Here is a 230,686-nt window from a genome sequence, read left to right as displayed (position 1 = left end):
ATATTCTTTATAAATTTTTAATTTAGTCTCACTAACTGATTCAGGATTTAATTCAATGCTAAACTCAAAATCTTTATTATTTTTTACATATTTAGATAAAGACTTTAATAATAAAATAGTTTCTTCTTCATCTAAACAACTTGGTGTTCCTCCACCAATATAAATAGTTTCTAAATTATCTAACCTATTTTCATAACTTATTAATTCATTTTCTAGGTTATTCAAATACTCAATAACATTTTCTTTACTTTTTGGTTTAATTGTTTTTGCAAAATCACAATAAAAACAAATATGTTCACAATAAGGGATGTGAACATATAAACTTTTTATATTTCTATTCTTTAATTCTTGCTTCTTTGTCATGGTTTTCAACTTAATCCTTTTTTCTTTCTAATTACAAGTCAAGGAATTAATATTGCAAATAATATAATACAACAAACAACAATAAATATTATTAAACAAATTTTATTTGCTTTTTTTCTAATAGCATTAATTTCATGTTGTGGTATTATTTCATATCCATAATAACTAATAATATTATTTTTTCTACTTCTTGAAGTAATTATATTTAAAATATGAACTCCAAATACAGACATTAATACAACAATATTTACAATAATATCAGATTCAAATGATTTCATTGTACCTATTTTTCAAAAGAAAATAGTAATAGGTTCATCAGGATGTTCTTTATATAAAGCTTGTAATCCATATAAAATTCCTAAACAGATTGCACCAACTATATATGTTGAAAATCCAATCCAATTAATATAAACACTTCTTGCTATTATTGATCGATAGTTTCTTGTTATAAAGTAAGGAACTATTTCTCTACCATTCAATAAATCTCTTTCATATTTTTTAACATTTGAAGTTAGTAATGTATAATCTGTGACACTCATAAAAAAGAAACATGTTGAAATTAATAATAAGAAAATTGAAAAGAATGGATAAATAGTATGTTTTCTACTAAATATTAACCATTTTTCATTTTGATTACTTGTTTTATAATAAATTGCTAACATTAGAGATGTTGCAATTATTCCTGTCAATCCGATTAAAAACAATAAAGCATTTCTTAATTTTTCTGCTCTAATTTCTTTTGCAATTTCATTTGGGATTATGTTAGATTTTGAAAATCTTTGTTTATAAGTATTATTATTATAACCATTATAGTTATTAGCAGGGCTTCTTTGATATCCTACCATTTGATTTGCTGCATAACTTTCAGGACGATAATATGTTTGTGCTTGGTTAAAATATTGATTTTGATACATATTTTGATTTGCTTGGTAGTTATTAAATCCTTGATTTTGCATTTTTTGTTGTTCAATATGATTTGTATACTGAATATGACCTTGATATAAGTTTTGATTTATATAGTTTTGATTTTGTAAATATTCTTGATTAGGATCATAGTAATTTCCATAATCAATTTGATTAATATTATCAAAGTCTAAAGCTGGTTGCTGTAACATATTATCATTGTAATAATTATTTGGGTTGCGATTTTTTCTTGGATAATTTTGAAATTCTGGTTGAATATATCCTTGTTGTGCATTTGTAAAATTTAGATTAGGGTTATTTTGAGGTTGATAATTTAAGTTTTGAGATTGTGGTTGATATTGATTTGGGTTATTAATATAAGGATTTTGATAACTATTATTTACAACTTGAGGTTCATTATATAAATTTGTTTCCATATATTGGTTATTATTTTGCATAGGAACATAATTTTTTTGATTAATCAATTGTTCTTGATACATACTAGTTGGATTTGAAAAACCTTGTTGCATTTGTGGGTTGTTAAACTGATTTTGTTGCATATTATTTGAATTATATTGGTGATGATGATTAAACTGATTTATAGGGTAGTTGTTTTGATTTGGCATATTCATTTGGTTTTGTTGAAACGCAAAATCATCAACAATATTTTGTTGATTTTCCCTATTTGATCCACCAATGATAGAACTTGTAATTTTTTTGAATACACTCATAAAAACGCCCCTTTTTTATAAGCAAAATATAACTACTTTTTAGAATTACGTCTAATTTTTTTAACTTGTGCGATTTCTACTTCAAAATCATTTCTAAGAGTTTCAAATTTGTCTAATCTTTTAAAATCTTTTGCTGAAACTTCTTCTTTTTCATACACAAATTTTTTGTTTTTTCTAAAAAGAATAAAAAAGTAAATAGATAAACTAGCAATCCCAATTAAAGCAAAAATTAACAAAATCACTCATAATGGAATTTCAAAAGTTAATACTTTAAAAAATGTTTTAGCTAGAAACATACATTCACCTTATTTTTATATAAGCCCATAAATTGTAAACCCTATCTACAATCATATAAATCATAACATATTTAGTATTTAATTTCTTTAATAATTTTTAAAAAAAATGTTAAAGAAATTAAATAAAATTAAATTTATTTATTAAAAAAATTGCTAATAGCAACTTTTTTAATAGCCATATTATTGTTCTCAACTTGCTACTAAAGCATCAATAATATCATTTTTTCATTCTTCAATATCTAAATCATTTACAAAGAAATCAATAAATTGATCTTTAAATGTAACTATTAAATTTCATGAGAAATCTTGTTCTTCAATTTCTAATTCTTTTATTTTATCTAATAAAACCTGAGGATATTCAGGATTAAATGCAATTGATTGAACACAATCTTCTGCAAAATCTTGAGCTTTTTCTTCTTCTGATAAAGCTCCCATTAAAGCAGCATATACATCTTCTTCATTAACTGAATTACTTTTTATTATTTTAGCTTTTTCTTCTGCTGATTTATCTTTATTAGCAGGGTCTTCAAAGACATTATCGATTTGTTCTCCAAAAATTAATATTGCAAAGTATAAGCTCATACCTGCAATTAATTCTTCAAACATCTTATCTGCTATTTCATCATCTAAATTATCAATAAAATCACTTATACTATTTGCTTGTTGATCTGTCATATTTTTAAAATTCTCCTTGTAAATGTATTATCTATTAAAAATAAAGATTAGTCAAAAAAACTTATATTTATTAATTAATTTTAACTGCTACAAAACATTAAGCAACTAAAAAATATAGTATATAAAGAATTATTTATAGAAATTAAATCTATATAATGAATATGCAAATAAAACTAAAATTGAGTTAAAAATTAATATCAAAAAAATCATTAATGCTGTATTAGGACCTTCATAAACATAATCTTTTATAATATATTTATTATTTAAATATGAATTATTTATTATATAAAAATTATTACTTTTATAAAAAATTGCACTTTCTATTGTGGTTATGTTATCAAATGTTTTATCCACTAACCCAAACTTGCTTAAAAATTCTAATCATAAAAATGGACTTGTATAATAGTTTGCCATTTGTAAAGAACTTAAAGTAAAACTATCTGGCTGCTCTGTGTTATTTGTAAAAGGTTCTTCATAGTTTCAATTATTAACTAGATAAAACAAAATGCCTTGATAAAGTAATTTTGCACTAGAAGTTTTTTGCATATTAAAAAGAATTTTTTGATTTTTAATATAATCAATTTTTTCATTAAAAGGTGCTTTTAAAAAATCTACAATATTTGAATTATTTCTTCCAACCGAATTAGATAAAATAAGTATTTGGTTAGTGAAATAAAATCCTTTTTTATAAATTTCCAAAATCAATTTATTTATAGACTTTAAATCAAAATAATATGAATTTATTTCATTATTTATTTTAAAGTAATTTTCCAATTTATTTATGTAACTATTAAGTTCATGTAAATAAGTAGAACTTTTTTTTAAGTTTTTATAGTCATTATACTCAAAAATATCATTTTCATTTTTTGTGTCTTTGAAATTATAAAGTTCCTTAAATAATAAATTATTTTCAATTAAACTAGCATCATATTTAGCTTCTCTATAATATTCATCCTTTATTAAATATGTTTTATTAAATTCATTAAATAAATCTATATTAGAAAATAAATCACCACTGCTATAAAAACTATTATCTGTTATAAATCTAAAGTAATAATCTTTTAGACGACTTTCTTCTAAATTTAAACTTTCCAAATTATCAAAATGAATTAGATTTTTCATTTTTTCAGAATTTTTACTATATTCTACCAAATCACTTATAATTTTATTTTCTTTTTTATTTTTTTCTTCATATGTTTTAATATAGTATCTAAGGTAAAAATTATATTCGCTGCTTGATATAAGATTGCTACCATTTTTACCAGAATCACTTTTAAATTCATATAAAACGGCATTTATTAAGTAAAATAAAGTCATTAATCCCATAAAAAAGCTTGAAAAGATTAAACTAATTTTTTGTAAATTTAAACTTACAATTAACAAATTTAAAGAAAAAACAAATAGAGGCACTAAAAAAATAATGTATAAATTTATAAATAAAAGTTTAGTTACAAAAATATTATCATTGAATATTATTAGCGACTCTATAACAACAACAGTGGAAATAATTATAGAAAATATAAAAATAACCAATAAAAGAGCTGATACTTTTGAAAAAAATATTTCTCATATTTTCATACCATTTTTTATTTCTATTGTTTTTACACCATTTTTCTTTTGATTGTAAAAAACTCATTTGATAAAAGTATAGAAACAACACTTAAAAAAATAAAAATTAAAACTGTGTTAATATAATTTAAAACAAACAAATCAACAGATTCCGCTTGAGTTAATTTAATATAAAGTCCAAATATTAAATTAATTAGAAAAATTGTTGACAAGAAAAAAATTGTTACAATTAAAGTTGATTTTGACTTAAAAATTGAAAAAAGTGCATATTTAAAACATATATAAAATTTCATCATTACTTATCTCATTTCATTAAATCTTTAAAGTTTTTATTTCGCTTTTCATTTTTGATACTCTCAAAATAAATCAATTCTAAATTTTCTTTTTCTTTATCAAACTTTTTATTCACAACTACTTTACCCTTATTTATGACAATAACTCTATCAATTAAAGTTTCTAGTTCTTCTAAAATATGACTAGCAATTATAATAGATTTATTATTTTCTTTCATATCTTTTATCAATGATATTAATTCTTTTCTTGAATCAATATCTAAATTAGCTGTTGGTTCATCAAAAAAAATAATTTCTGGATCATTTATTAAAGATACTGCTAACATCGCTTTTTTTTGCATACCAGCCGATAATGATCTAAAAGTTTTATTTTTATATTTATCTAACTCCAAATTCTTTAATAAATGTTCTGTTCTTTTTTTTGCTTCTTTAGGTTTTATTCCTGCTAATTCTGCATTATACATACAAAAAAAATTTAAAGTTACATTTTTAGGAAATAATGACTGATCTGTGAAAAAACTAAATCCTTTTAAATTTCCTTGTTCATTTTGATAAATTATTTCTCCACTATCTTTTTTATACTCTTTAAAGATAAGTTTTAATAAAGTTGATTTTCCTGCTCCATTCGGACCAAGTATACCTATTATTTCTCCTGGTAAAAATTTTAAATTGATATCTTTTACACCTACATCATTTTTAAATACTTTATATAAATTTTTAACTTCTAACATTTTTTGTGATTTTAAAAATAATTATAATTAATCAAATATGATGTAAAGTTGTTTAATCATAAGTTATTTTTAAAATAAGTAAAAATAACTTTTTTGTATATTTCTAATGCACTTATATTTTTTGAAATTTTCATTAATATTTATTCTCAAACTTTCTTTTTTGTATATTATATATTTTATATTAAATTATGCTGCTAGTGATTCTTTTATTAATAAAAACGATATACATATTTAACTATTTTTTATTAGGTTGAGGGGCGCCATTTCTTTTGTGCTCTGATACTTTATGCAATTGTTCAATTCTTTCTTTTATATGATTTTCAACATTTTGACCCAATAAATATTTATCTATTAAGTCATAACCAAATCCAATTTCTTGTTCATCAGTTTGATCTTCTCAGAGACTAGCGGTTGGAGCTCTATTAATTATTGATTCAGGTACATTTAAAAATTTTGCAGCTTCTTTAACTTCGCCTTTTAGTAGATGAACAATTGGTAATAAATCTACCCCCCCATCACCAAATTTGGTAAAGTATCCTAAATGTCACTCTGCTCAATTATCAGTTCCTAAAACTAAATAGTTATGTGTTTGAGCCATTGAATATAAAGTTGTCATTCTTAATCTTGCTTTTGTATTTGCTAATGCAAGTTTTGATTGTTCAATTCCAGATTCATTTAAAGCTTTACTAATTGTTTCAAAAGTTGATTTTAAATCTACTGTAACTGATTTTAAATCCAAATTATTAATTAAGTCTGCTTTACATTTTTCATCTAAATCACTTGATTGACAAGGCATTCAAACTGTTAAATAATTGTCAGGAAATGCTTTTTTACCAAGTGCAGCAACCACTGCAGAATCAATACCTCCACTAATTCCAATTATTACTCCTTTTTGACCAGCTTTTTTAACTTCACTTCTTAATCATTCTACTAAATAATCTAAATACTCTTTTAAATTCATTTTAATCCATCCATTCTAGTTCTAAATCAAAAACTTTTACTATATCGCCTTTTTTAGCACCTTTAGTTCTTAATAATTCATATACTCCTAAATTTTTTAATTTCTCGTTAAATAATAATAAATTATCGTGAGTTGAAATTGGTGTTTTTTGATAAACTTTTAAAACGTCTTTTCCTGTTATATCTCATTTTCCATTTCCTAAATTATTTACAACAACATCTTTTAAATCAGATTCAAAAGTATATAACTTAAAGTCACTTTCTTGATCTTCTTTTATTAATCATAGAGGTTCATCTTTTAAGTTTTCTAATTTATCTCCAATTTCTAAAAGAAGTTTATCTATATTTATTTTATTTAATCCAGATACTTCTATTATATTCTTATCATTATATTTTTCTTTAAAATATAAAGTATTTATTTGCGCTTCTTCAGTATCTATTTTGTTTGCTACTATTATTTCTAATCTTTTTTCTAAATTAAAATTATATTCAACTAGTTCTTTTCTGATTAATTCATAATTTTTTACAACATCTTCTGTTCCGTAGTTTCCTGACATATCGATAACATGACAAATAATTTTGCATCTTTCAATATGTCTTAAAAATTCATGACCTAATCCTTTTCCTAAACTTGCTCCTTCAATTAATCCAGGTAAATCTGCAACTGTAAAGGTTCTTCCTTGTTTGTCTCTAGAAACTCCTAATTGAGGATTAATGGTTGTGAAAGGATAATCTGCAACTTCTGGTTTAGAATTTGAAATTGCTCTTAATAAAGTGGATTTACCAGCATTTGGAAGACCAACGAATCCTACATCTGCTAAAACTTTTAATTCAGCTTTAATATTAATTTCAATTCCAGGATCTCCAGCTTCAAAAATTGTTGGGGCTTTATTTCTTGAGTTTGCAAATCTTGCATTACCTCTTCCGCCTTTTCCTCCAAGTGCAAGTATTTTTTGTTCTCCATCCGTCGTAAAATCAGCAAGCAAATCTCCAGTTTCATCATTAAATAAAACAGTACCCACAGGTACTTTTACAATAATGTCTTTACCGTTTTTTCCATGCATATTTTTAATATCACCTTTATGACCGTCTTCAGCTGCATATGATTTTTGTAATTTTAAGTCTAATAATGAAGATTTTCCTTCATCAGCAATAAAAATCACATCGCCACCTTTTCCACCATCGCCACCATTTGGACCTCCATTAGGAACATATAACTCATGACGAAAAGAAACAGCTCCATCGCCACCTTTTCCAGATTTGATGTTAAATTTTGCTAAATCTACAAACTTCATTTCTTATTCCTCTTCTTGATTCAAATCAGAAATTTGAATTTCTCCATTTAACAATTGGTTATAACAATTATCACAAGCAAAAGTTGGCATACCAATTGATGAGTTGTAATCATCAACTTCTTGTCATGCTTCAAGTGGTGATTCTATTAATTTATCTAATTCTTCATCGCTTATATCAGGATTTTCATCATATGCTTCTTGAGCAATTTGTCCAATTGTTTTTGGAGCGTTAGAAGCAACATAAGCAATTTCATCAATTCCACAAACACTACAACTAATTCCAAATAATTGTGCCATTATATTTTTTTTATCTTCAAAGACTTTAAAGTCTTCTTTATTAAAAGATTCTTTTTTCATAAATAAACTCCTATATTATTTTTTCAAACTTACTTAATAATAACATTGCATTGTCATAATTAAAATTTAATTTATCATTTAGATAAATATCTTCACCAATCCCTAATGCTTTTCTTGAATAGATATAAACACATGCAACAATATCATCAATATTATTTTGTTCAAGTTTAAAGTCTGGAAAAATATTATAAAAATAGGTATTTGCAACATGACGACAAATAGAAAATAAACTTGGGTCTTTGTCGCTTACTAAAGTCATTAAGCGATATTCTAAGTTTCTTAAAAAATCTTGAGATTCTTTTAAATCAAATTTAGCAGGATTAATTGTTATTATTCCTTCTTTCTTTTTAACTAAAAGAAACTCATCTAATTTTTGTTCAATCAAAACCATTAATAAAAATGTTTTATATTCATTTTTGATATTTTCATCATTCAAATAATCTTTAATATGATCTAAAATTTTTCTTGCATTAAGGTTTCTTAAATTATCAAAAGCAACTAAATGCATTTCTTGATCTAATGATTGTTGCATAATATCAACGACTTTTTCTAAACTTCAATTAGAAGAAGAAGTTTTTGAATCTTTTTTAAGAATTTCTTCAATTTCAAATTTATATCGATTTAAAGCTCTTTCAAAATCTTTTGGTATATAAGGAGCAGAAAGTTCATCATTGATAATTATCATTGCTTCTTCAAAGTGACTTTCACTAATTAAATCTCTTATATTATTTTTAGTTAATTCATAATAATTATCACTCATAAATAGCTCCTTTTAGTATCATTATTTTAACAAATATGTAATTTTATTAGTAATTCTTTTTATTACGAATTTGACTATAAAACAAATAGCTTGTCAATAATAGCGAAACACTAATTAATATATAAAAAATGTTTTGTCTTACTAGATCTATATTTTCATAGTCAATAAATATAAATCCAATTGCTGCAATTAATGTAAATAAAAAAGCAATAGCAAAGTTTATATATACTAGATACTTTTCAAACTTTTCTTTCATAATAAAGTTAACAAATCATGCAATTAAAACAAAAAGTATTATGCATGAAATTATAATAGTCATTATTAATATATATAGTTCGGGAAATTCAAAATTAATATTGCTTTTCACCCCAAAAAAATAATACGAATACATAGTTCCTGTTATAAATACTAGTAAAAAGTATATTATTAAACTTAAACAATTCATCCCTTTAACTCATTTGTATTTTTTCATATTATCACCAATATAATTATAGTTCAACTCCTATCTAATTTCATTAATTTATAAATAAAAAAACACTTTTAATAAAGTGTTTTAAATACTAAAAAAATATAAAATATGTTTTAAAAATTAAAAAGAAAGATTTTGTATATCAATACTTTTTCTTTTTTTTCTATTAGTAATATTAAAATAAATATTTTCTATATTGTCATCAGGATGCAAATATCTATCAAATACTATGTGTCCTTCATCAATTATTACTAATTTATTTATAAACTTTTGTAACTCATCTATAATATGACTTGTTATAAGAATAGTTTTACCGTTTTGTGCTAATAGTTTTAACAAGTTTATAAAATCAACTCTTGTGCTTACATCTAAATTTGCTGTAGGTTCATCTAAAACAATTATTTCAGGTTCATTAATTAAGCAAATTGCCAATAATGCTCTTTTTTGCATACCTGCCGAAAGTGATTTAAATGTTTTATTTTTATATTCTATTAAATTTAATACTTCTAATAAGTAATTTGCTCTTGATTTAGCTTCTTTTGTTTTTATACCTGATAATTTTGCTGAATAAATACAAAAATCTTTTATACTTATATTTTTTGGATATATACTTTGATCTGGAAAAAATGAAAATTTTTTTAAACTATTTTTGTTAAGCTTTTCATTTTTATATCAAAATTCACCACTATCAACTTTATATGCATTAAATAAACATTTTAATAGAGTTGATTTACCAGCGCCATTATCACCAACTAAACCAACAATATCACCTTGATTAAATGATGTAGATATATTAAAAATACCTTTTTTTTCTTTAAATTCTTTTGAAACATTGTCTATTATAAACATAAATACCTCCTTTTATAAATTTTCGTCATAAGTTATTGATATCTCAAGATATAAATTATTTTTATAAGAAAATACTGTTTTTAATTCTTGAGTTTTGCTTGGTATAGATTTTATTTTTTCAATATTAATTGATATTTGAACTGTATAAAAATTTTCGCTTTTACTTGGAAAAATATGACTAATTTCAGATACAACAATTACATCATTTTCAACAAATTTTGTGCTTTCTTTTATTTTTCTAAAAAAATTAGTTTGTAAATTTAAATTTATTTCTGAAGAGTTTGTTTTGACAAAAATAGCATTGTCAATATTTTTATATGTTAACTTTTTGTCCTCTTCAACCGAAATAAAATTATAATCATTTTTATCAATATATAGCTGTTCTGTGCTATTTACTATTTCAAAGCCTAGACTATATGACAAAACTTTTTGATATTCTATTGAATCAATCTCTATATAAAATTTACATTTTAAAACTCCAGATTCACGATTCATTATAGAACTATATCATCAACCTTCTAAACTTATTTCGCTTAATCCTTCATAATTAGCAGAATTCTCTTTTTTATCAATTTTTCCATTAAGGAAGGATACTAAACTATTTTCATAATTTTGATTTATTTTTAAACTTACATCTTTAAATCTCTTATTTAAAGTAAAGTTTGTTGGTTTACCTACATCTAATTGAATATTATTTATATCGATATCTATTGGTCTAATTGGTTTAATATGTATTGTTATTAATTCGCTATCATTTTCAGACCTTAAATTAATATATAAATATTTATTTTTATCAATTGTGTTAGCATTTTCGTTTTCAAAGTATGCTTTAAATTTTATTTGATTTGATACTAATTTTGCTTTGCCTTTTAAAATATCGTTTCCAGTGTCAAAAGAAAAATTACTTAGATTATTTAAATTTTTTATTGTTATTAATATTTCATCTCCTCAAAAAAACTCACTACCATTAATTGTGTAATCAATTTTTGCTGGTTCTTTTTTTTCATAATAAAAGTTGTTTATTTGTAAAACCGTATCTTGTTTAGTATTATTACCCGAGAATACAACACTAATAACAATTGGTTCTTTTGAAGTCAAATTTTTTTTAATATAAAAATAAATCTTATTGGATTGTTCAAAATCATACTCTCAACTTGAAACATACTCTCTATTTTTTGTGATCCTTATTTTTAAATTTTCCACTTCATCAAAATTTTCAACAATTATTGGATTTAATACATCGTTTCCATAATAATTTTCTTGATAAGAGTTTAAAATAACTTTATCAATTTTTACTAAAGATCTATTAAATTGATAATTATATACAATTGATAAATTATTATTAAAAAAATATTTACCATTTTCAAATGAAGATTCTGTTACTGATATATCAACATTTCAAGCGCTTTTAGAAAAGCTTGCTAAATCTGTTTTAATTAAAAAACTTTTTTTATTTATTTCTTCTTCTTCAAATCTTATATAGTCATAATTACTAAAAGCTTTTTTTATATCACTATTAATTTGATTAAAAGATAAATAAGATTCACTTACAAGACTATTTAAAATATTAGTTATCTCTCTTTTACCAATTAACCCATCATCTCTTAGAGAACTATTATTTTTTTTAGCATTACAAGATGAAAGCGTTTGCATTATAATGGGGAAAACGAATAGAAATACAAATAATTTTATTATAATTTTCATGTTATACCCCTTTCTAAAAGACATTAACCTTTCTATAAATTAAGATTCCAATTAAACCTGACAATATCCCGAATAAAATATATCCTATATATATAAATTCTGAACTAACTACTCTTTTAGATAAATTAATTTTTTTAATATATGAATTTTCTAAACTATCATACATACTAAACTTACTTTTATAATCACTTTGCATATAATTTGGATTTTTTTCAACTAAAAAAGATCTAATTGGCATATTTAAATCATAAACTTTGTTTTGAGTTAATATATCATCTGTATAACTAGAATATGTACTAAATCCTAATAGATTCAAATGATAATATATTGGATTTAATGTAAAAAACTTATTATAATAAAAGTCATTAGTTTGTATATAGTTATATATTTTTTCAAAATCTTTTAAGTCTCCTTCTCAAGTACTTAGATACTCATCAAATAAATTAAATAACAATGCCATATATAAACGATTTCCATTTTTTAGTTTTGCATTTTCATAAAAGTCTTTTTCGTTTACTAAACTAGTTTTATTTTCAATATCATAGTCATAATTTTGAATAATTTCTCTAATTAAAGAATAAACTTTATAATTATGGCTATCAAAATTATTGTAAAAAATACTTTCAAAATATTTCAGAAGAATATTATTAACAGAATTAATTTCTTCTTTTAATTCTTGATTAGACATTGATAAATTAAAAATTTTTTTTATGTTCAATATCATTTCATCTTGTTGTATATAAGAAAAATAATCTAATAATTGATTTTTACCAGATAAATTATTTTTTGAAGGTTTGTAAAAATATGTGTCTTCAAATTTACCTTCATTATTTTTCATTATAGTAATGTTAAAAAATTTATATATTTTATTTTCATTTATTTTTTCATTTAATGTGTATTTAAAATTTTGAGAAAATGTTTTACTATTATTTAAAAAATATTCCACATCTAACATCAAACCATTTGCTGCTACATAACTATACCCTCATGAAACATCTCTATTTTTATTTTCTTCATCAAACTGCTCGTAATAACAAATATAATTTTTATCTTCGCAATTATCTGTGGTACCTTTAAAATCTTTTTTTAAAGAGTAGTCATTTTTTAATGATCCTAAATTATATAATAATGAGTAGATTAATCCATCTTTTTTATATGATAAATCTTCTAAATTTTTTAAAAATTCTACATCATAACTAAAAGAATTTCAGTTAACATTTACTTTTCCTTCTCCTATAATAAACTGTATTCTTCCAACTAAAGGTGAAAAAATATAAAGAATAGAAACAAAACTAGTTAATGATAAAACTATTCTAATTTTTTTAAAAGAGCAAAATGTGAAATATAAGCCTGTTATTAGAAAATCAAAAGCTATAAAAGAAAGAAAACCAGGTATTAAATTCTTAGCAATATAATTAAGATTTACAGGATTTATGATATAAAGCAAACAAACCATTACTATTATTAATGAAATATTAAAAACAATAGAGTAAAAAAACTTTGCTAATGTTTTGTATAATAATAGTTCACTTTGTTTAAAACCTTTTGAAACCTCTAAATTAATAATTCCGTTTTCATGATCAAAAATCATTGAATTAGAAATAAATATCAAATTAATATAAGTTATTATAAGAGTTCATGATACATAAATTATACTGTTTGTATATATAAGAGTTTTTTTGAAATTAACATCGGATAACAAAAACATAACTATTCCGCATATAATTATCAATAGAAAAACTAATATGTTAAAAGTTAAAAAAAATTTGTTTTTAATATTTTTCATCATATTAAAATATATTATATTTTTAATAATATCCCTCCTTTTTTAAAAAAAAATAAAACAGCTATTATATTAAAAAAGGAAAATCTAAAAAATAATTTGTTAAAAACAAATACTACAATAAAAGATTTAAACTACTTATAAATCTAATGTTTTTAAATTTTACTAATTGTTATAATAATATTCATTATTCATTCTTTCTATTTTTATTATACAAAAAAATAAAGAAAGATACAAAAATTACTGAATAATAAAAAAACAGCATTGCTGCTGTAATTAAATTATTATTTAGTTGAATCTGGAGTTGCTTCTTTTTTAGGAGCTGCTTTTTTTGGAGCTGCTTTAACAGCTGTTTTTGCTTTAAGATCTTTTGATTTTGAATTAACAACTTCTTTAATACGTGCAGCTTTACCAGATAATTTTCTAATGTAATAAATTCTTGCTCTTCTAACACGACCACGTTTAATAACATCAATTGAGTCAATGATAGGAGAATGAATTGGGAAAGTTCTTTCAACAAAGATACCTCCAGAATTTTTTCTTACACATACAGAAAATGAAATTCCACTACCTTGTGTTTTAATCACAACACCTTCAAATGCTTGGATACGGTATTTATCTCCCTCTTTAATTTTTACATTAACTTTAATAGTATCTCCTGAAGTAAATTCAGGAAGATTATTATTTAATTGTTCTTCTACTAAAGATTTAGTCTTCTTAGTTAACATGTTCATTTTTCTATTCTTCCTTTCTATTTTTTAAATTATTTAAAAATTCTTTATCTGTTTTTGATAATTCTTGTTCGTTTAATAAGTCTGGTCTTTTTAAGTAAGTGTTTTTTAATCTACTTTCATGTCTAAATTTTTCAATATTTGCATGATGTCCACTTAACAAGACTTCTGGAACGACTTTTCCTCTAAAATCAACTGGTTTTGTATAAACTGAATAATCTAATAAATTGTTTTCAAAACTTTCATTTAAATGAGATTCATTTTGAATAACTCCATCAATTAGTCTAGTTATTGAATCAACTAATACTAAACTTGCTAATTCTCCACCTGTTAAAACATAATCGCCAATCGAAACTTCAAGATCAACATAATCTAAAACTCTTTCATCAAAACCTTCATAATGACCACAAATTATAATTATATGTTTACAATTATTTGCATAGTTTTTTGATAATTTTTGATTTCAAGTTTTTCCCTGAGGTGAAGTTAGTATTACTAATGATTCATTGGTTTTATATTTTTCAATAGCATTAACTATTGGTTCAACCATTAAAACCATTCCCTTTCCCCCACCAAATTGATAATCATCAACCTGATTATGAGAGTAATTTGTATAGTTTCTTAAATCTACAATTTCTATATCAACTTTGTTTTTTTCAATTGCTCTTTTGATAATCGATTCACTAATGTAACTTTTAATTAAATTTGGAAATAACGTTATTATTGTAAATTTCATTAAATTAATATTTCGATGTTTTTTGCATAAATAATTTTGTTATCATAATCTATTTCAATAACATATTCATCTACACAAGGTACTCAAAACTGTTTATTATCATTAGTTTTAATTTTAACTAAATCTTGAGCTCCATTAAACATTTCATCTATAACAGTTCCAATAGTATTGTTATTTACAACTAATTTAAAATCTATTAGTGTTTCTTCGTGTTCTATCAAATTATCTTCAATTTTAAAAAATACTTCTTGACCAATAAAATTTAATGCATCATTGATATTATCAATACCTTTAAACTTAATTACTAATTTATTTGCCACTTCATGAAAATTTTCAATTAAGTAAACATCTAAATTATTTTTTAAGTCTTTTAAAAAGATTTGTTTATCTTTTAAATCATCAATAATATAAATACCATCATCTAATCAAAACTTAAATTCACCCTTAATACCATGAGTAGATTTTAATTTACCTACTTTTAGCAATTGTTTATCCAAGTTCATCATATACCTCCACATCAATTGAGATTTTTTTTTCATATTTCGATACTTCTAGATTTAAAGCATCTAATATTGTTTTTATCAAACTATTTTTTTTAAATAGTTTTGAGTTACTAACTTTTTCATCAATTAAGAGGATAAATTTATATTCATCTTTTGTTTCTAATTGTTTTTTAAAAATATATGTTGATTCTTTAGGTAGAGCATTAAGTATAATTTTATCTAACAATAAATATAGATTTTCAATCATTACTATGCTTTTGCTTCTGCTACTTTTTTAGTAGCTTTTGGCTTAGCAGCTACTGGTTTTTTAGCTGCTTTTTCTTTTTTAGGTACTGATTTTGACACTTCTAGTTTCACATTATGTAATTCAGTCATAACACCTTCTTTTGAAAGAATACTTCTAACTGTATCTGTTGGTTGTGCTCCTTGTTGTAATCATTTTAAAGCAACTTCTTTTTTAAGATCAACAACTCCATTTAATGGGTTGTATGTTCCTAATAGTTCAATATAAGCACCGTCTCGTTTAACACGAGCATCTGCAGCTACTATTCTGTAAAATGCTGCTCTTTTTTTACCTGCTCTTTTTAACCTTAGTTTTACCATTTTTTCCTCCTTTTTTTTCTATTTTAAAGACAACTTTAATACTATATTAAATAAAAAGTTTGTCAAGTAAAAAACCTTAACAAACTTAAATTTTTTTATTATTGATATTTATAACCTTGACTTAAAGCATAATTCTTAACTCTTTTAAAATATATTAGATTTGTAAAAAATCCTATAAATGGTGTAAAAATTAAAAAACAACTATAAAAAAATATAAAAGTAAAGTTTTCTTTTTCATAGTTAACTGTTTTTTTTAATTTATATACACAAACAGCAAACATACATTGTCTCATAAACATTAAAAAAACATTAGAAAAAAAAATCCTGAAAAAATTGATGAATATACAGATTTATAATTTAAAACATACTTACTAAAAATTATGGCTAAAATTCCAAATAAAAGTGCAATTAACAATTCTATTAAAGCAGATCTGACATAACCTTTATAAACATTTTTTTTGATAGTTTTATCTTTTGTTTCATTGTCTAAAAACTTATAATTATAAGCATATCGAAAATAATCTCCCAATAAACTTCCTATTGACTCACCAATTATAAAACTCTTTTCTTTAAATTTGTATTAATTATATACTTATTATTGTTTTTTTATTGTCGGTTCTTTTTTTCTTATTTTATCTTTATAATATTTTTCATTTAAAACAAATGGATTATTAATAGTTGGAAATCAACTTAAAAATGCTTTTCCATTTCTCTCTAAAATAGCAAATACTATAATAGTCATTATTGGCCAACCTGGAATAAAAATAAATGATGTAATTCACAGGACCACTTTAGTTACTTTTTTTTCATCTCTTTCTTTATTTCTAGAAAATAAAAACACAAATAGCATATGTCCAATAATCCCACAAATATATAACAAAACTGCTGTAAATATATAAACAACTTTCTTACCATATTCGGTAAGTCCATTTTCATCATAAATAGCTAACATACAACATCTCCATATCTTTTTTTCAATTAAATATTAACATAGTTTTAAATAAATAAAAAAAGCAACAATTGTTGCTTTTGCGCTTTTATAAATGGCGCCCACGAGAAGATTCGAACTTCTGACCCTACGCTTAGAAGGCGCATGCTCTATCCTACTGAGCTACGTGGGCAATAAGACAAAAATATAATAGCAAAATTGAATTATATTTGCTAGATATTTTAATCTTTTTTTCAATTTAATAACTTTAACGGTAACTCTAAAGATTTTTGTAAGTCAATAACTATTTGGTTATTGCCATTTTTTTCTTTTTGGCTCTCATACATTCTAACAAAAGTTTCGAACTTATTGTAAAAATTTTCAATATTTTCTAAAGATTGAACTGTGTGGTCTAATGGATGCGGACCAAATAAAACTAATAAATATTTTAATAACTCATAAAGTCTATAATCAACTGTTCTTGCTGTATAATTTTTTAAAGCTAAATTAAAAGTCATTACTTTTCCAATTTTTTCAAATGCAGGGATAGCAATAAATTCTTCAAGATTTTTAGGATTTGATTCTAATGCTTGATTAATTTGTTCTTCTGTTAAAAAGAACAAATCTTCAGTAAAGTTTTCAAAATCAATCAATCTTTTATATTTATGATCTTTAACTTCTTCAAATATACCCAAAATATCACAAAATATTTTTTTCTTACCTTCAATTAAAATATCAATAATTTTGGGAAGATATTCATGGGTTAATAATAAGTTTCTTACCTTAGAATATGATTTTAAAAATATAAATAATGTAGTTTGCAATTTCTTATAATCACATGCAACATGTCTTTCGTTTTTTGATTCAATATAAGGCAATAAGATTGAAAAGTTTACATTTCTTTGCGAGAATGGTGAAAATACAAATTTATCATGTTCACCAAGATCATGAACTATTACCCCTTCTTCATTAATATATCGATCATAATCAATATACATTGGTAAGTAATTTTCTAACATTTCATAAACTTCTTCACCATCAGATAACATAGTAACAGCTGTAATTTCATCCTTCATCAAAATAGTTGTTATTTTTGTTAATTGAAATAAAGCTTTAAATCTTTCTTTCATATCAAACACATCTCATTTTGAAATAGAGAAATTACTTAAAAATAAACTTCATTCTTCATCATTATTTAATAGTTCATAACTTTCTTGAAGATAATCAATTTCTTTTTTCTTTCATTCTCTTCCAGCTTTATATTTTCTTATTAAATCATCTTTTTGATAAGTTTTTAAAATACGATTGTACAAACCTTTTTTATCAAAGATTTTTATCAAACTTAAAGTGAATAAAAATGGATATAAAACACTAGTTTTTAGTTTACCATCATCTGATTCATGGTTAATATCATATTCATAACTTAATAATGATTCACGAATATAAGAACCATTCATTCCTATTGTAGAACTTACTTTTTTAAAAGCATATTCATTCATAAAAGGAATAAATAATCTACTTATAATATCTTCACAAAGTGAATAAATCTCTTTATCATTAAGATTAATTTTTTTTGGCTTTTCTTTTACAAATCTATATTTAATTTTGTAAATTTCATCCATATTTTCTAAAATATAATTTACATATTCATTAGTTTCTTCTATTGGAATTTCTTGTAAGGAAATACCACGATATAAAGTGTATTGGATAACACCTAGGTGAACTAAAGGGTATAAATCATTTATAAGTTCTTTTTGAGTTGTAATGTTATATTTTAACTCAGGATCATCTTTTGCAATTCTGTGTAAACCAAATCAAAAAAGACTTTCTTTTTCATATAATTTCATTCTTTACCTCTTATAACTTTAAGATTGTAGTCTTTTTAATAAAAATTATCAACTTTTTTATTAAAAATGTCTTTATAAAGACTATAATTTATATTCTTTAATAAAAGTTTTAATTGAATTAATGGCACGATTAGAATACATTTCTTTTCTTACTTCTTTTTTTTCTTTTTTTATTAAATTTAGTGGATCAACAATACTTCAATTTGCTTTCATTGGTTGAAAATTTTTAGAATCTGTTGAAATAATATAATTTTGTAATCCTCCAATTACACTATCTTTTGGGAAAATAACTTGTTGTTCATTATTAATCATTCTCGCCATATTAATAGCAGCAATTATTCCACTACTAGTTGACTCAACATATCCTTCAACCCCAGTTATTTGTCCTGCAAAATAGATGTTTTTGTTTGATTTAAGTTGATTAAATTCATTTAATAATTCTGGAGAATTTATAAAGTTATTTAAATGCATTACTCCATATCTTACGAACTCAGCATTTTCTAATCCAGGAATTAATTGAAAAACTCTTTTTTGTTCTGGTCAAGTTAAGTTTGTTTGAAAACCAACAAGATTATATAAATCATTTGCAGCATTATCTTGTCTTAGTTGCACAACTGCAAAGTTATTTGTACCATCCAAGTTTCGTAAACCCGCAGGTTTCAAAGGGCCAAAAGTAAGAGTATCAAAACCTCGTTTTGCCATAACTTCAACTGGCATACAACCTTCAAATACTTTTAAATCTTTTTCTTCCTTCAAATGAGTATCTGTTATTTTTGCATTTATTAGTTCATTATAGAACTTTGTATATTGTTCTTTATTCATTGGACAATTTAAATAATCTTGAGTTTCTCCTTTTTCATATCGATTTTTTCTAAAAACTATATCAAAATTAATTGAATCTTTTTTTATTATTGGAGAAACTGCATCAAAAAAATAAAAATAGTCTTTTCCCACAAATTTAGAAATGCTTTCTTGCAATTTTTCACTAGTTAAAGGACCTGAAGCTATAATAGTTGGTATCGAACTATCAATATCTATTATTTCTTGTTCCATAACGTTAATAAACTGATTTTCTTTCATTGTATCTGTAATATATTGAGAAAACTTTTTTCTATCTACCGCTAGACTTTCGCCAGCTGGTATTTTTGCAAACTCAGCTGCTTTTATAATCAAAGAGTCTAATAATCTCATTTCTTCTTTTAAGGTTCCAACAGCATTTTTTAAATCAGTTGATCTCAAAGTATTTGAACAAACTAGCTCAGCAAATAAATCTAATGTTTGAACACTATTTTTTTTGATTGTCTTTTTTTCATATAAATTTACATATATTTGTCTTTTTGCAAGTTGATAAGCTGCTTCACAGCCTGCTAATCCAGCACCAATAATATTAACTATTTTTTTCATTTTTTAATTATACCAATAAAAAAAGAGTACTATATACTCTTTTAAAATTAATTCATCAAACCCGCTTCGTATAATCTTTTAAAATGACCATGTTCTTCTTTTAATTGTTCATATGTTCCAACTTGAACAATTCCTTGATTTCTTCCTAAAACTATAATTTGATCACAATTCATAATCGTACTTAATCTATGCGCTATTGAAATTGTAGTTCTATTTTTCATTAATTTTTCTAATTCTTCTTGTATTTCTTTTTCAACAATATTATCCAAAGCACTTGTAGCTTCATCAAGAATTAAAATTTGAGGATTTTTTAAAAACATTCTTGCAATAATAAGTCTTTGTTTTTGACCACCAGATAACATAAAACCACGTTCTCCTAGAATAGTGTCATATCCATTTGGTCAGCTCATTACCAAATCATGTAACTCTGCTTTTTTAGAAGCAGAAATAATTTCTTCATCTGTTGCATTAAAGTTACCATATTTTATATTATCCATAACTGTTCCATATAAAATTTGAGGCTCTTGTTCAACATATCCTACTTTATCTAAATAACTTGATAAATGAACATCTTTTAAATTAACATTATCATTTATAAAAATATCTCCAGTAGAAGGATCATAAAATCTTAACAATAATTTAGATATTGTCGATTTTCCTGCACCAGTTTCTCCAACAAATGCATAACTTTTTCCTTTTTCAAAAACGAAGTTGAATTTTGGTAAAATTAATTGTTCTGGTTTTTCAGGATATCTAAATTCAACATCTTTAAATACAATATTTCCTTCAATTTCATCTACGATGATTCCTTCACCTTCTTCATAGTGAGTATCAATTCTAGGTACTGTTAAAATAATTTCATTTACTCTATAACAACAAGTAGAAGCTTGAATTATCCCAGAAACTAATCTTGATAATGTCATTAATGGTCCCACCATAGAACCAACTCCACTTATAAATGCCGAAAGTGTTACAGTTAAATATTGAGGATTATCTTTATATAAAATAGCAGAACATATAACTATTATAATTTGTACAGAACTAATACCTGCAGTCATAACAGTTGATATAAAAGATTGCATTGTAATTAATGTAAAAGATTTTTTGTAATATTCTTTATGAACTTCATTAAATCTTTCGTTTTCATAAGCTTCTGTTCCACTAGATTTAATTAATCTTACAGTTGAAATTCTATCTGTTACATCACCATTAATTGTTGTAATAGTCTTTCTGACTCTTTTTGACATTCTTCCAACAACCGTAAAAGTTGATTGTAAAACAATAAGTAAAACAAACATAATTGCAATAACAATTAAAGTTAATTTTCAATCAATTGTAACTAAAACTCCTAACGACCCAAAAAATGTTATAAATGCAGAAATCATTGTAACCGGAACACTTGCAGTTTGATCTCCGATTATTTGAGTATCTGAAACAATTTTTGTAAGAATTTCTCCAATTTTTTTATCAGAGTAGTAACTCATATCTTGTTTAACTAATTTTTCTAAAGATCTATTTCTCAAATCAATTTCAACATTTTTACCCATAGTTCCACCAAGATAACTTGAAAAATATGCAGAAACTCCTAAAACTACAAATAAACTTAACTGCAAATAAATTCATTTATCTCATCCAAAATGTAAACCAAAAAATAATGTAAAGTAGTTTTTTGAATTACTTACAAATTCTTCTGTTAAAAATTGATTTTCATCCCCACTTATAAATACTTTTCCATCTAATAAATTATTTAACTCACCAACTGTTTTAGTACCATTATTAAAATAATCAAGTCCTGATGAAGGAGCTAATAAATTGGCCATCATATTTTGAATTAATTTTGGTCCCAAAACTGTTGCAACAGATGAAATCACACAAATTAAGATCATAAAAAATGTCATTCATTTGTTTTTTTTCATATAATAAATGATTGTTTTTGTAAATGAACCGCCTTTTTTTTTAACATTAAAATCTTTATGTTTTTTTTCATTATTTAGATTTTTACTTGAAAGATTAAGGGGTTCATTTACAGCTGTTTTTTTAGCCATAATCCCTCTCCTTTTTTATATTAATAAATGTAAATCATATCTTAATAATGGTATCATAATTATTTATTTAAACTTTTTCAAAAAAAAAAAAAAAACAAACATTATTAAAATGTTTGTTTTCTATACTCATCATTCATGTGTCGGGAATAAAATGATTAGTTAAAAAAATTATTAGGTATAAACCTTTTACAAGTGTGATATAAATATCACAAATTTATTATAACACTTTAAATTAAATTTACTATATCTTTTGCATTTTCTGTAAATTTTGCACCCATTTTTATCAATTTATTTGTTTCGTTGAACTCTTTTTCTGTTGTAGGGATTGCAAATATCTCTTTACCTTCATTTATAGCATAATTAACTAATGAAAAATAAGAATCTTTTGAATTGTATGGTGTAAATAGAATACCTTTTGAGATTCCACATAGCATTCTGTTTAGATATTCTTCATATTCTTCTGTTAATTGGTTATTTAAAAACTCATAAACTTCGCAAATAAATAGTTTATTTTCTTTTTCATTTATATTCTTAGTTTTTTCAATATAAGTTTTCATTGATTCAGCTAAAATTACAATATTTTCAAAATTTTCTTCTCTACATAAACTTATGATTTGATTGTTTGTTCCTTCTTTTTGATATGTAACTATAACTCTTTTTTCATTAATTAATTCTTTAACAATTCTATAAGTATTATTAATTGATTTTTCACTATATTTTTGTCCTCCAACAATTGATATAGTTTTGTTATATTTAGATAAAAGTTCAATATTTCCCTTATAAAATATAACAAATGGTGGTTTGTGTGCACTTTTTAAAAAGTTTGGATACAAAGGACTTAAGATTGTTAAGAAATCACAATCTATTTTTTGGCAAGTTTCTTCTAACTGACTATGTAAGATTTTTTCTTTTTTTTCTAAAGCGTTATAAATTTTATCTCAATTACCGTTATATTTTAAACTAAAATATAATAAAATTTTTTCCACTTAAATTAGTTTAATTGAGTTATTTTGCTTGCAACAAGTTCATTACCATAACTAGTAGCATCGCTTAATCCATAAGATACAAGCTTTCCTTCAATCCCTACTAATGATTGATCAAAATATTCATACTCATCTCCTAAAACATTACTTCATACTTTTACATTTATAAAATCTTCTTGTTGCTTTCCATCTTTATTTCTATACCCTCTTGGTACTTTTAATACTAACTTATATAATTTTTTTTCTCCTGTTTTTGAGTTGTAAATAACTTGTGGTAGTTCTTCAATTTGTCCTATAATTGTCACATTGTTCATCTTTAATTTCCTCCTGTATATTTAATCGTATAAAAAAAGAAAAAAAATACATTTTTTGATGCATTTTTTTAAATTATTTAATTTATTTCTAATATCTTTTTTAAATTTTTAAACATTTTTTCACATTTATCTTTTGCACTAATTTCATCTTTATCAACAGCAACAAAATAAATTTTTATTTTTGGTTCAGTTCCGCTAGGTCTAACTGCAAACCAACTACCTTCATTAAAGTAGAACTTTAACAAGTTTTGACCCGGCATATTAAATAAACCATGGAGATAATCTTCACAATATTTTAATTCTAAGTCTCCTAAAGCATTGAATGATTCTTTTCTTAAAGTTTTCATAATTGGTTCAATTTTTGATTCAACTTCTTCAGGTTTAAAATTCAAATTTTCAGTATATGTATAGTAATATCCATATTTTTTATAAATATCTTCTAATACATCTAATAAGGTTTTTCCTTCTTTTTTATAATATCAAGCAGCTTCTACTAACATAGTTGTTGCTTGAATACCATCTTTATCTCTTGTTGAAGAATCGATTACATATCCATAACTTTCTTCATAAGCAAAAACAAAGTTTAAGTTTCTTTCGGGTTCTTTTAAAATTTCAGATCCCATCCATTTGAATCCAGTTAAAGTTTTTATAACCTTAACACCGTATGTTTCACTTGCAATTCTATCACCTAAATCACTTGTTACAAAACTTGAATACATAACAGGATTTTCTGGAATCATATTATGTTTTTTCATTTGACTAAGTTTTCATTCTATTAAAATTGGTCCGGTTTGATTTCCATCAATTCTAATTCATTTACCATTATGATTTACAGCACACCCAATTCTATCCGCATCAGGATCTTGAATAATTATAATTGAAGCATCAAGATTTTTTTCTCCATATTCAAAAGGAATAGTTCAAGCTGGGTCAAACTCTGGATTTGGATTTCCTACATTTTTAAAAGTTTCATCTTCGAAAGAGTGCTCTTTTACTTCTATAACTTCATATCCAAATGATCTTAATAAAGGAGGTGTGAATTCGGTTCCTGTTCCATTAACTGCAGAATAAATCATTTTAAATCCATCTCTTGATTGATTTTTATAAAACTGTAAATTAGCAATCATTTTATTATAATCTTCAATTACTTTTTGATCGACTATTTCAATTAAATCTTCATCCGTTTTATAATTTCAATCAATTATGTTCTTGATTTCATTCATATTATCTGCAATAATTTGTGTTTCACTATCAATTAATTGACAACCATACTCATCATAAATTTTATATCCGTTGTACACTGCAGGATTATGACTTGCAGTAATAATTACTCCACCAATTGCATTTAAATCTTTTGTAGCAAATGACACAACCGGAGTTGGTTTCATTTTATTTTCTGCAAACAAATATGCTTTAATACCAAAACTTGTTAAAATTTCTGCAGCTAAGCGAGAAAATTTTGTTGAATTATGTCTATTATCATGCCCAATTACAACACCTCTATGTAAATCATTAGGATATTTTGAAATTAATAATTTAGCATAACTTATTGTAACTTTTTTGATAGTGTATACATTAAATCTACCAGGACCTGCCCCTAATATACCTCTAATTCCTGCTGTTCCAAAATTCAATTTCAATCCAAATGCTGCATTTAGTTCTTCATTACTTGCATTTTCTAATTGTTTTTTTAACTCTTCATCTAAGTTGTTATTTTCAACTCAGTTTAAATATTCCTTGTTAGACTTGTCAAAAATCATTGTTTTTCTCCTTAATAGCTGATATTGGTTTGTAAGTTAATCTATGGATTTCAAGAATCCCTAATTCTTTAACTTTTTGAATATGTTCTTTTGTACAATATCCTTTATGTTTAAAAAAATTATATCCTTGATATTGCTTGTCATATTCTATCATTATATTGTCTCGATATACTTTTGCTAAAATACTTGCAGCAGCTATTGATTGACTAAGATTATCTCCTTTAATAAGTTGCAATGTTTGATAATCTTTTATTGTAATTTTTTCTCCATCAACAAGACATAATTGCGGTTTTGTTTTTAATTCACTTATAGTTTCGATCATTCCTACAACACTTGTTTTTTTAGGATTTAATTTATCTACAACTTTAGAATCATACACTTTAATTGAATATTCAACACAATTATTTAAAATTTCTTCATATAAGATTTCTCTTTGTTTTTGATTTAAAAGTTTAGAATCTTTTATTAATGGATTGAAATAATCTTCTTTTAAAATAATAGAAGCAACAACGATTGGTCCAGCCATAGCTCCTCTTCCGACTTCATCACTTCCAGAAATAATAGTAACTTGATATTTTTCTTTTATATCTAAATCGAATTTATAGCGATTAATTTTTATCATTCTACTGTCAAATCGCTTTCTACACTATCTTCAATATCTTCTTTATCAATTGAAATTAAACTTGTTTTATCAATTTCGATTGGTTTTTCAAATGATATTCTTCCTAGGTTATTACTTATAAGATCATTTATAAATAAAGTTATAGCCTTTTCAACATCAGCAATATCATCTAAAATTACAAACTTATTTCTTTTTGCAATCTCTTCAAAAAGTTTAAAAGTATCATCATAATTTATTGGTCTTAATACATTTTTTGAAATCTTATATTTATCTTCAATTAATAAAGGATAACTATTATAGATATATCTCATTAATTTTGTTGCAAATCTTTCTTTTGGGACAACTTCAATTTTAATAGAATTAGTTGCAGCACAATTACATGCAATTGTTTCGTTTTCAAATTTTGCAGGTAATATTCCTGGTGTGTCGATCAATGTAATGTTTTCCGACATCACAATTCTTTGCATACCTCTTGTAACTCCTGGTTTATTTCCAGTTTTAATTTGCTTTCCTTTTGATAATCTTAATATTGTTGTTGATTTTCCTACATTTGGAATACCTACAACTAAAACATTTAATTTTGGTTTTTCAATTCCTCTTGCAATGTCTTTTTGTTGCTTTTCTTTTGTCATTAAATTAATTAATTTTAAAAGATCATCATAAATATTTTGAGTTTTATTTTTAACCAAATATGTTTGGTCACCTTTTTGTTCAAAATAATTAATTCAATTTTTTGTAACTTCTTCGTCTGCTAAATCACTTTTTGATAATACTATTAATCTAGGTCTTTTTGATAAAACCTTTCTTAGTAAGGGGTTTTGTGTTGAAAAAGGTGCTCTTGCATCAACTATTTCCATTACCAAATCTACTATTTGTATTTTTTCTTCAATTTCTTTGATACTTTTATTCATATGACCTGGAAATCAATTGAATTTTGCTTTTTCCATAAAATATATATACCTCACTAATGATATTTTAACTCTTTAATTATAAATAAACTTTAAAAGTTCTATAAATAATTTTAAAATTATTTATGATATGTCTCATTTCTTATAATTTTAAATGCACGATAGATTTGTTCTAATAGAATGATTCTTACCAATAAATGTGGCATTGTTAAAAGCCCAAAACTTAGTTTTTTAGCAATTTTATTTTTAAAATCAACACTAAAACCATCACTAGGTCCAATTATAAAACCAATTTTTCCGTTATTAAAATCTTTATTTTGTTCAACAATTTTCGAAAAACTTAAGGAATCATATTGCTTTGTATTAATTTCTAACAAATGCATCTCAAAATCTTTATAATTTTTAAGTTTTTTTATTAAATTATCTTCATTTATTTTCATATTCTTTTTGCTATCACTAAAAAACTCTTCTTCAATTTCTATAACTTCTATATTACAAAACTTTTTAATTTTATTTATATAAAATTCATATATTTCTTTGTATTCTTTTGAAATTTTATTAAAACATAATATTAAAAATTTCATATAATTCTCTTTTCTATGTGGATTGATATCATATACTATTTTAAGATAAAATTGAAAGATTTATATGGTAAAATAGATATATCTAATATTTGGAGGAAATACAATATGGCTGAAAAAAAACAATTTCAATCTGTAATCGATTTTAGACCACAGTTTGAAAATATCATTGATGCATTAGTACCTGATATTCAATTTTCTTATTCTGCGATTATGAATAACTCATCAATACAAACATACTTTAATATGATAAGTATGGAATATTATGGATACGAATACTTTCAATTGTTAAGATTGAATAAACTTGAATTTAAAATAAGTGAGAGAGTTTTAAATTTAACAATTTTAGAAATTGTTTACAATATTGTTACTCAAATAGTTGCAAGAAAATGAAGATATTCAGAATACATAGCTTATGATATGTATATCTTACCTTTAAGAATAAAAAAATATATAAATGCAATGAATTATAAGTTTGTAGAAACAGATACAGCTAATAAAAAAACTGTTTTAAAACTTGTAAGTAACTCAACTAGAGTTTTAATTGAAGAGATCGATAATCAATATCATGATGATAGATTAAACAACATTATAAGTCAATTTAGAGCAACAACACCTCAAGATGTTGAAACTAAATTAAGATTATTCCATAATATAGCTTTCTTTTTACGCGAAGCTGAAGCATTAGTATACCAAAAGTTTGGTGTAGAATTTGCAACAAATTACTTTAAAGAAGTATCATTATTAGAAAGTTATAAAGCATCAGAATTATCAGATCGTGAAAAACGTCATGTATCTAAAGTAATAGATGACTCATTTAATGTAGCAATTCTTGTATTACTATTAATGAATGATGCCTTAAAAACTGGAATATGAAATAAAATTAAAGCTGCAGAAAAACGTAGAATTGATGTAGAACTTACTAAAAAATCTATTGAAGAAGCTAATAAAAAATTACTTGCCATTAAACAAGAAGATGAAGCAATAAAGAAAGTTGAAGCAATAGAAACTAAAAAAGCAAAACAAACTGTTGCTGAAATCAAGAAAAAGAAAAAATAAGGATTAAACCTTATTTTTTTATATAACTTGTTTTGTGTCTGATAATACTATCTCTTTTAAAGAAACATTTTGTGGTAGAGAATATGCATAGTAAATAACTTCTGCAACTTGAATAGCAGTTAATCCACCTTTTAAATCTTTTTTATATTTATGATAATTTTCTAAAACATCTTCATTTGTTGTTGTTGAAATTAAATCTGTATCAACTAATGCTGGAGCGATTGTCAAAATTCTAACATTATAAGGAGCAAGTTCTTTTCTTGCAGACTCACTAATTGCATGAACTGCAAATTTTGTTCCATTATAAACAACGCGATTCTCACTTGTTCATCTACCAGCAACACTACTTACATTAATAATCGTTCCTGTTTTTACATTTTTCATTTGATTAATAACAATGTTCATTCCATTTAAAACACCTTTGATATTAATATCAACCATATCATATTGTATTTTTAAATCTAAATTATAAACTTTATCCAAAGGCATTATTCCAGCGTTATTTATTAAACAATCAACTGGTCCAAATTTTTTTTCAGCTTCATCAATTGCGGCTTTAAAATCATCATAATTTCTTACATCAACTGATTTACAAATAACATTATCTAGTTTTAAAGTTTCTATAAGTTCCACTCTTCTTGCAAGCAATAATAAAGGATATCCTTCTTGAGAAAATTTAATTGCTAATTCTTTCCCTATCCCAGCAGATGCACCAGTTATAACAACTAATTTTTTCATAATCTTTAAAATTTAAGCCCTCCCATATTTGGCATTCTTCCAGATTTAAGTTGTTTTGCCATATCTAAAACCTGTTTTTTACCTTTATCAAACTGATTTAATAAATCATTATATTCCTTTTCTGTTCTTCCGCAACCTTTTAATATTCTTTTTTTACGATTTGGCGCTTTTAAAACTCTTGGATCTCTACGTTCTTTCATTGTCATTGAACTCATTAATATATTTGCTACAAATAAACGATGTTGTGCTTGTTCGATTTGTTGTTCCGAAACCCTACCATTCATTCCAGGCATCATTTTCATCAATCCTCCAAGATTTCCCATTTTAGATAATTGATCTAATTGGTTTCTTAAATCTTCTAAGTCAAATTGTCCGGCAAACATTCTTTTCATTGTTTTTTCCATTGTTCTTTGATCAACAACGTCAGCTGCTTTTTCAAACAATGTATCAACATCACCCATTCCAAGAATTCTATCAGCCATACGTTTTGGGTGAAATTCTGCTAACGCACTTATTCCTTCACCTTCTCCGATAAATTTAATTGGCAATCTTGTAATATCAGTTATCGAAAGAGTAGCTCCCCCTCTAGAATCGCCATCAAGTTTTGTAACAATAACTCCGCTCAACTTTAATTGAGAGTCGAACTCTTGACTAACATTTATTATATCTTGTCCGGTCATACCATCAACTGTTAATAATATTTCATTAGGAGATACTGCTTTTCTTATTTCTTTTAATTCTTTCATTAATTGAGAATCAATTTGTAAACGACCAGCAGTGTCCAATATTATTACATCAAAACCATTCTCTTGAGCATAATCAACTGCTTGTTTTGCAGTTTTAACGGGATCTTGTTTTCCTTTTTCGAATGTATTTAAGTTATTTTTTGTTCCTAATTCAACTAATTGATTTATAGCACCAGGTCTATAAATATCTAATCCTACCATTAAAACTTTTTTCTTATATTTTTTTTGAATTAATCAAGCTAATTTACCAACAGTTGTTGTTTTTCCAGCCCCTTGTAGTCCTGCCATCAATATAATTGATGGTTTTTTGTTAATTTCTAAAGGGGTATTTACTTTACCTAAAATATCAATTAATTCCTCATGAACTAATTTAACCATTTGTTGATCAGCTCTAACTCCTTGTTGGATATATTCACCAACTGCTTTTTTTTCTACTCTATTAATAAATTTCTTTACAACTTCAATGTTAACGTCAGCTTCTAATAAAGCAAGTCTAATTTCTCTTAATACTTCTTTTATGTTTTCTTCATTTAAAGTTGTTTTTTTTAAGTTTTTTTCAATGCTTTTCTTAAAACGGCCAGCTAAAAAATCTCCAAATCCCATTTTTTATCTCCTTTTTCAAAGTTTATTATAACATTAAATTTTTTTATAAATTAACTCAATAATCGATAATAAAATAAAAAAAATTTTTATCCTAATTTTGAAGTAACGCTAAAAATATGAGTTTATTATTGCAATTAATCATTTATTTCTTTATATATGTTCGATTATTCATTTATCAATTCTGCTTCTTTTACCTGGAAATACTTTTTTTCAATAATTTTTTTTGTATTATTAACTTTTAAAAATATTTAAAGCAGTTTGTAAATGTACATCTAACCAAGCAGAAGATCTTATAAATAATAAATATGTTTATTTGCTAAATTATAATGTTGTAAAAATGAGCTTATAACAATTGTAGCTGTATGTCATCATATTGAAAACAAAATAAAACATATTCATAATTATTATTATAATCTAGATATTTTTTGAACTCAGGTTTAACATTTTGTTCAGCTACTACTTTAGCAACTTCTCCTATTTGTGAGTAACTTGTAAGATATGGTTTTTTTCTTTTTGTTCTAAATGTATCAACACTTAATTTATTATCAATATATTTTTTCATGCTTTCTGTAACATTTGCATAAGAAAAATATAGACTATTGTTTTTGCTTTTAATTTATATGTAACATTATCTTCTACTTCTTTGTCTACTTCAACTATATTACAACTTAATGCAGTTGTTGTTAAACTTGCAACTAGTGTTGCGCTAACTAATCCAAATAAAAGTTTTTTCAAAACTTATCTCTTTTTCATTAATAGTTTTATTAAACTATTAATGAAAACATAAACATTATTCTTAATATAATGCAAGTAAGAATGAAAAAAATTAAACTTTTTTATAAAGACAAAAAATAGAATTAAAAAACTTTATAAGTTTTTTAATTCTATTTTATAATATTGTTTGTTTTTTATCTTCTTTCATAAGTCCAGCATCATACAAGTTTTTAAAATGTCCTGGCAGCTTTTTCAATTCATCATAAGTTCCGGTTTGTACAACACCTTGTCCCGGAGCGAGCACAATGATTTGATCACAGTTTTTAATTGTTGAAAGTCTGTGTGCAATTGAAACGCTTGTTCTTCCAATCATTAACTTTTCTAGTTCTTTTTGAATTTCTTTTTCAACAACATTATCTAAAGCACTAGTTGCTTCATCTAAAATTAGTAATTCTGGATTTTTTAAAAACATTCTTGCAATAACAAGTCTTTGTTTTTGTCCTCCAGATAACATAAATCCACGTTCTCCTAGAATGGTTTCGTATCCCATTGGTCAAGTCATTATTAAATCATGTAGATTAGCTTTTTTAGCAGCAGCAATTACTTGTTCATCTGTTGCATCAGGATTTGTGTATTTAATATTTTCTTTTGCTGTACCAAACATAATTTGTGGTTCTTGTTCAACATATCCAACTCTATCTAAATAAGATTTTAATCTTAAATTTTTTAAGTCTTGAGTTTCATTTATCAAGACTCTTCCTTCTGTAGGATCATAAAACCTTAAAAGTAGTCTTGAAATTGTTGATTTTCCACTACCAGTTTCTCCAACGAAAGCATAACTTTTTCCTTTTTCAAATCTAAAATTAAATTTAGGTAAAATAATTTGATCTAATTTTTCAGGATAAGCAAATTTAACATCTTCAAAAATAATATCTCCATCAATATGTTCTAAGTTTATACCAGTTCCTTCATAGTAATGTTGATCAAAACGAGGTTTTGAAGTTATTACTAATTGCACTCTTTTTGTACATTGATTTGCCATCAAATATCCAAATGATATTCTCAAAACTTGATAAATTGGACTTACCATTGTACCTAATCCTGATGCAAATGAAGTTGCAACAACAATTAATCTTTGTTGATCATTTGAATAAAAAGCATAAGCACAAGTAAAGATTATTAATTGTACAGCCATAACAGCAACAAATGCAGCTGTTAATATTAAACTAAATCGTTTAAAAAAAATTTTTACAACATCATAAAATTGATTATGTATTTCTTGAAAACGATTTTTTTCATATTCTTCAGTACCACTCGCTTTAATAAGTCTAACTGTAGCAATTCTATCTGTTATATCCCCATTAACATAAGTAATAACAGTACGTAATTCCATCATTTTATTTTGTACTCTTGACATAAATAAGAAAATAAATGAAACACCAAATAAAACAAATGAAAATGAAATTAATCCAAGTTTTCAATCAATTATTGATAAAACAATTCCAGATCCAACAAAGTTAAATATAGCCATTAAAGCCATTGTTGGAATATTTTGAGTTTGTTCACCAATAATTTGAGTATCTTGAGCGATTCTTGTTAAAATTTCTCCAATTTTTTGATCGGTATAGTAAGAAATATCTTGCATCAATAAAGCTTTAACTGTTTGATTTCTTAAATGAATTTCAATTCTTTTTCCTAGTTTTCCAACTGAAAGGTATAAAGAAAAAATAGTTATAGCTAAAATACAATACATTCCAATTTGTAAATACATTCATTTCATTCAATCAAAATCTCAAACTATAAATCGATGAGTTAAAGCTTGATTTTCACTCTGCAATCCAGTAATCATTTCTTGCATAACCAAAGGAAGACTAACTGCAATCGAACTAGTAATGGCTGCAAGAAAAAATATAGTTATTCCAACCATTGGATGTTTTTTAAAATATTTAAAAAGCATTTTTAAATATCCAATTTGGTTTTTTTCTGATACTATTTTATCCATTATTTTGGATTTAGCACCTTGTTCATATGGCATTTTCTTTCCTCCTAACTCATTAATCCGGCTTTATATAATTCACCAAAGTGTCCTGTTGAATTTTTCAATTCATCAAAAGTACCTACTTCAATAATTCCACCAGCATCTTTTCCTAAAACAATAATTTGATCACAATTTTTTATTGTTGAAAGTCTATGAGCGATTACTATTGTTGTTCTTCCAACAACCAATTTATCTAATTGTGCTTGAACTTCTTTTTCGACAATGTTATCTAAAGCACTAGTAGCTTCATCTAAAATTAATAACTCAGGATTTTTTAAAAACATTCTAGCAATAACTAGTCTTTGTTTTTGACCACCAGAAAGGATAAATCCTCTTTCTCCTAAAATAGTGTCATATTTGTCTGCTAATCCTAATATAAAATTATTTAACTGTGCTTTTTTTGCAGCAGCAATAACTTCTTCGTCAGTTGCATCAAAATTTCCATATCTAATGTTGTCCATTACAGTTCCAAATAAAATTTGCGGCTCTTGTTCAACATATCCTACATGACTTAAATATGAAGGTAAATCAATTTCTCTAATATCAATACCATTGATTAAAACACTTCCTTTTGAAGGATCATAAAATCTTAACAATAATTTTGCGATAGTAGATTTTCCACTTCCTGTTTCTCCTACAAATGCATAACTTTTTCCTTTTTCAAAAGTTAAATTAATTTCTGGCATTATTAATTTTCCAGGAGCTTCTGGGTAAATAAACTCTACACCTTTTAATTCAATTGAATCAATTTTATCAATTTTTGTAGGTTCAGGAACATATTTTAATAAGCTTTTATGAGAATATATAAACACTAATCTAGAATTACAATTCATTGTTCTTGATAAAGCTCTTAAAACTACTGGTAATAAAAAAACAGCTCCAGTTAGTATAGAAATACATGAAATAAATGAAATTATCATTGCTGAGACTTCTGCAATTGGCAAAGTTTTATTATAAGTAAATAATATCGTTAAAGTGATAATTCCGGGTAGAATTCATCCAAAAAAGTTTGTAAAAATAATCATTATTGTAGATAATCAAATAGTTTTATTGATTTTTTGCCCATATTTTTTATTTTGCTCTTTAATTTTTTGATATTCACTTAATTCTGTTCCGCTTGATTTTATTAATCTTATATTCATCAATCTATCAACATCATCTGTATCATTTTTTTGCTTAAAATCAATTGATCTAATTAAAGCTTTTTGATATCTGAAAAATATAATTCATGAAATTACAAAGATAACTAAAAATATTCCAATACAAATTGCAGCAATTTTTCAATTGATTGAAAACATAATTACATTTATTAAAGTAAACATTAATACAATATAAGACAAGTTAACAAGAAACTCATTCATTCCATCAGCCATTCCTTGAGAATCTCCGATAATTTTTGTCATAATATTTCCAATTTGATTTTTAGAATAAAAACTTAAATCAACATCAGTCAAAGTTTTCAAACATTTTACCCTAATAAAAATCTCTGTTAATCTTGTAAAAATACCACTTGTGTAGTTCAATAAGTATTCAATTACAATATAAGATAAAACCATTACTCCGCCAATTATTACTCAATGATATCACTCAACTGGCATTCCAAAAATAGAATGGCCTCCAGTATTGGTAATACTTTTTACTAAATTTGAAACAATAAAGGTCATTCCAGAAAATAAAACTGTATCTAAAGTAGAAATGATGATAAATAAAGAAAATAATTTCGGATGAGCTTTGATAGCTTCTTTTAAAACAACGCCATATTTTTTAAATTTATCTTTTGAGAAGAATTTTAATCTTTCTTCTATAGATTGCATTTGTTGCATTTTTTCTCTCCTTTACATAAAAAAGTATTTTAAATAATAAAAATACTTAATATATTAAATTTTTACAAATCTTTGTTCGTTACAAAATTCAATTAAAATTATTATATACCTTTAAAAAAATAAAACCTCTAATTTAACAAAAAATAAAAAATCTTAATAAGACTTTTTTATAACTTTATGATTCATTCACAATCATTTTCTTCAAAAAAACATTTGCAATCACAAAAGTCACTACCACAAATTCATTCATTGCAAGCTTTACATTTTTGAGAAATATGAATAATGGATTTGAAATCTAAATTAATTAATTTAGCAAACTCTTCATAAATTTTTAAATAAAACATCTCATCTTTTGTTTCATCATTTAAAGCTAATATCTCTTTTTTACAATCAAAACAAACTACAATATTTCTTCCGCCAAGACGTTTATCATCAATTAAACCTTTTTTAAGTTCTACATCAATACAAATTGGTAAATTCTTTCAGTTTTTACTAATATATCTTTGAACTTCATAATCATTTTTTGACTCTAATTGTGCAACAACTAATTGCAGATCTTTTTTGAAACTTTCTCACTCATCAAACCTTATAAACATACAACCACATCCTATTTGTTTATATTTTATCATACTTTAAAAAATTTTCCAAATTTAATCTTGCTATATAGAATAAAAAAATGGTAAGATTTATTTACTTATAATTAATTCAGGAGATATAAATGGAAAATAACAATAATAAACTCAAAATTAATAATTATAGAAAAGCTTTTAAAGTTATAAAGCGGTATATGTACAACCCATTAAAAGTGTTTGTAATGGTTTTATTTTTTCCTATTGTATTTTTTTTAAGTTTTTTATGTTCAAAATTATTTATTTTTTACTTATTCAATTATAAAAGAATTGGTTTGTCTAAACAGGGTTTTAAATTAAATAGTTGAGACCAATTAATATATGATTTAAAAATAAAAGGAATAAGAGATTTTGCAATAGATAAAAATGATATAAATGAATTTGAGTTAAAAATGGAAGGCAATATTATTAGTGCATTAAAAATAATAAACAAAAACTCAAATAATTGAGTGATTGGATTACATGGTTTTAAGAGAAATAAATATATTGGTTTAAGAAATTGTAATTTTTTTTACAACAAAGGCTATAATATTTTAACTTTTGATGCTTATGCTCATGGAAACACATATGGATTTAAAAGTGACTTTGGAGTTACAAATGCAAAAATACTTGATTTTTTAATAAAATGAATTAAACAAAAGTATAACCCAAGTGAAATAGGTATTATTGGTGTTAGTATGGGTGCATCAACTAGTTTATTATTTGCAAAAGAATACTATATTAAAAATAAAGTTGATTGAGTTATTGTTGATTGTCCATTTATTGAAGCAATTATACAAATAAGATTCTTTTTAAAAAAATATTTAAAAATACCATGATTTTTTATGTCTTTGGGGATAAAAAGAAATTTTAAAAGTTATGCAAAATCTGATATTTCAACTATGAACATGTTTGACGGATATGAAAATTTCAAGGATTTACCAATATTATTTATTCATGGATTTAAAGATGATTTTATAACTTACAATTGTAGTATTGTTATGTACAATTTAAAAATACAACAAGAAAAAAATAAGATAAGTGATTTAATGATATTTAAAAATGCTAAACACTCTTCTTGTTATCATAAAAACGAAAACGAATATAAAGAAAAAATTTTTAATTTTATAAATAACTTTAAAAGATAGAGTTATTTAAAATTAAAAAATATATGCAAGTATAATAAATATATAAAAGAGGTAAAAGATGAAAACAGCAATAATTATCGACTCATCTTGTGGAGTCAAGGACTTATCGAAATATAAAGATACATTTTTAGTACCATTAGTAATTTTAAAAGAGGATGGTACTTCTATAAAAGATGATCAAAATTTTACAAAAAAAGAATATGATGAGCTAAATGCCAAACAAGTTTTAAGAACATCACAAACTATCACTGGGGATATGTTAACAAAATGAGATGAATTATTAAAAGAATATGATGAAATAATTTGTTTATTAATTTCAAAAGGACTTTCTGGACAATACAATACATTTAAAATGTTTTCAAATGATTCTGAAGGCGGATATGCTGGAAGGGTTCATGTTATCGATAACAATGGAGTAAGTATTTTAATTAAAAGACAATTAGAAGAAGTGCATCATTTACTTGATCGAGGTGTTAAACCAAATGATATTTGTAAAAAAATTGAAGAAAAATACAAAAAAATAAAAGGATATATCATTCCAAAAACTCTAGATCAACTTGTTAGAGGTGGAAGAATAACTAAGGCTGCAGCTGGTCTTGCAAAAATCCTTAAAATAACACCAATCTTATCGTACAAAGGAGTTATTGATAAAGAAGATAAAACTAGAACTTTCAAAAAAGCAGTTTCAAAGGTTATTGAAAAAATTATTAATGAAACTAGTGGTGAGTATGTTGTTGATATTGCATATTCAGATTGTTCTAAAGAACTGTTACAAAGTGTAAAAGATATGGTAGTTGAAAAAGGTTTAAAACTTGGGTTAGTTGAAAGTTTACCTTATGTAATAGTTTGCCATACTGGAGCAGAAACATTTGCATTTTTTGCAAATAAAATTGATAAATAAAAAAACATCTTTAATAATGAACATCTAAAATAAAATTGACAGTAAAAAAGTACTTTTATTGTTAAAATTTAATTGAAAGGTGTTCTTTTTATATGGCAAAACAATGATCAAAACAAGAAAAAATTAACATAGTTAATGAGGCAAAAGAAGTTGGAATAATTAATACTGCAGTGAAATTTAATTTAAGCACCAGTACTATTAAGAGATAAAAACATGAAATAAGAACTGAAGGTGAAGGTGCTTTAGAATGAGGTAATGGAGTTCAAGCTAAAAGTAATATTAAGAAATTCAAATCTCATGATTGGTTATTTAAAGATCCTGATGATATGAGTTTAGAAGAATTGAGAGAAGCGTTAAAATTAGAGCGCGCTTTAAAAAATCATTTGGCGAAGACTGTTAAGGAAAAGTACTTCGCTATTTTTAATGCGAAAAAGTGTTTCTCATTAAAAATAGTTTGTAAATACTTAGGAGTATCAAGATATGGTTATTTAAAATGATTAAAAACAGGTAAACCTAAATACAAAAACTATGATATAAAAATTGCTAACAAAATCATTTATATACATAATCTTTTTAAAAACGTTATGGCTACAATATGATTACACTCATGTTAAATAAGTATTTTAAAATGAACTTAAAACCTTGGGTTGTATACAGATATATGAAAATATTAGGCATTAAGGCAGTCAAAAAGAAAAGAGTACCCGATCATTATAAATCAACTCCATTAAGATTTAAAAATATTTTAAACAGAAATTTTAAAGCAAATAACTTAAATGAAAAATGGGTTACAGATGTTACTTACATTAAAACAAGTTCAGGGATGGTTTATTTATCAGTCATTAAAGACTTATACAATTCAGAAATAGTAGATTGAAAACTTTCTAAAAGACCTGATAATTAACTTTGCCATACAAATTTAAAATCTGCAATCACAAAAAAAAGTAAACCAAAACTTATTCATTCTGATCAAGGTTCGCCATACACAAACGAGACTTGAAAATATTTATGTGATTCTAATAATATAAAGATTTCTATGTCGAGAAGAGGAAATTCTCCTGATAACGGTGCATGTGAATCGTTTTTTGGAACTTTAAAAAACGAGTGTATTTATACTTATAAAGTAAATGAGCTAAATTATTCTAATATATATAATGTAATTTCTGATTATATTGAGTTTTATAATTACGTAAGACCTATATTAAAGTATAAAAAAACTCCATACGAAATTCGTATGGAGAAAGTATCTTTTTAATGTCAATTTTAATTGACAAGTTCAATAAAGATGTTTTTTATTTATTGCTCATTTTAATTTATTGCTCGCTTCATTCATTAAAATCCATAGTTAATATGACTTTTGATAGTTGCCCTTTAAAATCTTTTGAATCTGATGGAGATACAAAAGAAATGTAAAAAGTAAAATCATTTGTATGCTCATTTTTAAAATTTTCAAAAAAGCTTTTAGCATTTTCATTTCCACTTCATTTACCAATTAAAGTAGATAAATCTAATTTTTCAAACACATCATCTTTTGTGTTTGATGATGGATTTTTTTGATATGAAAGAGATATATTCATTATTTTTGTGTCTATAATTTTTTTAGTTAATGGTTTCAAAAAAGTATTTAAATTATTATTATATATACTTTCTAAAAATTCTTTAGTACTATTATCTTTATTATAAAATGAATTTAGTACAACTTTACGATTATAACTTGATTGATTCATTTTATCTGCACTTAATGCGTCTAAATTGGGTATTACTTTTAAATTATTTATTTTATCTTCATCCGCTTTTCAAACGAACTCATATGAATTATCTATTTTAATTCAGTGATTCTTTGGCATAAATGTAAAACTAAATGAGTCAGGTATGATGTTTTCTTCTAAAAGTGAGTTACTAAAAAAATTATTATGATTTGAATCGGAATAATCTTTATATTTTAAACCTTGATTTTTTAAAAAATAATCCTGACTCATATTTCGCGAAACTTCTAAACTGTCCTTTAAATTTAATTTATCCAAAAGAAGGTCTGGAACATCATTACCTCAACTTTTCAAATCATCATATATACCATCAAAAAGAAGGCTTTCAAGATCATTTAAAAAAGTTTTTTGTTTAACTCCTTCTCCATAAACTTTTTCATCTATTTTTTTAATAAAAAATTCTTGATCTTCATAAGTAAAGTTTAAACTGAAATTTAATTCAATGTATGGTTTTTGATTTAAATATAGATAGTGCTTATTACTTTCAATATCTGGTAATTCAAATTCAACTTTTATCAACTTCTCACTAGTAATTTCAAATGACTTTAACAAAATAGTATTAGGTTGATTATTATGTTTCTTCAAAACTTTAAATTTAGATTTTGCATTAAACATATTTACTAAGTTATCAATTGATGGTGCTCCATATTTTTTAATGTCATAAGTTCTAAAATCTCCAACAATTTGATTTAAATAGTCATAACTTGGACCATCATTACTGTTACTAGAACCTCCAGCAGGTCCTTGACAGGCAACAACAGATGTTGTTGAAGTTGTTATAACACACAAACCTAATATTTTTAACATTATTTTTAATTTACTCATTTTTTTCTCTCCTTAGCAAAACCAAGATAAAAATAAAATTATCAAAATACATTCCCTTAGTATTTTGCACTTTTTATAAGTTTTTCTGAAATATTTTTAAGTTAATTTAAATATATTCATTACTTTTTCCTTATAAAATAATTTTACTACAATATCATTTTTTTAATTTATTTTGTTCATTCTACAAAAAACTCTATACAAAAATGTATAAAGTAAGTGATTTTAAAAATACAAATATTAAAAAAAACAATTGAATTAATTTTAAACTATAATTTTGTAGATTCTCTTTTTTCTCTAATTAAAGTTATATAAATATCTCCTGGAGTTTTATTAATACTTTTTATTTTTTCTTTAATCTGTTGAGTTAAATTAAGCATTTCATGATCTTGAATAATGTCAGGATTTACTATAACTCTAATTTGTCTTCCTGATTGAAAAACATAAGCTTTTAAAACACCATAAAATTTTTCACATTCAGTTTCTACTTCTTTTAATCTTTCAAAGAATTGTTCTGCTCCATTATTTCTTGCCCCAAATCTTGCAGCACTTATTGTATCTGCAATTGAAATTATTTCTGCATAAACAGATTTTTTTTCCACATCTCCGTGATGAGATTCTACACAATTAACGATTATATTATCAATTTTATGCATTTTTAAAAGATTTGACCCTAATTCAACATGACTACCTTCTTGTTCAAAATCCATAGCCTTACCAATATCGTGTAATAATCCTGCTTTAAGGGCGATTTGTTCATCTAATTCTAATGCATTAGCAAGTGATTTTGCAATTTTTGCAACCTCAATCGAATGTTGTAAAACACTTTGTCCATAACTAAAACGATATTTCAATTTTCCTAAATTTAAAATTATTTCTTCATCTAAATCAAATATGTTTAAATCTTTTGTAACTTGATTACCAGTTTTAAAAAATGTTTCTTGTATTTTTTGCTCTTCACTTATCAAAGTTTCTTCGATAGCAGCAGGTTGTAATCTACCTATTTTTATTAATTCTGTTAAAGTATTATATGCAATTTCTCTTCTTAAAGGGTTAAATGAAGATATAACTATTCTATTTGGAACTTCATCAATTATAATGTCAACTCCGCCATATTGTTGAAATGTTTTTACATTCCTACCTTCTCTACCAATAATTTTTCCTTTTCACGAATCATCTTCGAGTTTAAAAATAGTTGTGTTTTTTTCAGTAGCTATTTGAACATGCGATTTTTCCATAGCTTCCATAATAATGTTTAAAACAATCTCTCTTGAGTTTTTCCTAATAAACTCTTCTTTTGTTTTTATTTCTTTATATATATCTTCAATATATGTACTTTCTGCATATATTAATAATCTTTCTTTCGCTTCTTCTGATGACATATCAGCTAGTTTTTCTAAAATTTCTACAACATTATCAACATCAACTGATAACTTATTTTTAACCCTATTATTTTCTAGTTGTTGTTCAACAATTTTAGATTCTCTTAGGTTTAAATTTTCTAAATCATCAAAGTATTTTATCTTTTTTTGTTCTAATAAAGCAGATTCATGTTCTATTTCTGCTCTTTTAGAAAAAAGTTCTTCTTCAATCGAGTTTTTTAAAATAGTCGCTTCAATCTTAGCAGCAGCAATTGCTTCCATTTTTATTTTTTTTGCTTCGTCTTTCGCTTTTTTTAGCACATGACTTCTACGACGGTTGAACAACAAGTAGCAACTAAGCAATATTAGTAAAAACACTGCAATCGCAAGTGCTGTCACAACTATAAGTCATGAGTTTCTTTCTGAATTAGTCATTTATTTCCTACTTTCAAGTAGACTATGGTGTTGTTTGTAACAATATTATTATACACTTTTTTAAACTTCTAATATAAAATAGAATTTATAAAAAAATTTTTATAGTTTATTATAATTTAAACAAACTTAAAACCATTTAAAATTAATTATATATTTCTCTGCTATCTCATACAAATTTCATAAGGTGTTTTATTAACAATAATTTTTCATTAATGAAACTAAGATTAAAATATCTGTAAGTAAATTATAGTTTTTTTAACAATATTATTTATTGTCATAATTCATTTTGATTTATCAATATTTAATCACCACTTCCAATGAAAGGAGTTATAAAAAATATCATTTTAAGATTTAATAAAAACTAACGCCTTGGTGGTTGCATAATCAAAATTAAATTAAGTGTAGTTGAGTTTCTATTTTAGAATAAGTGATCTCTTGTAGAATTTATATACTTATAGCAAACAAAAACACGTTATACTTATCAATGATAATACACTATTAAATTTCATATTTATTAATTTAAAGTTCAAATAGCAAAATCATATTTTTTTATTAATTAAATATTTTAAACATAATACTTTTCACATCTGTTACTACGCCATAATAAACAAATATACTATATGAATCTATTGTGTTTTTTATAAAAAGTTTATTGTGATATGATTAAACTGTTTTTCTAAAAGAGTAACAACAACTTTAATATATTTTTTTCTTAATATTTGCTTTATCTATTCAACGACCAATAACGTTTGAAAGATCTTCGATACTTTTGGAAATTTAACTTATTAGAACATCATTTTATATAAAAATTATTTTTCTTACTATTTTCAATAGAATCAAATAAAGTTAAGAGTTGACAATTTTAGACAAATATTTATATATGAATCTTTCTGTTAAATTTTTTTAAATGTTTAAATATAATTACAATTTGAATATGTATAATAACACTTATAATTTTTTTTCTTATTTGTTAAAACTATAAAAAATATAATTAATAATTAGTTGCTAAAATCTAATCATTGTTTACTTTTTTTATCCTAAATAAAAAGTTATTTTTTTAATTCTTTAGTTAAATTTATCAAATTTAAATAATTATATATATAAATAATAACTTTTATATATCGTTATTATTTATATATTTTATTTGATTAGGAATTAATTTAAAACCTATCTTAGATTTAATATCTTAAACAAGTTTTTTCTCATCATCAAGTATTTCTTTATTTACATTTCTTAATTTGTATATATTTGATTACCTTGATATACACAACTTATTCAATCTTTAAAATCATATTTAAAACATTATTTGTAATCTCAGCACTCAAATAACTTATTTGTTTTTTTAATATTCCAATCGATAATAAAGTTAATCTTTATTAAATATTTACTCCTTAAATATTTACTATGCATTTGTCTATTCCTATTAATACTTTATTTTTACTTAGAAAATATAAACTATTAATATAGGAACCGAAAACATAAAAGTAATATCATTCAAAAAAGTTTGTATTTTATTTCTTTAATTATTTTATTTAATAAAAGTTTACTATGATTATAAAGTTTATAGCAAAATTTTAAGTTTAAATATTTTTGTATATTGAGCACAAATAAAAAATACGTTTATAAAAAACGTATTTTTTTAATGAAGTATTTAATTAGTCGAGTACTTTAACTTTTTTCTCTTGTAATTTTTTATATGCTATTATTGATCAAAAAACAAAATTTAAAATTGGTATAAATAATGTATAAATTGCAATTGCAAAATATTTTTTATCTTTTACTTGATCATTTGATTTTCTACAAATATATGAATATTCATTTAAATAAGAAATTATTAATAATATGTGAATTAATAAACCAAATATATAAAGAGAAATACAATTTGCCGTTATCTTTTCATCTAAATATATTACTTTAGTTTGGATTAAAACAGCTGCAGTTAAAAAAACTATTATAAATATTGAAGCTATCAAACCTTTAACCAAAATAGATTTAGCTATACCTTTATTTGTGATTCCAAAAATATTATCGAAAAATCCACCAAATTTATATGAAATTTTATTTTTATATTCATAAGGACCTGCTTTAATCATTCTTTTTTTTATTAATAGTAAGAAATAAAAAATCATAATATTGAGAATCGGAAGTCATATACAAATAAATGCTATTTTTAAAACTGTATTATCTTTGATTCTGTTAATGGTTTTAATTTTTAAAAATTCAAGTGTACTTGAACAATCTGATATTGTTCCAAAAATACATACCAATACAAAAATTGGGATAATTAAAACAAGTTTTTCATTAAATGAATAATTTGGTAATTGCACTCAAAAAAGAGATATAAAAACACCAATTATTATAAGATAAACAAATGAAATCAATAAAAAAAATAAAGCTATTTTTTTAAATTCATTTGGATATGTATGATTATTATAACTTTTTAAATCATTTGTATTAGTCATCTTTATTTCTCTTTTCTAAACATATTTTTTATTTTATTTAATAATTTCATTGACTTTTTGCATAATTTCTTGTTCTTTTTCAGGATTATTTTTTAATCATTCTCTAACCGACTCTTTTCCTTGTCCTATTTTTTCTTCATTATATGAATACCAAACTCCTGCCCTTGTTAAAATATTATATAAAGTTGCAAGTTCAATAATTTCTAAATCTTTTTCAATTCCTTTATTATAAGCGATAATTATTGTACAAGTTTTAAAAGGTGGGGAAACTTTATTTTTTACAATTTTTACTTTAATTTTGTTCGCATTTGCTTCTCCGTTTAAAGTTAGAGTTTCACCTTTTCTAACTTCCATTCTTAGTGATGAATAAAATCTTAAAGCCCTTCCTCCGGGAGTAGTTTCAGGATTTCCAAAAATTACTCCAACCTTTTCACGTAATTGATTTATAAATATTACTGTTGTATTAGTTTTTGAAATTATTCCGTTTAATTTTCTCAATGCTTTTGACATCAATCTTGCTTGTAAACCAATTTGTTGATCGCTCATTTCTCCTTCTAATTCACTTTTGGGAACTAATGCTGCAACCGAGTCAACTACTATTACATCCATTGTATTTGATTTTACTAGCATTTCTAATATATCTAATGCTTGTTCTCCGGAATCTGGTTGAGCAACAATTAAATTTTCAATATCTACCCCTAAATTTTTTGCATACTTTGGGTCTAAAGCATGCTCTGCATCAATAAATGCAGCTCTTCCTTTATTTTTTTGTGCCTCTGCAATTGCATGAAGTGATAAAGTAGTTTTACCACTAGATTCAGGACCAAATATTTCAATTATTCTTCCTTTAGGATATCCTCCAATCCCAATTGCATTATCAATCAAAAAACTTCCACTCGGAAGTGCTTCGATAAAGTTATTTGCTTTATCTCCAAGACGCATAATCGCACCTTTTCCAAACGTTTTTTCAATGTCTTTTAAAACAGCTTTAAAATTTGGATCGTCATATATATTTTCCATATTTAATACAAACCCTTCGTTTACATTGCTTTCTATTTTTTTTAGCATATATTTTCCTCCCTATAAAATAAATCGAAAAGAAAATATTAAAAATTACATTTTTTTCAAATAGAATTAAATTTTTTTAATACATATTCTATTGCTTTTATTTTATACTCTTCTCTAGATAAATTATTCACATCTATAAATTCATATATAAATATATCATTATTAATTGCAAATCCAACATAGCTTAAACCGCTTCTAGGATTGTTATTATCAATAGGAGATGCAAATCCTGTAAAACCAAAAACTACATTAACATTTAATAATGCTTGAGTTTGTTTTAACATTTTTGTTAAAACTTCTTTAGAAACTTCGCTATTTTTTTTAATGATTTGTTCTTCTATATTTAAGTGTTTTATTTTAAACTCATTTGAATAACAAACATATGCTCCTTTAAAATAATCACTAGCACCAGACATGTTTGTAAATAAATTAGCAAACATTCCTCCAGTAAATGATTCGCAACTTGCTAATGTATAATTGTTGTTTTTTAAATATTCAAATAATTTATTCATTTTAACAAATCCTTAAAAAAAATAGTGAATAATTTTTATCATAACCCACGTTCTGTACGTTTTTACCGCATCAACCATCTATCTATCACTTAAAAAAGTGATCCAAAAGATCAATTTGATTCTCAATCTTTTAGCTCCTCTACCATAATTTGAGTTTCTTGCTTGTGGAGTTTACCCGTTCCATTTCACTATTTCTAGCTAATCGTCCCTGTGGCACTTTAAAGACTTTGCCATATGTAAAAACACTTAGGCTAATTCTTGTCGTCACCAATTAAGGCGCCTAGAGTTATTTTTTCCTCTAGCACAAACACTACATTCATCACAGAATGTGCAAGCGTGGAGTTTCCTCTATATTATTTTGCAAATATAGCGGTTGATTCAAAAAATTATTTCACTAGTATATTTTACACTAATAACTAATCTTTGTTTAAATTAGTTTTTTCCAAAGCTGAAATACGTTTAATAATATCTGATGAGTTAACTCCTTTTCTAGCTAACTCTTCTTGTTGTTTTTTTGTTAGTTTTAAAGTTGCAATTGTTTGATTTAAATCATTTTCTAAACTTTGACATCTTTCATTTAATTTTTGTATTATTTGTTCTTTTTCTGACTCCATTTTTTCATAATATTTATAATCTTCTGCTATTAAGTCTAAAAAAGAATCAACTTCTTCTACTTTATATCCTTTATATTCAACCTCAAACTCTTTTTCCAAAATATCTTTTTTTGTTAATTGTGCATTAATATTTACATTAGCCATAAATTAACCCCCATATATATATTTTATAAAAAATTTGTTGATTTAATAAAAAAAGTTATAAATATGTCTGGGTTATTGTGTCAATATATTACAAACAAAAAAAGTATCAAAAATTTTTTGTAATTTATTTATAGTATAAAAATAATAAATATCACTAAAAATTTTTTCTTATCCAAAAAAACCTAAGTAGACCAGTTAAAAAACTGGTCTTTTATATTAAAAAGAAAAAAATGCCTAAAAAGTATACAGAATAAATTAAAAAAATAGCATTAAACAGATTTAGAAATGGTGAATCAGTGGATAAAATAGCTTATGAATTAAATATCATATCTGGGGGTCAGCTAATAAGAATTTGAGATAAAAATGATAAACTTTGTTATTCTTATAATAGAAGCAAATTATGCAATGAGATTGATAAAGTGAGTCAAAAATCAAAAAAAGAGTTCATTTCTAAAGAACTAAAAAATAAAGAAAAAAAATAAAGTATTAAAAGAAAAAATAAAAATCTTAGAAAATAAATTAAAGTTTGAGCAACAAGAAAAACTACTAGCAATAGCGAGCAAAGAAATTTTGGAAAAGTCCATTCCTTCTTGCACAATAACCACAATGTTGAACATGTTAAGGATGGCAAGAAGGACTAGATAATGATAATGGCGACAAAGGCCTATAAACATTTCGCATGCTGTCAAATTTATACATTTATTGCAAAATATGGAATTGGTACAAATTATTTAGTTAAATATTTTAAAGTACATAAAAATACATTCAAAAGATTTAAAAAAACAATTTAGAAAAGCCAATAAATTTGTATAATCAAGGTTTAGATCTTAAAGATCTACCTAGTTTTAGGAGTCCTATTTATGATAGAGCTGTTGAAATAATAAAAGACTATAACGATGCAAATAACATGCTAGCATCAGGGTCTGATTTAATTAGAAAATGAATTTTTATAAATAAAAGTATTATAGTATTTGAAAAATTAGTTAGAAAAATAAGAAAAGATGTATCAAATATTTTAAAAAAAGCAAATAGAGTCAATAAAACTGGTTATTTTAAAGAATCTAAGAAACACAATAGTTATGTTAGAAATGATTTAATCGAAATGAATTATAAAACACCTAATGTTGTAGGCATTGATGGTACTAACTTTAAAATTTTTTTGAATAACTCAAAAAGTATAACAAAGCTAAGCTGTTTAATTTCTTATGATTGATTAATAAGAACAATAGTTAATTATAAGTTTGATCAAAGTGAGAATTCTGTAATTGCTTTATATGTAATTCAAAAAATTAACAATTATGCAATACAAAACAAATTAAAAAAAATTATTCAATCAGATAGAGGATTAGCTTTTTCAAATGAAAGTATTTTTTACTTATGTTAATAAAAATAAAAATATTATACATTCTATGTCAAAAAAGGGATTTAAGCACAATGTACCTACCGAAAGTTTAAATGGATGAATAAAACAAAAGTTTTTTGCAACATATGGTGATAGATTTGCAAATAAAGAGTGCTTTTATAATCTATTTGAGAAGTTTTCAAAAGATTATAATAATTTACAATATATAAAATATAATTGAAATATATAAAAGATCATTAATTTTACAATAAATGGTCTACTTAGGCTCCGTTATTCTAAATAAGATTATTTATTGATAAGTAAAGCTTCTATAATTTAATTTAAATATAGACTATTTCTATATATCCAATTTAAAGTGTAAGTTTTTGAATTATTATGTGAAATAACTTTCCTTTTTTTCATAACATTGTATATAAATTTAAAGTTTTATTCTTTTTTTTTATTTATTTGTACTTTCATAAAAAAATCCAGAAAAGTAATTTTATATCACCTCTTAATTTTAGAATAGACAACCTCAAAGAGACAAAGTTATTTAATATAAGTTATTAAATTAAAATAAACAAATATTCTAGAAAAAATAAAGTAATTATTCTCGCTTAGAAATATTCAAAAATAATCAAAAAAATAATAATTTAAAACTTTTACTTTCATTTAACAATCAAAGTCTTTATTATATAAATAAAATTTTTCCTTTATAATATATTTTTTTATTAAAGTTTTAAAATAATCGGAGTTGGTTAGTGTTATATTATAGTCATTATATTCAATCTCAGAATAAAATTGACAATGTAATGTTCATCATTTAAGCAATAAGAATCATCAATTAATTTTTCACAAAAACTATAGCTATTAAAATTAATGTTAACAAAAATAATTGTAATGTTATTTATTCTCTTTCTAAATTTATTTTTTATATATTTTCAAAAAATTAGCAGTATATCATTTTTAACTATATAAAAAAATATTTTTTTGATTACTAAATGCTAATTTTTTTTAATAATATTAAAAAAATATAGTAAACACAAAAAACTTTCTATAAATTTTAAACTTTAATTTCCCATAATTTAAGTAATTGTTTAAGTTTTAAAAGATTATGTCTAATCATATAGTGTATTATTATGTTTTGCGAAATAAAATCCAAATCAGTTAAAATTTTTTAAATTATTTTAGAAATTTCAGATTTATTTAACGATATAAATATTGAATGGAGTGTTTTATATGATACTAAAAAATAAAGGGATGTATTTAGAAACAGTTATAAATAATAGCTTACATGCGTTACTAAAAAAAGGTTTATTAATTCAAAAAGTGCCAATAAATAATTCTATAATAAACATTGAAAATAATGTAATAAAAGCAAAATTAGAAAAAAATAGTTTTTGTGATTATATAGGTATTTATAATGGGATTTATCTAGAATTTGATGCCAAAGAAACTAATAAAGCAGATTTTAATTTAGCAAATATAAAGAAAAATCAATTTGAAAAACTCAAATTGATTAACAATTTAAATGGTATTGCTTTTTTGATAATATATTTTCACGACTACGATAGTTATTTTGCTGTGAATTATAATCAATTATCTAATTTTAAAATTAAAAAAATTCCTTATGAGTGATTTAAAAATAATAGTTTTGAACTTTATTTTGATAATTTAGTTTTAGATTTAACTAAATATATTAATCGTTTAATCAATTATAACGAGTAATTTTTAGCTTGTTAGTTTTTTTGACATATTCATTTAGATAATTAATTAATTCATCAAAAGTCTTGATGTTATTTTCTGTGATTATTGATAAAATTTTAGGTTTAGAAAGACCTTTATTCATATATTCAATTATTAAATCTATATTTTCTTGAGTAAGATTGATTCTTAACATTTGCTCAATAAATGAATATTTCATATCTTTTGCCAAACCTGAGTTTTGTTCTTCTAAACTAACGATGATCTTATTAAAAAGCGGCGATAAATCTAATATTGATTTTTTACCATTTTGTTCAATTGTAATTAATCCATCGACTAATAATTTACTAATTTCTTGCTCAATAACATCTTTTTCAAGATTCATATATTTTGCAATTTGAGATGGAGTAAAATTTTTTTGTTCTTCATTTGATAACTCCATAATAATTAAAAGTATTGCTAACTGATTTTCATTGATACTAAATTTTGAGTAGTTTAATATAAGTAGGCTTTTTTTATTAATAATTCCCCTTTTAAATAGATCAAACATAACCCCTCCGCAAAAAAAAAAAAAAATAAGAGTTACCAAGCAACTCTTACCAAATTGTAACTAATTATTTTTTAGCTACTGCTTCTTTAAGTTGTTTTGCAACTTTGAATTTAGCAACAGTTGTTGCTTCAATTTTGATTTTTTCTCCTGTTGAAGGATTAACACCTTCTCTTGCAGCACGATCTGCAGTAGCGAATTTTCCAAATCCGGCAATAGCGACTTCTTCACCTTTAATTAAACTACTAGTGATTGAATCAAAAATGAAATTAACCATTTTTTCTCCATCAGCTTTTGAATGATTAAATTCTGAAGCTAATTTATCAGACAATTCTTTTTTTGTCATGTTTTACCTACCCCTTATATCTATACTACCTTTGCATGCTTGAAAAAATCATTTATTAGCACACTAGGCTTACCCTTATTGTATAGTATTTTGTACATTATTTCAAATAATGGAGAAGAAATTTTAAGTTTTTTAACGATTTTATAGGCTATTTCACAAGTTTTTACACCTTCAACTGTGTTTTTATGGTACTTTAAAACAGCAGAAGCATCATCTTTTTGAGCTATTTGAACACCTAATGAAAAATTTCTTGATTTAATAGAACTGGCAGTTAGTATTAAATCCCCTAAAGTAGCAAAGTTCATAAATGTTTCAATTTTTGCACCATATTCTTTTGCTATGTTATAAATTTCAGCGTTACCAATTGTTATAAGTGAAGCCTTAGCATTGTCTGCTGCATTAAATCCAAATAATAAACCGCTTGCAATAGCCACGGTATTTTTTAATGCTGCAGCAATTTCACACCCAATGATGTCTCTAGTTGGTTTAACAATAAAATAATCATTAGTAAATAACTCGGCAATATATTCAGCAGTTTTTATATCTTCATTACAGCTCATTACACAAGTTGGTTTCCTCATAATAACTTCAATTGCAACAGATGGACCATAAATCGCTCCAAAAGATTTCATAACTCCAGTTCCGGTTAGTTTATTTACAATGAATTTACTTAAAACATTCAAGTTGTTTTCATCCAATCCTTTAGCAACATTTATTACATGCATTTCCCGTTTTCCATATTTAATAATGTTATCCACAGCATTTTCAATCGCAAAAGTTGGTGTTGAAAGGATTACAACTTGTGCATTTTCCATAGCCTCTGCTATATCTGTTGTAGCTTTTATATTACTATTTATTATTAGGTCTTGAAAAAATCTTGTATTTAAATGATTGTTATTTATATCTTCAACTTGTATCCTTTCAATTCCATACATAACTACATCATGTCCATTATCTGCTAAAACATTTGCCAAAACCGTTCCATAAGCGCCTGTACCAATTATTGCAACATTTATTTTTTTCATTTTATTATTTCCTTTCTCTAAAAATTAAAGTTATTGGAACACCACTAAAATCAAATTGTGTTCTTATTTGGTTTTCTAAAAATCTTTTGTAGGAAAAATGTAAATAACTTGGATTATTTACAAATAATACAAATGTAGGTAAATAAGCCTCTACTTGAGAAGCGTAATAAATTTTCAACCTTCCTCCATTATGATTTGGTGAAGGATTAATTAATTGAGCTTTATTAAAGATTTCATTTAATATACTTGTTCTAATTCTTTTTTTAAGATTTTTTTTAATTAAATCAACTGCATCAAAAATTTTATTTACTCTCTTATTTTCTTTTGCGGATACAAACAATATTGAAGCATAATTTAGATATTTAAAGTATGCTCTAATTTCTTCTTCTTTTTTAATCATTGTGTTTGTAACTTTTTCTACAATATCTCATTTATTTCCAACAATAATAATTGGTTTATGTTCATCAAAAGCAAAACCTCCTATATTAGTGTCATGATCACTAATTGGGGTACTTGAATCTAAAACTAATAGTACAATATCTGCTTTATTAATAGAAGTTAATGAACGTAAATAACTATACTTTTCTAAGGTCTCATAAATTTTTCCTTTTTTTCTTAAACCCGCTGTATCAATTAAAGTATATTCAGAATTATTATACTTAATTTTTGTATCAACACTATCAATTGTTGTTCCTGCAATTTCAGAAACAATCATTCTATTTTCTCCAACCAAAGCATTAACAATACTTGATTTACCCACATTTGGTTTACCAACAATTGCTAATTTAGTTTCTGCTTCTAGATTTTCATCATTAAATTTAGGTAATTGTTCAATCACCTTATCTAATAAATCTCCTGTACCAATTCCATGTGAAGAAGATACTAAAAAGGGCTCTCCAAATCCTAATGACATATAAGAATAAGATTCATCATATTTTTCTTTTTTATCATATTTATTTATTGCTAGAATTATTGGTTTATTAGTTTTATATAGTAATTTTGCAACAGCTTCATCTTCGAGAGTTATTCCTTCTTTAAAGTTTAAAAGAAAGATAATAACATCTGCTTCTTTCATTGCTATTTCTGCTTGCATTTTAATTTCTTTTGCAAACATACTATCTTCAAGAGTAATACCACCAGTATCTACAACAATAAAAGGTCTAGTTAATCATTCTGCATTACCATACATTCTATCTCTAGTAACGCCAGGACGGTCTTCTACAATTGCTTTTTTCTCTTTAATAATTCGATTGAATAGTGTTGATTTTCCCACATTAGGTCTTCCAACAATTGCAACTATTCCTTTTCTTGACATAAATTTATTCCTCCTGATTAATAAATGATAATACTTTTGTTTTTACTTTTTCTACCACTTGATCAAATGTTAAATCACTTGTATCAATCACTCATGCATCTTTTGCAATCATTAGCGGACTTTCTTTCCTATTTTTATCAGACTCATCTCTTTGAATTATTTGTCTTAAAATATCTTCATAATCATTTGGATAAATATTATTTTCTTCATTTTGTTTAACTCTTCTTTTTGCTCTAGTTTCTGCAGAACAATCAAAATAAATTTTTAATTCAGCATTTGGTAAAACAACGGTAGTAATGTCTCTTCCTACCATAATTTTATTTCCATTGATTGCCATTTTTCTTTGTAAATCAACCATTTTATTTCTTACTTCTAATAAAGTTGCAATATATTTTATATTTTCAACCACATCATAATCTGATAAATATTTTGTATAATTTTTATTTCCTACATAAATTTGATTTCCTTCTCGATAATGAAAATCAAAGTTTTTTAACTGTTCGATAATTTTAACATTGTTATTAAAATCAACTTTATTATCCAAGCACATTTTTGTATATGCTCGATACATTAAACCAGTATCGATAAAATGAAATCCTAAATCTTTTGCAACAACCATCATAACAGAGCTTTTACCACTACTTGCTGTTCCATCTACTGCAATATTTATTTTTAAATTCATATACTTCTCCTATAAAAAAAATGGAATAATAAGAGCAATTATCATCATAAGTATTAAAACAATAAAAAATCAGGTTATATTTTTAAATCTTCTTTTTTTGTCATATGTAGCTCATACTTTATTTAAAGTTTTTTGTCCAGCCTCAAGTCTATCTTCAACAGATTTTATCATTATATTTGTGCTTCTAGTATCACTATTTCTAACTTGTTGAACTGTTGTCATTGAGATATCATGCGATGGATCTTTTAAAATTTTTTGTTTTACTTTAAACTTTTCAATATTATCATAAAAAACTTTTTCATTTGCTACTAAATTATTATAATATTTTAAAAACTTGGCACTTTTAATTTCAATTTCTTCATTCATTTCTGTTTTTTGAGGTTTTTTATCATAATCAATTGGTTTTATTTTCTTAAGTTCTGCAATTTCTCTTTTTATCTGAAATCGTATATCTTCTGATATTAAACTATTACTTTTATCTTTATCAAGATAAGGTTTTTCAATTTGATGTTTTTTATCAAAATAGTCTAATTTTTCTTTAAAATACTCACCATCAATTAATTTAAGTCTTTCAAAAGTGGTATAAATTAAAGATTTTTCATCTTGTTTTTGTTTTTTTTGAGCAATTTCTAATCTTATTTTGTTATGGAGTTCTTTATTTCGCTCCATTCTTGAAATATCGGCCATATATTTAATCCCCAATCTATATAATTATAAATTAATTAAACAGTTTTTAATATTTTTGTTATTATAAAAATAATAGGAGAGATAAAATGAAAAAAACTTGAGTAGATAAAACTCTTTGCATTGGTTGCGAAGCTTGTGTAAATATTGATGAAGATGACATCTTATTTATGGATGAAGATGGACTGGCTGAAGCAAAAGAAAATGATAAAGAATTAAAAACTTGTCAAATGGTTTGTCCTACAGGGGCTATTAAAATAGGAAAAGAATAATTTTATTCTTTTTTTATTAAAATTATATAAACAAAAAAACCTATTTTGAACTTGTTAATTAAAATTGACATTAAAAAGGTACTTTCTCCATACGAATTTCGTATGGAGATTTTTTATGTTTCAACATAGGTCTAACATAATTATAAAAATCAATATAATCTGAAATTATTGTATAGATATTTGAAAAGTTTAATTCTTTTATTTTATAAGTATAAATACATTCATTTTTTATTGTTCCAAAAAAAGATTCGCACGCTCCGTTATCAAGAGAGTTACCTCTTTTTGACATGGATATACTTATCTTGTTTTCATCACATAAACTTTTTCAAGTTTCATTGGTATAAGGACTACCTTGATCAGAATTAATAATATTAGGAGTGCCTCTCTTTTTGATTGCAGAGATAAGGTTTGTATAACATAATTTACCATTAGGACTGTTAGATAATTTTCAAGCAACAATTTCTGAATTATATAAATCTTTTATAACAAATAAATATGCATTTCCTGATGCTGTCTTTATATAACTAACATCTGTAACTCATTTTTAATTTAAACAATCTGCATTGAAGTTCCTTTTCAATAAGTTTTCATATCTCAAAGGACCAGATTTATCATATTTAAGTACTCTTTTTTTGCGAACTGCTTTTAAATTATTGATTTTCATATATCTATAAACTACTCATGGTTTTAAGTTTTGATTAAAATATTTGTTTAAAAGTAGAGTTATCATGTTGTAACCAAAACGTTCTTTAAATAAATAGAAAATAAATTTAATTTTTATAGCAAGAATTCGATTATAGTTTTTATTCATAGGTTTTCAATTTTTTAGTCATTTTAAATAACCAAATATTGAAATGCTTAAATCTTTACAAACTAATGACAAAGTAAACTTTTTTGAGTATTTAAAAATGGCGAAGTACTTTTCTTTAGTTGTCTTCGCCAAATGCTTTTTTAGAGCTCGCTCCAATTTTAAAGCTTCTCTTAATTCTTCTGTTGTCATATCGTCAGGGTCTTTAAAAATTCAATCATGAGATTTAAATTTCTTAATATTTCCTTTTGTTTTGATTCCGTTCCCTCATTCAAGAGCGCCTTCACCTTTAGTTTTAATTTCTGATTTTCATCTTTTGACTGTACTTGTGCTAACATCATATTTTAATGTAGCATCTGTTATTCCAATTTTTTTAGACTCTTCAATAATTTTAATTTTTTCGTTTTTTGATTATTGTTTTGCCATATAAAAAGAACACCTCTCAATAAAATTTTAACAATAAAAGTACTTTTTTACTGTCAATTTTATTTTAGATGTTCAATTTAATAGGTTTTTTTGTTAAAACTCTTGGTTTTTAGGCTTATATAACATCTCTCTTAATTTGTCATAAATATCTTCTTCATATTTTCTTGTTCCATTAATAACCGCTAATAATGGTTGTTCACCAACTTTTACTGGTAATTGTAAAGTATCTCCAAAATATTTATCAATACCTTTTATTAAAGCTGTTCCTCCACATAAAACAATACCATTTCTGAAAATATCACCAGCTAATTCTGGGGGAGTTTCTTCTAATACTCTAACTGTTAAATCTATAATTTTTGATAATGGAACTTTTAATACTTCTCTAATTTCTGGAGGAGTGATTTCAATTTCTCTTGGTAATCCTGAAACAACGTCACGTCCATAAACTTTCATAGATCTTTCATCAGGATATTTAGCTAATGAACCCATTTGAATTTTAACTGTTTCAGCAGTTTTGATTCCAACTTCCATTCCATATTGTGCTCTAATAAATTTTAAAATTTCTTCATTCAAAGTATTTCCAGCCACTTTAATTGATTTTGATGAAACTATATCTCCTGATGCAATAACTGCAACATCAGATGTTCCTCCACCCATATCAATTACTAATTGCCCTGTTGGTGAGTTAATATTAACTCCTCCACCAAGTGCCGCCATTTTTACTTCTTCTTCAACAAAAACATGTGCCGCTCCTAAATTTGTTGCTATTTTTCTAAGAGCATTTTTTTCTAATTCTGTAATTACTGATGGACATGCCATAAGAATCACCGAACCTTGTAAAGCTTTTGTTAATCTTAATCTAGCAAAAATGTGATTCAATTGTGATTGAGTTGCTTTAATATCTGTAATAACTCCATCAACCATTGGTCTAACAATTCTTAAATTTTTGTTGGCCTTACCTATCATTTTATAAGCTTCTTCTCCAACTGCTACTATTTTATTTTCTGCTATTTTATATGCTACTATCGATGGTTCATTGTACACAATTCCCTGTCCTGAAATATAAACAAGTGTGTATGCTGTACCTAAATCTAATGAAACATATAATGGTTTTTTCCCCATAAATTATTTCCTCCAATTTCTTGTAATTAATAAAGAAATTTAACTACACTTTGATTTTATCAAAAAAAAATCTCTTTTCCATTTTAAGAAAAAATAAAGAGAGATTTTTATCTATATCTATGATTAATTTTTTTCATTTGTGGTTCTAAGATTACAAACAACGCTCCACATATAGAAAATCTAACTAACTCAAATCCTGCGATAGTAAATGAATAAATAACAGCTTTTTCTTTAAATAAATCTCATTCATCTCCTTGAGCTTCGTGTTCATGTTTTTCATGATAACTAATAATTTTATTAATAATACTTTCGTCATGATCATCATGGTGATGTCCACTTTGGTCTGTTATAAATATTATTAAAATTGTAAAAGCTGTATATACAATTACTGACACAGGTATAAATCCAACTAATGGCATATATCTTTTAAACAAATCTTTTTTTCTATTTTTATCTTTGTGAATGTATGAATTTCTAAATACTACATAGTAGAAGAATCATAAAATTCAAACAACTGAGAAATATCCAAATGAATCAACAACGTGAGTTAATGGCGGATGATCTCCATCCATTAACATGTGAATTCATGGCATTATAACTCCAATAAAACTAGAAAAAACAGGCCCTATGCTTGCAATAGATAAACAAATAATCAAAATATCAAAATATCTAATTGATAAAATTATTTCATTTAATGGTAATTTGAAAAATCTTTCACCAAACATATCAATTGCACTTCCAATAGCAGCTAAAGCTAAAAATGTACCAGCAGCAGCTGTTCTAAAAATTAAATTTCTTTTAGATGTATAGATACTATTTTTTATATTAAAATCTTCATCTAAAATATCATCATGATTACCTTGCCCATCGAAATGGTGTTCTCCATGATAATGATCATGTTTTTTACCATCTTCTTTATGTTCAGGTATAACATGTTGTTCTTTTTTATCTTCCATGGTTTTTTCCTTCTATGTTATAATTTTTCTAAATTATAACTTTTATAATTACTTTTAAATTATAACATTTATAAATAAGAAAAATTAAGAAAATATACTTTTTTTATAAATTATATTAATAGTTTCATAGAAAGTTAAAAATAGTCAAAAGTTTGTTACATATTTAATAAAGTTAAAAAATATCAATACACTTGCAAATGAGTATGTTTTAAGTGCTTTAATTGCTTCTACTCCCATATATTCGCTATACATATCTAAAATAAATGTAAAGTTAATTAAAATATTAAAAAAACCTGTAGAAATAGAAACTACTACTGCTGCAAAAATATATTTTATATATATTTTCATTTTTCCTGTATGTTCTTTTTTCATATTTAATAAATTACTAACTAAAATAAAGAAAGATAAAGCAAATAAGTCACTTAAGTTCATAGTTAATAATCCAATTGGTTCTGCATTTGGATCAACTCCAACATATCTAAGTCACGTCGCAGGAATAACTAATAACAATGAGTAAAAACCATTAACTAATTTCCAAGCAATTATGTATGTTAAAAAACTAATCTCGACTCTTAAAAACCCACCAATCACTAATGGAGTTAGTGCAAATGCACTAAAAGCCGATAAAACAATATTTAATGCTAAAACTGTTGCTAGGATTGCAATTTTATAAGGTGTTAATTTAAAATACTTTCTTCATTTATTTATATAAAAAGTTCCTGTTTCAATTTCTTCAATACTTTTTTTAATATCGACTTTTTTGTTTATAACTTTTATTTTATTATTATCCTTCATTTTTATTAAAATGCCTTTCTTTAATTTGTTACTTTATCAAAATATAGAAATATTTTACTATAAAATGAATATGTATAAGGAGATAAATAAAATATGAAAAATAATGTAATTGAAATGATAGTTGAAATTCCAAAAGGTAGTTCAAATAAATATGAATATGATATTGCTTCAAAATCAATTAGTTTAGATAGAGTTTTATATGGAGCAAACTTTTATCCAGGAGAATATGGATTTATTGATGAAACTTTAGATTGAGATGGAGATCCACTTGATGTAATTAGTTTAGTAACTTATCCTACAATGCCAGGGGTTAAAGTGAAAATAAGAATTCTTGGAAGTATTAAAATGATAGACGCCGGAGAGATCGATACAAAATTATTTGGTGTATTTCATGATGATCCTAGATTTAATGCATATCAAAAGATAAGTGATGTTCCTCAACATTTAAAAGATGAAATCGAAAACTTCTTCTTACAATATAAATCTTTACAAAAAAAAGAAGTCAGAATCGATGGATGAGGTGATGTTGATCATGCAGAAAAAGAAATTATAGAATGTAAAGAAAGATATCAACAATATAAAGATCGTTATTTAAAACCTGGAGGTAAAGAAGAAATTCTTACTGAATGAAAAGAAAAAGGTTTAGGTCAAGCATAATAAAAACTCATATAGATAAACTATATGAGTTTTTATTTATAACATAGTAAAAGGTCCACAAAATTTGATATTACTTGTTTTTTTATTAAACAAAAATGTATTTAAATACAATTTATCAATTTTTAAAGAATATACTCTTGCAGCACCAATATCAGATTTATAACCTTCGCAATTTTCATCGACAAATTTTACAATTTCTCTTTCATAAGTTGCTTCTATATTTATTTTATGTTTTGTTGCAAAAAACAAACAAGTTATATACATAAAGAAAAATAAAATAGCTATAAAATCAAGTATAAAAAACTTACCTAAAAATTCAAAAAAACTACCATAATAATCAAAATCACTCAAAATATATTTATTTAAAATAATTAAAATAAGATCTAATATTAAAGCAACTATATAAATCAAAATAAAAGTTGAAGGTAAAATTTGAGCCACAAAATTATATCTTTTAATATATTTATCTTTTTTATAAAGTTTTGAGTTATATCAAATGCTTGCTATTAAATAGTCTAATTCATAACCCACACTTGGCATAATCCATTTTGGTATTTCGACTAATTGTTTTTTTCGATTAAGCATTTTTGTAATTCTGCAATAAAAATCTGTTTCTCCATAAATAATTTTTAAATCTGTTACATTTAAATAACTTACTAGTTTTGTAGTTATATCATTTATTTTAGACGTTGATATATTTATATCAGCAGAGTTTATATTTACAACTTTTATAGAAGAATAAATATATATATTAAACATTTTTAATGTTATTAAACAAACTAATGTAAGTGCTGTTGCAACATAAACTATAATTGACATATTATTTACTCTCCTTCCAAAATTATTAATTACATATTTACTGAATTTATCTTTTGTATTTATCAAATATTGATTTAATGCCTGGTTTTAAAGCATTTACTTTTTTAATATCATAAACTGATTTTATATTTCTCGCTATTCCATGACTTGCCATAAATGCATTAACATAGAATTTACCATTTTTATAATCAATTGGTCTTAATGAACCGCCAGCAGTTATTCCTGCTGCAAAAAACCTTGCCCTTTCATCAGCTATTAAATCTAAATCTTCTAAGATTGTATCAAAATCAATATTATGTTTTTCTATTCATGCATTTTCTGTTTGCATTCTTAGTTTAGTTTCTTTTTCATTTGGTCAAATTTCTTGATAAGGAACTAAACGTGATTGCATTTTACATCCTGAAGCAATTGCTAAAGATGCCATTAAACTCCCTTCAGGCGCTCCGCCAATTCCATAAACAAAATCAGCAGCACCATTCACAACATCGATTGCCGCAAGAACATCTCCATCTTGAATCATTCTAACTATGACACCAATTGCACTTAGTTCTTCAATAATTTCTTTATGTCTTGGTTTATCTAAAATAATACATTTTAAGTCTTTTCGTTGACAAAACTTTTGCATATCTTTGATTACATTAATAATTCCTTTTTTTAAATCTATCCATTCTCTAAACTCATCACTTACAAATAGTTTTTCCATATACATTTCTGGTAATTGCAATTGAGTGTTTAATCTTGAAACTGCAATTGCAGCAACACTACCTGCAAAATTATACGCAGCAGGATAAGTACCTTCAACAGGATCAACAGATAAATCATAAATTTTAGCCTCAGGATTTTCAATGTCTCCCAAAATTTGTCCCGAATATAACATTGGCGCTTCATCAAGCTCTCCTTCACCATTAACAACTTTTAATTTGAAATCTTTTTCGTTTTTTAATATTACTTCTAGTGCTTCAACTGCTGCTTGATCTATTAATTTTTTATCTTTTCTTCCAATATATTTGTGAGTTGCAAGTGCGGCTACTTCAACAGCTCTAAGTAAAACTATATCTCTATTCATTTATATTCTCCAATATTTTTATTATAACAAAATAAAGACTATGTTATTAACATAGTCTAGTCTTCTACATTATGATAAACGTTTTGAACATCTTCTAACTCATTTAACTTATTAATAAGTTTTTCAAAATTAGCAACTGCTTCTTCATCTTCAATTTTTATATTTTCATCTGCTAACATTATAGTTTCTGCTATCTTATAATCACCAATTCCGATGTTATCTAAAACTTGTTTTACAGAATTAAATGAGTTAAAAGGTGCATAAACAATTGTTAGACCTTCTTCTTCAACAACATCATTAACTTCGCAATCTGATTCCATTAATAACTCTAAAACTTCTTCTACACTTTTTCCTTCAAAAGCAAATAAACTAGTTGCTTGAAATGAATGCGAAACTGATCCAGAGTTTGCAATTTTTCCGCCATTTTTATTAAATGCATCTCTAATTTCGGCAATTGCTCTATTAACATTAGTTGTTAATGAATCAACAATTATCATTGAGTTTCCCGGACCATATCCTTCATATCTATTTGAAGTATAATTTTCCGCATCTCCTCCAGATGCTCTTTTAATCGCTCTTTGAATTACATCTGCTGGAACTTGTTTTGATTTAGCTTTATCAATTGCACTTCTTAATGCTAAGTTTGAATCCGGATCTGCGCTTCCGCTTTTTGCTGCCATATAAATCTCTTTTGCAGCTCTTCCGTAAATTGCCGACTTCATTGCAGCCGTTTTTTCCATACTTTGTTTTCTAACTTCGTGTGCTCTTCCCATATAAACCTCTTTACTTATACTTAAAATTTTACAATATTTTTAATTTGATGAAAATAAAAATTAGTTTTTTCGATTATTTGAATTATATAAACCATAAAACATTTTAACTTCATGCGTCTTTAATGCACGATAAGTTCCTAATTTAACATCACTAATTTCTAAAAATTCAATTTGTGTTCTTTTTAATTTTTTTAAAAATATATCTGCTGCAATAAGCATTTTTTTAACATGATGTTTTCTTCCTTCGGCAACTGTTATCTCTACTATTGATTCATCAAATTTTGCATCATAATTAACTAACTTTGCATAAATTGCTTTAGTCTTATAATCATCATCAATAATAACTCCAACTATCAATTTTTTAATTTGTTGCTTTGAAACAGTTCCTTTGCATAGTGCTTGATAAGTTTTTCTAAACTCATATCTTGGATGCATAACAAAGTTAGCAAACTCACCATCATTTGTCATAATAAGCGCTCCACTTACATCATAATCAAGTCTTCCGACAGGAAACACTCTAATTTTAGAATCTTTAAAATAATCTGCAACAGTCGGTCTACCTTTTGGATCATTCATTGTTGTTAAAACTAATCTAGGTTTATTGAATAAATAATAAACTTTATCGCTTACTTTTTTTACTTCCTTGTTATTGATAAAAATAACAACATTTTTATCAAAAGAACTACCAGCTTCTGTTACAACTACACCATTTACTTTTACTTTTCCTTGAGCAATCAAATTTTCCGCTTGTCTTCTAGAACAATATCCTCTTGCTGCTATAATTTTTTGTAATCTCTCCATTTTATTTACCTTCCAAAAATGTCTTTTTCATTTTTGCTTTCATCTTCTATTTTTGGTAAATCATCAAGACTTTTTAAATTAAAATACTTTAAAAAACTATCTGTAACTTTATAAAGACTTGGTTTTCCAACCTCATCACTTTTACCAACATTTGTAATTAAATTTCTAGTTTTTAATTTATAAAAGATAGCATCACAATTTACTCCTCTTATGTTTTCGACTGCAGCTCTAGTGATTGGACCTTTATAGGCGATAATAGAAAGTGTTTCTATACTTGCGGTTGATAATTTTGTTTCTGTTTTTATATTAGATAACTTTGTATAAAACTCAACATTTTCTTTTTTTGTTATCATTCGATATTTTGTTTTTGCAAAGTTTTGAATTTCTAATCCACATGAATCATCTTTTTGATATTTTTCTATTAAAGCATTAATAACTTCAACAATTTTTTTTTCATCATTAATTTCTAAAATAAGTTTAATATCTTCTATACTTGTCCCTTCATCTCCGTTTACAAAAAATAAACCTTCAACAATTGCCATTTGTTTTTTGAAATTCATTGATTATTCTCCTTTGCTAATATTTTCAACGATGATATCGTCACCTTCTTGAAAAATATTTATAAGTTTTTTTGAAGCTAAGTCTAAAACTGCCATAAAAGTTGCTACAAGCATTCTTAATGAAAAGTCTTTTTGTTCAATCAAATCTTCTAATTTTATTTTGTCAATACTATGTTTTATTAAATGCTTTTTAATTTCATTTGCAATTTCTTCTGGTGAAACTTCTGTTGTTGTAAGAATATTTGTTTCAACAGTTCTAAATTTAGATTTTTCAATGGCTCTTAAAAAAATTTTTGAAAATTTATCTAAGTTAATATTATTTGGAGCTAATGGTAATTTTTCATCATCAATTCTTGTAATTTTAATAATAGATTTTGCTTTACTCAATCCTTTTAAAGATTCAATTTGTTGCTCTTTAAAAAACTCAGTAACTTCTTTAATCTTATGATATTCTAAAAGACGATTTAATAATTCTTTTCTTTGATCTTCTTCATAATCTCCATCAACTAATACTTCTTCTTTAGGTATTAAAAATTTTGATTTTAGTTCTAAAAAATAAGCAGCCATTACTAAATATTCACTTGCAAGTTCTATATCTTTGTCAGCTATTTTTTTTATATATTCTAGATATTGATTTGATAATTCTAAAAGATTTATTTCTAAAATACTTACTTGTTTATCTTTTATCATTTGTAATAAAAGATCTAAAGGACCTGTAAAGTTTTCGAGTTCAACTTGATTTCATCTTTCTTTCAAATTACTCATCCCTCTCTTGTTTTTGTAAATCTTCTAAAGTTTTTCTAATATCAGATTCTGACATTAAAGTCTTGTTTAAAACCAACATTATTCTACCAATTATTATAAATAATAACTCTATTAAAAATGTTATATTATATTTTTCTGATGGGTCTGCAAAATCATGCTCTAAAATATTTCTTAATTTTCTAACAAAGTGTCATGCTTTTGAATATGTAATAGTTTCAATTGTTGTAACTAATACTTGATAAGAAGCAACATTTTGGGCTAAAAAAGAAATATCATTAGGAAAATCTTTAAAAAATTTTAAAGACAATTCACTAACATCGATTTTATTATGTTTTAAAAATCTTTCGTTTAAATGACGAGCAATATATGTAAATTTATCAAAAACACTATAAAGATATTTAAAAGTTTCATTTTGTTGATGAAATTCAATAGTATTAATACCATATAAAGTTTCATAATCCGTTAAACTTTCGATTTCATATGTTTTTTCTAAAATGTATCTAACAATACTTTTTATTTCTACAAATATTGAAAAATTAAAAATACTCGAATCGCTATATAATGCTTTTTCAATGGCTCTTTTACAATTTGATAAATAATCATGCAAATTTTTATATGAAAGATTTAAACTACTTTCTTCAAATTGCAAATCTATAAATCTTGAGCTTAATTCTTGATGTTTAATAAGTTTTTCAGCGATGATATTTTGTTTAAAAAAAGTATCATCAATATATTCGCCAATTACATCTAAATAAGTATTAAACTCTTTTAAAGAATTATATGATTTTTTTGTTAAAATTTTGTTTATTTCGACAATATCTTTCAACGTAATTTTATCAGCCATAATTTACCCCACAAGATTAATTATATATTAAATATTTGTTTCTATATTGGTATGGTATTATTTTTTATAGAAGAATTGAGAGAGATTTTTTAATGATAAAACGAGAAAAAACGAGAAAAATTTATGTTGGAAATGTTCAAATTGGAGGCAACAATAAAGTTGTTATTCAATCAATGACAACTTCTAAAACTCATAATGTTAATGAAACTTTAAAACAAATAAACGAATTGTATAAAGAGGGTTGTGAAGTTGTAAGAGTTGCAGTTTTAGGTATACACGATGCAAACGCCTTAAAAGAAATAGTTGAAAAAAGTCCAATCCCAGTTGTAGCAGATATCCATTTCAATTATAAGTTCGCTTTAATCGCAGCAGATGCCGGTTGTGCAAAAATTAGAATAAATCCTGGTAATATCGGAATAGAAGAAAATACAATTGCTGTAGTTCAAAAATGTAAAGACAAAAAGATTCCTATAAGAATAGGCATTAATTCTGGTAGTCTACCAAAAAAACTAGTTCAAAAATATGGATGAACATCTAAATGCATGGTGGAATCGTTAAGAGAACATATTGAAATTCTAGAAAAGTATGAATTTTATGACATTATTTATTCTCTAAAAGCAACAGATCCAATAATGGCAATTGAAGCATATAGTATGGCAAGCGAAATTTGAGATTATCCTGCTCATATCGGGATAACCGAAGCAGGAAGTTTATTAAACGGAGCTATAAAATCAAGTTTTGGAATTGGATACCTATTATATCAAGGCATCGGTTCTACAATAAGAATTAGTTTAAGTGAAGACCCAATAATGGAAATAAAAGTTGCAAAAAGATTACTTAACTCTATAGGTTTGTTTGATAATATGGTCGAAGTTATTGCCTGTCCAACTTGCGGAAGACTTGAATTTGATTTAAAAGATGTTGTAAATGAAATTGAAGAATATGTTGAAAGTTTCAAATTTCCTTTAAAAATTGCAATATTAGGTTGTGTTGTTAACGGACCCGGAGAAGCAAGTCAAGCTGATATCGGGATTGCTGGAGGCAGAAATGGCGGAATAATTTTTAAAAAAGGAGAAATTTTTAAAACTGTAGAACAAAATTATTTAGTTCCCGAACTAAAAAATTTAATAAATGAGTATTATGATAATTGAAAAAAGCAACAAACTTAATTGTTGCTTTTTTTATATTTATTAAATTAAAAAAATATTTTAAACTTTAACTTTTAAATCTTCAACGTTAATTTGTGTTTTTGTTTTTTCAATAACTCTTCTTTTTAAAATTCCTTTTAAATTTTGCGTAGCTAATCGATAATTTATAAAATCAGCAATCAATTTATTACTACTATAATAATAAATCAAAGCAATTATTAATGTTAATGCAACACAAACTGAGAATAAGATTGATAATACATCAAAATATTGATTTTTTATCGCTGTTAATTGATCATTATTATTTATATCTCAAATTTTATAAAAATCTTTAAAAATAGAAACTTTTTGTTTTATTAAAATATTTTCAATTGACTCTATTATAAATTTTCCTAAAAATAGTGCAGAACCAAAAAAACCTGTAACAGGATTTTTTGGCGCTCTATAATTTCAAAACATACAAAACGAGAATAAAGTATAAATAAGTTGAGTATAAGTTATTCCTATAAATATATTTAAAAATATGAAAATATAAGGATTAGTAATAAACACTAGAATAGTATACATAATAAATAAAACCAACAAGTTCATCATAAATAAATATTTTTGACCAAAATATTTTAATAAATATTTAAATATAAAATAAGAAATAATTAATGAAGGAATGATAAAAGCATTATTAAAAGTTCTTAATCATGTTTCGATTTGTTCTTTTGAAAGTCCATATTCTAAAAACTTTAAGCTTAAAAATGTTTGAGTGATTATAGAATTTGATATTGAATATGTTAAAGATAAGAGTAAAGTTAAAGTATAAATTAACATAAAATTTCAATTATTTTTTTTAGGTAATTGAATTATCACTTCTTTATCAAATGCTCCTGCAAGACTTTTATTTTCTTTTAAAATAAAAATTGTTGATAACAAAACAATTAACCCAATCAATAACGCAATAATATCTAAGTCTAAAAAATTAATACTTTTAAAAACTACTGATTGTATATTTGCAATATAAACTCCAAATGCAGAACCTAAACCGATAAATGTATAACAAATTCAAGTTGAAGGTAAAGTGTTTACTCTATAATAAAATTGTTCATTTAAAATCAAATTATGAATTGTAGATGTAGATAATAGAATAGCATAAAATAAAGAAATTATTCCTATTGTTAGTTGGTTTAATTTAACAAAAATCAAAACAAACGAAATAAAAATCAAAATTGAATAAGATAAAATTGTTCAAAATTTTCTCTTTCTTATTACACCAGTAAAAAAAGTGGCTAAAGGTTTAAGAAATATTGCAAATAAACTAGAGCTAAATAAAATTATTAATATATAAGCCATCGAATCAATGCTTTTAATGATTGTGTTAGCAGCATTTGTTAATTGATAACCAATAAAAGCCACTCCTAATCAAAAAATAAAAATTTCTCCTAAAAATAGTCCTGCTTTTAGCTTTATTTTTTCTTTATGGATTATAAAAAAAATTACAAAAATACTACTAACAAAAATAATTGGTAATAATATTAAAAGATCTCAATTATTCATTTTTTACAATCTCCTTTAAAAAATACATATTATATTTTAATACAAAAAACAATAAATATCTCAAACTAATGTTGAATATTTATTGGTTGCTCTTTTTCTGATTTAGTATTTGTATTATCCTTTGTTTTAAAGCTTTTAACTTCTTTTTTTATTTTTTTCATATCATTATGAATTTTTAATAAATATAAACTGGTTTCATTGTTGAATTCTTGAATTTGTTCTATAACTTCAATTTTGCTTCCTAATTCAAAGTTGTAGAATGCTATTTTTTTGTATTGTTTATCACTTACACAAACAAGATAAACGATTAGATATATTGCAAAAGTAAATAAAAGCATTGGCGTTAAAATAATTAGCACTATGTCTCCTATTGCATATACTTTAAAGTTTATAAACGCGTCCGTCTCAAATAAATACATATGAAATACTTTTGCTAAAATTTGGTTGAAATTAAAACTTTTTAAATCTAAATAAGCATAACTTGATTTCATAAATATGCCAACTAAAGGAGTTATAAATCCTATAACAAATAAAAATATTAATCAGCAAGTTAAAGTTTTAAATCTCTTATAAATTATCGATTCGTTTAATGCTTTTTTATTAAACTGAGAATTTTGTCCAAAGATATTATTTTCATTCTCATCTAAACTTTCTTTAAAATTTAGATCTAGATTTTTTGCTATTTTTTGTTGCTTATTAAAATTATCTAATAACTTCTTTGTATTTAACGGACCGGTTGTTAAAGCATCAAAATGTTTTTCAATAACTTTTTCGTCTTTATTGGCAAGACCTTCAATTACAAGTTTATCAGTTTGAGAAGCTGTTAATTCACTATCTTCAAATGATTCATTAAATACAGGTTCACTTGGTTTATTGGAATCTTTTGTATAATCATATATATTTGGATCTGCCATTTTCTTTTCGAAACTTTGGTTTTGATCAATTATGTTTTGATTTTCTGACTTATTTTTTAATTTTTTTATTATTTCAATGTTTGTTTCTTTTAATACTTCAAAATTATTATTCGGCTTATTTTCAATACTATTAAGTTCAGTTTTTATTTCTTTTGTTTTAATAGTTTGAGTTTCTAAAATGTTGTTTTTATTTTCAGGTATTTCTTTTGTTATTATGCTTCCAATTTTTCTTTCAAATGCACTTAACATTCTAGTGTTATCATTTGTAATAACACTTTCTTGAACTTTATTACTTGCATTTATATTTTGTTCTAAACTATCGTTATTTATTGTGATACTTGATACGTTTTCTTGAGCAGCATTACTAAAACTGTTTTGATATTGCAAATTGCTATTATTAAAATTTTCTCGATACATATTTTGATTATTTTCAAAATTTGTATGATTATTATAATTATGATTATGTTTATCTTTTATATTTGATTGGTTGTAATCATTTTGTTTTTGCTCATTTTGATTATTAAAAATACTGTTTTTGATTGCTACATTATTATCAAAGATGTTGATACTATTGTCGTTTCCCCTTACTCTTGATGGCATGATTTTTGGTGTTTCATAAAGTTTATCTAAACTATTGTTAGATACTCTTTTTTCTTTATTAAAAATTGCAACCGGTTCCATATCACTTAAAGTTTCATCTACTGCAGGAGTTCTTGATAATGATCCTGTCAAATCAGGATTTATTGGAGTAGAAAAATGAACTCTTGTATCTGGACGTTCAAAATTTTTAGGCTCATCAATTTTACCTAAAACTTCATTTTCTTCTTCTTCGTTTAGCTTGATTTCGTCATCCTTTTCAATACTTTTTAAAGTACTATCAATTTCGATTTCTTCTATATCAAATAACGATTCTTCTTCACCAAGGTTGAAAAATTCATCAGAATCTTCTTCACCAACCCCATTGAAAAATGATTGAATATATTGTGTATCTTCAAGATTTTCTCTTTGTTCTTCTTTTATTGGTTTAATTTCAACTTCTTTAACCACATTAGAACTAACATTTAATATTTCTTGAGATAATACGTTTTTAATTTTTAAAAATATCAATTGCCCATCTGATATTTCCTTAGTTTTAACATCAATTATTACTCAATTTTCATCATTATAAGATACTAACGCCCCTAATTTGTAGCCCATTTTTTAGCACCTCTAATTTTTATTATAAACTAAACTATATTTTTAAGTCAATATATTTAATAATTAGTGAAAATAAAAAGAGTGCTTTAGCACTTTTAGATTGTCATTAAATCTTTTTCTTTATCTTTTGTAATAGAATCAAGAGATTGAATGTATTTATCTGTTAATTTTTGTACTTCATCTTCTCCATAACCTTTATCATCCTCAGTAAAATCAGATTTTTTAATCTTTTCATTTGCATCTCTTCTTGCATTTCTTACTCTAATTTTAAAAGTTTCTAATTCTTTGTGAACTTTTTTAACCAAGTCTTTTCTTACATCTTCTGTTAATTGTGGGATAATAATTCTAATTAAATCTCCCTCACTCATTGGGTTTAAACCTAAATCTGCTTTATGAATTGCTGCAACAACATTAGGTAATTGACCTCTATCATAGGGTTTTACTAATAATTGTTGTGGTTCAGGTGATGTAATTTGACTTGTTTGATCTATTGGAGTTGGAGTTCCATAAAAATCAACAACAACACTTTTTAACATTGAAGCATTTGCTCTTCCTGTTCTAACTTTTGATAAATAATGTTTAAAAGCTTCAATAACTTCTTCCATCTCTAATTGTGCATTTTCTAAAATATCTTTTAACATATTATGTTCCCTTCTTATTTGATAAACGTTGCTTCTAATTCTCCATGAGCAATTTTAATAATATTGTCTTGTCCGTTCATATCAAAAACTACAATATCTAGTTTTCCATCATGCGCTAAACTTGCAGCAGTTGAATCCATTACCTTCAAGTTTTTTACCACTAAATCATGGAATGATAAATTTGATAAAAACTTTGCATTTGGATTAATATTTGGATCTGAGTCATATACACCTTTTGTTCCATTTTTTGCCATTAATAATGCATCTGCTTCAATTTCAATTCCTCTAATACAAGCTCCAGTATCTGTTGTAAAGTAACTAAATCCAGTTCCTCCGGCAAAAATAACAATATATCCTTCATCTAATTTTTCTCTTGCATTTCTATAATTATAACTACTTGTTACTGTTCTAATTTCTAAAGAAGAATACACTTTAACTTTTTCAAATCCCATTTTTTTGATGGTAGCTTCAATTGCTAGTGCATTCATAATTGTTGCAAACATACCCATATAGTCAGCATCAATTTTTTGTAATTCTAAAGTACCAGCTAATTTACCTCTTCAAATATTTCCTCCTCCAACTACAATACCAACTTGTAGTCCTTCTCTTGTTAAACTTATAACTTGTCTTGCAGTATCTTCCAATTTAACCTTATCATAAATTTCATCCGAGCTACCCTTAAGTGCCTCTCCTGAAATTTTTAACAATACACGTTTAAATTTTAATGCCATATATACCTCACTAAAAAGATTATAACAAAATACTTTTTTAGAAATAAAAATTATTAAAGTTATCTAAATTATTATAAAAAAAATATTTATAAAGTAAAGGGTCACCCCAAACTACATATATTTTAACAAATTACTCTCAAAAATTTCTTTGGGAGTATTTTTTAATTTGTTTATTATTCTATTATTAGAATAATTTTATATACAATCTTTAATTCAATTTATAAAAGTTCCATTATCTTCAAACTTATAACCTACATAATAATTTTGTTTTATGCTTTTAAAAAATGTTTCTACTATCGAGTTTTGTCATGAAGCATATCTATCTGTCATGCTTTGAATAATATTGTAATTGTTACAAAATTCTTTTATAATTAAACTCCTAAATTGTGATTCTCTATCAGTATGGTAATGCTATTTTTTACATCATATTTAGCAACTAAAAGTTGCATACTATTAATAAGTTCTTCGTTTGTTTAATTGTTTGCAAAATATGTTATTAAAGGTAGTCTAGAATATATATATAAGCAAATAAGTAAATTTTTTTGTTTTTTATTTTTAACTCCGAAATATCTAAACAAATTTTTTCTAACGATTTATTTGCAATAAACTCGATTTTATTTGTTTCTTGGTTTTTTAATAAATTGGGAGCTGTATTTATTGGATCTTTGCTTTTTTTAGTATAAGCTTTTCATTTTCTACTTTTTTCACAATTTTCAGGAACTAGATTTTGTGCTTTCATAGAACTCAAGACCATTTTTAGACATAAACCAAATTTTAGTGCAATTTTTTTATGCCCTCATTTTCGATGAGTTCAATATTTTGAATCTTTATCGTAAAAAACTTTGTTTATAAATAAGTCATAACTTGTGTCTCTTTTGGTCATATATTCTTTTGAACCATTTGCTCATCATTTATTATAAGCTTTTAGATTAATATTTAAAAGATTAATTAGTCATGATAATGCTATATTTTTTCGCTCGTAATTTTTTGCTATTTTATACAATTCGATATTTACTTTTTGTTTTTTCATTCCTTGACTAGAGATGCTGTATACTTTTCCATAACTTTTACTTTACTTGTTAGTTTTTTATTCTTTTTTTCTTTAATTTGCATCTCTTTTCTTAAATGTTCCAACTCTTGTTTCGTTTTTTCAAACTCAACTTCTTTATTAATTTTAGCTTTTCTACCTCTCTGTGCATCAATTAGCCCAGCAATTCCTTTTTGTTTATAACGATTTTGTCAAACATAAATAGTTGATGTTTGTTTAATATTATATTTTAAAGCTAACTTTCTTGCGCTTATATCTGTAGTTGTAAACTCATCTATTATTTTCTTTTTTTCTTCAGTACTAAATAAAATAGTTTTTACTATAAAAAAATCACCCCTCTATAAAATTTTATACATAACTTTTATGTAGTTTGGGGTGACCCTTTAAAGAGTGTTTAGTAATAAATTTCTCTATTATCAAAATATCTTTTTCTAAGAATTGATAGCGATTTACAAATTGGTGGTACTAAAATTTGTAAAGTTACATAATCTGTTATTGTATTAAAAGAATTATATATAACAGAATAACTTCATCTACCATTTCAAACAAACGAATAAAATACATCATCTCCAATTGCATTTGGATTTAATCAATATAAAACTCCTGATAGAACTCTACAAAAATATAATATAAAAATTGGAGATATTACAAAAATAAATCAACTAAAAACTTGATAGTATATGTTTTTTATAGTTTCGTTTGGTTTAAAAAAACCTGCAACAAAGAAACATAAAGTTGGTATTCAATAGTCGAATAAATATTGTATAAAAGTATGTGCAGCAGTTGTTGGTATTAATATTGTCATAAATGCTGCCAACATACATAATGTAAATGTACAAGATATAGGAAGAATATACGCTCCAAAATATAAAATAATATATTTCAAAGAAATAGTGATTCAAAATGGCAATGTTGGTACAAAACCTGAAATAAAATCAATTAATAAATATAAACCTAATAATAGTCCAATTAATGTTATATCTAATATTCTTCAATTTTTAAATACTTTAAAACTATTTTTATTAAAATAAAAAATACTTTTTTTTATCATGATACTTGAACAAATTATACCTTCAATGCTAAATGTTACAATTGAAAAACAAAATAATTTTATTTTATTTTCATAATCAAAAATAAAATAAATAACAAATGCAATCGCAAAAAATGTAATTGCAATTATCATCGATATAAATGCAAAATAAACTAAACCTTTTTGAGATGAGTCTAGTTTTACAAGTTCTCCATCATCATCATATTGATTAGCATTTAAAACTTTAATCATATAAAAAATCAATAATCCAATAATAACAACTGTTTTTAAAGATGTTAAACATGCAATTACATAGTTTAATGTTTTTTTATTTTTTTCCATGAATTTCCTCCATGAAAAAAGCAGAATATGTGTCTTTTTCAAAGGACTCCCTACGATAGTATCAACTATATCAGGTTCTAAGAGTATTTCTCAAACTTTTACAAAGTTACCTCTGCCTTTTTCTATATTATTTTACAATAAAAAAAACCTTAAATAAGGTTTTTAAATTAATTATTAAGTTGTTATTAGTCGTCAAAATCTCCATCTTTAAATAATGCATCTTCTTCATTATTTTGACTTTGTTCATTTGGAACATCTTGATAAAATTCTTGATTTTGAGGCTCAGGATTATTCATATTATCTTGACCATAATATTGTTGGTTTTGATCTAATTGTTGATTTTCCATATATTGTTGGTTTTGATCTAATTGTTGATTGTCCATATATTGTTGGTTTGGATCTAATTGTTGATTTTCCATATATTGTTGGTTTGGATATAATTGTTGATTGTCCATATATTGTTGGTTTGGATATAATTGTTGATTGTCCATATATTGTTGGTTTGGATCAATTTCTTGTCCATCAATAATGACTTGTGTTGGAACTTGTTGAATATTTTCTTCTTCAGCTGGGTCTCCCATTTTTAAACTAATACTTTTTTCTTTAAAGAATATAGCTTCTGAACCTTCAAATTTTTCTAACCCTTCTGAAAGTGCACTAACTCAGATAAATTCTGCTGTAGTTGACTTGAATGGAATTGCAATTTTTTTCAAACTAGTTTTTCCTTCAGTATAATTAATATACAACATATTTGAACTTTGATCATTTAAAATGTTTACAATTTTTTCTTTTTTAATACCTTTATCAAATACAAATAGTTTTTCTTCATCAAAAAACACCCAAATTCTTTGTGGGAAGAAAAATAACAATATATATCATGTAGCAACTAAAGCAAATACTGCTCCTACACATCCTCATGCTATGTATAATGCCATATCATAATTATTTGGCATAATTTTTTCACCAAAATACATCAATCACCCTACTATTTGAGGTACCATTGTTAAAATTTGCAAAGCTGCTACAATTGCAAATCATTTAGTATTAAATTTCTTTTTATCTACATCAACTTTTTGAAACTTAAAAAATAATACATAAGTATAAATTGTTGGTACTACAATAACACATAATTGTACAATAAGAATTAATAAAATATTCTTTTGATCAATAGCCCCATTATTTCATGTTCCTGCTAATAACATTTTTTTCACTTAACCTTTCAATTGCGCTGCAACTTCTGCTGCAAAATCAGTAATTACTTTTTCAATTCCTTCTCCTACTTCAAATCTGTACATAGATTTTAAAGTAGCTTTTTTTGATTTAATAAAGTTACCAACTGTTTGTTTTTCGTCTTTTACAAAACCTTGATCTAATAAAGTAACTTCTGCAAGTTTTTTGCTTAATTTACCTTCCAAAATTCCTTTAGCGATATTTTCAGGTTTGCCAGTTAGATCTGTATTTTCCTTAATAATATGCATCTCTTGATCTTTAAAGTCTTGTGGCACTTCATCTCTTGATAAATATTTAGGAGCCATTGCAGCTACGTGCATACATACATCATAAGCATCTTCTTGTGAAATATCTCCTTCAAATTGTAGTAACACTGAAATTCTGTTGTTTGCATGATTGTAAACAGCAATTGAATCACCATCTACCGATACAAATCTTCTTAATTCAATTTTTTCTCCGATAGTTGCGGTTGCACTTATACATGCTTCTTTAACTGTTCCTGAACTAAGTTTTACTTCAAGTGCTTCTTCTAAAGTTTTTGCACTTGCTGCTAATAATGCATCACCTATTTCTTTAATAAGACTCATGAATTTTTCGTTTTTAGAAACAAAGTCTGTTTCTGAATTAACTTCAAAAACAATTCCTCTTTTTCCATTTGTTTTAGCAAAAGCAACTCCTTCTGCTGCAATTCTATCTGATTTTTTAGCGGCTTTTACTAAACCATTTTCTCTTAGTCAAATAATCGCATCATCAATTACGCCATTTGTTGCTTCTAATGCTTTTTTACAATCCATCATACCAGCTGATGTTATTTCTCTTAATTCTTTAATTTGTTGTGGACTTACTGCCATTATCTAATCACCCCTCTTGAACTTTCTAAGCTTTTTCTGCTTTATTTGCTTCTAAATCTTTTTTTGATTCTTCATTTTTAGAAGCATTTCTATCTTCGTCAAATCTTCTAGGAGCTCTTCCTTCACCAAATCTTTGTCCTTGTACACCATCTTCTTTTTTCTGAGCTACCACTTTTAATGTACTTGGTTGTAATTTTAATCCTGCTGCATCAGCATAAACATCAACTATATAATTAACAATTAAGTTAACTGACTCTTGAATATCATCATTTGCCGGAATTACATAATCTACCATATCTGGATCAACATTTGTATCACAAATACCAATTACTGGAATTCTTAATTTTCTCGCTTCTTTAACAGCAATTTCGTCGTTTTTTGGATCAACCACAAACATTACTGCTGGCAATTTATGCATTTGCTTGATTCCACCAAGTGTTTTTTCTAACTTAGCTTTTTCTTTTTTAATTAAAATTTGTTCTTTTTTAGGTCTTAAATTAATTTTTCCTGTTTTTTCTTCATTTTCAATATCTCAAAGCGCTTTAATACGTAATGAAATTGTTTTCATATTTGTTAAAGTACCACCAAGTCATCTTGAATTTACAAAGAAATTTCCACTTCTTAAAGCTGCTTCTTTTACAGCGTTTTTTGCAGTTCTTTTAGTTCCTACAAAAATGACTTTTTCTTTTTTAGCACCTATATTAGTTATTAATTTTTTAACATCATCTAATCTTCATAGAGTTTGTTGTAAATCAATAATATGATTTTTGTTTTTTTCACCATAAATATATGGTTTCATTTTTGGATTTCATCTTTTAGTTTGATGTCCAAAGTGAGCTCCTGCGTCTCATAATTGATCTCTTGTCAAGTCCTTAGCCATTTAGTTACCTTCTTACTTTCTTTTAAAAATTTTATTTGTTAGACTTCCAAACGGTTCTAAAATTTACCACTTATTTAATTAAAATAATAAGCACTGGGTAAAAAAATTCCCGTATGTGATTGCATACCCTTTTTGATAGTTATATACAATAAATTGAGTATAAATAATTTTTACAATAATATCAAGTCTATTTAGAAATGCTAATTAGATTTTATATATATAAAAATTGTTTTAAATACAGAAAGACAAAAAAAAAAAAAAATATAATGTGTTTTGTTACAAAAATTATATTTTTTTATTTATGTGGTGCAAATGGATCAACTACAGCTAGTGTATCTGGGTTATCACGTTTTGCAGCATTTTTGTCAATTTCATAATGATTTGAATTTGGCATATTTAGTCAATCAATTAAATCATTTATTTCTGCAATCTCTTCATAAAAATCAATTGAGAATCATTCATAAAATTTAAATGTTGTATAGTCTTTTGCTTCTTTTGCGTTATTTGCAAATTCATTTGTGATATTTGCAAAGTGAGTGCGATGATCAACATAAGCTTTTAAAATTTCAGTAATGCTTTTGTAACTAACTTTTTCTGCACTAACACTTGGTGCTTCAAAACTTTGACTTCTGTCCAATAAATAATTCATTATTCGTCTTTGATGTACAAATTCATCTTGCGCTTGAACTTGAAAGAAATGTGTAAATCCAGGATATCCTAAATCATCGCAATTTTTACTCAAGTTATAACAATTAAATTGCATTTTTGCATGTTCTTCAATGTATTTTTGTAAATCTTGTTGAATTTTTTTGTCCATATTTTCCTCCTTCAACATAAATATAACATAGTTTTTTATAAAGAAAATAAATTAAAAAATAAAAAAGTTTTATTGCTAAAACTTTTTTATTGATTATAGGTTAATAAGACTATGGATTTTGCATATATTTCAATCATTTTTTTTAAATCTTCAATTTTTACATATTCATTATATGAATGCATTGTTGAATCATTTAAATCAAATTCTGCTCCAAAAGCAATTATATTAGGCATTGATTTTGCAAATGTTCCTCCACCAATTGCAATTGGTTCAGTTTTATAATCTCCTGTTACTTCTTGATAAATAGACATCATTTTTGTTACTACTTCGCTGTCTTTTGGGAAATATACTCTATCTTCAAGTTTAACTGTATTTGTCTTTATGTTCTTTTCAATTAAATAACTTGATAATTTTTCTACTACATCTTTTTGAACATCTCTTGTACAAGGAATTCTTAAGTTTAAAGTATATTTAAAAGATTTTTTATTAATATCAATAATTCCATTACACGCTGTTAAAACACCAGTTTCATCTTCTAGATTACCAAAAATATTTTTCATTTCATAATCAGCATAAATATCATTTGCAACAAATTTTATTAAGGGATGATCAAAATTAAGTTTATTTAAAACAAATAACAATGAGTTACTTGCAGAAACCCCTTTAAACGGAAGACTTCCATGAGCAGAAATACCTTTTACATATAAAATTTCATTTTCAACATAACTTTTAACATTTATTTTTTCTAATTCATTTTGAATTAAATCAATTTTTGGACCGATATAACTTACAAGATCATTAACAGCATTGTAAGCTTGACCCCCTATAATTTCAAAATTACATTTAAAATCACCAATTAAATCTAAATCTGCAATTCATTTTTCAGCATATACTACTGGAAAATGTCCATCTGGTACATAACCTAGGTCACATAGTTTTTCATTTGCAATATAATTTTCCATACATTCTCAATTTGTCTCTTCACAAGTTCCAAATATAAATCTTATTTTATAGTTTGATTTAAAACCATTATCTATTAAATATTTAAAAGCAAATAAATTCATCATTGTTGGTCCTTTATCATCAAAAGCACCTCTACCATACAATTTATCATCAATTATTTTTGGCTCAAATGGAGGATTTATTCATTCACTTATATTTCCGGGAGGAACAACGTCTAAATGACAAATTATAACAAATAATTTGTCACCATCTCCATAATCTGCATATCCATATTTAAGTTCTTCTGAGACAAAAGTTTTTAACCCTCAGCTTTTGCATAAATCAATACAATAATTTAAAACATTTAATGTATCTTGTGGCAATTTACTTCCTTTTGTTAAATCTCTACGATAACTTGGCATTGCTACAATTTTTTTAGTGTTTTCAATAGCTTCATCAAAGTACCTACCTAATAAAACTTCTTTATTTATTTTCATAATTTTTATCCTTTCTTGTATGCTATTAAATTATATAATTATATTTATCTATTCAAATAAAAAAAATTCCTATAAGGAATTTGAAGTATTATTTTTGTTGTTGAGGTACAACTATTGCTCTAGTTCTATTTTTACCAAATCTTTCATATTTAACAATTCCTGAAACTAATGCAAATAATGTATCATCTCCACCACGCCCAACGTTTGTACCAGCATGAATTTTAGTTCCTCTTTGTCTAAATATTATTGAACCAGCATTTGCAAATTGTCCATCTGCTTTTTTTGCTCCTAAACGTTTTGATTCTGAGTCTCTACCATTTTTAGTTGACCCAACTCCTTTTTTAGAAGCAAAATATTGTAATCCTAATAAAAAACACATATTAAAGCACCTCCTCTATTTTAAAATTTTTTGGATATTGAATTTCTATAGTTTGTAATTGAATTAATAAAAATATTAGTATTTTTTGAAGATCTTTTGAATCTTTTTTTACTATAATAACTATTTCATTTTCAAGAACTATTAGTTCAACATCTTTTTTATACAATTGATCTAGTCCATTTAAGGTTCCTGAAATAATAGCGGTAATTCCAGCACAAACTAAATCATTTCCATAATTATCTGCTTCAGCATGTCCTGAAACTGTAACTTTCTTAATATTCTCATTTTTAAAGTTAAACCTTGCTAAAACCATTATTTTTCCTCTGGTTTTGGTGCTGCTGGTTTTTTAGGAGCAGCTGGTTTAGAAGCAGCATCTTTTGGAGCAGTAGGTTTTTTTGTCGCTGCCGGTTTAGGTGCTGCAGGTTTTTTAGGAGCAGTAGGTTTTGGTGCTGCAGGTTTTGGTGCTGCATCATTACTTGCTACTGGAGTATCAACTTTTTTAACTTCTGGTTCTTTTGGTGCTGCTACTTGTTTTGGTACACTTCCATCTAATGAAATTGCATCAATTTTCACTTTAGTATAAGGTTGTCTGTGACCATAAACTTTATTAACATTTTTTTTAGGATGGTATCTAACTACACGTAGTTTTCTACCTTTTCCTTGTTTAATAACAGTTCCAGTTACGATTGCACCACTTACAAGTGGTGTACCAATTTTTGTATCAGTTGCTAAAACTTGGTCAAAAATAACTGTTTTACCCTCTTCTACTACTAATTTTTCAACAAAAATTTCATCACCAGGTTTTACAGTTAATTGTTTTCCTCCCGTTTTAATAATTGCGAACATATATATTCCTCCAGTCTAGACTCGCCTTGTATGTGAGCTAAATACTACTTATTTACATACAAAAGAGCGGTTGAAACTAGCAACCTAAATTATTTTATACTATTTTTAGATTGAATATTTAAAAATATTCATTTTTTTATAAAAAAAATGGTCAAAACGACCATTTAAAAAAATTAATTAAAAGAAATAACTGGGGCAACTGGAATGAATGATTCTGCTGTCTTCGCTTCAATGTCTAATGCTTTTTTATCTAAATCATTTTTAGCACTAATTGAAGCTTTTTTACTAAATTTAAATGAACTACTTCCGTTTTTATATTCAAACTCATCAGCACTTCCTGCATATTTATAAGCTAAACCTGCTGTTACACCAGTATTGATTGTGTCTGTAAAAAATGATCCTATGCTTTTGAATATGCTTGCAATTCCTGAAAATAGAGCGCCAGTAATACCTGCTCCTCCTATTACATCGTGTTTTTCTTGATTGGTTAATTCTCTCATAAATTCTCCTTTCATATAATATATCGACAAAAAAACAAAAAAAAATCACAAATATTCTACTTTTTGTGAAATTCATTATATAAACTATTTTTATTAATACCAAATTTTTTAGCAACTTCTTTTATAGCATCTTTTTTAGCTAATCCATTATCAATCAAAATATCAACTTCTTCTATTAAATCATCTAAAATAATTTTTTTTTCTTTTTTAACTGCGCCTTTATTTAAAACAACAACAAATTCTCCTTTTTTAACAAAATCATCACTATTAACATAGTTTCAAACTTCTTTTAAAGAACCTCTTATTATTTCTTCGTTAACTTTAGTTAATTCTCTACAAATTGTAACTTCAACATTATGATTTAAAATATTAAAAAATACATTCATCGTATTTACAATACGATGAACTGATTCATAAAAAGAAATTACAATATCTTTATCACTTTTTACAATGTTTAATACTTGCTCGCTTATTTGGTCAGGTTTTTTTGACAAAAATCCTAAAAAACAGTTTTTTACAAAATCAAAACCTGATATAACTAATGCGTGAATATATGCAGGACCACAATTAACTGCTGAGATTGAAAAATTCAAAATTTCTTGAGAAAGATTATTTAATATTTTTAATCCCGGATCTGAAATCCCAGGCACACCAGCGTCACTAATAATTGCTATATTTAAATTATTTTCTATATCATTTTTTATGTTATCTGTTTTAAAGTTTTCATTAAATTTATGAAGTGCAATCAAGTTATTTTTAATTTTATAATTATCTAAAAGCGTTTTACTTGTTCTTGTATCTTCGCAATATATTTTATTAACTTCTTTTAAAATATTTATTGCTCGAAAAGAAAAATCATTTATGTTTCCAATTGGAGTTCCAACTAGATAAATGATTGGTTTTTTGTCTTTAAAAGTTTTTTGTACTACCAAAATAATCTCCTTTTAAATTAAAATTTTAATTCAACATCATCTCTATCTCAATCTGCTACTTCAAAAAATGATCTATATTTACATCTTGAAAATTTAGCAACTACATTTGATGGATAAGTTGAAACAACTTGATTATAAGTACTAACTGCATCATTATAATTTCTTCTTGCATATGAGATTGTTTCTTCAACTTCGCTTGTTGAATTCATCAAATCTCTAATTGCACTTGTTGATTTTAAGTCTGGGTAGTTTTCCATTTGCAAATTTATTTCTTTACCAATTTTATCTAAAATTTTTGAATTTTTTGCACTATTTTCCAAACCTGAACCCGTTCTCATTGATGTAAGTGTTGATAACAATTCTTTTTCAAACTTAATGCTCCCTTTTACAGAATCGATTAATTTCAATAGTAAATCTTTTCTCAATTTAAGTTGAACATCAATATCAGATTCTCCTTGATTAATTTTTACTTTTAAACGTTTAATTCTATTGTTAATGCCAATATGCACAAAAATTGGAATAATTAATAAAAATAAAAATAATCAAAATAAAATACCCAAAAAACTTGCTTTTACAGGTTGATTTGCATTGTTGTTAATGTTATTTAATTCTTGACCTGGTGCGACTTGCATTATTATCCTTCTCTCTATATTTAATATTATAAATAAAAATAAAAAAAGTTATTAACTTTTTTAATCAAAGTTAATAACTACATCTTCACGTTCAGCTTCAGTGATTTCAAAGAAATATTTATTTACATATTTTAAAGAAGCTGCGGCTTGGTTCATTGGATAAACCGCAATACTTTGGTTAAATTCACTTACATTTTGATTGTAAATTCTTCTCTGTGCAGAGATATCTTCTTCAATATCTCTTGTTGCATCCATTAATTCTCTAATATTATCTGTAGATTTTAAATTTGGATAGTTTTCCATTTGAATATTAATTCCTCTTTGGATAGAATCCATTGCTCTTTGATTTTTCATCATTCCTTCAATACCAACTCCAGATCTCATAGAAACAATTGTTGATAAAGTTTCTTTTTCAAACTTAATACTTCCTTTTACAGCATCTATTAATTTCAATAATGTATCTCTTCTTCTTTTAAGTTGAACATCAATTCCAGATTCTGATTCACTTACCTTAACATTCATTCTTCTTAAGTAGTTCATATTTCCAATATGTATAAAAATTGGAATGATTAAAATAAATAAGAAATATCAAAAAAATGTTCCAAAGGCACTTCTACTTGGTTTTTTATTTGCATCCGCATTAATATTATTTTCAATATTTGGTGTTAACATATTCATCACACTTTCTATAAATAATTTTATATCATTTTAGTTTTAATTTAAAAATTTTAATAAACTGCTCTAACACAATCAAATAGATGTTCGAACAAGTAAAAATCTGAAGCAATTTTATCAATTACACTTTTGATAAAAGTTGGTAAATTTTTTACATCAACTGTACTAAATGAACACACGTCATGTTTAAAATTACTCTGGCTTACCAAAAATCAGTCTGCATAAATATTACCTTCAATACCTACTGAATAAATATTTTTTATATCAAGTGATGATAATTTTTCAATTAACCTAGGACTTAAAAATTTTGGCCCTCTTATATCATTTTCTTTTACATTGATATAAAATCTTTTATTAAATTCTATAGAATCAGTTTGAAATAATCCTTTAACTGGATCTTTTTCTTGAACAACCCTTACTCCATTATATGTTTCATCATATTTTGTATTTTCCATATGTACTGCTGCATTAGATACATAATGAATTCTTTCATGTCTAACGGTATTTCCTTTTGAATCAGTTGTATAATAAACTTCAATAAATTTTCTTGGTGTTTTTATAAAAAATGTTACTTTTTTATTTTTATAAAGAAAATTAAAAGAGTTTTGTGTATTGTTATTAATAGCTAATATTCTTTTTTTAACAAAACTTCTATAATCTGCATACTCAGAAGTTATATCGGGGATTCTTTTTACTATTTTTATTTCAAAATCATCAGTATCTTTATCATCTACAAATTTATAATAAAATTCACTATAAATTTTTTGAATTTGTTGATCATCATAAAGAATATTTGTTATTTTTTCATCAAAATGTTCAACTCGAACTTTTTTTCTTGCAGTATATCAAAATATCAAAAGAATTAATCCTGCTACAACTCCTAAAACTCCAATTATAAATAAAATAATGATAGCTTGTGAGCCATATTCTACACCAGGTATAATATGATTTGTTGATGCTATTAAAATAACAATTCCTAAAATTAACCCTAATAATGCAAAGGTACCGAATAATCTACAATTTCTTTTTAACCTAGCTAGTTTTGCAATAATTTGTTTCAAGTCAGGATGAGAGTTTACTAAATTATTGATTTTTTTATCTAAAAATTCTTTTGCGTTCATATCTTTATCCTCTTAAATATTACTTAATTGTCAGAATTTCTATTTTATATGGTTCTTTTAATTCTCTAACTTCAATGATATCTTTCACTTTTTTACCCAACATAGCTTTTGCTAAAGGTGATTCGTTTGAGATTTTCCCTTCAAAAGGATCAGCTTCTATTGCACCAACTATTTTAATTTCCATTTGTTTATTAATTTTTATATTTTTAAACAAAACTGTATTTCCAATTTTTACTTCAGAAGTTTTTACATCACTTGAAATGATTTTTGCTCTTGAAATCATTGTTTCAAGTTCTTTAATTCTTGCTTCTACCTCAGCTTGTCTATTTCTTGCTGCATCATAATCAGCATTTTCAGATAAGTCCCCTTGCGCTCTTGCTTCAACTAATTCAGCAATAACTTCAGGTCTAACTACATTTATTAAATTATTTAATTCTTGTTTTACTTCTTCAAGACCTTCTTCGGTTAAAATTATATCTTTATCCATAATAAAATTCCCCTTTATAACTAATTAATTATACCTTTTTTATTTTACAATATGAATATATTTTTGTCATTTTCCTTTTAGTCATCGATTTACATAAATTATCGATCTTAAGAAAGGATCAACCACAACAGCTGAATATACACATAATAGTCCTGGACCTTCAACTATATTTAATGCTTTAACAAGTATAAATGGTAATGCAACCATTCCAATTCCCATGGTTACAAACGATACTAAAATTGGATATCATAAATCTCCAACACTTCATAAGGCACGTAATAAAGTCATATTTACAGTATCAAATAATATTTTTACCGAAAAAATTGTTAGAACAGAAACTCCTCATGGAATTGCTGTGTCTTTAGAATTTAAAAGCAATAATAAAGGATAACTAATAGCAATCATAATTATGTTTGAAATCAAGGTTACATAAATTGCTGCTTTTCAACATTCTAAGGCAATTTCATAGGCACCTTGTTTATCTTTTTCTCCGATTTTTCTTGATACAAAAACTGCTGTTACTGTTCCGATTGCTTGAATAAATGCAGATGAATATTGCCCAATACTATTTGCATTTCTATGTAAAATTATTCACTCATTTCCAGTTCCTATGTGCAATTGGCCAATCGCAACTGAAGTTCCAAAGTTACATAAATTTCAAACTCCCATTTCAATGGTAATTGGCAGACCAGTTTTTAACGTTTCTTTTGCATAATTTCAACTTAATTGACGTTTTTTATTAACTTTAAAATCAATATATTTTAAGCACATAAATAACATAAAAAATATTTGAAATAAACCAGTTATTGGTAAAACTAATGAGCTGTATACTGGAGGAATATTTGTACCATACAAAATAATAGAAATTAAACTTAAATCAATAACATTGGCAATCATTGTTCCAATTGTTACAACTTTACTTTTTTTAAAAGCTTGAAGACCAGCTACAAAAACTTGATAAATTGACATCATTATTAAATTTATATTTGTATAACGATAATAATGAGAAGCATATGTTAATTCAGTTGGTTCTAAAATTTGTTGCCCATTTATATCGGTTATCGGTTGAGAAGACGATGCTCCAACTCAACTCACAATTGTGTCACTTAAAATTGTGATAATAACAAAAATTGGTAGCATTATTGAAAGATTTACCAATAACCCTGTAACAATGACTCTTGAAACTTCTTCTTTTCTACCTTGTCCAATTAAATTTCCGGATACAATTATTGTTCCAGTAGCAATTAAACTCGGAACAAATTGTAATGTGTTATATGCTAAAACAGATTTCGAAGTTCCTTCAGCATAAGCACCACCCATGTAATTGTTAATTGCTATCAAGTTTATTTGAGTAATTAGAATAGTAAATAAAAGTTGAATAAAAATTGGGATAGCCATTCCAAATATCTCTTTTGGATTTGAGATTTTATAAAAAGGAGTTTTGATCTTTTCGAATGGCTCAATTTCAAATTTAGTTTTTTTAATTTTTGCTAATTTATGTTCAGAATCTTTGCGTTTTTCAACAACAACTAATTCTTTTTTTGTTTTTTTTAAATCTTCTTTTGTTTCACTCATGCCCATTCGTTCTTTCTATATTTTCAATTATACTTCTTTTTAAAATTACCTTTTATAATTTTTTAAATGCTCAAATAAAATCTCTGCGATTTTTTTGTTTTTAATAACTTCATTTAATTGATCTACTGATAAGGTTTGCATTGAGCTTATTGATTTAAAATTTTCATAAAGTTTTTTGATTTTTATATCTCCCAAACCTTTAACTTTAGAAATATAATCTTCTTTTAAAATTCCTTTTTGTTGTCTTTTTCTAAATCCGCTAATTGCATAGTTATGTACTCTTAATTGAAAATTTTCTAATAACTTAAACAAATCACTTTTTTTATCAATTTCAATTTTCCGTTCTTCTAAATCTAATATACTTTCAGTTTTATGATTATCATTTTTTACTAAACCCATTATTGGTATATTTATATTTAAACTTTTTAAAGCTTCTTTTGCAGCATGAACTTGAATGATTCCTCCATCCATTATTAGCAAGTCAGCTCACTTTTCTGGAAAATCAGCATCTTTACTGTATCTTCGATATATCATTTCTTTTATTCTATGATAATCACCCTTTTCATTTATTTCAATATTATATTTTCTAAAATCATTTTTACTTACAATACCATTTTTAAAAACAACCATTGCACCAGTTACATATTCATCTAACATATTTGCAACATCATACATTTCAATATGATAAGGAAAACTGTCTAACTTTAATAATACTTGAAGTTGTTTTAAAATATCTTCTTTTGTAATGTTATTATTATTTGCATAGTGTAATTTTTGAAATAAAAATTCTTTAGCATTTTCTTTTGCTAAGTTTAATAACCTATTTGTATTTAAATCATTTTCATTTATTATATTTTTTTCTAAATATAATTTTAAATCTTCAACATTAATTTCAATAGGAATACCTATAAAGTCAGGTACTAAATTTTTTGTATATATTTGTAAAATATAACTTTTAAATAAATCATTAATATCTTGACCTTCATTTTTAATAACTTCATTATTTTTTAAAGATAGTTTTCCACTTCTATAAAATAAAACTGTAAAGCAAATATAGTTTTCAAATTCATAATAGTTAAAAATATCACGATTAATATTATCATTTAAATCAACATCTTGTTTTTCTGTTGTAAATTTAAGATGTTCGATTATCTCTTTGATTCTTTGCGCTTCTTCAAATTGCAAATTTTTTGCAGCTTGTAACATTTTAGACTCTAAAATATTTTGAACATCATCTGAAACTCCTAAAAAGAAATTTTCAATTTTTTTAATTTGATTTTCATAATAAGTTTGTTCAACTTCTTTAAAACATGCACCACTACATTGTTGAATATAATAATAAGTACAAGGATGACCTAAATTTCCTTTACATCTTCTTAAAGGATAAATTCTTTCAATTGTTCTTAAAATTTTTCTAGCACTACTTCCATCAGGAAAAGGACCAAAAGATTTTTTATTTTTTGCATTGTAATTTCTTACATAAATATATTCAGGATCTTTTTCATTAGTAATTGCAATATAGGGATAATTTTTATCATCATTTAAAACAATATTGTATCTTGGTTTATATTTTTTAATCAAATTTTGTTCTAATAAAAGCGATTCTTTTTCGTTTAAAGTAATAATTGTTTCTAATTTTACAATATCTCTAACTAACTTAGTTGTTTTAACATCATGAGCTTTTGTGAAATATGAACTTACTCTTTTTTTTAAGTTTTTTGCTTTACCAACATAGATAACTTTATTATCTTTATTAAAATACATATAACATCCAGGTTTTTCAGGTAAAGTTTTTAACTGATTTTCTACACTCATAACATTTCACCTCATAAAAATATTATAGTATTTTTTAAGAATGCTAAATATTTTATAAAAAAAGTTAATTGTTTAAATAATATGTATAATATTTTTAAATTTAAGGAGAAAGATATGGATATAAAAGGAATAGAAGATTTTGTTGATAAAAAAGGAGCATACAAGCTTTTTAACAAAGCTGTTTTAAAAGGATATATTGCATTAAGCGCAAGTGAAATTATCAGTCAAGAATTAACAATTTTAAACTTAAAAGATTATGCTCAAAATGTTATTAATCGAGTTAATAAATTTGTTAAAACTGATATAGATGTTGAATACTTATTTGATATTGTAAACTTTGAGTTTTTTTCAGATTACGAAGCAACAAAACTACATATTGATAATCAAGAACAAATAAAATCAATTAAAGTAACTGTTAAAGAAGGAAAAGAAAATAGTTTGGAGCAAGTTTCATTAAGTGGTAGTGCAACTGTAAAGACTTTTTTAAAATTGGATTTAAATAACTTAATTAATATAACAACTTTAAATAACTTAAAGTTTGGAGCAATTCATCCAGGAGAAGGAAAAATTATTAGTCATTTATTAAAAGCTAATAATATTGAAGAATATAATAAAGGTTTAATAGTAAAAAATATTGATAAATCAAATAAAAGTGCAATTATAAGTTTAAGCGATAGATTTAATAATCCATATTTTTTATCTAGTGATATTGAATTAAATTATACATAAAACAAAAAAAGGATAATATCCTTTTTTTGTTTTTAATAAAAGTCTCCATTTTTAATATAAACATCCCTTGGTTTTGAGTTGTTTTTTGCTGGTCCTATTACACCATTTTCTTCAAGTTCATCAATTATTCTTGCAGCTCTTCCATAACCGATTGAAAATTTTCTTTGAATTAAACTGGTTGATGCTTTTTGTTCTCTTATAACATATTGTTTTATTTCTTCAAATAATGGGTCTTTTTGTCTTGAACCTCCAGAAGGTTCATAACTTTCATTTTCTTGAACCATAAATTCTTCTTCAAACATTTGATTTTGTTGTCTTGAACAATGATCAACAATTCTTTTAATTTCATCATCGCTTACAAATGAACCTTGTGCTCTTGTAACATTATTTGCATTTGGTGGATGATATAATAAGTCCCCTTTTCCAATTAATTTTTCAGCACCAGATGAATCTAAAATAGTTCTTGAATCAATTGTACTTGCAACTGAAAATCCGATTCTAGTTGTGATGTTTGATTTAATAACTCCTGTTATAACATCTGTTGATGGTCTTTGAGTTGCTACGATTAAATGAATACCTGCCGCTCTAGCCATTTGAGTAATTCTTTTGATTGAATCTTCAACATCTTTTTTATTTGCAGTCATCATTAAGTCAGCTAACTCATCAATCACAACAACATAGAATGGTAATTTTTTTGCAGGATCTTTAACAGTTGCGTTATAAGTTTCGATATTTTTTGTTTTAGTAGATTGCATCAAAGCATATCTACGTTCCATTTCATTAATTACTTTTTTTAATGCACTATTCGCTAAATTCATATCACTAATAACCGGTGCAAGTAAATGTGGAATTGATGAATAAATAGATAATTCTACTTTTTTAGGATCGATTAAAAGTAATTTAACTTCATGAGGTTTAGCTCTTAATAAGATTGATGTAATAATTCCATTAATCATAACCGATTTACCACTACCTGTTGATCCAGCAACTAACAAGTGGGGAGCTTTATCTAATTCTCCAAACAATAATTCTCCAGAGACTGTTTTACCAATAGCAAATAATAGTTTAGAACTTATTTTTGTTAATGGTGCTTTTTCTATAACACTACGTAAAGGAACAACCATTGAAGTATCATTAGGCACTTCAATACCTACTAAAGTTTTACCTGGGATAGGTGCTTCAATTCTGATATTTTGAGTTGCTAAACTTAATTTTAAATCATTTTCTAAACTAGTTACATTATTAACTTTAGTTCTTGGTCCAGGTTGTACTTCGAATTTTGTCACAGTTGGACCAATATTTTTATCCACAACTTTAGCATCAACATTAAATTCTCTAAAGGTATTATTTATTGAATTTTCTTTTAATTGCGCTTGTGCTTTTAGTTTTTCATATTCATGTCTACTATTTTCATCAACGTTTAATAACTCGATTGAGGGAAGTTGATACCCTAAATTTACAAAAACAGTTTTTTCGATTGCTTTATTTGTATCTAATTCGATTGTATTTGAAGAGTTATTTTGTCTTGAATAACCATAGTCACCATGAAAATTTGTTTTAACTATATTTTCCATTGGAGAAACATATTCTTCACTAAAGGCATTTGTTTCAACTTCGTTTTTATACACTTTATCTTTTACTAAAAATTGGTCTAATGTACTTTGAACTTGACCTTCTTTTTCTAGTTTTTCTTTTTTCATTGCACTTAAAAACTCTTGAGTTTTTCCATTAAAACCATGGGGAGTTATACTTGTTTGTCTTTCAAATGCTTTTCTTACATCTTCTTGTGCTTCGATAAAATTTTCTTTTGCTTCTATTTGACTGTTTGCAAATAATGAGTTATCATTTCCGGTAAATTGATTATTAGTATATCCCATATCTTGATATTGATTCATAAATTTTGGAGTTTGCTGATAAGATTGTTGATAATTGTAATTATTTTGATTATTAAAATTTTGATATTGTTGAAAATTTTGTTGTTCTGCTAAGTTATTGTAATTATCTTGAACTTGCAAATAACCTTTACTTGAACTTCCTAAAATATTTTGGTCAAAATCAAAAATTGGATCATAACTTGCTTGTGGACTACTTACATAATCTTCATTATAAAAGTTTTCATCAACATTTCTATAAATATAATGATCACTATTTTTTATATAACTAGGCATCTCAATTGTAATATCAGACTCTTTTACTGATGCTAAAATATCACGCTCATCTAATGTTCTTTCACCATCTAAATTAATCACACTAAAAATGCTATTTCTTTTAGGTCTTTTTATTTTATTTATATTTCCATTACTATCTTTACTTTTTAACGATAAAATTCTTAATCTTTTTCCTCTTCTTTTGTTTTTTGGTTTAAACAAATAAAATGGATCTCCTGTAAAAATTCAAACCATATTTATAAAGAAAAATACTAAAGCTAAAATTAATGAACCATAAATAGTTAAATAGCTTGATATTCCTGATAAAAATGCACCAATAAATCCTCCCCCAGCATATGTTGTAAAATAACTATCTTTACTTGAAACTAGTAAATTTTGAGTTGAACCAAAGAATGAATGAGTTTTTCACTGAGTTAGATAAGATTTAAGAGAGTTCAAAAAAATATCTTTACTTCAATAATTAGGAATTACAAGATCATCTGACTTTAAATTATGCGCAACAATAAACAATATTGATGAAATTACTCAACAACACATTATTCAAGTTACAAAAATCATGGCTAAAAATCTCTTTTTGGGTTTAAATTTAATACCAAAGTATATGGCAAAATCGATTATAAAAAACAATAAATATAAAAAATACTTAAATCAACCAAACAAAAAAGTGAAGACTAAATCATCTAACAATTGTCCAATCACCGTTATTCTTCCTAATGCTACAACATTTATGAAAAATAAAAGTAGCGCTGAAATAATTCATGCAATTGAATCAGGTCTTCTTTGTTTTCTTTGGATATCTAGTGCTCTTGTACGATCATCATCGTTAGCATCTAGTGTAATATGATTACGCCCATAATCATTCATATAATCACCCTATATTTGCCCTTACTTGTTTATTTTAATATATTTTATAGAATTTTACCATAATTTATAAAAAAGACTAAAAATTGATAAAAATATCAATTTCATTTTTTATTTTTTTATTTTTAAATAATCTTCATTATTTTATTTGTTAATTTGAATTGATTCAACTGTTTTTCTGCACTAAAAAAGACAATCATATACGGACTAATAAGCTTATAATTGAAATACAAAAAACAACAAATTAAAACCGTTAAAATTGAAGAAATAAAGATAGTAAACACTACTACAGATAATGTTAACTTTTGATTTCAAAATCTCACACATAAAATTCTCTTCATTCCATACTATTTGAAATTATCTTTTTTTAAACAAAAACTGCAAAATGCAAAAGAAAAACAGTAAAACAAATATAAACAATTAGCTTTGTTTTAAAATAATATTTATGAGTAAATAAAGATATAAAAATAAAACTTTTATCAATGATAAAAAAAATAACCACCAACTGCAAAAAATTTTATATATATTTTATCTTATAATGGAATATATAGCATTAAAAATAATATTAATAAACTAATTAAATTAAAAACACCTAAAATACTATAATTATAATTTATTCTAAATTTTATCACTAATTTTGAAACTAACTTTTTTTTTATTTTTTTTACTATTCATATTATCAGCTTTCTTTCTAATTTCAATCTTCATAACTTATATAAAATCTTATTTCGTTTAAACTATTCAAAAAATTTGTACTCTTTTGATTCGCACTAAATAATAAATTAAACTCTACATTATTTAAAACATTTTTATGTTTATTAGCTAGAAAAAAATCTTTATAATTTGTTCTAGATTTATTATCCAACTTCAATTGACTATTAGGATATAGATAAATATTTTTATTTGCTTTTATAGTTATATTTGTTATATAAAAATTTATTAGTTCTTGTAAAAATAAATTACTGAAGTTTGCAAAAAACTCTTTAAACATTGAATTAGTAAATATTTTAAAAACCCTTCAGAAGTATTGGTTAATTTTTAAAATCATTTAAGTAAATCAAATTAAATTTTTAATTTATAATTCTATCTTTATCAAAACCATTTAAATCAATCTTTTTATTTAATTTTGACTCTTTTCTTGTTCAAGTTATTACATTACCAAAATCAAAGTTTATATCTCTTGTGTAATTAAAATGCTCTATATTTAAAGGGATTAAACTATAATTGCTAAATTTCATACCATCTTTACCATAGATATTTAAAAAGTTGTTATTAATTCCATAGTCTTGTGCAAAATCATCACTATAACCAATGCTAGAAATATTGCGTAATCTAAAACATAAGTTTTAAATATAAATTTAAATACTTTTTCATCTAATGTTTCACTTAATATATTATTAAAAACAAGCCTAAGATTATCATCATGATTATTATATTTTTTTAATTCTCCGTTATAAACTAATTCATCAAAAAATTTTTAATGTATTTTTTATCTACTTCATTAATTTTAACTATGTAATTTAAATTAATTGATTTATTTTTGATCTTACTCATGGCAAGAGAATTACTTTTAATTTCAGGAAATAAAAATCTGTTTTACATAATTTGTATTTTTATTTTTGTGATTAATGATTTATAATTTATCTAAAATATGGTGCTTTCTTTTTCAATATTTTCTAAAACAACTTTAAATCTAGCTTTTGCACTTAATAAAGTGACTAACGATTCTTTTGTTGGAATTTTGTATTCTTTTAAAACATATTTTTTAATATTTCCAACAAAATAGCAAATATCACTTTGTTTTGCTTCTTCATTTCTATCTATAATTGTTCCTGAAAAAATAGCACTGAGATTGTTTGAGAAGTTATAGTTGAAGAAATTAAAATACTTAAAAAATATATTAGTTTTTTTAGATTACTCACATTACTTTTTGTTCATTTAAAAAATATTATATTTAAATTATATTCTTAATAAAAAAAATAAACCGAGAAATTGGTTTATTTATTTACCTTCTTTTTAGGCTCATAAAACGAATTAACATTAATTTCATTTACAACTACCAATACAATTGGTTGCTTTCCTGTTTCTTGTTTTATAGAACTTCTAATTTTAGAAATAATATCTTTTTTAATATTATTTAAATCATATGGAATGTTTTTTGTTTTTGCCTCAATCTTGTATTTTTCTAAAATTGTCACAATTTGCTTTTGCATTAATTTAAAAATTGGATTATCTTCTTGAATATAAATAACTCCACGCATTTGAATATCTATTAATGAAGCTAAGTCTTTTGTTTTTTCATCAATATTTGCACCAATACTTACAACTCCATCTGTTGCAAGTTGTTTTCTTTCGTTTAAAACTACAGCACCAATATCTCCAACTCCAATTCCATCAACATAAACATCACTTGTTTTTATCATTTCTGAAGCAATTACAAGTCTTCCGTCTTTTGAAATTTTTAACACTTGTCCATTATTAATTAATTGAATATTTTCTTTTTTAACACCAGCTTCAAGCGCTGCTCTTTCTGCACTTAAAAATTCTTTGTATAACCCTTTAATTGGTATAAAACTTTTTGGTTTCATAATTCTAGTCATTAATTTTATATCTTCATAACTTGCACGCATTGCTCAAATATTTTTATCACTCAAAGCAATTAAATTAGCATTTGTTCTTGCAAGTTCATCTAAAATTTCGGCATGACGTTTTTCAACCCCTGCTGCTGGAGGAGTTGCTAAAACAATAGTATCTTGTTCTGAAAACTCAATAACTTCATCATTTCCAGCAGCGATTTTTGCTAATCTAGAATATAATAAATCTCCTGCTCCAGTTAAAACTAAAATTCCATCTGTTGATTTCATATACTCTTCTAATGAGATGATGTCATCTTTTGAAATTTTTAAAGAATCTTGAATGATTTTTGATTCAACAACTTTTGAAATTGTTTTACCATAAATCGCCATTTTTCTTCCTTGTTCTTTTGCTTGTTTGATAATTTCAAATAATTTAAATACATCTTCTTCAAATAATCCTAAAACCAAACGATGTTTAAGATCTTTCATTGGCGTTGCGATATATTTATCAATTCGATGATTTGGAACTGTATATCCAATTCTTGAAGCATATTCTGAGTCACTTAAAAGTGCTAAAACATTTCTTTCTGCAATTTTTGCTAAGTGATTCATATCTGTTGAAAATCATGATTGTTCATTACCATCAATTATATAATCTCCTGCATAAACAATTGTTCCATCTTCTGTATGTAAAGCAAATCCAAAAGTTTCAGGAAAACTTGATGTAGTTCTAAAAATTTCTACACTGTTTTTACCAAATTTGACAATATCTTTATCATTTACAATTTTGAAGTTATTTTCTCTATTTTTTATTCTATATTTTAAATTTCTATATTTTAAAAGTGTTGAAGTTAATTCATTACAATAAACTGGAACATCAATTACTCTTAAAATATAACTTATTGCTCCAGCATTATTGCTACTTGGATTAGATAAAAATATTCCTTTTATTTTTTTTGCATTTGCTTCTAAATATTCAAAACTAGGAATAACAACATCAATCCCTAAAATACTTCTTTCTGGAAATTTAATTCCTGCATCAAAAACAAATAAGTCTCCATCAACACTTACAATAAAGGCATTTTTACCTCTTTCGTCTTGACCACCAAGGGCCATAAACTTAATTTCTGCCATATTAATAATTCTCTCCTATTCAATTCTATTATTTTTTAAAGGTATGTAAATTTAATGATTATCTTATATATTAAAAATTTTCAACAGGTTTAATCTTTATGATTATAATTTATTTTTTAACAAAAATACATAGTAAGTTTATATATTTACCAACATTTTATTATAAAATTCTTAAAAAATAATCACTTGATCACAAGTGATATAATAATTTTGAGGTGTTATTGTGAGAAGTATAAGTTATGAGGAGTTCAAACAAATCGAAAATGATCCTGATGTTTTAATAATTGATGTAAGAACTGATATGGAATATAAAACATTACCAAAAGTTCCTAATTCAATAAATTGCGAAATTAGTAAGTTATTATCAAATTATCAAGCAATTGTTGGAAATGATAAAAAAAGATTAATTGTCACAGTTTGTAATGCTGGAAACAGAAGTGGTGAATCAGCTGAATTTTTAAGTGAAAAAGGTTACAATGCAAAAGTATTAATTGGTGGAGCTTATGGATATAGTCGAAAAAAATAAAAACTCGAATTAAGAGTTTTTATTTTTTTCTAATTCATTTTCTAACTTTTTATAAAAGTTATTCATATTAAAATTTTTAACATCTAAAACCACATAATCTTTTTGGTTATCTACTTTTATACCAATTGATTTCAAATACTTAATATTTACAATACTATAACTTAATAAATAAATTTTATCTTTTTCTATTGAAGAAACATTTTCTATTCCACCTAAACCTTTCATAATATTTGAATAGGTAAAAGCTTTAGGATCATTTTGTAATTTATTTCTTTTAAATTTTATATTTATTCTTTTTGTAAAAGAAAGATAGATATAAAGAGAGATTAAACATAATGCAGATATTATTCCAACCATTATATAAATCAAATTATTGCTCATTATTCCACTTCTTTCTTATCAATAATAAATATTTCTCTTAATATATTTATTTCACTCATTGATTTAGGATCTTTATGGCTTAATACTTTTATTTTTTTGTTACTTACTTTAATATTCAAAATTGTTCCATGTACTTCTGTCACATGAGTATCACAAATCAGCACCTCTTGTTCAGTTTCAAATTCTAACTTTACATAATAACTATCATTTAAAATAATTGGTGAGTTTAAAGTTCTAAAGCGATTTGTACTTACAGGAACTAATTCTTGAATTTGATACAAGCCACTATTTTTAGGTAAAACAACACTTCCTCCAGCTGATTTAATATATCCTGTACTTCCAGTTGAAGTTGACACAACTAGTCCAGTTCCATGAAATGTTTCTAAATATTCATCGTTTATAAATACCTTTACATAAAGAGGTTTTTTTTCATTTAAAATTCTTATTTCATTAACTACATAATGGGTAGTTGGTCCATTCTCAACTTCTAATAATTGATAAGTTAAATTAAATAAATCATTTTTTTCTAATTTATCAATTATCATATCAATTTGTTTTAAGTCATTTTTGTTTGTATAAAATCCTATTCCTCCAAATTTAAAAGGTACGAAGTTAACTAAATCTAATTTTTCTTGATAAAGACGAACAGCTTTTAAAAATGTTCCATCTCCTCCAATTATAAATACATATTCGGGATTTTTTTCATCAATTATATGTCCTTTTTCGAGCAACTTTTCTTTTAAATTCAAAACTGGCGCTTTGGTTATTTCATAATCATTATTTACTATATTAAACTTAAACATCTCTTACCTCTTTTTAATCGCTATCACTATTTTAAATATTTTTAAGAGATATTGATAGGGTTTTTTAATTAAATTAATAATTTTTAATTAACAATATAGATTAATTATATTTATAATATTTATTGTATAACCATATGCATATGAAAAGGAATATTTTACTATGGATAAAAAAAGAATGGTTTCTGGTATTACTACCACTGGAAAAATTACATTAGGAAATTATATTGGGGCATTAAAAAATTTTGTTGAATTACAAGACGAATATGATATGTACATATTTGTAGCTAATTTACACGGAATTACAACACCAATTGAAAAAGAAGTTTTAAGACAAAATATAAAACAAGCAATTGCCCTATATTTTGCTTGTGGATTAGATCCAAATAAAGCTACAGTTTTTTTACAAAGTGATGTAAGTGAACATAGTGAATTATCATGAATTTTAACTTGTAATACAAATATTGGTGAACTTAATAGAATGACTCAATTTAAAGATAAATCAAGTAAATTAAAATCAAGTAATGGTACTGAATTTATTCCTTCAGGATTATTAATGTATCCGGTTTTAATGGCATCAGATATTTTATTATATGATGCAGATTTAGTACCGGTAGGAAAAGACCAAAAGCAGCATATAGAATTAACAAGAAGTATTGGAGAAAGAATGAATTCTAAATACGGACAAATGTTTAAAATTCCAGAAGAATATACTCCAAAAGTGGGTGCAAAGATTTTAGATTTACAGGATCCTACAAAAAAAATGTCAAAATCTTCTGATAATCCTAAATCTTACATAGCCTTATTAGATAATATTGATGAAGTTAAAAGAAAAATTAAGTCTGCGGTTACTGATAGTGAAAACTTAATCAAATTTGACCCTGAAAATAAACCCGGTGTAAGTAATTTGATTACTATATACTCTTGTTTAAAAAATATAAGTATTGAAGACGTTGAAGAGTTTTTTAAAGAAAAAGATTATGGAGTATTAAAAGATGAAGTAAGCGCAGCTGTTGTAGACTTACTAACTCCAATTCAAAATAAATACAAAGAAATATACAATTCTAAACAAGTTGAAGAATGATTAGAAATAGGTGCAAAAAAAGCAAAAGAAAAAGCTTTTAAAAAAATTAATAAAGTTAAAAACTTGGTTGGATTGAATTACAAGAAAAAATAATTGTGAATCTTTTTTAAAATTATAAGTGTTTACAATTATTTTTTTTATAATTATTATAATCTTATAGTTAAATCAAAATTATTATTATCTATATCAATTGTATGAGAGATAAATAGTACTGTTTTATCTAAATTTGCAACCATTTTTTCAATGTTTAATCTGTTTTCGTTGTCCAAACTGGCAGTAATTTCATCCATAATCATAAAAGGTTTATTTTGTAGTAACGCTCTTGCAATAGCAATTTTTTGCACTTCGCCTCCTGATAAATTTTTTGTATCATTAACCAACATAGTATTAAGATTATTTTCATTTAATCATTTTTTTAAATTCACTTTGTGCATAACATCAATAATTTCTTCGTCATTAATTGAATCATCAAATAAACTTATATCATCCCTAACTGATGCATTATATATTATGCTTTCTTGTGGTATATATGCAATTAAGTTTCATATATCTTTTACATCTAAGGATTTATAATTTATTTCATTATTTATTTTTATATCTCCTTTATAATTATTTATTAAACCAAATATTATTTTGAATAAAGTTGTCTTTCCTTTTCCGGACTCACCTATTAACAAATATTTTTTATTAATTTTTATTTCTAATTCAAAATTGCTATAAATTTTTCTTTTCTCAATAAAAAATGTTGAATTATCAATTTTTAAACTTTTAAATCGAATTTTTTTAGGAATATAATTATCTTCTTGTGCATTTTCAAAAATAAATTTTTCCTTTATTTTTTTTACAGTTTTAATTTTTATAAAAGAATTTGCCAAACTTAAAACAGAACTGTTTAAATTATAAGTTATTACTGGCGCTGATATAACAGAACCAGCTGTTGCTTTTCCAATGGAAAATAGGTAAATTCCCACTAAAACGATTGCTATTTTAAATAAATTTCTAACTAAACTACCTATCAAATTTTTACTATAATCAAAAGATTTTATTTTACTCTTTAAAAGTTCAATCGGTTTGTTTATATCACAAATTAATTTACTGAAAGTTTCTTTTTTATTACGGTATGATAATTCTTTATAACCATTTATTAACGATAGAGACTTAGTTGAATTTTGTTCTGAAGTTTTGGAATATTGATAATTATACTTTTCATCTTTTTTGTAAAAAAACATTGGTAAAACTATCGATACAATCACAGAAATAAAAGCTATCACTCCTAGTATTCAATTAAGTGAATAAAATGAATAAGCTATTATAAAAATTGATGGTGTATTTTTAAATATACTATAAATTGGGTCAAAAACATTTGATTGAATTAGTTCAACATCATTTGTAAATCAAGATATATACTGACCTTTTTTATATTCGCTATAGTTTTGAAAACTTAATGAATTAATTTTATCTGATATTGTTTTTCTAATTTCGATAATTAACTTTTTGTTTGCTCTAGCAACAATAATAAAACTGTTAAAACTAGATAAAATTTGACTTATGCTAAGTCCTACAATAATCACTATTGTATGAATAATTAACTTGTTTTTATCTTTATTCATCGCATCGTCAAGTATTTGACCTACTGCTAAAAAACTATAGTTCAAGATTAAACTACTCAATATATCTATTAATGTATAAAAAACATAATATACTCATATCTTTTTAAAATATTTTTTCATAATTTCCTTTCTTATAACTTTATTACATAATCAAAATTTTTATTATCTAGTTCTGTTGTATGAGAAATATATAAAACAGTTTTATTCAAATCACCTACAAGATCTTCAATGCTCTTTCTATTAAATTTATCTAAACTTGCAGTTATCTCATACATTATTATAATTTGTTTATCTTCAACAAGAGCTCTTGCGATTGCCATTCTTTGAACTTCCCCACCCGAAAAGTTTTTATTGTCTGGATTTATTTTAGTATCTAAACTTTGTTTATCAATATTTAATAAATTAACTTTTTTTAATGCCTCTAATATCTTTTCATCTTTAATACTTTTATCTCATAAATTTACATTATTTCTAATTGAGTCATCAAAAACTGTTGGTTGTTGAGGTAAATATGAAATAATTTTTTTAATTTGTTTATCACTTAAATCTTTATAATTTATATTTTTATTTATAAAAATATCTCCTGAATGATTTTTTATGATACCAAATATTATTCTAAATAAAGTTGATTTACCTTTTCCAGATTCCCTAACTATTAAGTATTTCTTATTTTTCTTAAATTCTAAATTAAAATTTTTAAATATTTGTTTATTTTCAACAGAGTAATTTAAATTTCTTATTTCTAATTCATTAAACTCAATATTTTTAAATATTTCTTTTTTTATTTTATTCTCTATTTTGTATTTTTTTATTAAACTTTTTCCTTCTTTTGCATTTGAAACATCACTAACCAAACCTACAAAACCAGACAAAAAGAAAGAAGAACAAGCTGTTGTTAGTAATAGCGCACCGGGCTTTACTAAATCTAAAAAGTATAATACAGCCGCTACTATTATTCAACTTTGCTGTAGTATCATTTGAAAAATACCTATTAAACAATTAAATAAAAATCCAAAATTATATTAGAATAGACAACCTTAAAGAGACCAATTATTTAAAAAAGTTTAAATAATAAGTTTCTATAGAAAGGTTGTTTTTATATGCCAAAAGTAATAGATAAAAAGATAAAATTAATTGCTATTAAAAAGTTTTTAGCTGGAGAAAAAACTTCTAAAATCTCTGAAGAATTAAACTTAAAAAGTGGTCAAGTTCAAATAAAACAATGAGTAAAAAGATATAATATTAACGAATTAGAAAGCGAATTAAATTATTCGCCTTGTGAGGTTAATATTTATATGAAAAAAGACATTGAAAATAAATTGCTTAAAGATGAAAATAAGAAACTTGAAAAAGAATTAAACAAGCTTAAAAAAGAAAAGTTAAAAGATAAGGCAAAAATTGAGTTTTTGGAAAAGCGCATGCCTTCTTTCATGAATTTATCGAAAACTCAAATGAAGATACAAACAAGTAAGAAGGCCTGAAAAACAATGCATATAATAAACAGGGAAAAATAAATTCTACACAAGAAAGAGGTGTAGAATTTTTTATGTCAAAAAATTTAACAATAGAACAATGAGCTGAGATAATCGGAATATATAAAACAAAAGGAATTAAAATAGCTGAACAAGAGTATCGTAAATTTAAATTAAAAGAAATTAAATTTTCGCAAAATCTTCAAAAAAGAATAAAACAAAAAGCTTATTTATTAGATAATTATGGTATGAAAAGTTTAAAAAGAAAAAAAGGTTCAGGAAGACATAAAAAGAGAGATGATTCTGATATTCCTGGAATAATTAATGATCTAACAGAAGAACAAAAACGTGAAATAATCGAAGATTGAATAAAAAACCAAAGAGATAAAAGAGAGAAAGAATCTATTAATAAAATAAAATCATTAAATATTAGTACGAAGGCAAGAATTATATCAATGCATAGAACAACTTTTTATAAAAAGCAAAAAATTAGAAGTTATAAATACAATAATTTAAAAAGTGAAGTTGTGAAAATCTTAAGTGAGTCTAAGTTTATCTATGGCAGTAGAAAAATAAGTATATTATTAGAAAAAGAAAAAATATTCATATGCGATAGAACTTTAAGACATTATTTAAAAAGATGAGGTTTTATAATCAAAACAAGAATTAAAAAAAGAAAACAAGAATCGAAAAATATTTATGCTAAATATAAAGACTTAGTTAAACGCAATTATAATCCAAGTATTGATAATATTATTGCGACTGATGTATCTTACATACCTGGTTTGGTAGAAGGAAATTATTATTATATATCTGCTGCTATTAGTCATAAAACTAAAAAAATTGAGTCATGATGCTTGTCAAAAAATAATAATACACAGTTGGTTGTTGATACTATAACTAAAATTAATAAATCTAATTTTATTCTACATTCAGATCATGGTTCTCAATATTCAAGTAACGAGGTTACTGATTAATAAAACAGATAAATGGCCAAACTTCAATGAGCAGAGTTGGTAATTCCTTAGATAATAGAGAAATTAAATATTTTTTTAGTTGTTTAAAAGGAGAATATCTAAATCATATTAATACAAGCAAAATGAGCTTCAAAGAAATTTTTAACCATATAGATTGGTATATAGATTGGTATATAGATTGGTATATAGATTGGTATATAGATTGGTATATAGATTGGTATAATAACAAAAGAATACAAAAAGTTTTAAATTGAAAAACGCCAGCTAGTGCCGGCGTTAATATTTAAAACTGTAGAATTTATTTTTCCCAGTTTATAATGTGATTTATTTTGATGAGTCTTGTGAACTAAATATGAAAGATAAATGTAAAGCTCTATTTGTTAATTTTTCTAATTATGCTAAATGAAAAAATAAAAATAAAGAAGAGCTTTTAAAAAATTAAACAATAGAATTAAAAAGAAAATATAATGATCAAGCAGTTGTTTTAATAAATAAGTTTACAGAAAAAAATGGTTCATCCGGTTCTAGAAATGTTAGTTCTTGAATAAGTGATGAGTTTAAAGTTAATATTAGTTATAAGATAATAAATGAATTACGAAATAAAAAGTTAGTAAAATTAGAAAAAATTAATAGAGAACATAAAAGACAAAATCTCCAAAGAGGTAATGTTGTACCTGATCTAATTAAGAAAGATTTTAGTACTCAATATAATTTACAAAAAATAGGAATGGACGGTTCATATTTAGACCTTATAACTAAAGGCAAAAAAGTTAAAATACTTGGTGAGTTTGCATATAATTGATATAACAGAGATATGATTGCTTATAATTTTTCTTTAAGTGAAAACTCAGAAGTTGTTGTAAAAACAATTAAAGAGGTAATAAAAGTTATAAGCAAATACAAAGTAGATTTTACAATACTTCAAACTGATCGAAAAATTGCAAATGCATCATATGCGGTAAAAGATTTAATTAATTTATGTCCAAATTTAGTTTTATCAATGTCTGAAGCTGGATTTAAACATAACGCACCAACAGAAGCTTTAAACGGTTGATACAAAGACTGTTTTTTTGCAGAATATGGAAATGAATTTAAAAGCATCATAGAGTTTAAATTATTTTTTGATGAATTCATTATTAAAAGAAATAATTTACAAAATTATTTATATAATAAAAAAAAAACCAAATATCATAAGATTTTTTGGTCTCTTTAAGGTTGTCTATTCTATTTTTTTAACTTATATTTTTCTATTCTAATAGAATAATTTGTAATTAATTTTTTAAACAAACTTTTTTTATTTCTAAAAGAAAATTCAGTATATCCATTTATAATATTTTTCTATTCCTTGCGTAAATACACCTTGTTCTTTTGATAGCTTTGATTGTATTTTTGATTTTATATTACCCAAAAATATAGGAACTAATAAAATTAAAACTCCTCCTATTAAAGTTAACAAAAGTAATATGTAACTTACAAAAATATAAATTAATATAAGAGAAATAGTACATAATATTAAATCCGATCATAGAAATATTAATTTTGCACTTATTGCATAATATACATTCGGAACATCATTTTTAAATCAAGATAAATACTCACCTTTTTTATATTTTTCATATTCTAAATCTGATAAAGAATTAATTTTTAAAGCAACAATTTCTATAAGTTTCATTTTTAATTTATAAGATAATTTTGTTGCTATCAAATTACTAAAATATTCTAGAACTATTCCGGAAATGTTTCCTATCGCTGTTAGCAGCACTAAAAATCACAAATCTAAAAAATGCTTATTTTCATTTATAATCTGATTAACTATTTTAGATAAAAAATAACTAGAAGATATAAAAACAATATCACCTATAACTTTTAAAATTAAACACAAAAAAATACTAAATCAATATTTTCTTACTATTTTATTCATTTTTTCATTTCTTTCGAATAAATTAAGTCAATTTTTAGTTATTTACTTAATTATTTTTTTATATTCACTCGTCATTTTTAAATTATTCCTTACTATCATTAAACGCTCATAATTGAGCTTTTACTTTTTTTAATAATGATCTATTATCTAAGCCTTTTTTATATTCCATACATCATGGATGGATAGCTATAAAATTTTTATGATCTAAATCTAATTTTTTCAAATTTATTAGATCAACAATTCATCCATAAGTACTCAACTTATCTTTGTCAAAATTCTCTTTAAGCATATGGAATTTACAAATATAGCACATTCTGTATTCTTCTTTTTCTTTATTAACAAGATGTGGAGCATTTTCTCAAGCTGCTTCAATATCTTCTTTATCAAAATCAATAACACCATTATTAAACTTTGCCATATTGATTCTCCTTCTTTATGAATAACAAAAAAACAGATTTATGAGTTGTGCTCTAAAATCTGTTTATTATTTTATCTTTATTTTTTAGCACTTAAAGCTTTTTTTGATGCTTCAACAATATTTGCAAATTGTTGAGGTTCATGAATAGCTAACTCAGATAGCATTTTTCTGTTAATATCAATTCCAGCTAATTTTATTCCGTTCATAAATTTTGAATAACTTAATCCTAAAGGTCTAACAGCAGCGTTGATACGCACAATTCATAATTTTCTAAAGTCACGTTTTTTAAGTTTTCTTCCAACAAATGCATAATGCATTGATCTTACTACTTGTTCATGAGCTTTTTTATAGTTTGCTTTTTTAGTTCCGTAGTATCCTTTTGCTCTTTTAATTCAACGTTTTCTTCTTGCTCTGGTTACTTTTCCAAATTTAATTCTTGCCATACTTTTCTACCTACCTTTTAGTTTTGTAATAATCCTTTTAGACGTTTCATATCACCTGCTGATATAAATGATGCTTTTTTAAGATGTCTTTTTTGTTTAGTTGATTTGTTTTGTGCTAAGTGAGATCTATAAGCGTGACCTCTTTTTAGTTTACCTGTACCATTCTTTTTCACTCTTTTTGCTAGAGCGCTTTTTGTTTTCATTTTTGGCATAGCTATTCTCCTTCTATTTAATTAACCTTTTTTAGGAACCACATACATATCTAAAAATCTTGTATTTAGTTTTGCTTCTTTTTCAACTTTTGCAATATCTTCTATTTTTTCAAAAAACTTGTCTAAAGTTTGTTTCCCGAACTCTTGATAAGCTATTTCTCTACCCTTGAATTTCAATGAGATTTTAACTCTGTCGCCTTCTTCTAAAAATTCTCTTGCTTTTCTAGCTTTGGTATCCATATCGTGATCGCCAATTCCAACTGTAAGTCTAATTTCTTTATTTTCAACTTTAACTTGGTTTTTTTTATTTTCACGTTGTTTTCTTTTTTGCTCGTATTTGTATTTACCAAAGTCTAAGATTTTTGCAATAGCAGTTTGATTGTCTTGCATCCCTACTTGAAATAAATCTAATCCTTGTTCTTCTGCCATTTTAATTGCTTCAAATTTATTAATAGGTCCTAGTTTAGTACCATCTTCATTGATTACAAGCACTTGTCTTGCTCTAATTTCTTTATTAACAAATTCTGTTTTTGCGCTTTTGTTATTTTCTGCCATTGTTCCTCCAAAATAAAAGTGTGTCCTTAAAAAAGATTAACGACACACTCAAAATTATTTAAATTTTCTTAGATTTAAGAATAATAAATAGTTTATTACCACTTCCTAAAAGTTGTGGTGAGCATGTGCTTCTTCTTTTTAAACAAAATAATTATATATCAATATTTTATATATTTATGTTTTTTTTATTATTTTTACATAGAATTTATAACATCAATTCCAATTAAATCAAAGCAATTTGATAATACTTGATATATTGCTTTAACTAATTGACAACGTTGAGTACTTAAATCAACATTCTCTTCATCAATTACTTTAAAATCAGAATAATATGAGTGAAACCTTTTTGCTAAATTTTGAATGTAATCACAAATCACACTAGGTAAACGATTGTTTGCGCTATATTCTACAGTTTTATTAAAAGCATCAAGCAATAAAATTATTTCTTTTTCTTTTTGAGTTGATAATAAATTAAAATTAGAGTTATTTAAATCTCAATTTAAATCATTAGCTTTTTGAATAATTTTATAAGCTCTTGCAGTTGCATATTGTGCATAATAAACTGGGTTTGTGCTATTTTTTTTCAAAACAACATCTAAATCAAAATCCATATGACTTGATGGATTTTTAGATACTAGCATATATCTTATTGAATCTTTTCCTACCATTTCAAGTAAATCAATAAGTCAAATTGCTGTACCTTTACGTTTTGACATTTTTAATTCTGTTCCATCTTTTATTAATCTTACCATTTGAATCATATCTATTTTTAAAATTCCTAATGGGTATCCTAATAATGCTAAGCCTGCATTCATACGATTAATATAACCATGATGATCTCCACCTCAAAAATTAACATACAAATCTGCCTTACTTCTTTTAAATCTTGAATTATGACTTGCTAAGTCAGGAGTTATATAGGTGTAATCACCATTTGATTTTTTTAAAACTCTATCTTTATCGTCGCCAAATTCGGTTGTTTTCAATCATAAAGCATTATCATTAGTGTATGTCTTTCCCAATTTTTCATATAAATCTAATGTTTTTTCGATTTCATGTGTTTCATACATTTTTGCTTCACTTGTATATAAATCAACTTCTACACCAAAATCTTTTAGTTGTTGTTTTATTATTTTCATAAAAAAACTAATTGATTCACTTCTAAATATGTTATGAATTTCAGGATCATCTATTTTATTATCTTCATTTATATTTGCATTTTTAAATTTGTCACCAAATTTTTCTAAAAATAATTTAGCAACCTCAATATACATATCCCCACCATACATTTCTGTTGGTTGATTTACAGGTTCATTTAATAAGTTTTTATAATGATAAAACAAAGTTGACGCACTAATATTAATTTGATTTCCAGCATCATTTGTATAATATTCTGTTTCTATTTCGTATCCAGCAAACTTTAAAATTCTTGCAACACTATCACCAATTGCTCCGTTTCTTGCATGTCCTATATGAAGATATCCAGTTGGATTTGCAGAAACTAATTCTAGATTATATTTTAAATTTTTAACCCTTGATTTACCATATTGATCTTTTTCTTTTAGAACTTTTAAAATAACTTCACCTAAACTTTCTTTATTAATTGTCATATTAATAAATCCTGGTCCAGCTATTTCAACTTTATCAAATAAACTTTCTCTACTTAAACTTGCTATTAAAACGCCTGCAAGCTCTCTAGGTTTTTTTTCATTTAATTTCGAATTTATCAAGGCAAAATTTGTTGAAAAATCTCCTTTATTTTCGTCTTTTGAGCTTTCGATAATTATTTCGCCTTTTAAATTATTTTCTATGATTATTTTATTTAAGATATTAGTAATTTTTTGTACAAATAAACTCAATTTAATGTTCCTCAATTCTATATGTCAAATATTATTATAATTAAAATATATCTATGTTTTAAAATTAAATAATTATTATTTGTTTTACGAAATAATAAAAATATAATGTATTTTATGTTGGTTCTTAAAAATAACTACAAATATTAGAAAGTTTTTTTGTTAAAAATTAAGTAAACTAAAAACAAGTGATATAACACTTGTTTTTAATCTAAAGTTATATAGATGCTTTTATGCACTCTTCAATAACTAAATCAATACTTTTACTATCAAATAGTTTAGCACCGCTTGCGCTTACATGACCTCCACCATTGAATTTTTCTGCAATTAATCTAACATTTATTGACTGACTTCTAAATTCTGTTCTTATGTGAGAATCATTCTCAACAAAAAATAATCATAATTTTATGTTTTTAATTTCTCCTAGCATATTTACTCATAACGCAACTTTATCTGGGTTATTAATTTCATACTCTTTCAAAACTTCTTTGTTTAAATAAATATATGCTATTTCATTTTTAACTATTTTAAAATTAGAAAGAATATATCCTTTTAATCTAATTTCATTTGTATTAATTTGATAAATATTTTTATAAATAGAGTTTAAATCTTCAATTTTTTTAGACAATATTTCTGCCATTTTAAAAGTTCTATTAGTAACATTTCTAAACATAAATCTATCAGTATCAGTTACAAGACCATGAAACAAATAAAAAGCAGTCTTATCAGAAAAAATTAAGTTAGATTTCGAAAATAAATCTGTTAATAGCTCACATGTAGCAGGATATGACGCATCAACTATTTCATAATCTGCATATTTATCTACATTTACGTGATGATCAATTTTAAATACTGTTGCTTTTTTTAGTCAATTTACATCTTCTATATCAATTCTAGCTGTATTTGCTGTATCTGTTATAATAACTAATGCTTTTTCAAAATCTTGTTCAACTAAATTGTCAACTTTGCCTATACATTTATATTCTTCTGGTAGAGTTGTTCCTAACTTTATAGTTTTATTTTTAAAATTATCATTAATAAACTGAAAGATACTCATTTGAGAACCAATTGCATCAAAGTCTGGAGAAATGTGTCGCAAAAGAATTATTTTATTATGAGAAGATATTAATTCAATTAATTTTGTAAACATTTTTTCACCTAATAATTCAAACTATTAATTGCAATTTTTGTATTACGATTAATATAGTTTTTATTCTTTCTAAATTCTTTTTTAAATTCTTTTTTTTGATAATTAGTTTCTAGTTTATTAATTTCACTACTATAATAAGTTTTTAATTTTTGTTTATCTTCAGTTTTTTTACTTATCAAAAACTTAATTTTTTCTTTTCTGCTTTTTTTAAATTCATTAACATTAACTTTCAAAAGTTCATTGTGTTTTTTATAAAGCATTTTTAAGTCTTTGAAATTTTCATTTTTAAATTCAATATCAAAATAATTACAATAAGAGATCAATCAAGATACTTTATAAGATAATTTTTTTGTCTTTTTAATTTCTTTTGCATTTTGACAAATAGTTTTATTTGTATATCCATAAAAAGCATATGCTTCATCAAAGCTTAAATTATTTTCTTTAAATTTTAATTTTTCATTTGCTTTATATAATGCAAATCAATGATGTTTAATTCATAAAATTATTTGATCAACTCATTTAGGGTTAACACCTAAGTTAATTTTTGCTCTTAAGGTTGAAGAAATAATTTCGATTAAAATTGTCACTAACATAATTCCTAACAGTAAAGTTCCAAACTCTGAAAAATATTGTTGTAAAAAATAACTATTTAGTAAGTATCCCATGTTACTTGCTCCAACAGCACCTAAAACAGATACTTCTTTAAAGTTTATATCAAAACGATATGCAATATAAGAAACTATACTACTAGTTGACTGTGGTAAAATACCATACTTAATACGTTGCCATTTGTTCAATCCTGTAGCTTGTAATTGTGAAATTAATTTCATATTTATATCATCAAAGATTTCACGATCATATTTTGATAACATTCCAATTGACCCCATCATTAAAGCAAGAGCTCCTGTAAAAGGTCCCATACCTACTAACGAAATAAAAATAATGGCATAAATATAAGAAGGAATTGCTCTTATTGCTGAATTAATTACTACAAAGAACTTAGCTACATAAAAGTTAACAATATTTTCAGAACTTATAACTCCAAAAATATAAGCAAAAATTGCTCCTAGTGTAGTACCAATGATTGATATAGATATTCCTTCTATTAATAAATAGATTACACTGTATGGTGCGTTACCGTGTTTTTTAAACAAACCAGTTCAATCAATATTAAATATTTCTTTAATATGTTGATTCGTAGATGCAATAGTTGCATCATTTTCTAATCTAAATTTTACTAAGGAAATAGAATATGCAAATAAACCAAGTATCAATAAATACATAACCATTCTTTTTATAAAAAATAAAGGTTTTTGTTTTAATACTTTTTCAACTGTTAAAGTTTTTTTAAATTCTTGATGTTTTGAAAATGCAGTGTCTTTTATTTCACTTATCATTTTTTCTTTTAAATTTAATACTTCCAAATTAATTTTTGTTATATAAATTTTGTCCATTCTAACATAATTGTTTAATTCTTCATTGAAGATAAACCAATTTCTTGAGTTTAAATGAACTTTCCTATATTCTACAAATTTTTGTTTGTCTTTTAAAATATTTTTTTTATATTCTTCTTTAAACTTATTTATTATTTTATTTTTTTCTATTTTTTTTTCACGAAGTTGTTGTAAATTTGTTTTTTTATTTGCTTTTAAAATACTCAATTCTGAGTTTCATTCTTTTAACAGAATATATTTTATATAAAATCTTAAGTTATTTTCTTTTTTTATAGCATTTTGTATTTTGATAGCTTTTTTTTGTTCTTTTTGATCTAGTAAATAATCTCTATCAAAAATAATATAGTTTTTAATTATGTAAATCAGTATTTCTAAAAAAATTATAATAACTATTAATAAGGCAAGCATAAATCCAACTTTATCGTAACGACCATATGAAACACCATTATTTATAAGTTGACCTATTCCAACACCCGTCACTCCAGCGATAACTGAAATATATCTTATATTAGTTTCTAAAGCATAAAATGCTGCAGAAATAATATGTGATGAGATTTGTGGAACAACTGCGGATCTAAATGATCTAAATTTATTAGCTCCTGTAGCTTGCATTGAAATAAATATGTTTATATTAATGTGTTCAATTCTTTCAAACAAAAACTTTGATGTGATTGAAAAACTAAAAATTGTTATTGCTATTGTTACCGTTGCCATTGTTTGACCAAAATATCCAACCAGAATTAAAGCATAAGTGAAAGATGGAATAGTTCTAAAAATAGCAATAATAAATCTTGAAAAATTATTAATAAATTTATTTTTCACAATGTTAGATGCTGCTGCTATTGAAAAAGGGATTGAAATCAGTACCCCCAATATTGAACCTGCAAAAGCCATTGAGATTGTTTCTCAAATCGACTTTAAAGCACTATTCATAAAAGAAATTCCCATATTATCTTTTTCTAGAAAATTTTTAAAGTCTCAATTTACTAATTTTTTTAACTTTTCACCGAACAAAGAAAAACTATTAAAAAATTTAGCTCAATTAATATCTAAAAAATTAAATCCAAAAATAATTAAACAAATAACTACACAAAAAAAAGTATAGAAAAAGACTTTTTTTGGTGCTTTTGAATAACTATTATTGATCTTAAAAACATCTTTAGAAATAATTGCATTAAATATTCTTTTTTGCATAACTAATAATTTTCTCCATAAATTAATTTAAGTTTTTCCTCATTTAAATCTTTTGATGGTCCATTAAAAACTATTTCTCCATCTTTAACACCAATTATTCTAGTTGCATATTTTTTTGCAAGTTCCACATGGTGAATATTTATAATAACAGTTATTTTATCTGTTTTATTTATTAAAGCAAAATCATTCATTACTTGATTTGCTAAAATTGGGTCCAAAGCAGAGACAGGTTCATCAGCAATTATTAATGCAGGATGCTGACTTATCGTTCTTGCTAAGGCAATTCTTTGTTGTTGTCCCCCGCTTAAGTTTTCAACTCTTGCATAAGCATATTCTAATAAATTTAATTTTTCTAATGATTTTAACGCTATTTCTTTATCATATCTAGAAAATATACCCGTTAAAGATCTTCAAAAATTAATTCTTGATATTCTTGCGTTTAAAACATTTTTTAAAACACTTAATTTTTCGATATTATTATATTCTTGAGACATCAATCCAATTTTTTGTCTTAATCTAATTAATTTTTTTCCTTTGATTTTGTGTACATTAAACTCTTCTTTTTTTTCATATTTATTATAAAAATCTATTATAATTTCTCCGCTAGTAATAGTGTTAATTTGATTTATAGTTTTTAATAATGTTGTTTTTCCAGCTCCAGATAATCCAATTATTGCAACAAACTCTCCATCTTCAATCTCTAAATTTATATTTTTTAAAGCGTGTTTACCGTTTGGTCACACTTTATTTACATTATCGAATTTAATCATGCTTCTACTTTAAAAATGTGAGATAACTCTCACATTTTTTTATATTAAGATCAGTTTTCGATCATTTTTAAGATTTCAGATGTTGTTTTAGATCAATTTGTTATTGCAGAGTCTGTACTTTTTTCAAAATCAGTAACGCTTCCTTCGTCTGGTCCAACATAACCTGTGTGATTATAAATTTTAAAAATATCTGCTTCAGAAATTGCTAATTCTTCAAAAGATTTTCTTAAATCACTTATTAATTTTTCATCTTTTAATTTTTTACGAGAGTATTGAATTCCATCATTTAAAATTGCATCACTTGCTCCTACTACAACTGTATTTTTGAATGCTTCAAGCGATTCACTTTCATTGCTAATTTCATTTCTTATATCACTGTATCCAACTGCAAAATCAAATGATTGAGAGTTTAATTTTGAAGCTGCTTCAGGATAAGATTCTTGTCTAGTTTTTAAATCTCAAAGTTTTTTTACTTGAGTATCATTTAAACCGATAACATTTTTTAATCACATGATTGGATATAAAGCACTTGCACTTGAAGTTTTTGATTTTCCAAAAGCAAATTTCAATGCGTTTTCTCCTGTAAAATTATTTTCATTTGTAAATATGTCTTTTAATTTTGTTACATATTCTTCTTTTGCAACCTTAGAAAAATCAATTTTATATTTATCACTTAATGATTTAACATTTGCATAAATATATGATCTGTAATAAGATGCTTTATTACTGTCATCTAGTAATTTTTCTTGTGCTTCTTTTTTAGTTGAAAATCCATTTTTTGTTATATTATTATAATTATTTGACAAATCATATGATAAATTTGCATCCATAACTTTTGAAGCTTTTGAGCTATCAAATTTATCATTTGTTTTAAATTCCTTTAGAGTTGTATCTGGGGTTACACCACTTCTTGAAGCGTTAAGTAATACCGCGGCATTACTATATAATCCAGTTGATTGATCCAAAGTACCTCTAATTGATTCATAAGTTCCAATTGGTAAAAATGCAACATCAATTGTACCATCACTTAATTCATTTCCAGCAACTTCATAACTAGTTGAAACTGAAACTTTTACTTTTTTAGAAAAAGTTCTTCCATCAGCTTCTGCTTTTTCTTTTAATTTAGCTGATAGTTTATCTTCTAATGGTTTAACTGTGTTAATTATTTCTGTTGCATTATTTGATGGTATAAATACAACACTTAGTTCATCATCGCTATTACAAGCAACAACATTTGACGCAGATGAACCCAAAATAGCTGCAGCACCCAATATAGAAAGTAATTTTTTCATTTAATATTCCTCCGTGAAAATAAATATACTTCATAAAAAAAAGAAATCAACAATTTATATAATTATAATGTCAATCTCCTTTTTGAAATTTATCTTCATTTTTATTTTATATTAGTTTTTTAATTTTTTATAATAAATTAAATATTTATATGTTAAATATTAAACCAAATTAAATCTAAATTGTTTTCAAGGAACCACAAAATCTATTAACCTTTTTTCAGACTCACTAATAGTTCCTAGATAATTATACTTTCCAATTTTATCTGCAAAGTTATCTTCTAATATAATATGAATTTCAGCTTTATATTTTTTATCACTGTTATTTATAATTACAACATCTCCTCGATTATAAAAACTTTTAGATTTTCTAGCTGGAAAATCATCATTTTTAAATTTAACCCTACTTTGTGTTGCTCTTATAAAATATTCTGTAATATCACCTCTACGATAGTGATCAAATAATAAAACTTGTTTTTCAATATCTGTAACACCTTCAACACATTTTAAGTCAAAAGTAACTTCATCTCTATCAACTGATGCTAATTCTTTTAATTCTTCATCTGTTGCATATGCATTTCCAAATAAGACTGTATCAATTTCATCTGTATAAAATAAAACTTTTGCTTGTTGACTAACTGGTAAATATCTTATTTCTTCAATTGTTGGTAACTCTTTTTGTCCAACTGCACTTGTCATAACTCCGTGATGACTTCCAATAAAAGCAGAAGTGTTTAACCGATATTTTAAATAGCGTTTATTACATTCCATAAAATAATCAAATGGAAGTCCTGTAAATTCTAATGGATAGAAGTTATGACATCCACTCAATCTATTTGCAATTGGTTTAAAATCCATTACATTATCTATCAAGCTATCATTATTTGACATATTTAATTGAATATCTACTTTTGCTTTGTTATGTGTAACAAATGCAATTTCAGCTGGTAAACTTGGAGAATCCAATCTTAAACAATCAATTCCATACTCATTACATTTAGATGCATCATTTATTGAAATTCCAATCAAATCCATTGATTTATATTCAACATCAACAATTGTATAAAATCCCAATTCTTTTGCATACTTAACAACTCTTAAAACTTTTTTTGCTTTTTCTTTCTCGTTTTCACTACCTACAAAATGTAAAATACTTGTAAAAACAACTTCATAACCTAAACTTCAAGCTTTATCCAAATATTTTTGGTCTTCTTCAAAACTTGACTGTTCAGGAAAAATTGATATTCCTATTCTTTTTTTCATATCTTTCCTCACTTCTAATATAATTTTATCAATAATTTAAATATATAAATTAGCAAATAAAAAAATGTCATAAGACATTTTTAACTATTTATTGATAACTTTATACATATCAATCATTTCTTCTGCTAAAACAATCATAGATTGAGTTGTTAACATTTGATCTTCTGCATGCATAAATAAAACTTTAAACTCAATTTTTTCACCATTACATTCTGCTGTAATAACATCCATATGCATTTTTTCAGCAGTTACAATATTATCGTGAGCTTCTTTAATTAATTCACTTGCTTTATCATAATTTTTTTCTTTTGCTTCTCTGATTGCTAAAACTGCATTTGTTTTTGCCATTCCAGCATAAGTAATTATACCCATTGATATTTCTTCTCAATTTAAATCTGTTGCCATAATAATACCTCATTCATTTTATTTTAGTAATCCATAATTATATAGTTTTTGAAATCTTCCTGGTGTTACTTTTAATTCGTCAAAGCTTCCAATTTGTGTTATTCCTTCGTTTCTTTCTAATACGATTACTTTATCAACATTTTTTATTGTTGATAATCTATGCGCAATAACAATTGTTGTTCTATTTTTCATCAATTCATCTAATTCTGATTGTATTTCTTTTTCTACAATATTATCCAAAGCGCTAGTTGCTTCATCTAATATTAGTAACTCAGGATTTTTTAAAAACAATCTTGCAATAATCAATCTTTGTTTTTGACCTCCAGAAAACATAAAACCACGTTCCCCTAGTATTGTATCATATTTATCAGGTAAGGTTTCAATGAAGTCGTGTAGCTTTGCTTTTTTAGACGCTTCGATTGCTTTTTCGTGAGTCGCTTCTCATCCCAAACTATATTTTAAATTATCCATAACTGTTCCGTATAAAATTTGAGGTTCTTGTTCAACATATCCAACATGAGATAAATAATTTGCTAAATCAAGATTTTTTATATTTATTCCGTTTATTAATAACTCACCCGTTGTAACATCATAAAATCTTAAAAGCATTTTTGCGATTGTAGATTTTCCAACTCCTGTTTCTCCAACAAACGCATAGCTTTTTCCTTTTTCAAAAGAGATATTTATGGTTGGTAAAACTTTTACATGCGGAGATTCAGGGTAATTAAAACTTACATTTTTAAACTCAATTGTTTCAATTGTTTTTATTTTTACTGGATCATCAATAAAATGAATAATAGTTTTTTCGTCAAATATATAATTTAATCGCATAGCACAGTTTGACATTCACATCATTCCACGCAAGATTTGAGTTAATACAGATAAATTAATTAAAAAGTTTGTACTTGCACTTATAAATGTAACTGTTAAACTAGAAAATTCTTTTATTGGCATTTTTCCTTGATATAAATAAATACAAATAATTAACATAATTATAGGAAGTAAGGAGATCATAACCCCATTAAAAACATTTAATGCACCCTGTCAAACAACAGCATGATTTTTTCTTTCTTCATACTTTTTATGCAGCTCTTTATTACGATTTGATTCAAAATTTTCTGAACCAGTTGATTTAACTAATCTAATATTTATTAATCTATCAATTATATCTGCATCTATATTTTGTCTTACATCAAAAGCGATAACATTTGCTCTTCTAAAATAAAGAAACATAATACAAATTATAATAAGCATAACAACTAATAAACCAATTGCGATTCAAGCAAGAGTTGTATCAATACTCAACATGATTGCAATTGTTGAAAATACACTACCTAACATTCAAATAAATGTTAAATAAAACATATTAAAAGCATCACCAATTCCTTGACTATCACCAATTACTCTAGTCATTATCAAACCAATTTGATTTCTAGAATAATAACTAATGTCAATATCTACTAAATGTTTTAAAGCAGCTTTTCTTAAATCTATTTCAAGTTTTTTTGAAAATATTCCTGCAGTTATATTTGTTAAAAACTCTGCTACAACAAACAAGAAAAACATTCCTATTCCAAAATAAATTCATTGTTGTCATGTTAACTCAACTCAACCATATAAACTTGAAGTTTCGGTGGTTTTAGTAGGATCTAATAAAATTGTTGTTAAACCTTTGATAACAACAGCAGAAAAAGATCAAGCAATTGCATCAATTACTGTAAAAATAGTACAAAAGCTAAAAACTATTGGGTGTCTTTTGATGCCTCCACCAACCATTATTAAAGCAGCAAACATTTTTTTAAAAGTAAAATTTTTATCAGTTATATATTTTTCTTTTTTTCTTCTAGCCATATTATCCTCTTTACTATTCATATCAATTTTGTTATTTATATATTAACAAAAACTATTTATTTTTATAAATAAAATAAAAATAGCAAAAGCTATTTTTATAATTTTTATACATAAACTTTATCATCAATAATTTGTTTTAACAATTTGATAAAATCTTCGAGTTTTATAGTTACTGATTCTTCACTACTATATTTTCTATAAGTAATTAAGTTTTCTTTTTCTTCTTTTTCTCCTAAAACTAATTGGAATGGTATTTTTCTAATTTGAGCATCTCTTACACGATAACTTAATCTTTCATCTCTTTTATCAATTTCAGCTCTTATTCCGTGTTTTTTTAATTCTTTTCTTATTTTTTCTGAATATTCATTATTTCCGTTATTTTGAACAGGAATAATTTCAACTTGTCTTGGAGTACATCATAATGGTAAAACTCCCTTAGTTTGTTCTAATAAAACAGAAATAAATCTTTCATAAGTTCCTACTAATCCTCTATGAATCATAATTGGTCTTAATAATTCCCTATTTGGTCCAACATAAGCTAATTCAAATTTTTGAGGCAATAAGAAATCTAATTGAATTGTTGAAACTGTTATTTCATGTCCTAAAGCAGTTTTTGCTTGAATGTCTAATTTAGGTCCATAAAAAGCAGCTTCACCTATCATTTTTTTATAATCTAATTTTAATTCTTTTAACACTTGTTCAAGTTGTTCTTCGGCTTCGTTTCACATTTTATCATCATTAAAATACTTATGTTTATCATTAGGGTCTCTTAACGAAAGTGAAAGATAATCAATTTTTATATCGAATGTTGATAAAACTTCTTGAATAAGATTAAAACAACGAATAAACTCTTCTTTAACTTGATCTGGTCTTACAAAAATATGTGAGTCAGTTAATTCCATTGCTCTAACTCTTTCAAGACCTGTTAAACTTCCTGATGATTCATATCTATGTTGCAAAGCATGTTCTGCAAATCTCAATGGTAATTCACGATAACTTCTTTGTTTATAATTATAAACACTAATGTGATGTGGACATGACATTGGTTTTAAAACCATTTCTTCTTTTGGTAGTTGCATTGGTGAAAACATATCTTCACGATAATGGTCTCAATGACCACTTCTTTTATATAAATCTGAAGTTCCAATAACTGGAGTTTCAATTTGTATAAAGTCATATTCAAATTCTTTTTGCATTAAATATTTTTTAATTTCTTGTTTCAAGATTGTTCCATTAGGTAATCATATTGGTAATCCTTGACCAATAATTGGATCTAAATGATATATTTCTAAATTCTTTGCTATAAATTTATGATCATTATTTCTTTGATCTTCATATCTGGTTTTTAAAACTTCAAAATCTTCTTTACTTTGTGCTGCTAAACCATGTAATTTATAAATCATTGGTTTTGAAGAATCTCCTAAGAAATATGCTCCTGTTAATTGAGTTAACTCAATTTTAAAAAGACTTCCTGTATTTTTTAAAAGTGCATGTCTTGCAAAAAATAAATCATCTTTATAATTTCCTATTTCATATTTGATATATCTAGATTCACATTCTTTTTTAACATAATCTTGATATTCTTTTTTAATATTAATTTTTCTAATTAACTCTGGGAATTCTTCTTCGCTATATTTTCCAAAAACAAAATCTGTTTTTTCAGCAATCATTTTATTTGCCTTCTCTTCAACTGATTTTAGTTCTTCAAATTTCATTCCCTTTGGATAATCGAAATAAACAGAAAACTCATCATTTGAAAGATCATCACTTTGCGGAACAATTTCTGCATCTGGATATATTTGTTTTAAAGCAAAAACTGTTATTATTCTTGCGGTATAGTTTATAACAGACTTATACAAGTCATGTCTATCAGTAATTAATTCTAATTTACAATCTTTATCTATAAGCGCGGTATTTGTTAAAACATCTTTATCATTTATAATAGCCCCGACACATTTCTTTTTTAAACTAATAGCAATATCTCCTGCTATGTCTAACACAGATTTTGGTTGCTCATAATTTTTTACTTGTCCATCTAATAATATGATTTTCATATATTGTCCTTCTATTTCTTTAATTTAACAAAATAATTATATATTAAAATGTAATAAAAAAAACATTCCTAAAAGAATGTTTTTTTATTCTTGATATTTAATTAACTTTTTAGTTAATTCTTTAATTTTTTCTTTATATTTATTTTTTTTAGTTTCATCTAAGATTTCCACCAATAATTTTAAATTTATAACTTGTATTGCAAAACTAAACTTCCTAGATTTTTGATAAACTCCTTTTAAGTAGTTCAATTTTAAACCGAATATAGTTTCCTTGCTAATATTTGTATCAGTATATTTTATTTTAGTTTTGTTTTTTACGCCTTTGAATAAAATAGATCTTATATATGCATTATTTTTACCAAAGTACTTAATTGTGAATTCTTCATCAATTTCGTAAGTATCTACTCTAAAAGTTTGATTGCTACTTTTTTTTGAAGTTATTCCAAAACACCCTTCTTCAATTTCGTTTATATCTATATTCGGATTTAAATCTTTTAAAGCTAATTTTACAAATGCTTTAAACACTTCATCCACAGGAGCCTTAATAACTGCTTTTTTGATTATCATTTGAATTCTTTTTGTCTCATCCATCATAGAAGAATAAACTTTTTTTTCAAATTCTTGTTCTAATTTTTCAAATTCATCTTTTAATTTATAATAATCTTCACCACTCTTAATTAGAACTTTATCTTTTAAATCAAATTTTTTCATAACTCTCCATTAAGATTTGGCTGTAGCCATTGCTCCAAAAACAATTAACAATATTCCTATAAGAATTCCTAAAATCTGTACACCAAACATTATTAAATGTAAACGTGGAATAGGCCTTCTTTTTGATTTACTATAAAATGATAAACCTACTCAAACAAATCCAGGACCAACAATAAATATTATTGCTAGAATTATAAAAACTCATTGTAATGGAGTTGCTGGTGGTACTGCATCAAAAATTTTTAAAAACTGCATAATCTTATTCCTAACTATTTATATTTTACTATATAGTTTATTATTTTTTAAAAACAATAACTATAGAATTTATTTAAAAAATAAATCTCATTCATCTAAAATAATTTTTAATTCTTTTTTTAAAGTATCTATATCAAAAAAAACTTCGTTGCCTTTATTTTCAATAACTTTTTTATATCATGCATAACTAAGTTTTGGCTTTCTTTCTCTAATTGTAGAATTAAAATCAACACTAACTAAACCATAATCTTTTCTATACCCACCACTTGGTGAATATATATCACAGTATGTTCATAAAGAGTAGCCAATAAAATTTATACCTAATTTTTTTGCTTCTAAAACTTTTTGTAAATGAATAGATAAATAATTAATTCTGTCATTATCTATAATCATTTCTTCGCTTTTATTGTCAAAATCTCCCATACCATTTTCTAAAATCATAAGTGGGGTACTTGCGCCATAAATTTTACATAATTCTTGAGAACCAGTAATAATTCTATCTGGATTTATTAGTCAGTTTCATTTTGTATATTTTTGTTTTTTTGGAAATACATAATAAATATCAAGTTCTTCATCATACTGAGGTGGAATATGTCAATCTTCATCTTTATATTTTTTAACACTATGAGCAATAAATACAGGTCGATAATAATTTCATCCAATTAAATCAAGTTTATTTTTTTTAAGATATTCTAAATCTAAGTTGTCAATTACAAAGTTTAAGTTATTTTTTTTAATATATTCAAAAAACACTTTAGGATAAACTCCTTTTATACTTGGTGATAAATATAATTCTAAATTTCACTCATTATATCTTTCACATGCTTTTGTATCTTCAATATCCTCAGAAAAAGCAATTGGTGGTGACCAATCGTGATCAACACCAATAATTGCTTCTTTAGATATATATCCTTCTTTTTTTGCTAATTCAAATTCTTCTTTTGTAACAGCTGCTATCATATTTAAATTATGAATAGCGTTTACAAAATTTCATTTACCTACTTTTTGGGGAGGTAAATAATCACTTAAATAAGCATCTCTTGAAAAAGTTGAATTTTCATCAGAAACAAATCAAACATCTGTATATTTACCCAGATGTTTGAAACATGTTCGAGCATAATTTCTAAATCAGTTTTGAATTTCTTTATTTTGAAATCCACCACGTATCTCTGCTCATAGAGGTGTGTCTCAATGAAATAAGACAGGGATTGGTTTAATATTTTTTTTGTTAAATTCTTCAAAGAAATCAATATAAAATTTTATTCCTTCAGGGTTAACATAGTTTTCATCTTTTGGATAAATTCTTGTTCAATCCATGTTGTATACAAATGCATTCAAACCAAGTTTATGCATTATTCTAGCATCAGTCTTATATTTATGATAAAAATCTGCTGCAACTTCAATACTATTAATTTCTCTTGAAGCCTTTCCGATGGGTGGTATAACAAAATTTCTTTTTGTAAACTCATCCCAAATTGATTGACTTCTACCACCTAGCGATCTTGCACCTTCTATTTGAAATGCACAAGTAGATACGCTAAATAGAAAATCTTTCATTTTTTACCTCTATCTAGAATTTAAATTAAGCTTTTATTTTACTTTCTTTAAATTTCATATTAATATCTTTTAATTGTTGTTTTAATTCTGCTTTTTTAGCTTTAAGTTTTTCATTATTTTGACGTTTTAATTCCATATATTTTTGTTTTTCATTTAATTGTTTTGATTTAATATCTGGCATTTTTGTTACAAATTCGTCTTTGATAGATTTAATTTGATCTTTTAAAGCTAATTTTTCATTTTTAATATCTGTTACTTCATGAGATAAAACTTTTTCATTTAATAAGAATTTAGCTTCATTAATTCTTCTTGGTTTTTCTCAAGCTTCTTGTAACATATTATTTCTTACTTCACCAGTTTGTTTTACAATTTCTGCTTTGTAATCATAAAATGCCACTTTTGCATCAGCAATAGCTAAGTTTTTTGCTTTTCTGCTTTCTAATTTAGCAGGATTTGTTAATTTTTGTTCTCAGAATCTATTTTGTGCTTCTGCATTACTAAATGCTGATTCACCATAACTTACGATTCTTTCAACTTTATCTTCTAATTTAATAGTTGCTCTAAGGTATGGGTCATTAAAGAATCTCATTTGTCTATTGTATTCTTCAATATTTTCTTTTCTTAATTTTTTGAAGTGTAAAATATTGTCTAATAATATGAATGGTGTATAAATTCCAAATGATGCTCCAAAACATACTAATGCTACAACAAACGCTTGTCCTGCTGTATGAATATATGTTAATGGTGATGCAATTAAGAATGGTGTTGTTCATGGAACTTGAAGTTCTGCATAACCAATCATATTCAACACACCTGGAGATGCTAATCATGCTAAGAAGATATTTACCATTGGTGCTATAATAAATGGTGCTAAATATCTACCATTTAAAACAATTGGGAAACCAAATACAATTGGTTCGTTAATTTGGAATACACCACAAGGTGCAGAGTATAATGATATTTTCCTATTATCTTGTCTTCGCGAGAACACAAACGTTCCTATAATTAGAGCTAATGACGCTCCTGAACCACCAATATTCATAAAACAATCGAATATCGGAGTGGAAAATACTCCCAATTCTCCAGATTTAGCCGCTACTGTATAACCTAAATCTGAAATTAATGTTAAGTTAACAATTAAAATCATTTGCCATATTGGCGAAAATGCACCATTAACTACATTTGATCCGTGAACTCCAAAGAATCATAAGAATGAAATAAAGAATGCATATGCTAATGCTAATCCTAATCCTCCAGCTGATCCTTTAGCAAATGATAATAAGAATGTTACAAAGAATTGATATACTGCAGCAGCAAGTCCGAATTGGTCATGATTAATACTTGCTGCTCTATATTTTGCAAAAAATACATAAGCTCCATTATATTCAATAAATTGTGAAGCGGCTGATGATGTAAATGAGTATATGTCATTTTTACCAGCTAATGTTAATATAAATGTTGTGAAAATATTTTGGTCACTTTCACCTAATGTTCCATATAGATTTTTTAAACTTTCAAAAGCTTGAGTTATATCTGAATTTGTAATATCTTTAAATTCTTTACCATTTAAAGAATTTTTAAAGTTTTGTGCTATATCATATATTTTGTTAAACATATCTTGACTAATATCTTTCAAAGCTGCTGGAGTAGACTCAGCGTTTACAAATTTATTATAAGCAGCTTCGGCATTATCTCCCAACCCTAAAATACTTGTTAACATTCTAGCAAATTCTGCTGGGGTACTTGCTGCATACTGTGATGCAGAGTTAACTCTAAATGTATCTTGTCAAAAAAATGCAGGAATAAATACCACTAAATTCATTGATGCCATAATTAACATTGTGAACAAGAATGGTAAGAAAACTGCAAATGATTTACTTACACTTGGTGGTACACCGTCTGGTAGTTTTATATATAATGCTTTTACGTTAGACAATTTAATAAAAATTTCTGTTGAAATTGCTCCAAAAATAATTGCTGAGATTAATCCAGCTGCACCTTGGAAGAAACTAACGTTCCCCATTGTTGTAGCCATAAATCCAATTGTTGAAGCAAATCCTCCTAAAATTGGTAATTTGAAGTTTCTGCTCATAGATAAGAAATATCCAAAAGTAAATGAAAATCAAATTGATGTGAATCCTATTGTGATTCCGTTTAATTGGTTAAATGTATATGTACCAATTAATCATATTTTTGAAAACACCGCATCATTTTGAATGAAGTCAGTGATTGCTTGATTCGAAAGTTCAGGATGTATCATTTTAGCAAATAATCCTAAAACAGAAACATAACCAGAACCCCCTCCGGCAAATCCTATAGAACCAATAATAAGTCCCAGTGATCCAGCGATGGTCAATGGAAGCAATGTACCAAAAGCATCACGCATTGCTGCTAAATGTTTTTGTGATCCTAATTTATTCATTGCAGGAACAAATTTTTTTCCGAATCAAACTTTTAATTTTGATGCTTCGGCATTTTTTCCTGTACTCATATTTATCCTCCTAATTTAATCTAGTAGTAACAAAAGATTAATAATAAAAAGTTTTTGCTAATTAATAAATAAAAAACATACACTTTACACAAATACTACTTTAACTTTTTAAAAACTTATTCCAGCTTTTTTCGCCATGTCCTTAGCCATTTGAATTGCTTCTGCACCTTTTGCAACAGCGTAAATTGGCGCTGGGATAATTGCTACAGGTTTAGTTGTAACTCCTTCAAACTCTTTTAAACCATAACCGACTTGAGGACCTAACATAACTACATCTCATTTGTCTATTTGTTGCTTACCTTCGGTTATGCTCATAGCTTCTATTTTACATTCTAAACCTTCACGACGTGCTGCGGATTGCATTTTAGAAACTAACATGCTAGTTGACATTCCTGCAGAACAACATAGTAATATTTTTAACATATTTTTAATTCCTTTCACAATAATTATAGAATATTTTTCCAAAATAACAAGAGTTTTATAAAAAAAGTTTTATTTTTTATAAAAATTTAAAAAAAAGTTTTATTTTTATTATAAGGGATTTTCTAATAAATGCTTATTTATAAAAATACTTTAGTAAATAAAAAAAAATTTGACATATGTCAAATTTTTTAAACTATTACTAATTCTTTAATATTTTCATTTCTTACAAATAAGATTTTTTCACCTATTTTAGCTCCTCAACTTTTTGCAATATTAATAATTGCTTTTTCGTCATTTAAGAACTTATCAAAGTCATCAACTCTATTCATAAAGATTGAATGTCAAACTCCAAATGCAGTTCATAATTTAGGTTCTGCACTAACGCCAAGAATTGTAACATTTGGTCTAAATTTAGAAATTGTTTTTAATAATTCACCAGTTCTAGAAGCAACAACTGCAAATTCATACTTTCCATCCATAGTATTTTTAGCTAATTGGTTTGCAATATCTGCTCTTTGTCCGCTAGTTGATTTTCTAGCATTTTCTAATTGTTTTTCGTAATATAGTTTTGTATAAAATTCAATTTCTGCACGTTTATTAATTGTCGCCATTGTTTCAGTTGTAATAAATGGATAGTCTCCATTTGCTGATTCTCCACTTAACATTGTTGCATCTGCTCCAAGTTCTGTTGCATAATAAACATCAGTTACTTCCGCTCTAGTTGGTTGAGGGTTGTCTGTCATTGATTCTAACATTTGAGTTGCAACAACTACTAATTTTCCTTTTTCGCGACATTTTCTAATAATTCTTTTTTCTTGGAATGGCACTTCATAGTAAGGAATTTCTAATCCTAAATCCCCTCTAGCAATCATAATCCCATCACTAGCATCAATTATTGAATCAATATTATCAATTCCAATTTGTGATTCAATTTTTGAAATAATTTGTACGTGTTCTGCGTTTTCTTCTTTTAAAATTTTTCTAATTTCTGCAACATTATCTGCTGAGTTTACAAAAGAAGCTGCAATATAATCAACGCCTTGTCGAATTCCAAATTTGATATCATTATAATCTTTTTCTGCTAAAAACGGTAAAGTAAAGTCTACTCCTGGTAAGTTTACTCTTTTATTAGTTTTTACAATGTGTCTATTAAATGCTTTACACATAACAATTTTTTTGTCTTTATCAACACTAGTTACGTGAGTTGTTAATTTTCCATCATCAATCAAAACAACGTCTCCAACTTTAACATCTTGACTCATATCATAAGACATTTGTAATTCTGTCGGTCCACATTCTCTTAACGCAAAGCTTTCAGGATCTGTATAAACAGTTAAATCTGTTCCTGCTTTAATTTCTTGTTTTCCGTCTTTCATTTTTCCAACACGAATTTCTGGTCCTTTTGTATCTAATAAAATTGAGATTGGCTTGTTAATTTCTTCTCTTAACTCTTTCAACCAATTTATTCTTTCTCCATGTTCTTGAAAGTCAGCATGTGAGAAGTTTAAACGAATTGTTGTCATACCATTTTCATATAACTCATTAATAGCACCTTTTGAGTGAACTGAAGGTCCTAGAGTTGTAATGATTTTTGTTCTTTTTACTTTATCTTTTAAGTTATAAGTTTTCATTTTATTCTCCTTTTGTTTTACATTAAAAATTATAACATTTAACAACCATTTCTACATAAAAAATGGGATTTCTCCCATTTTTTTAAACAATATGTTTAATTATATCTTCTGATTTAACAATTAAGATCTCTTCACCTTTTTTTGCTCCTCATAAACGAGCAATTTCGGCTGCTAATTCAGGTTTGTTAATTACATCATCAACTTTATCAACTTTATTCATAAAGATTGAATGTCAACATCCAAATGCATTTCAAAGTTTTTCATCTTCAATAACTCCAAGAATTGTAACATTAGGTCTAAATTTAGAAATAGTTTTTAATAATTCTCCAGATCTTGATAATACAACTGCATATTCATATTTACCATTTCTAGTAATATTCGCAAGTTCATCAGCAATTTCTGCTCTTTTTCCACTTGTAGAGTTACGAGCCATTTCTAACGCTCTATCATAATAGATTTTTCCATAAAAGTTCAATTCAGCACGTTTATTAATTGTTGCCATTGTATGAGTTGTAATATAAGGATAAATTCCTGCAGCAGATTCTCCACTTAACATTGTTGCATCTGCTCCAAGTTCTGTTGCATAATAAACATCAGTTACTTCCGCTCTAGTTGGTTGAGGATTGTCTGTCATTGATTCTAACATTTGAGTTGCAACAATACAGATTTTTCCTTTTTCACGACATTTTCTAATAATTTCTTTTTCTCAGTGAGGTACTTCATAGTAAGGAATTTCTAATCCTAAATCCCCTCTTGCAACCATTATTCCATCACTTTCATCAACAATTTCATCAATATTAAAAATTCCGATTTTTGATTCAATTTTTGAAATAATTTGAATATGTTCTTTTTTCTCTTCTTTTAAAATTTGTCTAATATCTTTAACATTTTGCGCAGTATTTACAAAAGAAGCTGCGATATAATCAATTTGATTTTTTGCTCCAAAACGAATATCTGAAACATCTTTATCACTTAAGAATGGTAATGAAAAGTCAACACCTGGTAAGTTAATACGTTTGTTTGTTTTAACAATATGATGATTAAATGCTTTACAACTAACAATTCCTGGTTCAACATTTACAACATGCATTGTTAATTTTCCATCATCAACTAAAATTGTGTCTCCACTTTTTAAATCAACACTCATATCATATGATACAGTCATTTCGTTTGTATCGCATTCTCTGTTCTTATATTCTTCTTCTAAAGTATAAATTCTAATATCACTTCCAGCTTTTATTTCTTGTTTACCATCCTTCATTTTTCCAACACGAATTTCTGGTCCTTTTGTATCAAGTAAAATAGAAATTGGTTTTTGTTCTTCTTTTCGTAAATCTAAAACCATTTTTATTTTTGCTTCATGTTCTTCTTGAGATCCATGTGAGAAGTTTAATCTAACAACATTCATTCCATTTTCAAATAATTTTCTAATTGCATCTTTAGTATTTGTACTTGGTCCAATTGTTGTAACGATTTTAGTTCTTTTAATTTTCTTTTCTAATTGATTAGGTTCATAAAACTCTATTTGTTTTTGCATAATAATTTTCTCCTCTTTTGCAAATATTAATTAAATTGACAAGTTAATTTTTTTAGTTTTTTCATACTCTTCAGTTTTATCTGGTTTTGGCATATTTAAAGTTGAGTTAATATCTCTAGCCACAAGTTTATTTTCACTCATTCCTATGTAAAGTCCACCTTTACCTTCTACTAGTTTTTCAACAGCAAATATTCCTGCATTAATAGCCAAGTATCTATCCATTGCAGTTGGACTTCCGCCTCTTTGAATATGTCCTAAAACTGTTGCTCTTGTTACATATCCAGAAGCCTTTTCGATTTTTTTTGCTAAAGCATGCGAATCATATAATTGTTCTGCAACAGCAACTATTACACTTCTTCTACCTGCTTTTGCCAGCATAGTTACTTGTTCGCAAATTTGATCTTCTGTTAAAAAACTTTCCTTAGTTGAAAATACTTCAGCTCCCGTTGCTATTGAACCATATAAAGTTAAATCACCACAACCATTTCCCATAATTTCGACCACACAACATCTACTGTGTGATTGCATTGTATCTCTGATTTGGTCAATTGATCTTACAACTGTGTTTAATGCTGTATCAAATCCAATAGTATAATCCGATGAAACAATATCATTATCAATAGTGCCTGGTAAACCAATACAATTTATTCCTAGATTTGTTAGTTTTTCAGCTCCCTGATAACTACCATCTCCACCTATAACAACTAATGCTTCAATACCCATTTCTTTTAAGTTTTCAACTGCAACTTTTCTAACAGATTCTTCTTTAAATTCAGGAAATCTAGCAGATCCAATTACTGTACCACCTCTTGCGATAATATCAGAAGCAAAAGATAGATCAACTTTTTCAATTCATTTATTGATTAGTCCTTTGTATCCTTCTCTTACAACATATGGTTCAATTCCTTTAGAAATTGCTGATTTTACAACTGCACTAATTGCAGCATTCATTCCTGGAGCATCTCCTCCAGAAGTTAAAACTCCAATTTTTTTAATCATATTTATGCCTCCATACTAAATATTATATAACTATTCTTTGTATAGATTTAGATAAATACAACTTTTTTAGTAAAAAAGGGTTAATTTAAAAGGTTTTATAAACTATTAAAATAAAAAAAAAAAAAAAACTAAAAAGTTTTTATCATTTTCAATCATCTAATTTATCTGTATCACAAACTGCTACATATGGTAAATTTCTAAATCTTTCATCATAATCAAGACCATAACCAATTACAAATTTATTTGGAATTGAAAAGCCACATCAATCAAGTTCAACATCAACTTTTCTTCCTTCTGGTTTATCAACTAAGGCTATAACTTTAACTTCTTTAGGATTTTTTGATTCTAAATATTCTTTTACATATTGTATTGTTAGCCCAGTATCAATAATATCTTCAACCAGTAATACTGTTTTTCCTTCAATATCGATTCCTAAATCTAGTAAGATATTTACTTTTCCACTAGACTGAGTTGCTCCAAAATATGATGAGACTTTCATATACTCTGTTTGGCATTGATAATCAATTTTTGACATAAGTTTAGCCATAAAAGGAACACATCCTTTTAATAGTCCAACTAATATTAAAGTGTTTTCTTTTACTTCTTGAGATTTATAATATTTTGTAACTTCATCTCCAAGTTCTTTAACACGCTTTTCGATTTGTTCTTCTGTTAATAAAATCTCTTTTACAAGTGGGTGTTGCATTAATTTTCCTCCATATTTTTATTCTATACTAATTATTATTATTCAAAAAAGTTTCTAAAATAAGTTGAGCTGCTAATTGATCTTTTGAACTTTTTTGTTTTTTTCGACTCAAATTAGCTTCAATCATAATTGATTTTGCCATTCTTGAAGTTAGTCTTTCATCTATTTTTACTAAATTATTATCATTTATGTTTATAAATAATTTTAAGTTTTCAATAAATTCTTCAACCATTTCAATACGATACCCAGATGAACCATTCATATTAAAGGGATAACCTATTATTAATTTTTCAAAACCGTCTGCTTCTAAAAAATCTTTTAATTTTTGTGCGCCAGATTTAAAATCATTTTCTTCAAATCTAATTGTTGAATGTGAATTTGCAATAAATCCTTCACTAATTGCTATACCAATTGTTTTTGAACCAATATCTAAACCAACATATTTAGCCATTTTGTTTTTCCTCAACTTTTTTTATTTTACTTTTCCTAGGTTTTATTTCAGAATCATCTTTATTTTTTATTTTTTGATCTTTTTTATAAAGATATTTTGCTAAACAATCTTTAACTAAATAATAACTACAACATGCTAAGAAGTTTGCCATTAAAACGTCTGTGATAAAATGTGCTAATATTAACACTCTAGAAATATCTGTTAAAAAAGTAAGAAGTGAAAAAATAATCATTAAAATATATTTAATATTTTTTTTCTTAGTTTCTTTGTCAAAGAAAAATAAAAAACCAAACATACTTGTAGAAGATAAAGCATGACCAGAAGGAAAACTTTGTCCACTTCTATTTTTTGTACTAATTTCAAATGGATACTTAAATTCATTTAAAGGATCTTTAGTAGCAAATATTTCTCTTGGTCTTGGTCTTGCAACAGCTATTTTTAAAAAATATACAACCGCCATACTTATTGAAATATAAATTAAACACAGTAATGCTTGAAATGCAATTTTTTCAATGTCAGGTTTTGTTTTTACAATTTTATTTGTATGTGAAAATAATAAAGTTAAAGTAATTGTTATTATTGCTAACACAATTATTAAAGAGCTTATTGTTAATTGCATTATATATTGAGTTCTATTAGCATTATCATTTCAATCTTCTATAGTTTTATAAAAACTAAAAAAACATAATGCTATTATAAAAACTACAACATAAACTACTTGAATAATAATATAAAAAACTTTATTTAAAGCTCCTTTTGCTCTTTTAAAAAGTAACAATGTAAGAATTGCAAATGAAAAATAAACTGGAAAACATATTATAGAATGTCCATATATATTAAAAAAATACATTATAAAACTTGCAAAACCATCATTTTTAACATTACTATCTAAAACACTTTTTGATATTTTGAAATCAAAAAAAGCAAAAGCAGTAAATATAGTGAAAAAAAATGCAAATGATAAAACTCAAAAAATAGCATTATTCTTTTTTGTTTTAAAAAGCATTTTTTTCACCTCAAAAAAATTATACATAAAAAAAACTCTATAAATAGAGTTTAATTAGATTGTTATTTTTTTAAGTTGTAGAAAGATTTATATCCATCATAAATTGCTGCATCTCCAAGTTCTGCTTCAATTTCTAATAATCTGTTGTATTTTGCAATTCTATCAGATCTTGACATTGATCCTGTTTTGATTTGTCCAGTATTTAAAGCAACAGCTAAATCTGCAATTGTTGCATCTTCTGTTTCTCCTGAACGGTGTGAAGTAACTGCAGTTCATCCAGCTTTTTGAGCCATTTGAATTGTTTCGATAGTTTCAGTTAATGAACCAATTTGGTTGAATTTAATTAAAACTGAGTTTGCTGCATGTTTTTCGATACCTTCAGATGTAATTTTTGGGTTTGTAACAAATAAGTCATCTCCAACAATTTGAATTCTATCTCCCATTACACTAACTTGTTCTTGGAATCCTTCTCAATCCGATTCTGCTAATCCATCTTCTATTGAAATAATTGGGTATTTGTCAACCAATTTATCTAAAAATCCAATCATTTCTTTAGTTGTCATAGCTCATTCTTGACCTGTTAATTTTTCAATTTTTTTGAAGTGGTATTTTTTATCTTCAAAATATAATTCTGAGTTTGCACAGTCCATTGCAATCATAATTCCTTCATGACCTGTTTTATAACCAGCTTTTTGAATAGCTTCTACCAATAAGTCTAAAGCAACTTCTACTGGAGTTTTAGCTTTGAATGCTTCAATTGTTTCTTGTTCATAAGCTCATTTAAAGTGAGGTGCAAATCCCCCTTCGTCTCCAACTGCAGTAATATCTCCTTTTTCATGTAATAAAGATTTTAATGCTTGAAATGTTTCTGATGCTCATCTTAAAGCTTCTTTAAATGAAGGTGCTCCTACAGGCATAATCATAAATTCTTGGAAGTCGATTGCACTATCTGCATGTTCTCCCCCATTAATAACGTTTAACATTGGAACTGGTAATCTTCTTGCGTTTGTTCCTCCAATGTATCTGTATAAAGGAATGTCTAATTCATCTGCTGCTGCTTTTGCAACTGCTAATGAAACTCCTAAAATTGCATTTGCTCCTAAGTTTTTTTTGAAGTCATCACCATCTAATTTACACATTGCTGCATCGATAGCTACTTGATCAAATACTTCCATACCTATTACTAAATCTGCTAATTTATCATTAACATTGGCAACGGCTTTTAAAACCCCTTTACCATTGTAACGTTTTTTATCTCCGTCTCTTAATTCTAAAGCTTCTCTTGAACCAGTTGATGCTCCTGAAGGAACTTTTGCTGATCCACGTCCACCAAATTCTGTTTCAACATTTACTTGAACTGTTGGAAATCCACGTGAGTCTAATACTTCACGTGCTACTACACTAACTATTTTTGACATATATTTTTCTCTCCTTACCTCTTTATAATAACTCTAAATGCCCACTAATATTAAGTTTTTTGTTGATTTTAATAGAATTTTTTTTATAAAAAAATAAAAAAATAGAAATTTTCCTAGTGAGGATCATTTCTATGTTGTCTTCTTTCATTACTTGAAAGTCATTTTTTTCTTAATCTAATATCATCTGGCGTAACTTCAACAAGTTCATCTCATTCAATAAAGTCAAGAGCTTCTTCTAATGTGAATTTTCTTGGTGGAGTAAGTTTTACAGCATCATCTGTACCACTAGATCTAGTGTTAGTAAGTTTTTTAGCATTAGTTGGATTAACTTCTAAATCATTATCTCTTGAGTGTAAACCAACTATCATTCCATCATAAACTTGAACTTGTGGTCCGATAAATAAAATTCCACGATCTTCTAAGTTATTTAAAGCATAAGGTAAAGAAACTCCACTTGCCATTGATACTAAAACTCCATTGATTCTTCCTTCAATTGGTCCTTTGTATTGTTCATATCCAATTAGAGACTTAACCATAACTCCTTCACCTCTTGTGTCATTTGTAAAATCAGATTTAAATCCAATTAATCCACGAGTAGGTACTGCATAAGTTACTTTATCTCTAATTCCGTCAGAATCCATATCAAGCATTTTTCCTTTTCTTAAATTAAGTTTATTAATAACTGTTCCTGAGAATTCTGATGGCACATCAACTATTACTTTTTCGATTGGTTCAAGTTTTTCTCCTTTTTCATCCACTTTAAAAACAACCTCTGGTCTAGAAATTCCTAATTCAAAACCTTCTCTTCTCATTGTTTCGATAAGAACAGATAAATGCAATTCTCCTCTACCTAAAACTTTAAATCCATCAGCACTTGAATCTGTCAAACTTTCAACTTTTAATCCAACATTAACTTCTAATTCTTTATCTAATCTTTCTTTAATGTTTCTAGTTGTAACAAATTTTCCTACTTTTCCTGCAAATGGTGAAGTATTAACTAAAAAGTTCATACTCATTGTTGGTTCTTCAATAATGATCGGAGGAAGAGCGTCAATATTATCAGGATTATTAACTGTATCTCCGATTGTTAAATCTTTAATTCCTGAAACAACAACAATATCTCCTGCTTGAGCTTCTTTTACTTGAACTCTTTTTAATCCTTGATAAACAAATAAACCTGAGATTTTTTCACGATTTATTGTTCCATCATTTTTAGAAATAGCTACTTGTTGTCCTTCTTTTAAAACACCTTTAAATAATCTTCCTATTCCTAATCTTCCAATAAATGAATCATATGCAAGTGAAGATATTTGTAACTGAGGATTTTCATTTATTAACTCTGTTGGATAATTCCCTACTTGTTTGATAATAGTTTCAAATAAAGGTGATAAATCATTTGATTCTTCATCGATTGAGTATTTAACAATTCCTTGTCTTGCAATTCCAAATAAAGTTTTAAATTCTAATTGTTCATCATTTGCATCTAATTCCATAAATAACTCTAAAACTTCATCTACAACTTCTAATGCTCTTTGATCTTTTTTATCTATTTTATTAATTAATAAAATTGGTTTTAAACCTAATTCTAAAGCTTTTGAAAGGACAAAACGAGTTTGAGGCATTGGTCCTTCTGCTGAGTCAACTAACAAAATTACAGTATCAACTGTTTTCATAATTCTTTCAACTTCACTTGAAAAATCAGCATGGCCTGGCGTATCAACTATATTAATTTTATAATCATGATATTCAATAGCACAATTCTTAGAATAAATAGTAATTCCTCTTTCTCTTTCTTGATCATTACTATCCATAACTTGTTCTTTTACTTCTTCATTTGCTCTAAAAACTCCAGCTTGATTTAAAAATGCATCTACTAATGTTGACTTTCCTGCATCAACGTGTGCTATAACAGCAATATTTATTATTTTTTTGCTCATTTAATTTTCTCCTAAATGTTTCACATAAAAAAATAATACCAAATTTTTAGGATTTTTTTATCATAATTCAACATAAAAATAAAAAAACATTGAGTTATATTCAATGTTTAAATACTAATTTTTAAATGTTACTAAATCAAAACTTGTTTTATATTTTGCTGAAAATCAATCATAATTACCTTCAGCATGTAATCTTTCTGTTGAAATGTCTTGGTATATAATTCCATTTATACGACCTCCTGTAACATTTAAAGTTATATAAATGGTAAAAATAGCAACATCCTTAATACCATTACTTTCTGTATAACTTTTTTCAATTTTAAATATTTGAGTTTTGTTACCGTTATTTAAATTTTCTATAGGTAATTCTAACTCATATTTTTCTGAAGATTCGTAATGACTATTTGAATCATCTCAATTTACACTACCTTTATAAGGTTTAGATCATTTTGCCTCTACTGTAAATGTAAGTTTCATTTTTGTATACTCTTGTTTGATTGAAGAAACTTGTTTTCCTAGTGATTTAAAGAAGGATACTCCACCATAATCTTCAATTCTTTTTATTGAACCCACTGTACTTGAATCTTTAGTTCATTTTGCATCATAAGAATCATTCATATTATAAACTAATGGTTCAGGTGGAATTTTATAACTTATGTCTAAACTATTTTTAAATCATTTTTTAGCTAAATCACTTTGTGCTCTAATTTTTGCTGAATCTTTTCCTTGCTCATAAATTTCCAATCCATCAAAAATATCTTTATTAAATCCGATGTTTTTATTTAACTCATAAAATTTATTTTTCATAGCTGTTGCATCAAATTTATCAAATTTTCCCAAATCTCCGTTTAATGTACTTAAATCGAACTGTTTAATTACATCAAATTTTACTGTTTTAGAAACTCTACCATTTTTTGATTTAATTGTCATTTCTAAAGTTCTACAGAAAATATCTTTTGATAAAGATTTGACTATGATTTTATGTCTTACAGAATCATAACTTGCAGAAACTACCCCATTTTTGCTAAATTCAAATACAGATGGATAATTATCTGAGTGTACTAATGAACTTCCATTTGTTACATCAATTTCTTGAGTATCTCCAGCATTCATTTGACTTACACTACCTAATTTAAAATCTACTTGTGGAATTGTTATTGAATAAGTAATTGATTGAACTGATCCATTTTTTGAACGTACTGTAATTGAACCGTTATTGACACTTTGATCTTTTGCTACAATTACAATTTCATTTACACTTCTATCATAACTTACATCAATTGCATCTTTATTATATCCACTAAATTCAGTTGGTAAGTTTTTATCAGAATCATATAAGTCATTAACATTTGTGACTTTAATTCTTGTTGATTTATAAACTTCTAAATTAATTGAAGTAGTATCTAATTTAAAGTCAACTTTTGGAATAGTAATTGAATAAGTAATAGTTTCAACATTACCTTCTTTAGATCTAACAGTTATTATTCCATTTGTAACTTCTTTTGATTTAGCTTCAATTACAATTTGAGCATTTTTTCTGTTATACCTTACACTTACTGCATTAGTATCATATCCACTAAATTCAGTTGGTAAGTTTTTGTATGCATCGTATAATTCATTAACATTTGTAACATCAATAGTTGTTTTTGTTTTTGCTTGAAGTACTACATTTGTTTTTTCTAATTTGAAGTCAACATTAGGAATTGAAACAGTAAATTTAACTTCTTTTCTAGCTCCTGACTCTGATTCGATTATTATCTGTCCATTTGCAACTTCTTTTTGTTTTGAAACTATTACAACTTGATTATTTTTACTATCATAACTTACATCGATAGCACTAGTATCATAACCACTAAATTTAGTTGGTAAGTTTTTTGACGCACCATATAAATCGTTTATATTTGTAACTTTTAAAGTTGTTTTTTCATTATACTTTAGATTTATTTCTTTAGCTTCTAATTTGAAGTCAACATTAGGAATTGAAACAGAATAACTTATTTCTTCACTGTGGCCTGTTTTTGATTTAACTAGAATTGTTCCGCTTGCTACTTCTTTTTGTTTTGCAACAATCACTACTTCATTTTTTACATTATCATAACTTACATTAATTGCATCTTTATCATATCCACTAAATTCTGATGGTAAGTTTTTTTCAGCACCATATAATTCATTTATATTTTCAACTTGAATTCTTACTTCGCTATTGTATTGAAGTTTTGCATCATGAGTTTTTAATCTAAAGTCAGCTTTTGGAGCTGTAATTGAATAATTAATATTTTCAAAATGACCAATTTTTGAGCTTACTTTAATTACTTGATTTGTAGCTTCATTTGATTTTGCAATAATATCAATTTGTTTTGTAACTTCATTAAACTCAACACTTAATAAATCATGATTATATTCAAATTGTTTTGGTAGGTTTTTATCTGCATCATATAAGTCGTTAATATTTTTTACATTTATACTTGTTTTTTGATTATAAACAAGAGATAAATCATGATTTTCTAACTCAAAGTTAACATCTAATGTATTTATATTTACATTAATTGTTTGTGGTTCATTTAAAAAATTATTTGATCATACTTTAACTCAAGCATTTACAACAGGTTTATTAAATGCAGTTATTTTAATTGCTTTTTTATTTATATCTAACTCAGCTTTTAAAATATTTGTATCACTAACTGAAATTTTATCTGGCATATTGTCTTGAACATATAATTCATCGTAGTTTGAAATTTTTATATACGTTTCTTCTTTAATGTTCATATCAACTGATTTGTGTTCTAAAACTGCTTTTACAGCAGGACAATCTAATGTTACTTCAATAATTTCACTATGTTCTTTTGCAATTACTGTTACTTTTAATTTGTCACTTGTATATCCATTTATAGATGATATTAAAATACCATTATTTTCAGCAGTTAAACTAGCGCTTATATAATTTTTACCATTATCATCAACTTCAACTTTATATGGAATATTTGAACTATCATATAGGTCATCAAAATTTGAAATATTAACGATTTTACTACTATTTCTATCAGCTTTTAAGTTAATTGAATTTTCGCATAATTGAAAGTCTACTTTTTTCGCTCATAAAGTTACACTTATTTTTTGTTTGCTATTTTCTCTTCCATCAGCAGAAATTAATGTAACTTCTAGTGCATTATCTTTTGGTGGTTCTTTTACATCTTTCGCTTTAATAACAACACTTTGTACTTCTTTATCAAAACTTACTTCTAAATAATTTGAATCATACTTTTCAGCTTGAGGATAATTTTCTGGTGCTACTAATTGATTAAAATTTTTAACTAAAATATTTTTTTGTTCTCCAATTCTCAATTCTACATGTTTTTTCTCTAATTGGAAATCAGTTTTAGCATAGTGATAAACACTAAAATGAATAGTTACATTTCCTTTGTATTTTTCAGAGTTTTCATTAGAAGAAACTAATAAACTACCACTAAATTCATTTTCATCATATTTATATTGTGAAAATGTTACTTCTCCTTTTAATTCACTATATCTATTAAATAATTCATTTCTTAAATCATCTTCACTATAAGCTTTTAAATTTTCAAATTTATGATTTACTATTACTTCTTCAAGTTCTCTTCTTGTATCAGCTGGAACACTTGGTTCTTCAGGTTGAACTGGTGTTTCTGGCGTGCTAGGATCCTCATTTGGAAGAGTATTACTTTGTCCACCTTCATCACTGTTTCCGCCATTATTATCTAGATTAGAGTTATTATGATCACTAGGTTTTCTACTAACAGATGAGTTTGTTATTGTACTTAAAGATGAAGTTGCTATAATCATTGATGATAGAAGAGCAAGTAGATTTTTCATAAGCTTTCCTTTCTAAATTTTATTATTCACTATCATTTTTACTTTTACTCTTATATATTATGTTTAATTACACTTTTTATCAATCTTTTAGTTTTTATTAACTATAAATAAACCATTTAAAATCAATCTTAAATCAAATAAAAAAAATTTTAAAAAATGATATTTTTTTTAAAGTATAAAAAAACACCTATTGTGAGGTGTTTTAAAAATATATTATCGATCTTCAGTTTTTGATTGATCAATAGCTACATTTTTTTCATAAATTGTTTTAATATAAGATTTTTTAATACTTAAAGCATTTATAGATACTTTATTTTCATAAAGCATAAAACTTGTATTTCCTTGTTTACCCTTCATTGAGAAAAAGTTATATTCAATAGTGCTTGTGGTTTTTCCAATTTGGTTTAAATTCTCTAATTCTACAAATGATTTCTTTAAAGTATCAAAAACTTTTCCATTTTCAATTGGTGTTCCTAAAATTTTTGTATCAAGGTTAAATAAATTACTAAATTCAAAATTAAAATCCTTAAAATCAATGTCATCTAAATCAACTGCTAATTTATTATCTTCAAATAAAAATTCTCCAAATTCTTCAATTGCTTTAATTACATCTTTATCCAATATTCCTTCTTTATAAGTTAATGGTTTTATTTCTTTATCACTAGCGTTTGAATCTCCACATGCAACAACAACTGATGGAGTTGCTAACAAAGTAATAGAGCTTAATATACTTAAAATCTTTTTCATACTCTCTTTTCTATCTACTTTTAGTACAATATAGTGTTATTATAAGTTTCTATATCATCTAAAATTTCTTTTATTATACTCCAAGCAGTTTCTAAATTCTTAGTCATCGCAATAATTTGAGAATAAATCGTTTTATTTTTAATGTAATTTAAAAACTCATTTTGATCAAAATCATCAAGAATAGTTTGAAACACTAATTTAATATAATAAATAAATAATATGCTACTAATATCTCAAAACTTTTTTTCTAATTGTTTTAAGTCTTGGTCATTAACTTTTTCAACTAAGTTTTTAACTTTTAAAAATAAAACGTCTAAATTTGATAATGATAAATTCTTATAAATCTTATAATCATTATTCAAGATTTCTAAACCACTTTGTTTTTTTCTTAAATTTAGATAGTTTTCCAATAATGTTGAAAAATATGTACTATCTTTTTTGCAACAAAATGGAAATTTGTCTTGTAAATTGCTCAATTTTTTGTCCCTAATTTTTTAATGTTTTATAAAATATTTCTTTTGCATCTTCGTTTAACATAATAGTTTCAGACATTCTCATGCCATCTTCTTCCATTAATGGTTTATTTTCTTCAATAATAGTATTAGTTATTTTTTCTTCTTCGGCTATTATTTTTTCTCTTAGTAACAATGCAAAATAAAATTTAGTTGAATAATAAATTGCAAAGTTGTAAAGAACAACTTCTTCTGAGTGTTCAAATTCATTTTTATTTTCACTATCATCTTCTAATAAATCTAAAAGATCACTTATTAAGTCATTTATCAAATAAGTTTTTTTAACTACCAATTTAGAATCATCTAATAGCTCAGATAATTTCACTATTTCATTAATTAATTCTTCTGTAATTGGTTTATATTTTGTCATTATTGTTAGATCTTTAAACTCATTAACAAGTGCATCATATAATGTAACTATTAATTCAACAAATGCATAATCATATAGTCTTTGATCTTTGTCTTTAATGTCTGGATCTTCATAAATTTTTTTTGAAACATCATAAATATACTCATAATCTGAGAATGTATCACAAATAGCCATTAATCTTAATAAGCAACTCAAACTATCTCTATCTACTTCTTGTTTTTCTGTTACTTCAGTTTCTTCAAATGCATTTTCCATATAATCTCTAAAATCAATCATATCTCTTTTTTCAAATCATCTTTTTTCAAGTAATTTTAAATATCGATTTTCAGAACCAAAAAGCGAAAGAAGCATATAAACCTCATTTGAAATTATATCTTTTGGTATATGACTGTAATACTCTCATTCTTTGTATTTCATTGTTTGTTTATCCCTTCAGCAACTCATTCAAATAGTCTAAATAACTTATTGCAATTGCAAGAATTGCTCATAAATTAATAACCATATCTTCTGCTAACTCATCTTTTATTGAAAGTAATTCTTTGAAATACTCAAAATCACCATCAGGCTTGATAAAAATTGTTTTTTCAAGTTCTTTTACATCATTTCAAAGTTTTCTATTCAATATTTTATTATAATACTCATCCTTAACAAAATTGAATTTTTTTGCATTTTTTTCTATTTCTTTTAATTGTTTATCATTTTTTTCAAATCCTAATGAATTTGCTTGGTTAATAATATATTTTGCAAATTCACCATCACTTGTTTTTGTTACATTTATTAATTGTAATCAATACTCACTTGATAAAGAATCTAATGTCACCATTAGTTGTCTAAAAAGATTGATTAAAATAATATAATCATTTACACCTTCATTTAACTGCATAATTACAGCAACACTATCTGCTGATGAAATTATATTTATTGCTTGTAATAAGGTTTTTTTGTACGTTTTATTAATATATTTATAAAAACCATCTCTATTTAAAGCATATTTCTCACTAAAAGAAACTAAATTTTCACTAAAATCTTTAACTACATTTATTAACTCAGATTTATCAAAATTTTTAATTAGTTCATTTGAAGATTTTAATAATTTATTTCAAACTTCTTTTTCCATATTCACTTCTCCTAAACTATTTCGTATTTTTCGTAATATTGTTCGATGATAGTTTTAAACATATTAATTTTTTTCATTTCAATAGCTGCATTTGGATCTGGATTAACATCTGGGTGAAATTGTTTTGCTAATTTTCTATATATTTTTTTAAAATCACTAGGCCGATCCATTTTTGAAATTCCAAAGTAATTAAATGCATCATTTACTTCATCATTAAATACTAATGTTTTTGTTTTTTCAAAGAAATCTTCAAAATCACCATCAGTTTCATCAATATTATTGTAATACTCTTGAGTAAATGAGTGAATAGTTTCATTGAAATCTTTTTGATAAATGTAAGTTTCTAAAGTTAAATCAACAACTTGATCAAACATTCTACTTCAATGATATGTAAAATCATCTCCTAAATCAATGATTTCTTCAACCAACAAATGATGTTTATATGGAACAATATCAATATCTGCAATTAATAATAAAGCTTTTTCAACAATACATTCAATAGCATCTAAAGCAGTTCTTTGCATAACTTCAAAAACCCGTAACAAAGTCTTATCATTGATGTTTTTATTTGAAAAAGTTGCATTAAAAACTTTTCAAAATTTTATAGTTGTATAATAACAATATTTTGTACATGCACTAATAACTAAGGTTGCTCCATAACTACCAATTTTTTTGTTTAAAAAATCATAGGTTTTTTCAAAAAAACTTGTACAAGGATATGAAGTAAATTCTTCATTATAATCTAAACTTATAAATCTTCAATTGTATGCTTCTTCTAATTTATTTGGAAAAAGTTGATTATTTAAAAACTCTTTAATTTCTAAATTATATGATTCGATCATTGCTAAAATATTTTCAATCGTTCAATAATAAACATCTTGAGATGCTCTTTCTCATTCTATAAAACTTGACTCATCAAAAGAGTTGTTAAAAATTGAGCTTTTTTTATTAAACTCTTTTTGGAACTTTTTAAACTCCTTTTTTCAGCCCATAGTCATAACTCCTTATAAGAATAATTATACTTTTATTATATCTAAATTACTACTTTTAATAAATCACTAGCTTTTTTATAATTTGGTAAGTAATTTTGAACATAGTATCAGAAATTTTTAGAATGATTTTTATGAACTAAGTGGGTTAACTCATGCACAATAACATAATCTAATGCATCAAGAGGATAATGAATTAATCTGATATTTAAAACGATTTTTGATTTTTCAGGATAACAAATTCCTCATTTTCCTTTCATTTCTTTTACTGACAAATTTTTAAAATCTAAATTCATTACTTGTTTTCAATAACTTATTCTTTGTACAAATATATTGTAATATTCAATAGACATTTTTTTATACATATGTTTTATTGTTAATTCTAATGACTCATATAATTTGTAAGTATTTTTTTGATTTTCATTTGGTTGAAGTCTAAAAAATGTTTCAATTTTTTTGTCAAAAATTTTTACGAATCCAGGATTTGCAACTTCAACTTTTTTATTCTTTTCTTTAAAATCTATTACTTTTTGAATTTTTGCTATATTCTTATAAATAAAATGTTCAATTTCTCAATCTTGAATACTCAAAGGTGCAGACACTGAAAGTTTTGTGTCAACAATTTTAAGTCTTATATATTTTTGATCTCTTAAAATTAAATCGTACTCAATCGGTTGCGTTTTATAGCTTAGTGTCTTTTTTAGTTTCAACATAATTACCTTCTCTTAAATTAACAAATCTACTTGTTATCTTTTTCCTTTTTTACTTTTTCAGGTTTTTCTTTTTTATTTTTTCACTACTTTTATTTTTAGAATATTTATTTTTCTTTGCTAATTTTCTTGCTTTTCTTTCTTCTGCTATTTTTTCTAGTCTATCAATTCTTCTTTGTCTATCTTCATCGATTAAATCTTTGCGTAAGTTTTTAATTTCAGTATTTAAATCTTCACTTTTAATTTCTCCAAACTCAAGTCTTCCTTCAATTACATTATCAACAAGTGATTGACCAACTTTTGGTTGTGAATATAAATCATCATAATCAAGTTTATAACTTTTAATTAATCCTGCTTCAACAGAAACAAATACTCCTACTAGAAGTAAAAAACATCATGTAATTTGATAAACGATATTTCAAGGACTTTTAAAAGTATAAGTTTCATTAAGTGCAAGATATGAAATTCTTAAAGGATATTGAGGACCATTGATATCTATATCTGGTCCCATTGGGAATCTTGATTTTAAAAAGTAAATTGCATAATCAATACCTAAAAAAAATAATGGTCAAAAAAATAAATTAAAAGCAAAAAATGCTTTTCCTGCTCATTTTCTTGTATAAAAGAATGGTAAAACTACACATAAAAAAATTAATAAGAACGAAGCAAATCAAATGATTGGTGCAGCAATATTTATAACATTATTAACATATGCAATATCAACAGTAAAGAGAACTTCTCCGTTAAGCATTTTTGGATGAACAACTGTTGCGCAAATATATCAAACTAAGTTTCTAGTTCCAGGATCATAAGCGAATGCTAGGGTCATCATAATTGGTGCTATAATTCAAAAAAATATAATTGCAATTCTAAAAATTAATACTAATATTAAAAAAAATCTACTTGTTGCTCTGGCAGCTGATAATTGTTCCTTAGTTTTTAATTTAATATCATCTTTAAACTTTTTAAATTTTTTTGAAAATCTTGTTTTAAAACTCTCTTTTGGTGTTTTTTCTTTCTTTTCTTTTATAGCATTAAGCATTATTTCACCCTCTAACTTTATGATTTTATCATTTTTATAAAAAAAGAATTTAGTATATAACTAAATTCTACATTCTATAACTAATGAGAACTATCATCTCTTTTTTTAGCTAAATATTTAAATCCACCTGCTAATCCACTATCTTTTCTAGATAATGATGTAGAACTAATACTATCATAATCTTCATTATTATAAATTGATGCTAATGGATCTTCGTCTAAGAAGTCATTTTTAGCATTTTGAAATTGTTGAACAGTATTAATTTGTTCTGTTTCATAAAATGAGTTATTTTCTTTTTTTGGTTGCAATACTTCTTGAGGAACAATATTTTGTGCTCTTGCTTCTTCAATAGATAATGGTTTAATTTTAACAGCATCATCACTATCATTTAAATCTAAACCGACTTTTATACCGTTTAAATATCCAGTTTTTTCAATTTCATCAATTGCTTCATCATAACTTTTGCTCAACCCACCTTGCATTTGGTGAATTCTTGCTTTTAAAGCAGTAGAATCTTGAATTTCAACATTATTAATCATCGGCATTGGTACAGATGATATATCACTATTTGCATATGCTCCATTTCCAACTTGTTGAATAATTGTTGTTGCTTGTAAGTTAACTGCTGTAGAAAGTATTGTTAAAATAATGTCAACTGCAACAAATATCATAAGCATAATTCCAAACATAATTCTTGATGAATTTGATGTTAAATCAGCAAAACAATACATACCAATTATTAAAATAAATATTAATGATGCAACTACATTAATTCCACCAAAAACTTTCATTACTTTATCTTTTGTACAATTTGCAACAATTGAAAAAGTTAAATAAAGTAATGCAAACATTATATTTAAAATATCTAGCGTTTGTAAATTATGAATAGTGTAACTAACTACTCAACCAGTGTCTATTTTTGCAATAACTAAAAAAGGCATAACTAGTATAGCCATTAAATCAATAAATAAAAAAATAACAAATCTTCAATTTCTTACAGCTTTCATACTCATACCTCTACTTTTCATTATTATATATTTAATATATTTAAATAACAACACTTATAGTCAAATTAATCATCTAATTTTAACACAGCAATAAAGGCTTCTTGAGGAACTTCTACAGAACCAATTGCTTTCATTCTTTTTTTACCTTCTTTTTGTTTTTCTAATAACTTTTTCTTACGAGAAATATCTCCACCATAACATTTTGCTAAAACATTTTTTCTCATAGCTTTTATAGTTTCTCTTGCTATAATTTTTGATCCAATTGCAGCTTGAACTGGTACTTCAAAGTTTTGTCTTGGTATTATTTCTTTTAATTTTTCTGTTAATACTTTTCCCCGATGATAAGCAAAATCTTTATGCACAATTGTTGATAAAGCATCAACAACATCTCCATTTAATAAAATATCCATTTTAACTAATTTTGATACTTTATATCCGATTAACTCATAATCAAATGAAGCATAACCTTTTGATATTGATTTTAATTTATTAAAAAAATCAAAAACTATTTCATTTAAAGGCATTTCATAAACTAAATTTCTTCTAGTATCATCAATATAATCAATATTAATGTAATTTCCACGTTTGTCTTGACATAATCCCATTAAATCTCCAAGATATTGATCTGGAGTCATAATCGAAACTTTTACATAAGGTTCTTCAATTGTATTAATTTTTTGAGGTTCTGGTAAAAAAGCAGGATTATCAATTTCAATAGTTTCATTATTTGTCATATTCACTTTATAAACAACAGAAGGAGCTGTTGCGATTAAAGTTAAATCATATTCTCTTTCAAGTCTTTCTTGAATTACATCCATATGCAATAAACCTAAAAATCCACATCTAAAACCAAACCCTAATGACTGTGAACTTTCTGGTTCATAAACTAAACTAGCATCACTTAAACTTATTTTTTCAAGTGATTCTTTTAAATCTTTATATTTGGCAGTATCAACTGGATAAATACCACAATATACCATTGGGTTTAATTTTTTATAACCATGTAATGGTTCTGTTGCTCCATTTTCTTTAGTTGTGATTGTGTCTCCAACTTGTACATCTCTAACTGTCTTGATTGATGCGCTTAATCAACCAACTTCTCCTGCTTCAAGTTTATTTTTTTTAACTTCAAAAGGAGTTTTTACACCAACTTCTGTTACTTCATAAGTAGCTCCAGATTGCATCATTTTGATTTGTTGGCCAACTTCAACACTTCCTTCAACAATTCTAATTGAAGCCATTACTCCACGATATTTATCATAATAAGAATCAAATATTAAAGCTTTTAACGGTTTACTATCATCTGCATCAAGAGGATAAGGGATATATTTTACTATTGCTTCTAAAACATCTTCAACGTTTAAACCAGTTTTAGCACTAATCATTGGTGCATTACTACAATCAATTCCTATGACGTTTTCAATTTCTTCTTTTACTCTTTCAACATCAGCTGCTGGAAGATCTATTTTGTTAATAACAGGAATTATTTCTAAGTTATTATCTAATGCTAAATAAACATTTGCTAATGTTTGCGCTTCTATTCCTTGGCTTGCATCAACTACAAGTAAAGCTCCTTCACATGCTGCTAAACTTCTTGAAACTTCATAAGTAAAGTCAACATGACCTGGAGTATCAATTAAATGAAAAATATATTCATTTCCATCTTTTGATTTATATTTTAATTGAACTGAGTTTAATTTGATTGTAATCCCACGTTCTCTTTCTATATCCATTGAATCAAGTAATTGCGCTTGCATTTCTCTTTTATCAACACTTCCTGTCAATTCTAAAATTCGATCTGCTAAAGTAGATTTTCCATGGTCAATATGGGCAATTATACTAAAGTTTCTTATTTTTGATTTGTCCATAATAGACCTCCATAAATATTAATTTTTCATTTTTGCATAAATTGATTTTACTTGAAATAATATTTTATTTAAATAAGTTTAAAAATAATTTAATATATAGTTGTATAAAAAAAAAGGAGATATAAATGAAAATAGCGATCGATATTGGAGGAACTTCTACAAGAATAGCAAAAGTTTTTGGATCTGAAATTAAGGATTTAAAAATTTTTGAAACAGATGTAAAAAATCCTTGAACAACTTACAACATTATTAAAGAGTATATTAAAAAAGCAAGTGAAAGTGATAAATTAGAAGGAATAGGATTATGCATTCCAGGTCCATTAGATCTAAAAAGAGGAATGATTTTAAATACTCATAATTTACCTGGATGATCAAATATGAATGTTTTAGATATGTTTAAAAAAGATTTTGATGTACCGATTGCTTTTAACAATGATGCAAATATTGCAGCATTAGGCCAAGCATTAGTGTTTAACAAATCATCTGTTTTATTTGTTACAATTTCAACTGGAGTTGGGGCTGGTTTTGTAATTGATAATAAAATTTTAAATGGATATTCTACAACTGCTTGTGAGATTGCAAATGCAATTCCAGATCTTTCACAAGGCGATGAAGTTAAATCTGGAATAGAGTTTTTTGGAAGTGGTTCCAATATACCAAGACAATTAAAGAAACGTGGAGTTGAAGTAAATAGCGCTAAAGAAGCATTTGATCTATACAATACAAATAGCAACGAAATTATAAATCAGTATTTTAAAGAATTAGAAGATAAGCTTGTACAATTTTTTTCAACAGGAATATATTTCTTAAACCCTGAAATCCTTGTTGTTGGAGGTAGTGTAGCATTAAATAATAAAGAGTTTTTTCAAAAGATATTTAAACGTATAGCTGTTGTTACAAAAGATATATCATTTGTAACACCTTGTGAATTTGCAAAAGATATTACTAATGCAACTTTACTAGGATGTGCACATCAATAAATAAAAAGTTGAATTTAAATTCAACTTTTTATTTTGCAAAACCACTTTGTAAATATCATTCTCACAATTTTGTTACATAGTCATGATCAAAAAAGTCTTTTTTTTCTTTAATCATTTTTTTCAATTTATCAATACTTTCTCATACAGTTTCGATAATATTTCTTGTGTATTTTAAAGATATTCTATTTCTATTAAACTCTTTTAAATCAAGTATTTTATAGCTTCCATCATTAAAAACTTTTATATCTAAATCATAATCAATATATTTAATAGTTTCTGATTCTACTATAAAAGGTGATGCTAAATTACAATAATAATTTATCCCACTATCTTTAAACATACATATAACATTAAATCAATAATCCTTGAAGAAAAATCAAATTGCAGGTTCATTAGTCTTTCATTTTCTTCCTGTTACTTCTGTTATTAAAACCTCTTGATTTATTAATATTAAGTGTTTTTCACTAGATTCTAATACAATTCCGCTATCTCATGATCTATATAAATTTCCGTTATGTTTATATGCATGAACAAGAAGTTTATCCCCAGGTTTTACATTTTCCATGTAAATCCCCCCCCTTCTTTAATTTGCAATATTAAATATTTATTTTTTGATATCTCTACAAAATTATTATAACTTTAAAATTTGCTTTTTAATTTTTTTATAAAATATGTTTATTGTATTAAATTTACCTAATTTTTATTTTGATATAATTAGTAAAGAAAGTATTGACTTATATGGAAGATATTAGAAAAGAACTATATAAAATATATGATGTTAAATTTAAACCTTTAGAATTTCAAAAAAAGGTTGATAAAATAGTTGAGTTATTTATAAATTATAATAGATACTTGGATAATTCACCTTTTGATACTCAGTTTTTATCTATGCAATTATTGAAATATGAAGCTAGGCATTCAAATATGATTGAAGGATTGGATACAAATGATGTTGAACTTCTTGCACAAGATACTCCCACAAGTAAAAAAATATCAAATTATGTAAATGCTTTAAAAAATGCTAACTTAGCAATAAAAAACAATAAACTTTTTACTGAAGAGTTAATCTTAAATATTCATCGTGATTTATTTCAAAATATGATGTCTGTTCATGCAATTAATGCAATTCCAGGAATGTGAAGAATTAAACAAGTAAAAATAGCAAACTATTACCCACCAAAACCACAAGACGTTCCAATTTATATGAATGACTTTGTCAATTGATTAAATGATAATAAAGGTTTTGAAGGATGCAATAAAGTTTTAGAAGCTCTTGTAAAAGGCGCGATTGCTCATGCTTATTTTGAAAAAATTCATCCTTTTACTGATGGTAATGGAAGAACTGGAAGAATCTTATTTAATCTAATAATTAACAAATATGACTTATCAACTAAACCTTATTTTTACATTTCAAAAGGTATTTTAAAAGACCAATTTACATATTATCAAGAGTTAGCAAAACTTGATAATAGTTGTGATTTTCAAAAATGAATAGATTTTTTTTTAGATTTACTTGTTTATCAACTTGAATCTAATATAAAAACTTTTAGCGAAGCGATTAAGCTTATTGTAAGAATTAGAAATGAAATAATCAAAGAAGAAAATCCAAGGTATAGAGAACTTAAAAAAACTATATTTGAATATATCTCTAAATATCCAATTTTTACTTTTTCAAGAGTTTATTTCAAGTGTAAACCAAAGTTTGATGATATCGATGATGCAACTTTTGTTGGTATTTTTAATATTTTATTAGAACAATGTGAAGTAAAAAAAGTTGCAGATAGTAAACACTATGAATTCAAAAAAATTGTTGATATTATTGTTGGAAAAAAATGATAAAAAAACATAAACTATTTTACTAATGTGAACAGTTTATATTTTTTAATATGCTCTTGCAAAATAAACTCTATATTTCGCTTGTTTTTCACAATTAAAGCATTTTGCTTCTATTTTTTCGTCAATATCAGGAATACATCTTGAATTTGTTTGAGTTCTTTCTTTAACTTGATTTTCACAATTGATATCACCGCAAAATGGAACTAATACTAAACCTTGGTTTTTATTCAAAATTGATTCATATTCATCAATTGTATTTGCTTCATATGTTTTATTTTTTAAATTTTTTAATGCAATATTATAAATATTTTTATCATAATCTTGAATTTGTTTTTCAACATATTCAACTACCTTATCTATACTTACTTGCTCTTTTGTTCTTGTATCTCTTCTAGATATCGTTACTACATTATTGGTTAAATCTCTTGGACCAATTTCTATTCTAATTGGAATACCTTTAATTTCAGCCTCACTTATTTTAAAACCAAATGATTTATCAGTTTTATCAATAAAAACTCTGTAACTATCTTTTAAACTATTGAATAATTGGTTTGAGGTTTTTTCTACTTCTTCAGATTCGTTAATATTAATAATTTGAATTTGAATTGGTGCAATTTTTGAAGGTAAAACTAGACCTTGATCATCTGAATGAGTCATAATAATAGCTCCTATTAATCTTGTTGAAACTCCTCAACTAGTAGAGTACGCAAACTCTTCTTTTTGATCTTTATTTTGAAACTTAATATTAAAAGCTTCAGCAAAGTTTGTTCCAAAATAATGACTTGTTCCCGATTGAAGAGCTTGACCATCATACATCAAAGCTTCAATTGAATAAGTTTCTTTTGCACCTGAAAACTTCTCTTTTTCAGTTTTTCTACCACTTATAACTGGTAATAATAAATAATCATTTGCTAATTTTTTGTAAACATCAAACATAGTTAACGTCATATTTTTTGCTTCTTGTTCACTTGCATGAACAGTATGACCTTCTTGCCATAAAAATTCACTAGTTCTTAAAAAAGGTCTTGTGGTTTTTTCTCAGCGCATTACATTAGTTCATTGATTATAAATCAAAGGAAGGTCACGATAGGATTTAACTTCTTTTGCAAAATGAGTACAAATTAATACTTCACTTGTTGGTCTAATGTATAGTTCTTCTGATAAATCTTTATCACCAACTTTTGTAACTGTTGCTAATTCAGGTGCAAATCCTTCAATATGTTCTTTTTCTTTACTAAATAAATTTTTTGGAATTAATAATGGAAAATAAACATTTTGTACATTTTGTTCTTTAAACATTTTGTCAGTAATAGCAACAATATTTTCCCAAATTGCATATCCATAAGGTTTAAAAATCATTGTACCTTTAACTGAACCATAATCTGCTAAACCTGCATTTTTAACTACATCTGTATATCATTGCGAAAAATCATCCTCTCTTGAAGTTATTTTTTCTATTTTTTGAGCCATTTTATTTAACCTCTTTTTCTTTTTTATTTATATTTCCAGTTTCTCCATAAAAAACATCAATATTTATATCATTTGCATTAACATATGTTTCAATGCGTTTTAAATTTGCCTTATCTTTTATCATGATAAAATCAATAGCATCAACTGGTATTGTTTCATATACATAAACAATGTTTCCGGCATTATCTAATGCTCAATCTTTTTTACATATTTTTGCAAGATTTACTGGATTTATTCCAATAACAGAGATTTTTTCAACATCAACTTTTGCTTCACTAGCTCATTTTCAAAAATGAGCTCTAGTAGAAGAATCAAACTCTAATCCAATTGAGTTATTGTTTTCTAAATATGTTCAAACAACATATTCTTCACCTTTGTTTAATTTTTGATCTTTTACTAATCTAATACCATTTTCTAAAATTAATAAGATATTGTTTACATCTGTATAAAAATATAAATTTTGGTTTTTCTTAGTCTTAATAATTTGTAGTACTTTTTTTTGTTCAGCTTTTCCTACAAACATTTTTTTTAAAAATCCTTTTTTTGGTTGTTCTTCTTTAAGATCTATATTATTTTTATTTTTAGCCATATTATCCCCTTTATAAAATTAATGCCATTACTGCATATTTCTTTCTAATAAATATAATACTAAAAAAACTTTCATAAAAGAAAGTTTTTTTAGTATTAATTTTCTTAATAGCTTGAATTTGATTTTAAATTATTAATTAAGTTATATCCTGAACTAGTTCCTATTCTATCAACACCTGCTTCAATAAATATAATTGCTTCGTCCAATGTTTTAATTCCACCAGCAGCTTTGATTTTGCAATCATTTCCTACAATTTTTTTCATTAACCTAACATCTTCTATTTTAGCTCCATATTATGAATAACCTGTTGATGTTTTCACATAATCTATTTTCGCTTCACATGCTAATTTACAACATTTCACAATTTCTTCATTAGTTAACAAACAATTTTCTAAAATAACTTTAACTATATTATTAGGGATTGCTTTTTTGATTTCTTTTAGTTCATTTAAGACCAATTCTCAATTATGATCTTTGACATAACCAATATTTATTACAAAATCAATCTCAGTTGCACCCATTTTTATACTTTCTTTTGCTTCTAATATTTTTACTTCTACGCTTGTGTTTCCAAACGGAAAACCAACAGTTCCTGAAATTTCAATATTGCTATTTTTCAGCATTTCTTTTGCAAGTTTTATTCTAGATACATGTAAACAAACTGCTGCAAAATCGTTTTCAATAGCTTCTTTGCAAAATTCTATTACATCTTCTTTAGTTGCCTCAGGTTTTAATAATGTAGAGTCAATATATTTGTTTATTTTCATACTTACCTCTTTTATTTATTTTTAAATTTCTGAATTTTATCAACTTGTTCTTTTATTTTATTTTCTTCAACATTTACAAAAGCACCTACAACAATAACATCTGCACCACTTTCACATATTTGAGAATATGTATCTTCTCTAGCTCCACCATCTGTCATTATAAAATAATTTAAACTTTTTTTCTCTCTAATGTCTTTCAAATTTTTTATTTTTTCATAAGATTCAGGAATTAATTTTTGACCATTAAACCCTGGCAAAATATTCATACACATTATTCCATCTAATAAAGATAGGTACTTTTCAATTTGATTTACACTTGTTTCAGGGTTTAAAGCCATAATAGGTTTCATACCCGAGTTTTTTATTTTTTGAATTATTTCATTTATATGTTGGGGGCTTTTATCTGTTATCGATTCATAGTGAAAGTTAAAGTAATTTGCTCCGGCTTTAGAAAAAGAATCAATATATTTATAACTTTCAACACACATCATGTGGATATCTATTTTAATATCCTTATATTTTTCTCTAATATCTGAACAAAATTTTTGACACAAAGCATAATTATTTACAAAAATTCCATCCATTATATCTAAGTGAATTCAATTTACTCCTGAATTTGTTAGTTGCTCTAGTTTTTTTCCAATTTCTAAGAAATTGAAAACATAGATACTAACTGCTACTATTTTTTTATTCATTTTTTTATTTCCTTTTTATATTATAATAATTTATATATACTTTTAGAGGTTACTAATTATGAAAAGTTTAAAATTAACTGATAGCGAACAATACGTTATAGATCAAATAGATAAAGATATTGAATATTTTATTTCTAATAATTTGAAAAATTTATCTATCAAATATAATGTGGGTGAAGCAACTTTAATTAGATTGATTAAAAAGTTAGAGTATGCATCTTTAAAGGCAATGCAAATTGATTATTCTCTAAAAACTAAAACTAATGAATTGACTAAAATTTATCCTCCAAACAGCAGTCAGAATATTACACATAATGTTTCAAGCTTTGAAATTTATTCAATACTTGAAAGTAAAAACATTGTAGATCATGAGCAACTTAAACAAGTTGCAGATGTTATTATTGCTTCTAAAAGTGTTGTTTTTTTTGGAGTTGAAGCTTCATATTTATCGGCATTATTTTTGTCAAGAAATTTGCAAAAAGTTGGTATTAATAACACTGTTTACGAATCTGTTCATGGATGTATTACTAATTTAAGTTTTGTTGAATCAGAAAATTCAGTAATTATAATTTTTTGTTCTAGCGGTCTTACTAAAGAAGCTAATGAAGTTGCAAAATATGCTATAAATAATAATATTAAAGTAGTTTGAATAACTTCTACTAATAGTATTGAAGTTAATAATGCTAATTTACAAAAAGCTAATTTTAAACTTTATCATTCTTATCATAAGAATGAGACTTTAAGATTTCCCTCAATTAGTTCAAGTAGTGGACAAATGTTCATATCAAATTTATTATTTAACTTAATTTTAAATACTGATAAGAATGCTTTTGAAACTCTTGAAAAATCTAATTTAATTTTAAAAGATTGAAATAATAGTTAATTATTTTTTTTAATAAACTCTTCAACTTCTTTTTTAGATGGTATAGAAGATTGCGCTCCTAATTTAGTTACCGCTAAAGCACTAGCTGCTGTTGCATATCTTATGCATTCATCAATGTTTTTATTCATTGCAAGATAAGTTGTAAATCCCCCCATAAATGTATCACCTGCAGCGGTTGCATCAACCGCTTTTATTTTATATGCTTCATATTTTTTAAACTCTTTTTTTTCATTTATTCACATTGATCCATTTATTCCAAGAGTTACAATTACATTTTTTTGAGATATATCTTGTAACTCGAAAGCATATTTTTTTAAAGTTTCAAAATCTTCTGTGTATTCTTTATTCAAAAGAATACATAATTCTGTTTCATTTGGAGTTATAAAATCACAACATTGAATTAAATCTTTTGAAATTAATTTTGCAGGCCCTGGATTTAAAATAACTATTTTATTTTTTTCTTTTGCATATTTTAAAAACTCTTCAATAAACTCAATTGATGTTTCTAATTGTGTTAGTACAATATCTGCTTCATCAATTAAGTGTTTGTAATCTTCTACTTCTTCTCTAGTAAAAGAGAAGTTAGCTCCTACATCTACAATTAACAAGTTATCTCCGTTATCATCAACAACTATATTAGCTATTTGAGTTGTATAATTAGATACTTTTTTTACATATTTTGTATCAATTGAATTATCCATTAAATTTTTAATTGAGATATTTCCATTTTCATCATTACCAACATGACCAATCATTTTAACACTTGCTCCGAGTTTTCCAAGTGATACAGCTTGATTAGCACCTTTACCTCCACAAAAAACTTCAAATTTTTTAGAAATTATTGATTGACCTTTATTAGGAAGTTTATCAACTAAAAATACATAGTCAACTCCAATAGAACCGGTTGTAATTATTTTTTTCATTTTTTTTCCTACTCTCTTTTAACTTTGCTTTCATTTACAGAAAGTTTTTTATCTGCTTTTCTTTTTTCTTTTTCAGCAATTCTATTTGCTTTAATTTTTTGTTGAATTTCTTTTAACTCTGCATAAAACTCAGGTCTATTTTTTCTATCTTTTCTTTCTCAAATTACTCCATCCACAATTAATGCAATCATTACACAAAGAACAATAGCTAACAATAATCATTTTGTTCATACAAAGTACAATATTCAACCAACTAATGACATTAATGAGTAGTCTGATTCTGCTCACTGTAATACATTATTTGGATCAAATTGAGCTCCATAAACTTGTTCCATTAATATGAATAAAATTGGTACAAATGATAATAATAAACCATTTACAAAAGCTCCCAATATAGCTCCTAATACACCACCTTTTATATTTCCAAATGTCCCACTAACTCCTCCTGTGAAGAAGTGTGCAATAATTCCTGGAATGATAACAGATGGTATCATCGCTGGGGCTGCTAAATTCAATCCAATAGAAATTAGTAATCCTATGATTCCCCCTGCAAAACTTGATACAAATCCTAATAATACTGCAGTCGGTGAATAATATAATGCAACAGAACAATCTACTGCCATTTTTGCTCCAGGTATTAATCTTTGACTTATACCTTCTAATGCAGGAATTAATTCTCCAACCATTGTTTTAATTCCATATATTAAAACTTCTACTCCTGCTGTAAATGTTAAAGCATCTAATAAAATTTTTACAATCACTGAGTCACTAGAACCTATAACTCCTAGTGAGACCATTTGTTCTTTACCATAAACACCTCACATTGAACCATATGTAATTCCAAATATAATAATCATAGTTACAGCAACTGAAACTGTTGAGTTTGAAAATACACTTAATCATTTTGGAAATCTTATATCCTCAGTAGATTTTACTTTTCCTTTTTTGATTTTTCCAACCAATCTACCTATTGCTCCTGCAATTGCAAATCCAAAAACATTTGCATGTCCGATATATAGTTTTTTATCTTGTGTTAAATATTCCATATATGGTTTTGTTAATGCTGGAGATAGTAACATATAAATTGAAACTATTCCTGATCCTACAACTAAGAAGTATCAAATATCACTTGATAGGTCTAATCCAGCAATATGGAACATAGTAGCTATTACTACACAAATAAATAAAGTATGATGACCTGTTAAAAAGATATATTTAAATCTTGAGAATCTAGCAAGCATAATGTTGATAATTATTGATATAAACATCATTAAAGCTGCTATTGTAGCTATTTGAGGAATAGCTTTCATAATATTACCTGCCAATGCATCAGAATTTGGCATAATTCCGGTTAATCCAAATAATTGATTAAACGAAACTGTGAAATCATCTAATGTAGATACTAAAAGACCAATTCCACCTGCTAGAATTAAATAACCTACAGCTGCTTTTAAAGTTGATAGCAACACATCAGTAAATTTATTTCTTTGCATTATAGATCCAAATAAAGCAAACAATGCTATTAAAACAGCAGGTGCTCCAAAGAATCCTTTAATAAAATATATAAATTCATTCATATTTTTTAATTCTCCTCCCACTAAAATTATTACACTTTATTTAAAAGTTAATTATTAAATACTTATTCAGGAGTAGTGCTTCAAAATATATACAAAAAATAAAATTAAATATAAAAAAATGGAGCTAAACTCCATATTAATTTCTAAATGGCGGATTGAGAGAGACTCGAACTCTCGCGCCGGTTGCCCGACCTAACACCTTAGCAGGGTGCCCTCTTCACCAACTTGAGTATCAATCCATACAAAAGAATTATAACAAAAAACAAGGTGATGTTTATATAAATATTAATAAAATCTATATATAATTAATAGTTTTATATTTAAATAAAGTTTTTTATATAAACTGGTTCTAAATTATCAATATCTTCAATTAATTCAAACTTTTCTTTTAAATCTAAATAATTTTTTACAAAGTCAATTTCATAATAATCCTTTATTAATGCAAAATCTTTATAGTTTTTACAAAAATCGCAAATATATTCGTCTGGTAAAAGCTGATCTACAATTATATTTCTTTTATTTTGATAAACTCCAACATATGATTTTTGGCCCTTGGCATCTAATAAACTCACACAATCACTACTTCCTGCTTGATAAGCTAAACTACTTATTGCATAAACTCTAAAACTGTTATTCACTGTTTTTAAAGTTTTTACAATTGTTATTGCTAACCTTACTCCTGTATAACTACCCGGCCCTTTTGTAATATAAAATTTTTCAATATTTCTTAAAGTTAAATCGTGTTTTTTTAATAGTTTATTAATTTCTATTAAAACTATATCACTTAGTCTTGTTTGATTTTTTTCAACAAAGCTATCAATTACATTATTATCCTTTTCTAAAATTAATATTAAATTATTATTACTTGTATCTATAAACAAATTCATATTAAACACCTTCTATCACAAACTTTCTAACATTTTCATTTACTATTTTAATTGATATTTTTATTATTTTAAAATATTGTTCATATTTTATGTTTAAATTATCACTTCATTCAATAATATTTAAAGCATTATAAAATTGTTCTAAATACATATCTGATTCTTCATTTTCATTTAATCGATATGCATCAACATGATTAATATTTAAATTATTTACTTTATATTGATTCATAATTACAAAAGTTGGAGAATTTACAACTTCGTTAACACCAAGTTTTTTTAATAATCTTTTAGTAAATGTAGTTTTTCCAGCACCTAAATCTCCAGATAATAATATTGCTACATTTTTTTTGCAATATGGTACCATTAAATTAACAACTTTATTTATTTCTTCTAAAGAATTTATAATCATAAATCTATCTCCAATTTCATTAATATATATTATGATATAATTTTTTAGTTAGGAGTAGCAATAAAAATGATAAAAGATGTTCTTATTATTGGGGCTGGGCCAGCTGGTTTATATGCATGAAAACTAGCTAGAAATTATGATTTGTCAGGAACTATTGTTGATGCTGAAAAATCATATGGAGGACAAGTCAATAGACTTTATCCAACAAAAACTTTAAGAAATTTACCTGGAATTGATATAAAAATTGCAAAAAATGTTATGGATGAAATGTATAACATGATTGAAAAAGATGAAAGTATTTTTGAACAAAAATTTTTTTGTAGTGTTGAAAAAATTGAGATGATTGATGAAAACATTGAAAAAAACTTAATTAAAAATTATTTCAAAGTTACATTTTCAGATAAAACAACTCAAGTCTATAAAAAGATTTTATGCACAATTGGTATTGGTTTTTATGAAAGAAAAAAACTTTTAGAAAAAGACTATGAAAATATTTTATATGGTATAGATAATTTAAAAAAGTTTAAAGATAAAAAAATATTAGTTTTTGGAGGAGGGGACTCTGCAATTGATTTTGCCAATGAACTTATAAATTGAACAAAAACAGTAAAACTGATTCATAGAAGAAACGAATTTAGAGGTGCATTAAGCGGAGTTAATGAGGCTGCTAAAAATGGAGTAGAAGTTTTAACACCTTATGTATTTAAATCAATTTTGAAAGAAGAAAATAATTTAGTAAAAGAAATAGAACTTGAAAATTGTGAAACAAAAAAAGTTTTAAAACTTGATTTCGAATATGCTGTTGTGAATTTTGGAGCAGATTGAAAAATGGAAAAAGATTTTTTTATAAATTATAAAGTTGAAAACAATCATATTATAGTCGATGAAAATATGATGACTTCAATCGAAGGAGTATATGCAGCAGGAGATTGTTGTACATATAAAGGAAAAATAAATAACATAGTTTCTGCATTTTACGAAGCAATGAAAGCAATTTTAAATATAGATAAATTAGTAAAAGATAGAAATAAACTAGGAAATGGTTGATAAACAAAAAACAAGCATTATGCTTGTTTTTTGTTTATATTATTTTTCAATTAATGATGGTTGAGTCATTTCAGAAGGTATTTCTTCTCCTATTAACTCTAAAATAGTTGGTGCAACATCTGCGATTGCAGCATCTTTTTTTCTTAATTTAACTGTTCTATCTGTAACAATAATTGGCACTGGTTGGCTTGTGTGTTTTTTGTTCGGTCCACCTTCAGCATCAATCATAACTTCTGCATTGCCGTGGTCAGCTGTAATAATAAGTACATAACCCGCTTCTTTTGTTGCTTCATATACTCTTTTTAATTGTTCGTCTAGAGTTTTGACTCCTTTAATAGCAGCGTCTAAAACTCCAGTATGTCCAACCATATCACAGTTAGCATAATTTAAAACTATTAAATCATACTTTTGTTTTTTAATTTGTTTTATTAATTGATCTGTAATTTCAACAGCTGACATTTCAGGTTTTAAATCATATGTTGGGACTTCTTTTGTAGATGGTATCAGATTAATCGCCGCACCTTTTAATTTAATTTCCTCAGGTGTTGCTAATCCATTTTTAAAGTAATCTTTTCCTCCATCAAAAAAGAAACTAACATGAGCAATCTTTTCAGTTTCAGCAATTCTTAATTGTTGATAACCTTTCATACTTACTCATTCCCCTAATCCGTTTATAACTTCAATAGGCTTGAAAGCAATGTATTTTGATAAAACACTTTCTGAGTATTCCATCATTGATACAAAAAAGATTTTATCCCCTAAGAAAGTTAATCCATTAAACTCTGGTGAACTTCAAGCCATATAATCATGATTTGTAAATGTACTTGCCATTTGAATTGCTCTATCAGGTCTAAAGTTTGCGAATAAAACAGAGTCATTTTCTTTTATATAACCATTTGGAGCAGATTGATTGTAACCAGGTAAAATTCCTTCATCATCTTTTCCTTCGTTATATTGTTCTTTAATATAGTCTGCAGGATTAGTAAATACATTAACATCTTTTCTATCTACTAATGATTTATAACCTTGTGCAACTCTTTCCATTCTTTTATCTCTATCCATTGAATAAAATCTACCAGAAATTGATCCAACAGAGCCAACGCCATACTTTTTAAATAATGATTCTAAATCATTTAAATAATTTATTGCAACAGTTGGTTTTGTATCTCTTCCATCTGTAAACAAATGAACATAAATTTCTTTTAATCCAGCTTTTGCTGCAGCTTCAAATGCTGCAAACATATGTAACATATGTGAGTGAACTCCACCATCTGAAAATAATCCCATAATATGGAATGCACTATTATTGTTTTTGCAGTTTATGATAGCTTTATTTAATGCTTCATTTTTTTCAAATGTTCCATCTTTAATAGATTTGTTAATTAAGGATAGAGATTCATACTTAATTCTTCCTGCTCCCAAATGAATGTGTCCTACTTCTGAGTTTCCCATCTGCCCTTCAGGAAGTCCCACTCATTCTCCGCTTGCATGCGCTTCAACTCATGGATATTCTTTTTTAAGACTTTCTACAAATTCCATGTTAGCTTCTAAAATTGCATTACCTTTTCCCGGACCTGCTAATCCTCATCCGTCAAGTATTGCTAAAAGTACTGGTTTTTTTGCTTTCATATTTATTCTCCTAATATATATTTTTTTATAGCCATTCCAACTGCACCTTCTAAAAATGTGTATTTAGAAATTACTTTTGCATGTTTTTTTATTTCATCTTTTGCATTTGCAGGGACAATTGATAGTCCTGCATAATCTAACATTGGTATATCATTGGCTCCATCACCCATAGCCATAACTTGACTTGGATCAATATTGTAATGCTTTAATATATACTTTAAAGCAATTGCTTTATCTACATTTTTACTAGTTACTTCTGCAGAAATAGAACCATCATGCCAAAAAACATTTAACCCAATTTCTTTCAACTCTTCAATTAACTTTTTATCAAAATCAATTAATAAAATTTTATAACAATCTGTAAAAATTGTGTTTTTTCCAACTATATGGATGATTCCATCAAAAAGTTTAGTTTCTACTTCCACAAGTTTATTATCTTCTATAGATTTATTTATAAAAATTCCTTTATTATTTTTTGAATACGCTCAAATACTTGTATCTTTATATTCTTCTTTATTTAATATTTCAAAAACTTTTTCTACGATACCTTTCTGTATCACATTTTCTTGTATTACTTTTTTTTCCAAAATATCATAAATTACAGCACCATTAAAAGCAATCATAAAAGATTCATTTTTTTTAAAGTTATAAAGATGAAGCTCATTCGCTTCACTTTCAAAAGGCCTACCTGTTACAAAAACTACTTTTTTTCCATTTTCAAGTACTTTATTAATAGGTTCTAAATTACTTTCGATATGTTTTCCCAAACTTTTATAACTAGTTCCATCCATATCCAAAGCTATTAATTCAATATTTTTATTAATCATATTTATTCAATTAAACCTAAATATGAGTCTTCAATTAATGAAGCTCCACCTACTAACGCTCCATCAATATCTGGTTGTGATAAAATTTCTTTTATGTTTTCAGGTTTAACACTTCCTCCATACTGAATTAAAACTTCATTCGCAATGTTTTGATCATACATTGATGCTAAATGATCTCTTATTGCTTTTATTACATCTTGTGCTATTTGAGGAGTCGCAACTTTTCCAGTTCCAATTGCCCAAATTGGTTCATATGCAATTACAACTTTTTTTACATGATTGGCACTAATACCATTTAAGTTTTTTGTTAATTGATTTTTTACGTGCTCCATAGTTTTTCCATTTTCATAAATTTCTAAACTTTCACCACAACACAAAATTGGCACTAAGTTTGCTTCTAATAAAGCTTTAACTTTGTTGTTAATTAATTCATCATCTTCTTTAAAAATATCTCTTCTTTCCGAATGACCAATTACTACATATTCAATTCCTATTTCTTTTAACATTGGAATTGATATTTCTCCAGTGTAAGCACCTTCTTCTTTGAAATAACAATTTTGAGCTGCTATTTTAATATTTTTAGCAACTTTTGTTAAATCACTTAACATAATTGATGGAGCAGCTATTCCTACAATTAAATTTGGGTTTCCTTTGATTTTTGCTTCTATATTTTCAATAAATCTAACTCCAATTTTATTAGTTTTAAACATTTTTCAATTTCCTACAATAATTTGTTTTCTCATAATTAACTCCTAACTTATTTTTTATTATACAATATACATTCTATCACTATGAAAAAGCATAATGATTACAAATTAAAAATAAAAAATAACTTTTTAATTTAAAATAGTCTAAATGAAAAGAAATTATTAATATTTAAAAGAAAACATAAGTAGAACAGTTGAAAAAATAGTATAGTTAGGTTCGATAATTATCTTACTTATTATAGTTTGTTTTTTAGTCTATAAATTTATTTTGTAAAATTTTTTATAATTTTTATTTATTATAATTGTAAAAATAAACAAATAAAATATCGCATTTATATTTTGTATTTAACTCAAAAAGATTCTTCAAATAAGGTATAATGTGCACTGTTTTTTAATTCTTATTATTTCTTACTATTTTAATTTGAGTTTTTGTTAATTAATGCAAGAAGGCATACACTTTTCCCAAAATTCAATTTCTGCTGCTTTTAAAACTTTTCCACCAGTTAAAGATGCATCAGATATAATATTTGAATAAATTGGGTACATTTCTCACATACCACGTTCTAATATTAATGACATATTTATATCTTTACTATCTGATGAAGCTTTAATAATATTATTAAAACTAACTTTATTTATTAAACCTTCTTTTTTAATGTATTTTTTCATATAAATATTATTCTCACAAAGTGGATAATATAATTTGCTTTTTGATTTCTTAATATTATATCTTTTACTCATTACTTTATTTCAATGTGTTCACTTTTTAAATTTAAAGTTTAGAAATTTTTTAAAAATTTTATACTAACTATAAATTTGTTTAGGGTAATAAAATTAATCTACTTTTCTATTGCTTTTAAAATATAAAAACAACCTTTCTATAGAGACTAATTATTTAAATCATTTTAAATAATTATCTTTATCTAAGGTTGTCTATTCTATTTAAAAACTAATTTCTTAATTAACAAATTCTACATTTAAAAGTTTAATTTTTGATCTTGCTGCAATATTAATAGCAAAATCACGTCAAGAAAGATTAGTTCTATTAATATAAGCCAACGTTTTAATATTAATTTTATATGAACTAGTATTATTTCCGTTATCTGATCATTCTATTCATACATAAAAATATATTTTAACTTCGTTTGTTGATAGATCGTCTCATTTTTCCCCATCATTATGTACTAATGTTTCTGAAGTATTATATAGACTAAAATTTGAAGATATATTTTTATTTTTATTTTCCAATCAACAACTTTGACTAATGGGTGGTGTATATTCTCTTGTTCAGTTATAATCCAATAATAAATTAACTTTAATTTTTGAAAAATCACGTCTTAAATTATCTAATGAAGTATTTGCTGTTCCTGTCGCAAAAGTTGTTCTTTCGCTTGTATCATCATTTTTATGCCCATAAGCATCAGTGTAATCTGTTTCTACATTAAATGTTTCTTTTAAAGGAACTTTAAAATTAACATTTGCCTCACCATATAATCATTTTTGAGCTAAAGCACTATTTGCTTTAATTTTAGCTCTTGAGTAAGAAATATCGTAAGCTATTAATCCGTCATAAATTTCTTTCTCTAAAGTTATATTGTTTTTATTTTTATTATAAAAAGCATCTGTTATTGTTGAAGCATCTTTATTACCAAATTCACCTAAATTTTTATAAACAAAATTATTTAAATCAAATCGTTTTATTACATCAAAAGTATAATCTTGACTGTATTTATTATTTTTTGATTTAACAGTCATTACTAAACCACGTTTAAATTTATAAACACTTTTTGATTCAATATAAATTTTATGATTGTTTTTATCATATCTTGCGTCAACTATCCCATTCACATTAAACGAGAAGTTTACAGGGTAATTATCTTCATGTATTAATGATCCGTAATTTGTAACGTCTATTATTTGAGTTTCTCCGGCATTCATATCTTTAATTGGAGATAATACAAAATTAACTTGCGGAACACTAATGTTTACTCTAATTTCTTCTGTATGCCCCATCAATGAAGTTGCTTTAATTACATAATTTGATACAGCTTTATCTTTTGCTGTGATTATAATAGCTCTTTTTTGTCTATTATAGAAAGCATTAACAATGCTTGCATCGAATTGAATTTTAGAAGGAATGTTTCTATCTCCATCTTGAATTTCAGGCATATTGGAAATATTTACCTCAGTTGTTTCATAAACTTTTAAGTTTACTGAATCTTTATCTAAATGGAAAGGTTTATCTTCAGGTGTAATATTTACTTTTATTACTTGTTTGTTATTTGGTAAGTTTTTTGATCATACTGATATTTCAACATTGTTCATAACAACATTTTGTGCTTCAAATTTTAATGATTTTGTTACTTTGTCCAAACTTACTTTAACAGCATTTGGGTGATTTATACTAAATTGTGATGGCATATTTTCATCTACTCTTAAATCATCATAGTTAACTATATTTATATTTTTAGTTGAATTGGTTGTCATTGTAATTGAAGTTGTTTCAAATACTGCTTGTTTTTCAGGATAAATCAAATTGACAGTAACATCAACTGTTCTGTTTCTTGATCCAACTGTTAAAACAACTGACTTTGCAATGTTTCCTGTTGCTTCAATTATCACTGATTTTCTTGAATAATCTACTCTTGCAGAAATTAATGCTGGAGCGGAATAAGAAAAGTGTTCATTATCTGGTCTATTTGAATCTTCAATTAAATCATCTCAATTAGTTACTAAAATCGAAGTGGTTTGACCACTTTGTGCTTTTAGGTCAACACTAGTTTTTGCTAAATTAAAGTCCATTGATTTTGCAAAAATTTGAACTTTTATTTCCTGTTGATTTCCAGGTCTTTTATCGTTTGACATAACAATTACTCTTTGTTCGCTTGCTGGAGGTTCTTTTATATCATCTTTCGCTGTTATGTCAATAGTTCCTTGTTCAGAATTAAACTCGATTTTTATATAAATTGGATTATAGACAAACTTTTCAGGTCAATTTTCTTTTGCTCATTCATAATAATTGGAATTTTCATCTTTATTAAAGTTTACAACTTTAATTTGTTGAGTTTCTCCCATTCTCATTTCTACATTATTTTTTTCTAATAAAAAATTATCTTTTGAGTAATGAAAGATTGAAAAGTTTATATCTACTAATCCTTTGTATTTTTTTGAGTCTTCATTCGCGACAATTGTCGCAGTACCTTTATCATGACTTGAATTTGTTGCGTAATCTTGTATTGTTACTTCATTTTTATCTAAACTTGGATTTATGTTAACAATAGCATTTAAAACAAGTTCGCTTGCGTTATCTTCATTATTAATTTTTACTTGATCTAGCTGAGTTCTTTTTATGACTTTTTCTAAATCTATTCGCTTATCTTTATTTTTATTATCATCAGTATTTGGTTTACTTTCACTATTATCTGTTTGATCTGCATTATTCAACTCAGAATTATCATTATTTTTTGAAGGAACATTGTCATCTACAACATAATTAACTGCACTACCCACTGATGAGATTCCAATTGATAACGATGATAATAAAGCTAATAAGTTTTTCATATTACCATTCCTTTCAAATTACTATCTTTATAGTATTTAATTCTATCAATAAATTCAAACTTATTAATAACATAAAACTAAAATAAAACCTTAAACATTGACTCAAAATAAATAAAATAAATTTATTAATTTAAAAAAATTTTAGAGATTAAAAAAATAGATATCATATCTATTTTTTAAACTGTTAATTCTGCTTTTAATAATTCTACTTTCGCTTGTGCATCGACTCTTGGTAAAGCTCCTCATGCCCCGCCTTTTCTATATGCATAAGCATATGATTTTAGTTTCAATTTAACTGAGTTTCCATCAAAACTAATATCGAAACTGTTGATTGCTTTTGTTATCCCTGTTACATCATCTTTAATTGGAAATTCTGCATCTATTTTATCTATTTCTACATTAGTAGAGTTATTTCCTAATTTTAACGCTACTGAAATAATACCTTTTTCATTTTTAAGCAAATCAGCATCTGAAAGTGGAGGATTATAATCATTTGGAGTATATGCTAAATAAGAGTTAAACGTAAGTTTTATGTTCGTATAAACTTTACTTAATTTATCAATCGAATCAGGTAATATATATGTTTTTTCTTCAGAAAAACTTTCAGATTTTGATTCAGAATGAGAAGAATATTCATCAACCAGTGATGTAGACAAATAAACATCATCAATTTCATAATTTCCAGGAGTAAATTTAAAGTATATAGGTTCACCTGTAAATCATCTTGTTATCGGTTTTCCGTTTATATCAAGATTAACACTAATTCTAGCTCTATTATAAGAGATATCATCTACTTTAAGCATATTTCAAGCCACTTCATTAATACTTGCAACATCTTCACTAACCGGATTAGAATCAGTATTAGTATTTGCTAGTCTTAATGCAGTTAAAATTGACGTTTCATCATTTTCAACTACACTAATTGCATCTTTATTAATATCTTCTAATTTAATTGGTTTAACGATATCTAATAAATAAGACATTTGACTTCCGTTTTCAGATTTTATAGTCAAGTTAACATTTGAATAACCTTTCTCAGATATAGCTGTTATTACTAATTGTTTATTTACTTTATCTATTTCTGTTTTTAAAATATTATTTTTTTCATCAAGAGAAAGTTGTTTACCGTTTATATTTAAATCAAAATCCTTAGGCATATTTTGCTCATATTTTAAATTATCGTAGTTTTTAATTTTTAATTTTTTAACGTTTTCTGTTCCAGAATTCAGTATTAAATCCATATTATAAGGGTTTTCTAATTGAAAAGAGACCTCTGGTACTATACATTTAACTTCTACAAACGCTTCTGCTCCTGTATCAGATTTTAAATGAATTCTGTCATTGATTGGCTTACTTGTATTTAAAGATTCTATAATAATAGATTTATCATCTTCACTTAAAGTAACTTTAAATTCATTATGATTAGTTCATGATTGTACTTTTGGATAATTTTTTTTATCTATTAAATCATCAAAGTTTGTAATTTTAACTTTTCTTGTTTCTCCAACATTCATTAAAACATAGGTTGTTTCTAATTTAAAATCAATTCTTGTTGGTTTGACATTTACAATCACGGTTTGAGAATCTTGAGCATTTGGTAGTGCTACTGAATTTAGTGTTATTTTAACATTTTCTTTTTCTTTTTTTGTTCTAAAAATAATGTAATTTCAAGATATTTCTTGATCATCAAACTTAATAAACTCAACTGCATCTGGATCAGAAATTTTATTTAAGCTTGGTTGGACATCTGAAAGATTTGATTTGTGAACTTTAATTTTAAATTCTGTATTTACTAAAACATCAAAATACGCTTCGTCTAATTTGAATCTATTATTATTATCACTAATAAGTGAAACCCCGATTATTCTATATGTTTCTTTATCTTTTGAATAAATCACTACATTAATCATGTCGTCAATATAATTTCCATTAGATTTTATAACTATTGCTTTTTGTTCACTTGTTGTATCAATGGATACATCGACCACATTTTTGTAATTAACTTCAATTAAATCAGGATCTGGTTGATTTTGATCGTTTATTAATGCAGATCAATTAGTTATATTAACTCTTTGTTCGCCTTTTAATTCTAATTTTATATTATCCTCTTCAAGTTCAAAAGCAATATGATCTGGTTTTATATTTACTATTATTTCATCTTGTGCTATACCATCTAAAGAACTAACTTCAACTCTTAATTCGGTTTCTGTTAACGCCTTCGCTAATACTCTTATTGATTTTTGTTCTTTATTAAAAGTAACTTTCAATTTATTTGTATCATAATTAAAGACTGATGGCATATTTTCAACATAATCTCCCAGACTATCAAAGTTTGTAATCGCTATATCTTCATATGAGTTCAGCCTTATTGTAGCTCTTGTTTCAAATTCTTCAGGTTCTGTTTCTTTTCTTGTTTTTTGTAATTTAAAATCAGTATGAACGTATTGATATACTGTAAATGAGATTTTTACACTACCAATATATACTTTAGATCCATCTTTTGTATTAATTGTTGCATAACCTACTTTATCTTTTTCAACAACAAAGTCTTTAACTTCAACTTCATCAATATTTAATTTTGTATTATATTGTTTTACATAATCTAATAAATTTTCTTTTGTTGGTTTTTTTAAATCTTTGAAACTTCTTACTTTTACTACTTTTTTAAGGTTAATTATTGAAGTCTGATTATCTTGATCATTATTGTTATCTAGGTTTTCTGTATTATTTTCTTCACCCTTATTATTATCTAGAATCATAACAGCAGGTTCACCTGCGGCTATAGAAACCACCATAAATGAAGTAATAATCAATAATAAATGCTTCATATAATCACCTATTCCTTTGTCGAGATAAAAAAACTCATAAAAATTTTTATAGTTATCATTTGCAACCATCATTTACGCTACATTATATAAACTATTAACCTAATTGTAATTAAATAGTAAATAAAAAACAAGCACACATGCTTGTCAAAACCATAAATAATCAATTAAAATGATACTAATAAAGTTAAAATAAATTTTTTATAAAAATATTCTTTTACTATTTTTTTAATAAAGAAGCGGCTTGTTCATCAACAACAATTGTAACATTACTATGATTTTGTAAAATACTACATGGTCATTGAGTCCCTACTTCTCCTTCGACTAAATGATATATTGCTTCTGCTTTATTTTTTCCCATTGCGATTAAAACTATTTCTTTTGCATTCATTATTGATTTTAAACCCATTGAAATCGCTTGAGTAGGAACATCGCTTTTGTTAGCAAAGAATCTTGAGTTCATTTCAATTGTTTCATCTGTTAAATTAACAATTGAAGTTATAGAATCAAAACTAGTTCCTGGTTCATTAAATCCAATATGACCATTTGTACCAATTCCTAATAGTTGTAAGTCAATTCCTCCGGCTTTTTCAATTTCTTTGTCATATTCACCAGCTTCTTGATTGCTTTTTATTGCTCCACTCGGAACATATGTATTATTTTTATCAATATTAATATGATTAAACAAATTATCATTCATAAAGAAGCGATATGAATGTTCATGAGTTGGTTCTAATCCTTTATATTCATCTAAATTAAAAGTTTTTATATTAGATCAATCTATATTTTCTGCTTTTGTTTTTTCTATAATATATTTATATGTCGAGATTGGCGAACTACCTGTTGCCAATCCTAAAACTGCGCTTTTATTTGCTTTTACTTTATTTAAAATTAAATCCCCTGTTTTTTGACCAATTTGTGTGTCGTTTTTAACGATAATTACGTTCATATGATATCCTCCTTAATTTATTTTACTAAAAAAACTGTTTCAAAAATCAAAATAATCATATAAATTGATAATTTTGCTGATGTCTAATTTAAGTCTTGGGAGCATTCTTTGTAAAATAACATAAGTTAATAATCTATTTCTACCTCTAAATAGATAATTTGTTTTTACAGTTTCAATTAAAACTCCATACCTTTTTGTTTTTATATCAATTATTTGATCATAAATAATTTCATACTTAATTACTTGTTTTTCGTCAGTTAAATAAATACTTTTGCTTGAGAAATACGCATCAAATTTACCTATCATTTTTAACTTAGTATTTTTTAAATCAATCATTTTATGAACATTTATTTCAGTTTGAAGTAAATTGATTTTTTCTTTTTTATCAAGTTGAAATCTAACAGGTAGTTCTTTTAAAGGTCTTCATGCATTAAAAATTAATTCATCAAGTTGGTATAAAAAATTTTCTTCTTTAGAGTCAATATTTAAATCGAGCTTTTTAATATTTTTTCTTAAACTATTTACAAAAGATTCACTAAATTCAAAGTTCTTATTTATTCATCTTCATAAAATTCAATATTTAAAAGAGTTAAAAGTTGATTGGTCATTGATTATTTTACTTAATTTTTTTATGTATATTTTTGACTTAAAATTTAAATTACCTTCGTGTAAATATTTTAATCAATTAGTTCTTTTTGTGTAAAAACCAACTTCTCCCATATTTCTTAAAAACATAGTTATACCTCATTTTATATATTTTACTAAAAAACTATTTTAAATACTATTCAAAATTGTGTTATTAATCTATAAAAAAGCATAAAATAATAGTGGATATTATTAATATCATTTAGAAAGGAATTTATATGAAAACAATAGTAATAGGTACAAATCACGCAGGAACAACAGCGGTTAGAACTTTAAAAAGATTAAATCCAGAAATGGAAGTTTCTACATACGAAAGAAATGATAATATTTCATTTTTAGGTTGTGGAATTGCATTATGAGTTCAAGGAGAAGTTAAGGACCCTAATGGATTGTTTTATGCTTCACCAGAAATTTTAGCTAACGAAGGTGTACAAACAAAAATGGAACACGATTGAGTTGGAATTAATCCAAAAGCAAAAACAGTTAGAATTAAAAATTTAAAAACTGGAGAAGAATTTGATGACAATTATGACAAATTAATTGTTGCAACAGGAACTTGACCAATTTTTCCAAATATCGATGGAATTAACTTAGAAAATATACAAATTTGTAAAAATTATCATCATGCTCAAAAGATAAAAGCAGCCAATGAAAATAAAAGTATTAAAAAAGTAGTGGTCGTTGGTGCTGGATACATCGGAGTCGAATTAGTGGACGCCTTTGTTAAAGCAGGAAAAGAAGTAAGTCTTGTTGATATAGCCGATAGAATTATGCCACTTTATTATGATGGGGAATTTACAAAATTAGTTGAAAATGAAATGAAAAGTAAAAACGTTAACTTAGCTTTAAACCAAAAAGTTGTTAAATTTGTTGGTGAAAATGGAAAAGTAACAAAAGTAGTCACTGATAAAAGTGAAATTGAGGCTGATTATGTAGTATTTTCAGTAGGAGTCAAACCTCAAACAGATTTATTAAAAGGAATAGTAGATCTTGATAATAGAGGAGCAATTAAAACTAATGAATTTATGCAATCATCAAATCCTGACATTTATGCAGTTGGAGATTGTGCACAAGTTTATAATGTTTCATTAAAACAAGATGCACAAATAGCTCTTGCAACTACTGCTGTTAGAACAGGAATTTTGGCAGCTGTAAACATTGTTTCAAAAAATACACTTAAAAGTCCTGGTTTTACAGGAGCAAACGGAATTGATGTATTTGGTTGAAAAATGGCTTCAGTTGGAGTTTCTAAAAACTTAGCTGATAAATATGGAATTGAAGTTGAAGAAGTTATGTTTAAAGACTCAGATAGACCAGAATTTATGTCAACTTACAAAGATGTTTATATTAAAATTGTGTGAGAGAAAAAATCTAGAAAAATTATTGGAGCACAAGTTGCCTCATTAAATAATCATACAGAAGTTATGTATATGTTTGCTTTAGCTGTACAAAAAGAATTAACAATTGATGAATTGCCATTAGTTGATATATTCTTCTTACCTCACTTCAATAAACCATATAACTTTATAACATTATCTTCATTAGAAGTATTGGGATTAAACTACTTTAAAAAATAAAAAACTTTCTTAAAATCTTTTAAGAAAGTTTTTTTTGTCTTTTTAAATAAAATTCATTGACTCCATAATAGATTGCAATTATTGCAATAATTGCAAAAGATCCAGCAGCACATATCATCGCATCTTTATTATGAGTAATAAAAGGTCTTATTAAATACTCAAAATAAACATAAGGCATAAATAGAGATAAGATAACAATATTTATAATTCCAATTGTTAAGCCACCTTTTATTTTATTGACTTTAACTTTATTAGTTTTCCTATTTATAACCATAGCTAAAATTAAAGAGTAATAAACAATAAAAGCAAATATAACAGTTGAAGTAGAAATTGTTTCACTAATGAATGCATAATTAATCTCATTAGTATCTCTTAAAGGAGTTATTAATAAAGAAATTATAATAGTAGAATAAAAAATAATTAAAGTTATTATTATACTAATTATAGAAGCTTTTCTTTTACTTATATTTTTAGCGTTTTTTCCAAAGTATAAAAAACCTTCATGTGAAGCAGATTCAATTGTTTTTGGTATTAAAGTTGTATAACCATTTGATAGTGTTGCAACTGTAAATGCTATTAATATTTTAGATATAAAACTTAAAATAGGTACTTTAATAAATATAGTATTTAAAAGTTTAAAAATATTTCCATCATTTCCACCAATAAAAATAGCAATTGTAATTAATAAATAAAATACTGAGATAGATATTATTCCCACGAACAATGCTGGTGTCACTACTTTTTTGTTTTCTACATCTTTTTGTAATGTTACAGCATGAATAAAACCATCAAAAGCAAAAACAATTGGTACGATAGTTGCAAAAAATGATCAAAACTCTCATTTATTTGTTGAATTTTCAAAACTGTTTGTACTATCTGGGTTTCCACTTGCATCAACTACATTATTTGTAAAAAATACTACAAAACCTCCTATTAATACAACTATTAAAGGAATAAATTTAATAAATGTACATATTGTTTGAATATACCTACCCGGCTTTTGAGTAAACATGTTTAAAATTTGAAAACCGATTAAAATTATTGATGATAAAACTACTTTTAAAGCAGTATATTCAGCGGTTGTAAGAGTTTCTGAAATCGTATTTTTTCCCATTGCTTGTAAAAAGTTATTTAAACCATAGTCAAAAAATACACTAACTGTGAAAATTGCTCCTAAAGATGCAAGTATAGGCATATAAAAGCTTATATAAAATATAGCAATGACCGATGCCGATCTTCTTGAAATAAATTTTGCAGATCAAGATAATGTTGTATTATGTTCATCTTTTTTAATTGCAGACGATATTTCTACGTATGAAATTATCATCATTGTACAAACTACTCCAATAAATATTCATATAATTATAGCTAAATAAGGATTGTTATTAGCAGCATCTAAAACTCCACCTTCTTCGTTTCTATTTTTAATATATATTCCTGATCCTACAACTATTCCAAATGCCATTGAAAAAATTGTCAAAAACTCAAATGCTTTATTTTTTGTTTTATTTTTTTTATTAATATTTAACATGTTAGCCTTTCTTGCTATTTGATTATTTTTATTTTAATCCTTTAACTTTATTATTAATTAAATTAATATATTTGTAATTAGCATCTTTGCCAAGTCCTGGCATACTAAATACTGAGTTAGTGTAAGCGAGAATAAATCTTCCTCCACTATTTAATTCCATGTTTCTTATGTTTAATTTATAATTTTTAATATTTTGTGTATTTCCATCAATTTTACTATGTTCTTTTACCATACAAATTGGTAAGTTTGAGTATTTAGATTTTGCTAATTCTTTAATTTTTTTTATTGAATTATCTGAAAATGTTACTTCATCTAAGTAATAAAAGTTTTTTGCAATTTTTTGAATTTTTTGCTCTATGGTGTCATTATTATTTATTAATCATTTAACTTGTTTTTTATTTTTGGTTACTTCAACAACTCTATTTGCAAGTTTTTTTGCTCCTTCTGGGCCTTTTTCGTATGCTTCGTTTTGTTCTCAAATATAGTTATTTTTATTTAACCAATTTGTTATTAAATCAAACTCTTCTTTAGTATCGCCTTTCATTACGTTCAAAGCTACTATTAAATTCAAATTATATAATTCAATATGTTTTAAGTGTTGTTCTAAGTGAATAAAATTATTTGTAAAATCATCGTGCATTCTTAAAGAAGCAATGGTCACAACCATAATCACACAGTCAGGAATTAAATCATTATCAAAGTTAATAACGTTCATGAATTTTTCAAATCCCAAATCACTACCAAAACCTGATTCTACAATAGCATAATCCCCTAATTTAAGAGCTAAATTTGTTGAAATCATCGAATTAGTTCCAATGGCAATATTTGCAAATGGACCTAAATGAATCAAACTTGGTGAATTATATTTTGTTAAAACTAAATTAGGTTTGATAACATTTTGTATTAAAACCATAACTGACCCAACTACTTCAAAATCTTTTATTAAAAGTTCTTTACCGTGAATATCGTAAGCGACAATTGTATTCTCTAATCTTTCTTGCAAATCATATGTGTTTTTTGATAAACATAATATTGTCATCATATTACTTGCAGCCGTAATATTGAAACTTTCTTTTCGTTTTATGTTTTTTTTAATTTCTAATTCTACTTTTCTAAGTGCTCTATCATTTAAATCCAAACATCTTTGTCAAACAATTCTATTTAAATCGATATTTTTTTTATTACCTCAATATATTTCGTTGTCAATTACTGATGATATTAAATTATTTGCAGCAGTTATAGCGTGAATGTCTCCTGTAAAGTGTAAATTTATTTTATCAACAGGAAAAACTTCACTTTCTCCTCCACCAGTTGCAGTGCCTTTTGCGCCAAATACAGGGCCTAAGCTTGGTTCTCTTAAAGCTAAAATAGCTTTTTTCCCGATTAAATTTAAACCATCTGTCAAACCAATTGCAGTAGTTGTTTTTCCTTCTCCAGAAGGTTTAGGGTTAATTGAAGTCAATAAGATTAACTTACCTTTATTTTTAATATTTTGATATTTAGAATAATCTATTTTAACAATATCTGGACCATAAAATTCATAATCTTCATTTTTAATATTTAAACCATTTAATACATTTATTATTTTTGTCATTTTAATTCCTTTTCATTGTTTTTTAACAATTTAATTATATAATGAAAAATAGAAGGAATAAAAAGTATGCAAAATTTAATTAATGGAAAAGAACTTTCAAAAATTTTATTAGATAATTTAAAAGTAAAAATAATGAATATTAAAAATAATAGATTACCCAAAATTGTAGTTGTACAAGTTGGAGATAATCCATCAAGCAATAAGTATATTCAGCATAAAATTAAAAGTATTGAAAATATTGGAATGCTACATGATCATTTAAAATTGGATGGCAGAACTTCTCAAGAAGAACTTTTAAAACACATTGATTTTTTGAACAAGGATGAGACAGTTGATGGGATAATTGTTCAATTACCGCTTCCAAAACATATTGATGTATTTACTATAAATAGTCGTATTTCTCCAAAAAAAGATGCTGATGGATTTAGTCCATGCACAATTGGAGATGTTGTTTTAGGAAACTCAATAATATATCCGGCAACACCCCTAGGAATAATTAAATTATTAGAATGAAAAAATATAAAAATAGCAGGTGCAAATATTGTTGTTATTGGAAAAAGTAATATTGTAGGAAAGCCTCTGGCTAATATGTTATTAAATAAATCAGCAACTGTTACAATTTGTCATAAACAAACAAAGGATGTTAAAAAATTTGCTAAAGAATCAGATATTTTAATCTCAGCTGCTGGTTGCGCTAATCTAGTAACAAAAGAGTTTGTTCATGAAAATATGACAATAATTGATGTTGGAGCAAATTTTGTAAATGGTAAGTATTGTGGAGATGTAGATTTTGAAAGTGTAAAAGATATAGTAAAATGAATCACTCCAGTTCCTGGTGGAGTTGGACCAATGACTATTGCTTGTCTGCTTGAAAATGTATATAACTTATATTTACAAAATTGCTTAAAGTAGGTTTTAATAAGAATTCAGAAAAAACCAAAATAATTAAAGTAAATTTTTAAGGTAAAAGATAAAAAATTAATTAAAGAAAAACTTAAAGCAAAAAAATATATAAAAAGTTTAATAACAGCTTTTCTGTTAATATACGTAAAAAATTGATAGAAAATATTTTTGGAAAAAACTAAAGAAAGTTTTATGCTTAGAACCTAGAGTTTTTTTGACTATGGTTTCAATATTTATCTTAAAAAAACTTTTATTTAAATTATAATTTAACTATATTAGATGTTTGCTCTTTTATTTTCGGAAAATAATTGTATGTTTGGTCCAAATGTACAAATATACACTGCAACTCACACTTTGAATCCATATGATAAAACTTTGGTATAAAGTTTGAAAAACCTATAAAAATTTGAAATAAAGTTTGAATTGGTGGTGGTTCTATAATTTTACCTGGCGTTATTAAACTAGGAGACAATGTTATAGTTGGAGAAGAATCGGTTGTTACAAAAAATTTTGATAATAGCGTAGTAGTTGGAGGTAATACATCAAAAGAAATAAAAAAGATACTTTCTAAGTAAGAAAGTATCTTTTTTATTCAATAATTTCGTATGCTTCTTCGGAGCTTTTTTTGTATCTTTTATAACTATAATGATTTTTCTTATTTTTATCAATTTTACCTAAAAATAAACAAACAGTAGATGTTTCAATTTCTGAGTTAATTATCATATACTTTTCTAAAATTCTATCTGTTTCTAATCTTGAAAAACCTTCAACTGGACAACAATCTAAACTCATATCCTCAACAGCTATTACCACTGCTCCCAAAGAAATATACACTTGCCTTTCTAATCATTGTTGCATACTTACATTTTGACTTTTTAAAAAATGTTCAATACCATTTCTAATATATGGTTCTGCTTTATCGCTAGTTGGATCAATTATTTCAGAAATTTGTTTTGGCATATGAATTTTACGCATATAATCTTCTTTAAAAACTGTTCATATAAATAATGCACTAGCTTCTTTTGTGGCAGGTTGATTATGTCACGCGTGAAATAACTCTTCTTTTATTTTTTCATTTACAATACAATAAACTTTATAGGCTTCCATTCCGTATGACGAAGGTGAATATCTAACAACCTCAAGTAATTCTTTAAGTTGATCTTCCTTTATTTTAAAACTTGTATCGTATCTTTTTGCAGATCTTCTATTTTTCATTAAATCATAAATTTTTGACATTTTATTCTCCTTAAACAACTTTGTAACTTTCTTCAGCTGGTTTTCTAGATTTACTAAATGCATAATGCATTTCAGCACTTTCATCAACTTTTCCTACAAAACAAGCTAAACTTACTTCTTCATTTTCTTTATCCATTAAACCAGTTTTTACTAGAACTTCTTTAACATCGCCTGGAATAAAACCTTCTAGTGGACAAGTATTAATTCCCTGTTCTGCTGCTGTAACAATCATTGTTCCCAAAGAAATATAAGCTTGTCTTGCCGCTCATTGATTTGCACTAACATTATGATTTTTTCAAGTTGCTCTTAATCCATTAATTTTCCCTTCTCTTAGAGTGGCAAATTGTTCTGGTATGTTCCTAGCTACTTGAACTGGCACAACTTTATTTTCAATTCAATTTTCACTTGGTGTAATTCATATCAATAATGCAGAAGCAGTTAAAACACCTGATTGACCAAAAAATGCTTGATTTAGTTCTTTTCTAATATCCATATCCTCTATATATAAAACTCTAAAGGGTTCCATTCCGTTTGAAGAAGGTGCAAATCTTATCGCATCTAAAATAGTGATTTTTTGTTCATCACTTAATTTAAATTGATCTTTTCAGCGCTTTGTAGATCTTCTTGTTTTTAATAATTCTAAACATTTTGACATAACTTTCTCCTCGCTTTTATCTTGTCAAGTTAATTTTAATACAAAAAAGAAGAACCTATTCTAATTTGAAAATAAATTCTCCTTTTTCATTATCAAAAACTGCACCATCACCATTCATGGAAAATCGGTCGTTATAAATTTGAATTTCTACTTCTGAGTGAGGTTTTTCAAAATAATCACAATTTTTATAAGTATCTGTTAATTTTAAAACTCTTTGATTTTTACTACCAATTAATCTTCTTTTTATATCTAATTGACTCATTATAAATGGTCCATCAATAAGGATATCTATTTTATTTAAAATATCTTTAAATTCAGGAAGAAGTTTTTCATAAATATATCCTGTAAAGCAAATAATAGTAAGTTTGTTTTTATAACAAAAATTAACGATTTCTTTTAATGCTTCTGGTTGCAAAAAAGGTTCTCCACCCAATAGAGTTATCCCTTCAATATTAAACTTATCTTTAGCTTCTAAAATTTTTTCAAACAATAAGCTTGTCTTAATAAAAAATTTTTTTTCTAATTTTAAAAGTTCTTTATTTGAGCAACCTTTACAGCCAATGTTGCAACCTTGAAATCAAATTACAAATCTAGTACCAGGTCCTTCAATCTCGCTATTAAGTAAAATTTTTGCAAAGTTTATATTAGACATTATATTTTGAAAGCAACTTTATTATTAGCTGCATCTACATATATTTTAGTACCTGGTTTAATATTTTTAAGATTTTCAAAAAGAAATTCTGAAAGGGGATCAACTAGATTAGTTTCTAACGAGTTAAGAACATCTCTTCCTCCTCTTTTTTCATCTGCATCTTTTAAAATAATATTTAATATTTCTTGATTTGTAATATCAATATGCAGTTCAGCTTTATATTTTTCATAAATTGCAATTTTTAATGGTTTTAACTTTTGACTAACTATTTTTGCTTTTAATTCATTATTTCTTATAAAGTTAAACGGAACAATATTATTTCCAAACCTTCCTAAAAGTTCAGGTCTATTTAATTCATGAGTAAAATGATGTTGAACTTTTTCTATAAAACTTTTATATACTTTTTCTTTATCTTCATTTGGTTCCACTTCTGCTGCTCCAATGTTTGAAGTAAATATTATAAAACTTTCACTAAAACTAACTGTTTGTCCAGTATTATCAGAAAGTCTACCATCTTCTAAAACTTGTAAAAATTTATCAAAAATTTTAGGACTAGCTTTTTCAATTTCATCAAACAAGATTACTGAAAATGGTTTTTCTTTTACAGCATTTGTTAGTTGTCCACCGCCTTCAAATCCTACATAACCAGGAGGCGCACCAATTAATTTTTGATCTGCATTTTCTTGTCCGTATTCAGACATATCAAATCTAATTAAATTTGCTTCATCATTAAATAAAAATTGTGTTATTGCTTTTGCTAGTTCAGTTTTACCTGTACCAGTTGGTCCTACAAAAAATAAAGTTCCTTTAGGTTTTGATCTTTTTGAAGAGTATGTTATTCCAGTTAATCCTGTAAATGCTTTATAAATAACCTTAGAAACTTTTTCAATTGCATCATCTTGACCAATAACTCTACTTTTTAACTCATTTTTTATGTTTACCATTTTTTCATAATCTAAATCTTCTCATGGTGAAGTTTTTTCTCCGTATAAATAAATGTTAAATATTTTATTAAAAGTTGTTGGAATATTAAAGTTACAACAAAATTTTACAAAATGCGATAACTCTTTTAAAGTTCAACCCTCAGTAGCATCTACAATATTTTCAAATTCTGTTGCGATATCTGATACTTGGATCATTGATTTGACTGTTAATAAAAATTCTTTTCTTTCATCTCTATTTGGTTTGGGTAGAGATAAAATTTTTATTTCAGGGTTATCTAAATATAAACTAGGAGGTAACTGATTAATTTTTTTAGTCAAAAAAATCACACAATTTAAAAGTTCATCTACTTTGGAAATAACAAAATCACTTTCTTTTAAAGATTTTGAAAACTCTGTCAAAATAGCTCTATCGTCTGCATCTAAACTTTGATCACTAAAAACATAATCTGTGTAATCTGCAATAAAACCAACTTTTCTTTCATCAGTACGATTTAAATTAGAGTTTAGTATTTTATAAAAATCGATTATTTTTTTTAGATTAAGTTGTCCTTCATTTTTCTTATTATCATTTTCATTTGCAGTATTAAACATATCATTCATACTGTTATTATCCTCTTGTTCTAAGTTTTCAATGATTAAATTTTGTATTTTTTTTCCTTTTATCCCTGAGTTTCGATCATAAAAGTAACTATCTACATATTTTTTTTCTAAAAAGATGTTAGCTAAAAAATTATGTATATTAACATATTTACCTTCAAGTTGATATATATCATCAATATTTCCTTCTAGAATTATTGCTTTTTTAATCCCAACTAAATTTTTTAATTGTTGCATTTCTCTTTTTACACTCATAATTACTCCTATTTACCTGAACTTTTCTTTTTAGAATTTATTATTGCACTATTTTTTGAAACGTATTTTGGTTCACGATACTGCTTATTAAACGCTTCTCATGAAGTGATACCTTGCTCTCTCATTTTTTTTAAAAATGCATCAGCATCAGCATCATGTTCATGACCCTCAAAACCTTCATAGTTATAAAGAAAACTCCCATCTAATCTAACAGCAAAATCAGCTGACTCTCCAGTTTCTTTTACTGCATGAATTAAAACTAGATTTTTTTCCTTAATTTTTTTAATATCATTTTCATCTACTAAATATCCTGTTGCTTGAATCGCATTTATAATTTTTATAACATTATCTTTTCGAATAGATTCATTTTCTATATTTTTAGATACTTTTGAAAAAAAAATCTTTGAATTTTTAATAAAATTATCTTCATTTAAATTATTTAAATATTCAATTTTTTCTTTTTCGATTGCTTCTATCAAATCGTTATCATATGAATAATTTCTTTCTATATCGTTTACTACTTGTTTTGATAAATATTTTATTGATTCTTTTTGCGCTGATATATATGAGTTTGCTTTATTTATAATATTTTCCTTAGAAAAGTTTTTTAAAACAGCTTCGTTATCGTTTAAATAATTAAGCATGATTGTTTTATCATCAATATTTTTTTGACTATTAATCAATATATTTTTTAATTGCTCAAAACTTTCATATACAGAACTATATAAATTTTTAGCAATAGTTTCTTGTTCTTTTTTAACAACATCTTTTCTCAAACCTAGTACCCTAGCTTTTATTTCTGCTATTTTATCTCTTTTTTGTTCTGCAAACCTTTGAATTTCATGATATCTTTCTATAGCAATGTGAGTTTCTGTTTCGACTTCTTTGACATACTCTTCTGATATTTTTAAATCTTCAATTTCATTTTTAATTACTTTTTCAATTTCTTTAAACTGTTCTACAAAGAATGAAGAATTATCAATATCTCTGCATTGTTCAAGTAATTCTTTTACGTATCTTAGTAATGTATCAATATCTGTTTTAATGAAGTCAAACTGTTTTTTACAGTTAAACAATACTTCTTCTGCTGTCATACTCATATTAAATACCTCTAAATCTATTTTGATAATGTTCTAAACTTTTTTCTGATTGTACCTCAGTTTTTGCGAATAATAAATTTAATGCACTATATAAAATTGTGACATCATCTTTTAAAATTTTATCAACTTCATGAGTTTTATTTTCAATAAATTTTGCTCACTCTAGTTTTATTTCAACTGGTAAACTTTCTGCTTCTTCAGAAATAAGTGAATCAATTTTTTCTTCTAAATTACTTATAAAGTTTGCAGCTAAAATTTTAGCTTTATAGTTAATGTCTTGTTGGTCTAAATTTTGTATTTCGTTTATTTTATAATTATAATACTCTTTATAAAAATCAATAATACAATCTCCAATACTTAATAAATAGTTTTTATAATCATATATATTATTATTACTTTTAATTATATCAACTAATTTATTTAACATACTGGAGTAATTGGATTGCACTTTTTCGTAATCATTAGTGTATAAACTTTTTGTAATGCTTCCAATGCTATTTATTGTAGATGCATGTTGTTCTCAAGTTAATGAGTTATATTTATTTATATCCAGTAAATCAGGAACAAGTCTGTTTTTAGAATATTTAAATAATTCGACTAAACAATTTCTTATATTCCCTTTTCAACCATCAATTTTTCTAGAATCTAATATTGCATTAACTTTAAATAAATTTTCCATATCATTTTCTAAATTAATATTATTTATCATTTCTAAAAATTCTGAAGTGTTTAATCAATTGTATTTTTCTATTAAGTTGATTATATCTTTTGCTGTTCTTTTTTTAGAAACATTAATAAAAACTTCTTTTAAGACTTTTTCTAAAAATAATATTGCATCTTTGTTATTTTCTTCCAAAAAAACATTAGTTAGATTTTTAAAGTTTTTTCCATAATCAATATCTTTTTTTAAGAATTCATACAATATTTCAAATAATTTGTCTTCTCTTCCAATTCTTTTTAACAACAAAAATGTTATTGTAGATTTTTTTAAATCGTTTCCAAATAGATTATCTCTATAATTATCTAGTAATCTTTCTAAATTGTCTTCAAAAATATCATTTAAGTCAATTTTGGTTTTATTTTTATGTTTATAAAACACTGGTAAATTTATTTTAACTTCATTTATACTTTTGTTTGCTATTGCATATCCTTCAATCTGACTTTCTGAATCAATATAAATTAAAGTATTTTCATCTAATAACTTACTTTTACTACTATCAACATAAGCTATTATTCTTCCATTTTTTGTTTCTATAGTTTTGTCATTTGCTCTTGAATTATAAAAAATAATTATTTTTGCAGTGGATAATAAATGCTTATTTATTAATAATTTATCAAAACTTTTAACATCATGATTATTAACAAGTAAAAGATTTTGACTTGTTTTAATATTAATATTTGAAATTAAATCTGGTTCTAATAAAAAGTTATTTGTATCTTCAATTGCTTTTTTAGGATTGAATACATCAAGAATTTTTTTATTATATTGTTGTAAAACATTTAAAATAATTTCACTTTCAACATTTGAGTTTTCTTTTAAAAAATTTTCAAAAAAATTTTCTTTTGAAATAATTTTAAAATTGTTTTTTTTTGTTATTTCAATACTTATTTCATTCGCACATACTACATTGTTTACTAAACTTTTAACATTATCTATATCTTCTATTCCAAGGTCGTTATTTATTTTTAAATCGTTAAAAATAAAATTTTCTCCAAAAATATCTTTATTATTTTTTATAAAATTATTTATATTATTTGTAATAAATTTTTTGTTTAAAAAATCTTTATCCTGATAACTTATTTTTAAGTTATAAGAAAACTTTACATCTTTAACTCGTTTATCTCAATCTATGTCATTTATAACTTCATAAGTTTTTCTTATTGGATCATAAACATATTTAATATCATAACTTTTATTATTTTGAGAAATTGTATAATCTTTTTGTAAGAATTGTTTTTTTATACTTGAATCAACTTGTAGTTTTTCAACTTCAATATCAATTCCCAATGTACTTCAACCAGATTTTGTTTTATTAAGATCTACAATTTTATATGCTACTAAATCTTTTAAAGCTCTTTCAAAAAAATCTGTATTTGTAATTTTAAAATCTTCATTTAAAATTTCTTTTAAACTTAAATTTTTTTTAGGATGTTCAATAATAATTGACAAAACTAAAAATTCTATGAAAGTAGGTTTTCTAATTTCAGAGTATAAAATTTTTAATGGCAACAATTGCTTATCATATAAAATTTCAACTTTATCTATTATCATATTACACCTCCTATAAAATATCTTTTGTTGTTAATGTTCCACCATCATAATGAATCTTTGAAATTATATCGGAATAAACATCATAAGTATTTGAAATACTTGGGTCATTTACAGTTGGAATTTGAACTGTAATATCATTAACTGCTCTTTGTGCTCCAACTATTATTAATAATTCTCTTGCTCTACTAAAAGCAACATTTATACGTTCATATTTTTTTAAGAACTCTCTACCACTTTTTGAAGAAAGTCTTTTTGGATTTCTAACCATATTTACAATAACATAATCAGCTTCTTTTCCTTGAAAATCATCTACTGTATTTATTATTAAATTAATATTTTTTATTTTTATTTTATTTAAAACTTTTTTTAATTTAGTTACATGTAAAGCATAAAAACTTATTATTGCTAATGAAGGTTTTATTTTTAATTTTTTTTGTTCTAAACTTTTATCAATATTTTTTACAAGTTCACAAGTTAAATCTATTTCTAAACTATTATATAAACTAGTTGAATATTCTTCTCCTTCTTCAAAACTAACTTCTTCACTTAAGTTGTATGTTGAATCAATTCAATAAACTGAGTTTTTTGAATTAATAATTTCATTATCATATTTTGATAAAACTGATAGGTCATGCATTTTTTGTTCGCTTACTTGAGGTTCAACTCTTAATTCATTGTCATAAAACTTATTTACTACTTCCATTATTTGTCTATGACTTCTATACTGAGTTTTTAACATTGTAGTAATACTTTTATTTTTTGCAGAAATTAAACTTTTAAATGCTGATTGATCTAGCAATTCATAAAGCTCTTGATAGTTATAATTTTTCTTAGTTATTTCATTTACTAAATCAACATCAGAAGGTTTTAACTTTAAAATTGGTGGAAGTTGTCTGTAATCTCCTACTAAAATTAAGGACTTTCCATATATTAAGGGCATTAATATTTCTAACAAAGTTGCTTTAGAAGCTTCATCAATAATTACGACATCAACATCCATAGTTTTTAAATTTATTTCTTCTAAACCTAATTTTTTTGCACTTTCATCTTTATTAAATCTAAACATATTAGTTGAAGTTAGTGTCATTGCATATACATTTACTAAATTATTTAAAACTGAGCTTGTGTATCTTCTAGACTCTTGAATCATTTGTGGAGTGAAATTTTCTGTTGCAATTTCCTTTTCCCATTCATTAGTTATATTATAGTTGTCACTAGCATAAGAAGATACTAACTCATAAAAGCTTTTTAATGTGTCTGTTTTTTCTTTTCTTTTTTGTAAGCTTTTTCCATATATCTCTAATTGATTTTTAACTTGTTCTTCTAAATCTACATCAGTAATTCCTAAACTTAAATTAAATTTTTTATTAGCAAATTTTATTAGTTCTCTAACTTCTGCTGCATTTTCCCCTGCAAGTTCAGATAAATTCTGTCTAGTAACATACAACTCATTTTTTTTAATTTCTAAGTTATCAATTTTGTTTTCTAAGTTTTCATCACTTTTTATTTTTTCTAACTTATAATTAATATCTATTTTAAGATCTTCTAATTTATTTCTAAATTGAGAAAGTATACTTATTAAACTTCTTATACCTTCGTTTTTTAATAATAGTTTTTCTAAAGCATTAAGACTTCCTTCTTCTTTTTCTGCTAATTCAAACTCAGCATCTCTTTTAAGATCAACTATTCTTTTTTTTAAATTTTTTATAGAAATAAATATTTCATCTTTAAATAAAACAAGTTCACAGACTTTTCTTATTTTATAAAAAACATTTTCTTCATATATATTTTCATTTAGATTATTTAAAATATACTCTTCAAATAAAAATTTGATTTCTTGATTATAAAGTTGGTAAATTAAATTAGATATATTTATTGATATATTAAAATCAAAATTACTTAATACTTCAATTAAATTTTCTACATTTAACAACTCTTCTTTTAAAGAATTTCTAAAATGAATTTTTTCTAGATATTCAGTTTTTAGTTTATTAATTTCTTGATTTATTTCTTCAATTTCGCTTTGAATTTTTTTTGCTTGTGTATTTTTTTGATGATAACCTTTACTGTTGATTAAAAGCTTTTCTAACTTGTTTTCTATTTCTTTTACTTCATTTATGGCTTCTTGTTCAACCATCATATCATCAAACATAGATTTTGCAATTGACTTGTAATAATTATAAACACTTCTTTCAGGAGAAAAATTGTTGACTGATTTAGTTTTTAAATTTATCTGATTAGTTAATCTAATTCTGTTGATATTTGGTTCATAAGGTAATCTGTCAACAACATTTTTTATTGCTTCATGGTTTTGACTTGAAACTAAGACTTTTCTATTTATTTTTGTTAATTGAAATATTATTTCACAGATTACTTGCGTCTTTCCTGTTCCAGGAGGTCCTTGTAATAAAAAAACATCTTTAGAATTTAAAGCTTTTTTAACAGCTTCTTTTTGTTCTCTATTTAAAGTATAATAAAAATCTTTATCATCTAAAGTAAAAGAATTGTTTGTTTCTGATAAATCAATTAGCTTTGTGTTAAATAAATAATTTATAAGATATGGATTTTTTGTATTTCCTTCGCTTATTCTTTTTAAAACTTGTCTCCCTCTTTCAATTAGTACATCTTCACCAATTCCGATATAAGCTAGATAACCACATGCTAATGAATCAATATTATTTTTATTTTTAAATAAACTGTAATCAAAATTGTTTTCACTTTCATAAACTAGCTGATGAACTTTTCATTCATTTAGTTCTTCATAAAAATACTTTTTAGTTTCTTCAAGTTCAAGACTACCTCCAAATATTGTTTCGTTATTTTTTTCTCAATAATGCATCAAACTTTCAATATTACTATTTTCTTCTATAAAAATCGTTAAATTAATAACAATAAAATTATCTTGTAATTTTTCAAAACTGAAATCAAAAATATCTTTTATATTTTTTTGTATATTATACATTGCTGGTAAAGTTTTACTTACTTTTAAAGGGACAATTGCTAATTCATTTGTTTTAATTATTTTTTCTAATTTTTCAGTATTATCGCACAATACATCTAAAATTATTAAATTTGTAACTAAATAATCTATATTATATGATTCTAAAACTTCTTTTTGATTTTCTTCTAAAAATAAATACGTGTTACTTTTTAAATTATAAAACTTTAAAAACTTTAAGTTATCCTTATAATCTCTTTTATCTATCTTTATAACTTTTTTAGCAATAGCATTTAAATAAGGTAAAGAATTTTTTCTTTGCACTTCCAATAAATCATAAGAAAAATCTAAATAATTCAATCATTTATTTTTTTCTTCTTCAAATTTTGAAACTAATTTTCCGATACTTGCGATATTAGAAGAATTTAAAACATTTCTTCTTAAAACTTCTTCAGGAGTTATTTGACCTTGATATCTAATTAATTGAATTCTTGATTCTTGAATAATTGACTCGAATTCTTGAGCAATTGGTTTCAATCTTGTTTCAAAGATCGATGAAATTGTTAAATACGGAGTTTTAGGATTAATATTAACAAAAAAACCAAGATAAGTATCTTTGGGTAACTTTGATTGACTTGTAGTATTTAATTCGATTCTAATTATTGCATCATAAACGTAATTATCTTTACTTTTTTTATTTAATTGTCTAGTTTTGTCATCAATCAAACAAATAAAAGCTTGCTTAATCATTGAGTTTCTCAAAAACTGTTGTAATTCTTGATAAGAATTTATATTTTCAATTTCTAATTTTGAAATTATATTATCAAGCTCTGCAATGTTTTCTTTGAACATAACATTTTGAATATAAGAAAAATCTAAAAAAAGTTCTTTAGACCCATCATTTTCGATAATTTTGCCCATATAAAACCACCACCATTAATTAATATTATATCACTTATAACCTTTTATTAAGATAAGCAAAATATAGTGTTTATAATAAAAAAACATATTCTATTCTTGATAGAATATGCTTACTTGAAAATTTGAATGTTTGTTATTATAAAGGTAGATCTTTTTTAGTAAATACAAAATAAGATCCTACAAATAATCCAGTTCCAGCCAATGCCATAAATAGATATTGTCCTAAAAAAGTTGATAAATCGCTTGCTTTTGCTCCTTCATAATCAAATAATGTATTAATTGAAATGTATTTCAATGGTTTTAAAGATTCATCAGCTTTTGCAGCAATTGTTAATACTCATGAAACTATAACTATAACTCCAACTAACGAAAGTGCATAAACTGATCTATTAAAGTAGCAACTTGACATAAATCCTATTGAACCTATTAAAAATAATAACAAAAATAAACCTAAGAATTTAACTGCAAATGTTGATAAATCAATATATTCTTGAATTTTAAATGCTTGAATAAATATAATTGAAACTATATATTGTAACAAAGTTCCTAATCCAATTAAACTTATAAATGAAGTTAATTTTGTTATTATTACACTTTTTCTAGTTAAACTTGTAGTTAACATATTAACCATTGTTCCTTTTTCTACTTCTCCAGAAACTATTGAACCAGAAGTAACAATTATAAAGACAACCGGTAATAAGAAACCAAGATTTCCAAAGAACATCATGTTCATAACTTGATTTAATGTGGCCTTAATTTTCATCTGTGTTTCAACTAGACTTTTACCATTCAAAGCAGGATCTAAATCAAAAGTACCTTTTGTATACATTGTTATAAATAAAATTGACAACATCGCTATTGGCAAGATAGTTAAGAATAATCATAAAGTTGACATTTTTCTATAACTTCTTTTTATAAACTCTAATTTAGCTTTATGTTTTGCTGTTGGTTTAATATTATTATCAAATTTTTCTATGTTATCTTTTACAACAGTTGAAATTTCATTTTCATAATACTTCATAAAGTATTGTTCTAAATCTAATGGATGTTCTTTTAAAAACTCTGCTTTTAAACTCGTAACTACTTCTAAAAATTGATTTATATTTTTATTTTCTACAACTACCATTGCAGTTTTTTCATCAATTAAATCAACTTTTCATAATTTTGATTCTTTTAAAATATTATCTACTTTATTTTGAAATTTAACTTCATAAGTTTTTTCATCGTTATAATGAATATCTTTAACATCAATTAATGAGACTATTTTTCCTTTTTTAATAATAGCAACTGTATCACAAGTTTTTTCAATTTCTGAAAATATATGGGATGACATAATAATAGCTTTTCCTTCAGCTTTAGATTTTTTAACTAAAGATACGAATTTTTCTTGCATCAATGGATCTAATCCGGTTGTTGGTTCATCTAATATTATAATGTCAGGGTTGTGCATTCAAGCGATTACAAGAGCTAGTTTTTGTTTCATACCTTTTGACATTTTTTTTATTTTCATATTGGGATCAAATTCTCAATAATAAATATATTTTTTAACTTGTTCTCAATCTGTCATATTTCTTAATTTAAAAATCATTTTTAATAAATTTACTCCGTTCATATTTTCTGGAAAAGCAATTTCCCCCGGAACATAACCTATTAATTTTTGTGTATCATCTTTATCTTTTCATGAATCATAAGTTGTAAGCTCTTCAACACCTTTTGTTTCTATTAAAGAACTTCCTTTATCGGGTTTTATAAATCCCATTAAAGATCTAATTGTTGTTGACTTACCAGCACCATTTGGTCCTAAATAACCAAAAACTTTTCCAGGTTTAACTATGAAATTAATATCTTCAATTCCATATCCTGATTTAAATTTTTTTTCTAGTTTGTTGACTTGAATCCCGCTTTGATTGTTATTTAAATTTAATATTTGATGTGAATTAATCACTTTTTCTTTTTCATTTTTTTGTAAACTTTTTTCCATTTTTAGTCTTCCTCTCTTATTTGTTTTAATGATTAAATAAGATAATTAGCTAAATAATCACCATAATTAGATGTTATAAATTTGACTTCTTTTGTTTTATTGAAATTAGAAATTTGAAAGTTAATTTTTTCACGAGTTTTAAATATTAAATTTTTGAAAAACAAAAATAGTAATTCTTTTGTTTTTTTCAAAAGATAACTTACTCACTTAAAAAATAATATTATTGCATTAAAAACTTTTTTTGTTGCTTCAAAAACTGATATAACAAAAACTGATAAATCAAATGCTAATAAACTAAATATTAAACCGATAAATAAGAAAAACATTAAAGTTGAATTTCATTTTAATAATTTTCAAAAATATAAATATCCTTTATCATAAAAACTCATCCTTAAAGTTTTGAAAGAAACGATAAAATCAATAATTGTAATTATTGCAATGATAATATATTCAAACTTGGTTATTTTTACTTTTGTTTTTTTAAAAATAAAATAGTTAACTATTTTCTTTATTAAAATATAACATAATAAAAACATTAAAAATCTAGCTAATAAAATAAACGTATATGAATTTGCAACAAATCCATGTATTATGTTACAAATTGCGACGATGATTTGATCACTTGCGAATGAAATCAAAATTAGAGTAGCGATTAAAATAATTTTTTTTATAGCTTTAGTGAAATTTTTTTTATTCATCAACTTTGTATTCACAAAATCACCTCAATATTAGTTAATTATATAGATTTATTTATAATTGTAAATAAAAAAATTTTTATTGAAAATATATTTCTGTCAATAACATATGATATTTTCCCTATATATAACAAATAAAAATTTCCCAAATATATAATTTAACTGGGGGTTTAATTATGAGGAGATATTTAAAAAGGAATGAAAAAAATAAAATAGAAATAATTAAAGCTGTAATTGATGAAAAACTATCTAAAAAAGCTGCAGCAATAAAAATCTGTCAAACAATAAGAAATGTTAACTTATTAATTAAAAAATATAAAAAGTATGGTTACACAGCATTTATTCACAAAAATACAGGAAGAATGTCAAATAAAAAAATAAAACATCAAATAAGTGATAGAATAATTGACTTATACATTAATAAATATGAGAACATAATTATAAACACTTTCTAGAAAAGCTTTGATCAAACCATCAAATAAGTGTTTCATATACTTACTTAATTAACTTATAAAAAGAGAATAATTTATATTAACAAAGAATTCATAAAGTAACTAAAAAAATGATTAAACAAAAATTACTAACTCATTAAAAAATGACAATATTTAAAATCTTGAGAAACGAGAGTATTTAAATACTTTGCTTTCAATAGAAAATATTCATCCTATGCAAAATCAAAAACAGAGTTTAGTGAGCGCTTGCAAACTGATGGGTCGATCCTCTACTGAGTTGATAATGAGAAATGGTATTTACATGGTTTTATAGGTGATACAACAGGTAATTTTTTAGCTTTATATTTTGATAAAGAAGAAACTCTTATGAGATACTAAAATATAACAAAAAAAGTTTTATTGTTATATGGGACTCCTAAAGAAATACTTACTGACAAAAGGACTGTTTTTTTGCAGTCAAAAAGAAAAAGAGTCAGATCTACACTCTGATTCTTTAACACAATACGTATTCTTATGTCATAACTTAGAAATTAAGCTAACAACTTCGAGTGTTCATCAAACAAAAGGCCGTATTGAAAGATTGTAAAATACACTTCAAGATCGCCTACCAAAGGAGCTCAAAAAATAATATATCTGGTATAAATAATATATTAAAATATATAATTCACAATTTTTAGTTCAGTTCAATAATATCATTAACTCTTTTGCTATTTTTAAAGAACATAAAAACATAGACTTTTATTTATAAAGAAGATTTGAACGAACTATTAATAAAGTATATACAATAAAATACCAACATAAATTTTATTTACCACACTCGAATGGCGAGCCAGTCTTTTATAAAAATAAAACTAAAATATTAGTAGTAGAAACTTTTGATGGGCAATTATATTCAAACTCATTTAGTGAATGAATGCCTTTAATAGAAGTTCTACAAAACTCCACTTATAAAGAAACTTATGAAGATAAAAGTGTTTCTGATATACAAAAAACGCATAAGCAAATTAAAACGAATAGTCCATGAAAATATACTAATTGAATATTTTACAAAAACTCTAAAAATAAAGTTTTGGGAAAAATTGATTAGTTATTGACATAAAAAAAATTTTATTGAAAATATATTTCAATAAAATTCCTTATTTTAAAACAAAACTAACAATCTTATCAATGACAGCTATTTCTTTTAATAAAGTTCCGTCTAAAATAATTTCTTTTACTTTATCAATTTCTTTTGCTTTTTTTAATAAATCTTCTTTAGAAGTTCCTTTTGAAGTTTCAAATGTTGCTCTAAGTTTTCCATTCACCTGAACAGCAATTATAACAGTATCTTTTACTAATTTAGTTTCATCAAAATTTGGTCAATTATCCAAACATACACTAGTTTTTTGTCCCAATTTTTCTCATAATTCTTCTGCTAAATGTGGTGCATATACACTAAGCATTTTTAAAAAACCTTTTATGTAATCTATGTAAATAGGATCGGTTTCTTTATAAACTGCGTTTACAAAAACCATTAATTGAGAAACCGCTGTATTCATTTTGCAATCTTCAATCATATTGGTTACTTTTTTAACAACTTCATTATAAACTGAATCCAAATTACCATTATTTTCTTGACTAAAATCAAATTTATCAAACATGCGATACACTCTATCCAATCATTTTCTTGCTCCATCTAATCCGTTGAATGCTCAAGGAAATGATGCCTCGATTGGTCCCATAAACATTTCGTATAGTCTTAGTGTATCTGCCCCATGAGATTCTACTATTTCATCGGGATTTATTGTGTTTCCTTTAGATTTAGACATTTTTTCTCCATTATCTGCTAAAATCATCCCCTGATTTATAAGTCTTTGAAATGGTTCTTTTGTTGGAACAACTCCAATATCATATAAAACCTTATGTCAAAATCTTGCATATAGTAAGTGTAAAGTTGCATGTTCTTGACCACCAACATATAAATCCACAGGTAATCATTTTTTAAATAACTCTTTTGCTTCTTTTGAATTTATATCAATTAAATTATTTGGACTTGTTGTTAAAATATATGCCAAATAATATCAACATGATCCAGCTCATTGAGGCATTGTGTTTGTTTCTCTTGTAACTTTTTTACCTTTATATTTAATATTGACTCACTCTTTGATATTTGCAAGTGGTGATTCACCAGTTCCAGAAGGTTTAATATAATCTGTTTTTGGTAATTCTAAAGGTAAATCTTTTTCATCAATTAAAGCAATTTGTCCGTCTTCTAAAAAGATAACTGGAAAAGGTTCTCCATAAAATCTTTGTCTAGAAAATAATCAATCTCTTAATTTATAATTAACTTTAATATACCCTAAGTTATTATCAACAATTTTTTTTGTAATTAAAGCTTTTGCTTCATCTTTTAATAAACCATTTAAAAAGTCTGAATTAATATGAGGTCCTTCTCCAACAAATGCTTTTGACATATCTTTTGCTTCAATTACAAATTTTATTGGTAAACTAAATTTTGTAGCAAATTCAAAGTCTCTTACATCATGAGCAGCAACCCCCATCACAGCACCTGTTCCATAATCATTTAAAACATAATCAGCAACTCATAAAGGAATTTCTTCATTAGTAAATGGATTAATTACATAGTTTCCAATAAATAATCCTGTTTTTTCTTTTGAATCATCTTGTCTTTGGATATCAGTTTTTGTTTTTGCTAAATCAATATAATCATTAACTTCTTTTCTTTTGTCTTCACTTACTAATTTATTTAATAATTCATACTCTGGAGCTAAAACTAAATAAGTTGCGCCAAAAACAGTATCTGGTCTTGTTGTAAATACTGGTATATCTTGATCAGAATCTTTAACTTTGAAATTCAAAACTACCCCTTCACTTCTTCCGATTCAATTTCTTTGTAACTCTTTTACAGAATTTGGTCAATCAAGATCATCTAAACCATCTAAAAGTTTATCTGCATATTCTGTAATTTTTAATACTCATTGTTTCATTGGTTTTTTTACTACTTCAAAATCTCCAATATCTGAGTACATTTTTCCATTTTTAACAGTGACTTCTTCATTCGCAAGAACAGTTCCTAAACCTTCACATCAGTTAACATTTGCATATCTTATTTCTGCTAAACCTTGTTTATAAAGTTGTTGAAAAATTCACTGAGTTGTTTTGTAATAACCAGGATGACTAGTATTTACTTCTTTATTGTAATCATAACTAAACCCAAGAATTTTTAATTGTTTTCTAAAAATATTTATATTTTTCTCTGTAAACTCTCTTGGGTCATTTCCTGTTTTAATAGCATATTGTTCTGCTGGCAATCCAAATGCATCATATCCAATTGGGTGTAAAACATCATAACCTTGAAGTTTTCTCATTCTTGCAAAAACATCTGTTGCTATATATCCTTTTGGATGTCCAACATGAAGTCCTGCTCCACTTGGATATGGAAACATATCTAAAATATATGCTTTTTTATCACTATTTTCAGTAGTTATATAAATATTATTTTCTTCTCAATATTTTTGTCATTTTTTTTCAATTTTCTTGTGTGAATATTCCATTGTATTTTTCTCCATTTGTAGTTCCTTTAAATTGATATTTTATTAGATATATAACAATTTTTAAATAGCATACTTTTTTTAAGGAAAAAGTATGAATTATTTTTTTATATAAGAAAATCTTGCATGCGATAAATTACTATACTTATTATTTCCTATAATTTCAATTGTTTCAGAATCTGATCCTTTTTCATAAAATTCAAAGTCATTTATTGAAAAATCACTTGATGAAGAATTTTTTTCTTTAAATGCCTTTAAAAAAACTTCTTTTGATGGCAAACTTTCAATGAAACTCATTTCTCCCAAATTATTATTTGTAAAAGCTTTAGCTATCGAAACCTTACTTGAGTCTAATTTTTTAAAATTGAATACTGTACTTCCTGTATATTTTTCTCCAAAAGCTTCAATGCAAAAACTGATTTGAGTAGTTCCAAAAAATCCTTTTCTTATTTCACTTCTTTTTATTTCCATTGTCTTGGGATTCATTGCCTTCATACCTAAAAAAACATCATCAATTGAAGGCAATGATTTTAAAGAATCATCATTGGTGAATGTAATGCTTTGAAGGTCTGTAACATCAATTAATGATGATAATCTTATTTTTTCTGAATTTGCTTTCACTATAGAATAATTCACTACTACGCTTCCTTTAAAATTACTAGATAAATCAATAACTGTAATTTTTGCAGTAGTTTCATTCTGCGTTAAAGTGTCATCAATTTTAACATATCTAGATTTTAAATTAAGATTTATGTTTTTATCATTCATAGCAGAAACTATAGCATCTAAACTAGGAAGTTTGTTTTGTGTATCTACATATAATTCTCCTAAATTAGTGTTTTTTATAAGACTTATGTCAATTACATCCTTTTTTTTGTCAATATTACAAGAAATAAGTGATACGGAAGATGAAAATAAAAAATTAGTTGTTAAAAGTACCGTTAATATTTTTCTCATTTTTTCCCCTTTTTTATATGAAATCTACATATATTTTAAATGATTTTATTATATAGTAAAAGTTTTTATTAGTATTATAATAAATTTATTAGAAAGAAAGATGATATATGCTTAAATTTGTAATTACAAAAGAAAGTATGGATTTAATAAACAAAAAACAAAAGTTTATACTATTAAGAAAGTATGGAAAAAACTTTATTGAGTTATATATTCAATTTAAAAGTTTAAGAGAAATTAAAGTTGAACTAGAATCTCAAAATGATCAAGAAAAAAAAGTTGTAACACTTGTTGGCTATGAAGGATTAGAACTATACGATGAAAAAAATCGTGTTGTAAAAGCTTTAGAAAGAAGATTTGCAAAAGATAAAAAACAATGATATGAAGTTGAATTATTTGCAAATTGATTACCAAAAGATAAACACAAATTAGAAGAATATATTGAGTGATTAAATATTTATTTTAATGATTCAAAATTTATTCTTATATACTACATTAAAAAATAAGAGTTATAAAATAACTCTTATTTTTTAATTATATCGATATTTATTATTTGAATTACTTCGTTTTAGTTCAATAAATACGCCTTTTAAAACAGTAATTAAAGCGCACTTATGGCAACTACAAGATGCTGAATATGTAACATGATTTCTGTCATCCATATTTTATACCTCCGTTATTTTCTATGTAATAAATTAAGTTTAAAAACTATTAGTATCTTTAATAATTTTTTGTTCTTTTTTTATTACTTTTAAAAAATAACACATATAGAGTGAAAAATTTTTTCAAAAAAAAATCTATATAAAATAGATTTTTGTATATGTAACTAATATTTATAATCATTCTTTAAATCTTTTAATATATAACATTTTTACACATTGTGCTAATATCACATACATTAGTACAAATCCAATTCCAATAGGTAAGAATGCTAGTGGAGGTTGACTCATTTTAACAAGACTATTAATTGGAGTATAAGGCACAATTACTGCCATAGAACAAACAAATGCTGTAGAAACATTTACTTGTCACGATGCGTTTGATTGTATAAATGGTACTTTTTCAGTTCGATACATTTGCATAACAGCAGTTTGAGTCATTAAACCAACTAAAAATCATGAAGCATTAAATGTCGCTATACTATCTGGACTTAAAGCTTCTTTATCTTGATTCATTCCAAACGGAACTCCAACTTGATTTTTAAACGCAAATAATAAAACTAAGAATGTTGATATATCAAATATGGAGCTCACCGGACCGTTTATGATGGTAAACCATATTATATTTTTAGTTCGCAGCGGTCTTGGTGAGTCAGTGAATTTTTTATCTACTTTATCAAAAATAAAGGCAAACATAACTATGTCATATAATAAGTTTTGTAATAATAAATGAATTGGTTGCATTGGTTCAACATTTGTTAAGAATAAAGCCACTAATACACTTAATACATTTCCAAAGTTAGAAGCAATTGTAACTTTAATATATTTTAAAATATTTGCTAAACTTGATCTTCCTTCATGAACAGCTGTTTCAATTACCATTAATGAATCATTTACTAAAATAATATCAGCTGCATCTTGAGCAATATTTGAAGCATCTATAAATGAAATAGCAACATCTGAGTTTCTTAAAACGGGAGCATCATTTATTCCATCACCCATAAATCCAACAACATGACCATTAGCTTTTAAGGTTGCAATAATTAATGATTTGTGTAAAGGGCTTAACTTAACAAAAACATTTGCATCCATTACAGCTCTTTGCAATTGAGTTTCGCTCATTTCTTCAATTTCTTTTCCTGTATAAATTTTTGTAATTTTAAAATCAACCTTTTTACAAATTGCTCTTGTAATGATTTCGCTATCTCCAGTTAGTATTTTTGTATCAATACCTCTTGTTTTTAAAGTTTTAATAATTTCTTTTGAAGTTGCTTTTGGTTCATCAAAGAATGTAGCAAATCCTAGAAATACTAAATCTTCTTCAATATCTTCGTCTTCTAAATGATTGTGAGCAATTGCAACAACTCTATAACCATCTTTGTTTAAATCTTTAACTCTATTTCTAATTTTTTCTTTATGTAATTCTGTAATTGGTACAATTTCTCCTTGAATTGATACACGATTACATACAGCCATTACTTCTTCAATAGCCCCTTTTGTAAAAATTTCTTTTTCTTCATTTTTTGATAAAATAACTGATAACATTTTACGGTTGAAATCAAATGGTACTTCTCACTCTTTTGTATATTCTTCAACAAATGGTTTTTCAAATTTTTCTGTTAATAAAACCGCTTGATCTATAGGGCTTTGAAATCCTGTTTGAAAATAACTATTTAAATATAAAATTTTATTTACATACTCATTTTTACTTCCGTTAAAATCCATAACTCTATCTAAATGAATTTCTCCACTTGTTATAGTTCCAGTTTTATCTGTACATAGAATATCAATTGCTCCCATATTTTGAACAGCATTCAAATTCTTAACCAGTACTTCTTGTTTTTTAATTTTTGCATATCCTTTGGATAAGTTTGCGGTAATTATAATCGGTAGCATTTCAGGAGTTAATCCCACAGCAATTGAGATCGCAAATAAAGTAGCATCTAATCAAATTCCTGCTTGTCCAGATGCTCTTAAACCAAAAACAGCAAATACAATTGGAGTAACTGCTAACATAAATGAAATTAATAACAAAGTTATTCTTTTTATTCCTTTATCAAATGATGACTTAGGTCTTTTTTCTGTCACTCTATCATTAATTGTTGAAAAATATGTATCTTTTGCAGTTGTAACAACAACTCCAAGAGCAGACCCTGAAATTACATCAGTTCCTGTAAAGCAAATATTTTCAAATTCTAAATATTCTTTTTTATTATTTTCTTCTTTTTTCAAAACTGGAAATGACTCTCCTGTTAATGAAGATTGATTTAAGTATAAATTATTTGCTCAAACAATTTTTATATCAGCAGGAATTAAATCTCCATTTGATAAATAAATTAAATCTCCAGGTACTAATTCTTCTGAGTCAATTTGTTCTGCTTCTTTAATTAATTTTACAGAGTTTGCATTATCAATTGTTTTGATTTCAAAATCTGTGTTTCTAATTATGTGTGAAGTTTTTTTATTATCAAATGTCATTTTTCGAATAACAAAAAATGATCTTACTTCTTGTAAAAATGTTATTGATCCACTTAAAAGAATCATTATTAAAACTAATAAAGCTCCTACTAAATCAAAGTTGTCTCTTTCAGCTGATACTTGACTAAAAAAATTATAAAAACTATATACATCAATAATAATTAAAATTAAATTAAATGGGCTTAGAAAAGCTTTTGCCAACACTAAAGGAAAGTTAAATCTTTTTGGTTCTAACTTGTTGTTTCCATATTTTTGTTTTTGTCTTTCTAACTCTTCATCTTTTAAACCAAATTGTTTAATTTCAAGTTTTTCCAAAACTTGTTTTTGATCTAATCTAGAAAAAGTAGTGAGAGAGTCTTTTATTGTATTATTTTTTACTTCTTTTGAAATTCTTTTTGTTAATTTTTCCATGTTCTCCCTTTCTAGAGAGAGCTCTTAACATACTTTAAAATTTATTAAATAAGGGTGCATTATTATGAGCGCTCTCGTTATTAATTATTTTTTTTCTACCCCAACTGGCGGAAGGAATACTCATAATACCACCTCTTTCTTTTAAAACTTTATTTATTATATATTAATAAGCACCAAAATAGGGAAAAAAATGAAACTAGTTTTCTAATTTCATTTCTTCTGTTTTATCTTCTACTATAATATTTTTTGATTTATCCATTTTATCTTTTGGTTTATCTTTATGTTCAAACTTAGTTTCATCAATTATACTTGTTAATCATTTACCTCTAAAATAAAAGATCATCGAAGGAATTAATTTTAATATTTCAAACATACATACAATTAAATGAATATATATTATGTCTAAATTTATAAATCCTTGTGGATTGTTAAACGTATTATAATAAATCAATACAAATAATACTGGAATTTGAAATACTCAATTGAATGCCGAGTCCATCAAGAATGCCTGAACAACATTTCCCCCAGCCCTGAGAATAGAATATACACAACTATTCATAAGAATAACTGGATAAGTTGCAGAATATATAAATACCATTCACTCACCAATTTTAATTCCTTCATGAGTTGTGTTTGGAAAAATTAGTTTTGGAATAACTCAAGACAATCCTGAAAATAATATCAAAAATACACAAGCAATCATGAAGCTAAACCTCATTAAATGTTTAGCGTTATATTTTGCTTCATCAAAATGTTTTGCCCCCAACTCATTTCCTACTAAGGTTGATATTCCAGCATTTAATCCATGATACATTGGGGAGAAGAATGCCATAAGCATCGTTTCATACATTGCATTTGCCGACAATGAGTCAGCTGAGTATTGCGCACGTAATTTAACTTGCATAACTTGTCCAAAAGCGAATAATGTTTCATTTAATAAAATTGGTAGACTTTTTATCAACGATATTCTTAAAATGTATTTTGGAATTATAAAATGTCTAATTCTTGGGATAAACTCAAACTTCTTAATAGCAAGCAATCCAACTATAAATCCCAGTTGTAAAACTCTTGAACTTACTGTACCAATTGCAGCTCCTACAACTCCAAAACCATGATAATTTGGAATAAAAGTAGGAGCTGTGAAAAATACATTACATAAAGCATTTGCAATTAACGAAATTGAAGACATAAAGAAAGAATAAAATGGTCTTCTTGTTTCTCTTAAAGCAGTTGTGGCAACTTGATTAATCGTTAAAATTGGATAACTAAGCGAAACAATTCTATAATATTTTTCCCCTTGTTCAGTTGATAAAATTGAAACTTTATTTTGAATGTATTCAAAAACTTGTTTAATTTCTTGAGCACTAGAGTTTTCTGTTAAATACGTATCTAATGGTACTTTTGCTTTTTCATAATCTGGATGTGTTGTAAATCCAATAAAGTATTTTGTAATTTGCTGAATTCCAATTAATGCAAAAATCATTGTTATTATTAAAGTTAAATACATTTTTAAACAAGTGATGTGTTTTAATTTTTGATATTCCCCTGCCCCAAAATATTGAGCACTAAATATTCCAGAACCATAACAAAATCCTGATACCATTGCAAACATAATTATATAAAGTTGGTTACTTGCACTTACACCATTAACTCCAATTTGCCCAGGAGTATAATTTATATTATCAAGAGCATAACCTGTCAAACTACCAAGACCTACTGAATTAAGTTTATCTTCGGTCATATGTTCTGCTCAACCTGTACCTTTTATATAATTTGTTAGATCATCAAACCCTTTAACTTGACTACTAATAATATGGTTAACAAAAACATTATCAATCAAATCAGTTGATGCCATTAATATTTCTTGTAAAACTGATCATAAAATTAAAGTGATAGCAATTTTATATCATTTACCTGTTGCAAAAAAACGTCTTTTAATTTTGTTATTCTTGATAATATGTTTTGTTTCAAGAACAGCATCTTTTTCAACATCATTTTTTTCTTTAATGTCCATGTTAATCTCCTTTATAATTGAAAAGCGCTTCACAATCGAAGCGCTTAATTTTATTTTAAAAATGGTCGGAACAAGTGGACTTGAACCACCGACCTCACCCTTATCAGGGGTGCGCTCTAACCAACTGAGCTATGCTCCGAAAAACAATTAGATTATAAGTTATCTGAAAAAAATTTACAATCTTTTTTTGTATTTTTTTTAACTATTTTTGTCAATAACATATGATATTTTCCCTATATATAACAAATAAAAATTTCCCAAATATATAATTTATAATGGGGGATTTAAATATGAGGAGATATTTAAAAATGAATGAAAAAGATAAAATGGAAATAATTAAAGCTGTAATTGATGAAAAACTATCTAAAAAAGCTGCAGCTATAAAAATCTGTCAAACAATAAGAAATGTTAACTTATTAATTAACAAATATAAAAAGTATGGTTACACAGCATTTATCCACAAAAATACTGGAAGAATATCAAATAAAAAAATAAAACATCAAATAAGTGATCAAATTATTGACTTGTACATTAATAAATATGAAGAATATAATTATAAACACTTTTTAGAAAAGCTTTGATCAAACCATCAAATAAGTGTTTCATATACTTACTTAATCAATTTATTAAAAAAGAATAATTTATATTCACCAAGAATTCATAAAGTAACTAAAAAAATGATTAAACAAAAAATTACTAACTTATTAAAAAATGAAAATATTAAAAAACCTGAGAAACGAGAGTATTTAAATACTTTGCTTTCAATAGAAAATATTCATCCTATGCAAAATCGAAAAACAGAGTTTGGTGAGCGCTTGCAAACTGATGCATCAGTCCACTACTGAGTTGATAATGAGAAATGGTATTTACATGGTTTTATAGATGATGCAACAGGTAAAGTTTTAGCTTTATATTTTGATAAAGAAGAAACTCTTATGGGATACTACAATATAACAAAAAAAGTTTTATTAGAGTATGGGATTCCAAAGGAGATACTTACTGACAAAAGGACTGTATTTTGAAGTCAAAAAGAAAAAGAGTCAGACCTTCACTCTGACTCTTTAACACAATACGGATTCTTATGTCATAACTTAGGAATAAAGCTAACAACTTCAAGTGTTCCTCAAACAAAAGGCCGTATTGAAAGGTTGTGAAATACACTTCAAGATCGCCTACCAAAGGAACTCAAAGAAAATAATATATCAGATATAAATGAAGCAAATTCATTTTTAAATGAATATATTAAAAGATATAATTCACAGTTTTCCCTTCAATTAAATAATATCATTAACTCTTCTGCTATTTTTAAAGAACATAAAAACATTGACTTTTATTTATCAAGAAGATTTGAACGAACTATTAATAAAGGTTCTACAATAAAATACCAAAATAAATTTTATATACCACATTCTAATGGCGAGCCAGTCTTTTATAAAAATAAAACAAAAATTTTTGTAGTAGAAACTTTTGATGGGCAATTACATTCAAACTCATTTAGTGAATGAATGCCTTTAATTGAAGTTCAACAAAACTCCACTTATAAAGAAGCTTATGAAGATAAAAGTGTTTATGATATACAAAAAACACATAAGCAAATTAAAACAAATAGTCCATGAAAATATACTAATTGAATATTTTACAAAAACTCTAAAAATAAAGTTTTGGGAAAAATTGATTACTTATTGACATCTTTTTTTGTATTTTTTTTAACTATTTTTAATTATTAGTTTGTTAACTATAATAGTTAACAAAAATAAAAAATACCGCTATAAATATTATTTATAGCGGTTTAAAATTATTTTTTATCTTTGCTTCCATGTTCTCCTGAGCAACTACAATCTTTACATAATTTGTGATCTCCTGTTCCTTTACAGTCACATTTGCATGCATGACAATTTAATTCACAACTCATAAAAACAATCACTCCTTTCAATAAGATTTTTATGGCGTATTGATAAATAAAGACATTTAAATTCAAAACTATCTATAAACCTGAGATAAATTTATAAATCACTTTTAATTATATAATTTTATAAATGCAAATTTTTTCTAAGCAAATCAAAATCAAATTAATTTAATTTTTTAATTAAAATTTCAAAATATCATATCCTTCATTGTATTCTCCATTTTGGACATACCCATCTCTATTTGGGGTTTCAACTTGATTATGTTTTGATTTAGATCATCAACCAAGTCCTTCGGTAAATTCTTTATCAAATCCACCTTCATAACCTGTAAAGTCAGATCCACCACTAGCTCCACCTTCTTTTTTTCAAGCATCTGCATTAGGAACATTTGGAACTATTGCATCAACAATAACATGATAAGGACCTCCAGTAGGTTTATCCGGATCTGCTGTGTTTATGTAATTTCAAAATGTTTTTGGATAGTGACCATAAAGTTTTTTAGATCCAGGTAATACAATAAGTTTATATCTCATAGCAACTCCAAATTCGGAAAACCCAGCTCAATATTTTACTTGTCAATAACTACTTAAAGATCTTGTAAATGAAGTTTCTTTTGCGGATTCTGTAAATTTAGTATATTTAACAAACTCATTTTGATCAACTTGTTGTCTAAAATCTTGACTCAATTGATTGTACAATTGAAGTTTAGCTTTTAATATATTTTCAGATGTTTGATCTGTAAGAAATTCTCTATTAACGTCATATTTTTTATATGCATCATTTTTTGTTACTTCTGAATATAAATTTGCTCTACTTTCTTCAACCAAATGATAATTAACTTTCAAATTACCTTTAAAAACTAATCCCAAATATGCTAAGTTTAAATCCATTGATCCTGATAAAGTTTTTGTATTTAAATTTATTGTAGAATTTTTTAATACTTGAGTAGTTGAGCGAGCATAATTATCATCACTTAATTTTTTTAAATAGTCTGCAATTCCACTATTTGCAATAAGTTCTTCAAAAACCAAAGCTTTTATTCCTTGTTTATCTCCATCAGTCATACCTCTTGACTTAATGCTTTGAAATGTTCCGCTAAATACATTTACTTCTAGGCTTTTGTTTTTAAATACTTCATTCGGATCTACATCTTTATTTATAATTAATTTTATATTTGAATCAGGCACAATTTTTGAATCAGGCTTGTTTCTTCCTTTAATGTTAAATTCAATATCTTTTCCATTTTCTCCACTATTTGATTGAGTAATTGTTACATCAGAAAGATTTATATTAATTCCGCTATCATTAATAAACTTGTCAAAAAAATCTTTTTTTGCTTTTTCATGATCAGAATTACTACTATTGCTTAAATTTTCTAAATAACTTGAAGTATATCCTAAACTTTTTGGCATTCCATTGCTATCATCATCTGTTAAAAAATAATTAACCTTTACATTATTTTGTAAATTAGCTAGATCTAAATGATCTGTTTGAATATTTAAAGTGAAATCAACTTGTTGCTTTCCATCATTTTTAGATTTAATTTGTATTTGAATTGGTTTAATACTTTTAATTGTTGTTAATACAGGATTTGTAATGTCTTTTATTTTAGCTATTATTTTATCTTTATCAACCCTAATTGAAACTAACTTAGAATCTTCAGAGTTCACGAAACTAATAAGATTTGGCAAACTATTTGAGTATTTTGCGATTTCATCATAATTAGTTATATTTGCTATGGTTACATCGTTTTTATCGCTTGTATAAATATAAGATCTATTTTTGTCTAATTGAAATAATGTATCAGTATATTTTGAAGGATCTGCGGATTCATCAATTCCACCGGTACCTGGTTCTGGATCATCTTCTTCACTAGGTACTTCAGGTTTATCTTTTCCGTAATCTAAACCACCATCACCTTTGTTTCCATCAGTATTTTTATACTCATTATTATGACCACTTTTAAAACTACATGAAATAGCAGAAGTACTTGATGAAATTAAAACTCCAAAAGTTGCTATTGCAGATAATAATCTTTTCATAGTATCGCTCCTAAATTTTTTGATTATATTAAGCACTAAATTATCTTAATTTTACTCTACAAGTTTTAAAATTCAAGTTTTAAAAAATAAGTTTTTATAATAAATTTATTTTTATCATTATTTTTTATAGATAAAATGGCATACTTTTGAAATTTTTTATATATAAATAAATTTTTGAAAATAAAAAAATTTTACTAATTTAAGTAAAAAAAATACCTTTTAAAGGCATTTATAAATATTCATAACAGAATGGTGGTTTTGGACGGAATTGAACCGCCGACACGTTGAGCTTCAGTCAACTGCTCTACCAACTGAGCTACAAAACCAATAAAAAATGGCGACCCCAACGGGACTCGAACCCGTGGTCTCCTCCGTGACAGGGAGGCGCGATAACCAACTTCGCTATGGGGCCAATGGTTGCGGGGGCAGGACTTGAACCTGCGGCCTTCGGGTTATGAGCCCGACGAGCTACCAACTGCTCCACCCCGCGATGAATGGCGGAAGATGAGGGATTCGAACCCCCGCTCGGGTTTCCCCGACTCTCGGTTTTCAAGACCGACCCCTTCAGCCAGGCTTGGGTAATCTTCCGTTACTAATGTATTCATTGTCCCACATAATTTGCGAATTCGCATAGAGTCGAAATTATGGTGGACCTTATTGGACTCGAACCAATGACCATCCGGTTATGAGCCGGATGCTCTAACCAACTGAGCTAAAGGTCCATTAAAAATAACAATATATGGTAGCGGGGAAGAGACTTGAACTCTTGACCTCCCGGGTATGAGCCGAGCGCTCTAACCAGCTGAGCTACCCCGCCATATATGGTGGACCCGAACGGGATCGAACCGTCGACCCCCTGCGTGCAAGGCAGGTGCTCTCCCAGCTGAGCTACGGGCCCATATATAATAAAATATAAAATTGTAAAAATAATGGTCGGGAAGACAGGATTCGAACCTGCGACCCTTCGGTCCCAAACCGAATGCTCTACCAAGCTGAGCCACTTCCCGATGTATGAATATTACAACAACATTATTATAATATTCGATTTTCTATAATGGCGCGCCTTAAGGGACTCGAACCCCTAACCTTTTGATCCGTAGTCAAACGATCTATCCAATTGATCTAAAGGCGCATATTAAGCAAACCAAAATAATTATAATATAGTTTTGAATTTTTTACCAATTAATTTAAAATTGACAATTATTATTATAACAAACTATTTTAAAAATGTTGTGTTTTTTATTTTTTTTTAAAAATTAATCTGGTAAGTTTTTTATTTTCATAGCTAGGCTCCTGCATAAATGCTATTAGGCTCTGCATCCCTTGCAAGAACCACACCAGCAGCAATTATTGTGTTTTGTCCAATTGTGAGTCAAGGTAGAATAGTTACTCTCAAAACGACTCAAATGTTATTAGAAATAACAACCGGTTGAATATAAATCAAATTTCTTTCATCTTTTTTTAACCCATGACCCGTGATTCAAAGTTGCTATTGTTACATTCATTCCAGTCATGAAGTTATATCCTATAAAAATAACTCCTCTGTCTTGAAAACTACAGTTTTTGTTAATAAATACGTTTTGCCAGTTTTTAAGTTTTACCATAATCTGTATAAAAAGGTAAAAACCATCTAAATGAACTATCAATTTCTGATTCTGTTACTTTAACAAATAATTCATTTATTTTAAAAAAAGCATCTTTTTTACTATTTAAATCTACAAGAATTGCTTATGGTTCTAATGCCATTTTGTTCATTTCTCATATAAATAACACCATTATTGTTTTTAGTAAAAACTATATACTCTTCTCTATTCATTCTCTCACCCAAAAAATTGTAAAAAAAGGACATAATGTCCTTTTGCTTCTAAATATGGAGGTACCAGTCGGAGTCGAACCGACGATCAGGGAGTTGCAGTCCCATGCCTTAGCCTCTTGGCTATGGTACCATTACAAAAAAGATTATAACAAAAATAATCTTTTTTTAAATGTTTAATCAATTACTTGATTAGTTTTTTGTTGCAATAATATTATTAAATTTGTCAACCATGTAATTATCTCAAGTTGCATCTAAATCAAATGGTTCTCCATCTTCAGTTGGCACATATCATTCACCTAATACTCCATCATAAGGCGGATTATCAATAACATAACTTGTCGGAACTGTATATCCAGTTTCTTCTGCTATTTTTTCTTGTGCATATCTTGAATAAATCATGTTTATAAATTTATATGTTAAGTCTAAATTTCTATTATCTTTACTTATTACCATAAAGTCAGTTCAAATATTTGTTGTTTGTTTAACTTCTCCAACACTTTCTCCGTTAGCTGGCTTGTACTCTGCTGGGGCATTTGGAATTAAAGAAATTGATTCTAAATTAGGATTTCCACCCTCAATTCTTGAAGTTATACTCATATTTGATCTTGTTCTTGCTTCATCAGATGATGATTCTTCATTTGGAGTAGTTTCTTCTTCATCACCTTCTTCATCACCTTCAGAAGAACTTTCATAATCATCACTGTGTCCATAAATAGCATCTCCATTATAAACAACAGTTACATCAAAATCACCAGTAGCAATTTTATCTGTTAATTGGTCTCCATAAATTCCAACATTGCTTTTGCTTACTAATTTTTTCACTTCTACTTCAGCAAGATCAATTTGTTGTTGTTTTGATAAGTTTCCATTTTCTGGAGCAGCTTTTACAGCCATAACATTTCCAAATAATTTTTCAAAAGCAAACATAAATACGTTTTTAGGATCTTCATTTAATTTTACATCTAATCCTAAATCAGCTGCTTCTCATAAAATATTTCAACTTAATTTACTTTCATCAGTTTCTTTTGTATCAGGATTGTAAATTCCTTTACTTGAAAGTAAATCAATAACTTTTTGATTTTTGATATTTCAAATCATTCTTACATCCCCTCATAAATAAGGGATTGCATAATTTAAAATTGGTTCTCCATTTGTATCTAAAACAGTTTTGTTATCTACATTTACAAGAGTATCACTTAATTTGTCAAATGTTTCACTGATTGGTTGATCATTGTTTTTCTCACAATCAGTTGGAGCACCATCAAAATTAGGTGTTTGTAAAACCTCTACTCTACATCAATCAATTTTTTGTAATTTATTTTCTTGAGCTAATTTTTTTGCCATATAGTCACTTGGAACCATTATGTCATAACTAAATGTATAACTTTTGTTATATAAACTTTCATTTGAATCATATTGTTGATAGTTGATTTTTACATTATTTTCTTTTTCAAAATCAGTTAATAAAGAAGTATCAATATAACTTCCTCAGTTACCAACAACTAAATCGTAAACATTATTTTTTACATAAGCAGCTGTTAGTAATCCAAATGATCCTAATAATAAAACTCCAAGTGATAATCTTTTTCAACTTCTATTAATTCATCTTGTTCTTTTTGAAGTATAACCTTCAGCAGTAACATCTGGAAAGTATTTTTCTTGTTTTTTATTAATATCATCTTTAACAGCGTTTAGTTTTGCTTCTGCTTTTTGAATTTTTTGAGAATATACATCTTTTGCTTCTTGCATTTTTGTATTTCTTACTTCTAATAAACTTGCAATTTCATTTTCACTAGCATTATTAGTTTTTAATTTTTTAATTTTTTTATCAATTGCTTCCACTAAAGAAACTTCTTTAAACACTTTATTTTTTTGTGCTAATCAAACACTATAAGTTTCTTCAATACTACTAATACTTTTTGCTTTCATAGCTTCAAGTTTAGCAACTGTTTCACGAAGTTTTGCTTTATCTCTACCTTCATTTAATTCTTTTTGTTTTTTTGTTAATGATTTAATTTTATTTAAATATCAATCATAGTCTTTATCACCTTTTTGTAATGATGCAGACTCACTTTGTAATTTAACAATTTCTTCACCAATTTCTTTGGCTCTTTGTTTGTCATTGATATCTCTATCTTTAAATCATTCTATTTCTTTTTCATATTTATAAAGTTTTTTATTAATTTTTGCAATAACAGCTTCAAATTTTTGTGCTTTTTTTGCATTATTTAATTTTTGAATTTTTGCTTCTATCTGTTTTTTCTTTTCACTCAATTTAGTATGAATAGTTTTTACTCTTTTTGCTTCTGCAATTTCATCTGTTAGTAAAGCAATTTTTCATTCTAGTCTACTTATTTTTGAGTTAAAGTTTTTATTCTTTTTAATTCGTAATTGTAAGCTTAAAATTCTATATTTAATTCAGTTAATTATACTTTTACTATGTCTTGTTTTAACTTCATTTTCCATACATGCTTTTCAATAAATAATTTTATTTTCTAAAGCATTTCTGATTTTAATTTTATAATCGCCTTTTTTAATTAATTCTTTTACTGTTTTTGATTTATTGTTAATAAATTGACATCCATTTCATACAAGTAAAATCAAAGTAACAATAATTACCATAAATACACCAAATACATTAATGTATGGTTGCATTCTTTTTGCTGTATAAATAAATGTTGAAACGTTTGTTTGATCTCCACCAGTAAAGTATGAAATGATAAAGTCATCAAAACTCATTGCAAAACAAATTGCAGCTGCTGTTACAATTGAAGGTAATAATATTGGCAATACTACTTTTCAAATTGTTTTAGTTGTAGTTGCTCCTAAATCTTTTGAAGCATCTAAATAGTTTTGATCAATTCTTTTCATAAATGGTAAAACTGTAATTATTACATATGGAACGTTGAATGAAACGTGAGCAGATATTAAAGTGAATATCCCAAATTTCAATCCTGAAAATATGAATAATAACATTAAACCAACCGCTGTAATTACATCAGCATTTACAAGCGGAATGTTTGCAACTCTAACTCAATTGTTAGAAATTCTTCTTCTCATTTTAGAAAGTCCAATTACTGCTAAAACTCCAATTACTATTGAAACTATTGTTGAAACAACAGCGACAAATAAAGAAACTAAAATTGATTTAACAAAAGGAGAGTTTTCTAAAAATGATGTATATCACTTAGTGCTAAAACCTTGTCATTCACTTAGATTATTTCCTGAGTTAAATGACATTACTATCATTACAAATATAGGTATGTAAATAAATAATAGCATTAAAGCGAAGTAACTTGATTTGAAGAACTTTTTCATTTTCTTGACCCCCTTACTTCGAATTTATTAGAGATTAATTTCATTAATCCCATAATTGCAAATAATAAGATTGCAAGTGCTACTGCAATTGTTGCTCCAAATCCAAAATCGGTCCCTTTAAAGAAGTAGTTCTCAATTATGGATGTAATTAAGCTAATTTTTCCATCACCCATGTATCTAACAATCAATAGTGAAGTTGATGCTTGAACGATTACTAATGTAAATCCTGCAAAAACTCCAGGTAATGATTGTCTAAATGTAATGTGTCAAAATGCTTGAAATTTGCTAGCTTTTAAATCTAAAGCTGCTGCATAATAATTTGGATCTTGATTTTCAATTGCATTATAAATTGGAGAAATAGCAAATGGTAAAAACATATATACCATTCCTAAAACTATGGCTCCAGGAGTTCCTAAAAATGATGAACCAATTAATGATAGTAAACTATTTAAACCAATAATTTTTAAAATCATACTAATTCAAATTGGTAAAGTTATTAAAACTCACATATTTTTAGCTAACATTTTGCTTCTTAATTGCGCTAAAACTAATGCAATCGGATAAGCCATAGCAACACAAATTATACTTGCACCAAATGCATACAATAATGATAATCCTAGTACTGCCATTATATTTTTAGAAGCGAAAAACTTTAAAAAGTTTTCGAAGTTTGCTTTAAATTTAATACTATTTCCTGAAGGATCTATTATTGCAAACAATAACATTCCTAAAAGAGGTAAAACTACTAAAAATCCCATTACTACAAAAAACGGAACCATAATAGGTCAAATTTTACCTTTTAATGCTTTTACTATTTTGAATTCTTCAATTCTTTCTCTTAATGGAGGTTTTTGATAAACAAATTCCGACTCACCAATTGCTTCAATGTTTTCAATATCCTCTAGTTCTGTTTCGACATCCACATTGTCTTTGTTATCTATAACTTCTGATGTTATTTCTTGATTTTCTATAACATCTTTATTTTCGCTATTAGTCATCAATTTCTTTTCACATTACGTGGATATCATTTGGTCCTCAACTTACAGACACTTTTGTATCAAAGTCATGGAATTCTGTTGTATGTACTTTATATTTTCTTTTATCACATGCTACTAATATTTCATAATGAACACCTTTAAAAATGATATCTTCAACAATACCATCATAATAACCTTTACCAGGTGCTCCAATTTTAATATCTTCTGGCCTGATAACAATGTCGATATTTTTTTGGTTTTCTCCAAATCCTTTATCAACACAATCAAATTCTTTATCATCAAATTTTACTTTTGTATCTCTAATCATTTCACCATCTTCAATAATATTTGAAACTCCAATAAAGTTTGCAACTCATCTGTTTTCAGGTTCATTATAGATTTCTTCTGGTGTACCAATTTGTTGAATGTTTCCATCGTTCATAACAACAACTCTATCACTCAAAGTCAAAGCCTCTTCTTGATCATGAGTAACTAGAATAAATGTAATTCCAATTTCTTCTTGTAACTCTTTTAATTCTGCTTGCATTTTTTTTCTTAATTGCACGTCAAGAGCTGACATAGGTTCATCTAATAGTAAAATTCTTGGTTTAAGGACTAAAGCTCTAGCGATGGCAACACGTTGTTTTTGTCCACCACTTAATTCATGAATTCTTTTAGTTTCATGCCCTTCAAGAGAAAACTTTTTGATGTATTTCATAACTTCTTGTTCAATTAAGTCTTCTTTAGTCTTTTTAATTCTTAATCCATATGCGATATTGTCATACACATCATAATGTGGAAACAATGCATAGTTTTGAAAAATTGTATTAATTTGGCGTTTATTACTTGGAGTTGGAGTTAAATCTCTTCCTTCAAATAATAAGTCTCCTAAATCTTGTTTTTCACGTCCCCCAATAATGTTCAAAGTTGTAGTTTTTCCACAACCTGATGGCCCTAATAAAGTTATAAACTCACCTTCATGGACGTTAAAACCAATACCTTTTAAAACAACTTTTCCGTCATAACTTTTTGTTAAATTACGAATTTCCAATATGTTATTTCTTTTGTTCATTGGCATTTTTCTCCTCTATAGACTTAAATATTAAATTGTTCACGCGTAATCTTAATTCATTACGCAATCAGGAGGAGTTGTTCAGTTTCTAAAATTTTTTCAAATCATTCTGTACGAGTAATAACAACATCTAGTCATTCTTCTATTATGTATTGGCTTATATTTATGATTGCATATAGTTTCATAGTTATTACTCCTTTCGTTAGAAAAAATCTTTACTAATTTATTATAAAGTAATTTTTGAGCAGTGCAATGATATAGCCTTAATTTATAAAATTTATACAATTAATTATTTTAAATAAATTTTAGCTTTTAAAATTTCTTTTAAGAGACTTAATTTAGTAGCTTTCTAAAATTTAATAGTTTGACACTGATTTTTGGCAGTGCTAAAATAGAATAGAATTATCTCTTAAGAGATGGGTTCAATGCAAAACTAATATATAAATTTGTATTAGTGGGTTGTGGTCTTATTTTTTTAATCTAAGCCACTTATAAAATAATAGAGCACCTAAAAAGCTCACAAAAAAAACTGAAATAGTTTATTTTGTCTTTTTATAAGACCATCTTAATTTTAATAAAAGTTAAAATTAACTTTAATTTATCGTAGGAGAATTAGAGAAACTCTGCATTATAAAATAAATATTGAATAAAATCAATATTTTTTAGTTTATAAAGAAATGGAGATAAATATGAATTCAGATGTAGGTTCAAGGAAGGGACCTTTTAAGAAATTATTATTTTATTATTATAAAAAAGAATATAAGTTAACTTTAGTATTAGTATTATTAAGTTTAATCATTGTGGCATGTTCAATATTACTACCACTACTTACCTATCAATTAACACTAGCAATTAATTTAAAACTTTCAAATGAATTAGGAGTGATTCAAGAAACAAGTAATCAATCAATTATGTCATTTTGAAATTTAGATATGTATTGATTAATTGGTATATCAGTTTTAGATATTATTATTTATTGCACAGTATCATATTTTTATGAATTTGTTTCTTATAAAATTGGAGTAAAAATAGAAATTAGCTTAAGAAATGAAGCTTTAGAAAATCTAGTTAAACAAGATATTTCTTATTACTCAGATAAAAAAATTGGAGATTTAATTACTAGAATTATTAAAGATACTCAAATCATTGGAGATCAAGCAATTGAAGTTCCTTTACAAATTGGAGTATCAAGTTTAGAAATTTTAGCAGCATCAATTTTAATGATTATATTTTCGTGAAAAATTGCTATATTTGCATTAGCAGTGTTTTTTATATCTAACATTGCAATTATATTTAGTTTTTTAGGAACTAGAAAAAGATTGTCAAAAGCAAAAAATACAATATCTCAAATTAATGGTGATGTTGTAAACAGATTGTCTGCAATTACTTTAATTAAATCAAGCGGAACTGAAGATTATGAAACAAAAAGATTTTTAAATATTCACCAAAAATATTACAACGAAACAAAAAAAGTTAATATTAATCAATCAATGATGTTAACAATTATTTGAGGAGGAGTTTTTATATTAAATTTCTCATCAATATTATTTTCAATTTTAGTTTATGGTGTATTTTCAGATTCTAATACAGGTTTAGATTTTTTTAAATATAAATTAGCATCTTTCCAATTAGCAGAATCAATGTTAGCTGAACCATTATTGCAAATTATGAGTGCTCTTGTTGGTTTAATTAATGCTTCTGTGTCATCAGAACGAGTTTTAAGATTAATTGAAACAAAACCTAAAATGAAAAAAGTAAAACAACAATCTATTAAATTAAAAGACATTTGAGGAGATATAACTTTTGAAAATGTTGGATTTAATTATCCCGAAAAACCTGACATAAATATCTTGTCTGACTTTAGTTATACATTTAAAAAAGGAAAAAGTTATGCCATTGTTGGAGAAACTGGTTGTGGAAAATCTACAATTATAAAATTGTTGTTAAGATTTTACGATCCTTCAAAAGGTAAAATACTTTTAAACAAAAAATATGATTTAAAAGACATTGAACTTAAAGATTATTTAAATAGTGTTGGTTATGTCGAACAAGAACCACAAATCTTATATGGTAATGTTTTTGAAAATATTCGCTATGGTAATTTTTCAGCCAACAATAAAAAAATAATTGAAGCTTGTAAAAAGGCAGGATTACATGATTTGATAATGACTTGACCACAAAAATATAACACTATTTTAGGAGAACATGGAGTTATGTTATCTGGTGGACAAAAACAAAGACTAGTAATCGCAAGAATGTTTTTAAAAAATCCAAAGATACTTTTATTAGATGAAGCAACTAGTGCTTTAGATCCAAAAGTTGAAAAAGAAATTCAAAATGAATTAAATAAGTTAATGCAATCAAGAACAACAATTATTGTAGCTCATAGGTTATCAACAATTAAAAAAGTTGATGAGATTATTGTTTTAGGAAAACAAGTTCATAACGTAGCTCAAATTGGAACATTTGATAAACTTAAACAAACAAACGGAACATTCAAAGAGTTATACGAAGCAAGTATAATGGAATAAAATTTAAATAAACAAAAACCCTTACTAAGTAAGGGTTTTTGTTTTTTACTAAAAGCAATTATAATTTTAATGAGATTTAATCACATATTTTCATATTTATTTTTTTGATATCTCAATAATCAAAATCTATTTGTGCATCAAATTCAATTTGACAAACTTCTTTTATAAAAAATCTTGAAGAAAACACACTTTCATAATTATTTACAAAAATTTCAATCGATGAGTTATCAACTCATAATTCTACTTCTTGATCTTTATGTTTTCTTTCAACATATCTAATCCCTTCCAAATCAGATATGACTTTTTCTTCTTGATTTGCTCTATCAAATATAATTTTTTCATCATTTATTATTAATTGTATATAATCTTTACCATTTCCAATTTTTAAATCTAAATTTTTATTTGTTCTGAATTTTAATCTAAAGTTTTTCTTAACTAAAAATTTATTTTCATTAATTGTTTTATGGTCTTGTAAAATATTATTTACAAATACTTCATAAGGATATTGTTTTATAACATTATTTTCAAGTGTTACTTTTTTAGGAATTGTTAACATTCCTTGTCAACTATTTTTATCACTTGGATATACTATTGCAAATGTTCCAAATCATCCAATTGATATTAACTCTTTATTAACATAATAATTTTGAGGTGCATAAAAATCATGGCCATAATCAAGTAGCTGAGGATATGTTGGATTTATAAACTCTTGTTTTTCTAAATCAATATCATCTGCAAATAAATAAACAGTACTATCATAATTAAAGAATTTTATTTTGTCATTACTTTTTGCTCCTTGCGGACAAAATACTACAAAATATTTGTTTCCAACTTTTTCAATATTTGGACACTCTCACATATAACCAAAGTTTTCAAAATCATATTTAATGTTACATACATTTTTTTTAGTTTCATAATCATAAAAAGCAATTGATCCAACTTTAGAACCTTTCATTTGTACACCAAAGTAAATATACTCTTTATTTTTAATTTCAATAATTTTTGGATCTCTAATATGTTCATCATATAAATCAAAGTCATGCTCAATTAAAACAGCTTTATCAATTACTTTGTTATCTTTTAAAGTTCCTATAATTTGAGTTTGATGTCTTACATTTTCATCATCTCGATGATTTCCTGTATATAAAATTTTAATTTGGTCATTTTCTAAAAAAGCTGATCCAGAAAAAACTCCATGACTTTCTTCTTTAATTTCAGGTTTACTTGATAAACCTCAATATTGATAATTTAAAAAATCTTTTGTTGTGCATAATGCTCAATACTTTAATCCATGTATTGCATCAACTGGGTGAACTTGATAATGAATGTAATGTAATCCATTAACATAGATTAAACCATTAGGATCATTTAATAAACCTGTTATTGGTGCAATATGATAATTTGGATAATATAGATCTTCTTTTGCCTTTTTTTGTGCGCTTGCTATTTCTTGCTCACTAAAATCTTCTATTTTTTTGTATTTATTATCCATTAAAAACAAACTCTTTTTCTAATTTAGGCAAAAGTTCTCTAGATTCTAATTTTAAAGTTTTTACTGCTTCATCAATAATAGTTTGACTTTTTACTTTATATTCTTTGTCATATTTTTCTCTATATTCATCAGCTACAACTTTTGCTTTAGCTAATTTTTCCTCATATTTTTCAGGATGTTTTGCATTATTCATTGAGTATTGAATATTTCCTTCTGCAACAACTGCTTTTTTATATTTATTTAAAAAGCTATTTACTTCTTTAACTTCATCTTTTTTGTTTAAGAAAAATATTGAAAACTCTTTTTTGTTTTCTTTTTCAACTTTTTCTTCTTTTGCAATTGATTTTAGAACAACTCCTCTAAGAGTAATTCTATCTCTATAAACAAGAAGTGTTAATCCTAAAGCTGCTCCGATTGCTATTGCGTTGACACAAATTATTAGCAGTAAGTTTCTGACATTTCCTGAGTATAATAGTAATCCTGGAATTACAGTTACTCCCATACCTGAACAACTTACATTTAATGCTCCTGCAAATAATCCAGCAATAAATCCTCCAGCAAGACCACATAAGAATGGTTTTGTTTTTGGCAAGTTAACTCCGAATATAACTGGTTCTGTTATTCCAAACAAGGCCGGAGCTACCGAAGACATTAATACTTTCATTTTTGATCTATTTTGTTCTTTCAATGCAACAGCAATTCCTGCCCCTGCTTGAGATGCGATTGATGCCGTTCACACAGCATTCATCATTGAACCTGATCCATCAATTGAACCTTGAATTACCATTTGAATTTCTAATCCTTGTAGTAATTGGTGACAACCTGTAATAACTATTGCTTGAACGATTCCTGAAAGTATTGCAGTTCCAAAACCAAATTTAATTTTTAAGAATCAAGTTGATGCTATCAAGATTCCTTCTTCAACATATTGTAGTAATGGTCCTAATAAAAGTAGACCAGCTAAAAATATCACTGCTATTGTAACAAATGGTGTAATTATCATGTTTAAAAAATTAGGAACTATTTTTCTTAATCCTTTTTCTAAAAATGCTGCTCCAATTCCTAATACTAATGGTGGTAAAACCGATCCTTGATATCCTGTAATTTTTAAGAATCCAATTTTTCATGCTTCTACTGCAGCAGGAACTGATTTATGAACAATTTCTTCTCAATCACTATCAGTGTGACCACTATCTATGAATTCTTTATATTTTTCATATAAATTTATCGCACTTTTACTTGGTAGTATCGGATTTACTAACATAATACCAATAACTATTCCAATTACTGGAGATCCACCAAATCTTTTAACAGTACTTCAACATACTAAAACTGCTAAAAATGAAAATGCAGTATCTGTTAATATTGAAAAAATATCATAAGCTCTAGTATTTTGACTAATTGCTTTTGTTTGAACAAGCAGTGCACTTAATCCCATAAGCATTCCTGCTGCAACTAAAGCTGGAATAATTGGTAAGAAAATATCTCCCAAAGTACTCATTGCTCTTTTTACAATGTTCTTGTTATTTTTAGCTTTTACGTTTGCTTTCATTTCAAAGCTACTTGCTGTTAATTTAATTTTTGAAGTTTCTTCATCAATTTTATCAACAACACCAGCACCTAAAATGATTTGTACTTGATTTCCACTTCAATTAACACCTTTAACAATTTTAGATTTTTGAATTTCATCGACATTAACTTTGTTTTTATCAATAACGTTATATCTCATTCTTGTATAACAATGTAGGAATGATTCAATATTTTCTCATCCACCAACATGGTCTAAAAATGTTTTGGCTTCTTGTTTATAATTAATTTTTGCCATATATACCTCCCTATTTTTTATATATCTACATAATAGTGCTGCAAAATAAGAAAGACAAACTTATAATTATATGTTTTTTCTATGCTCTATAAAATTTCATTTAAAATTTTTAAATTCATAAAAATTTAAGCAATATTCCATTAAAACTCCATTTTGATCAAATACATTTCCTATATCTAAAACAAATGAACCATCATAATATCCATATTCAAATGTTAAAGTATCTTTAAAATTTATTGGTGCTTGTAAAATATTTTTTTGAGAATATGAAATTTTAAAACCTTCAATGTTTTCTAAATATTTAAAAATCCCAATTTCATTAATTAGTTCAATATCAAATTTAGGTGTATTTTCTAAGGGTAAGTATGATTCTTCATAAATAAAAGGTTCATTATTTCTAAATCTTCTAACTACTATTTTTCGATATTGATCGTGTTCTAAAAAAACTTCTTTAGTTTCGCATCATATATCTTTACTATTAACGATTCCAGCATAATAATATCTACTTCTAGTATTATCAAATAACTCACCAAAGCAAAATAAAACATTACTTTTAATTTTATTACCTAAAAAATATCCTTCACCTTGTTTTGAAAAAGCAATGTTTAATTGTTGTAAATGTTTAAAAGCTTCTCTAATCGGTTGTTTAGAAAATTTAAATTTTGTAATTAGTTGTGCTTCAGAAGGAAACTTTTCCCCATTTTTTACTTTTCCATCATTAATTAAAGAAATTAAATGATTTATAACTATTTGCTTTTTTTTCATATATTCACCTTTTATATCTATTTTTATTATAAAGAATTATCAAATGAAGTAAAAAAAAATAACTTTTATAAAAAGTTATTTTTCGCTTTCAATACTTTTTAAATATTCGTTTAATGCTTTTGCAACTCCTGATTTTTTATGATGTCCTGTAATTTGAGTAGCAATTTTTTTGATATGTTTTGATGCGTTTTTCATAGCAACACTAAGTCCAACTCACTCCATTGCTTTTTTATCATTATCACCATCACCAAAGTACATTATTTCATCAGCGGTTATATTTTCAACTTTTGCTATGTCTTGAAGCGCAAATATTTTATCAACTCCATTAGGATTAATTTCAATATTTGCAGTATTTCCAGAAACATAACTTCATGAAAACATTTCATAATTTTTTTGACTTAAAGTCTCTTTGCATTTTTCAATAAGTTTTTTCTTACCATAAACTATTATTTTGTATGCTTTTTGATCCATCTCATCTTTTGTATAAACTTTTATCTTTCGATGTGATATTTTTTTCATAAATCAGATGAATGCACCTTTATTTTTTATCACATAAGCAACTTTAATATCTTGCGAATAAGAAAAACAATTTAACTTGTTATCTAAAGCACTATTGTATATATATTTAACATCATCAATATCAAATAAAGTTTCTTTTATTAAAACTGGTTTTTTATTTTTATCATATTTATAAATAGCTCCACCATTCATGGTTACAACATATTCTAATGATTCATTTATTCCAATTTCTTTTGCGATTTTATCTACTCTATTAAAAGCTCTACCTGAAGCAATACAAAACTTTATTCCCTTTTTCCTTGCTTCATTAATAGCTGCAATATTTTTTTTAGAAACTCTTTTGTTTTTTCCTAATAATGTTCCATCAATATCTAATGCGATTAATTTAATCATAATAATTATTTAGCAAAATCTAATAATGCATCTTTACCTAAAGAACCAACGTTTCTGTTTGTTTCGTTACCATTTTCAAATTTCACAACTGTTGGGATTGATTTAATTTCATATTTATCTGCAACTTCTCTTAATTCATCAACATTAACTTTTATAAAGTTTGAGTTTGATGCTTCTTGTGATACTTGATCGAATAATGGTGCAAACATTTTACATGGTCCACATCAATCTGCATAGAAATCTACAACTGTATTTGGTTTTGCTATTTCTGAGTAAAATTCCTCAGCTGAACTTATAATTTTTGCCATAATATATTCTCCTTCTTATAAAATATGTTCTTCAATAAACTTTGCAACTCCATCTTCATCATTGGATAAAGTGACAAATTTTGCAATACCTTTAATATCATCAATAGCATTTGCCATTGCAATAGGATATTGTACAACTTTAAACATAGGGATATCATTTACACTATCTCCAAAACAAAATGTTGAACAATTTGTTTGATTATAGCCAAGATGATTCAAAATATACTCTATTGCCTCACCTTTATTGATTCCCTTTGCACAAAGTTCATATACTCTACGAGTATATTGAGTAATTTGCAATTCTGGTTCTATAAAACTAAAGTCTTTATATAATTGGTTACGATCATAATCATTTGCATTTTCATCTAAAATGATTGTTAAATGATTAATTGCTGATTCAATCTCTACTAAGTCTTTAACTATTTTATAATCAACTTTCATAATATCGCTTCAGTATCTAGAATCTTCCCCAGCTCCATATACATAAGTAATATCATCTGCAAAATAATGAACTTTGTACTTTCCAATTTTACCATAAGTTTGGTTAAAAACTTTTTCTATCATTTCTCTTGAAATAACACTTTTTCTTATATATGAATTTATTTTAAAATCATAAATGTGAGTTCCATTATTCGCAACAGCTATTCCACCTAACTTATCTAATCCTAAATAAATAGCTTGTTGAAAAATAGCATCTTTTGTACTTCTTGCTGTTATAGGAATTATATAATGACCATTTTTATATAATTTTTTAACAACATCAATTGTAGTTTGACTAAACAAGTGATTAGACATTAAAGAAGTACCATCAAGATCTATAAAAATTATTACTTTTTCTTTATTTATGTTTTTCATACAAAACCACCTTGCTATATATTAAAACACTTTTATGAAGTATTTTAATATTTTATTTAAAAAAAATCTCTTGTGAAACAAGAGATTTTTGCTTTCCTACATGGTCCGGGATAAGGGACTTGAACCCCCACGTGTTACCACGCCAGATCCTAAGTCTGGTGCGTCTGCCAATTCCGCCAATCCCGGATGGATGGTGTCCCGTATAAGACTCGAACTTATGACCCACTGGTTAAAAGCCAGTTGCTCTACCGACTGAGCTAACGAGACAATTTGCAACAAAATTATAATATCACAAAAATATTTAGTTTCTATAAATTTTCTCTATTATCTTTAATAATTAAAGAACTACCTACTATTAATACAATTGCTGAAATTGTATTTGGAAGTCAAAATATTCAAGTCAATAAGAAAAAAGATACTATTATAACTTGAATTGAAAAAACAAGCGCAAGTATTGATCCAATATATCCAAGAGATAATCTTCTTCAAATTAAAATAATGCAAGTAAAAGCAATAACTCAAATCAATAAAATGACAACATAAGTAATAGTAAATACATATCCTTGTACAGTGTATCTATTTAAATTTATAGCAATTGGTTTCCAAAAAAATAAAACTAAAAAATTAATAAAAAAAGATAAACAACTTCCTATAGATATGAGAATTAATCTACTATTTTTTATCATTGTATGCATTATTTTTTCCTCATAGTTTCTACAAATATTTTACACAAAAAAACAATCTCCACAAAATGAGATTGTCTATATTTTCTGTACTGGTGCTGATGATAGGACTTGAACCTACAACCTACTGATTACAAGTCAGTTGCTCTGCCAATTGAGCCACATCAGCATAATAAATGGTGGAGTGCGACGGGCTCGAACCGCCGACCGCCTGCTTGTAAGGCAGGAGCTCTCCCAACTGAGCTAGCACTCCACAAATAAAATACAATAAAATGGTAGCCTGTACGGGGATCGAACCCGTGTATGCACGGATGAAAACCGTGTGTGTTCACCGCTTCACCAACAGGCCATAAAAAATGGCGGCTTTTGCAGGACTCGAACCTGCGACCAACCGGTTAACAGCCGGTTGCTCTACCAACTGAGCTAAAAAGCCAGATACATAAAAACTACTTATTCATAATAGCATAGAAGTTATTACAATTACAAGAAATTTTTTATTTTTTTTAAATATTTTTAAATAAAAAAATGACTCATATTAAAAGTCATTTATAAATGTATTTGTTATTTCAATAAGCCGGCATTGTACAACTTTTGAAATTTTCCGGGTTGTTTTTTTAGTTCATCAAAAGTTCCTATTTCCAAAATTCCTACTTTTCTGTCTAAAACTATAACTTTATCTACTTTTTTAATTGTTGATAAACGATGAGCAATAACAATTGTTGTTCTATTTTGTATCAATTCATCTAAATCTTTTTGTATTTCTTTTTCAATTATATTATCTAATGCACTTGTTGCTTCATCTAAAATCAATAGGTCAGGATTTTTTAAAAATAGTCTTGCAATTACAAGTCTTTGTTTTTGACCTCCTGACAGCATCAATCCTCTTTCTCCTAATAAAGTTTCATAATTTTCTTTTAAACTCATTACATATTCATGTAATTGTGATTTTTTAGCTGCTTCATATACTTCTTCTTTTGTTTTATTAGGAACACTATAAGTAATATTATCCATAAAAGTTCCATACAAAATTTGAGGTTCTTGTTCAACATATCCAACATGTGATAAATAGTTTGATAGATCCAAATCTTTTATATCAATATCATTTACTAAAACTTTTCCTGTTGTTGCATCATAAAATCTTAAAAGCATTTTTGCTATTGTAGATTTTCCTACACCAGTTTCTCCAACAATAGCATAACTTTTTCCTTTTTCAAACTCAAAATTAAAAGTAGATAACACATTAATATGAGGTTCTTCAGGATAATTAAATGTAACATTTTCAAACTTAATATTATTAATAGATTCAATTTTAATAGGATTCTCATTAAATAAAATAATTGATTTTCTTTTTAATATATCATTAACTCTTGTTGCACAATTTGAGCTAATAGCCATCCCTCTTAGCGATGAAGTTAAAGACATTAAATTAGAGACCAAGCTTCCTGTTGCACTTAACATAGTTACACATAGAGTTGATAGTGCAAATGGTGTCATAGTTTTGTTATATACAAAAATACAAACTATTAACATAATCATCGGTAAAAAAGAGCTTAAAACACTATTAAATAATTGAAATGCAGATTGCATAGCAACAGAACTTTTTTGTTTTCTTGCTAATTCCTTATTCAATTCTTTATTTCTATTTACTTCAAACATTTCTGTTCCAGAAGATTTAACAAGTCTTATATTCATGATTCTATCTGTCATATCTGCATTAACTTTTCTTTTTTCATCCATTGCTCCAATTAAAAATTGACGATATCTAAAAAACATAAAAATTATTACTACTACAAATAAGAAAAATAAACCAATTAATACACCAGTTAAAAGAGATGATAAATTTATTAAAATAAAACTTGTTACAATTAATCCTCATAACATTGAAAGTCAATTTGTAAAAAAGTTGTTAAATCCATCTCCAACAAACTGAGTATCACTTATAACTCTTGTCATAACAGATCCAATTTGTCTTTTTGAATAATAACTAATGTCAACTTCTATTAAATGTTTCAAAACTTTTTTTCTTAAAGCAATTTCAGATTTTCTTGAAAAAATTCCTGCTAAAAAACTAGAAAAAAACTGTACAAAAGTAAATAAACCTAATAATATTATTCCTGCATAAATTCATTCTTCATATGTAAATTCAAACATAAAAAAAGGACTTGTTTTAACATTTTTATCAACTAAAGTACTAAATAATCCTTTTACAATCAAAGGAAAAGCGGCTGCTAAAATAGAATTTAAAATAGTAAACAAAACAAAACTAAAAAAAATTATAGGATGTCTTTTGATACTAGAACCTACAAGTTTAAATACTGTTAAAAATTTAGAAAAAGTAAATGCTCTTTCATTCAATACCTTTTTTTTCATTGTTTCATTCCATTTATTTATATCAAATATATATTAGCAAAAAGAAAATGAAATTTTAAACCACATTAAAATAAAAAATTGGTTTTGTAAACCAATTTTATTATTTTATGCTAACAAAAACATGTTATTTACATAATTATTTGTAATCATTGATCCTGTGCTTGTTTTATTGTCTTCTGCTCATTTAACAATAATGTCAGCCAATGGTGTCGCAATTTTATCAGCAATTGGAGCTATAACAAATTTATTGAAAATATATTCTGCTCCAGGTACTTTCAATAATGCTTTAATTGCAGGAATTAATGTTAATGCACTTTCTGCAAATCCTTGCATTAGGCCAGATAATACATCTGCTAATCAATCTTTTCCATTAGTTAAAACTAATTGTTGGATGAATAATTTTATTTTATAGATTCCTAAAGAAATATTGTTTTTAGCTTTTGATAATCAGCTGTCTGATGCTTTAGCATTAGCATTTGCAACTTCAGCATCAGTGGAATTATCTTTTAATTTTTTAACATCTAATGCTATATCATCTGATTCATCTTTGTCGCTTGCATCATAACCATTGTTATTAACATCAATCATTAATCTAAAATGAATTTTTCAACCTGTTAATCCCTTATAATCTAAATTCATTTCAGATATATATGTATTTTCTGGAATTTTCATATCAAATGTTAAATTCATTCAATCTTGAAGTTTTGTTGCTAATGCATCATATTCTTCTTTTTTATTTTTTTCACTTTTAGTTGAAGTATTGTATGCATTTTCTATTTTAACATTGCCACTTGAATTAGCTCCGGCAGCATCAAACGCTGTTTTCATACCATCCATAAATGATTTTGTTACATAATAGTTATTAAATGCTTTTTGAAAGTTTTTTTCAACATCATTTAAATCACTTTTGTCTTTAACTTCAGTTTGAGTTTGTCTTAATGCTTTTAATATTTCTGCATTATTTTCTGATGTAAAAATATCTTTATATTGTTTGTTGTTAAAACTTATTTTACCGCTAACATCACCTGGTAATTTAAAATTAATTACTAAATTACCGTTTGTTTTAGGTACATAGTCCCCTTCACCTTTAAATATATCATAAACTGTTTTTGCAGACTCTAATGACTTTTGTCTAGTTGTAAAATCTAAAGTAGCAGTTTTATCTCCACCACAAGCTATTACAGCACTTGTAGAAGATACTATTAATCCAGCTGCTCCTAATAATCCTAAAATTTTTCTCATTTGTGTTTTTCTCCTTTAACACTAATGAGTTTACTATATACACTTATTTAATGCAACACTATAAGTGTTAAAACTAAAAAAAGTTAAACCTAAAAATAGTTTTAACTTTTTAAAGTTCTTTATTAATTGTTTGTTGTTTTGATAAGTTTTTTTTCATGTTTGATGTTGTTTTTAATACAATCAGATTTACTAAATATATGCAAATTGGGGTTAACAAAGTATTAATTATAAATATTACTGCTAAAATTGCAGGTAATTTATGAGTTTTAAAATCAAAAAACTCGTTTAATCCTTCAAATGGAAGCATTGTTAAAGTTGTTAAAGTTAGTGCTATACACATCAAAATTATCAATCATTTATTTGGTTTATATTTATCAATAATTGTTTCTCCATTATCATTTTTAATAGGTAAAAATCTATTATTAAATAAAATTGCATAAAATATTGGAGAATTCATTATACAAATATAAGATCCAGCCTTAGCATAACCTGAAGCTAACTTTTGCAATTCTTCTTTTGAACTTGCTAAATCTGAATGCATTACATATATATCTGCAATTGAGTAGTTTAAAACAGCAAATAGTGTATTAAATAATGTTGTTAAACAAATCTGAGTAATAATACCTTTTAGCAAACTCTCTTTTTTATGAGTTGGAGGAGGATTTAACATAACTCCTTTTCTTTCTCTTTGCATTCCAATTGGAATTGCAACAATTGTTTCTACTACAAAAATATGAAATAAAATGTTTACTGAGTTTAATGCAAGTTGTCCAAAAATCCCTAATACAATTAAAATAGTTAAAACCTGACTGATATTTGCTGCAACTAAAAATGAAATTGAATATTTGATTTTCTCATAAACATTTCTTCCTGAGTTTATACCTGAAATGATTGATTTAAAATTATCATCAGTTAGAATTACATCACTTACTTTTTTAGAAACCTCAGTTCCTGTTATACCCATTGCTATTCCAACATCAGCTTTTACTAAACTTGGAGAATCATTTACTCCGTCACCAGTCATAGCAACAATGTTATTTTGACTTTGAAGCAAGTCAACAATTAAAGCTTTATGTTCTGGATTAACTCTTGCAAATACATTTGTTGATTTTAATTTTTCAATCAATTCTTCATTACTTAGAGATTCAATTTCAGCTCCTGTGATTACATCATTGTATTGTTCATCTGTAATTCCTAATCTTGAAGCTATTTCAAAAGCAGTAACTTTGTGGTCTCCTGTAATCATAATTACTCTAATTCCAGCATTATGAGCATCTTCAATAGAATATTTAACTTCTTCTCTTGGCGGATCAATAATTGCAACCAATCCCATAAAAACAAGTTTGTCTTCATATTGATAATCTTGTTCTAAATCAATTTCATCTAAATCTTTTTTTGCAAATCCTAAAGTTCTCATTCCTTTTTTTGCAAATACTAAAAGTTGTTCTTTAATATTTTCTATATCTTGATCTGTAATTGGTCTTACAATATCATTATCTACAATATGTTTACAATGAGGAATTAAATAATCCATTGCCCCTTTTGTATAGGCTACATATTTTCCATCAGGTCCATCAACTTGATTAACTGTTGACATAACTTTTCTTTTAGAATCAAAAGGAATTTCATCAACTCTTTTATACTTTCTTCTCATTGCTTGATAATTGATTTTATTATCCATTAATAATCCAACTAATGCTAAATCAGTTGCATTACCAATTTTTTCGCCTTTTTTATTTATAACTCCATCATTACATAAAGCCATACATCTTACTAAAGGATCTTCTTGTAGTTCTATTTCTTTAGCTTTATATTCTTTACCACTCATATACAAGCTATCAACAAACATTTTGTTTTGAGTTAAAGTACCTGTTTTATCTGAACAAATTACATTAACATTTCCTAAAGTTTCAATTGATTTTGGTTTTTTAATCATTACATTTTTTCTTGCCATTTTTTTTGTTGCAATAAACAAGCAAATTTTAACAATGATTGTTAATGATTCTGGAATAATACTGATAGCAGAAGATACAGCAACAAGTAATAATTTATAAATGCTTTCTCCTATTTTTTCATTATTAACGTATGCAATTCCAAAAATTATTGCTCCAAGAATAACTGAAGCTAAACCTATTATTAAAGTTAATTTAGAAACTTTATGTTCTAAAGGTGTTTTTTGTTTTTTAGTTTCACTTATCTTTGTTGCGATTTTTCCTATTTCTGATTCTCTACCTGTATTAAAAACAACTCCAACCATTTTACCTTCAACAACAAGTGTTGACATAAAAGCAATATTTTTTTGATCTCCTAAAACTAAATGTTGTTCTTCAATTACTTCATCAACTTTTTCTACAGCTTCATTTTCTCCTGTTAAAGCAGACTCATCAACTTTCAACATTTGATTATCAATAATTCTTGAATCAGCAGGAACAAAATCTCCTGATTTTGTATAGATAATATCACCAGGAACTAGTTCTTCAATATTAATTCTTGTTTGTTTTCCATCTCTTAATACAACGGCTTCTAATACATTGTTTTTTATAGCTTCTTTTTGGTTAAGTGATTTTCATTCTTGTAATGTTGCTATAATTGAATTTGTTAAAATAATCACTGCAATAATAATAAGCCCAGCAATATCAGGTGCTTCTAAAGTATTTATTAAACCTATTATTAATGATGCAATTCCTGCAATTGCCATCATTATACATAAAGGATCTAAAAAACTTTTAAAAAATATTGCAAAGATATTTGGTTTTTTAGGTTTTGGTAATGTATTTCTACCAAACTCTTCCAAACGTTTTGCTGCCTCTTGAGTTGTTAAACCAGATTTTTGATTTGTTTTTAATATTTTTAGTATTCTTTCATTGGACAATGCATGTCATTTTTTTGAATATTTATCAAGTTCTTGTGAAAACGACAAATCTTGAACATTTTGATTTTCTTGCATAAATTTTTCCCCTTGTGAAAATACTCTTAAACAATATCATACAACTTTAAAATATACTTGCAACTAAAAAGGGTTTTTCATTACTTGAAAAACCCTTTAAATAATACCTTATATAGCTTTTTTAATAAATTGAAACTTTTTTTCAAATCTAAGAATTTTCTTATCCTATTGTTACTTCTTCTTCTAAATATCCAAAGTTTTGTTTGTTTTTTGGTTTTACAAAAGCAAGCAAAGTATTTGAAATACCTAATTGTCCAATAAACATAGTTAAAACAAGCATAATTTTACTTACAACTCCCATTGCTAAAATTTCACTATTTGCAAATGGCTGGAAACCAACCGTTCCAAATGCACTTGAAACATATACAATTAATTGAATAATTGTATATTCAGTATCATCAGTATTCATGTTTCTGTCATATAACATTTTATTTGAATCAAGATAAACTACAAAAATACTAAAAACTACAATAAAAAATGATAAAAATATAACCGCAAAACTTCTTCTTACAGTTTCATCTGGCACTTTTTTCTTAAATGCTTCAACAGAATGTTTATTTCTAATAATTGAAATAATAGCAATTAAACATATTGCAAATGTTGTTGTTCTAATCCCTCCAGCTGTAGAAGAAGGAGCAGCGCCAATAAACATCCAAATTGCCATAACAAATTTTGATCCAGCAGTGAAGTTATTAATATCTACTGTTGAAAACCCAGCGTTACGACAGGAAGTTACGTTAAAAATAATATCAAAAACTCATTGATAAGTTTTTTGTTTTTCATAAACCCCCTCAGTTTCGGTTGGACGATACATAATTTTGCTTTTTTCAACCGTCAATACTTCTGAAAGAATAACTAGGGTTGGACCTACAACTAATAAGATAGTATAAAAAACGAAATTTAGTTTTGTAAATAACGAAAATTTTACTTTTTTACCTTCTTTTCTTGCTTTAATTTTTCTTTTTATATCATGATAAGTAGGATAACCAAGACCACCAATTATTCATTGCAGCATAAAAATAACTTGCAATACATATCCTCTATTATTTCCTTGATTATAAGGTTGTAATGAAGAATTTGAAATAATATCAAACCCAGCATTATTTACCGCACTAACAGAATGAAAAATTGAAGCTCATAATGATCTTGAGAAATTATGATATGAATCTGTTACATCAAAACTTGTATTTACAGGACTTGTATCAGTTAATGGTGTCAAATAAAATCCAAAAAATAATACTCCCGTTCCTGCTATTTCAATAAAAGTTAAAAATAAAAATGCATCACGAATCATTTCAACAGTATTTGCAACCGTTCCAGTTCCTCTTTCACTTTTTGCAACATGTTGATCATCAAGTGAAATTTTTCGATTTAACAATGCCAAAATAACCAATTTAATTGTTAACAATCCTATTCCACCGATTTTTATCATTACTAATATTAAAATTTGTCCAAATAAACTATATTGTGTGTTTGTTTGTAATATTGTTATTCCAGTGTCAGAAATTGCACTTGAAGCAGTAAACATTCCAGTTATAAAATTTCATTCTGATTCTCTATCATTTACAATACCAGGAATAGATAATAAAAAACCTCCAATTATGATTGCAGATAAATAACCAATTATGATTTTTCCACTTATTTTTGAAAATGGTCATCATGATTTTAGTTTTTGAAAAGTAGTTTTTTTTGCAATATCTTTTTGAATTTTTTTCTTATGTGAAGCAAGCTTTTTATTTTCCTTATTTTGCAATTTTAAACTTTTTTTATCGTGTTTTTTTTCCAACAAATTATCCATTTTCAACTGCTCCTAGCATTAAACTTTTATAATTATACAACAACTTTATTTTATAAATCAAAAATATGTCTTATTTAAATTGATAAGTTAAGTTAATGAGTTGTATAATAAACAAAGTTAGAAAGTTAAGAGGCTTTAAAAAATGGCTAAAAAGAAAAGTTTTGCAATTATAGGAGCTAGTTTTTTTGGACTATCTGTTGCTCAAACATTAGATGAAAAAAAACAATATATTAAAATATTTGATATTAATGAAGAAAAACTTAATTTATACGCAGCAGATTTTGAATCAGCAGAAGCAATAGTTTTAGATACAACAAATAAAAGTGCTTTAGAAAGAAATGGAATTGCTCAATTTGACTGTGTTATCGTTAGTTTAAGATCAAGCATGGAAGCATCAATTATTACGGTTTTAAACTTAATTGACTTAGGTGTTGAAAATATTATAGTTAATGCTAGAGATAGACATCACAAAAGAATTTTATTAGCACTAGGAATTGAAGAAGATAAAATTATTATTCCCGACGTGTTAACAGGTAAATTGATTGCGACTAAATCATTATTTGATATAGATGGTGATGTACAATCAACAGATGGAGAATATAGTTTTACAAATATTATTGTAAAAGATGAACAAATTATTGATAAAACAATTAATGAAGCTGGACTAAGTACAAACAAAGATTTTAATATAGTTCAAATTAAGCGTAACGGAAAAATAGTGATTCCTGATGAATATACAGCATTAAAAGAAGATGACTTATTAGTTGTGTTTGCTAAAAATAATATAATCAATAATCTAATTGAAAAAATTAGAGGAGCTGATCTAGAAGACTAATGAGTCTTCTTTTTTTATATAAAAAAAGAAGATTTTTCTACTTTACTTCTTTTATCAACTTATTAATTAAACTCATTGCGAAATCTGGATTTACATTTCCAGCAGTTTCTTTCATAAGTTGACCCATTATAGTTTTTTCAACTCTTTCAGGTCTATTTTCATATTGTTCTTTAATTAAATCAATATTTTTATCAACAATTGGTTTTAAAAAATGCATTATCTCATTTTCATCACTAATTAATTTTAAATTATTTTCTTTTATTATTTCTTCAACAGTTTTATTAGTTGCATAAGCTATTGGCAATATTGCTTTTACATGTTTTGAAGAAATTAATCCTGACTCTAAATATTTAATGATATCAACTATATCTTCAGATTTTAAATGAGTTTTATCAATAGTTATACTTTCTTTATTTAATAGAGCTTTAATATCTGTGATTATATAGTTTGCAACTTTTTTTGGATCAACATTAAATGAAACTGCTTTTTCAAAAAAGTTTGTTAATTCAATACTTGATAATAAATAATTTGTATCATCTAAACTTAAACCAAACTTTTCTACATAGCGAACTCTTTTTTG

207 protein-coding genes, 19 tRNA genes, 1 other RNA gene, 4 pseudogenes, 1 riboswitch and 1 other annotated feature (2 of these 233 cut by a window edge) are annotated in these 230,686 nt (G+C 25.5%); of the genes and pseudogenes, 32 read left to right on the top strand and 199 right to left on the bottom strand.

Annotated elements, in window-relative coordinates:
- The 32 genes and pseudogenes from hemW to STABA_RS02045 form a co-directional block, all read right to left on the bottom strand.
- Positions 1–363: the 5' end (the start) of a radical SAM family heme chaperone HemW gene (gene hemW, locus STABA_RS02200; RefSeq protein WP_156006083.1), read on the bottom strand. 753 nt of this gene lie to the left of the window's left edge; the window shows 363 of its 1,116 coding nt (coding positions 1–363); it begins with the start codon at positions 361–363; its stop codon lies off the left edge, out of view.
- On the bottom strand, positions 342–1,997 hold the full coding sequence (locus STABA_RS02195; RefSeq protein ID WP_156006081.1) for an MSC_0882 family membrane protein: 1,656 nt from the start codon (positions 1,995–1,997) through the stop codon (positions 342–344). Before STABA_RS02195 ends, hemW begins: the two co-directional genes overlap by 22 nt.
- 32 nt (positions 1,998–2,029) lie before the next feature.
- Complete coding sequence (locus STABA_RS02190; protein ID WP_156006079.1) at positions 2,030–2,293, bottom strand: TIGR04561 family membrane protein; 264 nt, start codon at positions 2,291–2,293, stop codon at positions 2,030–2,032.
- A gap of 180 nt (positions 2,294–2,473) precedes the next feature.
- Positions 2,474–2,968 (bottom strand): hypothetical protein, encoded by a 495-nt coding sequence (locus STABA_RS02185; protein WP_156006077.1) that lies wholly within the window; start codon positions 2,966–2,968, stop codon positions 2,474–2,476.
- A 129-nt stretch (positions 2,969–3,097) separates the two neighbouring features.
- A complete protein-coding gene (locus tag STABA_RS02180; protein ID WP_156006075.1) occupies positions 3,098–4,546 on the bottom strand; it encodes a hypothetical protein in 1,449 nt (482 codons plus the stop codon).
- Between the two features lie 23 nt (positions 4,547–4,569).
- Positions 4,570–4,833, bottom strand: coding sequence for a hypothetical protein (locus STABA_RS02175; RefSeq protein ID WP_156006073.1), 264 nt, complete (start codon positions 4,831–4,833; stop codon positions 4,570–4,572).
- Positions 4,833–5,561 carry an ABC transporter ATP-binding protein gene (locus STABA_RS02170; protein WP_156006071.1) on the bottom strand — a complete coding sequence of 243 codons (729 nt, stop codon included), beginning with the start codon at positions 5,559–5,561 and terminating at the stop codon, positions 4,833–4,835. The genes STABA_RS02175 and STABA_RS02170 overlap by 1 nt, the downstream gene beginning before the upstream one ends.
- A gap of 235 nt (positions 5,562–5,796) precedes the next feature.
- Entirely contained in the window at positions 5,797–6,528 is a 732-nt protein-coding gene (nadE, locus tag STABA_RS02165; RefSeq protein WP_343031706.1) for an NAD(+) synthase, read from the bottom strand.
- Complete coding sequence (gene obgE, locus STABA_RS02160) at positions 6,524–7,816, bottom strand: GTPase ObgE (protein WP_156006067.1); 1,293 nt, start codon at positions 7,814–7,816, stop codon at positions 6,524–6,526. Before obgE ends, nadE begins: the two co-directional genes overlap by 5 nt.
- Before the next feature lie 3 nt (positions 7,817–7,819).
- Entirely contained in the window at positions 7,820–8,173 is a 354-nt protein-coding gene (locus STABA_RS02155; protein ID WP_156006065.1) for a hypothetical protein, read from the bottom strand.
- Between the two features lie 10 nt (positions 8,174–8,183).
- On the bottom strand, positions 8,184–8,933 hold the full coding sequence (locus STABA_RS02150; protein WP_156006063.1) for a hypothetical protein: 750 nt from the start codon (positions 8,931–8,933) through the stop codon (positions 8,184–8,186).
- Between the two features lie 46 nt (positions 8,934–8,979).
- Positions 8,980–9,405 (bottom strand): hypothetical protein, encoded by a 426-nt coding sequence (locus STABA_RS02145; protein WP_156006061.1) that lies wholly within the window; start codon positions 9,403–9,405, stop codon positions 8,980–8,982.
- 117 nt (positions 9,406–9,522) lie between these two features.
- Positions 9,523–10,251, bottom strand: coding sequence for an ABC transporter ATP-binding protein (locus STABA_RS02140; RefSeq protein WP_156006059.1), 729 nt, complete (start codon positions 10,249–10,251; stop codon positions 9,523–9,525).
- A gap of 12 nt (positions 10,252–10,263) precedes the next feature.
- The gene (locus tag STABA_RS02135) at positions 10,264–11,955 is read right to left on the bottom strand and encodes a hypothetical protein (protein WP_156006057.1); all 1,692 of its coding nucleotides are present in this window, start codon (positions 11,953–11,955) and stop codon (positions 10,264–10,266) included.
- Positions 11,956–11,968: 13 nt separating this feature from the next.
- On the bottom strand, positions 11,969–13,663 hold the full coding sequence (locus STABA_RS02130) for an ABC transporter permease (protein ID WP_156006055.1): 1,695 nt from the start codon (positions 13,661–13,663) through the stop codon (positions 11,969–11,971).
- 446 nt (positions 13,664–14,109) lie between these two features.
- Positions 14,110–14,466: pseudogene (gene rplS / locus STABA_RS02125) on the bottom strand (50S ribosomal protein L19); the annotation flags it as partial.
- A 10-nt stretch (positions 14,467–14,476) separates the two neighbouring features.
- Positions 14,477–15,205 carry a tRNA (guanosine(37)-N1)-methyltransferase TrmD gene (trmD, locus tag STABA_RS02120; protein ID WP_156006053.1) on the bottom strand — a complete coding sequence of 243 codons (729 nt, stop codon included), beginning with the start codon at positions 15,203–15,205 and terminating at the stop codon, positions 14,477–14,479.
- Positions 15,205–15,708, bottom strand: a complete 504-nt coding sequence (gene rimM / locus STABA_RS02115; RefSeq protein ID WP_170264681.1) for a ribosome maturation factor RimM — start codon at positions 15,706–15,708, stop codon at positions 15,205–15,207. The genes trmD and rimM overlap by 1 nt, the downstream gene beginning before the upstream one ends.
- The gene (locus tag STABA_RS02110) at positions 15,695–15,955 is read right to left on the bottom strand and encodes a hypothetical protein (protein ID WP_156006049.1); all 261 of its coding nucleotides are present in this window, start codon (positions 15,953–15,955) and stop codon (positions 15,695–15,697) included. Before STABA_RS02110 ends, rimM begins: the two co-directional genes overlap by 14 nt.
- 2 nt (positions 15,956–15,957) lie before the next feature.
- Complete coding sequence (rpsP, locus tag STABA_RS02105) at positions 15,958–16,311, bottom strand: 30S ribosomal protein S16 (RefSeq protein WP_156006047.1); 354 nt, start codon at positions 16,309–16,311, stop codon at positions 15,958–15,960.
- Between the two features lie 298 nt (positions 16,312–16,609).
- Positions 16,610–16,840 carry a hypothetical protein gene (locus tag STABA_RS02100; protein ID WP_156006045.1) on the bottom strand — a complete coding sequence of 77 codons (231 nt, stop codon included), beginning with the start codon at positions 16,838–16,840 and terminating at the stop codon, positions 16,610–16,612.
- 66 nt (positions 16,841–16,906) lie between these two features.
- On the bottom strand, positions 16,907–17,263 hold the full coding sequence (locus STABA_RS02095) for a hypothetical protein (protein ID WP_156006043.1): 357 nt from the start codon (positions 17,261–17,263) through the stop codon (positions 16,907–16,909).
- Positions 17,264–17,355: 92 nt separating this feature from the next.
- Positions 17,356–17,432: transfer RNA gene (locus tag STABA_RS02090), tRNA-Arg, on the bottom strand.
- A gap of 49 nt (positions 17,433–17,481) precedes the next feature.
- Entirely contained in the window at positions 17,482–19,086 is a 1,605-nt protein-coding gene (locus tag STABA_RS02085) for a hypothetical protein (RefSeq protein WP_156006041.1), read from the bottom strand.
- 81 nt (positions 19,087–19,167) lie between these two features.
- Positions 19,168–20,490: a methylenetetrahydrofolate--tRNA-(uracil(54)-C(5))-methyltransferase (FADH(2)-oxidizing) TrmFO gene (gene trmFO, locus STABA_RS02080; protein WP_156006039.1), complete on the bottom strand. Its 1,323-nt coding sequence runs from the start codon at positions 20,488–20,490 to the stop codon at positions 19,168–19,170.
- 47 nt (positions 20,491–20,537) lie between these two features.
- On the bottom strand, positions 20,538–22,535 hold the full coding sequence (locus STABA_RS02075) for an ABC transporter ATP-binding protein (protein WP_156006037.1): 1,998 nt from the start codon (positions 22,533–22,535) through the stop codon (positions 20,538–20,540).
- A gap of 227 nt (positions 22,536–22,762) precedes the next feature.
- Positions 22,763–23,521 carry a DNA-processing protein DprA gene (locus STABA_RS02070; RefSeq protein WP_156006035.1) on the bottom strand — a complete coding sequence of 253 codons (759 nt, stop codon included), beginning with the start codon at positions 23,519–23,521 and terminating at the stop codon, positions 22,763–22,765.
- Positions 23,522–23,526: 5 nt separating this feature from the next.
- Positions 23,527–23,832, bottom strand: a complete 306-nt coding sequence (locus STABA_RS02065; protein ID WP_156006033.1) for a single-stranded DNA-binding protein — start codon at positions 23,830–23,832, stop codon at positions 23,527–23,529.
- Between the two features lie 77 nt (positions 23,833–23,909).
- The gene (locus STABA_RS02060) at positions 23,910–25,592 is read right to left on the bottom strand and encodes a phospho-sugar mutase (RefSeq protein WP_156006031.1); all 1,683 of its coding nucleotides are present in this window, start codon (positions 25,590–25,592) and stop codon (positions 23,910–23,912) included.
- Positions 25,573–26,214, bottom strand: coding sequence for a ribonuclease HII (locus STABA_RS02055; RefSeq protein ID WP_156006029.1), 642 nt, complete (start codon positions 26,212–26,214; stop codon positions 25,573–25,575). The genes STABA_RS02060 and STABA_RS02055 overlap by 20 nt, the downstream gene beginning before the upstream one ends.
- Complete coding sequence (ylqF, locus tag STABA_RS02050) at positions 26,208–27,161, bottom strand: ribosome biogenesis GTPase YlqF (RefSeq protein WP_156006027.1); 954 nt, start codon at positions 27,159–27,161, stop codon at positions 26,208–26,210. Before ylqF ends, STABA_RS02055 begins: the two co-directional genes overlap by 7 nt.
- 80 nt (positions 27,162–27,241) lie before the next feature.
- Positions 27,242–27,706: a 23S rRNA (pseudouridine(1915)-N(3))-methyltransferase RlmH gene (locus tag STABA_RS02045; RefSeq protein WP_156006025.1), complete on the bottom strand. Its 465-nt coding sequence runs from the start codon at positions 27,704–27,706 to the stop codon at positions 27,242–27,244.
- A 105-nt stretch (positions 27,707–27,811) separates the two neighbouring features.
- Here STABA_RS02045 and STABA_RS02040 point away from each other — a divergent pair, with 105 nt between their 5' ends.
- The gene (locus STABA_RS02040) at positions 27,812–28,762 is read left to right on the top strand and encodes a hypothetical protein (RefSeq protein ID WP_156006023.1); all 951 of its coding nucleotides are present in this window, start codon (positions 27,812–27,814) and stop codon (positions 28,760–28,762) included.
- 18 nt (positions 28,763–28,780) lie between these two features.
- Here the strand turns inward: STABA_RS02040 and STABA_RS02035 are convergent, their stop codons facing one another.
- The 7 genes from STABA_RS02035 to STABA_RS02005 all read right to left on the bottom strand — a co-directional run bounded on the left by STABA_RS02035 (position 28,781) and on the right by STABA_RS02005 (position 36,053).
- Positions 28,781–29,500: an SDR family oxidoreductase gene (locus STABA_RS02035; protein WP_156006021.1), complete on the bottom strand. Its 720-nt coding sequence runs from the start codon at positions 29,498–29,500 to the stop codon at positions 28,781–28,783.
- Positions 29,501–29,505: 5 nt separating this feature from the next.
- The gene (ffh, locus tag STABA_RS02030; protein WP_156006019.1) at positions 29,506–30,849 is read right to left on the bottom strand and encodes a signal recognition particle protein; all 1,344 of its coding nucleotides are present in this window, start codon (positions 30,847–30,849) and stop codon (positions 29,506–29,508) included.
- A gap of 343 nt (positions 30,850–31,192) precedes the next feature.
- A complete protein-coding gene (locus tag STABA_RS02025) occupies positions 31,193–31,411 on the bottom strand; it encodes a hypothetical protein (RefSeq protein ID WP_156006017.1) in 219 nt (72 codons plus the stop codon).
- Complete coding sequence (locus STABA_RS02020) at positions 31,384–31,584, bottom strand: hypothetical protein (RefSeq protein WP_156006015.1); 201 nt, start codon at positions 31,582–31,584, stop codon at positions 31,384–31,386. The genes STABA_RS02025 and STABA_RS02020 overlap by 28 nt, the downstream gene beginning before the upstream one ends.
- Positions 31,585–31,738: 154 nt before the next feature.
- Positions 31,739–33,598: an ABC transporter ATP-binding protein gene (locus STABA_RS02015; protein ID WP_156006013.1), complete on the bottom strand. Its 1,860-nt coding sequence runs from the start codon at positions 33,596–33,598 to the stop codon at positions 31,739–31,741.
- An 11-nt stretch (positions 33,599–33,609) separates the two neighbouring features.
- Complete coding sequence (locus tag STABA_RS02010) at positions 33,610–35,424, bottom strand: ABC transporter ATP-binding protein (protein WP_156006011.1); 1,815 nt, start codon at positions 35,422–35,424, stop codon at positions 33,610–33,612.
- A gap of 167 nt (positions 35,425–35,591) precedes the next feature.
- Complete coding sequence (locus STABA_RS02005; RefSeq protein ID WP_170264680.1) at positions 35,592–36,053, bottom strand: hypothetical protein; 462 nt, start codon at positions 36,051–36,053, stop codon at positions 35,592–35,594.
- Between the two features lie 89 nt (positions 36,054–36,142).
- Here STABA_RS02005 and STABA_RS02000 point away from each other — a divergent pair, with 89 nt between their 5' ends.
- The 5 genes from STABA_RS02000 to STABA_RS01980 all read left to right on the top strand — a co-directional run bounded on the left by STABA_RS02000 (position 36,143) and on the right by STABA_RS01980 (position 39,336).
- On the top strand, positions 36,143–37,180 hold the full coding sequence (locus STABA_RS02000; protein ID WP_156006007.1) for an alpha/beta hydrolase: 1,038 nt from the start codon (positions 36,143–36,145) through the stop codon (positions 37,178–37,180).
- A gap of 58 nt (positions 37,181–37,238) precedes the next feature.
- Positions 37,239–38,081: a DegV family protein gene (locus tag STABA_RS01995; RefSeq protein WP_156006005.1), complete on the top strand. Its 843-nt coding sequence runs from the start codon at positions 37,239–37,241 to the stop codon at positions 38,079–38,081.
- Positions 38,082–38,407: 326 nt separating this feature from the next.
- Positions 38,408–38,695, top strand: a complete 288-nt coding sequence (locus STABA_RS01990; protein ID WP_156006003.1) for a hypothetical protein — start codon at positions 38,408–38,410, stop codon at positions 38,693–38,695.
- Between the two features lie 47 nt (positions 38,696–38,742).
- Positions 38,743–38,985: a DDE-type integrase/transposase/recombinase gene (locus STABA_RS01985; protein WP_156006001.1), complete on the top strand. Its 243-nt coding sequence runs from the start codon at positions 38,743–38,745 to the stop codon at positions 38,983–38,985.
- Between the two features lie 15 nt (positions 38,986–39,000).
- The gene (locus tag STABA_RS01980; RefSeq protein ID WP_211360471.1) at positions 39,001–39,336 is read left to right on the top strand and encodes an integrase core domain-containing protein; all 336 of its coding nucleotides are present in this window, start codon (positions 39,001–39,003) and stop codon (positions 39,334–39,336) included.
- A 58-nt stretch (positions 39,337–39,394) separates the two neighbouring features.
- Here the strand turns inward: STABA_RS01980 and STABA_RS01975 are convergent, their stop codons facing one another.
- From STABA_RS01975 to STABA_RS01945, 7 genes are all read right to left on the bottom strand, one after another.
- Positions 39,395–40,672 (bottom strand): hypothetical protein, encoded by a 1,278-nt coding sequence (locus STABA_RS01975; protein ID WP_156005997.1) that lies wholly within the window; start codon positions 40,670–40,672, stop codon positions 39,395–39,397.
- A gap of 266 nt (positions 40,673–40,938) precedes the next feature.
- Entirely contained in the window at positions 40,939–42,465 is a 1,527-nt protein-coding gene (locus STABA_RS01970) for an Rnase Y domain-containing protein (protein WP_156005995.1), read from the bottom strand.
- Positions 42,466–44,120: 1,655 nt separating this feature from the next.
- Positions 44,121–44,927, bottom strand: coding sequence for a hypothetical protein (locus STABA_RS01965; protein ID WP_156005993.1), 807 nt, complete (start codon positions 44,925–44,927; stop codon positions 44,121–44,123).
- A 33-nt stretch (positions 44,928–44,960) separates the two neighbouring features.
- Positions 44,961–45,995: a recombinase RecA gene (gene recA, locus STABA_RS01960; RefSeq protein ID WP_281349609.1), complete on the bottom strand. Its 1,035-nt coding sequence runs from the start codon at positions 45,993–45,995 to the stop codon at positions 44,961–44,963.
- A gap of 38 nt (positions 45,996–46,033) precedes the next feature.
- Positions 46,034–46,507, bottom strand: coding sequence for a CinA family protein (locus tag STABA_RS01955; RefSeq protein WP_156005991.1), 474 nt, complete (start codon positions 46,505–46,507; stop codon positions 46,034–46,036).
- 36 nt (positions 46,508–46,543) lie between these two features.
- An RNA gene (rnpB, locus tag STABA_RS01950) (RNase P RNA component class B) lies at positions 46,544–46,892 on the bottom strand.
- Between the two features lie 31 nt (positions 46,893–46,923).
- Complete coding sequence (locus STABA_RS01945; RefSeq protein WP_156005987.1) at positions 46,924–47,265, bottom strand: DivIVA domain-containing protein; 342 nt, start codon at positions 47,263–47,265, stop codon at positions 46,924–46,926.
- 296 nt (positions 47,266–47,561) lie between these two features.
- On the opposite strand from STABA_RS01945, the gene STABA_RS01940 reads away from it, so the two are divergent.
- From STABA_RS01940 to STABA_RS01920, 5 genes are all read left to right on the top strand, one after another.
- Positions 47,562–47,747 carry a hypothetical protein gene (locus tag STABA_RS01940; RefSeq protein ID WP_156005985.1) on the top strand — a complete coding sequence of 62 codons (186 nt, stop codon included), beginning with the start codon at positions 47,562–47,564 and terminating at the stop codon, positions 47,745–47,747.
- 162 nt (positions 47,748–47,909) lie between these two features.
- Positions 47,910–48,056 (top strand): hypothetical protein, encoded by a 147-nt coding sequence (locus STABA_RS01935; RefSeq protein WP_156005983.1) that lies wholly within the window; start codon positions 47,910–47,912, stop codon positions 48,054–48,056.
- Positions 48,057–48,070: 14 nt separating this feature from the next.
- Entirely contained in the window at positions 48,071–48,649 is a 579-nt protein-coding gene (locus tag STABA_RS01930; RefSeq protein ID WP_156005981.1) for a hypothetical protein, read from the top strand.
- A 25-nt stretch (positions 48,650–48,674) separates the two neighbouring features.
- Positions 48,675–48,857, top strand: a complete 183-nt coding sequence (locus STABA_RS01925) for a hypothetical protein (protein ID WP_170264679.1) — start codon at positions 48,675–48,677, stop codon at positions 48,855–48,857.
- A gap of 989 nt (positions 48,858–49,846) precedes the next feature.
- Positions 49,847–50,335, top strand: a complete 489-nt coding sequence (locus STABA_RS01920; RefSeq protein ID WP_156005977.1) for a Holliday junction resolvase RecU — start codon at positions 49,847–49,849, stop codon at positions 50,333–50,335.
- Here the strand turns inward: STABA_RS01920 and STABA_RS01915 are convergent.
- From STABA_RS01915 to STABA_RS01890, 6 genes are all read right to left on the bottom strand, one after another.
- Positions 50,307–50,861, bottom strand: coding sequence for a DnaD family protein (locus tag STABA_RS01915; RefSeq protein ID WP_156005975.1), 555 nt, complete (start codon positions 50,859–50,861; stop codon positions 50,307–50,309). The two genes, STABA_RS01920 and STABA_RS01915, sit on opposite strands and share 29 nt — an antisense overlap.
- A gap of 64 nt (positions 50,862–50,925) precedes the next feature.
- On the bottom strand, positions 50,926–51,204 hold the full coding sequence (locus tag STABA_RS01910) for an HU family DNA-binding protein (RefSeq protein ID WP_156005973.1): 279 nt from the start codon (positions 51,202–51,204) through the stop codon (positions 50,926–50,928).
- Between the two features lie 20 nt (positions 51,205–51,224).
- Positions 51,225–52,229: an NAD(P)H-dependent glycerol-3-phosphate dehydrogenase gene (locus tag STABA_RS01905; protein ID WP_156005971.1), complete on the bottom strand. Its 1,005-nt coding sequence runs from the start codon at positions 52,227–52,229 to the stop codon at positions 51,225–51,227.
- A 4-nt stretch (positions 52,230–52,233) separates the two neighbouring features.
- Positions 52,234–53,544 carry a ribosome biogenesis GTPase Der gene (der, locus tag STABA_RS01900; RefSeq protein ID WP_156005969.1) on the bottom strand — a complete coding sequence of 437 codons (1,311 nt, stop codon included), beginning with the start codon at positions 53,542–53,544 and terminating at the stop codon, positions 52,234–52,236.
- 4 nt (positions 53,545–53,548) lie between these two features.
- Positions 53,549–54,226: a (d)CMP kinase gene (gene cmk / locus STABA_RS01895; protein WP_156005967.1), complete on the bottom strand. Its 678-nt coding sequence runs from the start codon at positions 54,224–54,226 to the stop codon at positions 53,549–53,551.
- Positions 54,227–54,235: 9 nt separating this feature from the next.
- Complete coding sequence (locus STABA_RS01890; protein WP_156005965.1) at positions 54,236–54,913, bottom strand: hypothetical protein; 678 nt, start codon at positions 54,911–54,913, stop codon at positions 54,236–54,238.
- 86 nt (positions 54,914–54,999) lie between these two features.
- Here STABA_RS01890 and STABA_RS01885 point away from each other — a divergent pair, with 86 nt between their 5' ends.
- Positions 55,000–55,182: a ferredoxin gene (locus STABA_RS01885; RefSeq protein ID WP_156005963.1), complete on the top strand. Its 183-nt coding sequence runs from the start codon at positions 55,000–55,002 to the stop codon at positions 55,180–55,182.
- Positions 55,183–55,252: 70 nt separating this feature from the next.
- Here the strand turns inward: STABA_RS01885 and STABA_RS06040 are convergent.
- From STABA_RS06040 to STABA_RS01860, 5 genes and pseudogenes are all read right to left on the bottom strand, one after another.
- Positions 55,253–55,705, bottom strand: a pseudogene (locus STABA_RS06040) (transposase); the annotation flags it as partial.
- Between the two features lie 21 nt (positions 55,706–55,726).
- Positions 55,727–56,182, bottom strand: a complete 456-nt coding sequence (locus tag STABA_RS01875) for a hypothetical protein (protein WP_156005959.1) — start codon at positions 56,180–56,182, stop codon at positions 55,727–55,729.
- Between the two features lie 327 nt (positions 56,183–56,509).
- Entirely contained in the window at positions 56,510–57,538 is a 1,029-nt protein-coding gene (mreB, locus tag STABA_RS01870; RefSeq protein WP_156005957.1) for a rod shape-determining protein, read from the bottom strand.
- 107 nt (positions 57,539–57,645) lie between these two features.
- The gene (locus STABA_RS01865) at positions 57,646–58,494 is read right to left on the bottom strand and encodes an ECF transporter S component (protein ID WP_156005955.1); all 849 of its coding nucleotides are present in this window, start codon (positions 58,492–58,494) and stop codon (positions 57,646–57,648) included.
- Between the two features lie 84 nt (positions 58,495–58,578).
- Positions 58,579–59,289, bottom strand: coding sequence for a hypothetical protein (locus STABA_RS01860; protein ID WP_156005953.1), 711 nt, complete (start codon positions 59,287–59,289; stop codon positions 58,579–58,581).
- A gap of 93 nt (positions 59,290–59,382) precedes the next feature.
- On the opposite strand from STABA_RS01860, the gene STABA_RS01855 reads away from it, so the two are divergent.
- Entirely contained in the window at positions 59,383–59,946 is a 564-nt protein-coding gene (locus tag STABA_RS01855) for an inorganic diphosphatase (protein WP_156005951.1), read from the top strand.
- Positions 59,947–59,982: 36 nt separating this feature from the next.
- Here STABA_RS01855 and STABA_RS01850 read toward each other — a convergent pair whose 3' ends face one another.
- The 7 genes from STABA_RS01850 to STABA_RS01820 are packed head-to-tail and all read right to left on the bottom strand — an operon-like array spanning position 59,983 to position 65,574.
- The gene (locus tag STABA_RS01850; protein ID WP_156005949.1) at positions 59,983–60,765 is read right to left on the bottom strand and encodes a hypothetical protein; all 783 of its coding nucleotides are present in this window, start codon (positions 60,763–60,765) and stop codon (positions 59,983–59,985) included.
- A gap of 46 nt (positions 60,766–60,811) precedes the next feature.
- Entirely contained in the window at positions 60,812–61,831 is a 1,020-nt protein-coding gene (locus STABA_RS01845; RefSeq protein WP_156005947.1) for a fructose-bisphosphatase class II, read from the bottom strand.
- 56 nt (positions 61,832–61,887) lie between these two features.
- Positions 61,888–62,604, bottom strand: coding sequence for a YebC/PmpR family DNA-binding transcriptional regulator (locus STABA_RS01840; RefSeq protein ID WP_156005945.1), 717 nt, complete (start codon positions 62,602–62,604; stop codon positions 61,888–61,890).
- A 60-nt stretch (positions 62,605–62,664) separates the two neighbouring features.
- The gene (locus STABA_RS01835; protein WP_156005943.1) at positions 62,665–63,405 is read right to left on the bottom strand and encodes a pseudouridine synthase; all 741 of its coding nucleotides are present in this window, start codon (positions 63,403–63,405) and stop codon (positions 62,665–62,667) included.
- Between the two features lie 5 nt (positions 63,406–63,410).
- Positions 63,411–63,965 (bottom strand): SMC-Scp complex subunit ScpB, encoded by a 555-nt coding sequence (gene scpB / locus STABA_RS01830; RefSeq protein WP_156005941.1) that lies wholly within the window; start codon positions 63,963–63,965, stop codon positions 63,411–63,413.
- 3 nt (positions 63,966–63,968) lie between these two features.
- Positions 63,969–64,730: a segregation and condensation protein A gene (locus tag STABA_RS01825; RefSeq protein ID WP_156005939.1), complete on the bottom strand. Its 762-nt coding sequence runs from the start codon at positions 64,728–64,730 to the stop codon at positions 63,969–63,971.
- Entirely contained in the window at positions 64,723–65,574 is an 852-nt protein-coding gene (locus STABA_RS01820) for a hypothetical protein (protein ID WP_156005938.1), read from the bottom strand. Before STABA_RS01820 ends, STABA_RS01825 begins: the two co-directional genes overlap by 8 nt.
- Positions 65,575–65,666: 92 nt before the next feature.
- Between STABA_RS01820 and ispG the strand changes: the two genes are divergently transcribed.
- Positions 65,667–66,743, top strand: a complete 1,077-nt coding sequence (ispG, locus tag STABA_RS01815) for a flavodoxin-dependent (E)-4-hydroxy-3-methylbut-2-enyl-diphosphate synthase (protein WP_156005936.1) — start codon at positions 65,667–65,669, stop codon at positions 66,741–66,743.
- 39 nt (positions 66,744–66,782) lie between these two features.
- Here the strand turns inward: ispG and STABA_RS01810 are convergent, their stop codons facing one another.
- The 23 genes and pseudogenes from STABA_RS01810 to uvrC form a co-directional block, all read right to left on the bottom strand.
- A complete protein-coding gene (locus tag STABA_RS01810; protein ID WP_156005934.1) occupies positions 66,783–68,267 on the bottom strand; it encodes an MFS cation transporter in 1,485 nt (494 codons plus the stop codon).
- 65 nt (positions 68,268–68,332) lie between these two features.
- Positions 68,333–70,378 (bottom strand): hypothetical protein, encoded by a 2,046-nt coding sequence (locus STABA_RS01805; protein ID WP_156005932.1) that lies wholly within the window; start codon positions 70,376–70,378, stop codon positions 68,333–68,335.
- Between the two features lie 95 nt (positions 70,379–70,473).
- Positions 70,474–71,019: a ribosome recycling factor gene (frr, locus tag STABA_RS01800; protein ID WP_156005930.1), complete on the bottom strand. Its 546-nt coding sequence runs from the start codon at positions 71,017–71,019 to the stop codon at positions 70,474–70,476.
- A gap of 14 nt (positions 71,020–71,033) precedes the next feature.
- Entirely contained in the window at positions 71,034–71,750 is a 717-nt protein-coding gene (pyrH, locus tag STABA_RS01795) for a UMP kinase (protein ID WP_156005928.1), read from the bottom strand.
- Positions 71,751–71,945: 195 nt separating this feature from the next.
- Positions 71,946–72,080, bottom strand: a complete 135-nt coding sequence (locus STABA_RS06005) for a hypothetical protein (protein WP_281349608.1) — start codon at positions 72,078–72,080, stop codon at positions 71,946–71,948.
- A 166-nt stretch (positions 72,081–72,246) separates the two neighbouring features.
- Positions 72,247–72,780: a hypothetical protein gene (locus STABA_RS01790; protein WP_156005926.1), complete on the bottom strand. Its 534-nt coding sequence runs from the start codon at positions 72,778–72,780 to the stop codon at positions 72,247–72,249.
- 412 nt (positions 72,781–73,192) lie between these two features.
- Positions 73,193–74,170, bottom strand: a complete 978-nt coding sequence (locus tag STABA_RS01785; RefSeq protein ID WP_156005924.1) for an energy-coupled thiamine transporter ThiT — start codon at positions 74,168–74,170, stop codon at positions 73,193–73,195.
- Between the two features lie 30 nt (positions 74,171–74,200).
- A riboswitch (TPP riboswitch) is annotated at positions 74,201–74,294 on the bottom strand.
- 61 nt (positions 74,295–74,355) lie between these two features.
- Positions 74,356–75,381 (bottom strand): hypothetical protein, encoded by a 1,026-nt coding sequence (locus tag STABA_RS01780; RefSeq protein ID WP_156005922.1) that lies wholly within the window; start codon positions 75,379–75,381, stop codon positions 74,356–74,358.
- Positions 75,382–76,251, bottom strand: coding sequence for a translation elongation factor Ts (tsf, locus tag STABA_RS01775; RefSeq protein WP_156005920.1), 870 nt, complete (start codon positions 76,249–76,251; stop codon positions 75,382–75,384). It lies immediately after the preceding gene.
- A gap of 25 nt (positions 76,252–76,276) precedes the next feature.
- Positions 76,277–77,131 carry a 30S ribosomal protein S2 gene (rpsB, locus tag STABA_RS01770; protein WP_156005918.1) on the bottom strand — a complete coding sequence of 285 codons (855 nt, stop codon included), beginning with the start codon at positions 77,129–77,131 and terminating at the stop codon, positions 76,277–76,279.
- Between the two features lie 295 nt (positions 77,132–77,426).
- On the bottom strand, positions 77,427–77,948 hold the full coding sequence (locus STABA_RS01765) for a ferritin-like domain-containing protein (protein WP_246157344.1): 522 nt from the start codon (positions 77,946–77,948) through the stop codon (positions 77,427–77,429).
- Between the two features lie 86 nt (positions 77,949–78,034).
- Positions 78,035–79,387, bottom strand: a complete 1,353-nt coding sequence (locus tag STABA_RS01760; protein WP_156005914.1) for a Sapep family Mn(2+)-dependent dipeptidase — start codon at positions 79,385–79,387, stop codon at positions 78,035–78,037.
- An 88-nt stretch (positions 79,388–79,475) separates the two neighbouring features.
- A complete protein-coding gene (gene rpmA / locus STABA_RS01755; RefSeq protein ID WP_156005912.1) occupies positions 79,476–79,766 on the bottom strand; it encodes a 50S ribosomal protein L27 in 291 nt (96 codons plus the stop codon).
- A 1-nt stretch (position 79,767) separates the two neighbouring features.
- A complete protein-coding gene (locus tag STABA_RS01750) occupies positions 79,768–80,079 on the bottom strand; it encodes a ribosomal-processing cysteine protease Prp (RefSeq protein WP_156005910.1) in 312 nt (103 codons plus the stop codon).
- A gap of 239 nt (positions 80,080–80,318) precedes the next feature.
- Positions 80,319–80,612: pseudogene (gene rplU / locus STABA_RS05930) on the bottom strand (50S ribosomal protein L21); the annotation flags it as partial.
- 7 nt (positions 80,613–80,619) lie between these two features.
- Positions 80,620–80,694, bottom strand: a sequence feature (ribosomal protein L21 leader region).
- 91 nt (positions 80,695–80,785) lie between these two features.
- Entirely contained in the window at positions 80,786–81,112 is a 327-nt protein-coding gene (locus STABA_RS01740) for a hypothetical protein (protein WP_156005906.1), read from the bottom strand.
- A gap of 56 nt (positions 81,113–81,168) precedes the next feature.
- Entirely contained in the window at positions 81,169–82,044 is an 876-nt protein-coding gene (gene rsmI, locus STABA_RS01735) for a 16S rRNA (cytidine(1402)-2'-O)-methyltransferase (RefSeq protein WP_170264678.1), read from the bottom strand.
- Between the two features lie 17 nt (positions 82,045–82,061).
- Positions 82,062–82,676, bottom strand: a complete 615-nt coding sequence (locus STABA_RS01730) for a LemA family protein (RefSeq protein WP_156005902.1) — start codon at positions 82,674–82,676, stop codon at positions 82,062–82,064.
- A 60-nt stretch (positions 82,677–82,736) separates the two neighbouring features.
- Positions 82,737–83,354, bottom strand: coding sequence for a LemA family protein (locus tag STABA_RS01725; protein WP_156005900.1), 618 nt, complete (start codon positions 83,352–83,354; stop codon positions 82,737–82,739).
- Between the two features lie 50 nt (positions 83,355–83,404).
- Positions 83,405–84,472 carry a hypothetical protein gene (locus tag STABA_RS01720; protein WP_156005898.1) on the bottom strand — a complete coding sequence of 356 codons (1,068 nt, stop codon included), beginning with the start codon at positions 84,470–84,472 and terminating at the stop codon, positions 83,405–83,407.
- Positions 84,473–84,491: 19 nt separating this feature from the next.
- Positions 84,492–84,959, bottom strand: coding sequence for a transcription elongation factor GreA (gene greA / locus STABA_RS01715; protein ID WP_156005896.1), 468 nt, complete (start codon positions 84,957–84,959; stop codon positions 84,492–84,494).
- 39 nt (positions 84,960–84,998) lie between these two features.
- Positions 84,999–86,540, bottom strand: a complete 1,542-nt coding sequence (locus STABA_RS01710; RefSeq protein ID WP_156005894.1) for an MATE family efflux transporter — start codon at positions 86,538–86,540, stop codon at positions 84,999–85,001.
- Between the two features lie 39 nt (positions 86,541–86,579).
- Complete coding sequence (gene uvrC, locus STABA_RS01705; protein WP_170264676.1) at positions 86,580–88,349, bottom strand: excinuclease ABC subunit UvrC; 1,770 nt, start codon at positions 88,347–88,349, stop codon at positions 86,580–86,582.
- A 114-nt stretch (positions 88,350–88,463) separates the two neighbouring features.
- On the opposite strand from uvrC, the gene STABA_RS01700 reads away from it, so the two are divergent.
- Positions 88,464–89,078: a hypothetical protein gene (locus STABA_RS01700; RefSeq protein ID WP_156005890.1), complete on the top strand. Its 615-nt coding sequence runs from the start codon at positions 88,464–88,466 to the stop codon at positions 89,076–89,078.
- A 32-nt stretch (positions 89,079–89,110) separates the two neighbouring features.
- Here STABA_RS01700 and STABA_RS01695 read toward each other — a convergent pair whose 3' ends face one another.
- The 4 genes from STABA_RS01695 to STABA_RS01685 form a co-directional block, all read right to left on the bottom strand.
- Positions 89,111–92,110 carry a DNA translocase FtsK gene (locus STABA_RS01695; RefSeq protein WP_156005888.1) on the bottom strand — a complete coding sequence of 1,000 codons (3,000 nt, stop codon included), beginning with the start codon at positions 92,108–92,110 and terminating at the stop codon, positions 89,111–89,113.
- Positions 92,111–92,798: 688 nt separating this feature from the next.
- Entirely contained in the window at positions 92,799–93,098 is a 300-nt protein-coding gene (locus STABA_RS05835; protein ID WP_170264675.1) for a hypothetical protein, read from the bottom strand.
- Positions 93,099–93,177: 79 nt separating this feature from the next.
- Positions 93,178–93,345, bottom strand: coding sequence for a hypothetical protein (locus STABA_RS01690; protein WP_156005886.1), 168 nt, complete (start codon positions 93,343–93,345; stop codon positions 93,178–93,180).
- A gap of 759 nt (positions 93,346–94,104) precedes the next feature.
- The gene (locus tag STABA_RS01685; protein WP_156005884.1) at positions 94,105–95,817 is read right to left on the bottom strand and encodes a ribonuclease J; all 1,713 of its coding nucleotides are present in this window, start codon (positions 95,815–95,817) and stop codon (positions 94,105–94,107) included.
- Positions 95,818–96,040: 223 nt separating this feature from the next.
- Between STABA_RS01685 and STABA_RS01680 the strand changes: the two genes are divergently transcribed.
- Positions 96,041–96,343: a rhodanese-like domain-containing protein gene (locus STABA_RS01680; RefSeq protein WP_246157342.1), complete on the top strand. Its 303-nt coding sequence runs from the start codon at positions 96,041–96,043 to the stop codon at positions 96,341–96,343.
- Between the two features lie 9 nt (positions 96,344–96,352).
- Here STABA_RS01680 and STABA_RS01675 read toward each other — a convergent pair whose 3' ends face one another.
- Both STABA_RS01675 and STABA_RS01670 read right to left on the bottom strand, forming a co-directional pair.
- On the bottom strand, positions 96,353–96,724 hold the full coding sequence (locus STABA_RS01675) for a hypothetical protein (protein ID WP_156005880.1): 372 nt from the start codon (positions 96,722–96,724) through the stop codon (positions 96,353–96,355).
- Entirely contained in the window at positions 96,724–97,527 is an 804-nt protein-coding gene (locus tag STABA_RS01670; protein ID WP_156005878.1) for a diacylglycerol kinase catalytic domain-containing protein, read from the bottom strand. Before STABA_RS01670 ends, STABA_RS01675 begins: the two co-directional genes overlap by 1 nt.
- Before the next feature lie 160 nt (positions 97,528–97,687).
- On the opposite strand from STABA_RS01670, the gene trpS reads away from it, so the two are divergent.
- Positions 97,688–98,701, top strand: coding sequence for a tryptophan--tRNA ligase (gene trpS, locus STABA_RS01665; protein ID WP_156005876.1), 1,014 nt, complete (start codon positions 97,688–97,690; stop codon positions 98,699–98,701).
- 53 nt (positions 98,702–98,754) lie between these two features.
- On the opposite strand, the gene STABA_RS01660 is transcribed toward trpS, so the two are convergent.
- Positions 98,755–100,338 carry an ATP-binding cassette domain-containing protein gene (locus STABA_RS01660; RefSeq protein WP_156005874.1) on the bottom strand — a complete coding sequence of 528 codons (1,584 nt, stop codon included), beginning with the start codon at positions 100,336–100,338 and terminating at the stop codon, positions 98,755–98,757.
- A gap of 11 nt (positions 100,339–100,349) precedes the next feature.
- Complete coding sequence (locus tag STABA_RS01655) at positions 100,350–101,195, bottom strand: ATP-binding cassette domain-containing protein (RefSeq protein ID WP_156005872.1); 846 nt, start codon at positions 101,193–101,195, stop codon at positions 100,350–100,352.
- Between the two features lie 123 nt (positions 101,196–101,318).
- Between STABA_RS01655 and STABA_RS01650 the strand changes: the two genes are divergently transcribed.
- The 3 genes from STABA_RS01650 to STABA_RS01640 all read left to right on the top strand — a co-directional run bounded on the left by STABA_RS01650 (position 101,319) and on the right by STABA_RS01640 (position 103,880).
- Positions 101,319–101,732 (top strand): hypothetical protein, encoded by a 414-nt coding sequence (locus STABA_RS01650; RefSeq protein ID WP_156005870.1) that lies wholly within the window; start codon positions 101,319–101,321, stop codon positions 101,730–101,732.
- A 32-nt stretch (positions 101,733–101,764) separates the two neighbouring features.
- Positions 101,765–102,667, top strand: a complete 903-nt coding sequence (locus tag STABA_RS01645; protein ID WP_156005868.1) for a hypothetical protein — start codon at positions 101,765–101,767, stop codon at positions 102,665–102,667.
- Positions 102,668–103,394: 727 nt separating this feature from the next.
- Complete coding sequence (locus STABA_RS01640; protein ID WP_156005866.1) at positions 103,395–103,880, top strand: hypothetical protein; 486 nt, start codon at positions 103,395–103,397, stop codon at positions 103,878–103,880.
- An 87-nt stretch (positions 103,881–103,967) separates the two neighbouring features.
- On the opposite strand, the gene STABA_RS01635 is transcribed toward STABA_RS01640, so the two are convergent.
- From STABA_RS01635 to lepA, 37 genes are all read right to left on the bottom strand, one after another.
- Positions 103,968–104,588 carry an ABC transporter transmembrane domain-containing protein gene (locus STABA_RS01635; protein ID WP_156005864.1) on the bottom strand — a complete coding sequence of 207 codons (621 nt, stop codon included), beginning with the start codon at positions 104,586–104,588 and terminating at the stop codon, positions 103,968–103,970.
- A gap of 82 nt (positions 104,589–104,670) precedes the next feature.
- Positions 104,671–105,006: a hypothetical protein gene (locus STABA_RS01630; RefSeq protein ID WP_156005862.1), complete on the bottom strand. Its 336-nt coding sequence runs from the start codon at positions 105,004–105,006 to the stop codon at positions 104,671–104,673.
- A 77-nt stretch (positions 105,007–105,083) separates the two neighbouring features.
- Positions 105,084–105,449 carry a 50S ribosomal protein L20 gene (gene rplT, locus STABA_RS01625; RefSeq protein ID WP_156005861.1) on the bottom strand — a complete coding sequence of 122 codons (366 nt, stop codon included), beginning with the start codon at positions 105,447–105,449 and terminating at the stop codon, positions 105,084–105,086.
- 17 nt (positions 105,450–105,466) lie between these two features.
- Entirely contained in the window at positions 105,467–105,661 is a 195-nt protein-coding gene (rpmI, locus tag STABA_RS01620; RefSeq protein WP_156005859.1) for a 50S ribosomal protein L35, read from the bottom strand.
- A gap of 21 nt (positions 105,662–105,682) precedes the next feature.
- A complete protein-coding gene (gene infC / locus STABA_RS01615) occupies positions 105,683–106,216 on the bottom strand; it encodes a translation initiation factor IF-3 (RefSeq protein WP_156005857.1) in 534 nt (177 codons plus the stop codon).
- Positions 106,217–106,410: 194 nt separating this feature from the next.
- A complete protein-coding gene (gene argS, locus STABA_RS01610; protein ID WP_425505169.1) occupies positions 106,411–108,090 on the bottom strand; it encodes an arginine--tRNA ligase in 1,680 nt (559 codons plus the stop codon).
- Between the two features lie 199 nt (positions 108,091–108,289).
- Positions 108,290–109,222, bottom strand: coding sequence for a DHH family phosphoesterase (locus STABA_RS01605; RefSeq protein WP_156005853.1), 933 nt, complete (start codon positions 109,220–109,222; stop codon positions 108,290–108,292).
- A gap of 8 nt (positions 109,223–109,230) precedes the next feature.
- Positions 109,231–111,870 carry a PhnE/PtxC family ABC transporter permease gene (locus STABA_RS01600; protein ID WP_156005851.1) on the bottom strand — a complete coding sequence of 880 codons (2,640 nt, stop codon included), beginning with the start codon at positions 111,868–111,870 and terminating at the stop codon, positions 109,231–109,233.
- 2 nt (positions 111,871–111,872) lie between these two features.
- The gene (phnC, locus tag STABA_RS01595) at positions 111,873–112,640 is read right to left on the bottom strand and encodes a phosphonate ABC transporter ATP-binding protein (protein WP_156005849.1); all 768 of its coding nucleotides are present in this window, start codon (positions 112,638–112,640) and stop codon (positions 111,873–111,875) included.
- 44 nt (positions 112,641–112,684) lie between these two features.
- Entirely contained in the window at positions 112,685–113,932 is a 1,248-nt protein-coding gene (locus tag STABA_RS01590) for a lipoprotein (protein ID WP_156005847.1), read from the bottom strand.
- Positions 113,933–114,091: 159 nt separating this feature from the next.
- Positions 114,092–115,192, bottom strand: a complete 1,101-nt coding sequence (locus tag STABA_RS01585) for a MupG family TIM beta-alpha barrel fold protein (RefSeq protein ID WP_156005845.1) — start codon at positions 115,190–115,192, stop codon at positions 114,092–114,094.
- A gap of 84 nt (positions 115,193–115,276) precedes the next feature.
- Positions 115,277–115,597 (bottom strand): PTS sugar transporter subunit IIA, encoded by a 321-nt coding sequence (locus STABA_RS01580; protein ID WP_156005843.1) that lies wholly within the window; start codon positions 115,595–115,597, stop codon positions 115,277–115,279.
- Positions 115,598–115,615: 18 nt separating this feature from the next.
- Entirely contained in the window at positions 115,616–117,448 is a 1,833-nt protein-coding gene (locus tag STABA_RS01575; protein WP_170264674.1) for an ABC transporter ATP-binding protein, read from the bottom strand.
- Between the two features lie 104 nt (positions 117,449–117,552).
- Positions 117,553–119,502: a threonine--tRNA ligase gene (gene thrS, locus STABA_RS01570; protein ID WP_156005839.1), complete on the bottom strand. Its 1,950-nt coding sequence runs from the start codon at positions 119,500–119,502 to the stop codon at positions 117,553–117,555.
- Between the two features lie 84 nt (positions 119,503–119,586).
- Positions 119,587–120,213 (bottom strand): hypothetical protein, encoded by a 627-nt coding sequence (locus STABA_RS01565; RefSeq protein WP_156005837.1) that lies wholly within the window; start codon positions 120,211–120,213, stop codon positions 119,587–119,589.
- Between the two features lie 9 nt (positions 120,214–120,222).
- Positions 120,223–120,468, bottom strand: a complete 246-nt coding sequence (locus tag STABA_RS01560; protein ID WP_156005835.1) for a hypothetical protein — start codon at positions 120,466–120,468, stop codon at positions 120,223–120,225.
- Positions 120,469–120,537: 69 nt separating this feature from the next.
- Positions 120,538–122,025, bottom strand: coding sequence for a glycoside hydrolase family 1 protein (locus STABA_RS01555; RefSeq protein WP_156005833.1), 1,488 nt, complete (start codon positions 122,023–122,025; stop codon positions 120,538–120,540).
- 25 nt (positions 122,026–122,050) lie between these two features.
- Complete coding sequence (locus STABA_RS01550; protein WP_156005832.1) at positions 122,051–124,516, bottom strand: PTS transporter subunit EIIC; 2,466 nt, start codon at positions 124,514–124,516, stop codon at positions 122,051–122,053.
- Between the two features lie 108 nt (positions 124,517–124,624).
- On the bottom strand, positions 124,625–124,939 hold the full coding sequence (locus STABA_RS01545; protein WP_156005831.1) for a PTS sugar transporter subunit IIB: 315 nt from the start codon (positions 124,937–124,939) through the stop codon (positions 124,625–124,627).
- A gap of 188 nt (positions 124,940–125,127) precedes the next feature.
- Complete coding sequence (pyk, locus tag STABA_RS01540; protein WP_156005829.1) at positions 125,128–126,570, bottom strand: pyruvate kinase; 1,443 nt, start codon at positions 126,568–126,570, stop codon at positions 125,128–125,130.
- Positions 126,571–126,652: 82 nt separating this feature from the next.
- Positions 126,653–128,107 carry a pyruvate kinase gene (gene pyk, locus STABA_RS01535; RefSeq protein WP_156005827.1) on the bottom strand — a complete coding sequence of 485 codons (1,455 nt, stop codon included), beginning with the start codon at positions 128,105–128,107 and terminating at the stop codon, positions 126,653–126,655.
- A 30-nt stretch (positions 128,108–128,137) separates the two neighbouring features.
- On the bottom strand, positions 128,138–129,106 hold the full coding sequence (gene pfkA / locus STABA_RS01530) for a 6-phosphofructokinase (RefSeq protein WP_156005825.1): 969 nt from the start codon (positions 129,104–129,106) through the stop codon (positions 128,138–128,140).
- Positions 129,107–129,245: 139 nt separating this feature from the next.
- Positions 129,246–129,812, bottom strand: coding sequence for a hypoxanthine phosphoribosyltransferase (gene hpt, locus STABA_RS01525; protein ID WP_156005823.1), 567 nt, complete (start codon positions 129,810–129,812; stop codon positions 129,246–129,248).
- A gap of 28 nt (positions 129,813–129,840) precedes the next feature.
- Positions 129,841–130,263: a Holliday junction resolvase RuvX gene (gene ruvX, locus STABA_RS01520; RefSeq protein WP_156005821.1), complete on the bottom strand. Its 423-nt coding sequence runs from the start codon at positions 130,261–130,263 to the stop codon at positions 129,841–129,843.
- The gene (locus STABA_RS01515) at positions 130,256–131,269 is read right to left on the bottom strand and encodes a phosphatase PAP2 family protein (protein WP_170264673.1); all 1,014 of its coding nucleotides are present in this window, start codon (positions 131,267–131,269) and stop codon (positions 130,256–130,258) included. Before STABA_RS01515 ends, ruvX begins: the two co-directional genes overlap by 8 nt.
- 62 nt (positions 131,270–131,331) lie before the next feature.
- Positions 131,332–132,687: a phosphopyruvate hydratase gene (gene eno, locus STABA_RS01510; protein WP_156005817.1), complete on the bottom strand. Its 1,356-nt coding sequence runs from the start codon at positions 132,685–132,687 to the stop codon at positions 131,332–131,334.
- A gap of 113 nt (positions 132,688–132,800) precedes the next feature.
- Complete coding sequence (gene typA, locus STABA_RS01505; protein WP_156005815.1) at positions 132,801–134,624, bottom strand: translational GTPase TypA; 1,824 nt, start codon at positions 134,622–134,624, stop codon at positions 132,801–132,803.
- Positions 134,625–134,738: 114 nt separating this feature from the next.
- Positions 134,739–138,473: a hypothetical protein gene (locus STABA_RS01500; protein ID WP_156005813.1), complete on the bottom strand. Its 3,735-nt coding sequence runs from the start codon at positions 138,471–138,473 to the stop codon at positions 134,739–134,741.
- Between the two features lie 213 nt (positions 138,474–138,686).
- Positions 138,687–139,220, bottom strand: a complete 534-nt coding sequence (locus STABA_RS01495; RefSeq protein ID WP_156005811.1) for a lipoprotein — start codon at positions 139,218–139,220, stop codon at positions 138,687–138,689.
- A gap of 20 nt (positions 139,221–139,240) precedes the next feature.
- Positions 139,241–139,696, bottom strand: a complete 456-nt coding sequence (locus STABA_RS01490) for a hypothetical protein (protein ID WP_156005809.1) — start codon at positions 139,694–139,696, stop codon at positions 139,241–139,243.
- 10 nt (positions 139,697–139,706) lie between these two features.
- Positions 139,707–140,519 carry a hypothetical protein gene (locus STABA_RS01485; protein ID WP_156005807.1) on the bottom strand — a complete coding sequence of 271 codons (813 nt, stop codon included), beginning with the start codon at positions 140,517–140,519 and terminating at the stop codon, positions 139,707–139,709.
- Positions 140,520–140,526: 7 nt separating this feature from the next.
- On the bottom strand, positions 140,527–141,219 hold the full coding sequence (locus STABA_RS01480) for a hypothetical protein (protein ID WP_156005805.1): 693 nt from the start codon (positions 141,217–141,219) through the stop codon (positions 140,527–140,529).
- Between the two features lie 11 nt (positions 141,220–141,230).
- Positions 141,231–142,211: a DnaJ domain-containing protein gene (locus STABA_RS05865; protein WP_211360464.1), complete on the bottom strand. Its 981-nt coding sequence runs from the start codon at positions 142,209–142,211 to the stop codon at positions 141,231–141,233.
- Between the two features lie 41 nt (positions 142,212–142,252).
- Positions 142,253–142,921: a M48 family metallopeptidase gene (locus tag STABA_RS01470; protein WP_156005803.1), complete on the bottom strand. Its 669-nt coding sequence runs from the start codon at positions 142,919–142,921 to the stop codon at positions 142,253–142,255.
- Positions 142,922–142,970: 49 nt separating this feature from the next.
- A complete protein-coding gene (locus tag STABA_RS01465; protein WP_156005801.1) occupies positions 142,971–143,960 on the bottom strand; it encodes a hypothetical protein in 990 nt (329 codons plus the stop codon).
- An 80-nt stretch (positions 143,961–144,040) separates the two neighbouring features.
- The gene (locus tag STABA_RS01460) at positions 144,041–144,967 is read right to left on the bottom strand and encodes a hypothetical protein (RefSeq protein ID WP_156005799.1); all 927 of its coding nucleotides are present in this window, start codon (positions 144,965–144,967) and stop codon (positions 144,041–144,043) included.
- Positions 144,968–145,032: 65 nt separating this feature from the next.
- The gene (gene lepA, locus STABA_RS01455; protein ID WP_156005797.1) at positions 145,033–146,835 is read right to left on the bottom strand and encodes a translation elongation factor 4; all 1,803 of its coding nucleotides are present in this window, start codon (positions 146,833–146,835) and stop codon (positions 145,033–145,035) included.
- A gap of 125 nt (positions 146,836–146,960) precedes the next feature.
- On the opposite strand from lepA, the gene STABA_RS01450 reads away from it, so the two are divergent.
- A complete protein-coding gene (locus STABA_RS01450) occupies positions 146,961–147,815 on the top strand; it encodes an ROK family protein (RefSeq protein WP_156005795.1) in 855 nt (284 codons plus the stop codon).
- Positions 147,816–147,843: 28 nt separating this feature from the next.
- On the opposite strand, the gene STABA_RS01445 is transcribed toward STABA_RS01450, so the two are convergent.
- A complete protein-coding gene (locus STABA_RS01445; protein ID WP_156005793.1) occupies positions 147,844–148,380 on the bottom strand; it encodes a DUF402 domain-containing protein in 537 nt (178 codons plus the stop codon).
- A 173-nt stretch (positions 148,381–148,553) separates the two neighbouring features.
- On the opposite strand from STABA_RS01445, the gene STABA_RS01440 reads away from it, so the two are divergent.
- Positions 148,554–149,654: a Fic family protein gene (locus STABA_RS01440; protein WP_156005791.1), complete on the top strand. Its 1,101-nt coding sequence runs from the start codon at positions 148,554–148,556 to the stop codon at positions 149,652–149,654.
- A 42-nt stretch (positions 149,655–149,696) separates the two neighbouring features.
- Here the strand turns inward: STABA_RS01440 and proS are convergent, their stop codons facing one another.
- The 5 genes from proS to STABA_RS01420 all read right to left on the bottom strand — a co-directional run bounded on the left by proS (position 149,697) and on the right by STABA_RS01420 (position 153,172).
- Positions 149,697–151,121: a proline--tRNA ligase gene (gene proS, locus STABA_RS01435; protein ID WP_156005789.1), complete on the bottom strand. Its 1,425-nt coding sequence runs from the start codon at positions 151,119–151,121 to the stop codon at positions 149,697–149,699.
- Position 151,122: 1 nt separating this feature from the next.
- Entirely contained in the window at positions 151,123–151,710 is a 588-nt protein-coding gene (locus STABA_RS01430) for a hypothetical protein (RefSeq protein ID WP_156005787.1), read from the bottom strand.
- A gap of 104 nt (positions 151,711–151,814) precedes the next feature.
- Positions 151,815–151,973 carry a hypothetical protein gene (locus STABA_RS05925; RefSeq protein WP_246157339.1) on the bottom strand — a complete coding sequence of 53 codons (159 nt, stop codon included), beginning with the start codon at positions 151,971–151,973 and terminating at the stop codon, positions 151,815–151,817.
- Between the two features lie 30 nt (positions 151,974–152,003).
- Positions 152,004–152,477, bottom strand: a complete 474-nt coding sequence (deoC, locus tag STABA_RS01425; RefSeq protein WP_246157337.1) for a deoxyribose-phosphate aldolase — start codon at positions 152,475–152,477, stop codon at positions 152,004–152,006.
- Between the two features lie 11 nt (positions 152,478–152,488).
- The gene (locus STABA_RS01420; RefSeq protein WP_156005785.1) at positions 152,489–153,172 is read right to left on the bottom strand and encodes a ribulose-phosphate 3-epimerase; all 684 of its coding nucleotides are present in this window, start codon (positions 153,170–153,172) and stop codon (positions 152,489–152,491) included.
- Positions 153,173–153,230: 58 nt separating this feature from the next.
- On the opposite strand from STABA_RS01420, the gene STABA_RS01415 reads away from it, so the two are divergent.
- Positions 153,231–154,055: a MurR/RpiR family transcriptional regulator gene (locus STABA_RS01415; RefSeq protein WP_156005783.1), complete on the top strand. Its 825-nt coding sequence runs from the start codon at positions 153,231–153,233 to the stop codon at positions 154,053–154,055.
- Here the strand turns inward: STABA_RS01415 and rbsK are convergent.
- The 5 genes from rbsK to tsaE form a co-directional block, all read right to left on the bottom strand.
- On the bottom strand, positions 154,052–154,978 hold the full coding sequence (gene rbsK / locus STABA_RS01410) for a ribokinase (RefSeq protein WP_156005781.1): 927 nt from the start codon (positions 154,976–154,978) through the stop codon (positions 154,052–154,054). The genes STABA_RS01415 and rbsK overlap by 4 nt on opposite strands.
- An 8-nt stretch (positions 154,979–154,986) precedes the next feature.
- Positions 154,987–156,555 carry a PTS ascorbate transporter subunit IIC gene (locus STABA_RS01405; protein WP_156005779.1) on the bottom strand — a complete coding sequence of 523 codons (1,569 nt, stop codon included), beginning with the start codon at positions 156,553–156,555 and terminating at the stop codon, positions 154,987–154,989.
- Between the two features lie 148 nt (positions 156,556–156,703).
- Positions 156,704–156,794, bottom strand: a tRNA-Ser gene (locus tag STABA_RS01400).
- Between the two features lie 81 nt (positions 156,795–156,875).
- Positions 156,876–157,442, bottom strand: a complete 567-nt coding sequence (tsaB, locus tag STABA_RS01395; RefSeq protein ID WP_156005777.1) for a tRNA (adenosine(37)-N6)-threonylcarbamoyltransferase complex dimerization subunit type 1 TsaB — start codon at positions 157,440–157,442, stop codon at positions 156,876–156,878.
- A gap of 1 nt (position 157,443) precedes the next feature.
- Complete coding sequence (gene tsaE, locus STABA_RS01390; RefSeq protein WP_156005775.1) at positions 157,444–157,851, bottom strand: tRNA (adenosine(37)-N6)-threonylcarbamoyltransferase complex ATPase subunit type 1 TsaE; 408 nt, start codon at positions 157,849–157,851, stop codon at positions 157,444–157,446.
- A 66-nt stretch (positions 157,852–157,917) separates the two neighbouring features.
- On the opposite strand from tsaE, the gene STABA_RS01385 reads away from it, so the two are divergent.
- Positions 157,918–158,901 carry an NAD(P)/FAD-dependent oxidoreductase gene (locus STABA_RS01385; protein ID WP_156005772.1) on the top strand — a complete coding sequence of 328 codons (984 nt, stop codon included), beginning with the start codon at positions 157,918–157,920 and terminating at the stop codon, positions 158,899–158,901.
- Between the two features lie 36 nt (positions 158,902–158,937).
- On the opposite strand, the gene gpmI is transcribed toward STABA_RS01385, so the two are convergent.
- The 8 genes from gpmI to STABA_RS01345 all read right to left on the bottom strand — a co-directional run bounded on the left by gpmI (position 158,938) and on the right by STABA_RS01345 (position 170,131).
- Positions 158,938–160,527, bottom strand: coding sequence for a 2,3-bisphosphoglycerate-independent phosphoglycerate mutase (gene gpmI, locus STABA_RS01380; protein WP_156005770.1), 1,590 nt, complete (start codon positions 160,525–160,527; stop codon positions 158,938–158,940).
- Positions 160,528–160,529: 2 nt separating this feature from the next.
- The gene (locus STABA_RS01375) at positions 160,530–161,354 is read right to left on the bottom strand and encodes a Cof-type HAD-IIB family hydrolase (RefSeq protein WP_156005768.1); all 825 of its coding nucleotides are present in this window, start codon (positions 161,352–161,354) and stop codon (positions 160,530–160,532) included.
- Between the two features lie 2 nt (positions 161,355–161,356).
- A complete protein-coding gene (gene tpiA, locus STABA_RS01370; protein WP_156005766.1) occupies positions 161,357–162,097 on the bottom strand; it encodes a triose-phosphate isomerase in 741 nt (246 codons plus the stop codon).
- Between the two features lie 396 nt (positions 162,098–162,493).
- On the bottom strand, positions 162,494–162,730 hold the full coding sequence (locus tag STABA_RS01365; RefSeq protein ID WP_156005764.1) for a hypothetical protein: 237 nt from the start codon (positions 162,728–162,730) through the stop codon (positions 162,494–162,496).
- A gap of 288 nt (positions 162,731–163,018) precedes the next feature.
- Positions 163,019–165,622, bottom strand: coding sequence for a hypothetical protein (locus STABA_RS01360; protein ID WP_156005762.1), 2,604 nt, complete (start codon positions 165,620–165,622; stop codon positions 163,019–163,021).
- A gap of 176 nt (positions 165,623–165,798) precedes the next feature.
- The gene (locus STABA_RS01355) at positions 165,799–168,450 is read right to left on the bottom strand and encodes a hypothetical protein (protein WP_156005760.1); all 2,652 of its coding nucleotides are present in this window, start codon (positions 168,448–168,450) and stop codon (positions 165,799–165,801) included.
- Positions 168,451–168,667: 217 nt separating this feature from the next.
- Positions 168,668–169,396 (bottom strand): glucosamine-6-phosphate deaminase, encoded by a 729-nt coding sequence (nagB, locus tag STABA_RS01350; RefSeq protein WP_156005758.1) that lies wholly within the window; start codon positions 169,394–169,396, stop codon positions 168,668–168,670.
- 12 nt (positions 169,397–169,408) lie between these two features.
- On the bottom strand, positions 169,409–170,131 hold the full coding sequence (locus STABA_RS01345) for a hypothetical protein (RefSeq protein WP_156005756.1): 723 nt from the start codon (positions 170,129–170,131) through the stop codon (positions 169,409–169,411).
- A gap of 128 nt (positions 170,132–170,259) precedes the next feature.
- Here STABA_RS01345 and STABA_RS01340 point away from each other — a divergent pair, with 128 nt between their 5' ends.
- The gene (locus STABA_RS01340; RefSeq protein WP_156005754.1) at positions 170,260–171,618 is read left to right on the top strand and encodes an FAD-dependent oxidoreductase; all 1,359 of its coding nucleotides are present in this window, start codon (positions 170,260–170,262) and stop codon (positions 171,616–171,618) included.
- Positions 171,619–171,637: 19 nt separating this feature from the next.
- Here STABA_RS01340 and STABA_RS01335 read toward each other — a convergent pair whose 3' ends face one another.
- Complete coding sequence (locus STABA_RS01335; RefSeq protein ID WP_156005752.1) at positions 171,638–173,149, bottom strand: APC family permease; 1,512 nt, start codon at positions 173,147–173,149, stop codon at positions 171,638–171,640.
- 28 nt (positions 173,150–173,177) lie between these two features.
- On the bottom strand, positions 173,178–174,743 hold the full coding sequence (locus STABA_RS01330) for a formate--tetrahydrofolate ligase (RefSeq protein ID WP_156005750.1): 1,566 nt from the start codon (positions 174,741–174,743) through the stop codon (positions 173,178–173,180).
- Positions 174,744–174,809: 66 nt separating this feature from the next.
- Between STABA_RS01330 and STABA_RS01325 the strand changes: the two genes are divergently transcribed.
- Entirely contained in the window at positions 174,810–175,655 is an 846-nt protein-coding gene (locus tag STABA_RS01325) for a bifunctional 5,10-methylenetetrahydrofolate dehydrogenase/5,10-methenyltetrahydrofolate cyclohydrolase (protein WP_156005748.1), read from the top strand.
- Positions 175,656–176,234: 579 nt separating this feature from the next.
- On the opposite strand, the gene STABA_RS01320 is transcribed toward STABA_RS01325, so the two are convergent.
- The 9 genes from STABA_RS01320 to STABA_RS01280 all read right to left on the bottom strand — a co-directional run bounded on the left by STABA_RS01320 (position 176,235) and on the right by STABA_RS01280 (position 189,910).
- Positions 176,235–176,882: a nitroreductase family protein gene (locus tag STABA_RS01320; RefSeq protein ID WP_170264672.1), complete on the bottom strand. Its 648-nt coding sequence runs from the start codon at positions 176,880–176,882 to the stop codon at positions 176,235–176,237.
- Between the two features lie 10 nt (positions 176,883–176,892).
- Positions 176,893–177,537: a nitroreductase family protein gene (locus STABA_RS01315; protein ID WP_156005744.1), complete on the bottom strand. Its 645-nt coding sequence runs from the start codon at positions 177,535–177,537 to the stop codon at positions 176,893–176,895.
- Between the two features lie 55 nt (positions 177,538–177,592).
- The gene (locus STABA_RS01310; RefSeq protein ID WP_156005742.1) at positions 177,593–178,189 is read right to left on the bottom strand and encodes a 4Fe-4S single cluster domain-containing protein; all 597 of its coding nucleotides are present in this window, start codon (positions 178,187–178,189) and stop codon (positions 177,593–177,595) included.
- Complete coding sequence (locus STABA_RS01305) at positions 178,189–179,985, bottom strand: AAA family ATPase (RefSeq protein WP_156005740.1); 1,797 nt, start codon at positions 179,983–179,985, stop codon at positions 178,189–178,191. The genes STABA_RS01310 and STABA_RS01305 overlap by 1 nt, the downstream gene beginning before the upstream one ends.
- 8 nt (positions 179,986–179,993) lie before the next feature.
- Positions 179,994–181,085, bottom strand: a complete 1,092-nt coding sequence (locus STABA_RS01300) for a transcriptional regulator (RefSeq protein ID WP_156005738.1) — start codon at positions 181,083–181,085, stop codon at positions 179,994–179,996.
- A gap of 1 nt (position 181,086) precedes the next feature.
- Complete coding sequence (locus STABA_RS01295; protein WP_156005736.1) at positions 181,087–183,357, bottom strand: hypothetical protein; 2,271 nt, start codon at positions 183,355–183,357, stop codon at positions 181,087–181,089.
- A 10-nt stretch (positions 183,358–183,367) separates the two neighbouring features.
- Positions 183,368–187,216, bottom strand: a complete 3,849-nt coding sequence (locus STABA_RS01290; RefSeq protein WP_156005734.1) for an AAA domain-containing protein — start codon at positions 187,214–187,216, stop codon at positions 183,368–183,370.
- A 136-nt stretch (positions 187,217–187,352) separates the two neighbouring features.
- Complete coding sequence (locus tag STABA_RS05830) at positions 187,353–189,197, bottom strand: ATP-binding cassette domain-containing protein (protein WP_170264671.1); 1,845 nt, start codon at positions 189,195–189,197, stop codon at positions 187,353–187,355.
- 32 nt (positions 189,198–189,229) lie between these two features.
- A complete protein-coding gene (locus STABA_RS01280) occupies positions 189,230–189,910 on the bottom strand; it encodes a hypothetical protein (RefSeq protein WP_156005732.1) in 681 nt (226 codons plus the stop codon).
- A 158-nt stretch (positions 189,911–190,068) separates the two neighbouring features.
- Between STABA_RS01280 and STABA_RS06070 the strand changes: the two are divergent.
- A pseudogene (locus STABA_RS06070) lies at positions 190,069–191,431 on the top strand (ISNCY family transposase).
- A gap of 49 nt (positions 191,432–191,480) precedes the next feature.
- Here STABA_RS06070 and leuS read toward each other — a convergent pair.
- A complete protein-coding gene (gene leuS / locus STABA_RS01265) occupies positions 191,481–193,898 on the bottom strand; it encodes a leucine--tRNA ligase (protein ID WP_156005726.1) in 2,418 nt (805 codons plus the stop codon).
- Positions 193,899–193,994: 96 nt separating this feature from the next.
- Positions 193,995–194,852 carry a hypothetical protein gene (locus tag STABA_RS01260; RefSeq protein ID WP_156005724.1) on the bottom strand — a complete coding sequence of 286 codons (858 nt, stop codon included), beginning with the start codon at positions 194,850–194,852 and terminating at the stop codon, positions 193,995–193,997.
- 107 nt (positions 194,853–194,959) lie between these two features.
- On the opposite strand from STABA_RS01260, the gene STABA_RS01255 reads away from it, so the two are divergent.
- Entirely contained in the window at positions 194,960–195,355 is a 396-nt protein-coding gene (locus STABA_RS01255) for a hypothetical protein (protein ID WP_156005722.1), read from the top strand.
- A 24-nt stretch (positions 195,356–195,379) separates the two neighbouring features.
- On the opposite strand, the gene STABA_RS06000 is transcribed toward STABA_RS01255, so the two are convergent.
- The 4 genes from STABA_RS06000 to STABA_RS01240 form a co-directional block, all read right to left on the bottom strand.
- Positions 195,380–195,511 carry a hypothetical protein gene (locus STABA_RS06000; protein ID WP_281349605.1) on the bottom strand — a complete coding sequence of 44 codons (132 nt, stop codon included), beginning with the start codon at positions 195,509–195,511 and terminating at the stop codon, positions 195,380–195,382.
- 171 nt (positions 195,512–195,682) lie between these two features.
- Positions 195,683–198,397 (bottom strand): magnesium-translocating P-type ATPase, encoded by a 2,715-nt coding sequence (mgtA, locus tag STABA_RS01250; RefSeq protein ID WP_156005720.1) that lies wholly within the window; start codon positions 198,395–198,397, stop codon positions 195,683–195,685.
- A gap of 196 nt (positions 198,398–198,593) precedes the next feature.
- Positions 198,594–200,411, bottom strand: coding sequence for an MATE family efflux transporter (locus STABA_RS01245; protein WP_156005717.1), 1,818 nt, complete (start codon positions 200,409–200,411; stop codon positions 198,594–198,596).
- A gap of 62 nt (positions 200,412–200,473) precedes the next feature.
- A tRNA-Ile gene (locus tag STABA_RS01240) sits at positions 200,474–200,550 on the bottom strand.
- A 169-nt stretch (positions 200,551–200,719) separates the two neighbouring features.
- Here STABA_RS01240 and STABA_RS01235 point away from each other — a divergent pair.
- A complete protein-coding gene (locus STABA_RS01235) occupies positions 200,720–202,138 on the top strand; it encodes an ISNCY family transposase (protein WP_156005715.1) in 1,419 nt (472 codons plus the stop codon).
- Between the two features lie 359 nt (positions 202,139–202,497).
- Here the strand turns inward: STABA_RS01235 and STABA_RS01230 are convergent, their stop codons facing one another.
- The 14 genes from STABA_RS01230 to potA all read right to left on the bottom strand — a co-directional run bounded on the left by STABA_RS01230 (position 202,498) and on the right by potA (position 211,543).
- Positions 202,498–204,360 (bottom strand): hypothetical protein, encoded by a 1,863-nt coding sequence (locus tag STABA_RS01230; RefSeq protein WP_156005713.1) that lies wholly within the window; start codon positions 204,358–204,360, stop codon positions 202,498–202,500.
- 250 nt (positions 204,361–204,610) lie between these two features.
- Positions 204,611–204,686, bottom strand: a tRNA-Phe gene (locus STABA_RS01225).
- A 9-nt stretch (positions 204,687–204,695) separates the two neighbouring features.
- Positions 204,696–204,772 (bottom strand) — tRNA-Asp (locus STABA_RS01220).
- 2 nt (positions 204,773–204,774) lie between these two features.
- Positions 204,775–204,850 (bottom strand) — tRNA-Met (locus STABA_RS01215).
- A 5-nt stretch (positions 204,851–204,855) separates the two neighbouring features.
- A tRNA-Ser gene (locus STABA_RS01210) sits at positions 204,856–204,948 on the bottom strand.
- A 57-nt stretch (positions 204,949–205,005) separates the two neighbouring features.
- Positions 205,006–205,082, bottom strand: a tRNA-Ile gene (locus tag STABA_RS01205).
- Between the two features lie 18 nt (positions 205,083–205,100).
- Positions 205,101–205,177: transfer RNA gene (locus STABA_RS01200), tRNA-Met, on the bottom strand.
- 5 nt (positions 205,178–205,182) lie between these two features.
- Positions 205,183–205,258: transfer RNA gene (locus tag STABA_RS01195), tRNA-Ala, on the bottom strand.
- A 32-nt stretch (positions 205,259–205,290) separates the two neighbouring features.
- A tRNA-Pro gene (locus STABA_RS01190) sits at positions 205,291–205,367 on the bottom strand.
- 48 nt (positions 205,368–205,415) lie between these two features.
- Positions 205,416–205,492, bottom strand: a tRNA-Arg gene (locus tag STABA_RS01185).
- A 739-nt stretch (positions 205,493–206,231) separates the two neighbouring features.
- Positions 206,232–206,306, bottom strand: a tRNA-Cys gene (locus STABA_RS01180).
- Between the two features lie 59 nt (positions 206,307–206,365).
- The gene (potCD, locus tag STABA_RS01175; protein ID WP_156005711.1) at positions 206,366–209,494 is read right to left on the bottom strand and encodes a spermidine/putrescine ABC transporter permease/substrate-binding protein; all 3,129 of its coding nucleotides are present in this window, start codon (positions 209,492–209,494) and stop codon (positions 206,366–206,368) included.
- Positions 209,458–210,492: a spermidine/putrescine ABC transporter permease gene (potB, locus tag STABA_RS01170; RefSeq protein WP_156005709.1), complete on the bottom strand. Its 1,035-nt coding sequence runs from the start codon at positions 210,490–210,492 to the stop codon at positions 209,458–209,460. Before potB ends, potCD begins: the two co-directional genes overlap by 37 nt.
- On the bottom strand, positions 210,485–211,543 hold the full coding sequence (gene potA / locus STABA_RS01165; protein WP_156005707.1) for a spermidine/putrescine ABC transporter ATP-binding protein: 1,059 nt from the start codon (positions 211,541–211,543) through the stop codon (positions 210,485–210,487). Before potA ends, potB begins: the two co-directional genes overlap by 8 nt.
- Positions 211,544–212,232: 689 nt before the next feature.
- Between potA and STABA_RS01160 the strand changes: the two genes are divergently transcribed.
- Positions 212,233–214,074 (top strand): ABC transporter ATP-binding protein, encoded by a 1,842-nt coding sequence (locus STABA_RS01160; protein WP_170264669.1) that lies wholly within the window; start codon positions 212,233–212,235, stop codon positions 214,072–214,074.
- 76 nt (positions 214,075–214,150) lie between these two features.
- Here the strand turns inward: STABA_RS01160 and STABA_RS01155 are convergent, their stop codons facing one another.
- The 8 genes from STABA_RS01155 to STABA_RS01120 all read right to left on the bottom strand — a co-directional run bounded on the left by STABA_RS01155 (position 214,151) and on the right by STABA_RS01120 (position 220,498).
- Positions 214,151–215,566 (bottom strand): GH32 C-terminal domain-containing protein, encoded by a 1,416-nt coding sequence (locus tag STABA_RS01155; RefSeq protein ID WP_156005703.1) that lies wholly within the window; start codon positions 215,564–215,566, stop codon positions 214,151–214,153.
- Positions 215,559–217,391, bottom strand: coding sequence for a PTS transporter subunit EIIC (locus STABA_RS01150; protein WP_156005701.1), 1,833 nt, complete (start codon positions 217,389–217,391; stop codon positions 215,559–215,561). Before STABA_RS01150 ends, STABA_RS01155 begins: the two co-directional genes overlap by 8 nt.
- Before the next feature lie 66 nt (positions 217,392–217,457).
- Positions 217,458–218,156, bottom strand: a complete 699-nt coding sequence (locus STABA_RS01145) for a GntR family transcriptional regulator (protein ID WP_156005699.1) — start codon at positions 218,154–218,156, stop codon at positions 217,458–217,460.
- 75 nt (positions 218,157–218,231) lie between these two features.
- Positions 218,232–219,068, bottom strand: coding sequence for a Cof-type HAD-IIB family hydrolase (locus STABA_RS01140; protein WP_156005698.1), 837 nt, complete (start codon positions 219,066–219,068; stop codon positions 218,232–218,234).
- A gap of 5 nt (positions 219,069–219,073) precedes the next feature.
- Positions 219,074–219,376 carry a thioredoxin gene (gene trxA, locus STABA_RS01135; RefSeq protein ID WP_156005696.1) on the bottom strand — a complete coding sequence of 101 codons (303 nt, stop codon included), beginning with the start codon at positions 219,374–219,376 and terminating at the stop codon, positions 219,074–219,076.
- 15 nt (positions 219,377–219,391) lie between these two features.
- Positions 219,392–220,231: a Cof-type HAD-IIB family hydrolase gene (locus tag STABA_RS01130; protein ID WP_156005694.1), complete on the bottom strand. Its 840-nt coding sequence runs from the start codon at positions 220,229–220,231 to the stop codon at positions 219,392–219,394.
- A 101-nt stretch (positions 220,232–220,332) separates the two neighbouring features.
- Positions 220,333–220,417, bottom strand: a tRNA-Leu gene (locus STABA_RS01125).
- A 5-nt stretch (positions 220,418–220,422) separates the two neighbouring features.
- Positions 220,423–220,498: transfer RNA gene (locus STABA_RS01120), tRNA-Lys, on the bottom strand.
- Positions 220,499–220,501: 3 nt separating this feature from the next.
- Here STABA_RS01120 and STABA_RS01115 point away from each other — a divergent pair.
- Complete coding sequence (locus tag STABA_RS01115; protein WP_156005692.1) at positions 220,502–220,774, top strand: hypothetical protein; 273 nt, start codon at positions 220,502–220,504, stop codon at positions 220,772–220,774.
- A 233-nt stretch (positions 220,775–221,007) separates the two neighbouring features.
- Here STABA_RS01115 and STABA_RS01110 read toward each other — a convergent pair.
- The 8 genes from STABA_RS01110 to STABA_RS01075 all read right to left on the bottom strand — a co-directional run bounded on the left by STABA_RS01110 (position 221,008) and on the right by STABA_RS01075 (position 229,271).
- Positions 221,008–221,083 (bottom strand) — tRNA-Thr (locus STABA_RS01110).
- A gap of 8 nt (positions 221,084–221,091) precedes the next feature.
- Positions 221,092–221,167, bottom strand: a tRNA-Val gene (locus STABA_RS01105).
- 20 nt (positions 221,168–221,187) lie between these two features.
- Positions 221,188–221,263, bottom strand: a tRNA-Glu gene (locus tag STABA_RS01100).
- A gap of 8 nt (positions 221,264–221,271) precedes the next feature.
- Positions 221,272–221,347, bottom strand: a tRNA-Asn gene (locus tag STABA_RS01095).
- A 128-nt stretch (positions 221,348–221,475) separates the two neighbouring features.
- Entirely contained in the window at positions 221,476–223,284 is a 1,809-nt protein-coding gene (locus STABA_RS01090; RefSeq protein ID WP_156005690.1) for an ABC transporter ATP-binding protein, read from the bottom strand.
- Between the two features lie 105 nt (positions 223,285–223,389).
- Complete coding sequence (locus STABA_RS01085; protein ID WP_156005688.1) at positions 223,390–224,526, bottom strand: lipoprotein; 1,137 nt, start codon at positions 224,524–224,526, stop codon at positions 223,390–223,392.
- A gap of 109 nt (positions 224,527–224,635) precedes the next feature.
- Entirely contained in the window at positions 224,636–227,473 is a 2,838-nt protein-coding gene (locus STABA_RS01080; RefSeq protein WP_156005686.1) for a cation-translocating P-type ATPase, read from the bottom strand.
- 160 nt (positions 227,474–227,633) lie between these two features.
- Complete coding sequence (locus STABA_RS01075) at positions 227,634–229,271, bottom strand: TrkH family potassium uptake protein (RefSeq protein WP_156005684.1); 1,638 nt, start codon at positions 229,269–229,271, stop codon at positions 227,634–227,636.
- Positions 229,272–229,413: 142 nt separating this feature from the next.
- Between STABA_RS01075 and STABA_RS01070 the strand changes: the two genes are divergently transcribed.
- Entirely contained in the window at positions 229,414–230,106 is a 693-nt protein-coding gene (locus STABA_RS01070; RefSeq protein ID WP_156005682.1) for a potassium channel family protein, read from the top strand.
- 37 nt (positions 230,107–230,143) lie between these two features.
- Here the strand turns inward: STABA_RS01070 and gatB are convergent, their stop codons facing one another.
- Positions 230,144–230,686: the 3' portion of an Asp-tRNA(Asn)/Glu-tRNA(Gln) amidotransferase subunit GatB gene (gene gatB / locus STABA_RS01065; protein ID WP_156005680.1), read on the bottom strand. The gene runs 897 nt beyond the window's last position; only the last 543 of its 1,440 coding nucleotides appear in the window; the start codon falls outside the window, past its right edge — the gene reads right to left on this strand; its stop codon occupies positions 230,144–230,146.

This window comes from Spiroplasma tabanidicola, assembly GCF_009730595.1.
Taxonomy (GTDB): domain Bacteria; phylum Bacillota_I; class Bacilli_A; order Mycoplasmatales; family Mycoplasmataceae; genus Spiroplasma_A; species Spiroplasma_A tabanidicola.
Note: the sequence above shows the minus strand (reverse complement) of the source record. Positions and strands in the feature narration are given on the sequence as shown.